Here is a 230686-nt window from a genome sequence, read left to right as displayed (position 1 = left end):
AGTTGAAGGCGGCCATCGTGGCGGCCGCGCCCGAACCGGCATGCGCGGGCGGCGGTGCGGCTTCGGCGAAGTAGGCGGGATTGGGCGCGCCGTCGCGTTCAGCGCCGGTCGTAGGGGCCGCCGCCCGGCGGGTGGTAGGTCGGTGGCGCGGTGGGCCAGGGCCGCGCGGCGGCCTGTTGACGGGCCACGAGTTCGCGGGCTCGGCGGCGGCGCATGGTGACGACGGCGGCGCCGGCGCCGAGGACGACGACGGCCGCGGTGCCGATGAGGATCGGGGCGAGAAGGCTGTCGCCGTCGTCGGACTTGCCGGCGACTGCCGCCGGGGGCGCGGTACTTGCGGCTGGCGCAGTTGCCGCGGGTGGGCCGCTCGACGCGCCGGTGGCTGGCGGCGCACTCGGCTTGTCCCCACGCACGCCGACAAGCGGATTCACATCGGCCGGCCCAGGCGTGTCGGTGGCGGCAAGTGCCTTACGGGGACTCACGGCCCCGTAGCCAAAGGTGTCGGAAGGAACAGGCTCGGTAGGCCGATTGGCAGTATCGATCAGCCGCCGAATAACCTGATTCGCAGTCCAATCCGGATGCACCGACCACACAAGTGCAGCAACGCCGGAAGTGAGGGCTGCAGCGTCACTGGAGCCAACGCTGAGGCAATAGCGTGTCTCGGACGAACAAGCACCGGGAATCTCTTCGCCTGGTGCTGCGAGTGAAATCCATGACCCACGCACGCTATTGCTTGCCGGTTTGCCTTCTCGATTTACTGCGCTAACGGCGAGAACACCCGGATAGGAGGCCGGATAAACAGGCTTATTATCATTCTCTTTGGGAGTATTTCCCCCGGCTGCGATTACCAGCTTTCCTTTACTGAGCGCATATGCGACAGCTTCACGTGCGGCGGGAATATCTTGTGCTGAGCTGACTGAGAGGTTGATGATCCGTGCCGACGAATCGGCTGCGAGCTTGATGCCGTGCGATAGCGAAGTCGGATCATTTCCCCCGAAAATCCCGACAGTCGTCTGGAAGGGTAGGATTTGCGAGGCTGGTGCTACACCATAAATACCCTCACCATTGCCAGCACGTCCGCTGCCCGCGATCAAGCTCGCCATACCCGTGCCGTGACCCTCCCGATCCCCAGGCGTGTTGAGACTGGGCAGGACTTGGCCGGCCAGGTCAGGGTGAGTGGTGTCCACGCCGGAATCGACCACGGCGACGATACTCCCGGCTCCTCGTGTGATATTCCAAACCTCGTCAATCTTCCAGCCGTCCAGATACCACTGTTGTGAGCGGATGGATGCGGCGTGGGCCGATGTCCAACAATCTGAGCCGACCAGGAGTACCAGCAGCGCTGTGAGCAGAACGAATACGCGCTGGGCTCGGTCGAGGCGTCCGCTCATGCGGCTGTAATGTCCTTCCCAGGGCGGGTTAAGGGCGCCGATTAGTCGATGACTGGTGGGACGACCCCGGGTTGGCGAGGACCATCCCACGGATTGTCGTCCTCCTCCTCGGCGCGCGGCCTGCGCCGTCGCACCTGTTCGGATCGGGCGCCTCCTGTGAATGGCGTTCGTTGGCCGGGCTGTCCAGCGGAACGTTGAGGGATTGCAGTACCGGGAATGGGTGACTCGCCCTCCGCTGCCAGAGCTTGCAGTCTTGGCGAGTTGCGGTTTGAGGTGCTTCCCGAAGCGTTGCCAATCGAACCGCCGCGTGAGTTGGCCAGTCTGCGACTGCCTCCCCCGCCTCGTTCCCGGGAAGGTAGTGCGGCCGCTCCGGCGGCCCCAGGAATTCCCGGCGTGCGTCCGGTGGAACCGGTGCCGGAGGTCGTTCCTGGAGTCGCCGAAGAGATGCCTGACCCTCCCGGACTCGAGCTGAACGAACCACGGCTGCCCGGCCCGCTAGGTCCGCGTGGTGTGGATCCGGGAATAGCACCGCTACCGGGGATTCCGGTCGGTGAGCCTCCGGTTCGCGGAACTGTGCCTCCGGAACTCCCGCTACGTGGAACGTTGCCGGGGGTTGCATTCGAGCCTTCGCTGCTGCGCCCGACGGTTCCAGGAAATCCATTGATTCGCCCGCCGCCGCCCCCGGCGGGATTTGCGGGACTTCCGTCGGGAAACAGCGCAGCGCTCGTCGGTACGTTGCCGTTGGAAGTCGACCCGCCGCTGGAGACTGGTGAGATCCATGTGGAGTTCGTCGGATCTGATGCAGTCAAGGGACCACCGGCTTGCAGACTCGTTGACTGTGGAACGTACGGCGCGATCCCACCTTGAGTGCCGGTCGGATCTACTATCCCAGGCACGGATCCGAACGGGGCCGAGTAGATTCCGGGCCTCGAACCGCCGGAACCTGTCGGAGCTTGCTTGCGTCCTCCAGTCCCCCCGGCACCCGGAACGTTGACGGAGGGACCTGCGCTGGATGTTCGGCTGCCACCGGGGCCGCTGATGGCTGATGTCTGCTCGTAGGACGGATCAAAGTTGGCCGGCGGCGGGGGAAATTCCGGTGCTGGCAGCGCCTTCAAGTCTGCTGCTGCCACTCGGTATGTCGAGGCCAGGGTGCGCATTTGGGTTACTGCTTCGCGGTGGGCTGCGTCTACCTGGGCCTTGGCTTCCTCGTGGGCCTTGATGGGGTCGACGCCGCCGGCGGGTGGGTTTGTGGCGGCTGAGACGATCGCTACCGGGCCCTGGTTGGCTGTGGCCAGGACTGTCGGGGGCACCCGCGGCATGCGCATCTTGGCTACGAAGATTTGCTGGCCCACGTGGTTGACGTGGGTGCCGGCTGCCGAGACGTAGTCGCCGAGGCCGGCTGCGGCGGCTGTGACGCCGCCGGCCCATGTGCGGAAGCTTTCCGCCGCCGGGCCTTCCCAGGCGCCGCTGAGGGCCTGGATGCACTTGGTGAGGCCGTCGGTGGCGGTTTGGATGCGCTGTGCGGTTCCGTGCAGCTTGTCGGCGTAGATGCCCAGTGCCGAGGGGTTCGCCCCCGCGATCATCGCCTGCAGTTGTTCGAGCGTGTATCCCTCGAAGTCGGTTCCGCCGCCGCCCGGTCCCCCGGTCGGCGCGCCGTCCGCGTGCACCATCAGATTCCCCCCACGACGCCGGATTCTTGTAGTCGTGTCATTCCAGGCCCACCCTGCCGCCCGACTTGGTCGTCGATCCCGTCGTCACCGGCGTCTGTCCACCCTGGCCGATCCGCGCCATGATCTCGTTCAACGCGCGGCGCGTGTCGTCGTCCACGTCGGCCGTGTTCGCGCCGGTCACCTTGATCGACAACTTCATCGCCGTGATCTGGTCGTGCAGCGTGGCGATCAGTGCGCGCAATCGGGTGGCGGTCTCCTGGATCACTCCGCCGATCATCGGGGCCTCCGCGAAGGACACGCCCAAGTCGGTTGCGCCGATCCCGTGTTCGGCCGGGTTCGCCCCCGGATCCTCGCCGACCAGATCGGCGAGCACTCCCTCCAACGCCCCCTGAAACTTCTCCAGCATCTCCAGGCTGATCTGAAAACCGGATCCCGCCATAGCCAACGTTTCCCCCGGGCTTGGTGACCTTCGGCCGCGACCCTCCCCGGCGGACGTCGGACACGCCTGCGCGTCGCGGCGCTGACCATTGATCCACGAATGGTGAGCGGATCGCAAGAGGAGGCTGACGTTCCGTTATAACTATTCGGATGGCGGGTTCGGCATGCCGTCGCAAAACGGGGCCCGACCGCACGGCGGTCGGGCCCCGTTCGCGGCGAATGCCGGCGAAATGCCGTCAGTTGTCCGGCAGCCAGGCCGTCTGGATCAGCTGCACGCCTCGCCGCCGGGTGATCAACTGGCCACGCCCCGGCGGGAGTTGGGTCGGCTTGACGTTGGCCATCAGGGCGCCCTCGTCCCGGTTGCCGGACAGGATCAGACCGGACGTGCCCAGGTCGAGGAGCTTTTGCAGCACGGGCTCGTACAGCGCTCGGCCCGCACCGCCGCTGCTGCGGGCGATGATCAGGTGCAGGCCGACGTCGCGGGCCAGCGGCAGGAACTCGGCGATGCTGCCCACCGGGTTGCCGCTGGAGGAGGCCACCAGGTCGTAGTCGTCGATCAGCAGGAACAGTTCCGGGCCGCTCCACCAGCTTCGGTTGCGCAGCTGTTCCTGGGTCACCTCCGGCCCCGGGAGCCGCCGTTCGATGCCGCCGCGGATCTCGGCCATGAACGAGGTCAGCGCCGGCGCCGCCGCCGCGTACTCCAGCAGGTGCGATTCCGGGACCACGTCCAGGAGCGTGCGCCGGTAGTCGGACACGATGATCCGCGCCTCGGCCGGGGTGTACCGCTCGGCGATGCCCCGGGAGAGCAGCCGCAGGAAGTTGGTCTTGCCGGACTCGCTCTCGCCGAACAGCACGAAGTTCGTGTCGACGTTGAAGTCCAGGTACACCGGGCTGAGCGTCTGCTCGTCCACACCGATCGGGATCCCCCGGCCGGACACCTGCGCCGGCGTCGGCAGTTGCTCGTACGGCAGCAACATCGGCAACACCCGCACCGGCGGCGCGGGCGGCCCCGCCCACGCCGCCTTGACCGCGCCGACCATCGCCGCCATGCCCTCGCCCAGGTCCTCCGCCGTCGACGAGCCGTCGATCCGGGGCAGCGCGGCCAGGAAGTGCAGCTTGTCCGGGGACAGACCGCGACCGGGCGCACCGGAGGGCACGTTCGCCGCGAGCCGCCGGTCGACCTCGGACTCCATCGTCTCGCCGAGCCGCAGTTCGAGCCGGGTCTGGATCTGGTCCTTGAGCGCGGGCCGGATCTCCGGATGCCGGGACGCGGAGAGCACCACGTGCACCCCGAAGCCCAGACCGCGCGTGGCGATGTCGGTGACCTCGGCCTCCAGCGCGTCGAAGTCGTTGCGCAGGGTCAACCAGCCGTCGACGAACAGGAAGACGTCGCCCCACGCCTCGTCCGGCAGCGTGCCCGCGGCGCGGCGTCGGCGGAAGGTGTCGATCGAGTCGATGTTGTTGACCCGGAACATCTCCTCGCGCCGGTCCAGGATGCCCTTGACCTCGCTGACGATCCGGCGCACCCGCTCGGCGTCGAGCCGCCCCGCCACCCCGCCCACGTGCGGCAGATCGCTCAGCGCGACCATCCCGCCGCCGCCGAAGTCCAGGACGTAGAACTGCACTTCGGCCGGCGTGTGGGTGAGCGCGAACGAGGTGATCATGGTGCGCATCAGCGTGCTCTTGCCGCTGCGCGGGCCGCCCACCACGAGCGCGTGGCCGGCCGCGCCGGACAGGTCCGCGTACATCACGTCGCGGCGCTGCTCGAACGGCTTGTCCACCAGGCCCAGCGGCACCACGAGGCGGCCGTTCGCCCCCCATTCGGGCGAGCTCAACCCGCGCTCCGCGGTGACCCGCAGCGGCGGCAACATCCGGTCCACCGAGTTCGACTCGGCCAGCGGCGGCAGCCACACCTGGTGTGCCGGCGGGCCCTGGTTGACCATCCGCCGCACGATCACGTCAAGCACGGTGTCCGCGAGCGCGCTGTCGACGTCCGGCTCGGGTTCGGGCTCCGGCGGCAGGTCCGGCTGCCGGTTCCACGTGTTCGCGGCCGTCCACCGGCTGTCGAACAGCACCGGCATCGGCGAGCCCGTGCGGTTGCGCCGGACCCGGTCCGAGGCACGGTAGGTACCGGACACGTACGCGGCCTTGAACTGCACCATCGACTCGGTGTCGAACTTGAGGTAACCCGCGCCGGGCACCGACGGCAGGTGGTACGCGTCGGGCACGCCGATCGCCGCGCGCGACTCGGCGGCGGAGAAGGTGCGCAACCCGATCCGGTAGGACAGATAGGTGTCCAGCCCGCGCAGTCGGCCCTCCTCCAGCCGCTGCGACGCGAGCAGCAGGTGTACGCCCAGCGATCGGCCGATGCGGCCGATCTGGATGAACATGTCGATGAAGTCCGGCTTGGCGGTCAGCAGTTCGCTGAACTCGTCGATGATGATCACCAGCGAGGGCAGCGGCTCCAGGGCCGCGCCGGCCACCCGGGCCCGCTCGTAGTCGTGCATGTTGGCGTAGTTGCCCGCCGAACGCAGCAACTCCTGGCGCCGGTTCAGCTCACCGGTGATCGAGTCGCGCATGCGGTCGACCAGGGTCAGGTCGTCGGAGAGGTTGGTGATCACCGCCGCCACGTGCGGCATGTCCGACATCCCGGAGAAGGTCGCGCCCCCCTTGAAGTCGGCGAGCACGAAGTTGAGGATCTCCGAGCTGTGCGTGGTCGCCAGTCCGAGTACGAGGGTGCGCAGCAGCTCGGACTTGCCGGAACCGGTCGCGCCGACGCACAGGCCGTGCGGACCCATGCCCTCCATCGCCGCTTCCTTGATGTCCAGCATGATCGGCTCGCCGTTCTGGCCGATCCCGATGGGCACCCGCAGCCGGTCGTTCGGCGGCCTGGGCCGCCAGGTCTGCGACACGTCCACCTGGGCCGCGTCGCCGATGCCCATCAGGTCGGTGAAGTCCAGGTTGGCCAGCAGCGGTTCGTCGTCGTCGTTCGCCGACAGCCGCAGCGGCGCGAGCTTGCGGGCCAGCGCCTCCGCGTCGCCCGCCGACAGGAAGTCCGGCACCCCCTCGTACGCGCCCGCCGTCGACTCCAGCGTCAGCCGGTCCTCGTCGGCGATGATCGCCAGCCCGCCGCGCAACTCGTCCAGCGGCCCGGGGACCACCTCGACGATGGTCACGCCCTGCAGCCCGTCCGCGCCCGCCAGCAGCGAGTTGGCCGGCACCCCGCCGCCGTCGAGCACCACCACCAGATGCGGCTGGTCCAGCACCGGCTGCGCGCCGGCCGCGAACCGCGAACGCCCGGCCAACTCCTCGGCCAGCCACTCCTCGATCTCGCCGAGGTCGCCGGCGATCATCCGCACCGAGCCCGCGCCGTCCGACTGGGACGGGTGCTGCACGTGCGGCAGCCACTTGAGCCAGTCCCAGCGCGGCAGCGAATTCGTGTCGCACGCGACCACGATGCGCACGTCGTCGGGGGAGTGCAGCACCGCGAGTTGGCCCAGCATCGACCGGGTCAGCCCGTACACCCGCTCCGGCTCGCCCGAGACGGTCAGGTGATAGAAGGAGCGCAGCGAGACCGCCATCGGCAGATCGTCCAGAGTCGCCTGGGTGCGCAGGAACCGCCGCATGGCGTCCGCGCACAGCGGCTCCAACTCCTCCAGCGGCGCGGTGTCCGGCGCCACCAGCGGGGTGGACAACTGCTGTTGACCCACCCCGACCCGGACCTGCCCGAAGTCGGGGTCACCGGCCCGCCGTTCCCAGATCCGCCGCTCGCCCGCGGCCACCGACCACAACTGGCCCGGATCCGGATGCGTCCACAACTGCGCGTCGCGCTGCTTGCGGGCGGTCCGTCGGACCTCCTTGCGCTGCTGGGCGAGGTACTTGAGGTAGTCGCGCCGGGAGTCGAGCATCTGCACCCGGTTGCCGCCGCGCGACTTGAGGATGTTGGCGACCACCATGACCAGCGACGAGATCATCATCATGCCGCCCATGACCATCATCATCTTGGGCGCGCCCGGCATGAAGAAGAAGCCCGCCGACCCGAGCATGCCCATCATCGGGAGCACGCTCATGATCCAGTTCTGATCGGTCGGGCGCTCCAACTCGGGCGGCGATTGGAGCCGGATCTCCTCCGTGGGGACAGGAGAGGGCAGCACCCTGGGCGGGCGCTTGACGATGACCACGGTCAAGGTGAATCAGCCTCATCCGTCGCGAGGATCCCGGACACGGATCGAACCCGCCGCAAAGCACGGAAAAGGAGCAGGTGATGTGAGTCAACCCACCCCGTCAGGGTCGTCTCCATGACACACGGTGGACCAATGGTCCGTTCGTGTGTGCGCCGCATACTACTGGCCGGTCTTTCCGACGCCACCGTCGCGTGAAGCGGCGACGTATAGAGTCGTCGTCCCGCGCTTTCGGGCTTGCGGGACACGGGGCGGCTACAAGCAGGGGGATCTGCACAGGTGAACTCCACGACCACGACGGTCACCACCGGGTTCGCCCGGATCACCGTCATCGCACCGGACTGTCGCGTCGACCTCGCGCTGCCGGAGGAGGTCCCGCTCGCGGAGCTGTACCCGGAAATCCTGCGGCTGTCGGGGCAGACCCAGCGCAACGGCGCGGTGACCGGCTTCCAGCTCACCAGGCTCGACGGCGAGGCGCTGGACAGCGGGCTCACGCTGGCCGCGCAACACGTGCGCGACGGCGAATTGCTGCGCTTCACGGCTCTCGCGGACGCGCCACCCCCGCCGGTGTACGACGACGTCGCCGACTCGGTGGCCACCTCCGTCGCGGGCGAGAACCGGCTGTGGACACCGGAGATGTTGCGGATCGCCGGCCTGTCCGGCGCGGCCGTCTTCTTCACCCTCGGCGCCGTCGTGCTCTGGCGCATGACCCCCCTGCCGCACGGCCTGCCCGCCATCGTCGGCGGCTCGCTGGCCCTGGTGCTGACCGTGGTCGCGGGCGTGCGCGCCCGGGTGTACGGGGACCACTCCGGCGGCGCCGTGCTCGGCCTCGGCGCCCTGCCGAACGCGTTCCTGGCGGGCCTGGGCCTGATCGAGCCGCCCGTCCGCGAGGGCCCGGGCCGGGTCCAGTTCCTGGTCGCCTGCGTCGCCGTGCTCGTCGTCTCCACCCTGATCGCCGCCCTGCTGCCCGCCCGCGGCGCCGTCTACATCGCGGGCGCCGGCGCCGGCGCCCTGGGCACGCTCGCCACCTTCGGCCTGATCACCGTCGACGGCGCCCCCCGCGAGGCCGCCGCGGTCACCGGCACTGTCGCCCTCGCCATGATCGCCTTCCTGCCCTCCTGGGCGGCCCGCCTCGCCCGGCTGCCGATCGGCTTCCTGCCCTCCGACGCGCCGACCTCCCGGCAGAGCGACACCCTCGACCACGCCGACGTCGCCGCCCGCGCCCGCCGCGGCCACGAGGTGCTCAGCGGCCTGGCCGGCGCCTGCGCCGCCGCGCTCGTCGCCTCCTGCGTCGTGCTCGGCAGCGTCGACACCCCGTGGGCCCGGGCGCTGACCGCCGTACTCGCCCTGGTCACCCTGTGCCGGGCGCGCCTGTTCCGGCACACCACCCAGGTCACCGTCCTGTACACGGCCGGCCTGCTCGGCCTGGCGATGCTGTTCGTCGGCCTGGCCCTGGACACCGGCATGGCGGACAAGGAGCGCCAGGGCTGGATCTTCGCGCTGGTGTGCGTGGTCGGCGCGCTGCTCGCGATCGTGGCGACCACCGTGCCGTCGCGCGGCCTGTCCCCCTTCTGGGGGCGGCTGATGGACGTGCTCGAAGGCATGCTGATGGTGTCGGTCGTACCGTTGTGCCTGGCGGTGCTGGATCTGTACGACAAGCTGCGGAACATCACGGCCTGATGCGCTCCTGCTAGGGTTGTCCGTATCCCGGAGCCGCGTGCCCGGGATGCGTGCTGCCCACGGGTCGCGCGCCCGCACCATGTGAGCCCAGTCGCCGCCGTGAGTAAGACCGGTGGCGCTCACCACCTTGCAGAGGGAGAACACGTGTCGCTCGACACCGCAACGAAGAAGCAGATCATGGCCGACTACGCCACCAAGGAAGGCGACACCGGCTCCCCCGAGGTGCAGGTCGCGATCCTGAGCTACCGGATCAACGAGCTCACCGCGCACCTCAAGGAGCACAAGCACGACCACCACAGCCGCCGGGGCCTGCTGCTCCTGGTCGGCCAGCGTCGTCGCCTGCTCGGCTACCTGGCCAAGAAGGACATCGAGCGCTACCGCACGCTGACCGACCGCCTGAGCATCCGCCGCAGCGGCGTCGGCATCCGCTAGCAACACACGACGGGGGAGCGGCTTGCACAAGCCGCTCCTTCGCCGTATCCGGACGCGGTCTTTGTAGGCTGTGTTCCGCACGCGGGCATCCGCGGTGAGATAGAACAAGACAATCGACGTCGGTCGTGCCTCGCGCACGCCCGGCGACGAGGACGAACGACAGACACTGGGAGCGCCGCGTCGCGACCAAGGCGCCGACCTCCAGCGCCGGTCCTCGGTAGTGGCCCCCGGGTAACGCACCCGGGTGCTTCGATCGAAGACCGGCACGGTCGGCCCTCAGGCGTCATGCGCCGCGGACCTCCCTCGAAACGAACGAGGAGGGCACCCGTGGAGGGTCCCGACATCAGCTTCGCCGAAGCAGTCATCGAGAACGGCACCTTCGGCAACCGCACCATCCGCTTCGAGACCGGCCGGCTCGCCAAGCAGGCCGCCGGCTCCGCCGTGGTCTACCTGGACGACGACACCATGGTGCTCTCGGCCACCACCGCCTCGAAGCGCCCCAAGGACCAGCTCGACTTCTTCCCCCTGACGGTGGACGTCGAGGAGCGCATGTACGCCGCGGGCAAGATCCCCGGCTCCTTCTTCCGCCGCGAGGGCCGCCCGTCCGAGGACGCCGTGCTCACCTGTCGGCTGATCGACCGTCCGCTGCGCCCGTCCTTCAAGAAGGGCCTGCGCAACGAGATCCAGATCGTCGAGACGATCATGGCGCTCAACCCGGACCACCTGTACGACGTGGTCGCGATCAACGCGGCCTCGATGTCCACCCAGCTCGCGGGCCTGCCGTTCTCCGGCCCGATCGGCGGCGTCCGGGTGGCACTGATCGACGGCACCTGGGTCGGCTTCCCGACGCACACCGAGCTCGAGCGCGCCGTGTTCGACATGGTCGTCGCGGGCCGCGTGCTCGACGACGGCGACGTGGCGATCATGATGGTCGAGGCCGAGGCCACGACCGGCACGATCGAGCTGGTCAAGGGCGGCGCCGAGGCGCCGACCGAGGAGGTCGTCGCCGACGGCCTCGAGGCCGCCAAGAAGTTCATCAAGGCGCTGTGCGCCGCGCAGGTCGAGGTGGCCGACAAGGCCGCCAAGGAGACCGGCGAGTTCCCGGTCTACCTGGACTACCAGGACGACGTCTTCGAGGCGCTGGCCGCCGCGGTGACCGACGAGCTGTCGGCCGCGCTGACCATCGCCGGCAAGCAGGCCCGCGAGAGCGAGCTCGACCGGGTCAAGGACCTCGCCGCGGAGAAGCTGCTCCCGGCGTTCGAGGGTCGCGAGAAGGAGATCGGCGGCGCGTTCCGCGCGCTGACCAAGAAGCTCGTCCGCCAGCGCGTGCTGCGCGACAAGGTGCGCATCGACGGTCGCGGGCTGACCGACATCCGCACCCTGTCGGCCGAGGTCGAGGTCATCCCGCGCGTGCACGGCTCGGCCCTGTTCGAGCGCGGCGAGACCCAGATCCTGGGCATCACCACGCTGAACATGCTGCGCATGGAGCAGATGCTCGACACGCTCTCGCCCGAGACGCGCAAGCGCTACATGCACAACTACAACTTCCCGCCGTACTCGGTCGGCGAGACCGGCCGCGTGGGCTCGCCCAAGCGCCGCGAGATCGGCCACGGCGCGCTCGCCGAGCGCGCCCTGCTGCCGGTGCTGCCCGCGCGCGAGGACTTCCCGTACGCGATCCGCCAGGTGTCCGAGGCGCTCGGCTCCAACGGCTCGACCTCGATGGGCTCGGTCTGCGCGTCCACGATGTCGCTGCTCAACGCCGGTGTGCCGCTCCGGGCGCCGGTCGCGGGCATCGCGATGGGCCTGATCTCGGACGAGGTCGACGGCAAGACCGAGTACGTGTGCCTGACCGACATCCTCGGTGCCGAGGACGCGTACGGCGACATGGACTTCAAGGTCGCCGGCACCAAGGAGTTCGTCACCGCGCTCCAGCTCGACACCAAGCTCGACGGCATCCCCGCGTCGGTGCTGGCCGCGGCGCTCAAGCAGGCCAAGGACGCCCGTCTGCACATCCTCGACGTGATGATGGAGGCCATCGACACTCCGGACGAGATGTCGAAGTTCGCGCCGCGCATCATCACCGTCAAGATCCCGGTGGACAAGATCGGCGAGGTCATCGGCCCGAAGGGCAAGATGATCAACCAGATCCAGGACGACACCGGTGCCGAGATCACCATCGAGGACGATGGCACGATCTACATCGGTGCCTCGGACGGCACCTCGGCCGAGGCCGCGCGGGCGACGATCAACGCGATCGCCAACCCGACGATGCCCGAGGTCGGGGAGCGTTACCTGGGTACGGTTGTCAAGACCACCACGTTCGGCGCGTTCGTGTCGCTCATGCCCGGCAAGGACGGCCTGCTGCACATCTCGCAGCTGCGCAAGATCGCCGGTGGCAAGCGCGTCGAGAACGTCGACGACGTGATCAAGGTCGGCGACAAGGTGCAGGTCGAGATCGCCGAGATCGACCAGCGCGGCAAGCTGTCGCTCGTCCCGGTCATCGAGGGCGAAGGCGACGCCGCCGAGGACACCGAGGACGCTGCCGCCAAGTGACGTCCTCCTCGTCGAAGAACCAGGCCGCCGCGTCCGCGCAGCGGCCTGGTTCCACGAAGACCCTGCTGCGTGACGCGGACGGTGTGGGTGCCGTCCGCCGCACGGTCCTGCCCGGCGGCCTGCGGGTGATCACCGAGAACATGCCGTCCGTGCGCTCCGCGACCTTCGGCATCTGGGTCGGGGTGGGCTCGCGCGACGAGACCCCCGCCCTGGCCGGCACCTCGCACTACCTCGAACACCTGCTGTTCAAGGGCACCGCGAAGCGCGACGCGCTGGAGATCTCCGCGGAACTGGACGCCGTCGGTGGTGAGATGAACGCGTTCACCACCAAGGAGTACACGTGCTACTACGCACGCGTGCTCGACACCGACCTCCCGCTCGCCATCGACGTGATCTGCGACATGGTGACCGGCTCGCTGATCGACTCCGAGGACGTGGACGCCGAACGCGGCGTGATCCTCGAGGAGATCGCGATGAACGAGGACGAGCCCGGCGACCTGGTGCACGAACTCTTCTACGACGCGATGCTCGGCGACGCCCCGCTCGGGCGGCCCGTGCTGGGTACCGTCGAGTCGATCAACGCGCTCACCCGGACCCAGATCAACGGTTACTACAGGCGCCGGTACAAGGCGCCGAACATGGTGGTGACCGCGGCCGGCAACGTCGACCACGCCAAGGTGGTCCGGCTGGTCAAGAAGGCGTTCGCGCAGGTCAAGGTGGACGAGGACGCGGTCGCCGCGGCGCCGCGCGTCGGCGGTCGCGGGACGCGCTCGGCCGGCAGCGTCCGGGTGCTCAACCGGCCGACCGAGCAGGCCCATCTGGTTCTGGGGATGCCCGGCCTGGCCCGCGACGACGACCGGCGGTTCGCGCTCAGCGTGCTCAACACCGCGCTCGGCGGCGGGATGAGCTCGCGTCTGTTCCAGGAGATCCGGGAAAAGCGCGGGCTGGCCTACTCGGTCTACTCGTTCCACTCCGGCTACGCCGACCTGGGCGTGTTCGGCATCTATGCCGGCTGCCAGCCCAAGAAGGCCCGCCGGGTGATCGAGATCTGCCGGACCGAGCTGGAGCGGGTGGTGCGCGACGGGCTGCCCCGGGACGAGATCGATCGGGCGATCGGCCAACTGCGCGGTTCGACCGTGCTCGGCCTGGAGGACACCGGGTCGCGGATGAGTCGGATCGGCAAGAGCGAACTCGTCTACGGCGAGCACCTGTCCGTCGACGAGGTGCTGGCCCGGATCGCCGCGGTGACCGCCGACGAGATCCACGACGTGGCGAAGGTCCTGTTCGCCGCGCGGCCGACGCTGGCCGTGGTCGGACCGTTCGCCGACGACGCGGACTTCGTCGCCGCGTCGGCCTGAACGACGGCGAAACCGTGCCGGCCGGGTCGCGAGCGGGTCGGCGGGCACGGAAGTTGGTGCGCTGCGATCGGCCGCGGTGCCGATCGGGGCGAAGAACTGTGCTGACGGGAGAGTGCGCGACATCATGACTGCGATCCGGGTGGGTGTGATCGGTGCGGCCGGCCGCATGGGCACCGAGGTGTGCCGTGCCGTCGAGGCGGCGGACGACCTCGAACTGGTGGCGCGCGTCGACGAGGGCGACGACCTCGCCGACCTCGCGAAGGCGGGTGCGCAGGTCGCCGTGGACTTCACTCATCCGGGTGTGGTCATGGGCAACCTGGAGTACTGCGCGGGCGCCGGGATCCACGCCGTCGTCGGCACCAGCGGCTTCACCCCCGACCGCTTGGCGCAGTTGCGCGAGTGGCTGGCGAAGAGCCCGGAAACCGGCGTTTTGATCGCGCCGAACTTCGGCATCGGCGCGGTGCTGATGATGCGGTTCGCGGCCCAGGCGGCGCGCTTCTACGAGTCGGTCGAGATCGTCGAACTGCACCACCCGAACAAGGTCGACGCGCCCAGCGGCACCGCCCGCCGGACCGCCGAGCTGATCGCCGAGGCACGGGAGGGCGCCGGCCTCGGGGAGATGCCCGACGCGACGGTGGACGACCCGGACGGCGCGCGCGGCGGCAAGGTCGACGGCGTGCCGGTGCACGCGGTCCGGCTGCGCGGCCTGGTCGCCCACCAGGAGGTGCTGCTCGGCGACGACGGCGAGATGTTGACCATCCGGCACGACTCGTTCCAGCGCACGTCCTTCATGCCGGGTGTGCTGCTCGGGGTGCGTCGTGTGGTCTCCACGCCCGGCCTGACCGTGGGCCTGGAACACTTCCTCGATCTGGGCTGAGCATCGTGAGGCAACGTGTCACCGCGCTCGTGCTGATCGCGGTTCTGGTCTTCTACGTGTTCCTCGTCGGCAGTCGCGGCATGATCGCGATTCGCGACGGGCGGCCGGTCACCGTCGTGCTCGGGCTGGCGATCCTGCTCGTGCCGGTGGTGGGCGCCTGGTACATCTGGCGCGAGGTGCGCTTCGGCTTCGCGATGCAGCGGCTGGCCCGCGAATTGGCGGCCGAGGGCGGGCTGCCGGCCGACGAGTTGGCCCGCACTCCCGGGGGGCGGGTCGATCGGGACAGCGCCGACGAGGTGTTCGAGCGGCGCAAGGCCGAGGTGGAGGCCGCGCCCGACGACTGGCGGGGCTGGTATCGGCTGGCCGTGGCCTACGGCGACGCGCGCGACAACGCGCGCGGGCGCCGGGCGATGCTGACCGCGATCCGCCTGCACGCGGGCCGGGCGCCGGCCACGCCCTAGGGTCTGGCGCCGGCCGGGCGGTCGAGTGTCGCGGGGCCGGCCGGGTGGGGCGTGGCCGGCTGCGCGGCGGTCGGGTCCAGGGCGGTGAGCAGCCGGGGCGATACGGGCGCGGCCAGGATGCCCGCCACCGCGTCCACCAGGTCCTCCACGAACGCCGTGGGCGGCAACACGTCGTGCGCCTGCCCCTCGTGGACGCGCTGCTCGCGATCGGCCGTCGCGTGTACGGCCAGGCTGCCGCCCAGGCGCAGCCGGTTGCGCCGCACCGCGCTCGGCAGGTGGCCCAGGGCCAGGTCGATCAGGTGGGCGAACTCCGGCGAGCTGCCCTCCAGGCCCATCGCCGGCAGCGCGTAGGCGGAGGCGCCCGGGTGCTGGTGCACCCGGGCCAGAAAGCGCAGGTAGAAGCTGCCCCCGACGTCGATCTGCTCGGCCAGCGGGCGCACCATGGCCTCGGCCAGGGCCCGGGGGTCCCGGTCGAGGCCGGCCCGGACCAGTGCGCGGACCAGGTCCTCGCGGCGCCCGTTGACCGCCGCGAGCCGGAAGCCGAAGATCGCCCGGATCAATTCCTCTTTGCTGCCGAAGTGGTACTGCGCGGCGGAATTGTTGCGCTGACTCGCCGCGACACTGATCCGGCGCAGCGAGACCGCGTCGATTCCGTGTACGGCGAACAGCCGCTCGGCGGTGAGCAGAAGGCGCTCGCGGGTCGGAGTTCGGCTCACGGCGCCCACGTTAAGTCGGCTGACTTACCCACTTCAATGGCACGTCGGTGTGGTCTTCACCGTGTTCGTCGGCTGTTTCGCCCGTCGATTTCCCGCTCGCGTCACGGGGATTGCCGTCGGGCGGAAACGGATCGACCCCGGAGTGGGCGCCGAACGTGGTCGGATTCGGCTCAGGGCATCGGGGAGACCGTCGTGTGCAGTCGCACCTGGCGGATCACCGCGCCGCCGGGTTCGTCCACCCACAGTTCGCGGGTGGCGCCGTCCGCGGCCCAGCCCGCGCCGGTCAGGAAGTCGTACAGCGGCTTGTCGTTCTCCAGGACCCAGGTCACCAGCGTGTCCACGCCGTCGGACACCGCGTCCGCGACGACCGCGGTGAGCAGCCGGGAGGCGTGCCCCTCGCGCTGTCGGGCCGGGTCGATCACCAGGATCGCCAACTCGCCCGCCCGGTCCGGGTCGAGGTCCTCGTCCGAGCCGGGGACGAGGGCCGCGAAGCCGGCCGCGGTGGAGCCCGCGCAGGCCACGAGCACGCGGTGGCGCGGTGAGGGCGGCGCGACCGCGGCGTCCTCCCATTCGGCGGCCAACGCCTCGGGTGTGGCCGCCGCCAGGGCCGCGGCGGGCAGCACCCCGGTGTAGGCGTCGTGCCAGGCCCGGGCGTGCGCGGCGCCCAGGGCGGGGCCGTCTCCGGCGTGGGCCGGCCGTACGTAGCAATCGCTCATGTGGTGCCCCCATCGTCGAGTTCGGCGCCGATTCTCGCGCGCCCGACGGTTTCCTGTCCGTTGCTCGCCGAACGCACACACCCGTGGGCGACACGCGCCGCCGGCGTTCCCGCCCCTGCGCGTAGCGTGCGACGCTGTCGGCCAAGGATTGGTGGGCGCGGCAGCGGAGGATGGTCATGGGGGTCCGGGTCCGACGAATCGCCCCGGTGTGCGCGGTGGTCGCGGTGCTCGCGACCGGCTGCATGGTGGGTCCGACGATCGACGACGAGAAACCGAAGCCGGCCGCGGCCGGCCCCACCGGCAACCCGCCGGACCTGCCCGACAAGAATCCGACCGACGGCTCGACCCCGGCCGCACCGCCGCCTTCGGGCGCGCCGCCGGCGTCCGACCGGACCGGACAGAAGAAGCAGACGCACACCTACTCGAACGGGCTGACCGTCACAGCCCTGGCGCCGGCGGTGACCCGAACGGCGGCCGTGCCCGGCGAGCGGCGCGAGACGGTCGACGTGGCGATCCCGATCCGCTACGGCAACCGCACCGGATCGAGCCTGGTCGCCGAACTGTTCCAGGTGACCCTGTACGCGGGGCCGGACGCGTTGCCGTGCGCCCTCGCCAAGGTCGGCCCGGCCCGCAGCGGCCCGGGTGAGGCCGCGGTGAACGCCGACACGGTGATCACCTACAACTTCGCGGTGCCGAGGGACCTGGTCGGGAAGCTGGAGGTTCAGGTGCAGCCGTACATGGGCCGACTGGACCGGGTGACCTTCACGACATCCGCGGCGCTGCCGGCGGGTGCGCCGACCCGGCCCGCCGAGGGGCCGTCGACCCAGCCGAGCACGGTGGTGGTGCCGCGCTCCACGCCGACGGGCGCGGGGACGAGCGCGGCTCCGAGCGGTGGTTAGGCTTATCCGCCGCCGCACCCCCCTTTATCGACGCACGGCCGCGTGCGTTTGCCCGACGAGGAGCCACCCCGCGTGACCGAAACACCCCAGGAGAAGCCGGCCGACGTGCGATTCCGGGACGACGTGACCGTCGAACTGATCAAGCACAGCGCCTCGGACCAGGACGTGCTGTGGGCGGCCCGGGTCTCCACGGCGGGGGAGAAGTCCCTCGACGAGTTGGACAAGGACGCCTCGCGGTCCAGGGGATTGATCAACTACCTGATGCGCGACAAGCACGGCAGCCCCTTCGAGCACAACTCGATGACCTTCTTCGTCGGCGCCCCGATCTTCGTCTTCCGCGAATTCCACCGCCACCGCGTCGGATGGTGCCTCGCCGGTGACACGCAGATCACGCTGGAGAGCGAGGGAGGGCACCTGCGGCGCCGTTCGATCGCGGATCTCTACCGACTGTGGCATCACGGCGTCGAGGACACGCATGCGGTCGACAGGGGAGGGGTCACCCTGCACAAGGGGACGGGGAAATGGCGCGCCCAGGTCAGGCATGAGGGGCGGTACCACTTTCTCGGTTCGTATGAGGATCGGCAGCCGGCTGAAAGCGCCGTGGCCACATTCCGCGCGGAGCACCCCAACCGTCGCCGGCGGGTTCTGCAATCGGTGCGTCGCAACCACGTGCGCTGCTATGACGAACGCACGCTGGTCGCCGAGCGGGCGCAGATCCTGGACGTCATGCAGTCGGGGGTCAAGCAACTGCTGAAGATCACGACCGCCGACGGCCGTTCGCTGCGCTGTTCCGGGGATCATGCGATCTTCACGCCCGACGGGTGGGTCAAGGCCCGGGAATTGGCCGTCGGAGACGAGGTGATGGTTTCCGCAACGATGGTTCGGCCGTCGGAGGCCCTGGTACCACCGAGTCTGCGTCGCGGTATCGGGGTCTGGACGTCGATGCAGCGACAGCGGGCGATCAGGGACATCGACGTTTGTTACCTGTGTTCGAAAACGTATCCTCGCGAGGAACTGACGCTCGATCATGTGGTCCCGGTCGCGGCGGACCTGCTCAAGGCGCTCGACCCGCGCAACCTGTCGCCGGCTTGTGTGGACTGTCACCGTCGCAAGAGCGCCGACGAGCAGGCGTTGGCCCGTCGGGGCGGCAAGATGGCGGTGGCCAAGCCGGAACGGATCGTCGCCGTCGAGCCGGATGGTGAGGAGATGACCTACGACCTTTCGGTCGAGGGTCCCTGGCACAACTTCCTGGCCGACGGAATCGTGGTGCACAACTCGTACAACGAGGAAAGCGGGCGTTATCGGGAGTTGTCGCCGGTGTTCTATGTGCCTGCGGCGGAGCGGCGGCTGGTGCAGCGGGGCAAGCCGGGGGCGTATGAGTTCGTCGACGGCACCGCCGAGCAGCACGCGGTGGTCGACGAGGCGACGCGGGCGGGCTACGAGGCGGCGTACGCGGCCTACCGGCGCATGCTGGAGGCGGGTGTCGCGCGGGAGGTGGCGCGGACCACGTTGCCGGTCGGGCTGTACTCGTCGATGTACGCGACCTGCAACGCGCGCTCCCTGATGCACTTCCTGGGGCTGCGCACCAAGCACGACGACGCGACCTTCCCGTCGTTCCCGCAGCGCGAGATCGAGATGGTCGCGGAGCGGATGGAGGCGGCGTGGGCGGAGTTGATGCCGCTGACGTACGCGGCGTTCAACGCCAACGGCCGGGTCGCGCCGTAGGCGCGAGCACGGAGTCGGGGCCGGCTGAGCCGTCCGAGTGGTCAAATCGGCACATAGGGTGACATCGGAAATTTTTCGCCAGAATCCCTAAGGTTTCGCCCGTCGTGGCCGATACTGAAAGAGATCAGGCGCTGCTCGAACCCCCGAGCGGGCAGCGCCTGGTCCCTTGTTTCGTGCGGCCCGGTCCCCGGTTTCGTCCGGGTGTCGTTCGGGTCGTCGGGGTGGGCTCGCGGGCGGTGGAGGTCTCGGTGGAGGTCTCATAGGGCGGGTGCTACCCGCAGGTCAGGTGCGGGCCCGGTACGGTTTGGGCCATGGCTCCGACGTCTACCCCCCAGACCCCCTTCGGCCGGGTCCTCACCGCGATGGTGACCCCCTTCACGGCCGACGGTGCGCTCGACCTCCCCGGCGCCCAGCGCCTGGCCGCCCACCTTGTCGACGCCGGCAACGACGGACTCGTCGTCAACGGCACCACCGGCGAGTCGCCGACCACGAGCGACGCGGAGAAAGAGCAGTTGGTCCGGGCGGTTCTGGAGGCCGTGGGCGATCGTGCGTTCGTGGTCGCCGGCGTGGGTACCAACGACACTCGGCACTCGGTCGAGCTGGCCCGGCAGGCGGAGGCCGCCGGTGCGCACGGTCTGCTCGTGGTCACCCCGTACTACAGCAAGCCTCCGCAGGAGGGCCTGTACCGGCACTTCACCACGGTCGCCGACGCGACCGGGCTGCCGGTGATGCTGTACGACATCCCCGGTCGCAGCGCCGTGCCGGTCGAGACCGAGACCCTGGTTCGGCTCGCGGAACACCCCCGGATCGTGGCGAACAAGGACGCCAAGGGCGACCTCGCCTCGGCGAGTTGGGTGCTGGCCCGCACCGACATGGTGTACTACAGCGGTGAGGACATGCTGAACCTGCCGCTCCTGTCCATCGGCGCGGTCGGTGTGGTGAGCGTGGTCGGACACCTCGTTCCGGCGGAGCTTCGCGCGATGATCGACGCCTTCACGGCCGGCGACGTCGCCAAGGCGCGCGAGATCCACCAGCGTCTTCTTCCGGTGTACACCGGCATTTTTCGTACCCAGGGCGTGATCCTCACCAAGGCCGCACTGGGATTGCAGGGCCTGCCCGCCGGGCCGCTGCGGCTGCCGCTGATCGAGGCCGACGAGGCACAGATCGCGCAGCTGAGGCAGGATCTTTCGGCGGGTGGGGTAGAGCTGTAAACAGGAATATCTGTAAGTAGTGCCCCGGGCGGGTACCACACCCGCTCGGGCCGAACACGAGCTTTTGCGCGTTCCCGTCCGGCCGAGTTTCGATCGGCCGGACGGCGGCACGTGGCGAGGAGAGAACTTGAGCCATCCCCACCCCGAATTCGGCCCGCCGCCGGTGCTGCCGAAGGGCGGCCTTCGGGTCACCCCGCTGGGCGGCCTCGGCGAGATCGGCCGAAACATGACCGTCTTCGAGTTCGACGGCCGGCTGCTGATCGTCGACTGCGGGGTGCTGTTCCCCGAGGAGGAGCAGCCCGGAGTCGACCTCATCCTGCCGGACTTCAGCTCGATCCGGGATCGCCTCGACGACATCGAGGCGGTCATCCTGACCCACGGGCACGAGGACCACATCGGCGCGGTCCCGTACCTGCTGCGGGAGAAGGCCGACATCCCGCTGATCGGGTCGAAGCTGACCCTCGCGTTCATCGAGGCGAAGCTCACCGAGCACCGCATCCGGCCGTACACCCTCGAGGTCAAGGAAGGCGACATCGAGCGGCTGGGGCCGTTCGAGTGCGAGTTCATCTCGGTGAACCACTCGATCCCGGACGCGCTCGCGCTGGCGATCCGTACCGAGGCCGGCACCGTCGTGCACACCGGCGACTTCAAGATGGACCAGTTGCCGCTGGACAACCGGCTCACCGACCTGCCGGCGTTCGCCCGGCTGGGCACCGAGGGCATCGATCTGCTGCTCGTGGACTCCACGAACGCCGAGGTCCCGGGCTTCATCCCGGCCGAGCGGGACATCGCGGGCGTGCTGGACCGGGTCTTCGCCGACGCCGACCAGCGCATCATCGTGGCCAGCTTCGCGAGCCACGTGCACCGCATCCAGCAGGTGCTCGACACCGCGTACGCCTACGAGCGCAAGGTCGCCTTCGTCGGCCGCTCGATGGTGCGCAACATGAAGATCGCCGGGGAACTCGGCTATCTGAAGATCCCCGCCGGTCTGGTCGTGGACGTCAAGACGCTCGACGACCTGCCGCCGGACGAGGTGGTCCTCGTCTGTACCGGCTCGCAGGGCGAGCCGATGGCGGCGCTGTCGCGGATGGCCAACCGTTCGCACCAGCAGATCCGGATCGTCGAGGGCGACACCGTGGTGCTCGCGTCCTCGCTGATCCCGGGCAACGAGACCTCGGTCTACCGGGTGATCAACGGGCTGACCCGGTGGGGCGCCAAGGTCGTGCACAAGGGCAACGCCAAGGTGCACGTCTCCGGCCACGCCTCGGCCGGTGAACTGCTGTACTTCTTCAACCTCACGCGCCCGCGCAACCTGATGCCCGTGCACGGCGAATGGCGCCATCTGCGCGCCGCCGCCGATCTGGGCGTCAAGACCGGGGTGCGCAAGGACCGGGTGGTCCTCGCCGAGGACGGGCTGACCGTCGACCTGGTCGACGGTGTCGCCAAGATCACCGGGAAGGTGCAGGCCGGATACGTCTACGTGGACGGTTTGTCCGTGGGCGACGTGACCGAGTCCTCGCTCAAGGACCGTCGGATCCTGGGCGAGGAGGGCTTCGTGTCCGTGTTCCTCGCCGTGGACTCCAGCTCGGGCAAGGTGGTCGGCGGGCCGACCATCACGGCGCGGGGATCGGGTATCGACGACGCCCGGTTCGACGCGGTGATCCCGAAGATCGAGGAGATGCTGCAGAAGGCGGCCGCCGACGGGGTGGCGGAGTCGTATCAGTTGCAGCAGCAGGTGCGGCGGATCGTGGGCAAGTGGGTGTCGGACACCTATCGGCGTCGGCCGATGATTCTGCCGGTTGTGGTGGAGGTCTGAGACCTCGTCGATCGTTGTGCGCGGGGCCCGCTACGAAATCTTCGTAGCGGGCCCCGTGTGGTTTGGGGGCGGGTTGGGGGTGGGGGTGGGGGTGGGCGTGATTCGGGGAGTCGGCGGTTGTGGTCGGGGGCGGTGGCGGGTTGTCGACCGGATGTGCGAGGCGGTGGGTGTGGGGTGGCTGCGTTTGGCGGGTCATGGCGGGCCTTGTCGGGCATGTTGTGTGGCGCGGGGGAGGGCGATGGTGGCGTAAAGCGGGGGTGCCATGGGGGGTTTGTGGCCTTTTTGTGGTGTGAAGGTCGGGTTCTCGTACTTATGGGTGGCTCGGCTGCCGGCTCCTAACGTCGGTCGTGTTCGGAGGGCAGCCGCTCTCCGGGCGCTGGACAGGTCGACACGGTCGACAGGATCGGCAGTCAGGAGCACACATGTATGCGGTACAGCGGAACCGGCGTTGCGGCGGCCCACGACGGGGCACTCCGCCGCCCGCGCCGTCGGGCGCGCCGATCCCGGTGCCCGGGCGGCGGCCGGCCGCAGGGTTCGGGCGATCGCGGCGTGGGCGGGTCGCGGCGCTCGCGCTGAGTTCGTGTGCGGCGCTGGGTCTGGGCGCGGGGATGACGGGCCCCGTCTCGCCGGCGGCGGCCGCCCCGCGCTGCGACCACGTGGCGAAGGACAACCGGCCGGAGCTGCGTGAGGGGGATCGGGACGACGCGGTCGCCCAGGTGCAGTGCCTGATCGATACGAGGTCCGGAGCCCCCGGCGAGTTGCCGGAGACCGGGGTGTTCGACGCGGCCACCGCGGACGGGGTCCGGTGGGTGCAGAAGTGCAACGGCCTCGATCCGTCGGGGGTCACGAACGAGGCCACCTGGAAGGTGCTCTATCGCGCGAAGAAGGGATGCGGGCGGCAGGCGGAGCACACCGGCACCGAGTAGCGGGTGCGGGCCGGGCGGGAGGCGGAAGGGGCGTCGGCGGGTCGGCCGGGGTCGGGTCGTGGGGGCGGCCGGGCCGAAGTCGTACACAGGCCGGGTGTGATGGTCACACCCATCCCGGGGGCTGTGGACGACGGACGGCGCGCGTGGAGGGGGCGCGCGCACACTGGCCCGCATGACGCCGACCGATCTTTCCGCACTGCTGTCCCGGCCCTTCACCCTCGCCGTCGCCGCCCGCCACGGGGTCGGCCGGTCGGTCGTCCGACGCCTGGTGCGCGACGGCGACGTGCGTCGGGTCATACACGGGGTCTACGTCGGCGCGCACGTCGACGACACGCCGGAGGTGCGGGCCCGGGCCGCGGTCATGGTTCTGCCCCGCGGGGCCGTGGTCTGTGGGCGCACCGCGGCGAGGTTGCACGGCGTGCGGGTTCCGGCGGGGCCCCGGACGCAGGCGCGGCACGCGGCACCGATCGAAGTGGTCGTGCCGGTGGGGGCGGCTCTGCCCCGCCGGCACGGCTGCCGGGCGCGGATCATGGCGCTCGGGCCGGGGGAGACGGTGTGGCGGGCCGGGATTCCGGTCACCTCGCCCGCCCGGACTGCGGCAGACCTGGTCCGGACCTCGGATCGGGAGACCGGCGTGGTGGTGCTCGACGGGTTCCTGCGGGCCGGGCTGATCGCGCCCGACACGTTGGCGGCACTGGTCGAGCGCTACGCCGGACATCCGGGGCGCCATCGGCTCGCCGAGGTGGTGCGGCTGGCCGACGGGCGCAGCGCGGGCGAGGACGAGACCCGGCTGCGGCTGGCACTGCTCGACGCCGGGGTGCCGGCGGCCGAGGTCGGCTGGGAGATCCGGTCGGCGTTCGGTCGGGTCCTGAAGCGCTTCGCGCTGGCCTGGCCGGGGGTGCGGGTCGGGGTGGAGTTGACCGACGACCGGCAATGGGTCAGGGCGCGGCCTCGGAGCATCGCCGGGCAGAGCTGGCTCGTACTGCACTGCCCGACGCTCCAGGCGCGCGAGCGGCCGGCGGCCACGGTCGCCCGGATCGGATCGGAGCTGCGGCTGCGGGAGCGGCGAAATCGCGGCGACATCGCCGCGTAGGCGCCGGCATGCTACGGCGATGAACGTGGACGAGGCAGGGCCGGTGGTCACCGATCGGCTGGAGTTGATTCCGGTCGAGGTCGGTCACGCCGAGGAGATGGCGCGGGTGCTGGGTGACCCGGCACTGCACACCTTCATCGGTGGTGAGCCGGAGGGCGTGGACGCGCTGCGGGCGCGCTACACGCGCTGGGCGAAGGGGTCGCCGGAACCCGGCGTGGTCTGGTTGAACCGGGTGATCCGGCTGCGGTCGCGGGGGTGTCTGGTGGGCACGGTCCAGGCCACGGTGGGGCCCGGTCCGGTCGCCGAGGTGGCCTGGGTGGTCGGAACCCCCTGGCAGGGCCGGGGCATCGCCAAGGAGGCGGCGGTCGCGTGGGTGGCCTGGCTCCGAGCCGGAGGCATCGAGGAAATCCGCGCCCACATCCACCCGGCCAACACGGCCTCCGCCGCAGTAGCCGAAGCGGCGACCCTGACCCCCACCGAAACCTGGCAGCAAGGCGAACAACGCTGGTCCACGACCCGCACGACGCCGACCCCCGAGTGAACCCGACCACCCCACCCGGATCCGCGACTCGCCCTGCTGCGCTCTTTGCCGGCGCGGGTGGGTCCGGTCGGGGATCGGCCCGGTGATGTGTGGGTGTGGGGTGGGGTCAGGCGTCGCCGGAGACTCTCAGGACCAGGATGGCCATGTCGTCTCGGGCCTGTTCTTCGGCGAATTGTTCGACCGCGCGGTGGATTCGGGCCGCTACCGCGCCGGCGGTCAGGCCCGTGCAACCGGACAGGACCTCGGCCAGGCCGTCGTCGCCGAGCATGCGGGTGCCCTCGCGGCGTTCGGTGACGCCGTCGGTGACGCAGACCAGGACGTCGCCCGGGTCCAGGTCCACCGTCTCCAGGACCAGGTCGACCTCGTCCAGGACGCCGAGCAGCGGTTGCGGGGTGGCCACCGCGTCGACCGTGCCGTCGGGGCGCAGGCGCAGCGGGAGCGGGTGGCCCGCGGAGACCAGGCTCAGGCGTACGCCGCCGCCGTCGCGGTGGGTCATGTGCCCGTGTAGGAGGGTCAGGAACCGGCTGCGCGGGCCCTCCTCCAGGATCGCCGTGTTCAGCCGTTGCAGGACGGCGGGCACCGACATGCCCTCTCGGGTGAGCAACCGCAGCGCCGTGCGGGCCAGTCCGGTGACCGCGGCGGCCTCCGGGCCGGTGCCGCACACGTCGCCGATGGCGAAGCCCCACTTGTCCTCGCCGATGGTGAACAGGTCGTAGAAGTCGCCGCCGACCTCGTTGCCCTCGCCGGAGGCCTGGTAGACGACCTCGACGTCCACTCCCGGCACCTTGGGCAGCTCCGGCGGCAGCAGGCTGCGCTGGAGGGCCTGGCTGGTCGCGTTGCGCTCGGAGTACAGCCGGGCGTTGTCCATCGCGAGCGCGGCGCGGCGGGACAGGTCCTCGGCCAGCTCCAGGGTGTCCCGACGGAACCGGTCGCCGGCCAGGATGCCGAAGGTCAGCATGCCGATGCCGCGCCCCCGGGCGACCAGCGGCAGCGTGACCGCCTCGCCGGTGACCAGGTCGGTGTGCTCGCGGACCATCTCCGGGTCCAGGGACCGCAGGCCCAGCCAGCGCCGGGCGCCGGGCGTGGGCTGTGCGCGCGGCGCCTCGGCGCGGTCCAGCAGTGCGCGCAGGTCGTCGATCCGCATCTCGTCGGCGTGCCACACCACGCTCAGCACCGGCGCGTGCGACTCGCCGGTGTGTACCGCACACCACGTGCCCAGTCGCGGCACCACGATCTGGGCGATCATGGCCAGCGTCATCTCCGGGTCGAGGGTGCCGGCCAGCAGATCGGACGCCTCGGCGAGGAAGGACAGCGAGCCGCGCCGGACCCGCTCCAACTCGGACAGGCGCGCGCTTTCCACGGTCAGCGAGACCCGGTCGGCGGCGCGCTGGAGCCGGGCCGCGTCGTCGTTGTCGAAGCGGGCCGCGGACTCCGAGGCGACGCCGAGCGTGCCGGTGAGCCGGCCCTCGACCTTGAGCGGCACGGTCACCGCCGAGCGCATCCGGGTCTCCTGGAGGATCGGCACCGCGTCGGGCCCGGCCTCCAGGTCCTCGTGCACGGCGGGCATCCGGGCCGAGCCGTAACGGCCCACCGAGGTCTCCACCGGCACCCGCGACAGCCGATGCACCGCGCCCGCCAGACCGGTGGTCGCGCGCACCTCCATCTCGCTCTCGTCGTCGGTGGCCAGCAGCACGAACGCGGCGTCGGCGTCGAGCAGGTCGCGGGCACGTTCGACCGCGCGCTGGAGCAGGTCCTCCAGGCCCAGTCGGTTCAGCCCGTCGATCCCGTCCCATTCGCTGTCCGCCGGGATCGCCGCCCCGGTGCGACCGCGCGAGGCGTCCCGGTTCTCCAGCAGCGCGCGGGCCTGTGCGGGCACCAGGAGCGCGACCAGCGCGGGGTCGCCGTCGGCGTCGCGCAGCCGCACGTGCGAGGCGAAGACGCGCGTGGCCACCCCGTCGGCGGCGCGCACGTCGTACCCGCCCTGCCAACGGGACAGCTCCAGCATCTCGTCCAGGGTCAACTCGGTGCCCGGCGTCTGCGGCCAGGCGACCAGGTCGCCCAGCGCCATGCCGATCGCCTCGGTCTCACTCAGACCGAACAACCGGGCGGCCTCGGGGCTCCAATGGGTCACCTTGCGCGAGGCGTCGGCGTGCACCACCGCCACGCGGACCGGCACCGCCGCGTCGGGCAGCGCGTTGGCGGGTAGCAGCGGCCCGGCCGAACTGGTCGCCGAGACCGGATCGGGCAGTTCGAGCCGGAACCACACCCGTTTGACGTTCTTGGCGTATTCGACCCCCCACGCCGAGGCCAGCGACGCAGACAGGAACAGCCCGCGGCCGCTCTCGTCGCCGTCGTCGAAGCCGGTCGCCGGCTCCGGCAGCTCGCGGCTGGGGTAGTGGTCGGTGACCTCGATCTGGACGCCGCCGTCGTAGCGCACGCACGAGACCTCGGCCGAGGTGCCCGCGTGCACGATCGCGTTGGTGACCAACTCGCTGGTCAGCAATACGGCGTCGTCCACCACGTCGCCGGCGTCCCAGTCGGTGAGCGTTTTGCGGACGAACGAGCGTGCGGCCGCCACGGACCTGCCCTCGGGTGCGAAGGCAGCGCTCATCCGGGCAGTGATGAGCATGCTCGTTCCCTGATCCATACACTCCCGCATCTGCGACGAACGGCGGCTGCGGTGACGAATCCGGCTCCACAGTCCGGCAGATTCGCACCCTATCGGTTTCGGACGATCGGGCGGACCCCTTCCAAACAGTGACGCATCGATCACGATTCCGACAGATGTCCGGTCCGAGCGTGCCTTTCGGGCCCGCACTTTGCGGATGACAAGCACCATCCTCCCGGACCGCCTCTGCTCTCAACCCTGTGAGTGAAAGACTGTGGATGGCAAGCGGCCGGAGGCACGGACGGTCGCGGCGAATCGGGTCCGGCGGAGGAAATGCGAGATGGCGAAGGCTTCCCCAGCGCAGGCGCGGACTGCGGCCGTCCGGCAGGGCCGGCACGACGAGCAGGATCTGCGGCGTCTGCTGGCCGCCCTGACCGGGGTCCGTGACGGCAACTTCCGCAAACGCCTGACGGTCTCCGGCGACGGGATCATGTCCGAGATCGCCGTCGTGTTCAACGACATGGTCGAGCGCAATCAGCACCTGTCCGGCGAGTTGGCCCGGGTGCGCCGGGTGGTCGGTCGGGAGGGCAAGCTGACCGAGCGGCTGGACCCGGGCCCGGGCGAGGGCGCCTGGGCGACGAGCATCGACGCGGCCAACGCGCTCGTCGAGGACCTGGTGCGCCCCACCGTCGAGGTCGGCCGGGTACTGGCCGCCGTCGCCGAGGGCGATCTGTCCCAGCGCATGGACCTGCGGATCGCCGAACAGCCGCTGCGTGGCGAGTTCCTGCGGATGGGCCGCACCGCCAACGGACTGGTGGACCAGCTCAGCGCGTTCGCCGACGAGGTCACCCGGGTGGCCCGCGAGGTCGGTACCGAGGGCAAGCTCGGTGGGCAGGCCCGGGTGCGCGGCGTCTCCGGCAGCTGGAAGGACCTCACCGACTCGGTCAACACGATGGCCAGCCGGTTGACCCTCCAGGTGCGCGACATCGCCCTGGTGACCACCGCCGTGGCCAAGGGGGACCTGTCCCGCACGGTCACCGTCGAGGTGGCCGGCGAGATGCTGGAGCTGAAGGAGACCGTCAACACGATGGTCGACCAGCTCTCCGGCTTCGCCCAGGAGGTGACCCGGGTGGCCCGCGAGGTGGGCACCGAGGGCCGACTGGGCGGCCAGGCCCGGGTCGAGGGCGTCTCGGGGACCTGGAAGGACCTCACCGACTCGGTCAACATCATGGCGGGCAACCTGACCGCCCAGGTCCGCGACATCGCCCAGGTGACCAAGGCGGTCGCGTACGGCGACCTGTCGCAGACCATCACCGTGTCCGCGCGCGGCGAGATGGCCCAGCTCGCCGAGACGATCAACGCGATGACCGGCACGCTGCGCACGTTCGCCTCCGAGGTGACCCGCGTGGCGCGCGAGGTCGGCTTCGAGGGCCGGCTCGGCGGCCAGGCCCAGGTCCCCGGCGGCGCGGGCATCTGGAAGGACCTGACCGACTCGGTCAACACCGCCTTCTTCAACCTCACCGCGCAGGTCCGCGACATCGCCGGGGTGACCACGGCGGTCGCCCAGGGCGACCTGTCGCAGAAGATCACCGTGGACGTCTCCGGCGAGATGCTGGAGCTCAAGAACACCGTCAACACCATGGTCGGCCAGCTGTCGGCCTTCGCCTCCGAGGTCACCCGAGTCGCCCGCGAGGTGGGCAGCGAGGGCATCCTGGGCGGCCAGGCGCAGGTCTCCGGCGTGGCGGGTACGTGGAAGGACCTGACCGACTCGGTCAACGTGATGGCCGGCAACCTGACCGGCCAGGTCCGCAACATCGCCCAGGTCTCCACGGCGGTGGCCCGGGGCGACCTGTCGCAGAAGATCACGGTCGACGTCTCCGGCGAGATGCTGGAGCTCAAGAACACCGTGAACACCATGGTGGACCAGCTGTCCGCGTTCGCCTCCGAGGTCACCCGGGTCGCCCGCGAGGTCGGCGGCGAGGGCCGGCTCGGCGGCCAGGCCCGGGTGGTACCGGGCGTCGCGGGCGTGTGGCTCGACCTCACCGACTCGGTGAACTTCATGGCGGGCAACCTCACCGCCCAGGTCCGCAACATCGCCGAGGTGACCACGGCGGTCGCGCGCGGCGACCTGTCCAAGAAGATCGACGTGGACGCCCGCGGCGAGATCCTGGAGGTCAAGAACACCGTCAACACGATGGTCGACCAGCTCTCCGCGTTCGCCGACGAGGTCACCCGCGTCGCCCGCGAGGTGGGCACCGAGGGCCGACTGGGCGGCCAGGCCCAGGTGCTCGGGGTGGCCGGGGTGTGGCGCGACCTGACCTACTCGGTCAACTCGATGGCCGGAAACCTCACCGAACAGGTGCGCAGCCTGGGCCAGGTGACCACCGCCGTGGCCCGCGGCGACCTGTCGCAGAAGATCACGGTGGACGCCCGAGGTGAGATCCTCGAACTCAAGAACACCGTGAACACCATGGTCGACCAGCTCTCCGGCTTCGCCGACGAGGTGACCCGGGTGGCCCGCGAGGTGGGCACCGAGGGCCGCCTCGGCGGGCAGGCCGACGTCAAGGGCGTCTCCGGCACCTGGAAGGACCTCACCGAGTCGGTCAACGTGATGGCCGGCAACCTGACCGGCCAGGTGCGCAGCATCGCCGACGTGACCACGGCGGTGGCCACGGGCGATCTGTCCAAGAAGATCACCGTCGACGCCCGGGGCGAGATCCTGGAGCTGAAGGAGACCGTCAACACGATGGTCGACCAGCTCTCCGCGTTCGCCGACGAGGTGACCCGGGTGGCCCGCGAGGTGGGCACCGAGGGCCGGCTCGGCGGGCAGGCGCGGGTGCGCGGGGTCTCCGGCATCTGGAAGGACCTGACCGACAACGTCAACGTCATGGCCAACAACCTGACGTCCCAGGTCCGCAACATCGCCCAGGTGGCCACCGCCGTCGCCGACGGCGACCTGTCCCAGAAGAGCACCGTCGAGGCCAAGGGCGAGATGGCGGGCCTGGCGGGCACGATCAACACGATGGTCGACACCCTGCGCGCGTTCGCCGACGAGGTCACCCGCGTGGCCCGCGAGGTGGGCACGGAGGGCATTCTGGGCGGCCAGGCGCACGTGCCCGGTGTCTCGGGCACCTGGAAGGACCTGACCGACAACGTCAACTCGATGGCGGACAACCTCACCGGGCAGGTCCGCAACATCGCCAAGGTGACCACCGCGATCGCCGGCGGCGACCTGTCGCAGAAGATCGACGTGGACGCGCGCGGCGAGATGCTGGAGCTCAAGACCACCATCAACACCATGGTCGACCAGCTCTCGGCGTTCGCCGGCGAGGTCACGCGCGTGGCGCGCGAGGTGGGCACCGAGGGCATGCTGGGCGGCCAGGCCGAGGTCGAGGGCGTCTCCGGTACCTGGAAGCAACTCACCGAGAACGTCAACGAGTTGGCCGGCAACCTGACCCGCCAGGTGCGGGCCATCGCCGAGGTCGCCACCGCCGTGACCCGGGGCGACCTGTCGTTGCAGATCGCGGTGGACGCGTCCGGAGAGCTCGACGAGCTCAAGGACAACATCAACCAGATGATCTACAACCTGCGCGAGACCACCCGGGCCAACCGGGAGCAGGACTGGCTCAAGACCAACCTGGCCCGGATCTCCGGTCTCATGCAGGGCCGCCGCGACCTGATGGCGGTCGCCGCGCTGATCATGAGCGAGCTGACCCCGGTCGTGGACGCCCAGCACGGCGCCTTCTTCCTGGCCGAGTTGACCCAGGAGGACGTGGTCGAGCTGCGGCTGATCGCCTCCTACGGCTACCAGGACGGCGGCGGCGTGCCCACCCGCTTCCGGCTCGGCCAGTCGCTGGTCGGCCAGGCCGCGCTGGAGAAGCGCTCGATCCTGATCCTGGACGCGCCGCCCGGCTACATCAAGATCGCCTCCGGCCTGGGCGAGGCCGCCCCGGCGAACGTGATCGTGCTGCCGGTGCTGTTCGAGGACCAGTTGCTCGGCGTGCTCGAACTCGCCTCGTTCCGCCCGTTCACCAAGGTGCACCGCAACTTCCTGGAGCAGCTGAACGAGCAGATCGGGGTCACGGTCAACACGATCATGGCCAACTCGCGCACCGAGATGCTGCTCGCCGAGTCGCAGCGGCTGACCGAGGAACTCCAGGAACGGTCCGAGGAGTTGCAGCGCCAGCAGGGCGAGCTGCGGCACTCCAACGCCGAGTTGGAGGACAAGGCGGCGCTGCTCGCCCGGCAGAACCGGGACATCGAGATCAAGAACCGGGAGATCGAACAGGCCCGGCAGGCGCTGGAGGAGCGGGCCGAGCAGCTCGCGCTGTCCTCCAAGTACAAGTCCGAGTTCCTGGCCAACATGTCGCACGAGCTGCGCACCCCGCTGAACAGCCTGCTGATCCTGGCCAAGCTGCTCGCCGACAACGTCGAGGGCAACCTGACCCGCAAGCAGGTCGAGTTCGCCGAGACCATCCACGGCGCCGGGTCCGACCTGCTCCAACTGATCAACGACATCCTCGACCTGTCCAAGGTGCAGGCCGGGAAGATGGACGTGCGTCCCGCGCGGATCGCGCTGGCCCAGCTGATGGACTACGTCGAGGCGACCATCCGCCCGCTGACCTCGGAGAAGAACCTCGAGTTCACGGTGCACGTCTCGCCCGCGGTGCCCGGGATCCTGTTCACCGACGAGCAGCGGCTGCAACAGGTGTTGCGCAACCTGCTCTCGAACGCGGTCAAGTTCACCGACTCCGGCTCGGTCGAGGTGTTGATCACGCTCACCGACGACATCCCGCTGACCAACACCGAGTTGGACAACGCGGAGCACGCGGTGGCCTTCTCGGTGATCGACACCGGCATCGGCATCGCGGTGGACAAGCTCAAGGTGATCTTCGAGGCGTTCCAGCAGGCCGACGGCACCACCAGCCGCCGCTACGGCGGCACGGGCCTGGGCCTGTCGATCAGCCGGGAGATCGCCTGGCTGCTCGGCGGCGAGATCCACGCGGAGAGCATGCCGGGACGCGGCAGCACGTTCACCCTCTACCTCCCGCTGGACAGCGTTTTGGTCCCGGGCGACGAGATCGGCCACGACCGCGACACCGAATTGCCGCCGACCCCGTACCGGGCGGCGCTGCCCGCCGCCGCGCCGTCCACCCCGCTGCTCAGCGACGCCCCGGAATTGCCCGGGGAGGGGGAGGACGAGCCCGAGGACGCGGGGGAGGTGGCGCCGCGCCGGGTCCTGGTGGTGGAGACGCCGCAGTCCGACGGCGCGCCGTTGAGCACCGCGCTGGCCGGGCTCGACGGGCAGATCGACCTGAGCACCGCCGCCGACGAGGGCGAGGCGGTGCGCCTGCTCGCCGAGGCACCGCCCGCGTGCCTGGTGGTGGACCTGCGGCTGCCCGACGAGGGCGCGTGGCAGGTGCTCGACGCGGTCGCCTCGCGGAACGAATTGCAGAGCCTGCCCGTCGTGGTGCACGTTCCGGCCCGCCCGACCCGCTCCGAGTCGGGCCGGCTGCGCGGCTACCGGCGCCGGATCGTGCTGCTCCAGCGGGTCTCCACCCCCGACGCGCTGGCCCGAGCGGTGCTGGGCGCCACCGGGCCGGTGCGGGCCGATCACACCGGCCCCGCCAAGCCGGTGGTCGAGCCGTTCGAGGGCACCTTCGACGGCGAGCGGGTGCTGATCGTCGACGACGATGTGCGCAACGTGTTCGCGCTGACCAGCGTGCTGGAGCAGTACGGACTCAGCGTGCTGTACGCGGAGAACGGCCGTGAGGGCATCGAAGTGCTCCAGGGACACGACGACATCGCGATCGTGCTGATGGACGTGATGATGCCGGAGATGGACGGATACGCCACCACGTCGGCGATTCGCCGGATGCCGCAGTACGCGGGGCTGCCGATCATCGCGTTGACCGCCAAGGCGATGAAGGGGGATCAGGAGAAGAGCATCGACTCCGGGGCCTCCGACTACGTGGCCAAACCGGTCGACACGCGGCACTTGTTGGGACTCATCCGCACTTGGCTCGACCACTAGTTCGCTTCTCGGGTGGCAAGCACCACATGATGGAACCCGTATGGTCGGACCGGCGTTGAAGAGGTGGAGGGGTCGATGCGGTGTTGTCGCAACCGTAGGTCGGGCTGTGGTGACACCATGCGGTCGTCTGTTCCGGAATACCTGCCGAGCCGATCGCCTGGCCACTACCATGACCGGGACGAGCACCACCCGGAACGTGTGCTCGACCGGCGTGGAGTGCGTCGGGGCGATCTCGGCCGACGGTGTGCCGGACCGAACCGTGTCGATCGAGGCCGTGTCATTCTGGGCAGCGTCAGCAGTGCCGGCAGTGTCAACCAGGCAAACCGAAAACATGCACAAGGACGAGTGGAGCCGACCGATACGCGGGGTCACCCACCGTGTCGGATCGAAGAGGGTGGGCCATGACGGAGAAGGCCAAGATCCTCCTGGTCGATGACCGTCAGGAGAATCTGCTCGCCCTGGAGGCGATCCTGTCCGCGCTGGACCAGACCCTGGTTCGGGCGCATTCGGGCGAGGAAGCCCTCAAGGCGCTGCTCACGGACGAGTTCGCGGTGATTCTGCTCGACGTCCAGATGCCCGGAATGGACGGGTTCGAGACGGCTGCGCACATCAAGCGGCGGGAGAAGACCCGCGATATCCCGATCATCTTCCTGACCGCGATCAACCACGGTCCGCACCACACCTTCCGCGGTTACGCGGCCGGCGCGGTCGACTACATCTCCAAGCCCTTCGACCCGTGGGTGCTGCGCGCCAAGGTCTCGGTCTTCGTGGACCTGTACAAGAAGAACTGCCAGTTGCGCGAGCAGGCCACGCTGCTGCGCGGGCGCCTGGAGGGGCCCGCCGGCGGCGACCGGGCCGGGGCGGACGTGATCGCGGAGTTGTCCACGCGGCTGGCCGCGGTCGAGGAGCAGGCCGACGGCATGGCCAAGCAGGTCGAGTCGACCGACGATCCGATCCTGGCCGCCTCCGCGGTGCAACTGCGCCGCCGGGTGGCCCGGATGCGCGCCGCGCTCGACGCCCTCGCGCCGGCCACGGCCGGCCACGGCGGACCCCCGCTGGTCCCGGCCCCGGACAAGGGCGAGGCGGCCGGCTGACCCCGGAGCGCCCGCGCGGACCGGACCGTCGACGACGGCCCGGTCCGACACGGCGCGCGCTCCGGGCCGGGACGCATGAGGTGGAGAGGGTCCACCGGTAACCTCGGGACATGGCCACACGTGCGTCCGGCGGCGGAGCGCAACCGCGCACGGCCGCGAAGAAGAAGGCTCCCGCCAGGAAGGCGGCCCCGCCCCCGCCTCCCCCGCCGAAACTGCTCGGTGGGGTGCCCGCGTTGCTCGGGAAGGCGCTCAAGGGGCTGTGGCTGGGGCTGGCGCACGCGTTCGGTTCACTCGCGCGGGGCATCGGCTCCGGCGCGCGCGGACTCGACCCCGCGCATCGTCGGGACGGGCTCGGGCTCGCCCTGCTCGGCCTGGCGATAGTGATCGCCGCGGGCGCGTGGGGCACCATCGACGGCGCGGTCGGCGAGGGGGTCAACGCGGTCGTCGCGGGCCTGGTCGGCCGGCTGGACGTGCTGGTGCCGTTCCTGGTCGGCGCGTTGGGCGTGCGGGTGATGCGCCATCCCGACCAGAAGGACGCCACCGGGCGGATCGTGATCGGCTGCACGGCGCTGGTGTGCGCGGTGCTCGGGCTGATCCACGTCGGGTGCGGGACGCCGCAGCCCGGTGACGGCGCGGCGGCGATGCGCGACGCGGGCGGCCTGGTCGGCTGGGCGTTCGCGACCCCGCCGGTGCACCTGGTCACCCGGTGGGTCGCGGTGCCGCTGCTGGTGCTGCTGATCGTGTTCGGGCTGCTCGTGGTCACCGCGACGCCGATCAACGCGGTGCCGGAACGCCTCGGGGTCTTCCTCGGCTTCATCGAGGGGCCCGAGCCGGAGCCGTACGACGAGGACGACGACCGCCCGAGCGGGTTCGCCGGCTTCGACGAGGACGACGAGCCCGCGCCGGCGCCGGTGCGCAAACCCCGACCGCGCCGCCGCCCGAGCCCGGCGGCCAAAACCGGCCATCCGGACGCGGTCGACGTGGCCGCGGCCGCCGCCGCGGCGCTGGACGCGGGCGACGCCGGCCTGATCGTCCCGCCCGCCCGCTCGCGCAAGGCCGCCGCCCGGGTGGTGACCGATCTGCGGGCCCGCGCCGCCGACGCCCCGGCGCACACCCCCGCGCCGCCGCGCAGCGAGCAGCTCAGGCTCTCCGGCGACATCACCTACCACCTGCCCGGCCCCGCGCTGCTGCGCAAGGGCCCGCCCGCCAAGGCGCGCAGCAAGGCCAACGACGACGTGGTCGCGGCGCTGTCCAAGGTGTTCGAGCAGTTCAACGTCGACGCGCAGGTCACCGGCTTCTCCCGGGGCCCGACGGTGACCCGCTACGTGATCGAGCTGGGCCCGGCGGTGAAGGTGGAGCGGATCACCGCGCTGGCCAAGAACATCGCCTACGCCGTGGCCAGCCCGGACGTACGGATCATCAGCCCGATCCCCGGCAAGTCCGCGGTGGGCATCGAGATCCCCAACACCGACCGCGAGATGGTCAGCCTCGGCGACATTTTGGCCTCCGACACCGCCGCCGGCGACGCGCACCCGATGATCGCCGCGCTGGGCAAGGACGTCGAGGGCAACGACGTGGTGGCCAACCTGGCCAAGATGCCGCACCTGCTTGTGGCGGGCGCCACCGGCGCGGGCAAGTCGAGCTGCATCAACGGCCTGATCACCTCGATCATGATGCGCGCCACGCCGGAGGAGGTGCGGATGGTGCTGGTCGACCCCAAACGGGTCGAACTCACCACCTACGAGGGCATTCCCCACCTGATCACACCGATCATCACCAACCCGAAGAAGGCCGCCGAGGCGTTGCAGTGGGTCGTGCGCGAGATGGACATGCGCTACGACGACCTGGCCAACTTCGGCTTCCGGCACGTCGACGACTTCAACGTGGCGGTGCGCGCCGGCAAGCTGAAGGTGCCGCCGGGCAGCGAGCGCGACATCCAGCCCTACCCGTACCTGCTGGTGATCGTCGACGAGTTGGCCGACCTGATGATGGTCGCGCCGCGCGACGTCGAGGACTCGATCGTGCGGATCACCCAGCTCGCCCGCGCCGCGGGCATCCACCTCGTGCTGGCCACCCAGCGCCCCAGCGTGGACGTGGTCACCGGTCTGATCAAGGCCAACGTGCCCTCGCGGCTCGCGTTCGCCACCTCCTCGCTGGCGGACAGCCGGGTCATCCTGGACCAGCCCGGCGCGGAGAAGCTGATCGGCAAGGGCGACGCGCTGTTCCTGCCGATGGGCGCCAGCAAGCCGATCCGGATGCAGGGCGCCTACGTCACCGAGGAGGAGATCGAGGCGATCGCCCGGCACTGCAAGGAGCAGTTGCAGCCGGAGTACCGCGACGAGGTCACCGCGGGACCGGATCGCAAGAAGCAGGTGGACGAGGACGTCGGCGACGACCTCGACCTGCTCTGCCAGGCCGTCGAACTGGTGGTGTCCACCCAGTTCGGCTCGACCTCGATGCTCCAGCGCAAGCTGCGCGTCGGCTTCGCCAAGGCGGGCAGGCTGATGGACCTGATGGAGAGCCGGGACATCGTCGGACCGAGCGAGGGCTCCAAGGCGCGCGAAGTGTTGATCAAACCGGATGAAATCGAGCAGGTTATGGCCACGTTGCGCGGAGAATGATCGGACTTAAGTGATGATTGGTGTCAGTCGTGATGAATGACACATAAGGGGCTAACAGTGTCGATCGGTCAAAGCCTCGCCGAGGCGCGCGTACGGGCCGGTCTCACCGTGGATCGGCTCAGTGAGGTCACCCGGATCCGACAGGTCATCATCGAAGGCATCGAACACGACGACTTCGAGCCGTGCGGGGGCGACTTCTACGCCCGCGGCCACATTCGCACCCTGGCGCGCGCCACGGGCCTGGAGCCCGCGCCGTTGATCGCCGAGTACGACCACACCGTCGGCGGCACGAGCACCCCACGACCCACCGAGATCTTCGACTCGCCGCGCAAGTCGATCGAATACCGCCGCCCCAACTGGACCCTGGCCATGGGCGTCGCCGTGGTCATCGTGCTGATCTTCGCCTTCGTACAACTCGCCGGCGGCCGGGCCGACGACGACGAGAAGGAGACCGCGTCCCGGGTCGCCCCGACCACCGCCGCCCCCGCGGCACCGGCCCCGCCGCCCCCGCCGCCGTCCTCGGTCGCGCCGGTGAGCAAGGCGCCGGAGTTCCCGCCCGGCGTCGTGGTCACCATCACCGCCGTCGACGGGCGCAGCTGGGTCCGCGCGTTCGACTCCAGGGACAAGCAGATCCTGGAGACGATCCTGGACAAGGGCGAGGCCAAGACCTTCGAGGACCCCACGCAGCTGCAGGTCCAGGTCGGCAATTCGGGCGCCGCGCGACTGAACGTCAACGGCCGGGACCTGGGCCCGGCGGGTGAGGACGGCGAGGTGGTCAAACGCACGTTCGTACCCGGCGACCCCGTCCCGCAGATGCGGACGAGCGCGTCGGCGAGCCCGTCGCCCCGGTGACCGGGCATCGTGACCTCCCCGGAACCATCCGACGCTTCCCTGCGTCCGGTCCACGTCCGCGTCTGACGTAGGCTTTCCGGCATGTCCGCCCGCGATACCACCCGCCCCGCCGCCCCGGCCGAGAGCCCCGCCGCCCTGCGCACCGTCGCCCTGGTCACCCTCGGCTGCGCCCGCAACGAGGTGGACTCCGAGGAACTCGCCGGCCGGCTCGAGGCCGACGGGTGGGCCCTCGTCGAGGACGCCGCGGACGCCTCCGTCGTCATGGTCAACACCTGCGGCTTCGTCGAGTCCGCCAAGAAGGACTCGATCGACACCGTCCTGGAGGCCGCCGATCTCAAGGGCGACGGCCGTACACAGGCCGTGGTGGCGGTCGGCTGCCTGGCCGAGCGCTACGGCGACCAGCTCGCGGGCGCGCTGCCCGAGGCCGACGCCGTGCTCGGCTTCGACGACTACGGCGACATCTCCGGCCGGCTGCGCTCGATCCTGGCCGGCGAGAGCCACATCCCGCACGCGCCCCGCGACCGCCGCGCACTGCTGCCGATCACCCCCGTCGAGCGCCAGGCCGCCGACGTCGCGGTGCCCGGCCACGGCATCCCCGAGGACCTGCCCGAGGGCGTCGCGCCCGCATCCGGGCCGCGCGCCCTGCGCCGCAGGCTCGGCTCGGGGCCGGTGGCCTCGCTCAAGCTCGCCTCCGGCTGCGACCGCCGCTGCTCGTTCTGCGCCATCCCCTCCTTCCGCGGCTCGTTCCTGTCCCGCCGCCCCTCCGACGTGCTCGCCGAGGCCCGCTGGCTGGCCGAGCAGGGCGTCCGCGAGATCGTCCTGGTCAGCGAGAACTCCACGTCCTACGGCAAGGACCTGGGCGACCTGCGCCTGCTGGAGACGCTGCTGCCGGAACTGGTCGCCGTCGAGGGCATCGAGCGGGTGCGGGTCAACTACCTCCAGCCCGCCGAGATGCGCCCGACGCTGATCGACGTGATCACCGGCACGCCCGGCGTCGCGCCCTACTTCGACCTGTCCTTCCAGCACGCCTCGGAGCCGGTGCTGCGCCGGATGCGCCGATTCGGCTCGGTCGAGGCGTTCGTCACCCTCATGGAGCAGATCCGGGCCAAGGCCCCCGAGGCCGGCGCCCGATCGAACTTCATCGTCGGCTTCCCCGGCGAGACCGAGCAGGACGTGGACGACCTGGAGCGGTTCCTGATCGCCGCCCGGCTCGACGCGATCGGCGTGTTCGGCTACTCCGACGAGGACGGCACCGAGGCGGCGAACTATCCCGACAAGCTCGACGCCGACGTGATCGAGGCCCGCGTGCAGCGGATCTCCCGGCTCGCCGAGGAACTGGTCGCACAACGCGCCGAGGACCGGATCGGCACCGAGATCGTCGTGCTGATCGAGGAACTCGGCGAGGACGGCAGCGCCGAGGGCCACGCGGCCCACCAGGCCCCCGAGACCGACGGCTCGACCACGGTGGTCGGCGAGGGCCTGCGCGTGGGCGACTTCGTCCGGGTCCGGGTCACCGACAGCGAGGGCGCCGACCTGTACGGCGAGGCGATCGATGTGATCGTGCGCGGGGGCGATCGGTGACGGCCGAACCGGCACCGCCGCGCCGGCGCCCGGCCGAGGCCGTTCGGGCCGCCGCCGCCAACCACCCGCCGAAGCCCGACCGCCTCGGCGACCCCACCACCTCCGTCAGCGCCTGGAACGCCGCCAACGCGCTCACGCTGATGCGGGTGGCCCTGGTGCCGGTCTTCGTCACCCTGCTGCTCCAGGACGGCGGCCACGACCCCGCCTGGCGCGCCTGGGCCTGGGCCGCGTTCACCGTGGCCAGCATCAGCGACCTGTTCGACGGCAAGCTCGCCCGGATGCACAACCTGGTCACCGACTTCGGCAAACTCGTCGACCCGATCGCCGACAAGGCGCTGATGGGCGCCGCGCTGATCAGCCTGTCCGCGCTCGGCGACCTGCCCTGGTGGGTCACCCTGGTGGTGCTCGCCCGGGAGATCGGCATCACCCTGCTGCGCTTTTGGGTGATCCGCCACGGCGTGATCCCGGCCAGCCGGGGCGGCAAGGCCAAGACCATGCTCCAGGGCAGCGCGATCGGGATGTACACACTGGTCATGACCGGCCCGCTGGCCAGCACCCGGGCCTGGATCATGGCGGCCGCGGTGATCGTTACCGTGGTGACGGGCCTGGACTACATCGTCAAGGCCGTACGACTGCGACGCGGCACCCCGGTGCCCGCCGGACAGGGCTGACCGTCGGGACGAATCCCGACCACGGGGGAAGCGGGGAAGCGGAACCATGCGCGAATTGAAGATCGAACTCGTCGCGGTGGGGGACGAGTTGCTGGTCGGCGACGTGGAGAACACGAACGCCGGCACGCTCGGCCGCCGACTCACCGCCGCCGGTCTGCGGGTGAGCGGGGTGTCCACGGTCGGCGACGGCCTCGACGCGATGATCGACGTCCTCACCCAGGCCGTCCGGCGCGCCGACGCGGTGATCGTCTCCGGCGGCCTCGGCCCCACCTCCGACGACCGCACCCGCGAGGCGATCGCCGCCGTCGCCGGTGTGCCGTTGCGCCGCGACCCGGCGATCGAGGACTGGCTGCGTCGGCGCTACCGAGGCCTGAACCGCACCCTCACCGCGCTCGGCCTCCAGCAGGCCGACGTCCCCGAGGGCGGGCGCAGCCTGCCCAACGCGAACGGCAGCGCGCCCGGCATCGCGGTGGTGATCGGCGACGTGGCGGTCTACGCGATCCCCGGCCCGCCGCACGAGATGATCGCGATGACCGAGGAGCAGGTCCTGCCCGACCTGCTGCGCCGCGCGGGCGAGCCGCCGACCCGCGCGCAGCGCCAACTGCTCACCGCCTCGATCGGCGAGGGGGTGATCGCCGCGATGCTCGAACCGCTGGAGAAGGAACTCGCCCGGGACGGCGCGGTCGAGGTCGCCTACCTGGCCACCGCCGGACAGACCCGGGTCAAGCTCACCTCCGCCACCCCCGGCGGCGCCGCCGAGGTGGACGCCGCCGCCGCGCGAGCGCGCGAACTGCTCGGTGGGTGTGTCTACGGCGAGGCCGGCGACACCCTCGCCGGCGTGGTGCTCGACCTGCTGCGCGGGCGCGACGCCACCGTCGCGGTGGCCGAATCGCTCACCGGTGGCCTGATCGCCGCCGAGTTGACCTCGGTGCCCGGCGCGTCCGCGAGCGTGCGCGGCTCGGTCACCGCGTACGCCACCGACCTCAAGGGCTCGGTGCTCGGCGTGGACGCCGATCTGCTCGCCGCGGAGGGCGCGGTTCACCCGGATGTGGCCGCGCGCATGGCCGAGGGTGTGCGCGACGTCATGTCGGGTACGTACGGGGTGGCCACGACGGGGGTCGCCGGTCCGGACCCCCAGGACGGAAAGCCCGTGGGCACCGTATACATCGCGGTGGCCGGCCCCGAGGGAACAATCGTGCTCTCCCTGCTGTTCTCGGGCAGTCGGGGCAGGATCCGCGAGATGACCACGGTCCGTGCACTCGACCTGCTCCGGTGTGTGGTGGCCGGCCTGCCGACCGAGCAGGACCCGGCGTGTACGGGGTGACCGGGCGTGCCGATCGGCCGACGAGACCATGGCGTCCGGGCGTCCGGGGGAGACACGAAAGGCCGGCCGAGGACGTGCAGCGAATCGAGGTGGGAGTGAACCGGAACGCCTATGGACCCTGGGGACCCCCGCCGTCAAGGTTCCACGCCCTGAGTGAACAGGACGGCAAGGCGGGCACACCCGCACGGTCGGGCAGGTACGGTGGGGCTGTGACCCCCCGAGCCGCCCTAGGAGGGAGCGACCGATGATCCTGCTCCGTCGCCTGCTGGGTGACGTGCTGCGGCGCCAGCGCCAGCGTCAGGGTCGCACCCTGCGCGAGGTTTCGTCCTCAGCCCGGGTATCCCTTGGCTACCTGTCCGAGGTCGAGCGCGGCCAGAAGGAAGCCTCGTCCGAACTGCTCGCCGCGATCTGCGACGCGCTGGACGTGCGCATGTCCGTGCTCATGCGGGAGGTCAGCGACGAGCTGGCCCTCGCCGAGCTGGCCTCGGACGAGGCGATGCGCCCGGTCCTGGAGCCGGTGGGTGCCGGCTTCACGCCGAACGAGCGCGCCACCGAGCGTCAGAACAACGACCGGACGTCGGGCGCCGCCCCGATCGCCGGCGACAACGCGGTGAGCGTGGTGGTGGCGGCCTGAGCCGCGGCCGCGCGCCGGGCACCCGCCGGGTGTCGCGCACCGGACACCGGGCCCGATCGACCCGAACACGACACCGAGGCCCCGTCCCCGAAACCGGGAGACGGGGCCTCGGCATGGGCGGGACCGATTGCGGGCGGCCTACCAGGGCATCGCGACGCCGCCGTTGGGGCGCAGGATCTGGCCGGTGACGAACTTGGCGGCGTCCGAGGCGAGGTAGGCCACCGCGTAGGAGATGTCGGTGGGCTCGCCGACGGTGCGCAGCGGGGCCATCCGGGCCATCGGCGCGGCGACGGCGGCCTTGCGTTCCTCGTCCTCGTTGCCGTCCGCGTCGGTCCAGTGCCGGCCCGTCATCCCGGTGACGATCCAGCCCGGCGCGACCGCGTTGACCCGCACGCCGCTCGGGCCGACCTCGGTGGCCAGCGTCTTGGTCAACTGCACCACCGCGGCCTTGGCCGCGCCGTAGCACAGCAGCCCGGACGTGGCGGTGTCCACCGCGCCGGAGGCCATGTTGACGATGCTGCCGAAGCCCTGCTCCGACATCACCCGCGCGGCGGCGCGGCAGCCGAAGAAGACGCCCTTGAAGTTGATCGCCAGGACCCGGTCGAGGTCGGCCTCCTCGGTCTCGATCACCGTGCTCAGGTGCATCACCCCGGCGATGTTGGCGAGTACGTCGAGCCGGCCGTGCGCGGCGACAGTGTCGTCGATCAGCGCGTCCACCTGTGCGGCCCGCGAGGTGTCCACGACGGCGGCGGTCGCGGCGCCGCCGGCGGCCACGATCGCCTCGGCGGTCTGCTGCGCCCCGGCCTCGTGGATGTCCGCGCAGACCACGGTCGCGCCCAGTTCGGCCAGCACCTCGGCGCTGGAGCGGCCGATGCCCGACGCCGCGCCGGTGACGACGGCGACCCGGCCGGTCAGATCGAGGGCTTCACGGAACACGGGTGACCTCCCGGCACTGGTCGAGTATGGCGCGCCGACCGTACGAGCCATCTGACGAACAGTCAATAAAGGTGTGGGCCGGGGAGATCGGCGTCACCGCAGGCCCTCCTGGCGGCGGCACCAGCGGTGCGTCTCGCCGCCGGCGGGGAACACGCCGGCCGCCGCGAGGGCGTCGCAGGGGTCGGCGGGCATATGCGCCGGCCGTCCGGTCCGGCCGTCGCCGGTGTGCGCCGACCGGGGCGGGTGGGCCGGGCCGGTCTGCGCCCGGGGGCGCGGGCGGGCGGCCGGCGGTGCGGCGTCCTCGGTGGGATCGCCCGCCGGCGGCGTCGGGTGTTCGGTCGGGGGCGGCTCGGCCGAGCCGCCCGCCAGGGCGGTGATCGCCGGCGCGGGCTCGCCGGCGATCGGGTCGATGGGGGAGGGGCCGGTCGGCCCGTGCGGCGCGGCGGCCGCGGGCGGGGTCTGCGGGCGCGGTACGGGGGTCGGCGCGGACACCGAGGTGCAGCCGGCCGAAACCAGGAACAGCACGGGCAGCACCAGGACGGGCAGGATCCGGGGAGGGGTCATGCCCGGTACGACGAACCACCCGGACGTCGGTCACCGTGTGTACCTCCATCGGGTGACGGCTGGCAGCGTGGACACCAGAAGGTCACCCTCGGCGGATCGCCCAGATCGGCCCGCCGGATTCCGCTGCCGCAGCGCGCGCACGGGCGACCGGCGCGCCCGTAGACCCAGTGGCGCCGGCCCGGCCGGGTATCGCCGGTGGTGATGTGCCCGACCCGGTCCCGATTGGCCGCGAGCAGGCGTTGGGCCAGTACCGCCCAGGCGAGCGGGTCACCCGCCTCGGCGACCGGGGTCCACGGTGCGACGCCGCGCAGGAAGCACAACTCGACGCGGTACACGTTGCCGATCCCGGCCAGATTGCGCTGATCGAGCAGCGCCTCGCCGATCGGCCGGCGCGGGCGGGTGGCCAGCCGCCGGGCCGCCTCGGGCGCGTCCCAGTCCGGGCCGAGCAGGTCAGGGCCCAGATGCCCGACCACGGTCGACTCGTCGGCGCCGCGCAGCAGCTCCACCACCGGCATCCGCATCCCGACCACGGTGTGCGCGGTATTGGCCAGCACCAGTCGGATCGCGTGCCAGGGGCGGGGCAGCGGGTGCGCGCCGGTGTCCTGGATGTGCCAGGTGCCGTCCATGCGCAGGTGGGTGTGCAGCGTGACGCCGCCCTCGATGCGGGTCAGCAGGTGTTTGCCGCGCGGGACCACTTCGAGCACCGAGCGGCCGGTCAGATCCACCGTCGCCGCTGCGGGCACGCGGAAGTCGGTCACGGTCAGCTCGCGGTCCACGAGCGCCGCGCGCAGTCGCCGCGCCGCCTGGTACACGGTGTCGCCTTCGGGCATACCGCCATTGTCCCGGCCGCGCCGCCGGTCGTGCGCCCCGGCCCGGGGCCGGCCCCCGAGTCCCCCCGGACCCGTCGGTGCGGCCGCCCCCGGGGGTCGGTGACGCCACGGGACACGCGCTGCCGCGCGCTGCTTCGCGCTGCACGGACCGACGTCGCGAACGCGCGGCCAGGAACACGTCCGCGACGCCGGATCCGAGTGCACCCGACCGTGACGCGTGCAGGGTCGCCACGGGCGGGATGGTGCCGGCCGGTCCACCGGGATCGCTCCCGGGTCGCCGTCCGTGACCACGATCCTGCGGGACGTACATGACCGGGGTGTTTCGCGGACCGGGCGCTCGTGTAACGAAACGATGTCACCCTCGGAGGCGGAGTCCCTTCGGGGTGGCATGGAACCCGGCCGCCTCCAGCGCCTTGCCCAGCGAGGAGGTCAGCACCTCGGCGCCGTCGGCCTTCTCCACGGTCAGCTTGCCCAGCGCGCCCGCGCGCACCGCGTCGGCCAGCGCCTCGGCCGCCGGACCCACCCGATCCGGGTCGTCGGTCCACGACAGCAGGGTGCGACCGCCGCGTTCGACGTACAGGATCGGCTCGCCGTCGAGCAGGATCACCAGCGCGCCGGCCTTGCGCCCGGGCCGGTGGCCGCCGCCGGCCTCGCCCGGTCGGTCCGGCCAGGGCAGCGCGGCGCCGTACGGGTTGGCCGGGTCGGCGGCGGCCAGCACCACCGCGTCGGGCCGCTCGTGCGGCTCGCGGCGCTCGCTCGCGTTGTGCACCGCGCGCAGCCGGTCCACCGCGCCGTCGGCGGCGAACTGGGCCGCGCCCAGGCCCTCCACGAAGTAGCCGCGGCGGACCCGGCCGCCCTCCTCGAACACGCTCAGCACCTTGTACGCCGCCGCGAAACCGCCGGGGCTGCCCTCGGCGACCACCGCGCCGCGGGTGACCACGCCGTGCCGGTCGAGCAGCGTCTCGGCCAGCGCGTGGGCGCGCCGGGTCGGGTCCGGCTCGGGTACGGGGGCCAGCGACCAGCGCCCGGCCACGGTCGGCGGCCCGGTGCGCGCGCTCGCCACAGGGCGGCCCCGGCTCAGGCCCGCGTACCGCCCGCGCGGGGTCGCCCGCCGGGCCCGGTGCGCGGTCGAGCCGGAGGTGCGCCCCGACCCGAGCAGCGCCCGCAGCGGGGTGAGCGTGTCCCCGGTGACCCGCCCGGCCCACACCAGGTCCCACAGCGCCTCGGCGATCGCCGCCTCCGACGCCGGCGTCTCCGGGACCAGCCGCTCCGTCAACTGCCGGAAGAACAGCGCGTACCCGCCGTCGAGCGCGGTCAGGATCGCCCGGTGCAGATCGCCCGTGTCCAGCGGCACCGGGGGTGGCAGCAGGTAGGGCGCCGCGTCGGCGAGGTAGAGCGAGAGCCACCCGTCCTTGCCGGGCAGCGCGCCGTGCCCGGCCCACATCACCTCGCCCGCCGCGCACAACTCGTCCAGCATCGCGGGCGTGTAGCCGACCACGCGCGAGGGCAGCACCAGCTTCTCCAGCGCGGACGCGGGCACGCTCGCGCCCTGCAACTGCTCGATCACCCGGACCAGTCCGTCCAGGCCGCGCACCCCGCTCGCCCCCACACCCTGCCACGCGGTGAGGAAGCGGGCGAGGGCGACCGGCGGCACCGGTTCCACCTCGTGCCGCAGTGCGGCCAGCGAACGACGGCGGAGCATCCGCAACACCTCGGCGCCGCACCACTCCAGGCCGGACCCGCCCGGGCGGAACTCGCCGGAGACCACCTGCCCGTTCGCGGCCAGCCGCTCCAGCGTGCCGGTGGTCACCGCCACGCCCAGACCGAACCGGGCCGCGGCCTCGCCCGCGCGAAACGGCCCGTGTGTCCGCGCGTGCCGGGCCAGCAGGTCGCCCAGCGGGTCCTTGACCGGCTCGGTGAACGCCTCGGGGACCCCGACCGGCAGCGGCGTGCCCAGCGCGTCGCGCAACCGGCCGGCGTCCTCGATGCCGGCCCAGCGCTCCTCGCCCGCGATCCGCACCCGGATCACCCGGCGGGCCCGCTCCAGACCGGTCAGCCACTCCTGCTCGAAGCCCGGCTCGGCGCGCGCCGCCACCTCGGCGGTGGTCAGCGGCCCGAGCAACCGCAGCAGATCCGCCGCCCCCTCCGCGTCCCGCACCCGGCGATCCTCGGCCAGCCGCTGCAACTCGCTCTCGGTGCGCGCCAACACCTCCGGGTCCAGCAACTCGCGCAGCTCGGCCTGCCCCAGCAACTCGGCAAGGAGTCGCGAGTCCAGCGCCAGCGCCGCCGCCCGCCGCTCGGCCAGCGGCGAGTCGCCCTCGTACATGAACTGCGCGACGTAGCCGAACAGCAGCGAGCGGGCGAACGGCGACGGCTCGGTCGTGGTCACCTCGACGATGCGCACCGCGCGCGTGGCGATGTCGCGCATCAGCCCGGTCAGGCCCGGTACGTCGAACACGTCCTGCAGGCACTCGCGCATCGTCTCCAGGACGATCGGGAACGAGCCGTATTCGCTCGCCACCGCGAGCAGTTGGGCCGAACGCTGGCGCTGCTGCCACAGCGGGGTGCGCCGACCCGGCATCCGGCGCGGCAGCAGCAGTGCCCGGGCCGCGCACTCGCGAAAGCGCGACGCGAACAGCGCCGAGCCGCCCACCTCGGCGGTCACCAGCGGCTCGACCTCGGCCTCCTCGAACACCGCGAAGTCCGGCGGCAGCGCACCGGCCGCGAGATCCTCGGGGGCGTCGCCGAACGGGTCGCCGGTGTCGGGCAGCCGCAGCACGATCCCGTCGTCGCCGTGCATCGTCTGTACGTCCAGGCCGGTGCGCTCGCGCAGCCGCGCCGCGATGGCCAGCGCCCACGGCGCGTGCACCTGCGCGCCGAACGGCGAGTGCACCACCACCCGCCAGTCGCCCAACTCGTCGCGGAAACGCTCGACCACGATGGTCCGGTCGTCGGGGACGTGGCCGCACGCCTCGCGCTGCTCGCCCAGGTAGCCGAGGAGGTTGTCCACCGCCCACGGGTCCAGGCCCGCGGCGGCCACCCGCTCACGCGCCCGATCCGCCGGCAGCGCGCCCACCTCGCGGACGAACGCGCCCAGCGCGCGGCCCAGTTCCACCGGCCGGCCGAGCGCGTCGCCGTGCCAGAACGGCAGCTTGCCGGGCACCCCGGGGGCGGGCGAGACCAGCACCTTGTCGTGGGTGATGTCCTCGATCCGCCAGGAGGAGGTGCCGAGCGTGAACACGTCGCCCACGCGCGACTCGTAGACCATCTCCTCGTCCAACTCGCCCACGCGCGACTTCGCCTCGCCCGCGACCAGGAACACCCCGAACAGGCCGCGGTCGGGGATGGTGCCGCCGGAGGTGACCGCGAGCCGCTGCGCGCCCGGACGGGGGGACAACACGCCGGCCACCCGGTCCCACACGATGCGCGGGCGCAACTCGGCGAACGCGTCGGAGGGGTAGCGGCCCGCGAGCATGTCCAGGGTCGCCTCGAAGGCCGACGCGGGCAGCGCGGTGAACGGCGCCGCCCGCCGGATCAGCGCGAGCAGCGCGTCCACGTCGCGGTCCTCGACCGAGACCATCGAGACGATCTGCTGGGCGAGCACGTCCAGCGGATTGCGCGGCCCGCGCACCGACTCGATCGCCCCCTCGCGCATCCGCTCGGTGACCACCGCGGTCTGTACCAGGTCGCCGCGGAACTTCGGGAAGACCACACCCCGGGAGACCGCGCCCACCTGGTGCCCGGCCCGGCCAACCCGCTGCAGGCCGGAGGCCACCGAGGGCGGCGACTCGACCTGGACGACCAGGTCCACCGCGCCCATGTCGATGCCCAGCTCCAGGCTGGAGGTGGCCACCACCGCGGGCAGCCGGCCCGCCTTCAGGTCCTCCTCCACCTGGGCCCGCTGCTCCTTGGACACCGAGCCGTGGTGGGCCCGCGCGAGCAGCGGCGGCGCCCCCTTGCTGCTGCCGGCCTGGGCCATCAGCTCGGCGGGCGAGGCGTCCTGCGGCAACTCCTCGCCGGTCGCCCGCTCGTAGGCGATCTCGTTCAGCCGGCCGCACAGCCGCTCGGCCAGGCGGCGCGAGTTGGCGAACACGATGGTCGAGCGGTGCGCCTGGATCAGGTCGACGATGCGCTCCTCGACGTGCGGCCACACCGAGGTCTTGCGCTCGTTGCCGGCCTCGTCGAAGTCGCCGGTGCCGCCGCCCAGCTCGCCCATGTCCTCGACCGGGACCACCACGGACAGCTCGAACGTCTTGGCCGACGGCGGCTGGACCACGTGCACCTCGCCCGTGGCGCGCATCCACCGGGCCACCTCGTCGACCGGGCGCACGGTCGCCGACAGGCCGATCCGGCGGGCGGGCCGCTCCAGGAGTTCGTCCAGCCGCTCCAGGCTCAGCGCCAGGTGCGCGCCGCGCTTGGTGCCGGCGACCGCGTGCACCTCGTCCACGATCACCGTGTCCACCCCGCGCAGCGCCTCGCGGGCCTGCGAGGTCAGCAGCAGGAACAGCGACTCGGGCGTGGTGATCAGGATGTCCGGCGGCCTGGTCGCGAACCGGCGCCGATCGGCCGCGGGGGTGTCGCCGGAGCGCACCCCCACGGTCACCTCGGGCTCGGGCAGGCCCAGCCGCACCGACGCCTGCCGGATGCCGGTGAGCGGGCTGCGCAGGTTGCGCTCGACGTCGACCGCGAGCGCCTTGAGCGGCGAGATGTACAACACCCGGCAGCGTCGCCGGGGATCCTCCGGCACCGGCTCGGCGGCGAGCCGGTCGAGCGCGGACAGGAAGGCGGCGAGCGTCTTGCCGGAACCGGTCGGGGCGACGACCAGCGCGTCCTTGCCCTCGGCGATCGCCCGCCAGGCACCCTCCTGGGCCCGGGTCGGCGCGTGGAAGGCGCCGGTGAACCACGCCCGGGTGGCGGGGGAGAAGCCGGCCAGGACGGAAGCGGAATCGTCGTGTGGCATAACTCCCCATGGTGCCCGGTGGCTCCGACATTCGCGTCGGCCGACAGGCGGGCGGCGGTGTGGGCGGCGGGCCGGGCGGCCCGCACCGGGATACTGGTCGTATGGGACTCACCGACTTCTGGCGACGCATGCGCGCGCACTTCGGCGACTCGTACTTCGAGTCCTTCGCCCGCGACCACGTGATGTCCGAACTGGGCGGGCGTACCGTGCACGAGGCGCTGGCCGCGGGCATCGACGCCAAGGACGTCTGGCGGGGCGTGTGCGTGTCGATGGACCTGCCGACCGCCAAACGCGCCTGAGCCCGGCGTCCGGACCGGGACCCGGCGGGGTCCCGCCGGTCCGTGCGGGCGAATCTGCACAAAGCGACCCAACGTGACGCTCTAGTCTCTTTCTGTCATACGACGCATGGCACCGCACATGCCGCGCGACCGGACAGGGAGCCCACGTGACCACACCCGACAGCCGGACCACCCGGGTCGCGGCGCGCGACCACATGCCGTCCTGGTTGCCGCGGGCGGTGTTCCTGGTCCTCGTGATGATCGCCGGCTTCCGGCTGCTCGGCTGGACCCTGAGTCAGTTGCGCACGCTGCTGACCGACCTGCTGGTGGCCTTCTTCCTCGCGCTCGCGTTCGAGCCCGCCGTGGACCGGCTCGCCCGCCGCGGAATGCGGCGCGGCGTGGCCACGGGGATCGCGTTCGTGACGGTCTTCCTGGCCTGCGCGGGATTTCTGGCGGTGGTCGGCTCGCTCCTGGTGGACCAGGTGGTCGCCTTCGCGAACCACCTGCCGCGCTACCTGCAGGACCTGGTCGCGTGGGCGAACCGCACCTTCGGCACCGATCTGACCGTGGAGAAGATCCAGGGGAAGATCTTCAAGGACACCGGCACCGTGCAGGGCTACGCCGAGGAGGTGGCGAACCACGCGCTCGGCTGGTCCGCCCGGATCGTCGGCGCGCTGTTCCAGCTCTTCACCATCGCGCTGTTCACCTTCTACTTCACCGCCGAGGGCCCGCGGATGCGACGCGCGGTGTGCTCGCTGCTGCCGCCCGGCCGTCAGGCCGAGGTGTTGCGCGGGTGGGAGATCGCGATCGACAAGACCGGCGGATACCTCTACTCGCGCGCCGCGCTCGCGCTGATCTCGGCGTTCGCGCACTACGTCGCGTTCCTGGTCCTCGACCTGCCGTACGCGATCCCGCTGGCGTTGTGGGTCGGGCTGATCTCGCAGTTCGTGCCGACCGTGGGCACCTACATCGCGATCGTGCTGCCCGCGCTGATCGCGCTGACGGTGAGTCCGGTGGCCGCCGTGTGGGTGGTGCTGTTCGCGACCGCCTACCAGCAGTTCGAGAACTACCTGCTGCTCCCGAGGATCACGGCGCGCACGGTGGAGATCCACCCGGCGGTGGCGTTCGGCTCGGTGATCGCGGGCGCCGCGCTGCTCGGCGCGGTGGGCGCGCTGATCGCGATCCCGGTGACGGCCACCGCGCAGGCGTTCGTCGGGAGCTACCTGCACCGCTACGAGGTGCCCGAACATCACCTGACGCCCGACGAGACCCGGCCGCCGAGGCGGCCGGGTCGGCTGAGCCGGCTGTGGAGGCGGAGCGGGGACTCGGCGGGGGACGCGGACGCTCAGGACCAGAAGCGGAACAGCCGGTAGCCGTCGCCGGCCAGGTACGGCGACACGTCCAGCGCGTCGGTGATGTGGTCGACCACGTCGTAGAAGTAGTGGTTGACCGACGGCGACCACAGCAGCGCGAACAGGAACAGGATCGCGTAGGGCGCGTACGGCGCGATGGCCCGGCGGAACTCGAACGGCAACCACGGCTCCAGCACGCCGTATCCGTCCAGACCCGGCACCGGCAGCAGGTTCAGCACCGCCGCGATCACCTGGAGCTGGATCAGGAACGAGAACGCGGCCACGAAGGTCGCGCTCGCCCCGTCCACCACGCCGGACGACAGCAGCAGCGCGAGTACGCCGGCCAGCACGGCGTTGGTCAGCGGTCCGACCGCCGACACCAGACTGTTGCGGGCCCGGCCGCGGATCGCGCCGCGGTCCAGATAGACCGCGCCGCCGCTGAGCGGGATCCCGCCGAGCAGCACGAAGACGGTCGGCAGGATGAAGGACAGCAGCGGGTCGCTGTACTTGAGCGGGTCCAGGGTCAGATAGCCCTTGCCCACCACGCTGTGGTCGCCCGAGCGCAGCGCGGCGAAGGCGTGCGCGAACTCGTGCAGGCACAACGAGACCAGCCAACCCGACATGACCAGCAGGAACACGCTGGTGCGGGTGGCGGGCTCGGAGGTGCCGTCGTCGTGCCACGCGTACCAGCCCGAGGCGACGCAGACCGCGACGATGGCGAGGAAGACCGGGCTCGGCCGCACATGGCGCAGCGAGCCGGCCGCGGGACGGCCGTAATCTCCGTAGGGGTGCGTCACGAACTGCTCCAGACAGGCGGAAGGGCCGTACGACCGGGAGTTCGCATCGTACGGCCCTGCCGGGACACTCAGTGGAACGCGTGTTCCGGTGCCGGGTAGGCACCCCCGACCACGTCGCCCGCGAACGCCTTGGCGGCGTCGCCGAGCGCGCTGCGCAGGTCGACGTACTGCTTGACGAACTTGGGGGTGTGGCCGGTGGTCATGCCGGCCATGTCGGTCCACACCAGTACCTGTGCGTCGGTGCCCGCGCCCGCGCCGATGCCGACGGTGGGGATGTCGAGGAGGTCGGTGACCCGGGCGGCCAACTCCTCCGGCACACACTCCAGGACCACCGCGAACGCGCCCGCGGCCTGCATCGCCTTGGCGTCGGCGATCAACTGCTCGGCGCTCTCCGCGTCCCGCCCCTGTACCCGGTAGCCGCCGAAGGCGTGCACCGACTGCGGGGTGAGCCCGAGGTGGGCCATCACCGGGACACCCGCGGCGACCAGGGCCTCGACCTGGGGCACCGAGCGCCGCCCGCCCTCCAGCTTGACCGCGCCGGCGCCGGCCTCCTTGAGGAAGCGCACGCCGTTGCGCAGCGCCTGCTCGGGGGATTCCTGGTACGAGCCGAACGGCAGGTCGGCCACGATCAGCGCGCGCTTGGTGCCGCGCACGACCGAGCCGGTGAGCATCACGAGCTGGTCCATCGTGACCGGCACGGTGTTCTCGTAGCCGAGGTGGTTGTTGCCGGCCGAGTCGCCGACCAGAAGTACGGGGATGCCCGCGTCGTCGAAGACCGAGGCGACCATCGCGTCGTACGCGGTGAGCATCGGCCACCGCTCGCCGGCCCGCTTGGCCCGGGCCAGGTCGCGCACGGTGACCCGGCGCCCGGTTCCGTCGCCGCCGTACAGGGTCAGTCCCGGACCCTCGGCCGAAGCGGATATCGGCTGCGCGGACTTGTTGCTGGACATGGTGTTCTCCCGACTCGAGGCGCTCGGACGGCGTCCCCGGACAAGGCCATGGTGACATGCCTCCGAACAGCACAACAGAGGCGTCGGGCGGGGGTTTCCGGGTGGCCGGAGGCGGGTCGGGAGCCGGTCGGAGGGCGGTCGTGGGCCGGTCGCGGACCGACGCTGGACCGATGGCGGGCCGCGACGTTTGCCGAGGCTTTGCAATACGAGACCGTCTCGTTTCGTAAAGGCTCGCTAGCCTGAAGGGGAATCGAGCAGTGTCCACGTGTCGTACGAATCGAGCCTCACCCGTGACCGCAGCGAACGTTCCCCCGATACGCACCGTCGACGAGCACATACACCGCCGGCGCTGGGCCATCCTCGGCGTCCTGGTGATCAGCCTGCTGGTCGTCGTCCTCGACAACTCCATCCTCAACGTCGCGATCAAGACCATCGCCGACCCGGACAAGGGTCTGGGTGCCACCCAGAGCGAACTCCAGTGGGCGATCAACTCCTACACGCTGGTCTTCGCCGGCCTGCTGTTCACCGCCGGCATCCTGGGCGACCGCTTCGGTCGCAAACGCACGCTGTTGTTCGGCATGGTGATCTTCGGTCTCGCCTCGCTGCTGTCCGCCTACTCGCAGAGCCCGGGGCAACTGATCGCGGCGCGCGCGGTGATGGGATTCGGCGGCGCGTTCGTGATGCCGGCCACGCTCTCCATCATCAGCAACGTCTTCGAGCCGCAGGAGCGGCCCAAGGCGATCGGCATCTGGTCCGGCGCGGTGGGTCTCGCGATCGCGATCGGCCCGATCACCGGCGGCGCGCTGCTGGACCACTTCTGGTGGGGCTCGGTGTTCCTGATCAACGTCCCGATCGTGATCGTCGGCATCGTCGCGATGCTGGTGCTCGTGCCGGACTCGCGTGATCCCCGCCCGGGCCGGCTCGACCCGATCGGGGTGGTGCTGTCCATCGCGGGCCTGGTCTCGCTGGTCTACGGCATCATCCGCGGCGGCGACGCGGGCTGGGGCAGCATCGAGGTGATCGGCACGATCGTGCTCGGCCTGGCCGTACTCGCCTTCTTCGTCTGGTTCGAAAAGCGCAGCGACCACCCCGCGCTCGACGTGAGGTTCTTCCGCGACCCGGCGTTCTCCGCCGCGGCCGCCGCGATCGGCCTGATCTTCTTCGCGCTCCTGGGCGTGACTTTCTTCATGGCCTTCTACCTGCAGAGCGTGCGCGGCTACACCCCGCTGGAGACCGGTCTGCTGCTGCTCCCGCTGGCGGTCGCGCAACTGTTGTTCTCGGCGCGCAGCTCGGTGATGGTCAAGCGGTTCGGGGTGCGCGCGGTGACCACCGGCGGCATGCTGCTGGTCGGCCTGAGCTTCCTGTCCTTCCTCTGGATGGACCGCACCTCACCGATCTGGATCCTGTGCGTGGTCTTCTTCTTCCAGGGCGCGGGCATGGCGCACGTGATGCCGCCGGCCACCAACTCGATCATGTCCTCGCTGCCGCGCGAGAAGGCCGGCGCCGGATCCGCGGTCAGCAACACCGTGCGCCAGGTGGGCGGCGCCCTCGGCGTGGCGATCCTGGGTTCGGTGTTGTCCTCGGTCTACCGGGACCGGATCTCCGGCGACCTCGACAAGCTGCCGCCGAACGTGCCGCGCGGCCCGGCCGGCGACTCGGTCGAGGCCACCCTCGCGGTCGCCGGCAGGCTCGGCGACCGGGGCGCGGCGCTGGTCGACCCGGCCAAGGACGGCTTCATCGACGCGATGCACGCGGCCTCGATCGGCTCGGCGGTGGTCGGCCTGATCGGCGCGGTCGTGGTGTTCCTGTGGATGCCGCGCCGCGATGCCGGGCAGACTGCCCCGGGAGCGGGCCGACCCGGGGAGCCCGTCGAGGAACAGCGCTCCGCGAAGGTCTGACATGCAGCCTGCGACATCCCGATCAGCGGTCGAGCCGACGCCGGCCGACGCCACCGTGCACACCGACCCCGCCGTCGAGATCGACGTCGAAGACCCCGGCGCGGCGGACAAGCCGCGCCGGGGCCGGCCCCGCAGCGAGGAGGCCGAACGGGCGATCCTGCACGCGACGTTGCGACTGCTCGCCGAGCACCAAAGCATCACCGGCCTGTCCGTCGAGGCGGTGGCCCAGGAGGCGGGGGTGGGCAAGGCCACCATCTACCGCCGCTGGCCCGGCAAGGAGGCGCTGATCATCGCGGCGATCGAGGCCGCCGAGGTGACCCCGACCGTGCTCGCGGGCCGCTCGTTGCGGGAGGACCTGGTCAGCGTGTTGGAGAACATGCGCAGGCAGGCCATCGACAAGCGCGGCGACGGCCTGATGGGGGTGGTCGCGGGCGAGATCCGCAACCATCCGGAGCTGCATCGGCGCTACCACGAGGTGGTGGTGGAAAAGCGCCGGGCGATCCTGCGGGATCTGCTCCAGCGCGGGATGGACTCCGGTGAGCTGCGTGCCGACCTTCCGATGGAAGTCCTGATGGACCTCGTCACGGGCCCCATACTGGTACGCAAGCTCGTACGGGAGAACGCGAGTCTGGATCCGGAGCTGCCGGGCCAACTCGCGGACGCGCTGCTCGGCGGAATCCGCGCTCGCTCCTGAGCCCAAAGGGAACCTATCGGCCGCTTCCCGGCGTCCGTTTCGACGTAGGCGACGTTTTGTTCGTACGTTGACGCGAACAGTCGGGACCCGTACCCCGGGACATCAGGAGGCAGCATGACGTGGCCCACCACGACCGACACCGGAGCCGAGCCGCAGCCGGCCGGCGACGGCGGTCCGCGGCGCGGGTCACGTTGGTCGTGGGAATCGATCCGGGACGGCGCGGTCCGCGTCTGGCGCACCCCGCCGTGGCGGCGCGGCCGGGTGATCGCGGTGTTCGCGGTGCTGGCCTCACTGCCGATGGCCTTCCACCGACTCGTGCCCAACACCCCGGGCAACTGGGGCAGCTTCATCGAGACCTTCCTGCCCTGGGCGGGTCTGGTCGTCCCGGTGTTGCTGGTCTGCGCGGCGATCCGCCGCTCGTGGACCGCGGTCGCCGCGACGATGTTGCCGGTCCTGGTCTGGGTGACCATGTTCGGCGGCTTCTTCCTGCCCGGCCGCGGCGGCGGCCCGCACGACCTGCGGGTGGTCAGCCACAACGTCAACGCCGACAACCCCGACCCGGCCGGTACCGCCCGCTCGCTGCTCGGCTCGGGCGCCGACGTGATCGCGCTCGAGGAACTGCCCGAGGGCGCGTGGAAGCAGTACAACGCCGTGCTCAAGGACCGCTACCCGAACGTGCAGCACGAGGGCACGGTGGCGGTGTGGACCACGGCCCGCTTCTTGATGAGCAAGGCCGAGGCGATCGACGTCGGGATGGGCTTCACCCGGGCACTGCGCACCGTGATCACCACGCCCAAGGGCGACGTGCCCTTCTACGTCGCACACCTGGCGTCGGTGCGTTTCGGCCCGAGCGGCTTCACCGTCGGCGACCGCAACCGCACGATCGACCGGCTCGCCTCGTCGCTCGCGGTCGAGACCGCGCCGCACGTGATCCTGGTCGGCGACCTCAACGGCACCACCGACGACCGCGCGCTGCGCCCGGTCACCCGCTACCTGCGCGACGCCCAGGACACGGCGGGCACGGGCATGGGCTTCACCTGGCCCGAGTCGTTCCCGATGGCCGCGATCGACCACATCATGTACCGGGGCATGGCCGCGGCCGACGCCAAGGTCCTCGGCAGCACCCCGAGCGACCACAAGCCGGTCCAGGCTGACCTGCGCCTGAAGTGAGGCACCGCGTCGTCGAGACGGAGCCGCAGGCGAAGGGCCGACCGTACCCATCGGTGTCGGGCAACGTCGCTCGGCTGTGAGGCGGCCCCGGGAACGCGTTTCCCGGGACCACCCTGCGGTGGCGAGGGTTTTCGGGCGGTGGCGGTGGTGGGTTGCGGTGGGGCGCTGACAGACTCGGGTGATGAGGATCGGGGAGCTTACCCGCGACGCCGTCTTGCTGGCCCTTGCGGAGTGCGATCGGCTCGGGAACGACGACTTCCTCGCGAGCTACGGCTTCAGGCCGGCTCGGAAGTACGTCCTGGTTCACGGCGGCAGGGACTACGACTCCAAGGCCGTCGCGGGTGTGGCCCATCGCTACTGCCAGGGGCGGGCGTTGCGGGCGGATGAGTTCAGCGGGGGCAGGTCCGCCGCCGCCGGGTGGCTGCGCAGGCTCGGGTTCGACGTACGCACGCGGGAGTCCGGACCCGCATGGGTCTGGGACGAGTTGGTGCTGGCCTGCGCGCTGCCGGCGGGCGATGGGTGGGTGGACATCGACCCGGGTGACGAGCGGGTGGTCGAGCTCTCCCGACTGTTGCAGAAGCTGCCCTTCCATCCCGAAGCGACGCGGGGAGCCGGCTTCCGCGATCCCGAGGCCGTGGCCGGCAAGATCAGGGACCTCCGTACCCGCCGGGCGCGGGGCATCGGCAAGCCGACCCGCGGCAGGAGCGGCCGGGCGGACGTCGAGGTCCTGCACGCGTTCCTCGCCTCGCCGAGCACCATGGCCGAGGCCGCGCGGCGCATCGGGTCCGGGCTGCGCTCCGGCGAGTTGCTCCGGCTTCCCGAGACGCCGCTCGAAGAACTCGAGGAGTACAGCGCTCCGGAGGGGCGCCTCCTCGCCCGGCGGCACCTCTACCGGGAACGCGACCGCGGCCTGCGGGAACGCAAGATCGCCGAGGTCCTGCGCGAACGGGGCCACCTGGGTTGCACCGTGTGCGACTTCGACTTCGAAGCGAAGTACGGTGCGCACGGGGCCGGCTACATCGAGTGCCATCACGTGGTGCCGCTGCATGTGGCCGGGGAGGGCGAGACCAGGCTCTCCGATCTTGTGCTCGTCTGTGCCAACTGCCACCGCATGGTGCACCGCGGTGAACCGTGGCTGACGATCGATCAGCTCCGGGCGTCGCTCGCGAAGTAGCGGCCTCCCGAGTTCCTGGGCACCCCGGCTCCCTGGCTCCCGGTCTCCATCGCCCCCTCCGCGCCGGGCTTTGATGTGCCCTCCGGGGCATCACCCCGGCGCGGGTGATTTGGCATGTCATGAGGCTTTTCGCTTGCCGATCACATACCCCCCTCAGGTATTTTTCGCGCAGCTCTGGATTTCACATACCCCCCTCGGGTATGTTCCTGGTCGCCGGATACCCCCCGGTCGTATCTATGGAGTGATCGCGATGTCCGAACCACAAGCCAATCCGCGTCGCTGGACGGCGCTTGCGCTCATTGCGCTTGCCCAGTTCATGGTCATCATGGACACGTCGATCATCGGCGTGGCCCTGCCCGAGATGCGTACCGATCTCGGGTTCTCGCAGGAGGACCTGTCCTGGGTCTTCAACGCCTACGTGGTCGCGTTCGGCGGGCTGCTCTTGCTCGGTGGGCGGCTGTCCGACCTGTTTGGCGCCAAGCGGGTGTTCTCGCTCGGCTGGGCGATCCTGGGTGTCGGGTCGCTGGCCGCCGGGCTCGCCGGCGAGGTGTGGGTCGAGCTCGCCGGGCGGGCCGTCCAGGGTGTCGGTGCCGCGCTCATCGCGCCCTCGGCGCTGACCCTGCTGATGATGCTCTTCGGCGGCAATCCCAAGGAGCTGACCAAGGCGTTCGCGCTGTACGGCGCCGCCGCGCCCGCCGGTGGCACCGCCGGTGTCTTCCTGGGCGGCCTGATCACCGAATACGCCAGCTGGCCGTGGGTCTTCTACATCAACATCCCCGTCGCCGCGCTCGCCCTGGTCGCCACCCCGTCGCTGATGCCGGACGCCCCCGCCCGGCGCGGTTCGATCGACGTGCTGGGCGCCATCCTCGCCACCGCCGGACTCGGCGTCGCCGTCTACGCCGTCGTGCGTGCCCCCGAGACCGGATGGGGCTCCGCCGAGACACTGGTGGTCCTCGCCGCCGGCATCGGCCTGATCGCCCTGTTCCTGCTGCTCCAGGCGAAGAAGGCCGAGCCGCTGATGCCGCTGCGCATCCTGCGTACGCCCAACCTCGCCGGGGCCAACCTGGCCCAGCTGCTGATGGCCGCGGCCTGGATCCCGATGTGGTTCTTCCTCAACCTCTACCTCCAGCAGGTGCTCGGCCTGGGCGCCTTCGCCTCCGGCTCGGCCCTGCTGCCGATGACCGTGGCCATCATGCTCATGATGATCGTGCTCGCACCGCGCCTGATCGCCCGCTTCGGTCCCAACCCGCTGGTGGTCACCGGACTGATCGCGCTCGCCGGCGGCATGTTGTGGCTGTCGTTCGTCCGCTCCGACGGCAACTACTGGGTCGACGTGCTGCCCGCCTCCCTGCTCGCCGCCGCCGGCATGGCGCTCGCCTTCATCCCGTCCCTGGGCACCGCGATCTCCAGCGCCCGTCCCGAGGAGGGCGGCCTCGCCTCCGGCATCGTCAACACCAGCTACCAGATCGGATCGGCCCTCGGCCTGGCCGCGATGACCGCCGTCGCCGCCGCGCACGGCGCCCAGGAGGTCGGCAACCCCGGCGCGCTCACCGACGGCTTCTCCGCCGCGTTCCTCGGCGCCTCCGCCATCGCCGCCGCCGGCGCGGTGATCGCCGCGATCACCCTGCGCAAGCCCGCCGGCGCCGCCGACCCGACCTCCGCCGACCCCGCCTCCGAGTCCGTCCCGACCCCCTGATCACACACCGGCCCACGGGCCCCAGCCGATGTCACGGACCCCGTCCGACACTCCGAAGGCCGCCCTCCATCCCCACGGAGGGCGGCCTTCGCGCACCCTCGCGACGTGCGTTTCCTCCGTCCGAGGAAGGAGAAGACCGCCCCCGGATGGCCCCACGGGGTGATCGGCTCGGGGGCGGGCTCTGGCAGACTTGAGTCATGGGGGGCAATCCGAGCCGAGAGACCATGCCGCCGTCGGGGCGACGGCTGACCGACGAAGCCGGACGGAAAACCATGCAGCCGATCCCCACGATGACCCGATTGCGGGTATATCTGCACACGCCGCGTCGTCCGCGGTTCGTGGTCGAACTCGCGTTGGTGGCACTGAGCTACTGGGTGTACTCACTGATCCGCAACGCGGTGCCCGAGCGTGAACACCTCGCGGTGGACCGCGCCTGGCGACTCCTCGATGTCGAGAAGACACTGCACATCGACATCGAACACAGCGTGAACCACGCCGTCAACGGCATCACGTGGTTGATCGTGCCAATGAACTACTACTACGCCACGCTGCACTTCGTGGTCACCATCGGTGTCCTGGTGTGGCTGTTCCACAAACATCCCGGCCGCTACCGGGCCGTGCGCACGGTGTTGTTCCTGACCACCGGACTGGCCCTGTTCGGCTACTTCTTCTACGCCCTCGCGCCGCCGCGACTGCTGCCCGGCGCGGACTACATCGACACCGTCCTGGTCCACCACACGTGGGGATCGATGGCGTCCGGCGACATGAAGAACGTCTCCAACCAGTACGCGGCGATGCCGTCGATGCACATCGGCTGGTCGACCTGGTGCGCGCTCGCGATCGTGATGTTCGCCCGGCCGCTGTGGGCCAAGGTGCTGGGCGTCCTGTACCCGATCGCCACCCTGTTCGTGATCGTGGCGACCGGCAACCACTTCGTGCTCGACGCGGTCGGCGGCTGGATCACCCTGGCCGCGGCCTTCGGCGTCCAGTGCCTGGTCAACGGACGCTCCGCGTACCGCTTCCCGCAGTATCCGCCGGACGACCCGCGGGCCGCGCCGCCACCGTCGCCGGACAAGAAAGCCGACGACGGGCACGACGACCACACACCCGACGCCCCTCGCGCGAAGCCTCAGCGCGAGCCCGTCGAAGTCTCGTCCTCTCCGTAGAAGACCCGCTCCACCACGGCCCGCGCCAGCCTGGTCACCCGCCGATACTCCTCCAGCAGGCTGCCGGTCTCGTCCGACGCGTGCCCGAGCAGCCGGGCCACCCCACCCAACTCGCGCACGTCGGACGGGAAGCTGTCGGAGGACCGGCCGCGTACGATCATCACCGCATTGCGCACCCGGGTGGCCTCGACCCACGCGTCGTCCAGGACCCGGGCGTCGTGCGCGTCGAGCAGCCCCGCGTCCCGGGCTGCCGCCAACCCCTGTCGGGTGCCGGTCACCCGCAGCGTGGGCACCTCGTGCGCGTGCCGCAGCTGGAGCAGTTGCACCACCCACTCCACGTCGGCCAGACCGCCCCGGCCGAGCTTGGTGTGCATGGTCGGGTCGGCCCCGCGCGGCAGTCGCTCGGCCTCGATCCGGGCCTTCATCCGGCGGATCTCGCGGACCTGGCCGTCGTCGATGCCTCGGCACGGGTAGCGCACCGGCTCGACCAGCGCCAGGAACCGCCGGCCCAGGTCGGCGTCGCCCGAGGTGACGTCGGCACGTAGCAGGGCCTGGCTCTCCCACAGCTTGGACCAGCGCTCGTAGTAGGCCCGGTACGACGCGAGCGTGCGCACCAGCGGCCCCTGCCGGCCCTCGGGGCGCAGGTCGGCGTCGATCAGCAGCGGCGGGTCGGTGGACGGGATCTGCAGCAGCCGGCGCACCTCGTTGCACACCCGCTGTGCGGCCTTGGCGGCCGGCTCCTCCGGCGCGCCCTCGATCGGCTCGTACACGAACATCACGTCGGCGTCGCTGCCGTATCCCTGCTCGTAGCCGCCGAACCGGCCCATCGCGATGATCGCGATCCGGGCCGGGATCGGCCCGTGCTCACGCTCGAACCCGTCGACGGCGGCCCGCAGCGCGCCGGTCAGCGTCGCGGCGTTGACGTCGGTCAGCGCCCGGCCGATGGCGTCCACGTCCAGCCGGCCCAGCACGTCGGCGGCGACGATCCGAAACAGCTCCCGTCGGCGCACGCTGCGCGCCGCCTGTACCGCGCTCTCCGGCCCCGGCGCCCGCCCGACCGCGGCCAGGACCTCGGTCTCCAGCGCCGCCCGCGAACGCGGCCGCAACCCGTCCCCGTCGCCGAGTATCGCCACCGCCTCGGGCGCGCGCAGCAGCAGATCCGGCGCGAGCCGCCCCGAGGCCAGCACCCGCGCCATGTTCTCCGCCGCCGCCCCGGAGGCACCCGCCCCCGAGTCGCGCAGCAGCCGCAGATACCAGTGCGTGTTGCCGAGCGCGTCGGAGACCTGCCGGAACGCGAGCAGACCGGCGTCGGGATCGGCCGAGTCGGCGAACCAGCTCAGCATCACCGGCAACAGCGTGCGCTGGATCGAGGCCCGCCTGCTGACCCCGGAGGCCAGCGCCTCCAGGTGACGCATCGCAGCGGCCGGGTCGGCATAGCCCAGCGCCTCGAACCGGGCCCGCGCGGCCTCGGCGGTGAGCCGCTGTTCGCCCGGCTTGAGCCGGGCGACCGCGTCCAGGAGCGGCCGGTAGAACAGCTTCTCGTGCAGCCGGCGCACCTCCAGCGTCTGCTGCTTCCAGGCCTTCTCCAGCTCGCCCACCGGGTCGGAGCGCATGCCCATCGAGCGGGCGATCCGGCGCAGTTCGCCCGCGTCGGTGGGCAGCAGGTGGGTGCGGCGCAGCCGGAAGAGTTGGATGCGGTGTTCGAGGGTGCGCAGGAAGCGGTACGCGGCGTCCAGCCCGGCGGCGTCGTCACGACCCACGTAGCCGGCGGCGGACAGCGCGGCGAGCGCCTCCAGGGTGGAGCCGTGGCGCAGCGTCGGATCGGACTTGCCGTGCACCAACTGGAGCAGCTGTACGGCGAATTCGATGTCGCGCAGCCCGCCCGGCCCGAGCTTGACCTCGCGGGCCACCTCACGCGCCGGGATGCTGTCCACCACCCGACGGCGCATCGCCTGCACGTCGGCGACGAAGTTCTCCCGGCCGGCCGCGGTCCACACCATGGGCGAGACGCTGTCCATGTACTTGCGGCCCAGGGCCGGGTCGCCGGCCACCGGGCGGGCCTTGAGCAGGGCCTGGAACTCCCAGGTCTTGGCCCAGCGTTCGTAGTAGGCGAGGTGGCTGGCCAGGGTCCGGGTGAGCGGGCCGTTGCGGCCCTCGGGGCGCAGGTTGGCGTCGACCTCCCAGATCGAACCCTCGACGGTGGTCGCCGAGCAGGCCCGCATCAGGGCGCCGGCGAGCCGGTTGGCGGCGGCGACCGCAATGCCCTCCGACACGCCGGGCGGGGCCTCGGCGACGAAGACCACGTCCACGTCGCTGATGTAGTTGAGTTCGCGTCCGCCGCACTTGCCCATGCCGATCACCGCCAGCCGGCACTGTTCGGCCTCGACCGGATGCTCGCGGCGGACCAGGTCGAGCGCCGCGTCCAGGGTGGCGCCGGCCAGGTCGGCGAGTTCGGCGGCCACGGTCGGCTCGTCGGCGAAGCCGCACACGTCGCGCGCGGCGATGGAGAGCAGGCAGCGCCGGTAGCCGATGCGCAGCGCGTCGAGCGCCGGGTCGCCGCGCAGGCCGGTGAGCGCGCCGGTGAGTTCGGTGTGGAAGTAGGCCGGGGTGGGCCGGGCGTCCCGGACGTCGTAGGTGACCAGGGAGCGCCAGTCGTCGGGGTGCCGGGCGAGGTGGTCGCCGAGCGCGGCGCTGACCCCGAGGACGCCCAGTATCCGGTCCCGGAAGGGCTTCGCGGACGCGAGCGTGGACAGCAGGACCGAGCCGTCGGCGGCGGCCTCGGTGAGTCGGACCAGGCCGAGCAGCGCGAGGTCGGGGTCGGCGGTGGCGGCCAGCGCGTCCAGGAAGAGCGGATCGTCGCCCGCGCCGAGCAGGGCCGGATCGCGCAGGTTGCGCGCGGCGCTCGCGATGTCGGTGAAGCCCAGTCGCACCAGACGCCCGTCGGTGGCCGCCGGTTCGCGAGGCTGATCCACAGAGGTCACCGACCGAGCGTATCCGGTCAAACGACTGATCGATCAAGCACGGAACTGGGAATGTGGACGCGCCGCACCGGGGGTTCGCCGAGCCCCCCGACCGCGGCGAACACATGTGCGGCGCGCCCTCGTCCGGTGGTGAACAGCGATTCCACTCTGCGAGCCGTCCGTCCCACGGCCCGAAGAGGCCTCCGTAGCGACGAGCCGCCATACGCCACCGTACGGGACGTCACCCTACGTTAGCGTAGGTGCCATGCGCAACGGTGTTCCCTCGGAGAGGGTTCAATCAGACGACGAACCGGAACGGTCCGCTCGCCCCGGCCGCCGCACCCTCAGCCGAGAGGACTGGGCTCGAGCGGCCCTGGAGGCGATGCGGGAAGGCGGCCTGGGCGCGGTCGCGGTGGAACCCCTCGCGGAACGCCTCGGCACCACCAAGGGCAGTTTCTACTGGCATTTCAAGGATCGCGACTCGCTCATCCAGGCCGCCCTGGAGCGCTGGGTGGCCGAGTCCGAGGAACTGATGGCCGCGGCCGAACGGATCGAGGATCCGGTCGAGCGTGGGCGCCGACTCACCGAGTACGCGTTCACCGCGCCCAGCGGCGCGGACATCACCACCACACTGCTGATCCACGCCCAGCACCCGGTGGTCGGCCCGATCCTGGAGCAGGTCACCCGCCGGCGGCTGGAGTTCGGCGCCCGGCTGACCGAGGAGCTGGGCCTGCCCGCCGACGCCGCCTACCGGCATGCGCTGACCGCGCTGACGATGACCGTCGGCATCGCGCTGATCCGCCGGGGCGCGCCGCAGCTGCTGCCGCAGGGCGAGGAGAAGGACGCGTACATCCGCTACATCCTGGAGCTGCTCGGCCCGCCGATGTCCTGAGCGCGGACGTCTCGGGCAGGTCCCGGGCGCGGACGGACGTCCCGAGCCCCCGGAGCCCGTACGTCCGACCGCCTCTCGCCGCCCGACGACCGACGGCCCGATCCCCCGGCGGGGTCGGGCCGTTCGACGTGGTGGCGCCCCGGACTCGGGACAGTGCCGGACCGGCAGCGGTGCCGGCCGCGAAACGGACCCGCCGCCGTGCCGGCGCCCGCCTCAGAGCACCGGCAGGTAGCGCTTCAGCTCGAAGGGAGTCACCTGCTGGCGGTACTCCTCCCACTCGTGCCGCTTGTTGCGCAGGAAGAACTCGAAGACGTGCTCGCCCAGGATCTCCGGCAGCAGCTCGCTGCGCTCCATCAGCGCGATCGCCTCGGCCAGGTTCTGCGGCAGCGGCGCGATGCCGAGCGCGCGCCGCTCGGCGTCGGTCAGCGCCCACACGTCGTCCTCGGCGCCCGGGGGCAGCTCGTAGCCCTCCTCGACACCCTTGAGCCCGGCGCCGAGCAGCACGGCGTACGCCAGGTAGGGGTTGCACGCCGAGTCGATCTGGCGCACCTCGATCCGGGTGGACTGCCCCTTGGTGGGCTTGTACATCGGCACCCGCACCAGGGCCGAGCGGTTGTTGTGGCCCCAGCAGATGTACGACGGCGCCTCGCCGCCCATGCCCGCGGTGCGCGCCGACGCGCCCCACAGCCGCTTGTACGAGTTGACCCACTGGTTCGTGATCGCGGCCATCTCGCCCGCGTGCCGCAGCAGCCCCGCGATGAACGAGCGCCCGACCTTGGAGAGTTGGTACTCGGCGCCGGCCTCGTAGAACGCGTTGCGGTCGCCCTCGAACAGGGACAGGTGGGTGTGCATCCCCGAGCCCGGGTGCTCGGAGAACGGCTTGGGCATGAAGGACGCGTGCACGCCCTGCTCCAGCGCGACCTCCTTGACCACCAGGCGGAAGGTCATGATGTTGTCCGCCGTGCTCAGCGCGTCGGCGTAGCGCAGGTCGATCTCCTGCTGGCCCGGCGCGCCCTCGTGGTGGCTGAACTCGACCGAGATGCCCATGTTCTCGAGCATGGTGATCGCCTGGCGGCGGAAGTCCTGGCCGACCGGCTGCGGGGTGTGGTCGAAGTAGCCGCTGTGGTCGATCGGCGTCGGCGGGGTCCCGTCGACCGGCTTCTCCTTCAACAGGAAGAACTCGATCTCGGGGTGCGTGTAGAAGGTGAAACCCTTCTCCGAGGCCCGCTCCAGGGTGCGCTTGAGCACGTAGCGCGGGTCGGCGAAGGACGGCGAGCCGTCGGGCATCAGGATGTCGCAGAACATGCGAGCGGTACCGGGGGCCTCGGCCCGCCACGGCAGTATCTGGAACGTGGCCGGGTCCGGCTTGGCGAGCATGTCCGACTCGTGCACGCGTGCGAAGCCCTCGATCGCCGAGCCGTCGAAGCCGATGCCCTCGGCGAACGCCTGCTCGAGTTCGGCCGGAGCCACCGCGACGGATTTCAGGAAGCCGAGCACGTCGGTGAACCAGAGCCGCACGAACCGGATGTCGCGCTCCTCGAGGGTGCGGAGCACGAACTCCTGCTGCTTATCCATAATTCCCTATCCTTGCAGGTCGGACGGCCTGTGAGCGATCGGCAGGGGCACCGCGGGCACCCGAGTATCCCGCTGCGGGGTTTCGAGCACATTACGTGCCCTTTGCGTTGCGTCCTCGGCCGCGTACGGCTACCGCCGTGCGTCGCCACGCCCCGTGCTCCGGTACCCCGAAACCGCTCGGGGACGACCTGCGGGGCGGCTGTTTCGTGCGGCATCACACCCGCCGGGAAATTCCGTCGGGCGAGTCGTCGGGGCCCGGTGGTGAACCGTGCCAAGGGTATCCTCCGGGCGGTTCGACGCCGAGCCCCGGGCCTGCCCGGGCGAACGCCTTTCGCCCGCTGTTGGCCTGCGGTTTTCCGCCCGGCCGAGGGGCCGCCATCGCACGCCGCGCCCGGTCCGCACGAACGGGCCGCGGGCGGGTCGCGAGCGGGCCACGGGTGGTCTGCGCCGGCCTTCGTCGACTATTCGTCACTTTGACGTCAAGGGTCGGGTACATTGGAATGCGTGACCCGGATTCGCATCGCCCTCAGCCAGATCGACCCCACGGTCGGCGACCTCGACGGCAACGCCGAACTGGTGGTCGGCCGCACCCGGCGGGCCGCCGAGCGCGGCGCGACACTCGTGGCCTTCCCGGAGATGGCCCTGACCGGCTACCCCGTCGAGGACCTGGCACTGCGCTCGTCCTTCGTCGAGGCGTCCCGACTGGCCATGGAGGACCTCGCCGGCCGGCTCGCCGCCGAGGGGCTGGGCGAGATCGCGGTGGTCGTCGGCTATCTGGACCGGTGCGAGGAGTCCGCGCCGCGCCTGGGCCGCCCGGCCGGCGCCCCGCAGAACGCGGTCGCGGTGCTGCACCGGGGCCGGATCGCGGCCCGCTCGGCCAAGCACCACCTGCCCAACTACGGCGTGTTCGACGAATACCGCTACTTCGTGCCCGGCGACCGGCTCCTAGTCGCCCGGATCGGCGGGGTGGACATCGCGATCGCGGTCTGCGAGGACCTGTGGCAGGAGGGCGGCCCGGTGGCCGCCGCGCGCGCCGCCCGGGTCGGACTGCTGCTGTCGATCAACGCGTCGCCGTACGAGGTGAGCAAGGACGATTCGCGGCTCGACCTGGTCCGCCGCCGGGCCCGCGAGGCCGACTGCACGCTCGCCTACGTCAACGCCTTCGGCGGACAGGACGAGCTGGTCTTCGACGGCGACTCGCTGATCGTGGACGCCGAGGGCCGGCTGCTCTCGCGCGCCGCACAGTTCCACGAGGAACTGCTCGTGGCCGACCTGGACCTGCCGCAGCGCACCGTCGACGCCCGACTCGCCCGTACGGACGACACGGTGGCCGACGACCTGACCATCCGGCACGTGGTGCTGACCGAGGAGTCCGCGTCGCCGCCCGCGCCCGCGGCCGAGCACACCATCGCGCCGGTCCTGTCCGACGACGCGGAGATCTACCGGGCGCTGGTCACCGGTCTGCGTGACTACGTGGCCAAGAACGGCTTCAAGTCGGTCCTGCTCGGCCTGTCCGGCGGGATCGACTCGGCTCTGGTCGCGGCGATCGCGGCCGACGCGGTGGGCGGCGGCAACGTGTACGGCGTCTCGATGCCCAGCAGCTACTCCTCCGAGCACTCCAGGGACGACGCGGCCGACACCGCCGAGCGCATCGGGCTCAACTACCGGCAGGTGCCGATCGCGCCGATGGTGGACGCATACCTGGCCGCGCTCGGGCTGACCGGCCTGGCCGAGGAGAACCTTCAGGCACGGGTGCGCGGCACCACCCTGATGGGCCTGTCCAACCAGGAGGGCCACTTGGTCCTGGCCACCGGCAACAAGAGCGAGCTGGCCTGCGGCTACTCCACCCTGTACGGCGACGCGGTGGGCGGTTTCGCGCCGATCAAGGACGTGCCCAAGACCGCCGTGTGGCGGCTGGCCCGCTGGCGCAACGCCGAGGCCGAGCGGCGCGGCGAGGTCGCGCCGATCCCGGTCAACTCGATCACCAAGCCGCCCAGCGCCGAACTGCGGCCGGGCCAGGTCGACACCGACTCGCTGCCGCCCTACGAACTGCTCGACGACATCCTGGACGACTACGTCGAACGGGACATGGGCCGCGACGCGATCGTGGCCGCGGGCTTCGAACCGGCGCTGGTGGACCGCATCCTGGCCCTCGTCGACACCGCCGAGTACAAGCGGCGCCAATACCCCCCGGGCACCAAGATCTCCCTCAAGGCCTTCGGCCGCGACCGCCGCCTACCCATCACCAGCCGCTGGCGCGAAAGCGGCTGACCGGAAGCCGCCATGCGCTGTCGGACAATCACTCTCCAGGAGAGGTTTTCGGCCCGTCGGTCCGTAGGCAGACTGCGACGAGGTTCTCGTTATTTTTGCGATGAGCAATTCCCCGATCGGGGTGACTTGGCCGCCTTCAATGACGGGCGTGTGCAGTGGGATCGCGTCGGAGGTCGACGTCGTTGGTGTTCATGCAAGATTCTCTCGTCGCGGATGCATTCTTCAGCCGCAAACTTATTACTTGGCTCGCAGGGCGAGGGCGGGGATCTGGGCGATCTTTTCCGGTGTGAGGTGATCCCAGAGGATGCCTGACGGGCGATGCTTTTCGGTCGTCCTGATAACTTCATCTGACGTGATGATCATGTCCACGGTGACGTCGTGCTCGGCGGACGGGATTGGTTCGTCGACCACCTGGAGTGCGTGGACCGTGGTGACGATGAGGGTGTCGGGGCTGATGAGGCCGGCCTCGGTGAGGAGGGCGAACTCGATGTCGGAGTATCCGGCGCCCTTGCCGATGCGGACGCCGGCGCGGTTCACCGCGACGCTGCCGAGGACGACGATGTCGATGGGTTGGAGGGCTTCGACATCGGCGGTCGGGGCGATGGTTGCCGCGATGTGACTGGTTGCCGCCTGCTCGGGTGGGGCAGTGAGTGTTGCGGGGTCGAGGACGTAGAACGGCTTCGGCGTGGCGAGTTTCGGGACCGCCATGTACACGATCTTGCCCTCGGCCAAGGCTTGCACACGGACGGGTAGCTGAGCCTTGTCCGGCACGGATTTGATGACGCCGGCCGTCTTCCATCGGGCGAGTGCGGCGAGGCGTTCGGCGGCCTGCTTCTTGCCGTGGAAGTCCGGGATTCGGCCGTGGCTGGTCGCGTCGTGGACGGCGCCCGCGGCGTCGAGTGCGTCCCATACGCGTTCGCGGACACGTTGTTTGGCCTGGTCGTGCTCGGTGGGCACCGCACGCTCCTCGGTGTTCAGGTGGTGGTCATCAGGGTGAAGAGGCGGTCTTGCACGTCTTGTACGTCGACTCTGCGATGCCAGGGGCGTAGTTCGCGGCCGGCGGCGAAGATGACGTTCATGCCCCCGCCTCCTCGGGTTTGTTCCAGCTCGTCGATGGCCTGGCCGAGTACGGATACGGCGTTGTCGAGTTCGCCTTGCCTGATGAGGGCGAGTGTCAGGTTTCCGAGGACGATGGTGCGTGACTTCCGTCTGGCGGGCAATTGCTCGGCAGTCGACTGCAGTTGCTGCTGGGCGCGCTGGTTCTGTCCGAGGTTCAGGTAGCACGATCCGGCCAGGCGTCCGAACTGGGTGGGGGAGACGAGGTCGGCGGCGGCGTCGATGGCGGTGACCCGGTCGAGGTGGCGTTCGGCTTGGGCGAGGGCTCGTTCGCAATCGCTGACGTGCCCGAGCATCGCGTGCGCTTCTCCGACGTGGAGGAGGGCGACGGCCAGCAGCGCGGGGCTGGTGGTCTTGGCGGCCTCGGCTGCCCGCAGCGAGTAGTCGAGGCCCTGTTGTGGTTGGCAGGTGCCGTAGAGCGCGAGGTATCCGGTGCGTAGGAGAGCGCGGCCTTCCAGCGTGCGGTCGTGCAGGTGGCGGGCGAGATCGATGCCCTGTGCGTAGTAGATGTGGGCTGTGGTGTGGTCAGAGCGTTGCGAGGCGTCCCAGACGAGTTGGCCCATCAGGGTCGCGGCCTCGGCTTGCAGGCTGCGGAGTTCGCGTTGGGTGCGCCCGGCGCGGGCCTGGTTGGCGGCCATGGTTACGCGAGTCAGGAGCCGGCCCGCGTCGGCGAGTAGTCCGGCGGAAGGCGAGTTGTCGTAGCCCTCGGCGACATCCAAGAGGTCCGCGCGCAACGCGGCGCCGATGGCCGGGGCACCGTGGCCCAGGCTTCCGATCACCGGCGACCGATTGCAATCGCCGACATCGCGCAGCAGCGTGTCGAGCTCCTCCTGGGATAGACCCAATGCAGTCGCAAGGCTCGGACGCATCCACGGCTGGGGACCTTTCCCGTTCTCCCAGCGGGCGATAGTGGTGCGGTCGACGCCGAGCCGCTCGGCGAGTGATTCCTGGGTGAATCCCCGAGACTCGCGGCGTTGTACGAGTCGATGGCGTTTGAACGTCATGGCGTGGCCTCCCGATTGCCATGGTCCGCCGATTCCCCAGGTCATCACCCACAGTGCCGCATGGATGCAGCATGTGTGCGGCTTTGGCGCCCTGTTCCCCAACCGCGCGACGCGATTCGGTGGGTCCACGCCAACGGACCGGGACGTGAAGTCCCGCTCACCGCGACGCCTCGGGGGCGGCGGCAGCCCGCCCTCGCAACCGAAAAGGAGGAATGCCATGTCAGAGATCGTGCCCATCACGGCCAAGGCGGAGGACGGACTGCTGGTCGCCCGTCGCCGTATCGTGGCCGCCCGCTCGCGCGTCGAGCAGCCGTCCGACGGCGGCTCGACCGGCGTCAGCGACACGAACGACTGACGGCCGACATGACGACCGCCGACACCTCGGTGGTCGCGCGCCTGGGCGGGGAGACCTTCCTCGCCCGGGTGTTCGGCCGAGAGTTCCGTATCGCACGCGGGGACGCCGCCACCGTCGCCGGCCTGCTGGGCTGGGAGGACGTGAACGCCATCCTGGCCCGGCACCGCCTCGAACCGCCGCGCCTTCGCCTGTGCTCGGGCGGCGAGATGCTGCCGCAGCACCTGTATACGCGGCCGGTGACCACCCGCCGCAACACCGTGTGGAACCGTATCCAACCGGCGGCCCTGCACGAGCGGTTGGCCGCCGGCGCCACGCTCGTCCTGGACGCCGCCGACGAATTCCACGCCCGCATCGGCGACCTCGCCGCGCAGCTGGAACGCGACTTTCGCACCGCAGTGCAGGCCAACCTGTACGCGTCGTGGACCGCGAACGAAGGCTTCGGCACCCACTGGGACGACCACGACGTCGTTGTCGTTCAAGTCGACGGCACCAAGCGGTGGCGCCTGTACGGTCCCACCCGCGTTGCGCCGATGCACCGCGACGTCGAGGCGCCCGAAGCGCCGCCCGACGAACCGATCGCGGACCTCGTACTCACCCAGGGCGACACGCTGTACGTGCCGCGCGGCTGGTGGCACGCCGTCGCCGCCGCGAACGGCGGGCGGTCCCTGCACCTGACCTTCGGCCTGCAAAGCACGACCGGCGCCGACCTGATCGGCTGGCTCGCCGACACCCTGCGCACCCATCAGGCGGTGCGCGCCGACGTGCCGCGGCTCGGAACGGCACAACAGAAGCGGGACTTCGCCGAGACCCTGCTCAAGCTCGTCACGGCCGAGCTCGAAGCCGAGGGCGTGGTCGATCGATACACCGGGTTCCGGGACGCGACCGAGCAGCCTCGGCAGGCCCCTTCGCTGCCCTATGTCGACGGCGTGCCCGCGTCGCCCGGGCTGCCGGTGAAACTGCTCGTCTCACGGGCATCGGTGACCCGTGACCCCGACAGCCGGGTCGTACTCACGGCAGGAGGCGAGGAGTGGATCTTCGCCCCGCAGGTGCATGCGATGCTCACCCTTCTTCTGGACTGTCGTTCCCACCGGCTCGGCGAGCTTGCCCAGGCGTCGGGGGTGCGAGTCGAACAGGCTGCCGCCGTGGTCACCGAGCTGGTGTCCGGCCAGGTCGCGCACGTCGGGACGGTGACCACGTGACAGCCACGCTCGCATTGGGCACCTATCGCTGCCCCGACGTGGCACTCGCGGCGACGGTCGCGGTGGCCGCAGGCGTCGAGTGGATCGACACCGCGCCGAACTACCGCGCCGGGACGGCCGAGCGCGCTCTGGCACCGATCCTCGCGGCATACCCCCGAATCCGGGTATCCACGAAGGTCGGCTTCATGACCCGGAAGATCGCCGCCGACGCACTCACCGCAGGGGTACTCCACCCACGCGAAGCGGATATCCGGCACAGCCTGGCGCCCGAGTTCGTACGTTGGCAGATCCACCGCAGCCGCTCCGACCTCGGGCGACGACCCGACATCGTCTTCCTGCACAACCCCGAACACGCCACCGAGGGCAGCCGAGAGGCCCGAGCCGCACGACTGCTGTCGGCGATCGAAGCCCTCGAAGAAGCGGCTGCCGAGGGCACGATCGGCGGCTACGGCATCGCGACCTGGACCGGCTTCTCCACCGGCTGGTTCGACGTCGGGACACTGCTGTCCATGGCGCGGACCGTCGCCGGTGAGGGGCACCACCTGCGGGCGGTGCAACTCCCCGTTTCCCTGGTCCACCTGGAACCAGTCGTCGCCGCAATGGCGGGCGGCGGCGTGCTTCGAGATGCCCTCACCGCAGGCGTCGAGGTCTTCGCGTCGGCTCCACTGCACGGGGGCGAGCTGCCCGCGATGCTCACCCCCGAGGCCGTCGAACTCGTCGGCGCCGGACTGACGGCCGCACAGGCCGCCCTGATCGTGGCGGCCTCCGCACCGGGAGTGTGTCGTGTCCTGCTCTCCACCAGCGACCGGCAACACTGGAGCGACGCCATGAGAGCCTATGCGCGTCCGCCGCTCGACCCGAGCCGACTCCGAAGGATCAGCGATGTTTTCGCCGCCTGACGACCCGCGTGAAGTCGCCTTGATGCGCGATGCCTACCGGCGTTCCGCAACCGCTCTCACGGTCCTTCCCGACGACGGCACCGAAGTGTGGGGATGGCGCGGCAGGACCCTGAGCGGGCCCGTCACCGGTCACGGCCTCGGGTGGCTGCGACTCGTCCGCGCACCTGCCGACAAGGCCGGCGGCCGGTTGTGGCTCGGGCCGGAGGACGCCGAGAAGGCCGTCCCGGACTCCGTACCGAGGCCCCGGTTGCTCGGCGTCGAAGACTGGGCCGACGGCGACCACGCCTTCCGAGCCGAACTCCACGACCGCATCACGGCCCGCCCGATCACCACCGCCGGCCCGGTACTCCGCGAGGACCCCGGACTCGACGACACGTGGTGGCACGACCTGCGTCGGGCACTCGACGACATCGCCCCCGTGACCACCGACCGCGTTGCCTTGCGCCAGGCGTACGTCGACCGCGCCATGCCCGAATACCTCGGACGCCCGATCGACACGACCGTGCCCACCTGGACCACCGCCCACGGCGACCTGCACTGGGCCAACCTGACCGCACCCCGGCTCGCCATCCTCGACTGGGAAGGCTGGGGCACCGCCCCGGCAGGCTACGACGCCGCGATGCTCCACACCTACAGCCTCCTCGTCCCGGACGTCGCAGCCCGAATCCGAAACGAACTCGCGCACGTCCTGAACACCCCCGCAGGCCGATTCTCCGAACTCGCCGTCATCACCCAACTCCTCCAGACCACCACCCGCGGCGACAACCTCGACCTGGAACAACCCCTGCGCGCCCGAGCAAGCCAAATTCTCGCTTTCTGACCTTGACGACCGCGTTCCGGTGCGAGAGTCGACGGAATGGCTACCAGGCGTTCATCGCCGGATTCGAGGTGCACCGGTGATCGACCGATCGGTTGAACGGGCGGACGCCAGGGTCTTCCACACGATCACGAAGAAGGCCGTCGACCGCGCTCTGAGGCAGCGGTCGACGGCCTTGTCCTTCGGGGGAGTGCCCTCGTTGTGCCCTCTCGGGCCGCTTAAGGGGTGAACCCGCAGGTCAGCAGTACTTCGGCTTAGATGTCGAAGTAGAGCTCGAACTCGTGGGGGTGGGGGCGCAGGCGGACCGGGTCGATTTCCTTGGTGCGCTTGTATTCGATCCAGGTGTCGATCAGGTCCTGGGTGAAGACGCCGCCTTCGAGGAGGTACTCGTGGTCGGCTTCCAGGGCGTCGAGGACCTCGGCGAGGGTGCCGGGGACCTGGGGGACGGCCTGGTGCTCGTCGGGGGCCAGTTCGTACAGGTCCTTGTCGACCGGCTCCAGCGGCTCGATCTTGTTCTTGACGCCGTCGAGGCCGGCCATCAGCTGGGCGGCGAAGGCCAGGTACGGGTTGGCCGACGGGTCCGGGACGCGGAACTCGACGCGCTTGGCCTTCGGGTTGCTGCCCGTGATCGGGATGCGGATGCAGGCCGAGCGGTTGCGCTGCGAGTAGACCAGGTTGACCGGCGCCTCGAAGCCCGGGACCAGGCGGTGGTACGAGTTCACCGTCGGGTTGGTGAAGGCCAGCAGCGACGGGGCGTGCTTGAGCAGGCCGCCGATGAAGTAGCGGGCGGTGTCCGACAGCCCCGCGTAGCCCTGCTCGTCGTAGAACAGCGGCGAGCCGTCGGCCCACAGCGACATGTGGCAGTGCATGCCCGAGCCGTTGTCGCCGAAGATCGGCTTCGGCATGAAGGTCGCGGTCTTGCCGTTGCGCCACGCGACGTTCTTGACGATGTACTTGAACAGCATCAGGTCGTCGGCCGCCGCGAGCAGCGTGTTGAACTTGTAGTTGATCTCGGCCTGGCCGGCGGTGCCCACCTCGTGGTGCTGGCGCTCGATCTCCAGACCCGCCGCCTCCAGCTCCAGGGAGATCTCCGCGCGCAGGTCGGCGAAGTGGTCGACCGGCGGGGTCGGGAAGTAGCCGCCCTTGTAGCGGACCTTGTAGCCGCGGTTGTTCTCCTCCGCACCGGTGTTCCAGGCGCCCGCCTCGGAGTCGATGTGGTAGAACGACTCGTTCGCGCCGGTCGCGAAGCGCACGCTGTCGAACACGTAGAACTCGGCCTCGGGGCCGAAGTACGCCGTGTCGGCGATGCCGGTGCCGGCGAGGTAGCGCTCGGCCTTCTTCGCGACGTTGCGCGGGTCGCGGCTGTACTCCTCATCCGTCAGCGGGTCGTGGATGAAGAAGTTGATGTTGAGCGTCTTGTCCTTGCGGAACGGGTCGAGCCGCGCCGTGGACAGGTCCGGGCGAAGCGCCATGTCCGACTCGTGGATCGCCTGGAAGCCGCGGATCGAGGATCCGTCGAAGGCCAGCGTCTCACTCGGGTCGAACGTCCTCGCCGGAACCGTGAAGTGCTGCATCACGCCAGGCAGGTCGCAAAAACGAACGTCGACGAACTTGACGTCGTTGTCGGCGATGTATCGCGACACCTCTTCGGCGTTGTTGAACATCAATCCTCCTCGACCCGGCGCCAGGCGCGGGTAGTTGCGTTCGCGGGGAGCGGCCTCCTCCCCGGTGGCCACTAGGCCTTGAAGGTAGGCGCGAGCGGTTTCCCGTCGGTGTCCCTCGTGTTTCCGGGATGTTACGCACCCACCCGTACGGTCTAGCCGGTTTGCCTGGATGCGTGCCCGTGATCGGCCGCCCGTACGCCCACCCCCGGGGCGGGTGAATCGGCCCGGCTCGTCTACTTTGGAGGGGTGGACGAGAACACGAGCGCAGCGCGGACCCAGGCATCCGGGGCGGCGGACGACGAATTCGCCTACCGCGGCAAGCGTCTCGGGCTGCCCGAGGACGGACCCAATTCACTGGCGCCGACCGGGCGCCGGCTCCTCGCCCTGGTCATCGACTGGGGCATCTGCTACGTCATCGCGCTGTCCTTCCTGGGCGGCGGCAAGCTCAACGCGGTCGGCACCAGCTGGGGCACGCTCGGCGTGTTCGCCGTGGAGAACCTGCTCCTGGTGAGCACGCTCGGCTGGACCCTGGGCAAGCGGATCATGGGCATCCGGGTGGTCTCGGTCACCCGCGGCTCGCTGCTGCCGCTCGCGGTCGTGGTGCGGACGTTCCTGTTGTGCCTGGTGATTCCGCCGGCCATCTACGACCGGGACGGGCGGGGCTTCCACGACAAGGCGGTCGGCACGGCGGTGGTCCGGGCTTAGGCCCTCCTGCGACATCCGTGCTCCGAAACGGAAGAGACAGAAGAAACAGTAGAGACAGAAGAAACAGAAGAGAGCGGCGGCGATCCGGGTTCGGATCGCCGCCGCTCTCGCGTCGAACGGGGGACGGGGACGGGCGCGGGTGTCGCGCGGGTGCGTGGCGCCGCGGTGGGTCAGCCGCGCGGGCCGCGCGGCATGCGCGCGCCCTTCGGCATCGGGCCCTTGGGCACCGGCATGTTCTTCATCAGGTCGCCGACCGCCCGCAGCCGGTCGTTGACCTGCGCGACCTCGGGCTTGGCCATGGTCGGGGTCAGCTTCATGATGTGCCGCTGGAGCTTGAGCAGCGGGACCTGACCCTCGTCGTTGCCGACGATGATCGTGTGCACCGTGGTGTTCGCCGCCAGTCGGGACATGCGCTTCTTCTCATCGGCCAACAGTCGCGTCACGCGACCCGTCTGACCCTCGCCCACCAGGATGATGCCGGGGCGACCCACGGCGCGGTGTACGACATCCTGGTTGCGGGTGATGGCCACGGTGGGGGTCACGACCCAGCCACGCTTGAGTGACTGCATGACCGCCAACGCGGCGCCGGGCTGGCCCTCCATCTGGCCGAGCACCGACTTCTCGGCCCTGCGTCCGAAGATGAAGGCCGCCGCGAGCAGACCCACGAGGGCACCGAAGATGCCCAGGTAGATCGGATGTCCCCACCAGAAGCCGATGGCCAGGAGTACTGCGAATACCCCCAGGCCCCAGGCCGCCACAATCAAGCCGACCCACGGATCGGCCTTCTTCGTCTGCTGGTAGGCGAGCCGGATCTGCTTCAGCCGGCCGCTCTTCTCGGATGGTTCCTTGCTCGCCATGTGAAAAGGATACTGGCGTGCCGTCCACCGGGGACAATGCCTGGCGCCGGCTTGTCGCGACCTTCCCGCCGAAGGCGCGGCGATCCGGCCGTCCGGCGGAAATCCATCCCCCGAGGACGGCCGAATCGCGGGCCGACCGGCCCCGCGCGACCTAGCGCGAGCCGGCGCCCGGTGCGGGCTTGACCGGGGCCAGCCGGGCCAGGATGTCGGAGGCCTCGGCGCGGGCCCGGGCGCGGCTGCGGTCGGCGCACACGGCCGCCCACGCGTTGCGGCGGGCGGTGCGCTGACCACCCTCGAACATCAGGACGGTCTCGACGGCCCGGAAGACCCGGCCGACGGTGGCCCGGCGTGCGGCGAGGCCGCGATCGAACGCGCCGCGCAGCACCGAGGCGTTGTCCTGCTGCGTATCTGGCATGAGGTCGTCCCCCTAGCTGTGCTCGATGCGAGCTTCGGCCGCACCACGGCCGACTCTCGCGACACTGTGTTGCCCGATGATGGCGCCCGGGTCACACCGAGGTGAAACTCTGCACACCTTCGGCCGACGCGGCGCGCGTGTCGCGCACCTCCAGGGCTTGGCGGTACAGCCGACCCGCGCGGTACGACGAGCGGACCAGGGGTCCGGAGAGCACGCCCGCGAAGCCGATCTCCTCGGCCTCCTCGTTCAGCTCGACGAACTCCTCCGGCTTCACCCAGCGCTCGACGGGGTGGTGCCGCACGCTCGGCCGCAGGTATTGCGTGATGGTCAGCAGTTCGCAGCCGGCGTCGTGCAGGTCCTGCATCGCCTGGCTGATCTCGGCGCGCTCCTCGCCCATGCCCAGGATCAGGTTGGACTTGGTGACCAGACCCGCCGCCCGGGCCTGGGTGATCACGTCGAGCGAGCGCTCGTAGCGGAAGCCCGGCCGGATGCGCTTGAAGATGCGCGGCACGGTCTCGATGTTGTGCGCCAGCACCTCGGGGCGCGAGGAGAACACCTCGGCCAACTGGTCCGGCTGCGCGGTGAAGTCGGGGATCAGCAGCTCGACGCCGGTGCCCGGGTTCAGCTCCTTGATCTGCCGGACGGTCTCCGCGTACAACCACGCGCCGCCGTCGGGCAGGTCGTCGCGGGCCACGCCCGTGACCGTGGCGTACTTCAGACCCATCGCCTGGACCGACTCGGCGACCCGACGCGGCTCGTCGCGGTCCAACTCGGCGGGCTTGCCGGTGTCGATCTGGCAGAAGTCGCAGCGCCGGGTGCACTGGTCGCCGCCGATCAGGAAGGTCGCCTCGCGGTCTTCCCAGCACTCGTAGATGTTGGGACAGCCCGCTTCCTCGCACACCGTGTGCAGCCCCTCGCGCTTCACGAGTTGCTTGAGCTCGGTGTATTCGGGGCCCATCTTCGCCCGGGTCTTGATCCACGAAGGCTTGCGCTCGATGGGAGTCTCGGCGTTGCGGACTTCCAGGCGAAGCAGCTTGCGGCCGTCGGGTGCGACAGCGGACACGCGCGACTCCCTCTTCTCGGGTCGGCCTGCGGGCGGGACAGACCGCAGTGGGCCCGACAGGATGGGACGGGCCCGTGGTGGGGCGGTACGTCCAGAGTACGCCGAGCGAATCGGGGCTCCGGACGCCCCGTCAAGTGGCAACCGGGACGAACCCGGGTGGATTCCCCGGCGGTCGGGTCCGGGACGAGGCGTGCGTCACGCGGTGCGGGTCGTGCGGCTCGCGTTACGCGGCGCCCGCTACGCGGCTCGCGTCACGCCGGGATCCGGGCGAAGACATCGGCCAGGTGTCGCTCGGCCAGCGGCAGGATCTCGGCGACGGTGACCTCGCGGCCGAGTTCGCGGCTGAGCGAGGTGACCCCGGCGTCCTTGATGCCGCACGGCACGATGCGGTCGTAGTAGGTCATGTCGGCGTCGCAGTTGATCGCGAAGCCGTGCATGGTGACCTTGCGCGAGACCCGGACGCCGATCGCCGCGAGCTTGCGGTCGTCGCCGCGCTGCCCCGCGTTGGAGGGCGCGTACTCCGGACCGGCCAGGCGCGGGTCGAACTCCGGGTGCAGGCGCGGGTCGGGCGCGGCCGTGAGCCGGCTGTCCAAGCGCAGGTCGAGGCCGCCGGTCGGGGCGGCCCGCTGCGGCACCGCGTCGCCCAGGACCCACACGCCGCTGCGTCCCTCGATCCGGGTGGTCTCCAGACCCAGGTCGGCGCAGACCCGGATCAGCGCCTCCTCCATCCGACGCACGTGCGCGACCACGTCGACCGGCTCGGGCAGGCGCACGATCGGGTAGCCGACGAGCTGGCCGGGACCGTGCCAGGTGATCTTGCCGCCGCGGTCGACGTCGACCACGGGTGTGCCGTCCATCGGGCGCTCGGAGGGGTCGGTACGGCGGCCGGCGGTGTAGACCGCGGGATGTTCCAGGAGCAGACAGGTGTCGCCGATCTCGCCGCTCACCACCTGCTCGTGCACGCGGCGCTGTTCCTCCCAGGCAGCCTCGTACGGAACGGCGTCGGCGCCGAGGCCCAGGTGCACGAATCGCAAGAAGCTGGTCACGCCCACCAGCGTACGACGGGGTCGAACGTCACCCGCGACCGGCGTCGAGGCCGCGGACTCGACAGGTCACGCCGGTGAAGGTGCAGCCGATCGCCTCGACCCGGCCGTACAGGCCGAACTCGATCACCACGCTCGCCCCGGGCGCCAGCGGTCCCCGGCCGCGGGCGGTCGCGACGCCGCGATCGGTGCTGGTGCGCATGTCCTCGCCGTAGAGCATGGTGAAGCCGCTCTGCCGGCCCGACGTGGTGAGCGTGAGGTCCCAGGCGGGCAGCGGGCGCGGGGTGCGGTTGGTGATCACCACGGTGCCGTCGGCCCCCCAGCCGGAGTCGGTCACGGTGGCGTCGACGGAGATGTCCGCGGGACCGGTGGTGGCGGGCGGCGGCGGGACGGGCGGGGCCGGCGGCGCGCTGGAGCGGGTCGCGGTCGCGCTCGCCCCGGGGTTGGCGCTCGCCGAGGCGGACGGGGAGCGGGTCGCCGACCGTGTCGCGCTCGCGGTCGTCGGCGGACCCGTGGCGGTGGCCGTACCCGCGCCCGGGCTCGCGGCAGCGGTGCCGGGCAGCGGGAACGCGGGCGCCGGCAGCGGCAGGTTCCGGTCGAGCGAGACCGGGGTGTCGCCCCGATCCGAGTCGCCGAGGCCGCCGAACAGGAAGACCCCGCTGGTGAGCAGCAGGCAGACGATCGCGACCGCGGCGAGGGGGATCACGATCCCGCGGGCGGTGTCGTCCGATTGCCGGGTCACGCGTGCGTTTCCTTCGCCTGGTCGCGGGCGGCTCGCGATTCCCGGACACTCCGGCCGATGTGGCCCGACGCCCCCGAGGCGCGTCCGCGCGGACGTCGGCCGCACGGAAGTCGATCACCCCAACGGGTGAACTGCCTCGCGCATGTTCCACCACCGCTACGCGCATCGCAAGCGGCGGCAGGCTGGTGACAGCGCGGTGGATCCGTGTCGCCGATTCGGCAGGTTTTGCCGAACTTGGCCGAACCGGGGCTTCCTGGGGGCGAATTCGCCCCATCCCGGCGGGTCCTTCGGGCGTAACTCGAAAGGGTCATTGTTACGAGCGTTCGGGTTGTAGCTCTCCAGAAATCGCTAGATTCTCGCGCGATCACCCACCCACACCCGAACCACCGCACCAGCGGGAGGCGTTCATCTCCATGGCAGCCAGGGTCGAGCGGCGCCCCAATCACCGGCTGGCGGCGCTTGTCGAGGAAGCCGGCTTCTCGCATGCCGGTCTGGCCCGACGCGTTGACCAACTCGGTGCGGAACAGGGCATCGATCTCCGGTACGACAAGACCTCAGTGGCACGCTGGTTGCGGGGCCAACATCCGCGCGGGATCGTGCCGATACTGCTCGCGGAGGTCTTCACCCAACGACTCGGCCGCAAACTCAGCGCCGAGGATCTGGGCATGGCCGGATGCCGGCCGGACTACGCCGGGCTGGAGTACGCGTCCGGTCCGCCCGAGGCGGTCGAGATCGTCACCGGCATGTGGCAGGCCGACTCGGCGCAGCGATCCGCCCTGGTGGAGGCCGCGTTCACGCCCGGGGCGCTGGTGGTGCCCAGCCGGGACTGGCTGATCGGCGCCGGCGACGAGCGGCCGGCGCGGCAGGACGGCGACCGCGTGGGCCTCGGCGACGTGGCCGCGGTACGGGCGGTCGGCGAGGCGTTCCGGCGGTTGGACAACTCGTTCGGCGGGGGGCACGGCCGGCAGGCGCTGGTGCGCTACCTCGACACCGAGGTGACCGCGATACTGCGCGGGACCTACGACTCGCGCACCGGCAGCGCGCTGTTCGGTGCGGCGGCCACGCTCACCCGCCTGGTCGGCTGGATGGCGTACGACGTGGGCGTGCACGGGATGGCGCAGCGCTATTTCGTCCAGGCGCTGCGGCTGGCCCAGGCGTCGGGGGATCGGGCGCTCGGCGGGTTCGTGTTGTCCACGATGAGCCGGCAGGCGGTATACCTCGGGCACGGGCGCGAGGCGGTACAGCTGGCGCGGGTCGCCCAGCAGGGCGCGTCGGCGGTGGCCACGCCCCGGGTGCGCGCGCTCTTCCACGCGGTCGAGGCGCGCGGACACGGCCTGCTCGGCGACGCGCGGGCGTGCGGGGCGGCGTTGTTGCGGGCCGAGCAGGCGTTGGAGTGCGTCGCGTCCGGGGACGACGAGCCGGAGTGGGTCGCGTTCATGAACGAGGCCCAGTTGGCCGACGATCACGCGCACTGCTACCGGGACTTGGAGGACTACGACAAGGCGCGCGAATACGCCGAGCGCTCGCTGCGGCTGCGCGGGAGCGAGTACGCGCGCAGCCGGTTGTTCTGCCAGACGATCCTGGCCACCGCGTTGCTGGAGTTGGGCGAGGTGGAGCAGGCATGCCGGGTGGAGGCGGAGGCGACCGAACAGGCGGAGGGGCTGCGGTCGTCGCGGGCGGTGGACTATGTACGCGAGTTCACCCATCGGTTGGCGCCGTATCGGGACGTGCCGGCGGTGCGCGAATTCGAGGCGCGGTCGGGCTGCTTCGTCCGCACGGCCTGAGCGGCGCGCGGCGGGTCAGGCCGCGAGGGCGCCCAGGTCGGCGAGGGCGGAGCGGGCCGCTCTGCGACCGGAGGCCAGGGCGCCCTGGATGGAGCTGGAGTCGCGATGGTCGCCACAGACGTACAGGCCGCCGATCAGCCGGACCGGTCGGCGGAAGTTGTGACCGGGCTCGACCACCGGGACGGCCTGCGGGATGTGACAGGTGGTCAGATGTGCCCACGTGATGGTGGGCGTGTCGTGGACGACCGCGAGCCGTTCGCGGACCCGTAGTTCGAGCTTGGCCGGCTCCGAGCCGTCGTGCCCGAGCACGGTGGTGGCGATCAGCGCCCGGCGGTCCGGCGCGTAGGTGGGGGCGACCTGGCTGACCACCGTCGTGTGCGTGAACGGGCTGCGGGCGTCGGCCTCCACGAGCAGCGACGCGTCGGCCCGGGGCGCGCCGCGGGCCACGTGGTACAGCGTGGTCACCGGGTGGAAGGCGGGCATCCGCAGGCCCGGCAGCAGCGCCACCGCCGTACTCGGATCGGTGGCCACGATCACCGCGCGCGCCCGGATCTCGCCCGCCACGTCGGTCAGCACACGATCGGCCGAGACGGACGACACGCGCACGCCGTAGCGCACCACGCCCGCCGGCAGGGTCGCCGCGAGCTGGGTCGGCACCGCCGCCATGCCCCGGGCGGGCAGCGCCACCCGGCCGCGCAGGAAGGACCGGAGCAGCAACTCGGCGAACCGGCTGGACGAGCGCAACGCGGGATCGTGCAACAGCGCGGCCAGCAGCGGGCGCAGGGTCCGCCGGGTCAGCTCGGGCGGCAGCGCGCGCAACACCGGCGCATCGGCGGCGGCCGTCTCGGCGGCGCCGAACACCCGCGCCACCGGGGCGGACGCGGTCCGGGCGAGCAGGGCGGCCAGCCGCGCCCGGTCGGTGCCGCTGCCGTTGCGCAACCCGCCGATCGCGTCCCGGACCCGGCGCACGTCGCCGATCCGCTGCGTGCGGCCGTCCTCGTACAGCAGCACACCGGGCTGGAACGCGCGCAACCCCAGTGCGGCGACGTCGAGTTGCCGGCGCACCTGGGGCCAGGAGGTGGTCAGCGACTGAAAGCCGCGGTCGACCCGGAAGCCGTCCACGAGATCCGTCCGCACCCGCCCCCCGGGTCGATCGCCCGCTTCCAGCACGGTGACCGGCACCCCGGCCGCGGCCACGGTCCGTGCCGCGCTCAAGCCGGCCAACCCGGCCCCCACCACGATCACCTCGGTACGGCGCACGTCGACCACGATCGTCCTCCCGTCCCCCAGCCCACGACCACCCACGCCGCGGTGTCGGTTTCATCGCCTAGGTCATGCCTCGAAAGCCCGGTCGGTTTCACCGCCTACAGGTCATACCCCTCGAAAGCCCGGTCGGTTTCACGCCTACAGGTCATACCCCTCGAAAGCCCGGTCGGTTTCACGCCTACAAGTCATACCCACCAAAAGCCCGAAGGAGCGCACTGACCAACACCGGTTGTCCGACGGGCAACAGCAGGGCGTCCACTTGTCGACGAGCGTGCCGGACGTGACGTCGGGGCTCAGGCGTCGAGGGCGGCGGCGATCGCGGTGTCGATGGTGGGGTGTTCGAAGGTGAAGTCGGAGTCCAGGAGGGCCTTGGGCACCATGCGTTGGCCGGTGAGGATTTCCTTGGCGAAGTCGCCGAGGACGATGCGCAGGGCGAATGGGGGGACCGCGAGGAAGGTGGGGCGGTGCAGGGCCCGGCCCATGGCCTTGGTGGCCTCGGCGTTGGTGACCGGGTTCGGGGTGGTCAGGTTGACCGGGCCGGACAGGGTCGGGTGGTCCAGGACGTGGCGGATCGCGGCCACCTCGTCGGTCAGCGAGATGAAGCTCCAGTACTGCCGGCCCGAGCCGAGTCGGCCGCCGAGGCCGGCCCGGAACAGCGGGAACATCCGGCCCCACGCGCCGCCGGAGCGGGAGACCACCAGGCCGGTGCGCAGGTGGGCGACCCGGATGCCGGCCTCGACGGCGGGCGCGGTGGCCGCCTCCCACTCCGTGCACAGGTCGGCCAGGAAGCCGGCCCCGGGCGGGGAGGACTCGTCCACCTCGCGCTCGCCCGTGTCGCCGTAGTAGCCCATCGCGGAGCCGGACAGCAGTACCCGCGGCGCCGGTCGCAGGGCCGCCAGCGCGCGGGAGACGGCCGCGGTGCCCAGGACCCGGCTGTCCCGGAGTTCGCGCCTGTACGCGGCCGTCCAGCGCCGATCCCCGATGCCCGCGCCGGCCAGATGCACGGCCGCGTCCACCGGGCCGAGCGCGGCGGTGTCCACCGTGCCGCCGTGCGGGTCCCAGCGCACCTCGTCGGGCCCGCGGGGGGCCCGGCGGACCAGCCGGACCACCTCGTGGCCGTCGGCGGCGAGCGAGCGGACGAGAGCGGAACCCACGAGGCCGGACGAGCCGGTGACGGCGATACGCATGGGAGCATCCTCGCCCACCCGGTGCCGAACATGCCGAAGGCGGCCCGGACCGGGGTCCGAACCGCCTTCGGGTCGTGCGTGTCGCCGGCTGCCTACAGGCCGAGGTCGCCCTCGAAGGCGCCTTCCTCGAGACGGGTCTTCACCGTCTGCAGGAAGCGGGCCGCGTCCGCGCCGTCCACCAGGCGGTGGTCGTAGGACAGGGCCAGGTACACCATCGAGCGAACCGCGATGACCTCGCCGAGCGTCGGGTCGTTGACCACGACCGGGCGCTTGACGACCGCGCCCGTGCCGAGCATCGCGACCTGCGGCTGCGGGAAGATCGGCGTGTCGAACAGCGCGCCGCGCGAACCGGTGTTGGTCAGCGTGAACGTGCCGCCGGCCAGCTCGTCGGGGCTGACCTTGTTGGTGCGGGTGCGCTCCGCCAGGTCCGAGATCTTCCGGGACAGGCCCGCGATGTTCAGGTCGCCCGCGTTGTGGATGACCGGGACCATCAGACCGCGGTCGGTGTCCACCGCGATCACCAGGTGCTCGGCGTCGTGGTAGGTGACCGTGCCCGCGTCCAGGTCCATCGAGGCGTTCAGGACCGGGTGGACCTTGAGCGCCTCGACCGCCGCCTTGGCGAAGAACGGCATGAACGACAGCTTGACGCCCTCGCGGGCCACGAAGTCGTTCTTGGCCCGGTCGCGCAGGCGGGCGATGTTGGTGACGTCCACCTCGACGACGGTGGTCAGCTGGGCCGAGGTCTGCAGCGACTCGACCATGCGCTTGGCGATCACCGTGCGCATCCGCGACAACTTCTCGGTCCGACCGCGCAGCGGCGACGGCTCGATCGGCGCCGCGGCCTTGGCGGCCGGAGCGGCGGCGGGGGCCGCGGCCGGAGCCGAGGCAGCCGCGGCGGCCTGGGCCGCCTGCTGCTTGCGGGCCGTCTCCAGGACGTCCTGCTTGCGGATGCGGCCACCGATGCCGGTGCCCTCGATCGCGCCCAGGTCCACGTTGTGCTCGGCGGCGAGCTTGCGCACCAGCGGGGTGACGTACGCGCCGTCGGCCTCGGCCGGCGGGGCGAGCTGCGCCGCCGGGGCGGCGGCCTGCGGGGCGGGAGCCGGCGCGGGCGTCGGAGCCGGCTTCGGCGCGGGCGCCTGGGCCGGAGCTGCGGCCGGAGCCGGAGCGGGCGCCGCGGCCTGAGCCGGCGCGGTGGCCGGAGCAGCCGCAGGAGCCGGAGCAGCCGCCGGAGCCGCAGCCGCCGGAGCGGGCGCCGCGGCCGGAGTCGCACCGGGCGCGCCGATGACGGCCAGCTCCGCGCCGACCTCCACCGTCTCGTCCTCGGCGACCTTGATCTTCAGCAGCACGCCGCCGACCGGCGACGGGATCTCGGTGTCGACCTTGTCCGTCGAGACCTCGAGCAGCGGCTCGTCGGCCTCGACCGTGTCACCCTCCTGCTTCAGCCAGCGGGTGATGGTGCCCTCCTGCACGCTCTCGCCGAGCGCGGGCAGCAGCACCGGGGTGCCCTGCGCGTCGCCGGCGGGCGCGGCCGGAGCCTGGGCGGGCTCCTGCGCGACCGGAGCCGCCGGAGCGGCGGGTGCGGCGGGTGCCTCGGCGGCCGGAGCAGCCTGCGCGGGCGGGGCCTGAGCCGGAGCCTCGGCCTCCTGCGGAGCCGGCGCGGCGGCCGGAGCCTCGGCCCCCGAGCCGTCGTCGATCACGGCCAGCTCGGCGCCGACGTCGACCGTGTCGTCTTCCTGGGCCTTGATCGACACCAGGATGCCCGCGGCGGGGGAGGGGATCTCGGTGTCGACCTTGTCGGTCGAGACCTCGAGCAGGGGCTCGTCCAGCTCGACGCGCTCACCCTCCTGCTTCAGCCAGCGGGTGATGGTGCCCTCCTGCACGCTTTCGCCGAGCGCGGGCAGTGTTACGGAGACCGGCATGGGTCAATGACTCCTTCTCAACGCTTCAAGGCGTGGGTCTTGGATGACGGGGCGCGATAGGGGGCGCGTCGTCAGTCGTGGACGTGCAGGGGCTTGCCCGCCAACGCGAGGTGGGCCTCGCCAAGCGCCTCGGACTGCGTCGGGTGCGGGTGGATGAGCTGGGCGACCTCGGCCGGCAGGGCCTCCCAGTTGTAGATCAGCTGGGCCTCCGAGGTCAGCTCGCCCATCCGGGCGCCGACCATGTGGATGCCGACGACCGGGCCGTCCTTGACCGAGACGACCTTGACCTGGCCGGTCGTCTTGAGGATCTGGCTCTTGCCGTTGCCGCCGAGGCTGTAGCTGATCGACGCGAGCTTGTCCGAACCGTAACGCTCGACCGCCTGCGCCTCGGTGAGGCCGACCGAGGCCACCTCCGGGTCGCAGTAGGTCACGCGCGGCACGCCCGCGTAGTCGATCGGCACCGGGTTCAACCCGGCGATCCGCTCGGCGACCAAAATGCCCTCGCCGAAACCGACGTGGGCGAGCTGAAGGGTGGGGATGAGGTCGCCCACGGCCGAGATCGTCGGCACGTTGGTGGCGCAGTACTCGTCGACCAGGACGTAGCCGCGGTCCATCGCGACGCCGACCTCCTCGTAGCCCAGGCCCGCCGAGACGGGGCCGCGGCCGACGGCGACGAGCAGCAGCTCGGCCTCGATCTGCTTGCCGTTCTCCAGCGAGACCCGGACGCCCGCGTCGGTGTACTCGACACCGGAGAAACGCGCGCCGAGTTCGAACTTGATGCCGCGACGACGGAAGGCGCGCTCCAGCAGCTTGCTGCTCGCCTCGTCCTCCAGGGCGACCAGGTGCGGCAGCGCCTCGACGATGGTCACGTCCACACCGAAGGACTTCCAGGCGCTGGCGAACTCGACGCCGATCACGCCGCCGCCCAGCACCACCGCGGACTGCGGGACCCGGTCCAGCACGAGCGCGTGGTCGCTGTTGATCACGCGGTTGCCGTCGACCTCCAGGCCCGGCAGCGACTTCGGCACCGAGCCGGTCGCCAGTACCACGTGTCGACCCTCGTAGCGCTGCCCGTTCACCTCGACCGCGGTCGGCGACACAAGCTTCCCGGCGCCTTCGACGACGGTGATCTTGCGGCTCGCGATCAGCCCGGTCAGGCCCTTGAACAGGCGCGAAACGACGCCGTCCTTGTACGCGTGCACCGCGGCGATGTCGATGCCGTCGAAAGTCGACTTGACGCCGAACTGCTCGCTCTCGCGCGTCTGGTCCGCGACCTCGCCGGCGTGCAGCAGCGCCTTGGTCGGGATGCAGCCGTTGTGCAGACACGTGCCGCCGAGCTTGCCCTTTTCGACGAGGACGACGCGCATACCGAGTTCGGCCGCGCGCAGGGCGCACGCGTAGCCGCCACTCCCGCCGCCGAGAATGACTACATCGAAAACGGCTCCGGCGTCGTTCGCCACGTCACGTCCTCCTGTGATTGCGATGCCGACCCGCGCGGTACGCGGCGGGCGGCACCCCCTTCTTGTGGAAGGTCTCAAGTGCCGGTACAACATCCTCCCACTTGTCGGAGGCGACCGAGCACTCCGCCCCGGTGTTGCCTGTCCCACAGGGGCCGCACCGAAATGGCGGGTCGGGGGCACAACGTGCCCTCGCGACTCGTTGTTCCGGCACGATCCCGGCGTCCGCGCAGGACGGACGCGGGCGAACGCGCGTACGACAGGAAGGAATCCCCGTGGGGCTGTTCCGACGCAAACGCGGTACCGGCACGGACGCGCCCGATCGTAAGCAGGCCGCCGCGACGGCCGACCACCTGAGCGAATTCGCGCGCAGCCGCAAGGGTGTCGAGGCGTACATCGAACCGGTGACCACGCTGAGCGGCACGACGGTGGTGTTCATCGCCGACACGGGGGAGTGGACCCGGCGCCGGGTCGCCGACCCCGCGGCGGCGCGCTCCCTCGCGCGCAAGCTGGGCATCCCGGTGTACGAGGCGGCCCTGGTGGGCTACCCCAAGCGCATGCGCGAGTGGACCCGACGGCAGTCCGGCGGCGGCTCCTGACCCGACCGCCGCCGCGCCGCGCGCGGGTGAGGCGCACCCCGGTGCGGTACGGCCGGTCCGGCCGGGGCGCCTGCGTGCCCCGCCCGGACCGGACCGCCGTCCCGCGTCCGGATCAGATCCGGTTGTCCGCGACGTCCTGCGCGACCTGGAGCAGCGAACGCACCGCGACGCCCGTGCCGCCCTTGGCCCGGTAGCCGCCGGCCTCGCCCTCGTGGAACGCCGGGCCCGCGATGTCCAGGTGCGCCCAGTGCACACCCTCGGCGACGAACTCCTGGAGGAAGATGCCGGCGATCAGGCCGCCACCCATCCGCGAGTTGCCCATGTTCTTCAGGTCCGCGATCGGCGAGTCCATCTGCTTGCGCATGTCGGCCGGCAGCGGCATCGGCCAGGCCTGCTCGCCCGCCCGCGTCGCCGCGTCGTACACCGCGTCGCGGAAGGTGTCGTCGTTGGCCATGATCCCGTACATGTCGTTGCCCAAGGCGACCATCATCGCGCCGGTCAGCGTGGCCACGTCGATCAGCATCTGCGGCGACTCCTCGCACGCGCGCGTGATCGCGTCGGCGAGCACCAAGCGGCCCTCGGCGTCGGTGTTCAGCACCTCGACGGTGCGACCGCCGTACATCCGCAGCACGTCGCCGGGGCGGATCGCGGTGCCGGAGGGCATGTTCTCCGCCAGCGCCAGCCAGCCGGTCACGTTGACCTCGAGGCCGAGCCGGGCCACCGCGGTGACCGCGCCCAGGACGGCCGCCGCGCCGCCCATGTCCATCTTCATCGTCTCGTTGGACCCGGCCGGCTTGAGCGAGATGCCGCCCGAGTCGTAGGTGATGCCCTTGCCGACAAGCGCGATGGTGCGCTTGGCCTTGGGGTGCGTGTAGCCCAGGCGGACCAGGCGCGGCTTGTTGGCCGAACCCTGGCCGACGCCGAGGATGCCGCCGAAGCCGCCCTTGGCGAGCGCCTTGTCGTCCAGCACCTCGACCTTGAAGCCGGCGTTCTTGCCGGTGTCCACCGCGATCGCGGCGAAGTCCTTCGGGTTCAGGTCGTTCGGCGGGGTGTTGACCAGGTCGCGCGCGTGGTTCACGCTCTCCGCGGTGATCGCGGCGCGCTCCGTGGCGGCCTTGACCGCCTTGTTGGCCTTCAGGCCGAGCAGCACGACGTCCTTGACCGCGTCCTTGCGGCCCTCGCGCGACTTCTCCCGGTAGGTCTCGAAGGAGTACGCGCCGAGCAGCACGCCCTCCCCGAACGCACCCACCGCCTCCGCACCGGCCAACGGCAGTGCCACACCGGCCTTCTTGACGCCCGCGAGCGCCCGCGCCACGGTGCCGCCCACGCGACGCAACGTCTCGTGCGCGAAGCCGTCGGCGGGCTGCTCGCCCAGGCCGACGACCAGCACGAGCGGGGCCTTGGCCGCGCCGAACGTCGGCACCCGGTGTAGTTCGCCCTCGGCCCCGGTGGCGTCGACGGCGGACAGGGTGGCGGTGAGCCGGCCGTCGAGCGCCGCGTCGACGCTCTCGGCGCCCTCGGCCAGGACGGCGCCGTCCTTGCCCTTGACGGCGCCGATCACGAGGACGTCGGCGCGCAGGGAAAGGGCCGCGGTGGAGCCGATACTCAGTGTGGTCACGAGTGTCCTGTCTCTCATCTCTCGGAGGTGCTGAGTGCCCGCACGATCGGTGGGGCACCGACGCGGCGATCCTTGCTGGGGATGCCGCGTCGAGCGGTGACGAGCCGTATGGAAGATACGTTCGCCCTCAGCATTTCACGCCTTCCCGGCAAACGTCTCAGCCAGTGGACAGGACCACCAGCGCGACGCAGCCGGCGGTCTCCACGACGGCGCCCAGCACATCGCCGGTGATGCCGCCGAATCGGCGTGTGGTGTGCCGCAACAGCAGGGCGGCGGCGGCGAGTCCGGCGATCGCCGCGCCCAGCGCGCGCAGCGCCTCGGCCGGGTCCTGGACGAGGCCGTACAGGCCGGCGCCGGCGACCAGGACGAGCGACCAGGCGAGCAGCACGCCGCGCCCGACGGTGCCGGCGACCATCGCCCCGAGTCCGTCGGGACGCGCGGACGGTACGCCCGGGCCGCACGCGATCGACAGCGCGACCCGGCCCGTGACCACCGCGAACACCAGGGCGGCGGCGGCCGATCCGCCGCCGTGCTGCCCGAGCCGACTCAGCGCGCCGATCTCGATCAGGACCAGGAAGAGCAGGGAAAGCACGCCGAACGGGCCGATGTCGGACGCCTTCATGACGCGCAGCGCGTCCGGGGCGGGCTTGGCCGAGCCCAGGCCGTCGGCGGTGTCGGCCAGGCCGTCCAGGTGCAGCCCTCGGGTGAGCAGGGCCAGCGCGGCGACGGCGAGCGCGGCGGCGGTGAACGCGCCGGTGCCGGCCCATTCGGCGAGGGCGAGGACGCCCGCGGCTAGGCCGCCCAGGACCAGGCCGACCAGCGGTGCGCAGGCCATCGCGCGGCCGGCCACCGGGCGGTCCACGCGCTCCACCTCGACCGGGATCACCGACAGGATGCCGAACGCCAGGCGCAGCCCGGCCGAGGTGGTACCGGCGCTCACGGGGTGGGCTGTACCCGGGCCACCAGATCGACCGCCGCGCGCAGCACCGGGAGCGCGAGCAGCGCGCCGACGCCCTCGCCGCCGCGGACCCGGTAGTCCAGGACCGGTTCGAGGGCGAGCCGGTCCAGCGCCTTGACGTGGCCGGGCTCGGGGGTGACGTGGCCGGCCAGCCACCAGTCGGGCGCGCGGTAGGAGATCCGCTGGGCGACCAGGGCCGCCGCGGCGGTGGAGACGTCGTCGAGCAGCACCGGCGTGCGGCGGACCGAGCACTGGAGCAGGAATCCGGTCATCGCGGCGAAGTCGGCCCCGCCGCTGACGCCGAGCAGCCGCATCGGGTCGCCGAGCACGGGCCGGGCCCGGCGCAGCGCGTCGCGGATGGTGGCGCACTTGCGGATCCAGGTCGCGTCGTCGATGCCGGAGCCGCGGCCTATCACCGCCGCCGCGTCCATGCCGGTGAGCGCGCCGATCAGGACGGCCGCCGGGGTGGTGGCCGCCGCGCCCAGGGAGCCCAGGAGCAGTACGTCGGCGCCGGAGTCGATCTCGGCGTCGGCGATCTCGGTCCCGACCCGGAACGCCGCCTCGGCCTCGCCGGGAGCGAGCGCGTCCGCGCTGTCCAGCGCGCCCGAGCCGCGTCGGATCCGGTGGCGCGCGATCGGCTCGGGGAAGGCGTCGGGCTCGGCGTCGACGGCGATGTCGACGATCCGGATCGGCGTGTCGAGCGCGGCGGCGAACGTGGCTGCGGGGGTGGTGCCGGCGAGGGTGGCCCGTACCTCGCGCGCGGTCCAGCCGGGCGGGCGGACCGACACTCCGTGCGTGGCCACTCCGTGGTCGGCGGCGAACAGCACGACTCGGGGGGCGCCGATGGGCGCGGTGGTCTTGCCGCCCCGGATCGAGGCGTACCGGATCGCGAGCTCTTCGAGTCGGCCGTACGCGCTGGGGGCGCCCGCGAGGTCGGCCAGGTGTGTGCGGACGCGTGCGCGGGCGTCGTCGTCTGGGCGCTCCACCTGTGCGGCCAGGGAGTCGAGGTCGATTGTCACCTGGTCAGGGTAGTTGTCGTCGGCGCGGCGGTCGCGCCTCGGTGGGCTCGGGTTGGTTCACCCGCCCGCTCCACCCGTTGCGTCGCGCCCGAAGCCTGCGGTCATACGGCGCAGGGGCCCACCGATCCCGCCCCGCAGGCCCGCTCGGGGCCGTTGCGAGGGTTGCGGAGCGCCGGCCGCGGTTGCCGCCCGCTTGCCCGCCTGCCCGCCTGCCCGCTCGCCTGCCTGCTGCCCGCTCGCTTGCCTGCCTGCGTGCTCGCCCGCCTGCGCGCCTGCCGGTCTGCTCGCCCGCTTGCTCGTCCGCCTGCCCGCCTGCTCGCCCGCCCGCTTCGCGGGCCTTCGGGGTTGGGGTCAGGGGGCGGCGGGTCTGGGTTGGGTTGGGAGGGGGCGCAATGTGAGGACCTGGCCTGCGACCACCAGCAGGACCTCGTCGGATTCGGCTGCGATCGTCGCGTTGAGGCGGCCCAGTTCGTCGCGGAAGCGGCGGCCGGCGGGGGTTGCCGGGACCACGCCGCTGCCCACCTCGTTGCTCACCCCGACCACGGGGACGCGGCACGCCCGCCACGCCGCGGCCAGCGCCGCGACGTCGGCCCGCACCGCCTCGCGCGCGCCGCCGTCCGCCCACGCGTCGTCGTCCCACGCGCCGTGCGCGTCCATCACCGCGGTCAGCCACAACGACAGGCAGTCCACCAGGAGCGGCCGACGCGCCTTCGCGAGCAGCCCCGTCAGCTCCACCGTCTCGGCGGTGCCCCAGGTGTCCGGTCGGCGATCACGATGCAGCGCGACCCGCTCGGCCCACTCCGGATCGCCCTCCCGGGTGCCGCCGGTCGCCACATAGAGCACGTCCGGACAGGCCGCGAGGCGCCGTTCGGCCTCCGCCGACTTGCCCGAGCGGGCCCCGCCCAGGACGAGGGTGCGATGCGGACGCGGCGTCGGCGAGGGGTCGGCGCCGACCCGCACCACACCGCCGTCCGGCACCGCGCGAGCGCCCCACGCGGCCAACCGGCGGTGCAACTCCTCGCCCGGCGGCGACTCGTGCGACAGGTGGATCGCCAGCACGTCGGTGTCCTCGGTGACCGCGCCGTCGCGCCGCAGCGTGGCCAGCCGCTCCGGCCACGACACCACGTCGAGCAACACCACGTCGTAGTGCCCGCCCTCGCGCGTCCAGGCCCGGCCGGCCTCGGCCTCCGGCGGCAGCGTCGAGGGCGGCACGTACAGCAGCCGCGTGCCGTCGGCGCCGATCACCTCGTAGGCGACCCGCCCGGGAGTCCCGCCGGGCAACACCCGTATTCGCCGACCGTCCACCTCGAACGTGTCACCCGCCGCGACCCGTCGCCACCTCGGCCCGCCCGCCGAGGGCGCAGGCAACCAGGCCGGCGGCGCGGACGGCGCGGCCACCTCGTCGAGCCCCGCCGCGGGCAGCCAGGCCAACGGCGTGGCCTCGGCCGGACCGCTCAGCAACAACCGTCGCACCCCGGTCAGCGGGTACCCGGCCCGCGCCGCGGCGTGCGCGGGCTCCGGACCGCAATCGAGCAGCAGCGTGCCGTCGAGCAGCACACACGCGGGTCCGCGCACCGCCGGCCCGGTGCACCCCAGACACGAGGCACAGGTGCAGAACGGCTGGGGCCAGCCCTTGGGACCGGCCGTGCCGAGCAGCGTCAGCTCCATGGGTGTCGTCGAGCTCCTGGCTATGAGGTGGGTGGGCTTGATCTACTGTGCAGGTCTTTTGACGGTCCGAGATCCGAGATGAGGAGCCCGACATGTCGTGGGTGTGGCGGTATGAGGACGCGGACGGTGCCCCCGTCGAGGGCCCGGAGGCCGAGGACTTCACCAACCAGTCGGACGCCGAGAGCTGGCTCGGCGAGACCTGGAAGGATCTGCTCGCGGCGGGCATCGAGCAGGTGAGCCTGCTGGAGGACGACGCCGTCGTCTACGAACACATGAGTCTGCGCGCCGCCGAGGGCTGACCCGGCACGGCGGACCGCGCCGATCGCACACGCCGGAGGGCGCGGCCCGGGCCGCGCCCTCCGGCGGTTCGGCTACGGACGCGTGCTCGGGCTCAGGGTGAGCGCCGGGTCGCGGTTGACCACCGGGTCCAGGATCACGTCGATCTTGGTCAGCAGGCTCTCGTCCAGCCGGACACCCGCCGCCTTGACGTTCTCCCGCACCTGCTCCGGGCGGGACGCGCCGATGATCGCGGCCGACACGTTCGGGTTCTGCAGGACCCACGCGACGGCGAGCTGGGCGAGCGAGAGACCGACCTCGTCGGCGAGCGGGCGCAGCTGCTGCACCCGGGTGAGCACATCGTCGGTGAGCATCCGCGAGACGAAGTCCTGGCCGCCTTTGTCGTCGGTGGCGCGCGACCCGGCCGGCGGCGGCTGCCCCGGCAGGTACTTGCCGGTGAGCACGCCCTGCGCGATCGGCGACCAGACGATCTGGCCGAGCCCCAGCTCCTCCGAGGCTGGCACCACCTCGGCCTCGATCACCCGCCACAACATCGAGTATTGCGGCTGGTTCGACACCAGCGGCACCCGCAACTCGCGGGCGAGTTCGGCGGCGGCGCGGATCTGCTCGGCGTTCCACTCGGAGACCCCGATGTACAGCGCCTTGCCGGCGCGGACCACGTCGGCGAAGGCCAGCATGGTCTCTTCCAGCGGCGTCGCGTAGTCGAAGCGGTGGGCCTGGTACAGGTCCACGTAGTCGGTGCCCAGGCGCGACAACGACCCGTCGATCGCCTCGAGGATGTGCTTGCGCGACAGACCCCGGTCGTTGCGACCGGGACCGGTGGGCCAGTAGACCTTGGTGAAGATCTCCAGGCCCTCGCGGCGCTCGCCCTTCAGCGCCCGGCCGAGCACCGATTCCGCGCGCGTCTCCGCGTACACGTCGGCGGTGTCGAAGGTGGTGATGCCACAGTCGAGCGCGGCCCGCACACACGCGAGTGCCGCGTCCTCTTCCACCTGGGAGCCGTGGGTGAGCCAGTTGCCGTAGGCGATCTCACTGATGACGAGACCACTGCGGCCGAGGTGTCGGAAGTCCATGCGAACACCCTATGTCGGACACCCGCGCGACGATCTTCCGCATCACCGGACACACCCGTCCCCATGACGGGACGGGCCCTCCGACGCGTCCCGCCCCCCGATGCCCGGGCGCGTCCTAGCGCACGGTCTTCTCGGCGACCAGGTGCAGGACCGGCGCGATCAGGCGGTACGGGTCGCGGCGCGACGCGTCCTCCTCGCAGGCGAGCAGGTTCGTCCACGCCTTCTGGCCGCGCGGCGGCTCGGCGTCGTCGGGCTGGAGGCCGCTGAAGACGCCGACGCCGTACCAGTCCAGGACCGGCGCGCCCAGGTCCGCGAGCACTGTGCACAGCCCGTCGACGGTGTCCGCGCGCAGCGTGCCGCCGGCCGGGTTGGGGTACGTGGTCGCGGACAGGCCCTTGAGCGTCGCGGTCCACTGGGCCGCGGCACCGGCGCGCATCGCCAGCGAGCCGGCGTTGCGCGAGGTGACCGAGATCAGCCCGCCCTGCGTCATCATCCGGGCCAGCGCGGCGAGCATGCCGTCGGGCTCGGGCTGGGCCTCCAGCACGTCGTGGCAGATGGCCAGGTCGAAGCTGCCCGGCGGGAAGTGCCGGCCGGCCTCGGCGCCGTCGCCCTCGACCAGCCGCATCCGCCCCTGCACGTCGGCCGACTCCCGGGCCAGGTCGTCGTGCAGCGCGGTGAGCACGTCGGTGTCGGTGTTCACCGAGGTGACGATGTGTCCCGCACGGGCGAGCAGGATGCCGGGCGAGGCCGGCCCGCAGCCGACGTCGAGCACCCGCAGCGGACCGCGGTCGCGCAGGCTCGTCATGTGCTCGGCCAGTTGGCGGGCCACCAACTCGCGGCGGACCTGCGTGTGCAGGTCGCCGCTCAACCCGGTGATCGTCGTCATGCGACCTTCTCGCCTCGTTTGACCTGCGGTTTGGGCAACCGCAGCCGACGGAGCTGGAGACAGCGCATCAGCGCGTACGGGGTGACGCCCTTGAGGTTCTCCTTCGGGAACTTCGCCCGCAACGCCTTCTTCAGGCCCATGTTGACCCGGACCGAGTCGAGGATGATCAGCAGGATCACCGCGATCCACAGGAAGAGCGAGAAGTTCTTGATCGCGAGGCTGGGCAGGATGCTCAGGATCAGGATGATCACGGCCGAGGGCAGGAAGAACTCGCCGACCGTGTAGCGCGCGTCGACGTAGTCGCGGGCGAACCGGCGCAGCGGCCCCCGGTCGCGGGCCGGCAGCGCCCGCTCGTCGCCGGTGAGCAGCGCCTGGCGCTGCGTCTCGCGCTCCTCGCGCATCCGCAGCCGGGCCTGCCTGCGCGCAGCCTTGGGGTCCTTGGGGACGGACACCTTGGTCTTGCGGTTGGCCTGCGCCTCGGAGCGCTTGGGCGTGGGGCGGCCCTTCGGGGCCTGGGGGTCCCGGACGGCCGACTCGCCCTGGAGACGCTCCAGGGACTGCTCGGCGGTCTCGGGCTCTGCGTGGGAACGTCGTCGGAACACGGTCAAAGCCTACGTGTTCGAGGGGCGGGAGATTTCAACGCTCCCCGAATCGGGCACGAGGACGATCCGGAACTCTCGCGGGCGGGAACACGTCAAGTGAGGCAAAGCCCTGCTGCCACAAGGTCGCTTGGGCATTTAGGCTTCAGGGAGCAGCACGGGTTGCCTACGAAGGGGGCACGCGAGGCCCATGAGCGGTGTAATGAAGCGAATGGCGATGATCTTCCGCGCGAAGGCCAACAAGGCCCTCGACAAGGCCGAGGATCCACGCGAGATGCTCGATTACTCGTACCAGAAGCAGCTCGAACTGCTGCAGAAGGTGCGTAGGGGTGTGGCCGATGTGGCGACCTCCCGCAAGCGGCTCGAATTGCAGATGACCGGTCTGCAGCAGCAGTCGGGCAAGCTCGAGGACCAGGGCCGCAAGGCACTGGCGCTCGGTCGCGAGGATCTGGCCCGCGAGGCGCTGATGCGCCGCTCGGGTGTGCAGCAGCAGATCTCGGACCTCGGTACCCAACACCAGAACCTCCAGGCGGAGGAGGAGAAGCTCGTCCTTGCCTCGCAGCGACTGCAGGCCAAGGTCGACGCCTTCCGCACCCGCAAGGAGACGATCAAGGCGACGTACACGGCCGCCGAGGCCCAGGCGCGGATCGGTGGCGCGGTCGCCGGCATCTCCGAGGAGATGGGCGACGTCGGGCTCGCGATCCAGCGGGCCGAGGACAAGACCGCGCAGATGCAGGCCCGTGCGGGCGCGATCGACGAGCTGCTCGCCTCGGGCGCGCTCGACGACCCGACCGGGATGGCGAAGGACGACATCACCGCCGAGCTGGAGCGTTTGTCCAGCACGTCGGATGTGGAACTGGAGCTGGAGCGGATGAAGGCCGAGTTGTCCGGAGGCACCCCGCCGCCGGCGATCGGCCCGGGTCAGCCCCGGCCGCGGTTCGACAAGCAGGGAGAAGGCACATGATCGTGCGGATCGTGGGTGAGGGCCAGCTCGACGTCGCGGAGGAGCATCTCGATGCGCTCAACCGGCTCGACGACGAGCTTCAGGCCGCGCTCGAGGGTGGCGACGCCGCCGCCTTCCGCGCGGGGCTGACGGCGCTTTTGTCCAGGGTCCGCGAACTCGGCGCCCCGGTGCCGGACGACGAGATCGTGCCCTCCGACCTGCTGCTGCCGGCGGAGGACGCGCATGTGGACGAGGTCAGGAAGATGTTGAGTGCGGACGGCCTGATCCCGGGCTGACCGAACCATCGCTCTTCCGTGCTGCGTGTGGGCGGTGTGCCCCGGGGCTTCCGGGACACACCGCTCGCTCACGTGACTGCGCCTACGGCAGCGCCAGCATGCGGTCCAGCGCGACCTTGGCGAACTTCTCGGTCTCCGCGTCCACCCGGATGCGGTTGACCACGGTGCCCTCGACCAGCGACTCCAGGGCCCAGACCAGGTGCGGCAGGTCGATTCGGTTCATCGTCGAGCAGAAGCACACCGTCTTGTCGAGGAAGACGACCTGCTTGTCCGGATGCGCCGCGGCGACTCGGCGGACCAGGTTCAGCTCGGTGCCGATCGCCCACGCGGACCCCGGCTCGGCGGCGTCCAGCGTGTTGATGATGTATTCGGTCGAGCCCACGTAATCGGCGGCGGTGACCACCTCGTGCCGGCACTCCGGGTGGACCAGCACGTTGACCCCGGGGATGCGCTCGCGCACCTCCTCGACGGAGCTCACGTCGAACCGGCCGTGCACCGAGCAGTGCCCGCGCCACAGGATCATCTTCGCCGCCCGCAGCTGCTCGACGGTGAGGCCGCCGTTCGGCTTGTGCGGGTTGTACAGTACGCAGTCGTCCAGGCTCAGCCCCAGCTCCAGCACGGCGGTGTTGCGGCCGAGGTGCTGGTCGGGCAGGAACAGCACCTTCTCGCCCTGCTCGAAAGCCCAGTCCAGGGCCCTCTTGGCGTTGGAGGACGTGCATATCGTGCCGCCGTTGCGGCCGGTGAACGCCTTGATGTCGGCCGAGGAGTTCATGTACGAGACCGGCACGGTCACGTCCGCGATGCCCGCCTCGGCGAGCACGTCCCAGCACTCCTCGACCTGCTCCGAGGTGGCCATGTCGGCCATCGAGCAGCCCGCGGCCAGGTCCGGCAGGATCACCTGCTGCTCGTCGGAGGTGAGGATGTCCGCGCTCTCGGCCATGAAGTGCACACCGCAGAAGACGATGTACGGCGCGTCGGGCCGGGCCGCCGCCTCGCGCGCGAGCTTGAACGAGTCGCCGGTCACGTCGGCGAACTCGATCACCTCGTCGCGCTGGTAGTGGTGACCCAGGATGAAGACCTTGTCGCCGAGCTTCTCCTTGGCCGCGCGCGCCCGCGCCACCAGGTTCGGGTCGGAGGGCGAGGGAAGGTCGCCGGGACACTCGACGCCGCGTTCGCTGCGCGCGTCGGCGGCGCGCCCGAGCATCAGCAAGGCGAGCGGCGTCGGCCGCACCCCCGGCGGCAGGTCCAGATCGTGTGTCGCGGTCACTGCGCGCACCTCTTTTCGTCTACTTGACATTAATCATCCTATCCTGTTCATGTCAGGTTGACGAGAGTGGGGGTGTGCGACCATGAGTAAAACGCGAGGGCCCGAAGCATGATGTGGGAATAGGGCCGAGCCACCATCGGTTGCCGACGGTGGAAGTGGCGTACGAATGTCGAACCACCACGTGGGAGCTTGCAGATGACTGTCCAGGACGAGACCACCAAGACCGGTGGCATCCTCCTCAGCGATGAGGCGGCGGCCAAGGTCAAGACTCTGCTGGAGCAAGAGGGTCGCGACGATCTCGCGCTGCGCGTGGCCGTCCAGCCCGGCGGTTGTTCCGGCATGCGGTACCAGCTGTTCTTCGACGAGCGCTCGCTCGACGGCGATGTCGTGGCCGACTTCAACGGTGTTTCCGTGGTCACGGACCGGATGAGCTCGCCCTACCTGAGCGGCGCCACCATCGACTTCGTCGACACCATCGAGAAGCAGGGCTTCACGATCGACAACCCGAACGCGGCCGGCTCGTGCGCGTGCGGCGACTCGTTCCACTGATCCTGTCGGGACTCGTCCCGAACCACGACGCCGCGTCGGCCCGCAGGGGCCGGCGCGGCGTCGTCGTGTGTGGGTCCGGGGGCGGGTGCGGTCAGCCGGCGGTGAAGGGGTTGCCGCCGGGGGTAACGGTCGCGCCGGTGTCGGCGTCGACGAGCCGGCGGGCGCCCAGCGGTGTGGGAAGCATCACGTCGGCTTTGTTCTCGACGGCCATGTCGGTGCATACGTCGCCGGTCCGGGTGACCTCCACCCGCACGGCCACCGCGTCGGCCGTATCGCTCGCGACCACCAGGCGGTCGCTCTCGCACTGGCCGCCCCACAACCACGCGGTCAGGGCGCGGCCGTCGGGGGCCACCGTGTAGCGGCTGAAGCGGGTGTTCGGCTGCGCCGGGTGATAGGTGTGCGGAGCGGCCCCGGGCAGCACGGGGGAGGACGTCGAGGTGTCGGGGCCCGCGCCGTTGCCGGTGGCGGGCGCGCCGGGTCGGGCCCGGGCGGCGTCGCTCGGGGCGGCGGGCGGGGCGCCGCTCGCCGCGCCGCCGGGGGCGGCCGGTTCGATCTGCGCCGGTGCGCTCGGGTCGGCGGCGCTCGAACGGGGTGACCCCTCGTCGCCGTCGCCCTGCAGCGCCCAGGCACCGCCGCCGATGCCGAGCACCCCGACGATCGCCAGGACGGTGATCAACGGGCGCCGGCGCGCGGTGGGTTCGGGTCGGATGCGGTCATCGGGCTCGCCGTGGATACGCATGGCCCTTGGACGCGCCCGCCGCCGGGGCGGTTCCCGCGGCGGGGCGGGCCGGGACGGTCAGTCGCCGTACTCGGACATGCCCGCCACGAGGGTCGCGCCGTGCGCGGGCACGTCGGTGGCGGGGGCGTGCGAGCCGGCGGGTGCCGCCTTGGCCGGCGTGCGCTCCGGGCCGGGCGTGGTCCACGACGCATCGATGTGACGGCAGTCGCCGCGCAGGTCGTCGAGCGTCTCGGGCTCGGCCTGGGACGGCATCGCGGGCATCACGGGCATCGGGGACATTCCCTGACTCCTCGACTTGACTGATCACCGGGGGATTTCCAGCCTAGTTCGCACGGAGCGTGACGGCACGGTGTACCGATGGGTAGTTTGCGAGGGTCGCCGGAGCGAGGTGGGTTAATGTGTGCGGGTTTCCCCACCCCCTTCCTCGTTCGCACCGTTGCTCGCCGTACTCCACAGGAGAGACGTGCCATGCGTATTGCCGTGACCGGATCGATCGCCACCGATCACCTGATGACGTTCCCGGGTCGCTTCGCCGACCAGCTCGTCTCGGACAAGTTGCACGTGGTCTCGCTTTCCTTCCTCGTCGACAGGCTGGACATCCGACGCGGCGGAGTGGCGCCGAACATCTGCTTCGGCATGGGCTGCCTGGGGTTGTCGCCGATCCTGGTCGGCGCCGCCGGCGCGGACTTCGTCGACTACCGTTCGTGGTTGGACCGACACCAGGTGGACACCGAGTCGGTGCACATCTCGCAGACCCACCACACCGCGCGGTTCGTGTGCACCACCGACGAGGAGCACAACCAGATCGCCTCCTTCTATACGGGGGCGATGAGCGAGGCGCGGGAGATCGAACTGCGGCCGGTGGCCGACCGGGTCGGCGGCCTGGACCTGGTCGTGATCGGCGCCAACGACCCCGAGGCGATGTTGCGCCACAGCGACGAGTGCCGCGAGCGCGGCTACCCGTTCGCGGCCGACCCCTCGCAGCAGTTGGCGCGGATGGACGGGGAGGACATCCGCCGGCTCATCGAGGGCGCGGCGTACCTGCTCACCAACGAGTACGAGAGCGCGCTGATCGTGCAGAAGACGGGATGGTCCGAGGCGGACATCCTGAAGAAGGTCGGCGTACGGGTGACCACCCTCGGCCCCGGCGGCGCCCGGGTGGAGCAGGCCGACGCGGACCCGATCGTGGTGACCTGCCCGGCCGAGGAGGCCAAGGTCGACCCGACGGGCGTCGGCGACGCGTTCCGCGCCGGCTTTCTGTCCGCCATCTCGTGGGGCCTGTCCCTGGAGCGCGCGGCGCAGGTCGGCAACATGCTGGCCACCCTGGTCATCGAGACGGTGGGCACCCAGGAATACTCGCTGCGCCGCGCGCCCTTCCTGAGCCGGCTCGCCGGGGCGTACGGCGACGCGGCCGCGGCCGAGGTCGCGGAGCACCTGCCGCTCTGACGCGAGGACGCCCCTCGGGCGCCGGCCGGGCCGCATCGGCCCGACCGGCGCCACACGCCATGTCGTCGCGGCGCGGATCAGGAACGGCGCCGGACCACGTACGCGCTGCCGCGCTCGCGGGGTTCGGCGCGGACGAACTCGTGGCCGGTCATCTCGCACCAGGCCGGGATGTCCAGCGCCGACGCCTCGTCGTCGGAGAGCACGGTGACCGCCGCGCCCTCCTCGACGTCGAGGATGCGCTTGGCCAGTTCGATCACCGGGATCGGACAGCGCCGGCCCAGCGCGTCGACCACCACGCCCTCCTCGGCGGCGACCGAGGCCGGCGCCGCCGGCGGCTGCGCGACCACCGTGCGCAGCCGGGCCACCAGGCCCGGGAGCAGCGCCAGGAAACGGTCCACCTCGGCCTCGGCCGTGCCGCGCGGCAGCGAGACGCGGATGTTGCCCTGGGACAACACGCCCATCGCCTCCAGGACATGACTGGGCGTCAGCGTCGAGGACGTGCACGAGGACCCGGAGGACACCGCGAACCCCGCCCGGTCCAACTCGGCCAGCAGCGCCTCGCCGTCGACGTACAGGCAGGAGAACGTGACGATGTGCGGGAGCCGCTCGATGGGGTCGCCGACCACCTCGACGTCGGGCACCGTCTCGCGGACCCGGGCCCGGATCCGGTCGATCAGCCCGGACAGGCGCGCGTCCTCCTCGGCCGACTCGGTGCTCGCCGCGCCCAGCGCGACCGCGGCCGCCACGATCGCCGGCACGTTCTCGAAGCCGGGCACGCGCCGCGCCTCGCGCTCGTCGTAGGGCAGCGCCGACACGTAGCGGGTGCCCTTGCGCACCACGAGCAGGCCGACCCCGGCCGGGCCGCCCCACTTGTGCGCGCTCGCGGTCAACACCGACCACCCGTCCGGGACCGGCATTCGGCCCACCGACTGCGCGGCGTCCACGAGCAGCGGCACGCCCGCCGCCCGACACGCCGTCACCACCTCGGCGATCGGCTGTACCGTGCCCACCTCGTGGTTGGCGCTCTGCACACACGCGAGCGCGGTGTCCGAACGCAGCGCCGACGCGAACGCCGACACGTCGAGGCGGCCCGTACGGTCCACCCCCGTCCGGGTGATTTCCGCGCTCGTTCCGCGCTGCTCCGAACGGGCCGCGTGAGCGTCCGCGGTGTGCAGTACGGAGGAGTGTTCGACCGCGCCGAGCACCAGATGGGCACCCACCCGGCGCCGTCCGGCGAGCACGCCGAGCATGCCCAACTGGACCGCCTGTGTCCCGGATGTGGTGAATGACACTTCATCAGGTCGGGTGCCGAGCACGGACGCCACGGTCTCCCGCGCGGCGTCGAGCAGCATCCGCGCCCGTCGGCCGTCGTGATAACCGCGCGCGGGATCGCCCCAGCCCTCGTCGAGCGTGCTCAGGAACGCCGCTTTCGCGGCCGGGTGCAGTGGTTCGGTGGAGGCCGCGTCGAAATACGCCATGGGTCGGACCGTAGCCAATAAGCGAATCCCGGACGCGTTCGGGCCGTTCGCCCGAACGGACGCACCGTCACATCAACCCGGCCCGCCACACCAGACCTCCGCGCGCGACCCGAATAGGGCTGGAGTAGGGTTTGGCCCGCAGAAACATCCATACCTGTCCGCGCAACGGGTCGTCAGGGAAGAAAAGTTCCCCACCCCGACTCGCGCGCGGGCGAGACATTCGGGAAGGCGCTACGTGAGTCCCTACGGCTCCGACCGCTCGCCGCGGCGCTGGATGCGGCGCAGGGTGCCGCAGCTGCTGGCTCTGGGCCTCGTCACCGCGACCGCCACCGGCTGCTCCGTCGATTCCAAGGACCTGCCGAGACTCGGCCTGCCCAACCCTGTCACCGAGCAGGGTCCGCGAGTCCTGTCGCTCTGGCAGGGCGCCTGGATTGCAGCGCTGATCGTCGGGGCCGTGGTGTGGGGGCTCATCCTGTGGAGCGTCGCGTTCCACCGCCGGTCGCGCACCAAGATCGAGATCCCGCCGCAGACGCGATACAACCTCCCCATCGAGGTTTTGTACACGGTCATCCCCGGCATCATGATCGCGGTCTTCTTCTACTTCACCGCGCGTGACGAGACCAAGCTCGAAGAGCTCTCCAAGAACCCCGACAACGTGATCAACGTGGTCGGCGTGCAGTGGAGCTGGTCCTTCAACTACAAGGGCGACCCCGCCGACGGCACGGTCGACGTCTACGAGCAGGGCACGCCCGGCAAGCGGCCGACGCTCTACCTGCCCGTCAAGGAGTCGATCCGGTTCGACCTCACGTCGCCGGACGTCATCCACTCGTTCTGGGTCCCGAACTTCCTGTACAAGAAGGACATCATCCCGGGGCGTACGAACAAGTTCGAGGTCGTTCCGACCAAGAAGGGCACCTACGGCGGCAAGTGCGCCGAACTGTGCGGTGTGGACCACTCGCGCATGCTCTTCGACGTGAAGATCGTGGACAAGGCCGACTACGTCCAGCACCTCAAGGAGCTGGCCGCGAAGGGCCAGACCGGCGAGCTGCGCAGCAAGATCAACGAGCCGGCCCCCGTTGACGCGCACGGGAAGAAGTGACGAGTGACAATCCTCAGTGAGCCACAGACCGTGGCCCCGGACGGGCCGCCCCCGATCCGCCGGAAGCAGCCCGGGAACATCGTCGTCAAGTGGATGACGACCACTGACCACAAGACGATCGGGTCGATGTACCTGATCACCTCCTTCGTCTTCTTCTGCATCGGTGGTGTGCTCGCGCTGCTCATGCGCGCGGAGCTGGCTCGCCCCGGCACGCAGTTCATCTCGAACGAGCAGTTCAACCAGTCGTTCACGATGCACGGCACGATCATGCTGCTGATGTTCGCGACGCCGCTGTTCGCCGGCTTCACGAACTGGATCATGCCGCTGCAGATCGGCGCCCCCGACGTGGCGTTCCCGCGCCTGAACATGTTCGCCTACTGGCTGTACCTGTTCGGCTCGATCATCGCGGTGGCCGGCTTCATCACCCCGCAGGGTGCCGCCGACTTCGGGTGGTTCGCGTACGCGCCGCTGTCCGACGCGGTGCGTTCGCCGGGCATCGGCGGCGACATGTGGATCATGGGTCTGGCGATGTCGGGCTTCGGCACCATCCTCGGTGCCGTCAACTTCATCACCACGATCATCTGCATGCGCGCGCCCGGTCTGACGATGTTCCGCATGTCGATCTTCTGCTGGAACGTCCTGCTGACCTCGGTGCTGGTCCTGATGGCGTTCCCGGTACTCGCCGCCGCGCTGTTCGCGCTGGAGGCGGACCGCAAGTTCGGCACACACGTCTTCGATCCGGCCAACGGCGGACCGATCTTGTGGCAGCACCTCTTCTGGTTCTTCGGCCATCCCGAGGTGTACATCATCGCGCTGCCGTTCTTCGGCATCGTCTCGGAGATCATCCCGGTCTTCGCGCGCAAGCCGATGTTCGGTTACAAGAGCCTGATCGCCGCGACCATCTCGATCGCGGGCCTGTCGGTCACTGTGTGGGCGCACCACATGTTCCCGACCGGCGCGGTCATGCTGCCGTTCTTCTCCTTCATGACGTTCCTCATCGCCGTACCTACCGGCGTGAAGTTCTTCAACTGGATCGGCACCATGTGGCGCGGCTCGTTGTCCTTCGAGACACCGATGTTGTGGACCGTCGGCTTCCTGGTCACCTTCGCCTTCGGTGGCCTCACCGGCGTCATCCTCGCCTCGCCGCCGCTGGACTTCCACGTCTCCGACACCTACTTCGTGGTGGCGCACTTCCACTACGTGGTGTTCGGCACCGTGGTGTTCGCGATGTTCGCGGGCTTCCACTTCTGGTGGCCCAAGTTCACCGGCAAGATGCTCGACGAGCGGCTGGGCAAGATCACCTTCTGGACGCTGTTCATCGGCTTCCACACCACGTTCCTGGTGCAGCACTGGCTGGGTGCCGAGGGCATGGCCCGCCGGTACGCGGACTACCTGGACTCGGAGGGCTTCACCACGCTGAACACGATCTCGACCCTGGGCTCGTTCCTGCTGGGTCTGTCGATCCTGCCGTTCTTCTACAACATCTGGAAGACGCACAAGTACGGCAAGAAGATCACCGTGGACGACCCGTGGGGCTACGGCCGTTCGCTGGAGTGGGCGACCTCCTGCCCGCCGCCGCGGCACAACTTCACGAGCATTCCGCGGATCCGTTCCGAGGCGCCCGCGTTCGACCTCCACCACCCGGAGATCGCCGCGCTGGAGTACCTCACCGACGAGCGTTCCGAGGCATCGCCCGAGCTGGCGAAGGGAGCCGAGAAGTGAAGTTCAACGGTGTCCTGTTCGCCGTCCTGGCCGTGTTCCTGCTGCCCGTGACGATCGTCTACTGGGTGCTCTCCGAGGACCCGACCGGTACCACCGCGTTGTCGCTGACCTTCGGTCTCGCGCTGATGATCGGGTTCTACCTGATCTTCACCGCGCGGCGGATGGACCTGCTCGCGCAGGACAACGAAGAGGGCGAGATCGCCGACGACGCCGGCGAGTTGGGCTTCTTCGCCCCGCACAGCTGGCAGCCGCTGATGCTCGCGCTCGGCTCGGCGCTGCTGTTCCTGGGCGTCATCTTCGGTTGGTGGCTGGCGATGTTCGCCGCACCGATCGTCGCGATCGGCGTCTTCGGCTGGGTCTTCGAGTTCTACCGGGGCGCCGACCAGCGCTACTAGGACCGCCGCCGCGGGCCACCGGTTCGCAACCAACGCAATACGGTTTCGCCACAAGGCCGATCATCCGAAAGGGTGGTCGGCCTTGTGTGATATCTACAAGGGACTCCGACACCCTCGAATGTCACCGATGTGTGACTGTTCGCCGGTTGAAGCAACCTGGACGGGGGGTCGATGCGTCAAATGGGCGCAAGGGAGTACCAGGACGAGGGAGGGACACGCGTGCCCCGGATACACGGAGCATCGCGCACGGGGGCAGCGGGCGGCGGCATACGCCTCTTCGCGGGACTCATGGTGGCGCCGCTCATATTCATCGCAGGCTGCTCGTCCGACGGCGGCAAGACCGAACCCGGCGGTTCCGGAGGTACTTCCGGCGGCACGGGGGGCGGTACGAACAAGAAGGTCGCGGCCGGTCCGGCGACCATCGCGATCACTCCCGCCGACGGCACCAAGAGCGTGGAGACCGACGGCGTCCTCAAGGTCGACGCGACCGGGGGCAAGCTCACGTCGGTGGTGGTGACCGACGCCAAGGGCAAGACCGTGGACGGGCAGATCAGCCCCGACGGCATCGGCTGGAAGCCGACCGCGCCGCTGGCCAACGGCGGGGCCTACACGGTGGCCGCCAAGGCCGCCAACGCGGACGGCGCCGAGGTCACCGCGCAGAGCAAGTTCAACACCAAGTCCGCCGACGACACCTTCGTGGCCGACTTCAACGTCGACTCCGACAGCACCTGGGGCGTCGGCGCCATCATCTCGCTGAAGTTCAACGCGCCGATCAAGGACAAGGCCGCGATCGAGCGCAACCTCAAGGTGGTCAGCGAGCCCGCGGTGCAGGGCTCGTGGTCCTGGCTCAAGGACCTCGACGGCAACGACCGGATCGACTACCGCCCGGAGAAGTACTGGGCGAGCGGTACGAAGGTCAACCTCAAGGCCAACCTGACCGGTGCCAAGGCGGCGCCGGGCGTCTACGGCAAGCAGACCAAGGACATCAAGTTCACCATCGGCCGCTCGCTGGTGGCGACCGCGGACCTGAAGTCCAAGCACATGTCGGTGAAGAAGGACGGCGCCGAGGTGGAGGACCTGCCGATCTCGGCCGGCGGGCCCAACTACCCGACCTGGGGCGGCACGATGGTCGTGCTCGACAAGGTCGACGGCATCACGATGGACTCCGAGACGGTCGGTCTCGGCGACGCCTACAACATGAAGAACGTGCGGCACGCGGTGCACCTGACCGCGTCCGGGACGTACGCGCACGGCGCGCCGTGGAACGACGGCAAGTTCGGGCGCCAGAACGACAGCCACGGCTGCATCGGGCTCAGCGCCTCGAACGCGAAGACCTTCTTCGACCTGGTCGACCAGGGTGACCCGGTGGAGGTCGTGAACAGCACCGACAAGACCGTCAAGGCCGGCAACGGGCTCGGCGGCTGGAACGTGGACTGGGCGACCTGGGTCAAGGGCAGCGCGCTCGGCGGCGCCGGTTCGACGGGGGCTCCCGCCGCCCCGGCCGCGTAGGGCGCGGGATCCGAGGAAGAAGAGAACAGCGAACCGGGCCCGTGATCGGGCCCGACACGGTAGGGCGAACCGCCCGATCGCGCGATCCGACCGGTGGTCGGAATCAGGCGATCGGGCGGTTTGTCCGATTATCCGAATGAATTGGGACCATCCCGGCCACTCTCGATGCGGCAACCGCGCGTGCTCCGCGCTCGCCCCGCACGGCTGGAGGTCTTGCATGATGCGGAATGGAGCTGTTCGCCCCCGGTGGCTCTGCGCGGCCCTCGTGTCGGCGCTTCCCCTGGTGTTCGTCGCCGGCTGCGGGACCTGGGACAAGCAGCGCGACACCGACAAGCCCCGCCCCGACGCGGGCGTCGCCCAGGTGGCGGTGGACGTGCGGCCGGATCGACCCGCGCAGCCGGGCCGGCCGATCGTGGTCAGCGTGCGCGACGGCCGGCTGTACGCGGTGAACCTGGTCGGCCCCGACGGCAAGGTGGTGCCCGGGGGCAACGCGCCCGGCGACGCGACCTGGTCCAACTCCGAGCCGCTGGGCTACGCCACCAGATACACGCTCACCGCGTCCGCGGTGGATGCCTTCGGGCACACCGCGACGCGTACCCAGGACTTCACCACCATCGCCCGGGACGCCGAGTTGACGGTGGACACGGTGGCGCCGGACGCCGATTCGACGGTGGGCGTGGGCATGCCGATCACCGTCACCTTCCACGGGCCGGTCACCGATCCCGCGCAGCGCGCCGAGGTGGAGCGGCACCTGGAGGTGTCCACCTCCGCGCCGGTCGAGGGCGCCTGGGGCTGGGTGGACGACAAGACGGTGCGCTATCGGCCCAGGGCGTACTGGCCGGTCGGTACGAAGGTGGCGGTGCTCACCAGCCTGCTCGGCGTCGACTTCGGGCACGGCGTGTACGGCGGTCCCGGCGGACGGGTCGGCTTCGACGTCGGCGACTCGGTGATCGCCACGGTGGACTCCGGGGCGCACACGATGACGGTCAGGCGCAACGGCACCGACCTCAAGACCGTCCCGGTGACCACCGGCAAGCCCGGCTTCACCACCCGCTCCGGTACCAAGGTCGTGCTCGGCAAGGCGCCGCACGTGCTGATGGACGGCACTACGGTCGGCATCTCGGCGGACAGCAGCGACGGCTACCGGCTCGATGTGGAATGGGCCACCCGGGTGACCTGGAGCGGCGAGTTCGTGCACGCCGCGCCGTGGTCGGTGGGCTCGCAGGGCAGCGACAACGTGAGCCACGGGTGTGTCGGGATGAGCACCGACAACGCCAAGTGGTTCTACGACCAGGTCAAGATCGGCGACGTGGTCACCGTGGTGAACACGGGCGATCCCAAGGCGATGGAGCCGATCGGCAACGGCTACGGCGAGTGGAACCTGGACTGGCCGGACTGGCTGGCCAGGAGCGTCGCGGGAGCGGGGACGACCCGGCCGCTGTGAGGCCGATGTCGGCGCCTTCGCCGCCGCCGTGACCTTCGGGGGCCGCGTCGGCCCGCGAGGCGGCCGGGAAGGGCCCTGTACGGCCGGATGCGGGGCGAACGACGAAGGGCCCCACCGGATATCCCCGGTGGGGCCCTTCGTCGTTCCTGCGCGTCCTACGGGTCGTGCCGATGTGGCGTCAGCAGCCCGGCCCCGGTCGCGTCAGTGGTGACCGTGTCCGCTGGTCAGCTCCTTGTACTCCTCCGCCGTCGGCTTCTCGATCGGCTCGGCGAAGTACCAGTGCGACATCCGCGACCGCAGCTTGTCCGAACGCTTGACCTTGCGGGCCACGCCGTTCTCGTCCTCGGCCGGTTCCAACGCGTACGGCTTCGGCTGCTCGTGCGCGGTCAGGGTGTGCCGCGTCGCCGGGTCCAGCGGTTCGTGGATCTCGATGAACTCGCCGTGCGGGAGCTTCTTGATCACACCGGTCTCGCGACCGTGCAGGACCTTGTCCCGGTCCCGGCGCTGCAGACCCTTGCAGATCCGCACCGTGGCCAGGTAGGCGAGCACCGGGGCGACGAAGAAGGCGACCCGGCCGATCCAGGTGATCGAGTTGATCGACATGTGGAAGTGCGTCGCGATGATGTCGTTGCCACCGCAGACCCACAACACGCCGTAGCAGGTGATCCAGGCGACACCCAGACCGGTGCGCACCGGCATGTTGCGCGGGCGGTCCAGGAGGTGGTGCTCACGCTTGTCGCCGGTGATCCAGCCTTCGATCCACGGGTACATCGCCATGAACGTGAACAACACACCGGGCAGGATCAGGGACGGGATCAGCACGTTGAAGCTGAACGTGTGGCCCCAGACGTTCCACTCCCAGTTCGGCATCAGGCGCAGGGATCCCTCGAGGAATCCGATGTACCAGTCGGGCTGGGAGCCCGCCGTGATCTGTCCCGGGTTGTATGGACCGTAGGACCAGATCGGGTTGATCTGCACCAGGCCGCCGAGCGCGGCGGTGATGCCGAACACGATGAAGAAGAAGCCACCGGCCTTGGCCGCGTAGACCGGCAGCAGCGGCAGGCCCACGACGTTCTTCTCGGTCTTGCCCGGGCCGGGGAACTGGGTGTGCTTCTGGTAGAAGACCAGGATCAGGTGGACGGTCACCAGACCGACCATGATCGCCGGGATCAGCAGCACATGGATCGTGAACAGGCGCGGGACGATGTCCTCGCCCGGGAACTCCCCGCCGAACAGGAAGAACTGCACGTAGGTGCCGACCAGCGGGATCGCCAGGACGACGCCCTCGGCGATGCGCAGACCGGTACCGGAGAGCAGGTCGTCGGGCAGCGAGTAGCCGGTGAAGCCGTTGACCATGGCCAGCACGAGCAGCAGGAAGCCGAACAGCCAGTTTATTTCGCGCGGCTTGCGGAACGCCCCGGTGAAGAAGATCCGGAACATGTGCACGAACAGCGACGACACGAAGATCAGCGCCGCCCAGTGGTGGATCTGACGCATCGCCAGACCACCGCGGATGTCGAAGCTGATGTCCAGCGTCGAGGCGTACGCCTGCGACATGTGGATGCCCTGCAGCGGCACGTAGGAGCCGTCGTAGACGACCTCCTGCATGCTCGGCTTGAAGAACAGCGTGAGGAACACGCCGGTCAGCAGCAGCACGATGAAGCTGTACAGCGCCACTTCACCGAGCATGAAGGACCAGTGGTCCGGAAAGACCTTGCGCAGGTTCTTCTTGGCCGCGCCGTAGATGCCCAGCCGGCTGTCCAGCGCGTCGGCCGCGCGAACGGCCGCGTTGTCCGGGATCGGGGTGCTCTTGTTGGCCCCGCCCTTGGGTTGTTCGCTCGACATCAGCCACGCTCCCAGAAGCTCGCGCCGACCGGTTCGGCGAAGTCCTGCGACGCGGCGAGGTTACCCGCCTCGTTCACATGGATCTTCAACTGCGGCAGCGAGCGAGCGGCCGGGCCGAACACGACCTTGCCGTCGTCCGCCAGGTCGAAGGTGGACTGGTGGCACGGGCACAGCAGGTGGTGCGTCTGCTGCTCGTACAGGCCGATCGGGCAACCCACGTGGGTGCAGATCTTCGAGTACGCCACGATGCCCTCGTGGCCCCAGGCCAGTTCCTTCTTGGACTTGATGTCCTTCGGCTCCAACCGGACCAGCAGGACCGCGGACATGCCCGCCTTCTCCAGCCAGCCGTGCGAGAGCTCCTCCTTCTGACCGGCCGGGCCGTACTTCTCGACCAGACCCTCGGGAAGCGCCATGGTGAGCGAGCCCTTGACGATGTCGTCCGGCTTGATCGGCAGGCCGGTCGCCTCGTTGATCAGCTCCTTGCCCGGCTTCCACTCGGTGTGCCGGAGCTTGGTGCCCGGCAGCGGGCCGAGGTCGCGCAGCAGCACCACGCCGGACAGCGGCACCAGGGCCATCGCGCCGATCATCGTGCGCCGGATCAGCGGCCGACGGCCGATCACCGAGTCGGAGGCACCCTGGGTGAACTCGCGGATCGCGTACTCGCGCGTCTCCGGGTCCGAGGTGAACTCGTGGCGCTCCTGGACGATCTCCTCGTCCGTCATCAGCGTGCGCGCCCAGTGGATCGCGCCGGCGCCGATGCAGAACAGCGCGATGCCGAGGGTGCCGCCGAGGGCGGCGTTCTGGGCGCCGATCTTCCCGAAGAAGAAGATGTCGATGATGCGGTCTTTGTCGATGCCGACGTACGACCAGATGAAGCCGATCGTGGCCAGCATCGAGATCACGAAGAGGAACGCGACCTGACGCTCGGCGCGATTGGCCGCCTTCTCGTCGATGTCGGTACGGCGCGGCTCGTGGGCCGGCAGGCCGGGGTCGGCGAACGGGTCGCTTTCCGCCGGAACATGTGCCGAGGCGGGAACCTCGGGCAGGTGCTCTTCGGGCACTTCGGATTTGTCCTGGCTACTCATTTGGTCCTGGCCTTGGGGGTCCGGGCGGCAATCCAGATCGCACAGCCGATCAGCAGGCCGAGCGCGATGATCCAGCCGAAGAGGCCCTCGGAGACCGGGCCGAGGCGGCCGAGACCGAGACCGCCGGGGTTCGGCTCCTTGTGCGTCGTCTCACGCACGTAGGTGACGATGTCCTTCTTCTGCTGCTCGGGCATCGTGCTGTCCGGGAACGAAGGCATGTTCTGCGGGCCGGTGAGCATGGCCTCGTAGATGTGCTTCGGGTCCACGTTCTTCAGCGGCGGTGCGAACTTGCCCTGGGTCAGGGCGCCGCCCTCGCCGGAGAAGTTGTGGCACTGCGAGCAGTTCGTGCGGAACAGCTCGGCGCCGTTGACGATGTTGCCGTCGGGCGCGTACATGTTCGCCGTCGGGATCTTGGGCCCGACGCCGAGGGAGGCCACGTACGCGGAGAGCTGTTCGATCTGCGCCGGGGTGTAGACCTCGGGCTTGCGCGGTGCCTGGGCACCGGGCTGCTGGAGGGGCATCCGGCCGGTCGACACCTGGAAGTCGACGGCGGCCGCGCCGACGCCGACCAGAGGGGGACCGTCCGAGGAGCCCTGGGCGTCGAGCCCGTGGCAGGTCGAACATCCGCTCAGGTAGAGCTTCTTGCCCGCTTCGACCGCGATGGAGGCAGAGTCGTCGGCCTCCGCCTTCTTGGCGGGCGCGAACGCGGCGTACAGCCCCCCCGTGGCCGCGAGCGCAAAAATGAGTACGACGATCGCCGCCAAGGGGTGGCGTCGCCGCGCGGAGAGCTTTTTCACGGATAACCCCGGTCCAATGTCGTCTGCGTAGTGAGTGTCGGGACGTCTACCTGATGACGTAGATCGTGAAGAACAGACCGATCCAGACCACGTCGACGAAGTGCCAGTAGTACGAGACGACGATTGCGGCCGTGGCCTGCTCGTGCGTGAACCGTCGGGCCGCGTAGGTGCGTCCGAGGACCAACAGGAAGGCGATCAGACCGCCCGTCACGTGCATGCCGTGGAAGCCGGTGGTCAGGTAGAAGACCGAACCGTAAGCCGACGACGAAAGAGTCGTGCCCTCCTTGACCAGCTCCGTGTACTCCATCACCTGACCGCCGACGAAGACGGCGCCCATGATGAAGGTGATGATGAACCACATGCGGAGCTTCTTGACGTCACCGCGTTCGGCCGCGAAGACGCCGAGCTGACAGGTGAGCGAGGACAACACGAGGATCGTCGTGTTGCCCGTCGAGAACGGGATGTTCAGCTCACTGGCATGCTCGCGCCAGGCGTCCGAGCCGGTGACCGACCGGATCGTGAAATACATCGCGAACAAGGCCGCGAAGAACATCAGCTCCGACGCCAACCAGACGATCGTGCCGATGCTGACCAAGTTGGGACGGTTGAGTGTCCCGTGTGTCCCGTGTGAGGGGGGCCCGGTTTCTAGTGAAGTTGCTGTCGCCACGGCGGCCATTATTGCGGTCGCCGGATCTGCCCACACTTCGGGGGGTAACCCTCGTTGAACGTGTCGGGGTTAGGCTCTGGTTCCGTGAGTGGCTCTGCAGGCGATGCCGGGATGTTCCTGGCACACGCGACCCCCGGGAACGTCCCGCCCGAACTGACCCCCATTCGGCTCCTGACCGGGTGGGTGTTCGAGCCGATCCCGATCCTGGTCGCGATGTTGTTCGGCGGGCTCTATCTGTACGGGGTGCACAAGCTCAGGGCCCGTGGGGACGCGTGGTCGCGGTGGCGCACCTTCTCGTTCCTGGGGTTGGGCCTCGGCACGTTCCTGATCGCGACCGAGTCGGCGCTGGCTGCCTACGACACCGTGTTGTTGAGCGTGCACATGGTGCAGCACATGGTGCTGGCGATGATCACGCCGATCTTCCTGGCGCTGGGCGCGCCGATCACCCTCGCGCTGCGCACCCTGCCGACCAAGTGGCGTAATCGGCTCAATGCCCTCCTGCACAGCAGATTCTCGAAGGTGGTCACCTTCCCGGCCTTCGCCGGCTTCGTCTTCGTGCTCAATCCGTTCGCGCTGTACTTCACGCCCTGGTACGAGCTGACGCTGCGGAACACCTTCATGCACGACATGAATCACGTGCACTTCGTGATCATCGGCTGCATGTGGTTTTGGCCACTGCTCGGGCTCGACCCGATGCCGCGCGCGAGCCATCCGATGCGGTTGCTCGCGGTCTTCGCGACGCTGCCGTTCCACGCCTGGTTGGGCATCGCGATCATGAGCTCGTCCACCGTGCTGGCCGGTGACTGGTACAACGACCTCGGTCGCGACTGGGGCGCGAGTCCGCTGTCCGACCAGGGCACCGCCGGCGGGATCCTGTGGGGCAGCGGCGACATCATCGGACTGCTCGTCTTCCTCGTGTTGTTCGTGCAGTGGGCCAAGGCGTCCGAGCGCGAGGCGGTGCGCGAGGACCGGCGGCTCGATCGACTCGAACTGATCGAGGCCGGGCGCAAGGCTCGCGAGGAGCGGTTGGCGCGCGAGGCGGCGGCGGGCGGCGACGGCGCCGGGAGCGCCGAGGGCGTCGGGGCCGTCGGGGGCGCCGGAAAATCCGTCGCGAAGAGCACTCTTGCGGGTGACTCTGCCCGAACGGAGGACGGCGATTCGGCCGTCCGGGTGGCCCCCGGGGCCGAGCCGAGGTCGGCGGGCGCGGCCGAGTAGCGTCGCGGCATGATCCTCGAACGGTTCCTCCGCCGGCGGCGTGCCGAGCCGGCGCCCGCGCTCGTCGACGACGGCACGCTGGTCGTGGTCGGCTCCTGCTTCGATCCGGCGCGTGCCGACTCGGCGGTGGTCGCGGAGATGCGGGCGGCCGGAGTGGCGGTGGAGACCGGTCCGTTCGTGATGCGGCACCTGGTGACCCTGCCGGACCACGACGCGGTCGCGGAGGCGACCCGGATCCTGGCGGCGGACGGGTGGGCGGTCACGGTCGTGGCGGCCGACGAGCGGCCGCTGCGGGTGCGGATCGCGCGGCAGCAGGTGCTCACCGGCCTCGAACCGGCCCGCGAGCGCACCCGGATGGCGGGGCTGGCGCAGCGGTTGGGCGGGGACGCCGAGGGCTACGAGGTGCTGGCGCGCGGGTGAGTCGGGCGGACCCGGGTGGTCGGACCGGGATCGGGGCGTGACGAGCCCCACATTTGGGCGGGGAAAAGCGCTAACATCCGGGGCGGATCCAAGTTGTCGTCCCGTACCCGGACCCAGGCAGGTGGACATGACGCGCGGCGAGACCATGACCGTCCTTGTGTACAGCGACGACCGCAACACCCGTCGGAAGGTCACCCTCGCGCTCGGGCGCAGGCCCGCCGTCGACGTGCCGTTCGTCGAATACCTGGAGTGCGCCACCGAGCCCGCCGTGATCGAGGCGATGGACAAGGGCGGCGTGGACCTCGTGATCCTGGACGGGGAGACCGCCCCCGCCGGCGGCATGGGTGTGTGCCGGCAGCTCAAGGACGAGATCTACAACTGCCCGCCCGTCCTCACCCTGGTCGGTCGCCCGCAGGACGCGTGGCTGGCCACCTGGTGCCGGGCCGACGCGGTGGTCGCGCATCCGCTGGACCCGCGCACGCTCGCCTCGGCGGCGGCCGACCTGATCCGCGGGCGCATCGCGGGACGTCAGCCGGCCTGACCGCATCGCGGATAACCGTCGGGTGTCGGTGGCCCCGGTCGGTACGCTGGCGCCGACTCATCCGATGACACTGCGGGAGCGGACCATGGGCGCCTCGGCCTCTACGTACCAGAGCGGCGGCAACCCGGCGGCCCGTTCCTGGCGCGACATCCTGGCCTCGCTCATGCGGGGTGACGACCTGCCGGCGGATGCCACGGCGTGGGCGATGGACCACATCATGACCGGCGAGGCCACGCCGGTGCAGGTGGCCGGGTTCGTGATCGCGCTGCGGGCCAAGGGCGAGACCGTGGACGAGGTCTCGGGTCTGGTGCGGGCGATGTACGAGCACGCTTCGACCATCGAGGTGCCCGGCCGCACGGTGGACATCGTCGGCACGGGCGGCGACCTCGCCCGCACGGTGAACATCTCGACCATGTCCGCGATCGTGGTCGCGGGCGCGGGGGAGACCGTGGTCAAGCACGGCAACCGGGCGGCGTCGTCCGCCAGCGGCGCGGCCGACGTGCTCGAAGCGCTCGGCGTGGTGTTGGATCTGACGCCGGAGCAGGTGGCCCGGACGGCCGGGGAGGCGGGCATCACCCTGTGCTTCGCGCAACGTTTCCACCCGTCGCTGCGGCACGCCGCGCAGGCGCGGCGCGAGCTGGGGGTGCCGACCACGTTCAACTTCCTGGGCCCGCTGACCAATCCGGCGCGGGTCCGGCACCACGCGATCGGGGTCGCGGATCTGCGGATGGCGCCGATCGTGGCCGGTGTGCTGGCCGATCGTGGGGCCACCGCGCTGGTCTTCCGCGGTGACGACGGGTTGGACGAGTTGACCGTGACCACCACGTCCCAGGTGTGGATCGTGCGGGACGGCGACGTGCGCGAGGACCGGGTGGATCCGCGTGACCTGGGCATCGCGTTGAACGGGATCGAGACGCTGCGCGGCGGCGACGCGATGTTCAACGCGGGGGTGGCCCGGAAGCTGCTCGCGGGGGAGAAGGGCGCGGTGCGCGACGCGGTGTTGTTGAACTCGGCGGCGGCGCTGGCCGCGCTCGGTCCGGGAGACGGATCATTGACGCAGCAGTTGGCGGCCGGGATCGAGCGGGCGGCGGAGGCGATCGACTCGGGGGCGGCGCAGGCGGCGCTCGATCGATGGGTGGGCGTGACGCGGTCGTTCGCGCGGGGGTAGTCGAAGGCGGATGTGTACGCCGGGTGGGCCGAGGGCGGCCTGCCCGGCGTCGTCGCGTTCGGGCTCCGTCGGGGCGTGGGGGCGGCGTCCAGTATGTGGAACCGGTGGGGTGGTCGTTGCGCGCGGCGATTCCTGCGGTAATAATTCTGCGCAGGTCACGAGTGACAGTGGAAAGCCCCGGCTTGCTGTCCGGCAACCCTCGCTCCGCGGTGGGGTGCCCCGGGTGATGACACGGTCGGGCGTCGTCAGGCGTCCCGGCAAGCGCGGACCCCTGGTGTGGTGGCAGGCAATTGCCCCATGCGAACCGGGTCCTGTACCTGGGGAGCATGTGATGGCGTGAAATCTCTTTCTCGAAACGGGCTGATCGGCCCATTCCGTACGCGCTGAGTCCTCGCGCGTCGCTTTTCCGAGACCACATTTCATCCGGGGATCACTCTGCGCTGTTCTGATGTCGACTTCTCGACATTGTGTGGGGTTGGTTGCCGTCTGCCGAGGAGATTTGCCATGACCGCCGGTACCGCTTCCGTTGCCTTTGACTCCGACGTCGCCATTGCCGCCCCGTTGCCCGTGGTCGGGCGGGATGTGCTCGTTCCGCTGGTCACCGGGGGTGAGGTGGAGTACGCGGCGCTCGACTACGGGGCCAGCGCGCCGTGTCTGCAGCGGGTGTGGGACGACGTGGCCGGCTATCTGCCGTACTACGGCAGCGTGCATCGCGGCGCCGGCTACCTGTCGCAGTTGTCCACCGATCTGTACGAGCAGAGCCGGGCCACGGTCGCGGAGTTCCTCGGGCTGCGGGACGACGACACGCTGCTGTTCACCCGGGGCACCACCGACTCGCTGAACCTGCTCGCCTCGGTACTGCCGCGTGGCACCCGGGTGTTCGTGTTCGAGACCGAGCACCACGCGGCGCTGCTGCCGTGGCGTCGGCATGCCGGGGTGACCCAGTTGGCGGCGCCGTCCTCGCCGGCGCAGGCGGTCGCGGCGCTGGAGGCCGCGCTCGAAGGCTCCGGCGACGGGCCTCGGTTGGTGTGCGTGACCGGTGCGTCGAACGTGACCGGCGAGCTGTTCCCGGTGGCGGAACTGGCCGAGGTGGCGCACCGGTTCGGGGCGCGGATCGTGCTGGACGCGGCGCAACTGGCGCCGCACCACCCGGTGTCGGTCGCGGACCTGGACGTGGACTGGGTCGCGCTCTCGGCGCACAAGCTGTACGCGCCGTTCGGCTCGGGGGTGTTGGCGGGGCGTGGGGACTGGCTGGACGCGGCGGAGCCGTACCTGGCGGGTGGCGGGGCGAGCAAGGCGGTCTCGCGCGACCACGTCGAGTGGCAGAGCGGCGCGGCCCGGCACGAGGCGGGGTCGCCTAACGTGATCGGCGCCTACGCGTTGGCTTCCGCGTGCCGGGCGATCACCGAGGCGGGGCCGGCGGCGTTGGTCGCGCGCGAGGAGGCGTTGTTGGCGCGGTTGCGGGCGCGGTTGGCGGAGATTCCCCAGGTGCGGACGCTGGAGCTGTTCGGGCCCGAGTCGGCGCGGGTGGGCGTGCTCTCGTTCGTGGTCGAGGGGTGGAACAGCTCGCGGTTCGCGGCGGTGTTGTCGGCGGAGTACGGGATCGGGGTGCGGGACGGGCTGTTCTGCGCGCACCCGCTGGTGCGGCACCTGTTGGGCGGGCGGGCCGATCAGCCGACGGAGTGTGGGTCGCCGGACGCGCCGGAGGGGCAGCAGAACCTCAACGCGATCCGGGTCAGCTTCGGTGTGGGGACGCCCGTCGAGCACCTGGACCGCTTTGCGGCGGCGGTTCGGGAAGTGGTGGAGCGGGGGGCGCGGTGGAGCTACACGGTGGATGGGGGCCGGTGCGTTCCTGAGGCGGATCCGCGCGTGTTGCCTGCGGCGTGACGGGGGGTGGGCCGGCCGGGTCGCGTGCCTGGGCCTTGGACGGGGCGGGTCGTCCTCAAGCGCCGGACGGGCTGATTGGTGCCGGGTCGCGTCCTGGGCCGGCCTCCGGCCCGGTTGTCCTCAAACGCCGGACGGGCTGATTGGTGCCGGGTCGCGTGCCTGGGCCTTGGACGGGGCGGGTCGTCCTCAAACGCCGGACGGGCTGATTGGTGCCGGGTCGCGTCCTGGGCCGGCCTCCGGCCCGGTTGTCCTCAGAAGGGGCCGGTCGCCTCCGGAGTCGGGTTGCGGTTGGGGTGTTCTCGCGTGTCGGGCGCGCTTTGGTTATTCGAGGCCGATGGCGAAGGCTGCTTCGAGGTCGTGTTGGGAGTAGGTGCGGAAGGCGATGTGGGTGGTCGTGGCCTCTACTCCCGGGACCTTGTTGAGGCGGCCGGGGATGACGTCGGCCAGGTCGTCGTGGGCGCGGACGCGCACCATGGCGATCAGGTCGAATTCACCGGTCACCGAGTAGACCTCGCTCACGCCCTCGATCGCGGCGATCGCCTCCGCGATTTCCGGGGTCTGGTCCACACGCGTCTTGACCTGCACGATCGCGGTGATCACGGGGTAGTCCTCCGGCTGTCGACGACAAGGTGCCCGAGCTTAGTCGGCGCGCCCGTCGGTGCGGGGGCGCCGGCGCAACCATGTGTACTCGAATCCGGGTCACGGGTCACCCGATCGGAGTGGTTTGGCGCTCGCGGACGCCCGGTGCCGGGGGGCGGCCCAGGGCCAGGAGGTCGGCCAGTTCGTGGCGCCCGCTCGCGTGCATCCGGTCGATGAACGCGCGTAGCACGTGTGCCGTCGCGCGTGCGTCGGCCAACGCTCGGTGGGTCGGGTCGGTGGGCGCCTCGAAGTAGCGCGCGAGGGTGCCCAATCGCAGGTTCGGCAGTGTCCCGGCGGGCAGCAGCGCGCGGGCCAGGGCAAGGGTGTCCACGACCCGGAAGTCGGGCCAGGCGTGGTCGCACGCGATGCTCGCGGTACGCAGAAAGCCCACGTCGAAGGGGGCGTTGTGGGCGACCAGGATGGCGTCCTCGGCGAAGTGGGTGAACGCCGGCAGCACCAGCCGCAGCGGGGGCGCGTCGGCCACCAGGTCGTCGGATATCCCGGTCAGGTCGGTGATGAACTCCGGGATCGGCATCCCGGGCGCGACCAGGGTCGCGAACTCGCCCAGGCGGTCCGCCCCGCGCACCCGGACGGCGGCGATCTCGGTGATTCGGGCCTCCTGCGGATCCAGGCCCGTGGTCTCCAGATCGACGACCGTGAACACCTGTCGCTCCACCTCGTCACGAATCGCTCGGGATCCGGGCATGGTTCGCAACTCGTGGCCCGGGGCGATACTGTCCGGCGGGCGGGAACGCCGCGGCGGGTCGGCCGCCGGCAAGCCCTGACCCGCCGAACCTCGTGACCGGCAATCCCGGTGCGCGGTGCTGCTCATGTACCGGACGGTACGTTTCCGGCCCGACACGGCCGCGCCCAGGTACCTCTCGCAGCCCGGCATCATGGGGTGTACGCGGCCGACGGTGAACGGGTAAGGCTTCGCGGACCGAACCAGGAAAGGAACACGCATGTCGATCCAGGCCCCCACCGAGGACACCCGGTGGCGTTGCACGCTGTGCGGCAACCTGACCCGGTTCGACGTGACGCGGACCACCAAGGCCGTGGAGTTCACCCACCTCGACCTGGCGGGCGCCCCCCGGGTCGAGGAGCGCGAGATCGTCTCGGACGAGATCGAGTCGGTGCGCTGCCGCTGGTGCAACGCGACCGATTCGGTCGAACTGGTGGCGCGCCCCGACGCGACCTGATCGCCGCGACCGTCCGGGGACAATGGGACTGTGCATCGTTTCGGCATCGGGGCGGCCCGGCGCGACCGTCGACGGTGCGGAACACGCCATGATCAAGGCGTCGGCGTCCCGGTAACGGTGACGCGGGGAGGGGCCTCGAGGGAACGGGAAGGACCGGAGGAGCAGTGAGCGGACCGGATACCCGCGCGGACGAGGTCACGCCTGCGCACGCCGCCGACGCCGCCGAGGCGGTGCCGGCCGCCGAGCCCGACCTCGACGCGCAGTCCGGGACCGCGGCGGCGACGGATGCCGCGACCGATGCGGAGCCCGTCGAACCGGGGCGGCAGGCCGGGGCCAATGGGCTCGTCGACTCCGCGGCGGGGTCGCTTCGGTCCGCGGGGTCCGAGGAGTCCGATGGGGCCGTGCATCACGCCGTCGCCTCGGATGCGCACGGGGCCGCCGAGCCGCCGGCCGGTACGCATCCCGCCGCCGACGTGCCCGCCGGGGCCGTCGAGACGGCCGCGAGCGTCGAGGCGGAGCGGGCCCTGTCCGAGGCGCCGGTCGTCGAGCCCGAGGTGTTGACCGGGCCGTTGCCGGAGGCGGTTCGGGTCCGGGTGATCTCGGTGGCCGCCGACGCGCTCGGCACGATGACCGCCGACGAGGTCCCGGGGCCGCTGCGCCGGTTCGCCCGGTTCACCCACCAGCGCCGGGCCAAGTTCGCCGCGACGCCGCTGGCCGCCGCGCTGGAGAACGATCCGGTGTTCCGCCAGCGCATAGCGGAGCGCTTCCGCAAGGGCCTGCCGGAGATCTCCGAGGCGCTCGAAGCGGGCAAGGTGCCCGCCGCGGCCGACCCGCTCGACGTGGCCGCGGCCGCCTACCTGTTGCGCCCGCGCGGCTGGGTCCGGCTGATCGAGACCGCCGGCGACGCGGCCAAGGAGGCCGCCGCCGACCGCGCCGAGGCCGAGGCCGCCGAGACGTTGTCCCGCCTGGAGCACGAGGTCGGCGTACTGCGCGCGGCCTCGAAGACCGAGCACGAACGGCTGCGCGCCGAACTGGAGACGGCCCGCAAGGAGGCCGACCACCTGCGCCGCCAGGTGCGCGGCCTCCAGGGCAGCGCCAAGCACGAGGAGAAGGAGGCCCGCCGGGCCCGCTCCGAGCTGGACGCGGTGCGGGTCGAGGCGCAGGCCGCGATCGCCGCCGCGGAGAAGGAGGCGCGCCGGCTGCGCGGCCGGGTCGCCGAGGTCGAATCGGCCCTGGAGGCCAGCCGCCGGGCGGCCCGCGAGGGACGCAGCATGGAGGACACCCGGGTCCGGCTGCTCCTGGACACCGTCCTGGAGGCGGCCCAGGGCCTGCGTCGCGAGCTGGCGCTGCCCCCCGTCGGGATCAGGCCGGCCGACATGGTGGACGCGGTGGTGCCGGGCGCGTCCGGGATAAAGGACATCGCGCAGCGCGCGCTGGAGGGCGACGACCCGGCCCTGCTCGACCAGCTGCTCGCGCTGCCCCAGGCACACCTGGTGATCGACGGCTACAACGTGACCAAGACCGGCTATCCCACGCTCGCGCTGAACAAGCAGCGCGACCGGCTGGTCGGCGGACTGACCGGGCTCGCCGCGCAGACCGGTTGCGAGGTGACCTGCGTGTTCGACGGCGCGCAGCTGGACGCGCCGGTGCTGCTCGCCCCCGCGCGCGGGGTGCGGGTGATGTTCAGCAAGCCGGGCGAGACGGCCGACGAGCTGATCCGCCGGCTGGTCCGGGCCGAGCCGCCGGGCCGGCCGGTCGTGGTGGTCTCCACGGACCGCGAGGTGGCCGAGGGCGTGCGCAAGGCGGGTGCCCGCCCGGTGCCCTCGACGATGTTGCTGCGCAGGCTCACCCGCGGCTGACCGCACCGCGTGTCGGTCGCGCTCCCTACCGTTGACGAGGAAGGTCGACGAGGGGGAGGAGTCACATGCGCATCGCCTGTCGTACACACCGCGGCCGAGGGCGCGCCGGCGCCGCCGGCTGCGCGATCCCGGCTTCGATCGGGCCGGCCCTGATCGGCGCCCGCATCATCGGCATCGACATATCGCCCGAATTATCGAATACCGCTTCTTTCGGTGACTTCGGCGACCTCGGCGATCCCGCCGACCCCGGGTCGCCCCCCGAGCCCGCCGGCCGGCCCGACTACATCGAGTTGGACGAGGAGACGCTGACCGCGCTGCGCCTGTTCGCGGCGGAGGGGATGTTCGCGGCGCCGAGCGGATCGGCGCGGGACGGCGGCGAGCCGCCGGGCGTTCGGCGCCCTGCCGACCGCCGGGGCTGAACCGGGCGGCGGGGCCGCTCCGGGGCGGGTCGGCGACACCCTTTCGCCGCAGCCCCGGTCCCCGTTCCGGGCCGGGAGCGCACGGGCCCACGTTACGATCGACCGGTGGATGACCCGAATCGGGCCGCGCGCCGGATCCGCAGCCTGCTGCCCGTCCTGGTCGTGGTGTGCGCGCTCGCCCAACTCGGGGCCGTCCTCGGGGTGACCCGATTCGTCGCCGACACGGTGACCCGCACTCCTCCCGGCGTCCACGCCGGCCGCTCCGCCGGCCCCGGGGCGAGCGGCGACGGCGAGCAGCACGCGAACGCCCGCCGGATAGCGATCGGCGCCCTCCTGGAACGGCGCGCGAACGCGTTCCTCACCCGGGACCGCGAGGCGCTCTCGTCCACCCTCGACCCGCAGAACCCGACGTTTCGGCAGAACCAGATGGGCGTCTTCGACAACATCGCCGAGGTGCCGTTCGCCGCGTGGGAGTACGAGATCGTCACGCCCGACGCGTTCGACCTCTCCGCCGCGCGCAGGAGCGCGCTCGGCGGCCCCGTGTTCACCGCCCAGGTGGACCTGCTCTACCGGCTCACCGGACACGACGTGGCGCCGGTGCGGGTGCCGCAGTTCCTGACCTTCGTACTGCGGGGCGGCACCTGGTACCTCGCCGCCGACGGCGACGGCGCCGCGACCGGGATGCGCACCCCCGCCCAGGTGTGGGACCTGGGCCCGGTCACCGTGGTCCAGGGCACGCACAGCATCGTGCTCGGCATCGGCACCCGCGCCGCGCTGCACGAGTTCGCCGACACCACCGACAAGGCCGTGCCGCAGGTGAGCGCGGTGTGGGGCGAGTCCTGGCCGGGGCGGGCGGTGGTGGTGGTGCCCGGTACCCAGGCGGAGATGGCCCGGCTGCTCGGCGCCGAACCGAGCAAGTACGCCAAGATCGCCGCGGTCACCACCGGCGAGCGCGGCGCGGCGGCCGACGCGGCCGCCGCCGACCGGGTCATCGTCAACCCGGACGCGTTTCGCGAGCTGGGCGACCTGGAGCGCCGGGTGGTGATGACGCACGAGATCACCCACGTGGCGAGCCGCGCGTTCACCCGGTCGTGGACGCCGACCTGGCTGTCCGAGGGGTTCGCGGACTACGTCGGCTACCTGGAGTCGGCGCAGACGATGCGCACCGCCGCGCCCGAACTGCGCCGCGACGTCAAGGCGGGCAAGGTGCCCGTACAGCTGCCCGCCGACACGACCTTCGAGACCACGCAGGAGGACCTGCCCCAGGCGTACGAGATGGGGTGGCTGGCCTGCAAACTGATCGCGGAGCGGTGGGGCCGGCCCAAGCTGGTCGAGCTGTACCGTACGGTCGGCGCCGAACGGCCGCCCGGGGTCGGCGCGCCCGATGCGGCGTCGGCCCTGTCGTCGGCGATGGTGTCCGTCCTGGGCACCGGCCCCGACGCGTTCACCAAGACCTGGCTCGACTACCTGCGGACGCAGGCCGAATGACGGGGGCACGGCGGGCATGTCGGTCCAGAGGTTGTTGCTGATCTGCCTGATCTGCACGGGTGTGGTGCTGCTCGTGGCGGTCGCGGTGACCACGCCGTGGCGCCCGCTGCCGGAGCCGCCGGGCGGGTTCACCCACCCGGACGCGGCCCGGGACTTCACCGCCGCCGAGATCGCTCGCGGACAGGCGCTGGCCCGGGCCGCGCGCCCGCCCGCCTACCTGTCCATGGCGCTGTCCCTGGTGGTGTCCCTCGTGCTCGGGCTCACCCCGGCGGGGGCGCGGATCATCGAGGCGGTCGCCCGGCCCCTGGGGGGTGGCTGGGCCTGGCGGATCCTGCTCGGCGGGCTGGTGCTCGCGCTGATCGGCCGGCTGGCCACGCTGCCGTTCGCGGCTCGCCTGGAGGTGGTCCGGCGGCGCTACGGGCTGTCGGTGCAGAGCTGGGGAAGTTGGTGGGCCGATCTGGGCAAGGGCTTCGCGATGTCCACCGGGCTGCTGCTCGTGGTGGCGCTCGCGCTGTACGCGCTGATCCGGGCGCTGCCCCGGGGCGGCTGGCTGATCGCGGCCGGCGGTGGCGCGCTGCTCGTGGTGGCGATCTCGTTCCTGTACCCGCTGCTGGTCGAACCGGCCTTCAACAAGTTCCACTCGATGCCCGACGGGCCGCTGCGCACCTCGCTTTTGCAACTGGCCGAGCGGGACGGGGTGCCGGTACGGGATGTGCTGGTCGCGGACGCGTCGCGGCGGACCACCGCGCTCAACGCGTACGTGTCCGGGTTCGGCTCGACCCGGCGGATCGTGGTGTACGACACCACCGTGCGCGACGCGGATCCGCGCGAGGTGGAGCTGATCGCGGCACACGAACTGGGCCACGCCAAGCGCAACGACGTGCTGCACGGCACGCTGATCGGCGCCGCCGCGATGGCCGCCGGCGTCTGCGGGCTCGGCCTGCTGATGTCCTGGTCGCCGCTGCTGCGTCGGGCCGGCGCGGACGCCGCGGGCGACCCGCGCTCGCTCGCCCTGCTGCTCGCGGCGGTCGCGGTGATCGGGACGCTGGCCGGCCCCGGCGAGATGCTGATCAGCCGGCGGCTGGAGGCCCGGGCGGACGTGCACGCCCTCGACCTGACCCGCGACCCGGAGGCGTTCATCCGCATGCAGCACAACCTGGCCGTGACCAACCGCTCCAACGTCACCCCGAACCCGATCCTGCAATTCCTCTTCGCCTCCCACCCGTCCGCCCCCGAACGCATCGCCTCGGCAAGAGACTGGGAACGCCTGCACGGCAAGGGGTAGCGGCGTGGCCGCTCAGGGACCGGGCTGTATGCGCACGACGGTCACGAGCAACTGTCCCGCCGATACCTGGTAGACGACGAAGACGCCGCGGCCGAGCGTCGCCTCGCACCGGTCCCTGGAGACCCGCTTCGAAGGGGCGTGGTGTGCCTACACGGTGGACTTCGCCACGGGGCGGTGCGGGTCCGTCGGGGGCGGGGGTTGCTTCGTCGGTGTTGTCGGGGTGCTGTCGTCGACGGCGCGGCTCGCCTGCCACAGGCGCCGGGCCGACATCGCCGTCGCCGTCACCAGCAGGGTGTTGCGGGCGGTCAGGGCCAGGACCGCGGCCGGTTCGCTGCGGAGGAGTTCGCCGAACCAGATCGGGAATTCCAGGGTGGTCAGCGGCATCGCGCACAGCAGCAGTACGGCCGGCGGGCGCTGGGTGGTGTCGGGCCGCAGCAGGCACACCGCCGCCAGGCCGATCAGCCACACCAGATACTGCGGGCTGATCACCCGGCTCGTGGTCACGAAGATCAACGTCGCGCACAGCGCCGCGTCGGGCGCCGTGGTCGCGGTGAACCGGCGGGCCCGCACCCGCCACAGCAGCAGCCAGCCGAAGCCCGACACGCTGGTGAGCAGGCTGAGTCGGCCCACCGCGGTGATGTACGGGCCGTGGAATTCGAGCGATCCGTAGCTCTCCCGGACCTGCCCGCTCCACCCGCACCAGGAGGCGAGGTGGAACGGCACGGCGAACACCGACTCCACCTCGATGCCGCGTTCGCGCTGGTAGCCCAGGAACGCGAAGGCTCCCGGGAGCGCGGCGGCGAAGCCGAGCACCACCACGGCGGCGCCGAGCAGGGTCCACGCGTACACCCGGGCCGGCCCGCGTCGCCCGCCCAGCCCCACGAAGATCAGCGCCGGCCACAGCTTTATCGCCGTCGCGAAGCCCGCCAGCAGCCCCGCGAGCCGGTGTCGGTCGGCGCGCCGGCCCGTGATCAGGACCAGCGCCGCCACCGTCGGCGCGGTCACCGCGAGGTCGTACCTGGCCAGGACCATCGGCCCGAGCAGCGGCACCGCCACCACCCACAACGCCGCGCCGTACGGCGGGACCCCGCGCGGGATGCCCCGGGCCAGCAGCCACACCACCGCCGCGTCGGCGACGAGCATCAGCAGGTACACCGACGTCGCGTAGTCGAACGGCAGCAGCCCGGGCAGCAGCAACACCCCGGCCGCGCCCGGCGGGTACTGCCAGCGCACGTCGTCCACCGGAAAGGTCCCCGAGCGCAACACGTGGAACCACTCGCGGTAGATCGCCCGCGCGTCACCGGTGACGAACGGCCAGGGATTGGGCACCACTTCCATCGCCGTCAGCAGCAACACCGCCCGGGTCGCCGCCCAGACGAGCACGACGGCCCAGAGCGCGCCCGACGGTGTCCGGAACGGATTCCGCGCACGGTGCCACGAGGGAAGGCTCACCGACGGATCGTACAGAGCGCGTCCGCCTCGACCGGATCCTTCCGCCGGCCGGCGCGTCGGGTCTGGGATCCTCGTGCGTGATGAAGACCTTGATCGTCACCAACGACTTCCCGCCCCGGCCCGGCGGCATCCAGTCCTTCGTGCACTCCATGGCGCTGCGGCTGCCCGCGGACGGCGTCGTGGTCTACACGTCCTCGTGGCGGGACCGGGCCGAGACGGCCGCGTTCGACGCGGCGCAGCCCTTCCCGGTGGTGCGTGATCGTACGTCGATGCTGGTGCCCACGCCGGGCGCGGTACGCCGGGCCCGGGAGATCGCCCGGGCCGAGGGCTGCGACACCGTCTGGTTCGGCGCGGCGGCGCCGCTGGGCCTGATGGCGCCGAGCCTGCGCGCGGTCGGCGTGGAGCGCCTTGTGGCCACCACGCACGGGCACGAGGCCGGCTGGGCCGTACTGCCCGGCGCCAGGCAGCTGTTGCGGCGGATCGGCGAGGGGGTGGACACGGTCACCTACCTGGGCGAGTACACGCGGGGCAAGATCGCACCGGCGCTCACCCCGGCCGCCGCCGCGCGCATGGTGCAACTGCCGCCCGGCGTGGACGAGACCGTGTTCCGCCCGGACGTCGGCGGCGCCGAGGTGCGCGCCCGACACGGCCTGAGCGATCGGCCGGTCGTGGTCTGCGTGTCGCGGCTCGTGCCGCGCAAGGGCCAGGACGTACTCGTGCACGCGCTGCCGAGGATTCGCCGTCGGGTGCCGGACGCGGCGCTGCTGATCGTCGGCGCCGGGCCGTACCGGGACCGCCTGGAGACGATGGTCGACCAGGTCGGCGTGCGCGACTCGGTGGTGTTCACCGGCGCGGTGCCGTGGGCCGAGTTGCCCGCGCACCACGAGGCGGGCGACGTGTTCGCGATGCCGTGCCGCACCCGGCGTCGCGGCCTGGACGTGGAGGGCCTGGGGATCGTCTACCTGGAGGCGTCGGCGGTGGGCCGGCCGGTGGTGGCGGGCGATTCGGGCGGCGCGCCCGACGCGGTGCTCGAGGGCGAGACGGGCCACGTGGTCGACGGCCGCTCGCCGGCCGCCGTCGCCGACCGGGTGGCGGGCCTGCTGGCCGACCCGGAGCGGGCCGCCCGGATGGGCGCGGCGGGTCGCCGCTGGGTGGAGCGGGCCTGGCGGTGGGACCTGCTCTCGGAACGGCTCCGGGGCCTGCTCGACCCGAAGGCGGGCTGAGCGCGGACGCGCCGAGGGCGGCCGGCCCCGGAATCCCGGAGCCGCCCGCCCTCATGCACTCGTCGCGCCCGCCCGCGTGTGCTCAGCCCTCGTAGATCTTCTCGATGTCCTGCTCGAAGTCCTTGAGGACCAGGTTGCGCTTGAGCTTGAGGGACGGCGTCACATGGCCGCTCTCCTCAGTGAAGTTGGTGGTCAGCACGCGGAACTTGCGCACCCCCTCGGCGCGCGAGACGGCCTTGTTGCCCTCGTCGACCGCGTCCTGGACGGCGGCCAGCAGGTCCGGGTCGTCGGCGAGATCGGCGACCGTCGCGTCGGCGGGCTTGCCGTTCTGCTCCTTCCAGGTCGGGAAGGCCTCCGGGTCGATGGTGATCAGCGCGCCGACGAACGGGCGGCGGTCGCCGACCACCATGCACTCGCTGATCAGCGGGTGGGCCCGGATCCGGTCCTCGATCAGGGCCGGTGCGATGTTCTTGCCGCCGGCGGTGACCAGGATCTCCTTCTTGCGCCCGGTCACGGTCAGGAAGCCCTCGTCGTCCAGGACGCCGATGTCGCCGGTGCGGAACCAGCCGTCGTCCTCGAACGCCTCGGCGGTGGCCGCGTCGTTCTTCCAGTAGCCGGTGAACACGTTCGGACCCTTGGCCAGGATCTCGCCGTCCTCGGCGATCCGCACGGCCGAGCCCGGCACCGGCCGACCGACCGTGCCGATCCGGATGCCCTCGGCGGGGTTGACCGTGTGCGCGGCGCACGTCTCGGTCAGGCCGTAGCCCTCCAGGACGGTGAAGCCGATGCCGCGGAAGAAGTGGCCGAGCCGGGTGCCCAGCGGCGCGCCGCCGGAGATGGCGTGTGTGGCCTGGCCGCCGAGCGCCGCGCGCAGCTTGCCGTAGACCAGCTTGTCGAACACCTTGTGCTTGATCCGCAGGCCCAGGCTGATGCTCGCGCTGTCCATGCCCTCGCTGTACGCGATCGCCGTCTCGGCGGCCATCTCGAAGATCTTGCCCTTGCCGTCGGCCTGCGCCTTGGCCGAGGCCGCGTTGTAGACCTTCTCGAACACGCGCGGCACGGCGAGCACGAAGGTCGGCTGGAAGGTCTGGAGTTCGCCGGTGAGCTGCTTGACGTCCGGACAGTGCCCGATCCGGACCCGGGCCATGATGCAGCCGATCTCCAGGATCCGGCCCAGCACGTGGGCGAGCGGCAGGAACAGCAGACAGCTCGACTTCTCCGGGACGAACAGCCGGTTCAGCAGCGCGACCACGTTGCCCAGCTCGGCCTGGAAGTTGCCGTGCGTCAGGACGCAGCCCTTGGGCCGCCCGGTGGTGCCCGAGGTGTAGATGACGGTGGCGACCGAGTCGGCGCGCAGGCCCGCACAGCGCTCGTCGACCACCGCGTCGGCCACCTCGCGCCCGGCGGCGGTGAGCGCGGGCACCGCCGCCTCGCCGTCGCCCTCGTCGATCCGCCACACGTGGGCCAGCTCCGGCAGCCGCTCGCGCGCCCGCTCGACCGCGCCCTGGTGCGCCGCGTTCTCCACGACCACCGCTCGCGCCCCCGAGTCGGACAGGATCCACTCGATCTGCTCGGCCGAGGAGGTCTCGTACACCGGTACCGAGATCGCGCCGGCGCACCAGATGGCGAAGTCGAGCAGCGTCCACTCGTAGCGGGTGCGCGACATCAGGCCGATCCGGTCGCCGGGCTCGATGCCCGCCGCGATCAGGCCCTTGGCCACCTCGTACACCTCGGCCAGGAACCGGGTCGAGGTCACGTCCGTCCAGCGTCCGCCCACCTTGCGGGCCAGCGCCGGGGCATCCGGTGCCTCTGCGGCGTTGCGCTTGATGAGGTCGGTCAGGTTGCCCTCGGCGGGAACCTCGGCCAGGGCCGGGACGCTGCACTCGCGCACTGATGCTCCTCGTTGCGGTCTCGGCGCCGGAGGTCGGCGCTGCCGGTGCCGGTGTCGGTGTTGCCGGCCCGTCTCGGTGGCTGTCCATCTTGCCGACTCGTTGACGGGGGCAGACGTTACTGGCAAGTAGGTCTGGGGGACAGGGGTCGTGAGGATCCTGTGCCCGGTCTCACGCTACGGACAAGCCCACATCCGTATCGACTCGGAATTCGTGGCGGGGTCGGCGAGCATCCGTCCCGATTCGACCGGGCATGTCGAGAGTATCGATTCGGCGTGCGGGGCGGGTGTGACGGAGGCAACCCCCCGGTGTCGTCGGTTTCGGTTCGGCGCCGTCAGTACAGTGACCGACATGCGGGTCCACGTGGTGAGCGATGTCCACGGTGCCGCCGAGGCGCTCGCCCGCGCGGGCGACGGCGCCGACGCCCTGGTGTGCCTGGGCGATCTGGTGCTCTTCCTCGACTACCACGACCTGGACCGCGGCATCTTCACCGACCTGTTCGGCGTGGAGAACACCCGCGAACTGCTCGCGCTGCGCAACGCCCGCCGCTTCGCCGAGGCGCGGGCCTTCTCCGGCTCGTTGTGGGCGGGTGTGCCCGGCGGCGCCCGACAGGCGATCGAGGCGGCGGTGCGCCGCCAGTACGCCGCGCTGTTCGCGGCCTTCCCCACCCCCACCTACGTCACCTACGGCAACGTCGACGTGCCCGAGTTGTGGCCCGACTACGCGCGTGAGGGGGTGACCGTGCTCGACGGCCAGGTGGTGGAGATCGGCGGTCGCACCTTCGGCTTCGTCGGCGGCGGGCTGCGTACCCCGATGCACACGCCGTACGAGATCTCCGACGAGGAGTACGCGGCCAAGGTCGCCGCGGTCGGTCGCGTCGACGTGTTGTGCTGCCACATCCCGCCCGCCGTGCCGGACCTGACCTACGACGTGGTCGCCCGGCGGTTCGAGCGCGGCAGCGAGGCGGTGTTGCGGGCGATCCACGAGACCGGACCCGACCTGGTGCTGTTCGGACACGTACATCAGCCGCTGCGCGCGCGGATGCGGATCGGGCGCACCGAATGTGTCAACGTGGGGCATTTCCAGGCCACCGGGAAACCGTACGTCCTCACCTGGTGAGCCGGTGCCGCGTCCCCGCAGGTCGGGCACGATAACCTTCGAGCGGATCGGCCGTACTCGACCATCTTGAGGTGTTGTCGAGACGGCCAACAACGGCTACGCGAGCTTCCGGAGGACTCCTCACGATGGCTGAACGGACCAGCTCGACCATCACGATCGACGCCACGCCGGCCGAGGTCATGGCCGTCATCGCGGGGTTCGAGGGCTATCCCGAGTGGACCGGCGAGGTCAAGGAGACCGAGGTCCTGGAGATCGACGAGTCGACCGGGCGCGCGGTGCGGGTGCGGTTCAAGCTCGACGCGGGCGTGATCAGCGACGAGCACGTGCTCGGCTACACCTGGGAGGACGACCGCGAGGTGCGGTGGACCCTGGTGACCAGCCAGATGCTCAAGGCGCTCGACGGTCGCTACGCGCTGAGCCCGATCGCCGGCGGCACCGAGGTCACCTACGAACTCACCGTCGACGTCAAGATCCCGATGCTGGGCATGCTCAAGCGCAAGGCGGAGAAGGTCATCATCGATCGGGCCCTGACCGGGCTCAAGAAGCGCGTCGAGAGCTGACCCGGCGGTGACGCGGGTCCTGCTTGTCACCGGTCTCCCGGGCGCCGGGCGCACGACCGTCGCGGCGGCGACCGCGGTGGCCGCGGCGCGGGCCGGGCGGCGCACGCTGCTCCTCGCCGCCGACGGCACGCGCGACGTGGACACGGTGCTCGACGTGCCGGTCGGCGCCGACCCCTTCGACGTGCTGCCCGGGCTGACCGTGCAGCGGGTCGCGGTCCGGGCCGAGTTCGAGCGCGAGTTCCTGCTGGTGCAGGGACAGTTGGGCGCCGCTCTCGGGGTGGTCGGGGTGGAGCCGCTGGACCCCGAGGAGATCACCGTGCCGCCGGGCGCGGGGGACGTGCTGGCGCTGCGGGTGCTGGCACGGGCGGTGGACTCGCGGCGCTACGAGTTGATCGTGGTCGACCTGCCCGCCGCCGAGCGGGCGGTGCCGGCGCTCGCGGTGCCGGAGGGGCTGGCCCGCTACGTGGACCGGCTGCTGCCGGTGGAGCGGCAGGCGGCGCGCGCGTTGCGGCCGGTGCTCGCGGCGGTCGCCGGGGTGCCGATGCCCGACGACTGGGTGTACGACACGGCCCGGCGGGTGGCCGCCGAGCTGGAGGTGCTGCGCGCGCTGGTGGCGGCGCCGACCACGACCGTGCGGCTGGTGGTGCGACCCGGGACGGTCGCGCTGGCCGCGGCGCGGCGGGCCGCCTCGGCGCTGGCGCTGTACGGGCACCGCATCGAGGACGTGATCGTCAACGGGGTCGGCGCGGCCGACTCGCCCGATCCGGCGGTGCGGGCGCGGGCCGAGGTGGCGCGCGAGACCGTGGACGCGCTGTGCGCGCTGTTCCCGCGCGTGCCGTTGGCGCAGATCCCCGTGCTGCCCGCCGAGCCGCTGGGCGCGGGCGAACTCGCCGACGTGGCGGCGTACTTCGGCCCGGTGGGCCCGGGCGGCGCGGCCGAGGACGACGGGCACACGATCGAACGCGACGGCGAGCGGCTGTTGTTGCTGCTGTCGCTGCCGGGCACGGATCGCGACGACCTGGACCTGCTGCGCCGCGGCGACGAACTGGTGATCACGATCGGCCCGCACCGCCGGCTGATCCGGCTGCCCTCGGCGCTGCGCCGCTGCATCATCGAGGGCGCGGGCCTACGCGACGGCGTCCTCCGCGTCCGCTTCGTCCCGGACCCGGCCGTGTGGATGCGCTCGACGCTGTAGCGCCGGCGGCTCGCCGGCCGCCGAGATCCTCGTCGATCCCGACTTCGATGGGTGCGTACGCCATGCCCCTCGTCCTCGTGGGGAAGTCGTGGCGGGGCGGGGGGTTCGCGTCGGGCGGTGGGAGCGCGGAGAATGCGTCGGATGGATCCTGATGAGCGGGTGACGGGCAAGGACGCGGCGGATGCGTGGGCGGGCAGCACGGACGAGGTGCCGCCGGCCGCGGACGCGAAGGCCGAGGGGGACGGTGCGCGGGAGCGGGTCGATCCCTGGGCGCGGCTCGGGGAGGAGGCTCGGCGGCTCGGGGAGTCGTTGACCGGGGCCGGCAAGGGGGATCAGGCGCCGGCCGCGCGGTTGGCGGAGGAGGCGCGGCGGCTGGCCGAGACGCTGGTGGAGCAGGCCGGGGCGGCGCGCGAGCAGATGGCGCGCAGGCACCCCGAGGTGGCCGCGCACCTGGCCGCCGCCGGGACCGAGCTGGCGTCCGCGTACCGGGCCTTCGTCGGCGACCGCGAGCGCAGGTGGGCCGCGAAGCCGGCCGAGAGCGAGCGGATCCGGCTCGACGACGACGAGTAACCGGGCGCACCGCCGGGCGACCCCGCCGCCCGCAGCGCGCGTCATGGGCGGTCGGGTGGTGTCCGGCGGGCGTACGCGTGGGGTGGGGGCGGGGAAGGGACCAGTACGATCCGTTGCGGGCAATGCACGCGAACGAGCTTGGGACGACATGGGACTCACGATCGGTGTCGACATCGGTGGCACCAAAATCCTCGCGGGTGTGGTCGACGCCGACGGGGTGATCCTCGATCGGCTCAAGGTCGCCACCCCCAAGGACGCCGATGGCACCGCGCAGGTGATCGCCGAGGCGGTCAACACCCTGCGACGCAACCACGTCGTGGAGGCGGTCGGGCTCGGCGCGGCCGGATTCATCGGCGCGGACCGTTCGACCGTGCTGTTCTCGGCCAACGTCGGCGCCTGGGTCGGCGAGCCGCTCCGCGATCGTATGGAGGCGCTGATCGGCCTCCCGGTCGTGGTCGAGAACGACGCCAACGCCGCGGCCTGGGGCGAGGTGCGCTTCGGCGCGGCCGCCGGGCACACCAACGTGATGTGCGTGACCGTCGGCACCGGCATCGGCGGCGCGATCGTGTTCGGCGGCGAGCTGTACCGGGGCGGCGGCGGGATAGCGGGTGAGCCCGGCCACATGCGGGTGGTCCCCGACGGCCTCGCCTGCCCGTGCGGCAACTACGGCTGCTGGGAGCGGTACGCCAGCGGCAGCGCGCTGACCCGCTACGCCCGCGACCGGGCGGCCGGCCTGCCCGAGGCGGCGGAGAAGCTGCTCGCCCTCGGCGACGGCACCCCCGCGGGCATCCAGGGCCCGCACGTCACCCAGGCCGCGCTGCTCGGCGACCCCGTTTCGCTGGCCGCCTTCCGCGAACTGGGCACCTGGCTCGGCCAGGGCCTGGCCGACCTGTCCGCCGTGCTCGACCCCGCCGCGTTCGTCATCGGCGGCGGCGTCTCGGACGCGGGCGATCTCCTGCTCGTCCCCGCCCTGGAGACCTACCGCAGCGTGCTGCGCCGCGGCCACCGCCTCGGCGCCGAGGTCGTGGTCGCCACCCTGGGCAGCGACGCGGGACTGGTCGGCGCGGCGGACCTGGCCCGCCACTGACGACACCGCCGCCACACGCGCGGAACACACCGCCTCCCGGGGACCGGGCGGGCGTACACAGCTGGTCGATCGTGGTTCGGGCCGGGAGCCTCGAACCGGGCAAGGGGGCATCAGTGGCCGTCGGCAACGGAGAGATCCGGGTCATGTCGTACAACGTGCGTTCGCTGCGCGACGATCGGGACGCCCTGGTGCGGATCGTCCGGCACGCCGCGCCCGACCTGCTCTGCATCCAGGAGGGCCCCCGCTTCGTGCGCCGTCGGCAGGCGGTGGCCCGCCTCGCGCGCGACTGCGGCCTCGTGGTGATCGCCGGCGGCGGCACCGCGTCGGGGCTGCTCGTGCTCGGCGGGCTGCGGGTGAGCGTGCGACGGGCGTACGACGAGCTGCCGCCGGCCGCGACCGGACGGCGTGCGCTCGGGCCGGCCGGCGCGGTGGTGGCGGTCGACGGCGCCGAATTCGCGGTGGCCAGCGCCCAGTTCGGACCGGCCGCCGCCGAACGACCGGCGCAGGCCGACGAGTTGTTGCGCCGGCTGGCCGGGCTCGACACCGAACACCGGGTGTTGGCCGGGGACTTCAACGAGTCGGCGGGCCGTCCCGGCTGGGACCGCCTGGCCGAGGAACTCCGCGACGGATACCAGGCGGCGCCCAGCGGCTCGGAGTTCACCGCGCCGCGCCGCGACCCCGGCCGCCGCCTGGACGGCGTGTTCGTGTCCGAGCACGTCGAGGTGCTCGGCTGCGGCGTCCCCGACGACGTCACCGACGCCGACTACGCCGCCGCCTCCGACCACCGCCCGGTGCTGGCCACGCTGCGGATACCCGTCGGCTGACCCGGATCGACCCGAATTCGTCCCGGACCGAACGGGACCACCGGGCTCAGGGCTGGAAGCTCGCCATGAAGCCGGCCAGCAACTCCTGGGTGGCCGGATCGTTCCAGACCGCGTCCGGGGTGTCCATGTAGAGCGAGTAGCCGCGCCCGGACGGCACCGTGAAGCCGAGGTTGAGCACGTGGTGCCGGGTGCCGCTGCCGTAGGTGAAGTGCCAGGCCGCGGCGGGGTAATTCCGGTAGTCGGCCTTCTCGATGCTCACCTTCTGATAGTTGGTGAAGCGACGGCGCACGTCGGGCTCGGCCTGCTTCCAGTCCTCGACCGGGTCGGTCGGTGAACTGGCGACGGTGTCCACGTTGAGCTTGAGGGTGCCCTCGGCGTTGGCGAAGAACTCCTGGCTGTCCTCGGTCTTGACCTTCCGCCACCCGGGCGGCAGGCCGATCCGGTAGCGGGTGGTGGTGCCCGTGTACGACGTCCAGCCCGCCGGCAGGCCGTCGGTGCCGGTCGGCGGCTGCGGCGAACCCTGGGTCGGGGGCGTGGTCTGCGCGGGCGGCGGCGCCGAATCGCTCGGCGGGGGCGCGGTGTTCGGCGGCCCGGTGAGCTGTCCGCCGACCGGGGCGGTCTCGGCGGCCGGCCCGGGGCTCGACGGTGGCGTCGAACCCGACTGCGGCGAAGGCGAGTCGGAGCCGGCGGCGCCCTTCGCCCGATCGTTCTTGTCGTCGCCGGGGGCGATCAGGAACAGGATCAGCCCGACCACGACGCCGAAGACCACCAGGGCGGCGATCGCGGCCGGCAGCGGCAGCCACGGGAAGGCCCGGGCGGGGCGATCCTCCCGAGCCGGCTTCGGGGGCTTCGCGGGTGGGGCGACGAGCGGGGACACGATCTCCGCCTCGCCCTCGGATATCGCGTCGGGCTCGGGCTCGACGGTCCGCGGCGCGGGTACGGCCGCGGGTATCGGCTCCGCCACGGGCAGCAGCGCGGGCGGCAACGCCCGGGTGGCCGCCTTCTCCTCCCGGATCTCGCGCAGCGCGTCGCGCAGCATCGCCTCGGTCTCGGCCGCGTCCGGCCGCCGGGCCGGATCGCGCGCCAACAGCGCCTGCAACACCGGGTCGAGCGGGCCCGCGTGCTTGGCCGGCACCGGTTCCTCGCTGACGATCGCGGTCAACGTGGCGAGCGGCGTGGAGCGTTCGAAGGGGGCCTTGCCCTCGACGGCCGCGTACAGCGTCGCGCCGAGCGACCACAGGTCGGAGGCCGCGGTGGGGCTCAGGCCCCGAGCGCGCTCCGGCGGGATGTACGCGGGGGCGCCCAGCACCACGCCCGACTGGGTCACCGACGAGTCGCCCTCGACCACCGCGATGCCGAAGTCGCTGAGCACGGCCCGGCCGTCGGGGGTGATCAGCACATTGCCGGGTTTGACGTCACGGTGCAGGATCCCGGCCGCGTGCGCCGTGCGCAGCGCGTCGATCATGGCCAGGCCGATCTCGGCCACCGCCTCGGCGGCCATCGGCCCATCGCCCCGGATCACCTCGGCGAGCGAGCGCGAGGGCACCAACTCCATGACGATCCACGGCCGATCGTCCTCCTCGACCACGTCGTAGACGCGCACCACCGAGGGATGACTCAGCCGCGCGGCGGCGCGCGCCTCACGGGCGGCGCGCTCGCGCAGCCGGGCCCGTTCGGTGTCGTCGGCGCCCGGTTGCGGCAACATCTCCTTCACCGCGACCTCGCGTCCCAGGACTTGGTCCCGAGCCCGCCAGACCGCACCCATGCCCCCGCGCCCCAGTCGCTCGGCGAGCAGATAGCGCCCGCCGACCAGGCGTCCCTCGTTGTCCGCGTCCACGCAAGGAAGGTACCCGGCCGGGGACTTCCGATGTGGCATGACGCCCCGTCAGAACCGGTCGGGATCAAGCCGAATCACGCCGAAACGGGTCATCCGACGTCGTCCGACGCGGCGGGCCGGTCGCCGACTCGGACCACCGTGCCGTCTCCGGCTCGGACCGCCGCGCCCGTCGCCGGGTCGGACCACAGCGCTCGCGGCGGCTCAGACCACCGCGCCGTCGTCGGGGTCGTCCTCGTCCCGATCCCGCCGCATCCGCGCCACCAGCGCGACGAAACCGCCGGTGAACGCGGCGAACGCGGCGAACGAGGTCCACGGTCCGACCGCGCGGCCGAGCAGCACCGACACGAGGAGGTAGAGCGGCCCGCCGACCAGCGCGATCCAGGCGATCTTGGTGGCCGCGTCGGTCTTGGGCAGCGGAGGCGGCGGAGGCGGCACGAAGTGCTCGTCGGGGTCCTCGTCCAACTCGTTGATCACCGGCGGCCCCGGCGGCGCGAGCGAGTAGTCGCGCGGCCCCGCCGCGGTGGGCAGGCCGACCTTGAACGAGCCGTCGGCCGGCCCGTCCGCTCCCGGTCGCTCGCCGCCCAGGTCCTCGGCCACCGGCCAGCGCGGTACCGGGTCGGCGACCTCGTTGTCGAAGGACGCGACGATCTGCGCCCACACCTCGTCGTCGCCCGGCCGCTCGGCGGGCGCCTCGGCATCGTTGTTCGCCGGTTCGGCCGGCTGCGCCAGGGGCGGCTCCACCGACGGGATGTCGGCGGGTCCGGCCGTCGGCTCCTTGGCCCGCGCGCGCGGCGAGGACGGCTCGGTCAACGAACGCAGGATGGCCCGCGCCCGCGACGTCGCCGCCGCGTCCACCCACAGGCGCTCGATCTGCTCGGGCTCCTCGTCCGGATCCCGGGGCTCCAGCGTCGAGACGTACGCCGCCACCCCCGCGTCCCGCAGGGCGACCAGCATCACGTCCGCCGCCTCGGGATCGAGGTCGGTCAGGGGCTTGAAGGACTCCGCGTCGAGTCCGTTGCCACGTCCGCGCACCGTTCGTTCAGTCCCTCTCGGCCGTCTCCGGGGTCCGCGCGTCCGGCGCGAGCCGGCGTACGAACTCCAGGCTGGATGCGAAGATCCGTTCCGCGTCGTGGTCGAGCGTCGCCACGTGATAGCTGTCGTTGAGCAGGACGTCGGTGACGTCCGTGGAGGAGATCCTGGCCAACACCGTCTCGGAGTTGGCCGGCGAGACCACGTGATCGTGCGGGCTGTGCAGGAGCAGCACCGGCTGGGTCACCTGCGGCAGGTCGGCGCCGACCACCCGCCAGAACCGGGACAGCGAGTAGGCGGCCTTCACCGGCGTACGCGCGTAGGCGAGCTCGACCGAGCCCTCCTTGCGGATGTCGGAGGCGATGCCGGCCACCGACGGTATGACGTGCCGCAACACCGGCAGCAGGCGCACCTTCGGATCGTCGGCCTGTACGGACGGGTTCACCAGGACCAGCCCCGCCACCTTGTCGCCGTGCTGCTCGGCGAGCCGCAGGGCCAGTCCGCCGCCCATCGACAGGCCCATCACGAACACCGTGTCGCAGCGCTCGCGCAGCCGGTCGAACGCGCGGTCCACGGCCGCGTACCAGTCGTGCCACGTGGTCAGGTTCATGTCCTGCCACCGGGTGCCGTGACCGGGCAGCAGCGGCAGCGACACGGTCAGTCCCGCCTCGGCGAGGTGTCGGGCCCACGGCCGCAACGACTGCGGCGTGCCGGTGAACCCGTGGCACAGCAGGACGCCCACCGGACCGCCGTCGTGGTGGTCGGGCTCGGCACCGGGCAGGATCGACACCAACGGGCTCCTTCGGGCGACGGGCTGGGCGGGGCGAGCCGACCGGATGGGCGCCACGTGGGGTGGCGACCGCCGGCCGACGGCGGTACAGGTTCCATAACGGGGTCGGGAGGCGAGTGGTTCCGCCCCTCACCCCCAACACCTGGGCGCTCTCGAATCGTCCCACGGGCGTGCGCGATGCGTACAGCGGCGTGACGCCGGGCCCCGACGGCTTGCCGGCCCCGAGCCCGGGCGCCGGCGACAACTCCCGTACCCCGGTCCCGGCCGGGAGCGATGCTCTAGGGTTCGTCCTGTTCCCAGGAGGAGGTCAGGGTTGTTCTACCGGCTGATGAAAATGATCGTCGGCCCCGTATTGAGGCTCTTCTTCCGCCCCTGGGTGGAGGGTCAGGAGCACATCCCGGACCGGGGCCCGGCCATTTTGGCGAGCAACCACCTCTCGTTCTCGGACTCGTTCTTCCTGCCCGTGGTCGTCCCGCGCCGGATCACCTTCCTGGCCAAGTCGGACTACTTCACCGGCCGGGGGGTCAAGGGCCGGCTCACCGCCGCGTTCTTCAAGGGCGTGGGCCAGCTGCCCGTGGACCGCAGCGGCGGCCGGGCGAGCGAGGCCGCGCTGAACGCCGGGCTCAAGGTGCTGCGCGAGGACCACCTGTTCGGCATCTACCCCGAGGGCACCCGCTCGCCGGACGGCCGGCTGTACCGGGGCAAGACCGGGATCGCCCGGCTGGCGCTGGAGTCGGGCGCGCCGGTGATCCCGGTCGCGATGATCGACACCGAGAAGATCCAGCCGCCCGGCAAGATCGTGCCGAAGATCATGCGGGTGGGCATCCGGATCGGCGAGCCGCTGGACTTCTCCCGCTACGAGGGCATGGAGGACGACCGCTTCATCCTGCGCGCGATCACCGACGAGATCATCTACGCGCTGATGGAGTTGTCCGGCCAGGAGTACGTGGACATGTACGCGGCCGACGCCAAGAAGCGCATCGACGAGGCGCGCAAGCAGGCGGCGGCGGCCAAGGCGGCCGAGAAGGACGCCGAGAAGGCCGCGGAACAGGACGCCGAGCAGGACGCCGAGCAGGCTTCGGGGCAGGACACCGGGAAGGGCACGGACCGGGCCGCCGACCCCGGCGCCGCGTCCGGGGCGAACGACGACACGGGCGGCTCCGGCCGACCCGCCGGCTGACCGGGTCCGCCCGGCACCTCTGGGGGGTTCGGATGGGGGTCGAACAGTCGCTGTGGCGGGCGCTGACGGTCTATCGCACGCTCGCCCTCGTCTACGCGATCGCGCGCTACGCCCAGGTCGCGGACGAGTACGAACACCCGGTCGGCGGGTGGGCCGTCATGGCGCTGCTCGTGGTGTGGACGGCGGTGACCGCGTACGGCTTCCGCGACCCCAGGTTCCGTGAGCCGCCCTGGTTGATCGTCGACCTCTGCGTCGCGGCCGGATGCCTGCTCTCCACCCGCTGGCTGGACGATCCCGAGCGGGTCGCCCAGGGCACGATGACGCTGCCCACGGTGTGGGCCTCGGCGCCGGTGCTGGCGTGCGCGATCAAGGGCGGCTGGAAGACGGGCTCGGTGGCGGCGCTGACGATAGGCGCCGCCGACACCCTCGAACGCGGCGCGCTCACCGCCGACAACCAGCACAACATCGTGCTGTTGCTGCTCGCGGGCGGCGCGGTCGGCTACGTCGTGGAGATCGCCCGGGTGAGCGAGAAGGCGCTGACCCGCGCGCTGCAACTGGAGGCCGCCACCCGCGAACGCGAACGATTGGCGCGGGACATCCACGACAGCGTGCTCCAGGTGCTCGCCCTGGTACAGCGCCGGGGCGCCGAACTCGGCGGCGAGGCGGCGGGACTCGGCCGGTTGGCCGGCGAGCAGGAGGTGGCGCTGCGGCAGTTGATCTCGGCGACGCCCGCCCGGGTCGAATCGGCCGACCTGCCCGGCTCCGGCGCGGACGGCGACCCGGCCCGGCAGGACCTGCGGGTGCTGCTCGGCGGCTTCGCCGGGGCGCGGGTGACCGTGTCCTCGCCCGGCACGCCCGTGCTGCTGCCGACGCCCGCGGCGCGCGAGGTGGCCGCGGCGGTCTCCGCGGCCCTGGACAACGTGCGCAGGCACGCGGGCGAGCGGGCGCAGGCGTGGATCCTGCTGGAGGACGAGCCGGACGAGATCGTGGTCAGCGTCCGGGACGACGGTCCGGGCATCGAACCGGGACGACTCGAGGCGGCCCGGGCCCAGGGGCGGTTGGGCGTGGCCCAGTCGATCGAGGGCCGGGTGCGCGATCTCGGCGGCACCGTGGTGTGGTCGTCGGTGACGGGAGAAGGCACCGAACTGGAGTTCCGGGTGCCGAGGCAGGGGAGCGGATGAACGACACGAACACGGACACGCCGACCGACGAGACACCGGCCGCCGCGCTGCGCGTGCTGGTCGTGGACGACCACCCGATGTGGCGCGAGGCGGTGGCGCGCGACCTCGCGGCGGCGGGTTACGACGTGGTCGCCACCGCCGGGGACGGCCCCGAGGCGGTCCGCCGGGCCCGGGCCACCTCGCCGAACGTGGTGATTCTGGACCTGAACCTGCCCAAGCTGCCGGGGGTCGAGGTGGCCCGCGAACTGGTCCGCCACGACCGGGCGGTGCGCATCCTGGTGTTGTCCGCCAGCGGTGAGCAGGAGGACGTCCTGGAGGCGGTCAAGGCCGGCGCGACCGGATACCTGGTCAAGTCCGCGAGCCGCGAGGAGCTGGTCGACGCGGTGCGCCGGACCGCCGTCGGGGACCCGGTGTTCACCCCCGGGCTGGCCGGCCTGGTGCTCGGCGAGTTCCGCCGGATGGCCACCGATCCGCCGCGCCGGGACGCGGCGGGCGGCCCGACCGCGCCGCGGCTGACCGACCGGGAGACCGAGGTGTTGCGCATGGTCGCCAAGGGGCTGTCGTACAAGCAGATCGCGGAGCGCCTGTTCCTGTCCCACCGCACGGTGCAGAACCACGTCCAGAACACCTTGAACAAGCTGCAACTGCACAACCGGGTCGAACTGGTCCGCTACGCCATCGAGAAGGGCCTGGACGACTAGGGCGGCGTGTCACGCCCCAGGGGCCGTCCGGGGCGCGATCAAGCCGACTCGATCAAGTCGGGTACCTCGAACGGGTGGTGGGAAGAGTCGAGGTGGCTTCTCGCAGCGGTAGCGTGGGCCGCGAATCGTGCCGGACGGAAGAAATCGGAGATTTCGATGCGTGTCGGAGTACTGACCGGCGGCGGCGACTGCCCGGGTCTCAACGCGGTGATCCGGGCGGTCGTCCGCAAGGGCGTCCAGGACTACGGGTACGAATTCATCGGCTTTCGGGACGGCTGGCGCGGTCCGCTCGAAGGCGACACGATGCCGCTCGACATCAAGGCGGTACGTGGGATCCTGCCGCGTGGCGGAACCATCCTCGGCTCGTCCCGGACCAACCCGATCAAGGTCGATCGCGGCATCGAGCGGATCCGGGAGAACCTGGGCAAGTTCGAGGTGGACGCGCTCGTGGCGATCGGCGGCGAGGACACCCTCGGCGTGGCGACCCGGCTGCACGAGCACGACGTCAAGGTCGTCGGTGTGCCCAAGACCATCGACAACGACCTGAACGCGACCGACTACACATTCGGCTTCGACACCGCGGTCAACATCGCCACCGAGGCGATCGACCGCCTGCACACCACCGCCGAATCGCACCGCCGGGTGCTGATCGTCGAGGTGATGGGCCGGCACGCGGGCTGGATCGCGATCCACTCCGGCATGGCCGGCGGCGCCAACGTGATCCTGATCCCCGAGCAGAACTTCGACGTCGAGGAGGTCTGCGCCTGGGTGGACAGCCGGTTCCGCACCAACTACGCGCCGATCATCGTGGTCGCCGAGGGTGCCATCCCGCTGGCCGGTCAGATGGTGACCAAGGACCAGACGCTGGACGCGTTCGGCCACGTCAAGCTGTCCGGGATCGGCGACTGGCTGGCCTCGGAGATCGAGAAGCGCACCGGACACGAGGCGCGCACCACCGTGCTGGGCCACGTGCAACGCGGCGGCACGCCCACCGCGTTCGACCGCTGGCTGGCCACCCGGTTCGGGTTCCACGCGATCGACGCGGTCAACGCGGGCGAATGGGGTCGGATGGTCGCGCTGCGCGGGACCGACGTGGTCACCGTGCCGCTGGAGGCGGCCACGCGCGAGCTGAAGACCGTGCCGCCGGCGCTGTACGAAGAGGCGAAGGTGCTGTTCGGCTGAGGCGGTGCCGGCGCGCCGGAGTCGGGCGTCAGGCGTCGGGCCCGAGCGGGGTCCCGGCGCCCTGCCGGCGGTTCTTGCGGGCGAAGTACACGATGGTGACACCGAGGGCCGCGAGGGTGATCCAGATCGCGACGGTGGCGAACGTGAACGTGTCGTCGTGGTCCTCCCGGCGCTGCCCGGCGGCCGAGTCCGGGGCGGTCGGCGGCAGTTCGGGCCGCAGCGTGGGCGCGCGCGTCGGCCCGCCGGGGCTGGGCACGTGGAGCACCTGGTAGTCGCTGCGCGAGGAGAGGTCGGGGCCCACCCCGTTCGGGGCCGCGCCGCCGGCCAGTACGGCGAGGTCGCCGCCCGCCACCGGCGAGCCGGCCGGGATCGACACGCGGAGCGAGATGGTCGCGAACTCGCCGGGCGGCAGTTGCCGTTGACCGTCCCACGGCTTGGGCGTCAGCGCACCGGCGAGGTGCGCGTCGCGGCCGTTGGCGGGGTCGGTGAGCACCTGGAGCGACACCGGGCTCCAGCCCCGGTCGTAGGAGTCGTACACCTCGACCACCAACTGCCGCGGGGTGATCGGGGACTGGCCGGTGGTGAACACCACTTCCGGCCGCACGCCGGGGATGATCCGGCCGGTGTCGTTGGTGAAGGTGACCTTGAACTCGGCCGCGCCGCCGCCGGCCTGGAGCCGACCGGGCACACCGACGAGGTTGAACGTCGGCCCGTCCCCGCGCCGCGCCGTGGGGAACGTCTTCGCGACACCGCCGGACCGATCCGGGCCCGCGTTCGGCACGGACGGCGAGCGGGTCTCGTCCGGGGACGGTGGGCGCGTGGGCGCGCTGCCGTCCGGCCCGAGCAGCGCGGCGTCGACGGCGAAGCCTCGGGTGAAGCGCGGCTCGTCGCCGGCGCTCGGGGAGTGGCTTCGTCCGCCCATGGAGACCTGGACGAACTGCGTCGGAACGTTCGCCGCGATCGTGAACCGCATATGGAACTCGACGCTCGCGCCGGGTGCGAGCCGACCCGAGGTCTCGGTGCTCGCGCCCGCGCCGGGGAACGGCAGCGACGCCGAGCCGAGCGTGCCCAGGGGTCTGAGCACCCAGGTGCCGCGGACCGGGTCGAGGACCTCCAGGCGCACCTGCTCCGGGGCGATCCCCCGATCCCCGCCGATCGACACCTCGGGCTCCAGGAGCAGCGGGGTCGGACCGGCATTGCGCATCGTCGCGGTGATCTCGACGGGAACGGCCGGCCGGATCCGGTCCGGCACCCCGGTCAGCTCGACCTGCCCGTCGGCCGCCGGCACCTCCGCCGCCGGAGCGGTGGGGACCGGCGCGGCGCCGGCCGGCGGCGACCCGAGCAGCACGAGGAACGCCGTCGAGGCGAGACAGCGACGCAGACGCATGCGGGGTACCCGTCGTAGGAAGGAGCCTGTTCGACCGAATGTACGAACGGCCGGAGCCTACCGGGCGGTAGACCGTCGGCCCCAGGGGCTATTCGGGCGGCCTCGCCGGCGGGGGTCAGTCCAGTGTCGAGCGGCGGCGCGAACCGACGGGGCGGGCGAGGCAGGCGCGGCGGTGGGTCCGGGCGGCGCGGGCCTCGGCCAGAGCGGTCAGACGGGCGTTCCAGGGGGCGGCGTCGGCGGCGCCGATACCGCGCGAGCACTGGTTGGTGGCGGCGAACACGAAGGTCTCCATCGCCTCCCGCGAGACGGTGCGCCAGCACGCGAAGCGGTCCGCCCAGGAGGCCGCCTGTTCGGCGGTGTGGCCCTCGTCCATCAGCCGGCCGGCGACCATGGTGACCTCGATCCAGGCCGGGCCGCGGGCCGGTTGGGCCCAGTCGACCAGGTACGCGCGCGGCCCCCGGTCGCCGATCAGCACGTTGTGCGGATGCAGATCGGTGTGCAACAGGCTTTCCCCTCGCAGCAGTTCGAGTTGACGGTGGGTCAACAGCGAACGCCAGCGCTCCTCGATCCGCGGCAGCGGCAGGTCCCGTACGGCGACCCGGCCGAGTCGGCGCAGCGCGTCGGCGACCAGCGGCAGATCGGCGGTGCCCGGCGCGAAGTCGGCGTGCCGGCCGGTGATGTGGTCGAAGCCGAGCAACACCCAGTCGTCCAGCCGCACCTCCCAGCGCAGCCGGGGCGCGACGGTGTGCACATGCGGCGCGACCCGGACCTCGATCCCCTGCTGCGGGGCGGCCGGATGATCGCGCGGAACACCCTTGACGAAGAAGCGTGATCGTTCGGTGGTCACCGTGGCGGCGAACTCGCAGTTGAATCCGGCCCACACCGTGGCGACCCCCAGCACGCGCCCCGCACACCGTTCGACCGCGGCGCGCGCGTCGGTGGGCAGTGCGTCCCACGGAGTGCGCGGCGCCGTATGGAAGTTCGGCGGCGGGGGCGGCGAATCAGCCATCTGCGTCCGGTGGCGAGGGGGGCAGCGGGCGCGGTCCGCCGAAGGTGACTCCACACTTGCGACAGCGCTTGCGACCGCTCCAGTCGACGGGGTCGTGCGGCGGACAATCGGAGCCCACGGGAACCCCCTCCACTGGGATCGGTCAACGAACGGGGTCGAGCATCCTCCGTCGTACCGCGGCGAGCAACGCGATTATGTTCGCACGCCGGTGCGACACCGGAGGCACACCCGCCGGATCCGCGCCCCCGTGAGCGACCCGGCGCCCGACCGCGCGCCGCCCGGCGCGGACCGGGTGCCCACCCGGCCCGCGCCCGCCGCCGGCGCCCACCCGCGGTGCCCCCCGCGGCGCTCACAATCCGGCGAGCAGCTCCCGCATGATGGCCAGGCCGTTGTGGGTGAGTACCGACTCGGGGTGGAACTGCACACCCGCCAGCCGCATCCGGCTCGACCGCAGCGCGTGCACCCGGCCGCTGAACGGGTCCGCGGCGAACTCCACGTTGGGTACCCCGGCGGTCGGCCGCAGCGCGGTGAACGCGTTGTAGAAGCCGACCCGTTCCGGCCGGCCGAACAGGTCGATGGTCTCCTGCTTGCCCTGGTACGGCCGCTGTTCGCGGATCAGCTCCAGGCCCAGCTCATGGGCGAGCAACTGGTGTCCCAGGCAGACCGCGAGCAGCGGGGCGCTCGCGTCGAGCCGGGTCCGCAACAGTGCGCCCATCAGCCGGATCTTGCGGTGCGCGGTGTCCCGGGGATCACCCGGCCCGGGGCCGAGCACGACCAGGTCGGCGGTGCGCACCCGCCGCGAGGTGACGTCGTCGTGCGACCTGACCTCGACCCGCAGGCCCAGCGTGCGCAACACGTGCGCGAGCATCGCGGTGAAGGTGTCCTCGCCGTCCACCACCAGGACGTGCCGCCCCGCCAGCTCCGGCGCGCGCAGCGCGTGCCCGTCCCTCGGCCGCAACCAGAACGGGGCGAGCGCGGCATTACGCTCCGCCAGTACCGCGTGCACCTCGGGATCGGCCGCGAGCGCCGTGTTCCCGGCGACCCCGGCTGCCGGCACCACGCCGAGCGCGGCCAGCACCCCGGCCGCCTTCGCGTGCGTCTCGGCCACCTCGTTCTCGGGCGTGGAGTGCCGAACCAGGGTCGCGCCCGCGGGCACCCGCAGGCCGCCGTCGGGGGTGATGTACGCGGTCCGGATCAGGATCGGCGCGTCCAGGGTGCGTCGCCCCTCCCCGTCGCGCCCGATCAGCGCGAGTACGCCCGAGTAGTAGCCGCGCCCGGTCGGCTCGTGCCGACGGATCACCCGGCACGCGTTCTCCAGCGGGCTGCCGGTCACCGTCGGCGCGAACATGGTGCCGCGCAGCACGGTGCCCACGTCATGCGAGGTCACCCCGCGCAGCAGGTATTCGGTGTGCGTGAGGTGGCCCATCGGCTTGAGGAAGGGGCCCTCCACCGCGCCGCCGAGGTCGCACACCTCGCTCATCATCTTCAGTTCCTCGTCGACGACCATGAACAGCTCGTCGATCTCCTTCGGATCGCGCAGAAAGGCCAGCAGCCCCTCGCGCGAGGGCCCCTCGGCGGGATGCCGATACGTTCCGCTGATCGGATTCATCACCACCTCGCCGCCGATCGAGCTGACGTGCCGTTCGGGGCTGGCGCCGACCAGGGTCAGCTCGCCGGTGTGGATCAGGTAGGTCCAGTACGCGCCGCTCTCCCGGGTCAGCAGCCGGTGCAGCAGGGTGCCCGCGGAGGCCGGCGTGTAGTCCTCGATGTGGTCGCGGTAGTCGCGGCGGATGACGAAGTTGGCGCCCTCGCCCCGGCCGATCTCCTCCTCGATCACCCGCTTGACGATCACGGCGTAGCTCTCGTCGTCCACGTCGAAACCGCCGCCGCGCAGCGCGACCGGCACCCGCGGCAGCGCGGCCAGCACCTCGGCCAGGGGCAGCTCGTGCTGCTCGGTGACCCGCAGGCAGCGCAGCGGCGTGCCGTCCTCGCGGTACTCGAACCCGCGCTCGCGGATCTGTCCATACGGCACCAGGGCGAGCAGTTCGTGCCCGGGCCCGTCGCCGGCGGCCGGCAGCGGCAGCGCGTCGAGGCCGGGTGCGTCGACGATCTCGCCGGTCAGGAGTTCGACCACGGACGAGTTCTCGCGCCGGATCAGCGCGAACGGCGGCGGGGCGGCGGAGAACAGCGGGGACAGGGCGTCGGCGGTGCGCATGGGTGCTCCTCGGTCGAGAGAGACGCCCTCCCGACCGGGCGATCCGCCGGTTGTCCGTCCGGTCCGGGCGGGTGCGCCGCCGGGTCCGGGACAAACAAAGGGCCGCCCTGCCGGGCGGCCGTCGGATCGTGGGGTGATCGCGAAGTCAGTGGGCCGCCGCAGGGACGGGCCACCAGGAGTGCCGATGGAAGCTGATCGCGATCACGCCCGAATCCTAGTGCCTCGACCGCGCGGGGTCACCGCTTTCCGGCGGGGTTCGCCGCTTCCCGGGGATTCGCGCCGCGCGCGCCGGGCGCCGGGCGCACCGGGGGCCGATGTTCCGCGTCTCGCTCTCCGGGCGCCGGCCTCAATCGGGTTGCCACTCCGCTTAGTCTTGAGCGGTGACCCTGAACGACATCGAATCCTGGCGAACCCTCCCGGCGGCGCAACAGCCCGAGTGGCCGGACAACGAGGCCCTGGGCTCCGCCCTCGCGGACCTCCGTTCCTATCCGCCGCTCGTCTTCGCCGGCGAGTGCGACCAGCTTCGTGGTCGGCTCGCGTCGGTGGCCAAGGGCGAAGCGTTCCTGCTCCAGGGCGGCGACTGCGCCGAGACCTTCGCCGGCAACACCGCCGACGCGATCAAGAACAAGCTCAAGACGCTGCTGCAGATGGCCGTCGTGCTGACCTACGCGGCCTCGGTGCCGGTGGTCAAGGTCGGCCGGATGGCCGGGCAGTACTCCAAGCCGCGCTCCAGCGGCACCGAGACCCGCGACGGGGTGACCCTGCCGTCCTACCGGGGCGACGCGGTCAACGAGCTGGCCTTCACCGAGGCCGCCCGCATGCCGGATCCCGAGCGGCTCAAGCGCATGTACCACTCGTCCTCGGCCACGCTGAACCTGGTGCGCGCGTTCACCACGGGCGGCTACGCCGACCTGCGCCAGGTGCACGCCTGGAACCAGGACTTCGTCGCGCTCTCGCCCTCCGGCGAGCGCTACGAGCGGCTCGCGGCCGAGATCGACGGCGCGATGCGCTTCATGCACGCGTGCGGGACCGACCCCGAGGAATTCCGCACCGTGGAGTTCTACGCCAGCCACGAGGCGCTGATCCTGGACTACGAGGACGCGCTCACCCGGGTCGACTCGCGCACCGGCGACCTGTACGACGTGTCCGGCCACATGGTGTGGATCGGCGAGCGCACCCGGCAGCTCGACGGCGCGCACATCGAGTTCGCCTCCCGGATCCGCAACCCGATCGGCGTCAAGCTCGGCCCGACCACCTCTCCCGAGGACGCGCTCGCGCTGATCGACAAGCTCGACCCGAACCGCGACCCGGGCCGGCTGACCTTCATCGTCCGCATGGGCGCGGGCAAGGTCCGGGACAACCTCCCGGCCCTGGTGGAGAAGGTGGCCGCGGCCGGCGCGCAGCCGGTGTGGGTGTCCGACCCGATGCACGGCAACACGTTCGAGGCGTCCAGCGGGCACAAGACCCGTCGCTTCGACGACGTCCTCGACGAGGTCAAGGGCTTCTTCGAGGTGCACCGCGCGCTCGGCACGCACCCGGGCGGCATCCACGTCGAGCTGACCGGCGACGACGTCACGGAGTGCGTGGGCGGCGGCGACGAGATCTTCGTCGACGACCTGCACCAGCGCTACGAGACGGCGTGCGACCCGCGGCTGAACCGCAGCCAGTCGCTCGACCTGGCCTTCCTGGTCGCGGAGATGTACCGCAAGAGCTGATCCGGCCCGACCCGCACGCCCCGAGGGCGGACCCTCCGACCGGAGGATCCGCCCTCGACGGCGTCTGTAATGCTGCCGCCATGACCTTCACCGACCTGCGCAGCGATACCGTCACCAAGCCCGGCCCCGCGATGCGCGCGGCGATGGCCGCCGCCGAGGTGGGCGACGACGTCTACGCCGAGGACCCGACCGTCCGGGCCTTGGAGGAGTACGTCGCCGACCTGTTCGGGCAGCCGTTCGCGCTGTTCACGCCGACCGGCGTGATGGCCAACCAGCTGGCCGTACGGCTGGCCGTCCCGGCGGGCGGCGAGCTGGTCCTGGACGCCGACGCGCACATCGTCGCGCACGAGGACGGCGCGGCGTCGGCGCAGGGCGGCGTCCAGACCCGGACCACGCTCAGCCCGCGCGGCCTGCTCGACCCGGCCGACCTGGCCCGGTTGATCCGGGTCGGCAACCCGTACACGGTCGGCACCGACCTGGTCGCGGTCGAGCAGACGCACAACCGGGGCGGCGGCTCGGTGTACCCGCTGGAGCAGCTGACCGCGATCCGCGAGCTGGTGAGCGGATACGGCCTGCCGCTGCACTGCGACGGCGCGCGGATCTGGAACGCGCACGTGGCCACCGGCACCCCGCTGCGCGGTTATGGGGCGCTGTTCGACTCGCTCAGCGTGTGTCTGTCCAAGGGGCTCGGCGCGCCGGCCGGGTCGGTGCTGATGCTGCCCGCGGAGTACGAGGCCGAGGCGCGGCGGATGCGGCACCGGATGGGCGGCGGCATGCGCCAGGCGGGCATTCTCGCGGCGGGCGGACGGTATGCCGTGGAGCACCACGTCGAGCGGCTGGCCGAGGACCACGAGCACGCGCGGGAGCTGGCCGTGCTGCTGCGCGACGCGGGCTTCGCGGTGGCCGACCCGGAGACCAACATCGTGCTGGTCGAGCTGGGGGAGCGGCAGCCGGACGCGGCCACGATCGCCGAGCGCTGCCGGGCGGCGGGGGTGCTGGTGTCGGCGTTCGGGCCGAGGCTGGTGCGCCTGGTCACCCACATGGACGTGGACGCCGCCGGTTGTGCGCGCGCCGCGACGGCGATCGTGCAGGCGGCGAAGGGCTGATCAGGCGGCGGAGTGCCGGCGCAGCGGGACCACGTTGTCGGGCAGGGTCGCGGCAGAGGCGGCGACGACGGTCGGCATCGGCAGCGCGACGGGCTCGACGGTCGGGGTGGTGCTCTCGCACGCGGTCGCGCAGGTGTCCGCCTCGCCGCACAGCTCGCGCCGCCGGCGTCGGGACTCGTCGCGGGGCAACATCGCGGTGATGCTCTTGACGCACCGGCCGCAGTCGGTGCCCGCGCCGCCGCAGGACTGGGCGATTTCGCGCATGGTGCGGGCGCCGTCGGCTATCCGGTCGTTGACCTGACGGTCGGTGACACCGAAGCACATGCAGACGTACACGGAGATTTCCCCCCAGCGGCGAGGTTACTTAGGTAAGGGTAACCTCAGGGTTCGCCGGGGGGAATACCGGGTGATCGGTGACACAAGCCCCGATCACCCGTGCGCTTGCGGCCGGGGCCCGGTCGGCTCGCGCTCGGCGCTCGGCCGGCTCCCGGTCAGCTCTCGTTCGGCTGCTTGAGCAGGCCCGCGATGTAGAGCTGCTCGCCCACCTCGGAGAGCAGGCCGAGCTGCGTCTCCAGGTAGTCGACGTGCTCTTCCTCGTCGGCCAGGATCTCCTCGAAGATGTTGGCCGACGTCACGTCGCCCTTCTCGCGCATCAGCGGGATCCCGCGCCGCAGCCGCTCCACGGCCTCCATCTCCACCGCCAGGTCGGCGCGGAACATCTCCTCCAGGTTCTGGCCGATCCGCAGCGCGTTCAGGCGCTGGTAGTTCGGCAGGCCCTCCAGCATCAGGATGCGGTCGGTGAGCCGTTCGGCGTGCTTCATCTCGTCGATCGACTCGTGGCGGGTCCAGGCCGCGAGCTTGATGTAGCCCCGGTGCTCCTGCATCTTCGCGTGCAGGAAGTACTGGTTGATCGCGGTGAGTTCCGCCGTGAGCTGTTCGTTCAGGAGCTCGATGATCTGCGGGTCACTGTGCATCGCGACGCACCTTCCGGTGTGGGACGGGCTGTGAACATGGGAGACGTGGGGGAACCCCGGGCACACGTGGGGCAGGAGTTCCTCCGAATCCTGTCACTTTTGGTAGCACTTCCGCCACGAAGGGCAGCCTTGCCTTCCAATGTCGAACATGTCCCGCCGCGCGCCGCCTGCCCGCCCGTCCCGGGCGGCGCCGGAAAACGGGTCGGTCCGCGGCTTCGGCGCCGGCAGGGGCGGTCGAGAGTCGGTCGGGGCGTCTGGGACCATGTGAGGTATGGGGCATACGGAAGCGGCACAAGGTGGGACCGAGGCTCCGGATCGCGATCCGCGACTTCCGCCGGGCCAACGGATCCAGCGCGGCTGGCCCGTTCTGCACTACGGACCCGTCCCGCGGTTCAAGCCCGAGATCTGGGACTTCCGCGTCTTCGGCGCGACCGCCTCGGGGGAGAAGCACTGCTGGAACCACGACGAGTTCTCGGCGCTGCCGCACGAGACCGTGGTCGCCGACTTCCACTGTGTGACCAAGTTCAGCATGCTGGGCAACGAGTGGACCGGGCTGACCATAGCCAAGCTGATGGAGATCGCCCCGCCCGCGCCGGAGGTCACCCACGCGATGGTGTGGGCGGAGTACGGCTTCAGCTCGAACCTGCGCATGTTCGACTTCGCGAGCGACCAGACGATCCTGGCCACCCACCACAACGGCGAGCCGCTGACCGCCGAGCACGGCTTCCCGGTCCGGCTGATCGTGCCGCACCTGTACGCCTGGAAGGGCCCCAAGTGGGTGCGCGGGATCGAATACATGGTCGCCGACAAGCGCGGCTTCTGGGAGGAGCGGGGCTACCACAACATCGGTGACCCGTGGCAGGAGCAGCGCTACTCCTACCAGGAGGAGACCGGCCAGGGCCCCGCGCTGACCTGAGCCGCGCCCGCCCGGACCCCGAGCACGCCCGAAGGCCCCGCCCGACGCGAGTCGGAGCGGGGCCTTCGTCCTTCGTACGGGTCGCCCCGCCGGACAGGACCTAGAAGTTCGAGATGAAGACCTCGCTGTTGCGCTTGACCATCGAGCCGGCCGCCGGATCCTGCTTGCCCACGTTGGCGGGGATCAGCGGGATCATCCGGTTGTTGACCCGCAACCCCGCGGCCTGGAGCGCGCGGCCCGCGTCGTCCGGGTTCATCCCCGTCACCGGCGGCACCTGGACCAGGTCCGGACCCTTGGACAGCACCACCACGATCTTCGTGCCGTACTGCACGTTGGTGTTGACGCCCGGCACGAACGACATGATCCGACCCTGCGGCACGGTGTCCGAGAACTGCGGAGTCGGGTCCGCCTCGACGGTGACCCCGGTCGTGGGCTGGAACCGGGCCTTGGCCTCGTCCAGGCTCAGTCCGGTCAGGTCCGGCACCACGGTGTCCGGGCCCCGGCTGACCGTCAGGGCGACCACGCTGTCCCGCTGCAACTGCTCGCCGGCCGCCGGCGTGCTGCCCACCACCGTGCCCGGCGGCTTGGGGCTGGCCACCTTGGTCTCGGTGCCCGGCTTGAGCGCGGCGTCGGCGAGTGCCTTCTTCGCGTCCTCCAGCTTGAGGTTCGCCAGCGCCGGCACCAGGTGCCGCTCCGGGCCCTTGGACAGCTTGACCTTGACGGTCGATCCGCTCGTCACGTTCTTGCCGGGGGCCGGGTCGGTGGAGATCACCGAGCCCTTGGCGACGATCTCGTTGAACTCGCCGTCGCCGACGTACTGCACCTTGAGGCCGGCGTTCTTGATGCGCTTCTCCGCGTCGGCCTGGGTCATGTTCAACACCCCGGGCACATCCGCGTAGCGGCCCGAGCCGTACCACCACGCGCCGCCGCCGATCGCGGCCGCCACGAGCAGCACGACCGCCAGCACGAGCATGCCCCGCGACGGCCCGCGCCGGCGCCGTCGGCCGGGCAGCGCCGGCTGGTGGGGGTACCCGCCGCCGGTGGCCTGGGCCGGCACGCCCGGGGCGGCGGCCGGCGCGTAGACCTGGTGCTCCTCGGAGTAGGGCTCCTCGTAGCCCCCGCCGTAGCGCGCCTGCTCGTCGTCCATCGAGTCGACGCTCAATCCGAGCGGCGCCAGATGCGGCGGCAGCATCACCTCGCCCGCCCGGAACACGCTGGTGGCGTTGTCGTTGATCGGCTCGGGCGGCGGCGGCAGGCGCAGCGCCGCGCCGAAGTCCAACTCCGCGTCGGGCATCGCGTGCCGGGTCCGGCGGACCAGACCGAGCAGCTCCTCCGCGTCGCCGGGCCGCTGCTCCGGGTCGCGCACGGTGGCCGTGCGCACCAGCGTGTCCAGCGTGGTGGACAGGCCCGGCACCGCGTGCGAGGGCGGCGGCACGTCGGCGTGCACGTGCTTGTAGATGACCTCGACCGCGGTCGCGCCGTGGTGCGGCTGACGGCCGGTCAGCATCTCGTAGAGCACCACGCCCGCCGCGTACACGTCGGAGCGCGGAGTGGACTCGCCGCGCTCGACCTGCTCGGGCGCGAGGTAGGCGACCGTGCCGACCAGGACCTTGCCGGTCGCCGCGGTCGCGGTCGTGGTGGTCGCGCGGGCCAGCCCGAAGTCGCCGAGCTTGATCCCGCCGTCGTCGGAGATCAGTACGTTCTCCGGCTTGACGTCGCGGTGCACGAAGCCCGCCCGGTGTGCGGCGGAGAGCGCGGCGAGCATCGGCTCCAGCACCCCGAACGCCTCGCGCGGGGTCATGTTGCCCAGGTCCTGCAGCAGTTCGCGCAGCGTGCGGCCCTCGACGTATTCCATCGCGAGGTAGGCGACGGTGCCGTCGGTGCCCTGGTCGAAGACGTTGACCACGTTGGGATGCGACAGCCGGGCGGCGGCCTTCGCCTCCAGGATGAAGCGGCGGGTGGACTCGGGGTCCTGGGCGAGCCCGGCGTGCATCACCTTGAGGGCGACGACGCGATCGAGTCGAGTGTCGAGCGCCCGGTACACCGTGGCCATGCCACCTGCGGCAACTCGGGCATCGACCCGGTATCGACCGTCGAGCAGCCGCCCGACGAGCGGATCATTCAAGGTCGTGTCCATGTTCAGGAGTGTAGGGTCCACTGCCTCGTGGACGCCGACGGTCTTCCCCATGGTTCCCCCGTCGCCGGGCCGACGCGGCGCACGGGCCGGTACGGCTCAGAAGGCGGGATGTTCGGGGCTTGCGTCCAGCATGCCGGCCATGGGTGACGACGCGTGCGCGTGGTGCCGCATCGGGATGCGCCCGGCGCGGTACGCGAGTCGGCCCGCCTCCACCGCGTGCCGCATCGCCTCGGCCATCAGCAGCGGCGACTGCGCCCGGGTGACCGCGGTCGCCAGCATCACCGCGTCGCAGCCCAGCTCCATCGCGAGCGCCGCGTCGGACGCGGTGCCCAGACCCGCGTCGAGCACCACCGGGACGCCGGCCTGCTCGGTGATCAGCCGGATGTTGTGCGGATTGCGGATGCCCAGACCCGAGCCGATCGGCGACCCCAGCGGCATCACCGCCACACAGCCCACCTGTTCGAGCCGGCGTGCGAGCACCGGGTCGTCGTTGGTGTACGCGAGCACCCGGAAGCCGTCGTCGACGAGCCGCTCGGCGGCGTCCACCAGTTCGACCCCGTCCGGCAACAACGTGCGCTCGTCGGCCACGACTTCGAGCTTGACCCAGTCGGTCTCCAGCGCCTCCCGGGCCAGCCGCGCGGTGAGCACCGCCTCGCCCGAGGTGAAGCACCCGGCGGTGTTCGGCAACACCCGGATGCCAAGGCGGCGCAGCACGTCGAGCACCGAGCCCGCGGTCCCCGGGTCCACCCGGCGCATCGCCACCGTGGTGATCTCGGTGCCGGACGCGATCAGCGCCTGCTCCAGCACCTCCAGGCTCGGCGCACCACCCGTTCCGGTGATCAACCGCGACGTGAAGGACTCCCCGCCGATTACCAGCTTGTCGTCGGCCATCGTGGTCACCCTCCCTGCACTGCGGTCAGCACCTCGACGCGGCTGCCCGCGTCGAGCACGGTCTCGGCCCACGCGCCGCGCGGCACCACGGCCTCGTCGACCGCGACCGCCACACCCTTGGCGGCGGTGGTCAGCGTGGCCACCAGGTCGGCCACGGTGGTGCCGGTCGCCACATCGCGCCGGTCGCCGTTGACGGAGACCTCGATGCTCCCGATGTCGTCGATGTCGGTCATGCCATCACCTTCCGGGCGGCGCTCGTCGTGAAACGGTCGGGCCCGAAGGGCGCGATGAGGTCGGGGGTGGTGCCGTGCGCGAGCACGTCGGCCACGGTGTCGGCGGTGATCGGGGTGAGCAGGATGCCGTGCCGGTAGTGGCCGGTGGCCACCACCAGACCGGCCAGCGCGGAGCGACCCAGGATCGGCGCGTTGTCCGGGCTGCCCGGACGCAGTCCCGCGAGCGTCTCGACCAGCGGCAACTCGGTCACGCCGGGGACGAGTTCGTGCGCGTCGCGGAGCAGTTCGTAGACCCCGCCCGCGGTGACCTCGGTGTCGAATCCGAGGTCGTGCTCGGTGGCGCCGATCACCAGTTCGCCGTCCACGCGCGGGACCAGGTACATGCTGCCGCCCTTGACCACGCCCCGGATGTTGCGGGACAGCAGCGGGCGCAGTGCCGGCGGCACGGCCAGTCGCAGGATCTCGCCCTTGACCGGACGCACCGGGGGCACCACCTCGGGCGGCAGGCCCGGGATCCGCGCCGAGCGGCACCCGGCGGCGAGCAGCACCTGATCGGCGGTCAGTGCCCGCCCGTCGCGCAGCCGCACACCGTACGCGCGCTCGTTCGCGACCAGCACCCGTTCGACGCCCTCGCGCACGATCGTCACGCCCGCCCGCGCGCAGGCCGCGAGCAGCGCCGCGACCAGGGCGCGGTTGTCGATCTGGTGGTCGTCCTCGACGTACAGGCCGCCGGTGATCGCCGGGGACAACATGGGTTCGAGGCGGCGGCACTCGCGGCTGGTCAGCCGGTCCGAGCGCAGGCCGAGGCGTTCCTGGTAGGCGTGCAGGTCCTTGAGTACCGCCCGGTCGTCCGCGTCCAGCGCGACCGCGATCGTGCCGCACGCGCGGTACCCCGAGGGCAGCCCCGCGGCGTCGGCCAGCTCGGCGGCGAACTCCGGGTAGCGCCGGGCGGATTCGATGCTCAGCCGAAGCAGGCTCTCCTCGCCGTACTGGAGTTCGGAGACGGGTGTGAGCATGCCCGCCGCGGCGTGCGAGGCGCCGGTGCCGGGGGCGGGGTCGACCACGGTGACCGCGAGGCCGTGCCGGGTGCGGGTGCGCCAGGCGATCGACAGTCCGACGACGCCCGCGCCGACGACCACGACGTCGACGCCCGGGGGGCCGGCCGTGCCGGTGTTGGACATGATGAGCAGAACTCCCTTCGCCGGTATGACCCGGATCAGGTTCGGACGGTCGGGGGCTCGCAGCCCCCCTCTCAGCCCGGTCTCACCGGGCTCCCGTGACCTCTCCACACTACGACACGTCCCGGACGCCATCCGGGGCGCCCGAGTGGCACCCGCCGATCTCCTTGACTGAGTCAAGACCCTGCTCGTCGGCGACCCGGGCGCGCGTCATAGGCTGCCCCGCATGGACAACGTGCTCGTCGTGGGTGCCGGCATGGCCGGCCTGCAAACCGTGGTGGCGCTGCGGGAACAGGGGTACGCCGGGCGCGTCACCCTGCTCGGCGCCGAGGCGCACGCGCCGTACGACCGCCCGCCGCTGTCGAAGGAGGTCCTGGCCGGCAAGACCGACGACACCTCCTTCGAGGCGGACTGGGCCGCGCTCGACACCGAGGTGCTGTTCGGCCGCACCGCCACGGGGCTGCGCGAGGGTGTGGTGGACACCGACGCGGGACCGATCGCCTACGACCGCCTGGTGATCGCCACCGGATCGCGCGTGCTGCACCTGCCCGGCGCCGCCGAGGTGCCCGGCGTGCATGTGCTGCGCACCATCGACGACGCCCGCGCGCTGCGCACCGCGCTCGTGCCCGGCGCGCACGTGGTGATCGTCGGCGCGGGCTGGATCGGCGCCGAGGTGGCCACCGCCGCGGCCGCCGCCGGCTGCCCGACCACCGTGGTCGAGGCGCTGCACGCCCCGCTGGCCGGGCCCTTCCCCGACGCGATCGGCGAGCGCTTCGTGCCCTGGTACGCCGAGGCCGGCGTGGAACTGCTGCTCGGCGCGCGGGTGGATCGCCTGGAGCCGGGCGCGGTACACCTGACCGACGGCCGCCGGCTGCGCGCCGACGCGATCGTGGTCGGCATCGGCGTGCGCCCGGCCACCGACTGGCTGGCGGGGTCCGCGGTCGCCCGCAACGCGCAGGGCTTCGTCGAGGTGGACCAGTACCTGGCCACCTCGATGCCCGGGGTCCACGCCGTCGGCGACTGCGTCGAGTTCCCGTCCGCCCGTTACGGCACCCGGATGCACGTCGAGCACTGGGACAACGCGCTCCAGGCACCGCGCGTGCTCGTGGCCAACCTGCTCGGCGGCGAGCAGGCCTACGACCCGGTCCCGTACTTCTGGTCCGACCAGTTCGGCCGCATGGTGCAGTACGTCGGCCGGCACGGCGAAGGCGACGAACTGGTGTTCCGCGACGCCGGCGAGGACGGCAAGTGGTCCGCGGGCTGGTTCGCCGGCGACCGGCTCGTGGCGCTGCTCGCGGTGGCCCGTCCGCGCGACCTCGCCCAGGGCCGCAAGCTCGTGCAGCTGGCCACCCCGGTGGACCGGGAACGCTTCGCCGACCCGGAGAACCCGCTCAAGTCGACGGCCCGGTGACCGGCGCCGGCAAGCGGGACCGGCCGCGGAACCTAGACTTGGCCGGATGAGCGAGATCGACCCGAAAATCGAAGCCCTCGTCCCCGCCTGGGTGACCCTCCCCGAGATCGCCGAGATCCTCGGTGTGGACATCCTCAAGGTCCGGCAGCAGCTCAAGGAGCGCAAGTTCCTCGCGGTGCGCCGCGGCGAGCACCGGGCGCTGCAGGTGCCCGCCGACTTCTTCCAGGACGGCAACATCGTCAAGGGCCTCGTCGGCACGCTGACCCTGCTCGCCGACTCGAACTTCTCCGACGAGGAGGCGCTCGAGTGGCTGTTCACCGCCGACGACACGCTGCCGGGCACGCCGGTACAGGCGCTGCAGGAGAACCGGATGACCGAGGTGCGGCGACGCGCCCAGGCGCTGGCGATCTGAGGCCGGGCCGATGACGAGCCGTCAGGAACGGTTGGCCGACGCACGCCTGTACCTGTGCACCGACGCGCGGGAGCGGCAGGGCGACCTGCCCGCGTTCCTGGACGCGGTGCTCGGCGCGGGCGTGGACATCGTGCAGTTGCGGCAGAAGGGCCTGGAGGCCCGACCGGAGCTGGAATACCTGGAGGTGTTCCGGGACGCCTGCCGCCGACACGGGAAGCTGCTCGCGGTCAACGACCGGGCCGACGTCGCGCACACGATCGGCCCCGACGTGCTGCACCTGGGACAGGACGACCTGCCGGTCCCCGCGGCCCGGGCGATCATCGGCGGCGACGTGCTGATCGGGCGCTCCACGCACGCCGAGGCCGAGGTGGACGCGGCGCTCGTGGAGCCGGGGGTGGACTACTTCTGCACCGGACCGGTGTGGCCGACCCCGACCAAGCCCGGCCGACCCGCGCCGGGCCTGGACCTGGTGCGGTACACCGCCGCGCTGCGCCCGACCCGGCCGTGGTTCGCGATCGGCGGCATCGACCTGACCAACCTCGACCGGGTGCTGGCCGCCGGGGCGACCCGGGTCGTGGTGGTCCGGGCGATCACCGAGGCCGCGGACCCGGCCGAGGCGACGGCCCGGTTCGTCGAACGGCTGACCTCGGGCTGACCCCGGACCGACCCCGGACCGACCGACCGCGCCCGAGCGGCGGTGTACGCGGTTCGGGTGTCGTTCGGCGCGTACGTCCGCGGGCTCGGCTCGGTGCGGCGGGTGGGCCGGCACGATGCGGGACATGTCCGGTGCCCAGCGGCGCAATCTGATCGTCGTCACGGTGCTCGCGCTCGTCGCGGCACTCGCGTTGGTCTTCGCGCTCACACGCGGCGACGGCGACGGGTCGCGTCCCGGCGCCGGGGCGACCCGGACGCCGGCGGCGTCCACCGCGGCCGGCACGTCCGTCGGCACCGCGTCGGTGTCGCGCCGCGGCGACACCGCGTCCGCGCGCCCCACCTGGGTGCCCGCCCGGATGCGTACCGTCGCCGCCGGCGACCTGCCCGCCGAGGCCCGCGAGACGCTGGCCCTGATCGCGGCCGGCGGCCCGTTCCCGTACCCCCGCGACGGCATCGTCTTCGGCAACCGGGAGAAGCTGCTCCCCGGCAGACCCGACGGCTACTACCGCGAGTACACGGTCCGCACCCCCGGGTCCGCCGATCGCGGCGCACGGCGGATCGTCACCGGAAAGAACACCGAGCGCTTCTACAGCGACGACCACTACGCGAGCTTCGCGGCCGTCCTGCCCTGACCCGCGACGCGGTGTGCGCCGATCGGGTGGTTGGGCTCGCGGATGGCGCATTCCGGCCGAGTCGGATCGATCCGGCGGCCAGACTGCCGAGATGGACACACCCGACGTCTCCTTCCGTCCGGGGTCCGCAGAGGATGCCCGCGCCCACGACTTGCCGCACCCCGCGACGACGCCCGGCCTGACCCGGATCCCGAGCCCTCGGCTCGCGGTCGGCGCCCCCGGGACGCCGGCGCCGCGCCCGAGCGCGACACCGGACAACGGGGGCGCGCTGCTGTTCCCGCTGCTCGTCCTCGTCGCCGTGATCGGCGGGATCTACCTGGTCGGCCGCAATCCGCCGCAGGCGCTGTCCGAGGACGGGGACGAGCACGCCACACACCCGCACAGGGGACGGATCGCCGAGCCCGAACACCACCGACCCGCGGCCCTCGGCACACCGTTCGCGCTCGCTCCGGACACCCCGGCCCGCCCGCTCCTAGACGCTGCGCACCGTGGCGGCGTCGACCAGCTCGCGCAGCACTTCGCGCGCGTCCTCGGCGATCGGCGCGGCGGCCAGGGCGGTCAGGGCCCGCGCGGTCAGGTCGGTGATCATCGTCTCGACGTCGGCGAGCGCGCCGGTGTCCTCGATCACCGCGCGCAGTTCCTTGACCCCGGTGTCGCTCAGCGCCGGATCGCCGACCAGCGCGGTGAGCACCTCGCTCTGGGCGGTGTCGGCCCGCTCGCCGGCCAGCGCGAGCAGCACGGTCCGCTTGCCCTCGCGCAGGTCGTCCCCGGCGGGCTTGCCGGTCCGCTCGGGGTCGCCGAAGACGCCGAGCACGTCGTCGCGCAGCTGGAAGGCCTCGCCGAGGGGCAGCCCGTAGGCGGAGTAGGCGGCGAGGGCGGCCGGGTCGGCGCCGGCCAGGGCGGCCCCCACGTGCAGGGGGCGCTCGATCGTGTACTTGGCGGACTTGAACCGCATCACCCGTCGTGATCGCTCGACCGAGCCGCCGCCCATCGCCTGCTCCAGCACGTCGAGATACTGGCCCGCCATCACCTCGGTGCGCATCACGTCGAACAGCGGCTTGGCCGCGCGCAGCGCCCGGTCGTCCACCCCGCTGGCACCGAACATCTCGTCGCACCAGGACAGGCACAGGTCGCCGAGCAGGATCGCCGCCGCCGAGCCGAACGACTCGCCCGAGCCCGTCCAGCCGCTCTCCCCGTGCAGCCCCTCGAACCGGCGGTGCACGGCCGGCTTGCCGCGCCGGGTGTCGCTGCTGTCCATCAGGTCGTCGTGGATCAGCGCGCTGGCCTGGAGCAGCTCCAGCGCGGTGGCCGCCCGCACGATGGCCTCGTCCGCCTGTCCCGGACCGGCGATCCCGCGCCACCCCCAGTAGCAAAAGCCCGGGCGCAGCCGCTTGCCGCCGTCGAGCACGAAGTCGTTCAGCGCCGCGGTGACCGGGACCATGCCCTCGCCCACGTCGGCGAGCACCCGCGCCTGTCGGTCCATGAACTCGCCCAGCGCGGCATTGATCCGCTGCCGGAGGCCGCCCCGGTCCAGGGGGTGTACGGGGAAGGATTCGGCAGCCATGGAGTCTTCCGTCGAAGGCGGGGAAACGAACAGGAAATACGGGGCAGCCTAACTTGCGCCGGGTGCGAGTCCCCTGGTCACCCGCCGCCGAGCCCGGCGCGCCCGGTCGTCTCGCGGAGTGGAAGGTCTACCTCGCTTCGCGGAACGCCCGATAACCTGCCTGCATGTCTCTCGGTGCGGCAGCCACCCGAATCAGTCGAACTCCGGCCATTCGCGATCTCCTCGCGGACGGCACCCGGTCCTTCTCCTTCGAGTTCATGCCCCCACGCACGGAGGCGGGCACCCGCACCCTGTGGGAGGCCATCCGCCGCGTTGAGGCACTGGCGCCGACCTTCGTCTCGGTCACCTACGGCGCGGGCGGCTCCAGCCGGGGCCTGACCGTCGACACGACCGAGCGGATCGCCACCGAGACCACGCTCACCCCCGTGGGGCACCTCACCGCGGTCGGCCACTCGCGCGCCGAGCTGCGCAACATCATCGGGCAGTACGCCAACGCGGGCGTGCGCAACGTGCTCGCGCTGCGCGGCGACCCGCCGGGCGACCCGAAGGGCGAGTGGATCGCCCACCCCGACGGCTTCACCTACGCCGTCGAGCTGGTGGAGCTGCTGCGCGCGTCCGGCGACTTCTGCGTGGGCATCGCCGCGTTCCCGGAGATGCACCCGCGTTCGAACAACTGGGACGAGGACATCCGGCACTTCGTGGCCAAGTGCCGTGCGGGCGCCGACTACGCGATCACCCAGATGTTCTTCGACGTCGAGGACTACCTGCGCCTGCGCGACCGGGTCGCGGCGGCCGGGTGCGACATCCCGATCATCCCCGAGGTGATGCCGGTGACCAGCCCGACCACGCTGGTGCGGGCCGGCGAGCTGAGCGGCTGCTCGGTGCCGGCCGACCTGTCGGCGGCGGTCGAGGCGGCGGGCGACGACCGGGCGGCGGTGCGCACGATCGGGGTGGAATACGCCACCCGGATGTCCGAGCGGCTGCTCGCCGAGGGCGCGCCGGGCCTGCACTTCATCACCTTGAACCGGTCGACCGCGACCACCGAGATCTACCAGAACCTCGGGCTGGACAGGGAAGCCGGCGCGGCGCGGGGCGCCGGCTCGACCGAAGTCGGCTGACACGCTTTCGTCCCGACGGCTGGTTCACCCTCTAGGGTGAGGCCACGAACCGGTAACGGAGGGATCGACCGTGCAGTTCGGCCTGGTGGTGCTCTACATCCTGTTCGTGCCGATCGGACTGTGGCTGCTGACCGAGGTGTTGTGGCAACACGGCGCCCCGTTCCGCTACCGCGTGCTGGCCTTCGTCGGCTTCGTCGGCGTGGCCGCCGGTGTCGGCATCAAGAACCCGGTGGTGGTCGGCATCGGCGCGTTCTGCTTCGCGGTCGGTCAGTTCCTGACCACGCGCTACGTGCGCAAGGCGTACCACCACGGCTGGACGGTCAGCGGTCGCCGCCCGAAGGGCCGCCGGGCCAAGGCCCGCTGAACCCGGCCGCATACCGCGAGCCGCGCCCTACGCGCGCCCGATCAGCTCCGCCACCAGCGCCGCCGACATGCCGACCCGGGGCAGCCCGCCGCCCGGATGGGCACTCGCGCCGACCGAGAACAGACCCGGTACGGCCGACCGGTTCGGCACCCGGCGCGGCGCGCTGCGCGGCCCGTCGGCGCCCGCGCCCGGCACCGCGCCGCCCGGGGCACCGGTGGCCGCCGCCACGTCGGCCGGGGTGCGCAACTCCGACCACAGGACCCGGTCGCGCACGTCGAGGCCGCGCCGGGCCATCAGGTCGAGCAGGGTCGTGGGGTAGGCGTCCCGGACGGCGGCCAAGGCCCAGTCCACGATGCCGTGCGGCGGCACGCGCAGCTGTACCGTCCACGCGCTGTGCCCCTCGGGGGCCAGCGTCGGGTCGTCGGGGGCGAGCACGCACACCGTCGGATCGTTCGGCGGCGCGGGGCGTCGGGCGAACAGCGCGTCCGGCTCCCGGCCCGGATCGTCCGCGAACAGATAGGTGCGGTGCGGCGTCCCGGGGGTGTGCCCGCGCAGCGCGAGATGCAGTTCGAGCGTCGCGGAAGCGGCCGGCACCCGCCGCGCCCCGGCGGCCCCCGGGCCGGACAACAGCCCGGCCGCGTGCGGGTCGGTGGGCAGGTCGGTGATCACGATGTCGGCGGCCAGGCGCCCGCCGTCGGACAGGCGCACCCCGCCGACCCGGTCACCCTCGCGCTCGATCGCGACGACCTCGGTGTCGGTGCGCACCTTCACCTTCCGCTGCAGGCAGCGCGCGTGCAGTGCCTCGGTCATCCGGTGCAGGCCGCCGCGCACCCACCACACCCCGAAGGTCTCCTCCAGGTAGGGCAGCGTGGCCAGCGTCGCGGGCGCCTTGCCCGGATGGCAGCCCGCCTCGGCGGCGAAGCGCTCCAGGTGGGCGCGCAGCCGAGGATCGCTCAGCGTGGCCCGGCCGAGCGAGCGCAACGAGCGCCACGGGGCGGTGACGCGCAGGTCGGCCCGCCCGCTCCCGGCACTGCGCAGCCGCTCGGCCCGCCGGGCCGGGTCGGCCAGCAGCGGCGCCTCGATGAAGCTCTTCCGGGTGACCCCCCACATCTCGCCGGCCCGGTGCAGCAGCCGCTGCCAGTCGTCGCCCGCGCCCGCCCCGAAGCCCGTCTCGAACGCGTCGTGGGTCCCGGACCGGGAGGCGTTGGGGAGGTCGACGACGGTACGCGCCCCGGTCGCGGCGGCGAACGACTCGCGGGTGGGAGAGGCGAGCGGGACCAGGTCCACCACGTCCTCGATCGCCGCGCCGGTCTTGAGGAACAGGTCGCGGTAGACGGCCGGCAGCGTGAGCAGCCCGGGGCCGGTGGTGAAGGTGAAGCCGTCGCGGACAATCGACCCGGAGGCGCCGCCGGTCGAGGACGATCGTTCGCAGATCGTCACCTCGTGCCGAAGCGTGGCCAGCCGAGCGGCCACCGCCAATCCACCGATACCTGCGCCGACGATCACAATGCGAGCCACGTCGGTAGAGCGTATATGCGGAAGCGGGGGACCAGGCCCGCCCCCCGGGCCTGGTCCCCCGCTCCGTCCCGCGACCGCTCCCCACGGTCTACGGGCCCACCCCCCAGCGGGTCACGATTGGTAAGACTCGCGACCCCCGTCCAGGGTTGTACGCGCGGGGAAGATTTCTTTCCCCGGATCCGCGGTGCCCCGAAAACGATGATCGACGGGGGATATGGGCGCCGGTACTCGGTGTGTTTCTGAGTATCCGTACGGATGCCGCGCCTCCGTGCCGACCGCCAGAGTTGTCGGCACGGGGAAAGCCCAGGGGGAACCTCGGGGAGTGCCGTTCGAGGGGGACGGCGGAGGCGAGCGACGACATCGGGACCGGCGACACGGGGCGACGGAACGGATGGACGGGGACGACGGCCGCGGGGGGCGGCGGGTCGTTCGGAGCGGTGGTCCGGTCGTGGGGACGGCGGACCACCGCTTTTCGCGGTGCGCGGCCCGGCTCGCCCGTGCCGGCCGGCCCCGGTTCGAGCGCGTCGGGCGGCCGGGTCAGCCGGTGACCACCGCGACCAGGCGGGTGCCCGGGGCGAACACGCCGCGCTCGGCGAGGGCGAACAGCCCGAACAACATCTTGCCGACGTAGACCGGCTCGGGCGCGAAGCCGTGTCGGGCCGCGAAGTCGGCGAGGAAGGTGTCCAGTTCCGGGCCGCGCCGGGCGTAGCCGCCGTGGTGGAAGTCGTTCTCCACGTGCCAGTTGTCGGTCGGCGCGCCGTAGGTGCGGCGCTGGAGGTCGGCCACCTCGTCGGCGAGGAAGCCGCCCCTGAGCGCCGCGAAGCCGATCGCGCGCCGCCCGGCGGGCAGCCCCGCCGCGATCCCGGCCAGTGTGCCGCCGGTGCCCACCGCGACGCAGACCGTGTCGACGTCGTCGCCGAGTTCGGCGGGCAACTCCGCGCATCCGCGCACGGCGGCCTCGTTGCTGCCGCCTTCGGGCAGTACGTACGCGGGCCCGTGTGCGGCGAGCAGTCGCTCCAGCACCGGTGGCGTGTGCTTGGCCCGGTAGGTGGCGCGGTCCACGAACACCAGCCGCATGCCGCGTTCGGCCGCGAAGGCGAGCGACGGGTTGAGCGGGCGGTCGGCGAGCTCCTCGCCGCGCACCACGCCGACGGTGGCCAGGCCGAGCGCGCGGCCGGCGGCGGCGGTGGCCCGGAGGTGGTTCGAGTAGGCGCCGCCGAAGGTCAGCAGGGTGTGCTCGCCCCGCTCGCGGGCCGCCGCCAGGTTGTACTTCAGCTTGCGCCACTTGTTGCCCGGCACCTCGGGATGGATCAGGTCGTCCCGTTTGAGGCACAGGCGCAGGCCGAGGGTGGTCAGCCGGGGATCGGACAGCTCGCACAGCGGCGAGGGCAGACGTGGTCGCACCCGGGCAGGGTCGCACGTCGGCCGGCTCGGCGGCGGAATCGATGGCGGCGTCGGTGGTCGGAGTCGTTGGTGGGTCGGCTGTCGGAGTGGCCTGTCACGGTGGACGAGACGGGGGTTGTTCGACGCGAACGTGCTCGAACATCGATCGAACACGCCGGTTCGCCCGGTACTGCGGCAATGACGTTGACGTGGGTGGGGGAGCGAGCTTTACTGGCAAACGGGATCGAACTTTTGTTCGAGAGAAAAGTTCGACTCGAACGGCACGGGGCAAACGGATGGGCAGCCGGGGTCGCGGTGCGTGGGGAAGCGCATCGCGGCCCGGGCCTCGGCAGAGGAGGAGCCGTATGACGCGTCTGCACACCGATCCGGTGGAGGTGCTGCGCAGTGGTGGGGACCCCGCGCGGTTCCTGTGGCACGACCGGCTCTACGTGGTCCGGGAAGTGCTCGGCCACTGGGTCGAGACCGGCGAGTGGTGGCAGCACGCGCGTTCGCGGGCCGCCGTCGTGACGACGGGGGAGCGCGAGGTGTGGCGGGTGGAGGCCGGAGCCGGTCGCAGCGCGCCACTGGGTGTCTACGACCTCAGCCTGGACGCCGGCGCCGGGACCTGGACGCTGGCTCGGACCGCCGATTGAGGAGGTGACTCCGTGAGCGCAAGCGCGAGCGCGAGTGTGCGCACGAGTGTGAACCAGTCCGCCCACATACCCGAGCCGCCGCCGATCCGACGGGCGCCGGTGCGCTGGTCGTCCGCCCCGCGCGGTGCGCTCGACCTGCTGGCCCAGGCCCGGCGCGGGCTCACGGAGGCCGCCGTCAACCCCGACGCGGCGGAGCGCTACGCCACCGCCCACCTGGCCGCGCTGCGGGTGGCCGCGGCCGTGCTCGCCGCCCGGGCGCAGGCCGACGAGCAGCGTCCGGGCCGGCGTCGGCGGGCCCCGCGCAGCGCATGGGAGCTGCTGCCGAAGGTGGCGCCCGAGCTGGTCGAGTGGGCCGTCTTCTTCGCGTCCGGCGCCCGCAAGCGCGCCGCCGCCGAGGCGGGCCTGCCCGGCGCGGTCACCGGCCGCGAGGCCGACGACCTGATCCGCGACGTCGAGACCTTCTTCCGCCTGGTGGTGCGCCTGCTCGCACTGCCCCCGATCCCGGCCCCACCGCCCGTCGACTGAACGCCGTTCCTCGAACGCCCCGCCACCGAACCCCCACCCAAGAACCGGCACCACCCATGAACCGACCGAATCGATCGAACCGCCCCTTCGCCCACCTGCACGTCGCGTCGGGGCATTCGATGCGCTACGGCGTCTCGCACCCGAGCACCCTGATCGAGCGCGCGGTCGAACACGGCCTGGACACCCTCGCGCTGACCGACCGGGACGGGGTGTACGGCGCGGTCGCCTTCGCGCGCGGCTGCCTCGCGGCGGGCATCCGGCCGATTCTGGGCGCCGAGCTGGCAGTGCTGCCCGCCGAGCCGGATCCCGTCGCGCCGGGCCGGATCCGGCGCACCCCCGCGCGCGGCGGCGCGTTCACCGACCCCGGGCATCCCCGGGTCACCGTGCTCGCCCGGGGCAGGGCGGGCTGGGCCGCGCTGTGCCGGCTGATCAGCGACGCGCACCGGCGCGACCGGGCCAACCCGGTGACCACCTGGGAGGCGCTGGCCGCGACCGACGGCGCTGTGGTCGTACTGGCCGGACCCGACTCCGAGGTCGGCCGGGCGCTCGCCGCCGACCGGCCCGCGCTCGCCGAACGACTGCTCGCCCGGGCCCGCGCCGGCATGCCCGACGACGCCCTGTACCTCGAACTGGTATGCCACCTCGCGCCGCCGGGCCGCGCCGGATCCGCCGTCCACGCGGCCCGGATGCTCACCCTCGCCGACACCCACCGCGTGCCCGCCGTGCTCACCAACGCGGTGCGCTACGCCGACCGCGAGGACGCCGTGGTCGCCGACGTGCTCGACTCGGCCCGCCGCCTGGTCCCGCTCGGCCCGCACCACCTGGCCCGCACCGGCTCCGAGGCATACCTCAAGCCCACCCTCGACATGGTCGCCGTCGCCGCCGAGATCACCTGCCTGGCCGGCCGGGGCACCGCCGCCGCGCTGCTCGGCGCCGGCCGCGCGCTGGCCGACGAACTGGTCCTGGACCCGGCCCGGGACCTGGGCCTGGGCAGCGTGTTCTACCCCGAGCCGGAGGTGCTGGGCGTGCCCGCGAGCCGGGCCGGCGCCGAACTGCGCGCGCGGTGCGAGGCGGGCCTGGGGCTGCGCGGCATCGCCCCCACCACCGAGGCGCTGGGTCGCCTCGACGACGAGCTGGCGCTGATCGGCCGACTCGGCCTGCCGTCCTACTTCCTGACCGTGGCCGGCGTGGTCGACCTGATCCGGGACATGGGCGTGCGCTGCGCGGCCCGCGGCTCCGGCGCGGGCAGCCTGGTCAACCACCTGCTCGGCATCTCCGGCGTCGACCCGCTCCGATACGGCCTGCTGATGGAGCGTTTCGTCTCGGACCGGCGCACCGCGCTGCCCGACATCGACGTCGACGTGGAATCCGCCCGCCGTACCGACGTCTACCGGCGGATCATGGAGGTCTTCGGCCCGGAGCGCTGCGCCTGCGTGTCGATGGCCGAGACCTACCGCGCCCGGCACGCCATCCGCGACGTCGGCGCGGCGCTGGGCCTGGCCGCCGGCGAGATCGACGAACTGGCCAAGGCGTTCCCGCACATCCGCGCCCGCGACCTCGGCCCGGCCCTGCGCGACCTGCCCGAACTGCGCAACCACCGACTCGCCCGGGACGGCGGCTTCGACGGCCTGTTCGCGCTCGCCGCCCGGCTCGACGGCCTGCCCCGACACCTCGCCCTGCACCCGTGCGGCGTACTGCTGTCCAACCCCACCCTCCTCGACCGCACCCCCGTGGAGACCTCCGCGCAGGGCTTCCCGATGAGCCAGTTCGACAAGGAGGACGTCGAACACCTGGGACTGCTCAAGCTCGACGTGCTCGGGGTGCGGATGCAGTCCGCGATGGCGCACGCGGTGGCCGAGATCGAACGGGTCGACGGCGCCGCCCCCGACCTGGACACGATCGCGCACGACGACCGGGCCACGTTCGACCTGATCCGCTCCACGCGCACCCTCGGCTGCTTCCAGATCGAATCGCCCGGACAGCGCGAGCTGATCGGCAAGTTCGCTCCGGAGACGTTCGAGGACATCATCGTGGACATCTCGCTGTTCCGGCCCGGCCCGGTCAAGAGCGACATGGTCACCCCCTTCCTGGCCGCCCGCCAGGGTTGGACCGAGCCCTACTACATCCACGAGGACTTCCGCGAGGCGCTGGCGGAGACCTGCGGCGTGGTGGTCTTCCACGAACAGGTGATCCGGATCATCCACATCGCCACCGGGTGCGACCTCGCCCGCGCCGACGTGGCCCGCCGCGCGCTGGGCAGCCACGAGCGAAAACCCGCCGTCCGGGACTGGTTGTACGAACTCGCCGCGCACCGCGGCTACAGCCGGCCGGTGATCGACAAGATCTGGGACGTCCTGGAGGCATTCGCCTCGTTCGGCTTCTGCAAGGCGCACGCCGCCGCCTTCGCGCTGCCCACCTACCAGTCCGCCTGGCTCAAGACGCACCACACCGCCGCGTTTCTGGCCGGCGTGCTCACCCACGACCCCGGGATGTACCCCAAACGGCTGATCCTGGACGACGCGCGCCAGTTCGGCGTGCCGATCCTGGGCGTCGACGTCAACCGCTCCGACGACGTCTACCGGGTCGAACCCCTCCCCGAGGGGCCGCCCGGCATCCGGATCCCGCTGGCCGAGATCAAGGGCATCGGCGCCGACGAGGTCGCCCACGTGCTGGCACACCGCCCGTACACCTCCCTCGTCGACTTCCGGGCCCGCAGCGGCGCGTCCCGCCCGACCACCGAACGGCTGATCACCATCGGCGCGTTCGACGCCGTGCACCCGGCCCCGACCACCCGCCGCGACCTGCTCCTGCAACTCGCCGACCTGAACCGCCTCGGCCGGGCCGGCCGGGCCCGGGGCGGCCGACACCAGGAGGGCGCCGAACTCGACCTGGGCCTGGCCCCCGACATCCCGCCGGCCACCGGCCTGCCCGAGTTCACCGACGTGGAACGGGTGCGGGCCGAACTCGACGTGCTCGGCCTGGACGCCGGCCGCCACGTGCTCGACTTCCACGCGCCGTTCCTGGCCGACCTGGGCATCACCCGCGCCCGCGACCTGCTGAACCGGCGCAACCGCGCCGAACTGCTGGTCGCCGGGGTCAAGGTGGCCACCCAGACGCCGCCGATCCGCTCCGGCCGCCGGGTGATCTTCCTGACCCTGGACGATGCCACCGGACCGGTCGACACCACCTTCTTCGAGGACGCCCAGGACCCGTACGCGGCCACGCTGTTCCACTCCTGGCTGCTGGTGGTGCGCGGGGTGCTGCGCCGCACCGGACCGCGCGGCGTGTCGCTGCGGGCCACCGGCTGCTGGGAGTTGGGCGCGCTGCACGACGCCTGGAGCATCGGCGGCGTCCCGGCGGTGCACGAGCTGATGGCCCAGGCGCGACCGGCGCCCGCCGCGCCCGCCGAGCGCCGGGTCCTGGTGCACGCCAGCGGCTTCAAGGTCTCCCCGTACGCAGACCTGCGTCCCGCCGGCACCGCCGCCAAGCAGGCCCCGCGCAAGCTGTGGCACGCCAGCCCCGGGAGCGCGGGATGACCTCCGTACACGCTCTAAGGTGGAACCCGACCGGTTCCGGAGGAGGGTGTTCGTGTCCGACCAGACGCGCAGGCGCAGCTCGATGCGCACCGCCGTCGTGTGGCAGGTGCTGCGCGAGGCGTTGGACCGACGGGCCGAGGCGGCCGGGCGGGACGTCCTCGACGTGCTCGACACCGGCGGCGGCACCGGCAACCTCGCGGTGCCCATCGCCCGACTCGGACACCGGGTCACCGTCGTCGACCCCAGCCCCGACGCGCTCGCCGCGCTGGAGCGCCGGGCCGCCGAGGCCGGGGTCACCGACCTGGTCCGCGCCCTCCAGGGCGACACCCACGACCTGTTCGACGTGGTCGAGCCGGACGCCGCCGACGTGGTGTTGTGCCACGGCGTCCTCGAGGTGGTGGACGACCCCGCGGCCGACCTCGGCCGGATCGTCCGCGCGCTGCGCGCCGGCGGCACGCTCAGCCTGCTCGCGGCCAACCGCACCGGCGCGGTCCTGGCCCGCGCCCTCGCCGGGCACTTCGACCAGGCCCGCGACCTGCTCGCCGACCCCGAGGGCCGCTACGGCCCGGCCGACCCGATGCCGCGCCGGTTCACCGTCGCCGACCTCACCGCGCTGGTCGCCAAGGCCGGCCTGGAGGCGGGCCCGGTGCACGCGATCCGGGTCTTCGCCGACCTGGTCCCGGGCGTCCTGGTCGACGACCCGGGCTCGTTCGACGCCCTCCTCGACCTCGAACGCGCCGCGGCCGAACAGCCCGAGTACCGCGCCCTGGCCACCCAACTGCACCTGCTCGCGGGCAAGCCGGCGAACTAGGCCCGCTTCCCGCCCGGGGCCCGCTTTCCGCCCCGGCCGCGACGCCCGGACGGGCGGTGCCGGATGAGCACCGCCCGATCCGCGCCGCCGCAGGCGATCATGCACGTCGACATGGACGCCTTCTACGCGTCCGTCGAGATCCGCCGCGACCCGACACTGCGCGACACCCCCCTGGTGGTGGCCGGCCAGGGCCCGCGCGGGGTGGTGCTCTCCGCCACCTACGACGTGCGCGCGCTGGGCGTACACGCCGGCCAGGCCACCTCCCGGGCCCGCCGGCTCGCCCCGCACGCGCTCTTCCTCTCCCCGGAGTACGACGACTACGCCCGCGTCTCCGGCGGCGTCATGGAGGTGCTGCGCTCGATCACCCCGCGCGTGGAGCCACTGTCCCTGGACGAGGCGTTCCTCGACCTCGCGGGCGTCACCCGCCGCCTGGGCCCGCCGGAGATCGTGGGCGAGTCGATCCGCGCCCGGATCTTCGACGAGCAGGGCATCACCTGCTCGGTCGGCATCGCGGACACCAAGTTCACCGCCAAGCTGGCCGGCGCGCTGGCCAAACCCGACGGGCTCAGCGTGATCCGCCCCGAGGAGGTGGTGGACTTCCTGCACCCGCTCCCGGTGGACCGCCTGTGGGGCGTCGGCGAGCGCACCGGCGCGTTGTTGACCGATCTGGGCCTGACCACCATCGGTGATGTCGCCCACACTTCGGTCGAGACGCTGAGCCGCGCGCTCGGCGCCGCCGCGGGCCGCGGGCTGTACGAACTCGCCTGGGGACGGGACCGCCGGCCGGTGATCCCCTGGGAACCCGAACGCAGTATCGGCGCCGAGGAGACTTTCCCCACCGACGTGGACGACCCGGTGGCGATCCGCCGCACCCTGCTCGCCCTCGCGCACCGCACCGCGACCCGGCTGCGCCGGGCGAAGACGGCCGGGCGGACCGTCACGATCAAGATCCGGTTCGCCGACTTCAGCACCATCACCCGCAGCCGGACCCTGCGCGAGGCCACCGACGTGGGCCACGAGATCTACCACGTGGCCTGCCTGCTGCACGGCGCGCTGGGCCTGGAACGGGCCCGGCTGCGCCTGGTCGGGATCCGGGTGGAGGGCCTGGTCGGCGGCGGCTCTCCGCGCCAACTGGTGCTCGGCGAACGGGATCCGGGCCGGCGCGAGGTGGAGCGCGCGGCCGACGCGGTGCGCGGCCGATTCGGCGACTCGGCGCTCACCGCCGCCACCCTGCTCGGTCGCGGGCCCCGGACACGGGGTCCGCGAGGGCGCTGAACCGCCGCCCGCCGCCGACCCCGGGCACCCCGGCGAGCCGCCCACCCGGACCCACCCGGCCCCATCCCTCAGCGCGAACCCGCCCGGGCCGCATATCATCGAAGCCCTGACCGGGGGACATGAGCGTGCGTCGGGCAGGGCACAAGTGTGGGAAGGGGCGGGAATCGATGTGGTGAACCCTCACGCGGTGTCGGGCGTCGAGCCCGTGCCGAGGGTGGCTTTCACGACAGCGATTACCTGCCTATCCTGAAAGGGCCGCAAGGTCGCGTCGCGGCCGACGAAGGAGGACGCCGTGCCGCTCTCAGAGCACGAGCAGCGCATGCTTGAGCAGATGGAGCGAGCGCTCTACGCCGAAGATCCCAAATTCGCGACAGCGCTCGAAGCAGCCGGCATGCGCCGGCATACCCGGCGACGCACCGTTCAGGCGATCCTCGGATTCCTGCTCGGCATCGTCCTGTTGATGACCGGCATGATGGTCCAACAGATCTGGGTCAGTGTCATCGGCTTTCTGGCGATGCTCGGTGGGGCGCTCCTCGCGGTCACCGGTTGGCGTCGGGGACCGGCGACGGCCGACGCGGGCGAAGGCGGCGGCGCGGGCCGCGGCCGTGCACCGCGGCGGCGCAACAAGGCCAAGGTGATGAACCGCATCGAGGACCGCTGGCGTCGTCGACGCGAGGAGAACGGCTGACGTTCGGCGCATACCGCACCGCGTCGACGACGCGACCGGGGAGACCCGGTCGCCACGGGTGGAGTCCCGGGCGCGACGTCGAGACGGGGCGGCATACGAAACGACAACGCCGGTGGCGGTGACCTCCGAGGGAATCGGAGGTCACCGCCACCGGCGTTTTGTCGTCGTGCCCCGGTGCCCCGGGTGGCCGGGCGGCCCCCGGTCGGGCGGGCGGCCGGGGCCGCCCGCCGCTCAGCCGAGGTCGGCCGGCTTCGGCGTGCCGCCCGGGCCCCCGCCCCGGCGGCGCCGCGGCAGGCGGGGCCGGAACCGCTCGGCGAGCGTGTACCGACGCTCGGCCCGGCTCGGCCCGCCCCGGCGGCGCAACGACGGCGGGAGCAGGCTCGCCCGCAACCGGCGACCGCGTCCGGCCTGGGCCAGCAGGCCCCGGCGGACCGCCCGCACGTCCTCGCCGAGGCCCGGCTCGCGGACCGGCGGGGTGGCCGCGTACAACAGCCGTTCGGTGGCGAGCGCGATTCGCGGCAGCGCCTCGCGGGCGGCGAGCAGGGCCGATCCCGCCGCGAGCCGCCCGGTGTCGTCGGCGTCCCCGGCATCCTCGCCGGCGGCGGCGTCGACCGCCAGCACGGCGAGCAGCCGTTCGGCGGCCTGGCGCGGGGTCTCCGCATCCGGTGCCGGGTGGCCCAGGTCGCGGGCGGTGTCCAGCACCTCGGCCCACCCGCCGAGCACCGGCCCGGCGCGGTCGTCGGCATCGACGTCGGCCGCCACGTCCCGGGTGAGCGCCGCGAACCGGCGTCGACGTACCCGGGTGCGGACCAGCATCGGCGCCACCACGAGCAGCACCACCAGCAGCACGGCGCCGCCGATCAGCAACACCCGGCCGGACAACCGCGGCCCGTCCGAGGAGGCGCCGACGGCGGCCGGCGCGCTGGTCGTGGCGGTCGACGGCCCGGCGCTCGGCACCGTCTGCGGCTGCTTGGTGGGCAGGTCGCCCGCACTGCCCGGGGTGGCCGACGGCGCGACCGGTGCCACGTCCTGCTGGGCGTAGGACGGCGAGTTGCCCCGGGAGGGGGTCGGCTCGAACCGGATCCAGCCCGCGCCGGAGAAGTACAGCTCCGGCCACGCGTGCGCGTCGTGGCTGCTCACCTTGTAGCTCATGTCGGCCTGCTGCGTGCCGGGAATGAAGCCGACCGCGATCCGCGCCGGGATGCCCAGGGTGCGAGCCATCACCGCCATCGCGGAGGAGAACTGTTCGCAGTAACCGACCTTCTGCTCCAGGAAGTTCTCCAGCGCCGAGGCGCCGTTGCCCGGCGGGACCTTGGTGTCGTAGCGGAACTGGTTGGAGCGGGCGAACCACTCCTCCAGGTTGCGGGCCCGGTCGTAGGAGGTGCCGTTGCCGCCGATCCGCTGCGCCTGCTGACGGATCCGGTTCACCATGTCGGGCGGCAGGTTCAGCGCCACGTAGGGCGCGAGCGCGGGCGGCGGCGGGCCGGCGGCCTTGAGCTGCGCGGGGGTCGGTTCGACGTCGAGGCTGGTCACCGTCCAGCCGAGGCCGCGCAGGCCCTGCTTGTTGTCGGCCAGCAGCAGGCGACCCTCGGGCTCGTAGCGCCAACTGCCCTTCACCTGGACCTGCGTCGCCGGGTAGGGCATCGGCAGCGAACCCTGGTCGTAGTCCCGGTCGGACTCGACCCGGGTGACCACCTCGGCGGTGCGCACCCCCTGGTCCAGGCCCGGCGGCTTGGGGAAGTCCTTCGGCACGTCGGTCAGTTGCCGCTCCGACGGCTGCCAGGAGCGGCCGTCGAACCGGTCGAGGGAGGAGATCCGCAGATAGATCGAGCCGGGCGAGGCGGCGTTGGTGCGGTAGCGCATCAACTCCCGGTTCTCCGCCCGGTTCAACTCGTCGGAGAGCTTGACCACGGGGTTGATCGTGGTCAGCCGATGCGACTGCGGCCCGTTGTCGTTCTTGTCCAGGAGCCGGTTGGCGCTCAGCGGGATCAGCGCGGGCACCGCCACGGCCACCGCGAGCGCGGCCACGCCGATCCGGCCGCCGCCGCGGGCGGGCGGGCGGTACTGGCGCATCGGCGGATAGCCGGGCGGTATCGGCGGAGCCAGCGGTCTGCCCCAGCGCAGCAGCCGTTCGCGGCCCTCCGCGAGCAGCAGCAGGACGTAGGCCAGCGCCGCGATCAGGAAGACCGCCCAGCCGAGGCCGGACTTGGACAGCGCGGCGGGCACGCTGTAGAGCGCGAGCAGCGGCAGGCCCGCCGGGGCGGCCTGCGCGTAGGTCACCGCGATCATGTCCACGATCACGGCCACGCCGCCCATCACCGTGAGCAGGATCGCGACGATCCCGGGCGTGGCGGGCGCGGGCGTGCTGAACTCGCGGATGTCCTGTCCGCCGGTGCGCATCAACTCCACGAACGCGTCGACGCTGCTCGGGGTCGGGATCGGGCCGCTGGCGTCGGGGACGCAGACCAGGAGCAGATAGGGCACCAGGGCGGCGACCTGGGTCAATCCCACGATCGGACGCGGCACCCGGATCCGCCGGGCCCCCTCGCCGACCAGGGCGACCAGCAGGATCGCGCCCAGTCCCTGGGCGATCCAACGGCCCGCGTCGACCAGCGGGAGCAGTGCGGACGAGGTCAGTGCGGTCGCGAGGGCCGCGACCAGGGCCAGACGCAGTCGGCCGGTCATGGCCGTTCCCCTCCGTCGACGGTGGAGCCCCCGATCGTGGGCGCCGCGCGGGGGCGCGGCGGCGGGCCCGAGGCGGCGGGCGTGGATACCGGCGCGGGAGCCGCGGGGGCGGCGGCGCGCGCGGTGCCGGCGTAGGACATCGAGCCGGCGGCGGCCGGGTCGCCCACCCGGCCGGCCGAGCGCCACAGTTCGGACAGCCGGGAACCGGCCCGGGCCGAGAGCACCCGCCAGCCGGCCTGGCGGAGCAGGCCCACCGCGCTGTCGTGCGGCAGCGCGCCGGGCACCCGGCCCCACGTGCTCACGTCCAACACGATCGCGACCCCGCGCCCGGAGCGGTGTCGGGCCCGGCCGAGCCGCTTGACGTCGTCCTCGGTCAGCGCGCCGAGCACGGCGACGGTCAGCCCGCCGCCCGCCGGGTCGCGCAGCGCGGGCTCGGCCTGGTCCAGGGCGTTCACCGGCACCGTCTCCACCACCGCGAGCGCGTCGAGCAGGAAACCCTCCAGGTCGCCGGGCGCGGCCCGGATGCCCTCCAGGTCCCCGGCGAGCGCGTCGCCCTCGGCGTCGAGCAGGCGGGTGGTGTAGCCGCGCCGGCACAGGTGTACGCCCACCGACGCGGCGGCCGAGACCACCCATTCGAAGGACGAGGCCGGTCCGTCGCCGACGTGCGCGCCGGCGCGGGTGTCGATCAGTACGGTGGCCCGGTTCTGCCAGGCCTGTTCCTCGCGGCGCACCATCAGTTCGCCGCGGCGGGCGGTGGAGCGCCAGTGCACCCGGCGCACGTCGTCGCCGTGCCGGTACTCGCGCGGGACCACGTCCTCCTCGCCGGACGCGGACACGTTGCGGGCGTGGCTGTCGCCGTAGCCGGTCCACTCGCCGCCCAGGTCCACCGCGGGCAGCGGCTGCACGGCGGGGGTGACCACGAGGGTGTCCCGGGCGGCGAAGGAACGGGTCAGCTCGCACATCCCGAACGGGTCGGCCATCCGCAACCGCAGCGGTCCCACCGGGAAACGCCCGCGCAGATCCGAGCGCACCCGGTAGGACACGTGCCGGTTGCCGTGCGGCTCGATGCGGTCCAGCACGAAGCGGGGCCGCGAGCCGAGTACGTAGGGCACGTGGTCCTCGAGCATCAGCAGACCGGTGGGGATGCGCGAGACGTTGTCCACGCGCAGCCGCACCTGGGACTCGTGGCCGGCCGCCACCCGGGGCGGCTCCAGCCCCCGGGCGCTGGTGACCAGGTGCCGGGTGCGGGCGACGATCAGGACCGCCACCAGCGGCAGCGCGGTGAGCAGGAAGCCGACCCGCAGCAGGTCGCGTTGGCCCAGGACCACCGCGCAGATGCTCGCGGCGATCCCCGCCGCGAGGAAGGAGCGCCCCCGGGTGGTCAGGCCCGACAGTGCGGTACGCACGTCAGCGCGCCGCCCCGGAGCCCGTGCCGCCGAGGCGGCCGTCGGACGGCACCGGCGCGTAGCCCTCGTGCGCGGTCGGCGCCTGCGTCGGGTACGGCCGGCCGCCGTTGTGGTGCGGGACGCCGCCCGGGTAGGGCTGGTGGGCGGGCGGCACCGGCGGGGCGGGCACGATCTGCGGCGCGCCGGCCGCCCGGCCCTGGACCGGTTGCGGGGCCTGGCCGGTGGGGGCGCCGGGGACCGGGACCTGGCGCACGATGTCGGCGACGATCTGCTCCGGGGTGCGCCGGGCCATCTGCGCGTCGGCGGTGGGCAGCAGGCGGTGGGCCAGCACCGAGACGGCCAGGGTCTGCAGGTCGTCCGGCAGGACGTAGTCGCGGTTGTCCAGCGCGGCCGCCGCCCGGGACGCGCGGACCAGGTGCAGGGTGGCGCGCGGCGAGGCGCCCAGGCGCAGTTCGGGCGAGCGGCGGGTGGCGTTGACCAGGTCGACCGCGTAGCGCGCGACGGCCGGGGACACGTGCACCCGGCGGACCGCGTCGGCGAGGCGGACCAGGTCGCGCGCGTCGGCGACCGGGGTCAGGTCGGTCAGCGGGGAGCCGGCGCTGTGGCCGCCGATCATCCGCAACTCGGCGTCGATCGCCGGGTATCCCATCGAGACGCGGGCCATGAACCGGTCCCGCTGCGCCTCGGGCAGAGGATACGTTCCCTCCATCTCCACCGGGTTCTGCGTCGCGATCACCATGAACGGCGCGCTCAACTCGTAGGTGGTGCCGTCGACGGTGACCTGGCGCTCGGCCATGCACTCCAGGAGCGCGGACTGGGTCTTCGGCGAGGCCCGGTTGATCTCGTCGCCGACCACGATGTTGGCGAAGATGGCGCCCGGCTTGAACTCGAACTCGCGCTTCTCCTGGTCGAAGACGCTGACGCCGGTGATGTCCGACGGCAGCAGGTCCGGGGTGAACTGGACCCGGCGCATGTCGCAATCGACGGATCGCGCGAGGGCCTTCGCCAGCATCGTCTTGCCGACTCCCGGAACGTCCTCGACGAGCAGGTGGCCCTCGGCCAGCAGCACCGTCAAGGCGAGGCGGACGACCTCGGGCTTGCCCTCGATCACGGTCTCCATGGCCCCGCGGATCCGATCGGTGGTGACCGTCAGATCCCCCAGACCGGCCTGATCGTTGAACGTCGACACCCGTGCCCCTCCCTGGAACCGCGTTGTGCACGCCCTGGGTCAGGGCCACAGGCCGATTCTCCCGGTAGCGTGCGCTGCCGTCACCCCGTTGGACGGCCCGGACAACGCGCATTGCGACTCCGGACGGTAGCCGACGCGGCGTGGAGGGCGATCCGGTCGGCACAAAAGGGCTTCGGCCGAGACGGGTCGATCCCCTCGATGGTGCCGCGCCGATCCGGTATTCGGGTCGGCGGGAGAGGCGACGGAGCCTATGACTGCGCGGAGGCGTCTTCCGGTTGCACGTCGGAGAGCGGGAAAACCTCGCGCAACAGGCCGGTGGTGACGTCGTAGACGAAACCGCGCACGGTCTCCCGGTGCAGGAGGAACGGGGAGTGGAGCACCCGGTTCATCGACTGGCGCACGTCGCCGTCGAGATCGACGAACGCCTCGACCGCCCACTGCGGGCGCAGGCCCGTGTCGGCCTCCAGTTCGCGGCGGAAGTCCTCGGTGACGGTGAGCATGCCGCACTGGGTGTGGTGGATCAGTACCACCTGCGTGGTGCCCAGGTGCCGCTGACTGATCGTCAGCGAACGCACCACGTCGTCGGTGACCACGCCGCCCGCGTTGCGGATCACGTGCGTGTCGCCCAGTTGCAGACCGAGCATCGCGTGCACGTCCAGGCGGGCGTCCATGCAGGTGACGACCGCCGTGTGGCGGACCGGCATGGCGGACATACCGGGGTCCCGGTACTGCTCCGCGTAGAGGCGGTTGGCTGCGACAAGACGATCGACCATGGTCAGGACGTTAGCGATTGCGGGCCCGATCCGCTTTGTGGGGGGAGTCACACCGTCCACATGCAGATGGATCGCCGCATTTTTGCGTTATGAGTGCTAATCCCCGAATGGGAGATTCATACCGGGAGCCCAGGGGTGAAAAGGCCGAAACCCGCGCCCGATGCGGGGGAGTGGCGTGCGGGGGGCGCGCAATCGGGTGGTTCTTCCGGGTCACCGCTTCTGACCTGGGCTTTTGTCATCAGTGGGAACAGAGTGACGCGCCCGAAAAGGGTTGACCGTGGGGTTTGGTGGAGTAGAGTGGCGGGAAATGGAGCCCACAAGCTCCTGACGGCGGCCGGAGGTGCTCGGTGTTTCTGGGCACATACGAGCCCCGGTTGGACGACAAGGGCCGGCTGATCCTGCCGGCGCGGTTCCGGGACGAACTGGCGGAGGGCCTTGTGATCACAAAGGGGCAGGAACGCTGCCTCTATGTGTGGCCCATCGCGGAGTTCACCCGGATCGCCGAGCAATTGGGCCGAGCCCCGGTGACCTCGAAGGCGGCGCGCGACTACATGCGCGTGCTCTACGCCGGGGCCTCCGACGCGGTGCCGGACAAGCAGGGGCGGGTGCTGGTGCCGCAACCCCTGCGCGACTACGCGGGCCTGGACCGGGACAGTCGGGACTGCGTCGTCATCGGGACCAACACCCGGGTCGAGCTGTGGGCGGCCCAGACCTGGCACGACTACCTCGCGGAGCAGGAGCGGTCCTTCGCCGTGTTGTCCGAGGAGGTGCTGCCCGGCCTGATCTGAGCCGATCCGAGCGCGGCGACGCCCGTCGCCTCCTCTTGGCTCCCCGAGTCGCATCCTCACGAACGTGGTCTCGCCCGGCGCACCTGCGGCGAGGTCTCCACCCGCTCCGAGCTTTCTGGCACTCCTTCCCCGGTGCCAGAGGTCACTTCCCCAGACGAGCGGGCGGGGACCTGGCGGCACGGTTCACGGCATGCGAGAAGGGTTGCACGGGCAGGGCCTAGACTGCGGGTTTCCGCACGACGAAGGGCCCGGAGTGAACGCGACGATGGTGGAGGGGCCGTGACGGCACCCGCCCACATTCCGGTCCTGTTGGAGCGGTGTGTCGACCTGTTGGCCCCCGCGTTGCGCGCACCCGGAGCGATCGTGGTGGACGCGACGCTGGGCATGGGCGGACACAGCGAGGCCCTGCTCACCGCCTTCCCCGAGGTGCGGCTGATCGGCCTCGACCGTGACCCCGAGGCGCTGGAGCGCTCCGGGGCCCGGCTCGCGGGGTTCGGCGAGCGGGCGACGCTGGTGCACGCGGTGTACGACGAACTGCCCGAGGTGCTGGAGCGGCTCGGGATCGAGCGGATCAACGGCATCCTGTTCGACCTCGGCGTGTCCTCGCTGCAACTGGACCGGGCCGATCGCGGCTTCGCCTACGCGCAGGACGCGCCGCTCGACATGCGGATGGACCCGACCGTGGGCATCACCGCGGCCGACATCCTGAACGGCTACACCGCAGCGGAGTTGGCCCGGATCCTGCGCGACTTCGGCGAGGAGCGGTTCGCCCGCAGGGTGGCCGACGCGATCGTGCGCGAGCGGGAGAAGGAGCCGTTCACCACGAGCGCGCGGCTGGTCGACGTGGTGCGCACCGCGATCCCGGCCGCGACGCGGCGTACCGGCGGCAATCCCGCCAAGCGCACCTTCCAGGCCCTGCGGATCGAGGTCAACGGGGAACTCGCGGTGCTGGAGCGGGCGTTGCCCGCCGCCGTGCGGGCGCTCGCGCTGCACGGGCGGATCGTGGTGATGTCCTACCACTCGCTGGAGGACAGGATGACCAAGCGGGTGTTCGCGGCGGGCGCGGAGAGCAAGGCGCCGCCGGATCTGCCGGTGGTGCCGGAGGAGTTGCAGCCGCGGTTCAAGCTGCTCACGCGCGGTTCGGAGAAGGCGAGCGAGCGGGAGAACGAGGAGAACCCGCGCGCGGCATCGGTGCGGTTGCGGGCCGCGGAACGGGTGCGGGAAGACCGGTGAATCGAGGCGGCGGACGGGGGAGCCGATGAGCGGCGCGGCGAAGACGATGACCCGGATCCGCCTGGCCGCGCGCCGGGCGAAGGGGACCACGCGCACGCCGTTCGTGGTGCTCGTGGTCGCGCTGCTCGGCGGCGGCCTGTTGTCCCTGTTGCTGCTGAACACCGCGCTCAATCAGGGCTCGTTCGAGGTGGGCCGGTTGCAAAAGCGCCAGGATCAGCTCACCGACGACCGCGAGGCGTTGCAGCGCGAGCTGGATGCCAGGGCCGCGCCCGGCGAACTCGCCCGGCGGGCCCAGGAGCTGGGGCTGGTTCCGGGCGGCAGTCCGGTCTTCATCGACCCCGCGACCGGGCGGGTGCTCGGGGTGCCCAAGCCCGCCACGTCCAAGCCGCCGTTGGTTCCGGAGGCCCCGGCGACGCCGGCCGGTGCCACGGCTGCCCCGCCCGCCGGTGGGGGGCCGGGCGCGCCGGTGGCGGCCCAGGCCGGGGCCGACCCGGCCGGGGCTCCGGCGTCGGCGACTCCGGCAGCGCCTGCGGCGCCCGCCGCCGAGACGCCGGCGACCTCCGCCGCGCCTGTCGCCGAGACTCCGGCGGCCCCGGCGACTCCCGCCGCGCCGGAAGCGGCCCGTTGACGCGAGGCTCCGCCGGTCGTGTCGCCCGCCCGGGTGCGCGGTCCACGGGCGGGCCGGGGCCTTGGGGTGCCGTGCGCCGTGAGAGGGCGGCGCGGTTCGACGTGTCGGGTCGGGGCAACGGGCGGGTCGATGTGGTCGGGTGGGGGCGGGTGGGGTTTCGCCCGGCGCCGCGCGTGCGTCCGCTCGTTGTACGAATGTGCCGCCGGGTGCGGTGCGCTGTCGCGTTCGACCCGCTGTCGCGTTCGACTTGTTGTCACATTCGGCTTGCTGCCGCATTCGGCTTGAAGGGACCCCGCGTTGACCGACGGACGCCGTGACCCCCGTGATCCGCGTGATCCCGACGAGCCGCGTTCCGCCGGAAGGGGCCGTCGTGACGCCGGCGCCGACCCGGCCGGGTCCTCGGCGCGCCGACCCCGGCCGGCGGCCGACCGCACGGGTGCGCCGGACGCGCGCCGGCCGCGCCCGCGCGGTCAGGGCGACCCGGCCGCGGCGCGTGGTGCGGGTGCGCGCGACGGGGAACGGGCGGAACCCGGCGGCCGGGCCGGGCGACCGCGCCGACCGGGCGACGAGACCGATCCGCCCGCGCGGCGCACCGGGCGACCGGCGAGCCCCGACGCGCCCCGCTCGGGCCGTTCGCGCGCCGGTGACGGCGGCTCCGGCGCGGGCGCGGGCCGTTCTCGGACCGAGGATGCCGCCGCCCGGGACGGTTTCGGCCGTTCGCGGGCGCCCGGCGTGTCCCCCCGGGACGGCTCGGGTCGGTCGCGGGCGGACGGCGGGTCCTCCGGGGCCGGTTCGGGGCGTTCGCGGGGCGATGGCGCACCCCGGGCGGGGTCCGGGCGGGTGCGGGACGCGGACGGGGCCGCGCGTCGAGGGGCGGAGCGTGCTCGGGCCGAGGACGGCGCTTCCCGGCGCGATTCGGGTCGGTCGCGGGGCGATGGCGTGTCCTCCCGGGCGGAGTCCGGGCGTTCGCGGCGCGAGGACGGGGCCGCGCGTCGGGGTTCGGGGCGCGGCGAGAACGCGGTCCCACGGGCCGAGGGTGCCTCGTCGGGCCGGCCGCGCGTGGACGGTGCGTCCTCCCGGGCCCGGTCCGGGGAGGATCGTGGGCGGCTTCGGGCGTCGCGGGCGCGGGAGCGTGGTGGAGCGGAGAGCGGGCCCCGGCCCGTGCGGCGGGCCGGGGATGCCGCCGCCACGCGGGACGAGCGTTCGGCCGCCCGACGACCCCGGCCGGTGGACGGCTCGGGGGAGCGATCGCGGCCGCCTCGCGCGGCCTCCGGTGACGGTGCCGGGCGGCGGGTTCGCGAGGCTGCCCGGGCCGAGCGGGCCGGGGCTTGGGGGCGGGCGCGGCCGAGTGCCGCCCGGCCCGCCCGTCCGCGCGCCCCGCGCCGGCCCGTACGCCCCGCCCGGATGGGCGACCCGCGCAAGCGGCTGCGGATCGGGCTGATCGCGCTCGGCGTGGTGCTGACCCTGTTCGCCGGCCGGCTGCTCCAACTCCAGGCCCTGGACGCGCCCGCGTACGCCGCGCAGGCCGCCGCCAAGCGCACCCAGACCGTCACCGTGCCCGCCGAGCGCGGCTCGCTCACCGACGCCTCCGGGGTGAGCCTGGCCAAGTCGGTGGACGCCTACGACGTCACCGCCGACCCCACCCAGGTTCAGAAGTACGACCCGCACGCAACCGCCCTGGCGCTGGCCCCGCTCGTGGCCGGCGACCCGGTGGCCATCGAGGCCAAACTGCGCACCCCCAAGTCCCGCTACGTCGTGCTCGCCCCGCAGGTGGACCCCGCCGTGTGGAACACCATCCGCCAGGCGCAGAAGGACCTCGGCAGGATGCGCCGCGACGACCTGGTCGGCATCTACTCGACCAAGCACAGCAAGCGGATCTACCCGGCCGGCCCCGTCGGCGCGAACCTGGTCGGCTTCGTCAACGCCACCGGCCACGGCGGCGGCGGCCTGGAGATGACCCTCGACGGCCGACTCGCGGGCAAGGACGGCCGCACCACGCAGGAGATGGTCTACGGCCGCCGAGTGCCCACCTCCGACCTCACCGGCACCCGGGCCGTGGCCGGCTCCGACGTGCAGCTGACCGTCTCGCGCGACCTCCAGTGGTACGCCGAGCAGCTGATCGGCGCGAAGGTCGCCGAGACCAAGTCGGAGTCCGGCACCGTGGTGGTCCAGGACGTGCGCAGCGGCCAGATCCTGGCAATGGCCACCGCACCCGGCTACGACCCCAACCACATCGGCCCGAACGACGTGCACAACCTGGGCAACCGGGCGGTGGAGGAGGCGTACGAGCCGGGCAGCACCGGCAAGGTGATGACCATGGCCGCGGTGATCCAGGAGGGCCGGGCCACCCCGGGCACCCACGTGACCGTGCCCAACCGGCTCGCCCGCGCCGACCAACTGTTCAAGGACGAGCACGACCACCCGACCCAGCAGCTCACCCTGGCCGGCGTCCTGGCCAAGTCCAGCAACATCGGCACCATCCTGGCCTCCGAACAGCTGGGGCCGGGTCGCGCCGAGGCCAACGCCAAGCTGCACGAGTACCTGACCCGGTTCGGCGTCGGGCAACCGTCGGGGCTGAAGTTCCCGGGCGAGACGCCGGGCATCCTGGCCCCGCCGCAGAAGTGGAGCGGGTCACAGCAGTACACGATCCCGTTCGGCCAAGGCCTGTCGGTCAACTCGGTCCAGGCCACCTCGGTGTTCCAGACCATCGCGAACGGCGGCGTGCGGATCGAGCCGAGCCTGGTCAAGGGCAGCACCGACGCGGACGGGAAGTTCAAGCCCGCCGCCGCGCCCAAGTCCACCGTCGTGGTCAGCCCGGAGACCGCCCGCCAGGTGAGCGACATGCTGGAGACCGTGGTCGCCGACGACGGCGGCACCGGCAAGAACGGTCGCATCCCCGGCTATCGCGTCGCGGGCAAGACCGGCACCGCCAACCGGTTCGACCCCAAGACCGGCCACTACAACGGCTACACCACGTCCTTCATCGGCTTCGCCCCGGCGGACAACCCGCAGGTCGTGGTGTCGGTGACGCTCCAGGCGCCGGGCATCGACGGCGGTGGCGGCAGCCTGTGCGCGCCGGTGTTCCAGCAGGTGATGACGTTCGCCCTGCAGAGCCGTCGGATCGCCCCGAGCGGCACCGCGCCGCTCGATCTCCCGATCGAGTGGTGATCGGTGCCGGCACCAGGCGAGGGGCCAAAGCGCGGTAGCCTGCCCGCCGTGCCCAACCGTGATCTGCGCCGCCCTGCCGAGGTGCGCCCTCAACCGCTGACCGGCCTGGCCGGGTTTCTCGCCGTCCCGCTCACCGGGGGCCCGAGTGATCCGGAGGCGACGCTGACCGGCGTCACCCACGACTCGCGGGCCGTGCGCCCGGGCGATCTGTACGCGGGGTTGCAGGGCGAGCACGTACACGGCGCCGCGTTCGCCGCACAGGCCGCGAAGGCGGGCGCGGCGGCGCTGCTCACCGACCCGGCCGGCGCGGCCCTGGCGGCCGACAGCGGCCTGCCCACCCTCGTGGTGGCCGATCCGCGCGGCCGACTGGGTGAGATCGCGGCTTGGGTGTACGGGCGGCCCGCCGAGCACCTGACCATGTACGGCGTCACCGGCACCAACGGCAAGACCACCACCGCCTACCTGCTCGACGGCGGGCTGCGCGCGGGCGGCGGCGTCACCGGGATGATCGGCACCGTCGAGACCCGGATCGGCGAGGAGGTGGTCCCCAGCGTGCGCACCACGCCGGAGGCCACCGACGTGCAGGCGCTGCTCGCGTCGATGCTGGAGAGCGGTGTCACCGACGCGGTGATGGAGGTCTCCAGCCACGCGCTCGCGCTCGGCCGGGTCGACGGCACCGTCTACGACGTGGCGCTGTTCACCAACCTGTCCCAGGACCACCTGGACTTCCATCCGTCGATGGAGGACTACTTCCTGACCAAGGCCGACCTGTTCACGCCGCGCCGCTCGCGACTGGGCGTGATCGATGTGGACGACGCGTACGGCCGCCGGCTCGCGAAGCTGGCGAGCGTGCCGGTGCTGACCGTGTCCGCGACGGGCGACCCGGATGCCGACTGGCGGGCCGAGAACGTCGAACTCGGCCCCGAGGGCAGCCGCTTCACCGTGGTCGGGCCCGACGGACACAAGGCCGAGGCGCGGGTGTGCCTGGCCGGCCCGTTCAACGTGTCCAACGCGCTGCTCGCGATCGTCGCGCTGACCGCCGGCGGCGTCTCGCTCGACGACGCCGTCGAGGGCGTGGGCCGCACGCCGGGCGTGCCCGGGCGGATGGAGCGGGTCGACGTCGGCCAACCGTTCGAGGCCGTGGTCGACTTCGCGCACACCCCGGACGCGGTCGAGACGCTGCTGCGCGCGCTGCGCCCGGTGACCTCCGGCACGCTGACCATCGTGCTCGGCGCGGGCGGGGACCGGGACCGGGCCAAGCGCCCGCTGATGGCCGCGGCCGCCGCCCGGTTCGCCGACGCGGTCGTGCTCACCAGCGACAACCCGCGCTCGGAGGACCCGAACACGATCCTGGCCGAGATGCTCGCCGGGATCGGCGCGGCCGACGCCTCGCCGGGCGCCGTGCTGGTCGAGCCGGATCGGGTCGCGGCGATCGCGCTCGCGGTGGACCGGGCCGCGCCGGGCGACACCGTGGTGATCGCGGGCAAGGGACACGAGCAGGGCCAGGAGTTCGCGAACGGGATCAAACACCCCTTCGACGACCGCGTCGAGCTGCGCGCGGCGTTGGCCAGAACCATGCACGCCGGCCCCGCGTCCCCCAAGCAGTCCACCGATGCGAGGATCGTGGCTCCCGCACCATCAACGCACACCCCGACGTCCGAGACCCCGAACCCAGGCGTCCCGGCGACCGGCACCTCGCGTGCCGAGGAGACGAACCAGTGATTTCCACCACTCTTGCCGAGATCGCCACCGCTCTCGGAGGGCGGCCGGCGGGCGGCGCGGATCCGCACGCGCACATCACCGCAGGGATGGTCGTGGACTCCCGCAAGGCCGGCCCCGGCACGCTGTTCGTGGCCGTACGCGGCGAGCACGTGGACGGGCACGACTACGCGCGCGCCGCGATCGAGGCCGGCGCGGTCGCGGTCCTCGCCGACCGCGAGACCGGCACCCCGGCGATCCTCGTCGACGACGTGGTCCGCGCGCTCGGCCGACTCTCCCGGACGATCCTCGACCGGCGTCCCGAGACCGCGGTGATCGCGCTGACCGGCTCCTCCGGCAAGACGAGCACCAAGGACCTGCTCGGCCAGGTGCTCGCCCGCCGGGGCCCGACGATCGCCCCGAGCGGCAACTTCAACACCGACATCGGCCTGCCGATGACCGTCCTGGGGGTGACCGAGGAAACCCGCTACCTGGTCGCCGAGATGGGCGCGCGCCACGTCGGCGACATCGCCTACCTGTGCACCATCGCCCCGCCCCGGATCGGCCTGGTGCTCAACGTCGGCTCCGCGCACATGGGCGAGTTCGGCGGGCGCGAGGGCATCGCCAAGGCGAAGGGCGAACTGGTCGAGGCGCTGCCCGCCGACGGCGTGGCCGTGCTCAACCGGGACGACCCGTACGTGCGCGCGATGGCCGCGCGCACCAAGGCCCGAGTGGTCACCTTCGGCGAGAGCGCCGAGGCGGACGTACGGGCCGAGAACGTGACACTCGACGAACAGGGACGGGCCTCGTTCACGCTGCGCGTGCCGGAGGGCAGTGCGCCGGTGATCTTGCGCCTGTACGGTGAGCACCACGTGGCGAACGCACTCGCGTGTGCCGCCGTGGCACGCGAAGTGGGCATGACCGTCGAGGACATCGCGGCCGCCCTCGGCGCGGCAGGTACGATCTCCCGCTGGCGGATGGAAGTCACCCGCAGGGACGACGGGGTGACCGTCGTGAACGACGCGTACAACGCCAACCCCGAGTCGATGCGGGCCGCACTCAAGGCCCTGGTCGCGATGGCGGGCGGCAATCGTACGTTCGCCGTGCTGGGCGCCATGCGGGAGTTGGGCGAGGAGTCGCTGACCGAGCACGACGCGATCGGGCGACTCGCGGTACGCCTGAACATCCACCGACTGGTGGCCGTGGGCGGCAGGGAGGCCGCCTGGATCGACATGGGCGCGAAGAACGAGGGTTCGTGGGGTGAGGAGTCGGTGCTGGTGCCCGACGTAGAGGCGGCCGTCGAACTACTCCGGGGCGAACTGGCCCCGGGCGACGTCGTACTGGTGAAGGCGTCCCGAGGGGTCGCCCTGGAACGGCTCGCGGACGCGCTGTTGGCGGACGCCGCCGGGGACGACGTGAGCAACGCGGAGGTGCACGGGTGAGGGCCATCCTCATCGCCGGCGGCATCGCCCTGGTGTTGTCGCTGATCGGTACGCCGCTCGCGATCCGGATCCTGGTCAAGCGCGGCTACGGCCAGCTGATCCGGGACGACGGTCCGGCCGGACACCACAGCAAGCGCGGTACGCCCACCATGGGCGGCGCGGTGATCATCCTGGCCGCGCTCATCGGCTACGGCGCCGCCAAGGCGATCACCCTGGAGACGCCGAGCGCGTCCGCGCTGTTGGTGCTGTACCTGATGGCGGGCCTGGGCCTGGTCGGCTTCGTCGACGACTTCATCAAGATCGTCAAGCAGCGCAGCCTGGGTCTGCGGGCCAAGGCCAAACTGGCCGGACAGTCGTTCGTGGGCATCTCGTTCGCGCTGCTCGCGATCCAGTTCAAGGACGCGCGCGGGTTCACCCCCGCGTCCACACACCTGTCCTTCGTGCAGGACACCGCGCTCGACCTGACGCCGGTGTTCTTCGTGATCTGGGCCTACATCCTGATCGCCGGCCACTCCAACGGCGTGAACCTCACCGACGGTCTGGACGGTCTGGCGACCGGCGCCTCGGTGATCGTCTTCGGCGCGTACACCTTCATCGGGGTCTGGCAGTACGGCCAGTCGTGCCTGAACGCGCCCGGCGTGGGCTGCTACGACGTGCGCGATCCGCTCGACCTGGCGATCGTGTCCGCGGCGATGATGGGCTCGTGTTTCGGCTTCCTGTGGTGGAACACCTCGCCGGCCAAGATCTTCATGGGCGACACCGGTTCGCTCGCCCTGGGCGGCGCGCTCGCCGGGCTGGCCATCCTGACCCGCACCGAGTTGTTGTCCGCGCTCATCGGCGGCCTGTTCCTGATCATCTCGCTGTCGGTGATCATCCAGGTGGGCTACTTCAAGATGACCGGCAAACGGGTGTTCAAAATGGCGCCGCTCCAGCACCATTTCGAACTCAAGGGGTGGACCGAAGTACTCATCGTGGTTCGGTTCTGGATCATCGCCGGCCTGTGCGCCATTCTCGGGATCGGCATCTTCTACGCGGGCTGGGTTACGGGAACGTAAGAGACGTGAGTACGAAAGACCTGAGCACCTTCACCCATCACGGTGCGCCGTGGGCCGAGCTGTCGTTCTGCGTCGCGGGCACCGGGGTCACCGGCGCGTCCGCGGCGCGGGCGCTGCACGGCCTCGGCGCCCGGGTCGTGGCGATCGACGGCAGCGCCGACGACAACGCGCGGCGCCGCGCCGAGGAGTTGGGCGCGCTCGGCGTCGACGTGCGGCTGGGCGACGACGAGACGCTGCCCGAGAACACCGACGTGCTGATCACCTCGCCCGGACTGCCGCCCACCAAGCCGCTGTTCGCCGCCGCGCGTGCGGCCGGCGTACCGGTGTGGGGCGACGTGGAGTTGGCGTGGCGGTTGCGGCCGCGCGTGGACCCCGCGCCGTGGCTGGCGATCACCGGCACCAACGGCAAGACCACGACCGTGCGGATGCTCGCCTCGATCCTGGAGGCGTCCGGCAAGCGGGTCGCCGCCGCGGGCAACGTCGGCACGCCCGTGGTGGACGCGGTGCTCGCCCGCGACGCGGACGGCGAACCGGCGTACGACGTGCTCGCCCTCGAACTGTCCAGCTTCCAGCTGCACTGGCTGCCGACCTGGGAGGAAAGTCCCAAGGACGACGCGGGCGCGCCGCGGATGCTGGCCGCCGCGGTGCTCAACATCGCGCCGGACCACCTGGACTGGCACGGCTCGCCGGAGGCGTACGCGGCGGACAAGGGCCGGATCTACGGCGGGTGCCAGATCGCCTGCGTGTACAACCTGGCCGACCCGCAGACCGAACAGCTCGTGCACGAGGCCGAGGTCGAGGAGGGCTGCCGCGCGGTGGGCTTCGGGCTCGGGCCGCCGGGGCTGTCGAACTTCGGGGTGGTCGACGACCTGCTGGCCGATCGCGCGTTCGTGGCCGACCGGCACAGCACCGCGGCGGAGCTGGCCACCGTGGGCGACGTGAACCCGCCCGCGCCGCACAACGTGGCCAACGCGCTGGCCGCCGCCGCACTGGCGCGCGCCTACGGCGTGCCGCCCGTGGCGGTGCGCGACGGGCTGCGCGCGTTCCGGCCCGACGCGCACCGCATCGCGCATGTGGCCACCGTGGCCGGCGTCGACTACGTGGACGACTCCAAGGCCACCAACGGACACGCCGCGGCGGCATCGCTGGCCGCCTACCGGGACATCGTGTGGATCGCCGGCGGCCTGGCCAAGGGCGCGTCCTTCGACGACCTGGTCTCCGGCGCGAAGAGCCGGCTGCGCGCGGTGGTGCTGATGGGCGCCGACCGCGCGGTGATCCGGGACGCGCTCGCGCGACACGCCCCCGATGTCCCCGTGGTGGAGGTGGCCGCGACCGACACTGGGGCCATGGAACTGGTCGTGGGCGAGGCGGCGGCGCTGGCGCGTCCGGGGGACACCGTGCTGCTCGCGCCCGCGTGCGCCTCGATGGACATGTACGCAAACTACGGCAAGCGCGGCGACGCGTTCGCCGACGCGGTCCGCGGGCTCGGGCCGGCGGCGGGCTGACCGGGCGCGATGGCCGCCGGTCCGCAGACCCGCGAGGCACACCCCGCGCCCGCCGACGAGCGGCGGCCGCGGGGCGACTCGCGGCTGCCCGCGCCGCGTCCGGCCGCCGGGGCGCGCCGGATCGGACCGGTGCGGCGGGAGTTGCGCCGGGCCATGGACAGCCCGCTGACCGCCTACTACCTGCTGCTCGGCTCCGGCCTGCTGCTCACCGTGCTCGGCCTGGTGATGGTGCTGTCCGCGTCGCAGATCACCTCGCGCACGATCTACGGCTCCTTCGACGAGATCTTCACCAAGCAGTTGATCGCGGTCGCGATGGGCTTCCCGCTGATGTGGATCGCGTCACGTCTGCCGCTGCGCTGGTACCGCCGGTTGGCCTATCCGTTCCTGCTCGGCTGCGTGGGCGCGCTGTGTCTGGTCCTGGTGCCCGGTCTGGGCATCGAGGTCAACGGCAACCGCAACTGGATCGGCTTCGGCTCGTTCCAGATCCAGCCCTCGGAGTTCGCCAAGCTGGGCCTGGTGTTGTGGGGGGCCGACGTACTCACCCGCAAGCGCCGGTTGCTGGGCCAGTGGCGGCACATGTTCGTCCCGCTGCTGCCCGGCGCGCTGATCATCCTGTTCCTGGTGCTGCTCGGCGGCGACATGGGCACCGCGATGATCATCACCGTGCTGGTCCTGGCGCTGCTGTGGATCGCGGGTGCCCCGGGCCGGTTGTTCGCCATGGCGATCGCCGTGGTGAGCGTGCTGACCACCGTGCTGATCGTGCTCAAGCCGCACCGGGCCGCCCGGTTCGCGGGATTCCTCGACCCGTTCTCCGACCCCGACGGCAGCACGTTGCAGGCCGCCCAGGGCATCTATTCGCTGGCCACCGGCGGTTGGTTCGGCAGTGGAATCGGGACCAGCTATGGCAAATGGGGCACTTTGCCCGAGGCGCACACAGACTTCATCTTCGCCGTCATCGGCGAGGAATTGGGTCTCGTGGGGACGCTGTCCGTACTCACCCTCTTCGCGGCCCTAGGCTATGCAGGTATCCGCGTCGCGAGTCGGACGAAAGACCAGTTCGTACGGCTCGCCGCGGGTGGCGCGACCGCGTGGATCATGGCCCAGGTCATGATCAACGTCGGGGCGGTGCTCGGCCTGCTGCCGATCGCCGGAGTGCCGTTGCCATTGGTGTCCTACGGAGGTTCCGCCCTGCTTCCGACCATGTTCGCCGTGGGCATGCTGTTGTCCTTCGCCCGAGGTGAACCAAAGGCCGAGGCGGCGCTCGCCGCACGCGGGCCCGGGGCGGTTCGTCGAGCGTTCGCGCGGATCCTGCCGCGCAGGGATGGGTGAATCAGGTGCATGTCGTCCTTGCCGGCGGAGGAACCGCCGGGCACATCGAGCCCGCTCTGGCCTTGGCGGACGCGCTGCGCCGCCAGAACCCGAACGTGGGTATCACGGCGCTCGGCACGGCCAAGGGCCTGGAGACCAAGCTCGTTCCCGCTCGCGGCTACGAACTGGCGTTGATCCCGGCCGTGCCGTTGCCGCGCAAGCCCACGCCCGAGCTGATGACCGTGCCCGGCCGGCTGCGCGGCACGATCCGCGAGGCCGCGGCCGTGCTGGAGCGCACCCAGGCGTCCTGCCTGGTCGGCTTCGGCGGCTACGTCGCGCTGCCGGGCTACCTGGCGGCCAAACGCCAGGGTGTGCCGACCGTGGTGCACGAGGCCAACGCCCGTCCGGGCCTGGCCAACAAGATCGGTGCCCGCTACACCCGATTCGTCGCGGTGAGCACGCCGGACAGCAAGCTGCGCGGGGCCCGCTACATCGGCATCCCGCTGCGGCGCGCGATCGCCACCCTGGACCGCAACGCGCTGCGCGACGAGGCCAGGGCGACGTTCGGCCTGGACCCGATGCGGCCCACGCTGCTCGTGTTCGGCGGCTCGCAGGGCGCCCGGCGGCTGAACGAGACGCTGGCCGCGACCGCCCGGCAACTGCTCGCCGAGGGGGTCCAGGTGCTGCACGCGGCCGGCCCCAACAACGAGCTGAAGATCGACTCGCCGCCCGGTGGACCGGCCTACGTCGTGGTGCCCTACCTCGACCGGATGGACCTGGCCTACGCGGCGGCCGACATGGTGCTGTGCCGGGCCGGCGCGATGACCTGCGCCGAGCTGGCCGCGGTCGGGCTGCCCGCGGCCTACGTACCGCTGCCCATCGGCAACGGCGAGCAGCGGCTGAACGCCCAGCCGGTGGTCAAGGCGGGCGGCGGTCTGCTGGTGGACGACGCCGACCTGACCCCCGACTGGATCCGCTCCTCGGTGCTGCCGGTGCTCACCGACGCGCGTCGCCTGCACGACATGGGCAAGGCCGCGGCCGAGTTCGGTCGGCGCGACGCCGACGAGGAACTGGTCCGGATGGTCCACGAGGCGATCGCCGCCGCGCGGTTGCCCCAGTAGCCGCCGGCCCGAGGAGCGTCCTTGCCCGACACGAAGGAGCGCGCGCCGGCGCGCCCGGCCAGGCCCGGCCGTCCAGCGCCGCGGCGGCGCTGGACCAATCTGCGCCCGCTCCTCGTCCTGGTGGTGCTCGTGGTGCTCGCGGGTGCCGGGTGGGGGATCGTCTACCACTCGCCGCTGTTGGACGCCCGGACGGTGTCTGTCGGCGGGCCGGTCGTGCTGCCCAGGGACCAGGTCGCCAAGGTCGCCGCGGTGCCGGTCGGCGAGCCGCTGGCCGGGATCGACCTCGACGCGATCCGGGCCCGGGTGGCCGCGATCCCGCGCGTGGCCTCGGTCCACGTGGAACGCGACTGGCCGCACACGGTGCGGATCACGGTCCGCGAACGCACCACCGCCCTGGTGGTGCCGGACGCGGACCGCTACGCGGAGATCGACAAGGACGGCGTACGGTTCGGTACGGTGGACGCCGCGCCCGCCGGGGTGCCGATCGTCAAGGTCGACGCCAACACGGTGAGTCGGGAAACGCTACGGGGGGTGGTCCAGGTGGTTTCGGCGCTGCCGCCGCCGATCGCCCAGCGGGTACGGGACATCACCGCCCGGACGCGCGACGACATCGTGCTGGTGCTGGACAAGGGCGAGACCGTGTCGTGGGGCGGGCCGGAGGCGTCGGATCGCAAGGCGCTCGTGCTCGCGGTGCTGTTGACACGGCCGGCGAAGTTCTACGACGTCAGCGCGCCCGACGCGCCGGTGACCCGAACCCAACCGTTTCCCTCGCTCGCGCCGCCGGCGCCCGCGCAGTCGTTGGCTCCGGGGGCGTCCGGCGCGGCGGTTTCGACCCCGAGCACGCCGTGACCGGGGACGGAAGCACTCGGCCACTGCGATAAAACAATAGGGACAGGTTCGGCGTGTTCGTTGAACCGCGTCCGATGGGGACCTAGTGTCGGCCTAGCCCCAGGTTGACAAAGCAGTTATCCGCACTGTTCGGATCGGCGGCGTTCGATGCGAACGGGGCTGACTCTATACCTGAGGGTGAGGGTTTTGGTGGCTCGCGGAAATCGCGTCCCGACCTCCCCAAGTCGGCAAATGTCGGCATGCCGGAACCACGGCACGCCGACCGGAACTCGAGGCGAGAGGCCTTCGACGTGGCAGCACCCCAGAACTACCTCGCAGTCATCAAGGTGGTCGGTATCGGCGGTGGCGGGGTCAACGCCATCAACCGGATGATCGAGGTCGGTCTCAAGGGCGTCGAGTTCATCGCGATCAACACCGACGCCCAAGCCCTCCTCATGAGCGATGCCGACGTCAAGCTCGACGTCGGCCGCGAACTCACCCGCGGCCTGGGGGCCGGGGCGAATCCCGATGTCGGGCGCAAGGCCGCCGAGGACCACCGCGAGGAGATCGAGGAGGTCCTCAAGGGGGCCGACATGGTCTTCGTCACGGCGGGCGAGGGCGGCGGCACCGGCACCGGCGGCGCCCCCGTGGTGGCCAACATCGCCCGCTCGCTCGGCGCGCTCACCATCGGCGTGGTCACGCGCCCGTTCACCTTCGAGGGACGGCGCCGCGCGAACCAGGCCGAGGACGGCATCGCGCAGCTGCGCGACGAGGTCGACACGCTGATCGTGATCCCCAACGACCGACTGCTGTCCATCTCCGACCGGCAGGTCAGCGTCCTGGACGCGTTCCGCTCGGCCGACCAGGTGCTGCTGTCCGGTGTCCAGGGCATCACCGACCTGATCACCACGCCCGGCCTGATCAACCTCGACTTCGCCGACGTCAAGTCGGTGATGTCGGAGGCGGGTTCGGCGCTGATGGGCATCGGCTCGGCGCGCGGCGACGATCGCGCGGTGGCGGCGGCCGAGATGGCCATCTCCAGCCCGCTCCTGGAGGCGTCGATCGACGGCGCCCGGGGCGTGCTGCTGTCCATCTCCGGCGGCTCCGACCTCGGTCTGTTCGAGATCAACGAGGCCGCGCAGCTGGTCAGCGAGGCCGCGCACCCCGAGGCCAACATCATCTTCGGCGCGGTGATCGACGACGCGCTCGGCGACGAGGTCCGGGTCACCGTGATCGCGGCCGGCTTCGACGGCGGACAACCGCCGTCCAAGAGCGAGTTGGGCAAGCCGGCGGTGGCGCCTCCGCCGCCCACCCGCCCCGAGCCGACCGGTCGCCAGGGCGGCTCGGGCATCGGGCAGGGTGTGCTCAACGACCCGCCGCAGACGACCTACCAGACCCCGACCACGCCGGGCCCGCGCACCCCGCTGGTGCCGGAACCGATCAAAGACGATCTGGATCTCGACATCCCGCCGTTCATGAAGTAGAAGAAAAACATCGCCGGCAGTCGGCGACGCAAGAGTTCGAAACAATTCGACACGACCACGAGGTGGCCCGAACGTGTTCACGCGAAGGGCCGCTTCCGGCGGCGCCCGTTTCGCCTTCACCGATCGGTGGGGCGGCACGGGCGCCGCGCCGTATGACGAGTTGAACCTCGGCGACCACGTGGGCGACGACCCGGAGGTGGTGTCCGCCAACCGGGCGCGCACCGCCGAGGCGTTGGGCCTGTCGGCCGATCGGGTGGTGTGGATGAACCAGGTGCACGGCGACACGGTGGCCGTGCTGACCGGTCCGAGCGCCGAGCCGGTGCCCGGCACCGACGCCGTGGTCACCGCGACCCGCGGCCTCGCGCTGGCGGTGCTGGTCGCCGACTGCACCCCGGTACTGCTCGCCGATCCGCACGCCGGCGTGATCGGCGCCGCGCACGCGGGCCGCCCGGGGCTGGCCGCCGGCGTGGTGCCCGCCACGATCGAGGCGATGCGCGGCCTCGGCGCCGACCCGGAGCGGATCGAGGCGTGGACCGGACCGGCCGTCTGCGGCGCCTGCTACGAGGTTCCCGAGGCGATGTGCGACGAAGTGTCCGCACTCGTCCCCGCGGCCCGCGCACGCACCCGCCAGGGCACGTCCGGGCTCGATATACCGGCCGGAGTGTGGGCGCAACTCGCCGCGCAGGGGGTCGTGTCGGGTGAGAAATCGCACATCTGCACGCGCGAGTCGGCCGACCATTTCTCCTATCGGCGCGATCGCGCCACGGGTCGGATCGCCGGCTACGTGTGGCTCGCCGAGGACTGACCCCGCTCGGGCGCGGCGGGCCGGCGTCGGCGACGATGGGCCCATGGACACGCCCGATTCAGCGACCGCCACGACCGCCCGCCGGCGGGCCGAGCTAGCCGCCAACCTGGCCGACGTCCGGGCCCGGATCGCCGCCGCGTGCACCGCGGCCGGCCGCTCGCCCGAGGACGTCACCCTCGTCGTGGTGACCAAGACCCACCCCGCGAGCGACGTGCGCCTGCTCGCCGAACTCGGCGTCCGCGACGTCGGCGAGAACCGCGACCAGGAGGCCGCGCCGAAGGCGGCGGCCACGAAGGACCTCGACCTCCGTTGGCACTATGTCGGCCAGTTGCAGACCAACAAGGCCAAATCGGTGGCCGGTTACGCCGATGTGGTGCACTCGCTCGACCGGATTCGACTCGCCCACGCGCTGTCCGCGGCGGCCGAGCGGCAACAACGTTCGATCACCGCGCTGTTGCAGGTCAGCCTGGACGAAGACCCCGCCCGCGGTGGGGTGTCCGCGACCGACCTGGCCGAACTCGCCGACGCCGTGGCCGAGGCACCGCGGCTGACCCTCGGCGGAGTGATGGCGGTGGCCCCGCTCGGCGTCGAACCCGCCCGCGCGTTCGCCCGGTTGCGAGAAATCGCAACCCGCCTACGCGAAGCCCATCCGGCTGCGAACATGGTTTCCGCGGGGATGAGCAACGACCTCGAAGCGGCCATCGAGGCCGGGGCGACACATGTACGCATCGGTACTGCGGTGCTCGGAGTCCGGCCCTCCCTCCGGTAGCGTCGCCGTGAAGTGGATCGCACGACCCACGGTGACCTCAGCCGATCCACCGTGAGACCGGAGGAAGCGGAACATGGCCGGCGCAATGCGCAAGATGGCGGTCTACCTCGGCCTCGTGGAGGACGATGTCTACGAGTATGACGATTACGATGAGGACGACATCGGCCAGGACGGCCGCGACCGGGTCGAGCGCACCGATCGTCGCGAGGAGCGACGGGACGAGCGTCGTGAGGAGCCACGTGAAGTACGCGAACCGCGTGGGGAATCGCGGGAACGTCGCGACGATCCCGTTCGTGGAGCTACTGCCCTCCGCGAAGCGGGGGCCCTTCGCGACGAAGGCCGCCTCGAAGAACACCGCGCAACAGTGTCCGCCATGCCCGAACGCCGTCCCGAGAGCAGCACACCGGTGACCGTACACAAAGTCGTCAGCGAACGTGAGCCCTACCGCATCACGACGCTGCACCCGCGTACCTACAACGAAGCCCGCACGATCGGCGAGCACTTTCGCGAGAGCACGCCCGTGATCATGAACCTGACCGAAATGGAGGACACCGACGCCAAGCGCCTGGTGGACTTCGCCGCGGGGCTCGTGTTCGGCCTGCACGGCAGCATCGAACGGGTCACCCAAAAAGTCTTCCTCCTATCGCCTGCTAACGTCGATGTGACAGCCGAGGACAAGGCCCGCATCGCCGAGGGCGGGTTCTTCAATCAGAGCTGAGGTGTGCGAAAACTGAGGCTAGGTGCGGTCCTGACCAGAGGGACGGCACACGAGGGGGCAGGTAAATGAGCATCGCGCTGGAGATCATCCGCATCGTGCTCTACTGCTTTTTGATCGTGTTGTTCTTCCGCTTGGTGATGGACTACGTGTTCCAGTTCGCGCGGTCGTACGAGCCGCGCGGGGCCATGGTGGTACTGCTGGAGGCGACGTACTCCATCACCGATCCACCGTTGAAGTTGCTGCGCAGGTTCATTCCTCCGCTGCGCCTCGGGGGTGTAGCACTCGACCTGTCCTTCTTCGTACTGATGATCATCGTCTACATCCTGATCTCCGTCGTGGGCAGGCTGTAAGCGGTACCGTCTGTCCGATGCCGACGATCACGCTGAGGTGAAGAGATGCCGTTGACCCCCGAAGACGTGCGTAACAAGCAGTTCACGACCGTCCGTCTCCGCGAGGGCTATGACGAGGACGAGGTCGATGCGTTCCTCGATGAGGTCGAGGGCGAACTGACCCGACTTCTCCGGGAAAACGAGGATCTGCGAGCGAAACTCGCGGCGGCGACCAGGGCCGCCGCGCAGAGTCAGCAGCAGGCCCAGCAGCGCAAGGAGCGCGAACGCCCCGACGCACCCGTCCCGGCAGCCATATCCGGGCCGACCCCGGTTCCCCCGCCGCCCCAGATGGGTGGCCCGCAGGGAATGCAGGGCGGCCAGCACCCGATGCAGGGCGGCCCGCAGCAGCTCGGTCCCGGTGGACCGCAGCAGCACCCGATGGGGGGACCGCAGCAGCTCGGTCCCGGCATGAGCGGTCAGCACCAGCTCCAGGGTCCGCCGCAGCACCAGCTGCAGGGCGGCCCCGGCATGCAGAGCGGCCAGCACCAGCTGCCCGGTCAGCAGCAGCACCAACTGCAGCCCGGTCAGCACCAATTGCAGGGCGGCCCCGGCATGGGCGGTCCCGGCATGAGCGGCCAGCACCAGCTCCAGGGTCCGCCGCAGCACCAGCAGCAGTTGCAGCAGCACCAGCTGCAGGGCGGCCCGCCGCAGCTCGGTCCGGGTGGACCGCAGCAGCAGATGGGCAACCCCGGTGGCGACAGCGCCGCCCGAGTGCTCGCGCTGGCGCAGCAGACGGCCGACCAGGCGATCGCCGAGGCCCGCTCCGAGGCGAACAAGATAGTGGGCGAGGCGCGCACCCGGGCCGAGGGCATGGAGCGCGACGCGCGGTCCAAGGCCGACGCCCTGGAGCGTGACGCACAGGAGAAGCACCGCGTCGCGATGGGTTCGCTGGAGAGCGCCCGCGCCACGCTCGAGCGCAAGGTCGACGACCTGCGCGCGTTCGAGCGCGAGTACCGCACGCGGCTGAAGTCGTACCTGGAGAGCCAGCTTCGTCAGCTGGAGTCGCAGGCCGACGACTCGCTCGCGCCGCCGCGGACCCCGGCCACGGCCTCGCTGCCGCCGGCCATGTCGTCCGCGCCGGTACCGATGTCGCAGTCGATGGCTCCGTCCATGGGCCAGTCGATGTCCCAGCCGTCGTCGATGTCGCCGGCCATGACGCCGTCGATCGGGCAGCAGATGAGCCCGGCGATGACGCAGCAGATGTCGCCGGTGCGTCCGCAGGCTCCGCAGCCTCAGCAGATGCAGCAGCCGTCGCCGATGCGCGGGTTCCTGATCGACGAGGACCCCGACAACTGACCGGCCACTGAGCGTCGGTCGGTCATCCGAGAAGCGCCCGCCCCCTCCGGGGGGACGGGCGCTTCTCGGGTTCCCGGTCCGGGTACGGCCCGGGCGGGGCGACCCGAGTCACCCCGCCCGGCCGGTCAGACCTTGCGCAGCCAGAACCGCAGACCGAGCGCGGGGTCGCCGTGCTCGAACAACTCCTCGTCTTCCGGGGAGCCCTGGGTGAACTGCGTCGCCAGCACCTCCTCGGCGACCTGGCCGCCGTGCGCGAGCAGCGCCGACGTGGTCTCCTCCGACTCGTCCGCGGCCCACCACACCAGGATCCGGTCGGACACCTCCAGGCCGCTGTTCTTGCGCGCCTCCTGGATCAGCCGGACCACGTCCCGGGCCAGACCCGCGAGCCGCAGCTCGGGGGTGATGGTCAGGTCGAGCGCCACGGTCGCGCCGTCCTGGCCGGCCACCGTCCAGCCCTCGCGCGGGGTTTCGGTGACGATGACCTCCTCGGCCACCACCTCCACCGGCTCGCCCTCGACCTCGACCACCGCGGTGCCCGAGGCGCGCAGCGCCGCCGCCAGGGCCGCGGCGTCGGCCGCCGCGATCGCGCCCGCCACCACCGGGGTGCGCTTGGCGAACCGCTTGCCCAGGGCCCGGAAGTTGCCCTTCGCGCTGTACTCGACCAGGTCGCCACCCGCCTCGGACAGCGCCGCCACCGAGACCACGTTCAGCTCCTCGGCGATCTGCGCGCGCAGTTCGTCAGACAACTCGTCCCAGCCGCTCGCGCCGATCAGCGCCCGGCCCAGCGGCTGCCGGGTCTTGACGCCGGAGTCCGCCCGGGTGGCCCGGCCCAACTCGACCAGGCGCCGCACCAGCGCCATCTGCCGCCCCAGTTCGGGCTGTACGAGGGCCGCGTCCGTGCTCGGCCAGGTCGCCATGTGCACCGACTCGGGGGCGTCGGCGGTGACCGGGCGCACCAGGTCCTGCCAGACCCGCTCGGTGATGAACGGCACCAGCGGCGCCATCAGCTTCGTCACCGTGACCAACGCCTCGTGCAGCGTGGCCAGCGCGGCCGGGTCCGCGTTCCAGAACCGCCGCCGGGACCGGCGCACGTACCAGTTCGACAGGTCGTCCACGAACGCGGTGAGCGCCTTGCCCGCGCGCTGCGTGTCGTACGCCTCCAGGGCCGCGTCCACGTCGCCCACGAGGGTGTTCAGCTCGGACAGCAGCCACCGGTCGAGCAGCGGGCGGTCGGCCGGGGCCGGGTCGCTCGCGCTCGGCGTCCAGCCGCCGGTGCGCGCGTACAGGGCCTGGAAGCTGACCGTGTTCCAGTAGGTCAGCAGCGTCTTGCGGACCACCTCCTGGATGGTGCCGTGCCCGACCCGGCGGGCCGACCACGGCGAGCCGCCCGCGGCCATGAACCAGCGCACCGCGTCGGCGCCGTGCCGGTCCATCAGCGGGATCGGCTCCAGGATGTTGCCCAGGTGCTTGGACATCTTGCGGCCGTCCTCGGCCAGGATGTGCCCCAGGCAGACCACGTTCTCGTAGGACGACCTGTCGAACACCAGCGTGCCGACCGCCATCAGCGTGTAGAACCAGCCGCGGGTCTGGTCGATCGCCTCGGAGATGAACTGCGCCGGGTAGGACTGCTCGAACAACTCGCGGTTGCGGTACGGGTAGCCGAACTGGGCGAACGGCATCGACCCCGAGTCGTACCAGGCGTCGATCACCTCGGGTACCCGGGTCGCCTGCTCGCCGCACGCGGTGCCGTCGGCGGCCTTGGCCGGGCAGCCGAAGACGACCTCGTCGATGTACGGCCGGTGCGGGTCCAGGCCCGACAGGTCGCGCCCGGTCAGCTCGGAGAGTTCGGCCAGCGAGCCGGCGCAGGTCAGGTGACCCTCCTCGCACCGCCAGATGGGCAGCGGGGTGCCCCAGAAGCGGTTGCGCGAGAGCGCCCAGTCGATGTTGTTGTTCAACCAGTCGCCGTAGCGGCCCCACTTGACCGTGTCCGGGTGCCAGTTGGTCCGCTCGTTCTCGCGAAGCAGCGCGTCCTTGACCGCGGTGGTGCGCACGTACCAGGACGGCTGCGCGTAGTAGAGCAGCGCGGTGTGGCAGCGCCAGCAGTGCGGGTAGCTGTGCTCGTACTCCAGGTGCCGGAACAGCAGCCCGCGGGCCCGCAGATCGGCCACCAGGGCCTCGTCGGCCTTCTTGAAGAACTGTCCGCCGACCAGCGGCAGCTCGGCCTCGAAGGTGCCGTCGGGGCGCACCGGGTTGACCACCGGCAGGCCGTACGCGCGGCAGGTCTCCAGGTCGTCCGCGCCGAACGCGGGCGCCTGGTGCACGACGCCGGAGCCGTCCTCGGTGGTGACGTACTCCGCGAGCACCACGAAGTTCGCGTCCTCCAGCGGCAGCAGGTCGAACGGGCGCCGGTAGGCCCACCGTTCCATCTCCCGGCCGGTGAAGCGCTCACCGGTGGCCGCCCAGCCCTCGCCGAGCGCCTTCGCCAGGAGCGGCTCGGCGACCACGAGGCGTTCCTCGCCGTCGGTGGCCACCACGTAGGTCACGTCGGGATGCACCGCGGCGGCGGTGTTGGACACCAGCGTCCACGGCGTGGTCGTCCACACGAGCAGCGCCGCCTGCCCGGCCAGCGGCCCGGAGGTGAGCGGGAAGCGCACGTAGACCGAGGGGTCGACGACCGTCTCGTAGCCCTGCGCCAGTTCGTGGTCGGACAGCCCGGTGCCGCAGCGCGGACACCACGGCGCGACCCGGTAGTCCTGGGTCAGCAGGCCCTTGTCGAAGATCTGCTTGAGCGACCACCAGACCGACTCGACGTACTCCGGGTCCATCGTCCGGTATGCCTTGGACATGTCGACCCAGTAGCCCATCCGGGTGGTCAGTTCCTCGAACGCGCCCACGTGCGTCATCACCGACTCGCGGCACTTCGCGTTGAACTCGGCGATCCCGTAGCGCTCGATGTCCGGCTTGCCGGAGAAGCCCAACTGCTTCTCCACGGCCAGCTCGACGGGCAGGCCGTGGCAGTCCCACCCGGCCTTGCGCGGCACGTTGTAGCCGCGCATCGTGCGGTAGCGCGGGAACACGTCCTTGAACACGCGCGCCTCGATGTGGTGCGCCCCCGGCATGCCGTTGGCCGTCGGCGGGCCCTCGTAGAAGACCCAGCGGGGGCCGTCGGCGTTCTGCGCGAGGGAGCGCTCGAAGATGTCGTTGTCCCGCCAGAACGCGAGGACCTCGTGCTCCATGGCGGGCAGGTCGACCTGCGCCGGTACCGGGCGGTACATGTGGCTTCCTTCCGCGGGCTGTGATGCGTGCCTACCGAAGGGACGAGACGGCCGTCGGCCGATCCCGCGGTACCACCCTTCTTGGCCGCGCGCCGCCCGATCCGCCTACCGTGCCCGGGCGGGCACAACCCTCTCGTCTGCGCGAGGGTCGGTTCTACGGGTCGCTCCGCATCCGGACCGACCTTTCCTCCGACAGCTCCGGGGTGATCTTCACCTCGCGCACACCCCCGGGCTCACACCGTCCCCGGGTCGCTGGCGGCTGCGTGCGACGCTACTCGTCCCCATCGACACCGTCTCGCTCTGCGGATTGTACGACCCGCGCGGGCCCTCGCGCCTCCGAGTTCACCCGCCCCCAGGTGCATAACGATCCGCTCGGGAACCGGTAACGAACGGGACACGTAGAAGAGGGATAAGCGTGGTTGCGTCTGGGCACAACCGATTTACGTCGCCGCCCCGGCGCACTCTGTGACGGGACGGCGCGTCCGGTTGTCCGGGGCGACCCATCCCTAAGTGAAACAAGGGGGCCGTGAACATGACGGATACAGAGAAGGCGAGTGGCGGGCGGACGCGTCGTGCGACCACGACGGCCGCGCCGCGAGCCTCGGTACGGGGAGGAACGGGACGCACCGTGAAGGCACCTGCACACGTGACCACCTCGACCGCGACGCTCCCGACACCGCCGAGCGGGTTCCATGAGCCGACGATGTACATCGTCCGGCCGGGGGAGGACCCCTGGGACGACGCGGAGCTGCGCGAGGTGCGGGAGGGGCTGATCGAGACCGCGCACGAGCTGCGCGCCGAGATCGCCGTGTCGGAGAACGGCATCGCCGATCTGCTGCGCGACTCGGGGGAGGGTGCGGGCGACGATCAGGCGGACACCGGGACCAAGAACTTCGAGCGCGAGCACGAGATGTCCCTGACCAACAACGCGCGTGGCATGCTGCTCCAGTCGGAGAAGGCGCTGCGGCGCCTCGCCGACGGGACATACGGGGCCTGCGAGTCGTGTGGTTCGGCCATCGGCAAGGCGCGCCTGCAGGCGTTCCCGCGTGCGACCCTGTGTGTGACCTGCAAGCAGCGCGAAGAGCGCCGGTAGCCGCCGCGGCCGCCGGCGGCGCGTCCGAGGACTGGAGCACGCCATCGGCACCGGAGCGGAACGACGGGAAGACGCGGAGTCGCAGGCCCCCGCGGGGGAGCCGGACACCGGGGCGACCGGGGGCGGGGCGGACGGCGACGAGCCGACCGCGCCCGCCGGTTCGCGTACCCGTCGCTACATCCTGGTCCTGCTCGGGGTCGCGGCCGTCGCCTACGCCCTGGACCTGATCAGCAAGCTGATCGTGGTGAAGAAGCTCGAATACCACGCCCCGATCGACATCCTCGGCGACTGGCTCCAGTTCCGGGCCACCCGCAACGCGGGCGCGGCGTTCGGCATGGGCCAGGGGCTGACCATCGTGCTCACGGTGATCGCCAGCGCGGTGATCGTGGTGATCCTGCGGCTGGCCCGCAAGCTGAACAGCCTGCCCTGGGCGATCGCTCTGGGCCTGCTGCTCGGCGGTGCGCTCGGCAACCTCACCGACCGGATCTTCCGCTCGCCCAGCGTGTTCGAGGGCCACGTGGTGGACTTCATCGCGCCCAAGCACTTCGCGATCTTCAACCTGGCGGATTCGGCGATCGTGGTGGGTGGCTGCCTGATCGTGCTGCTGTCGTTCCTGGGTCTGCAGCCGGACGGTACGCGGGAGGGTGACGACGAGGGCGCGGACGGGGGCGCGGACGAGGCGACGCCAGGGGACGGGGACGAGCGCGCGGACGCGGAGGCCGGGAACGGGGTCGTCGATCCGCCTGCCGGGGCCACTCGGGCGCCCGCGAAGGCGTCCTCCGGGACCGCCGAGCGGGCCGCCGGGGACCGGGACGGCGACCACGCCGTCGAGTCCGGTCCGGATGCCGGGCATACTCGTATCTCGTGACTGTCAATCCCGGCTCCCCCGAAATCCGCACGCTTCCCGTTCCCGACGGCCTCGAAGGCGAGCGGGTCGATGCCGCGCTCTCGCGGATGTTCGGCTTCTCGCGCACCAAGGCGGCCGAGCTGGCCGCCGCCGGGAAGGTGCAGCTCGACGGCCGGGCGGCGGGCAAGTCCGACCGGGTGGTCGGCGGAGCCTGGATCGAGGTCGAGATGCCGGGCGCGCCCCGGCCGGTGCAGCTCGTCGCCGAACCCGTGCCCGGCATGCGGATCGTGCACGACGACGACCACATCGTGGTGATCGACAAGCCGATCGGCGTCGCCGCGCACCCCAGCCCCGGCTGGACCGGCACCACCGTGGTCGGCGGCCTCGCGGCGGCCGGCTACCGGATCTCCACCTCCGGCGCGGCCGAGCGCCAGGGCGTGGTGCACCGCCTGGACGTGGGCACCTCGGGGCTGATGGTGGTGGCCAAGTCGGAGCGCGCCTACACGCTGCTCAAGCAGCAGTTCCGCGACCGCACGGTGGACAAGCGCTACCACGCGCTGGTCCAGGGCCACCCGGACCCGCACACCGGCACCGTCGACGCGCCGATCGACCGGCACCCCACGCACGACTACAAGTGGGCCGTGGTGATGGGCGGCAAGCCCAGCGTCACGCACTACGACACGATCGAGGCGTTCCGCGCCGCGAGTCTGCTGTCGATCAAGCTGGAGACCGGGCGCACCCACCAGATCCGGGTGCACATGGCGGCGCTGCGGCACCCGTGCGTGGGCGACCTGACCTACGGCGCCGACCCGACGCTGTCCAAGCGGCTGGGCCTGGAGCGGCAGTGGCTGCACGCGGTGAGCCTGGCCTTCGAGCACCCCGGCGACGGCACGTGGGTGCAGTACGAGAGCGGCTACCCGGCCGACCTGACCGCGACCCTGGAGCGGGTCACCGACAGGTGAGGCAATTGCCCGCCGGTCGGTGATTCGGCGGAGATTCGGGGAAGCCTCCAAGATCGAATCGCGCTCGATCGGTCTGGGGGTGGAGTGGGTCAGCTCACGCTGCTGTTCCTGTTGATGTTCGGCACGGTCGTGGTGGTGCCGCTCGCGGGCCGATTGCGGCTGCCGTTTCCGGTGTTGCTGACGCTGTACGGGGTGCTGCTCGGGTGGCTGCCGTTCGTGCCCAACCTGCGGATCGACCCCGACCTGCTGCTGCCGCTGCTGTTGCCGCCGCTGTTGTACGCAGCGGCGCAGCGGTCGAGTTGGCGCGAGTTCGCGGCGAACGCCCGGCCGATCACGCTGCTCGCGGTCGCACTCGTCCTGGTGACCACGGCGGCGGTGGCGGCCGTGGCGGACGCGATGATCCCCGGGCTGCCGCTCGCGGGCGCGGTCGCGCTGGGTGCGCTGGTGGCGCCGCCGGATCCGGTGGCGGCGACGGCGGTGGCCGGGAGTCTGCGGCTGCCGCGGCGGCTGGTGGCGATCCTGGAGGGCGAGGGGCTGTTCAACGACGTCACCTCGCTCGTGCTCTACCAGGTCGCGGTCGCGGCGGTGGTCGGCGGGACGTTCTCGCCGGTCGAGGCGGCGGGCATGTTTGCGTTGTCCGCGGTGGTCGGCGTCGGGATCGGCTTCGCGGTCGGGCTGGCCGGGCGATTGTTGCTGGGCCGGTTGGACGAGCCCACGTTGCAGACGCTGCTCACGCTGCTGGTGCCGTTCCTGGCCTACGTGGTCGCCGACGAACTGCAGGGCTCCGGCGTGCTCGCGGTGTTGACCACCGCGTTCTACCTGGGCTCGGTCGCCGAGGACGCGGACAACGTGGTCGGCCGGCTCACCGGGCGCTCGTTCTGGGAGGTCGTCGACCTGGTCGTGACCGGTGTCGCGTTCGGGGTGATCGGCCTGGAGATGTGGGAGATCTTCCACGATCTGCGGGGCGATCGGGGCCGGCTGTTCCTGGAGGCCGGCGCGGTGGTGTTGACCCTGATCGTGGTGCGGGGCCTGTGGTTGTTCCCGGTCGCGGCGCTGGCCCGGCGGCTGCACGCGCGGCTGCCGACCACCGGCGAGACCCAGACCCCGGATCCGCGCGAGACGGTGGTGGTGTGGTGGGCCGGGATGCGCGGCGTGGTGACGATCGCGCTTGCGCTGGCGCTGCCGCTGAGCACCGACGCGGGCGGGGCCTTCCCCGAGCGGCAACGGCTGATCGCGATCGCGTTCTGCGTGATCGTGGTGACGCTGCTGCTCCAGGGGGTCAGCCTGCCGTGGCTGGTGCGCCGGCTCGGGGTCTCGGAGACGGACGACGCGGAGAGCGACGAGGAGCGCCGGATCGCGGCGGCGGCGACGAAGGCCGCGCTGCATCGGCTGCGCGAACTGGACGAGCAGCGCGACCTCCCGGACGAGATGGTGCGGCGGCTGCGGGCCCGGCAGAAGGCGCTGCTGGCCGAGCTGAAGCCGGAGGGCATGGGCGAGGAACTGGCCGACTCGGTGGTCGAGCGCTCACGGCGGATCAAGCTCCTGCACGAGATCGAGGCCGAAATGACGGCGGCGGCACGACGCGAGGTGATCGCGGCCCGGGGACGCCGAGGCGTCGACCCGGCGGCGGCCGACCGCGTCCTGCGGCGATTGGACCTACGCAGCGTGCGGTGAGGCGGGGCCGCCTCGGAGCGGTCTCATCGCCGAGCTTGGCCGGTTTTGAACCGGGCCGTCCTCAAACGCCGGACGGGCTGGGTTTTCGGTTGCGTTCGGCGACGGGGGCTGCGGTCCGCAGGCGCCTGGGGCGAGTTGTCCTCAAACGCCGGACGGGCTGGGTTTTCGGTTGCGTTCGGCGACGGGCGCTGCGGTCCGCAGGCGCCTGGGGCGAGTTGTCCTCAAACGCCGGACGGGCTGGGTTTTCGGTTGCGTTCGGCGACCGGTGCTGCGGTTCGGGCGCCTGGGGCGAGTTGTCCTCAAACGCCGGACGGGCTGGGGCGGCTGGGCCCGGGAGGTAGATGCCGCCGCTCGGGGCTGCTGTGCTTCGGTTGGGTGCGGGCTGCGCCTTGCTTGCGGGCGGTCGGTGCGGGGCCGGCCGGAGCCGGCAGCGGCCCACCACCGGCTCGGACCAGCCCGCACCAGCCACCCGCAACCACAAGCGCAACCTCCGCCGGAAGCACCCAACCCAATCGAGAACGCACGCCCGGCGAACCCAACCCGAGCGCCCACCCCGCCCGCCGCTGTAGGCCGCTTTTTCGCCGACCAACACGCCCGCCTCGTCGGGAGCCCCAAGTTTCGGAGCCCCGCACGCCGGGGGCGGCCCATCGCCGACTCGGACAGGTTCCGGACCGGCCCTCCGCAGCCGAAGCGCGACTCTCGCCGACAGCACTCGGCCCACTCGGGGGCTCCTCGGCGGACTCGACTCGGCTCGACCATCCTCCGGCCCCGCGCGTCGGCGACCAGTCGTGCCTGTCGGGGTATGCCGTGCGGCCCGGTACCGTTGGGGGTTTGTTGTGTGGGGATTGGTCTTCGGAAGGAAATGTTCTCGTGGCCCGCATCGTGTTGTTTCACTCGGCCTATGGGCTGCGGCCCGCTGTTCAGGATGCGGCCGGGTGGTTGCGGGGGCTTGGGCACGAGGTGGTTGTGCCTGATCTGTATGACGGGCGTTGCACCGAGTCGATCGAGGAAGGCATGGAGATCAAGGATGAGATCGGTGCGGACGAGTTGATCCGCCGGGCCGTGAAGGTGGCGGCCGGGCTGGGGGAGGGGCTTGTGTATGCGGGGTTTTCGCTGGGGGCCTCGATTGCGCAGAATGCCGTGTTCGCCGATCGCACCGCGGCCGGGCTTTTGATGTTCCACGGCACCTCCGACCTGCGTGAGGATGCCGTGACGGAGGTGCCGGTGCAGTTGCACGTGGCCGAGCCCGATCCGTTCGAGACCGAGGATTGGCTGGGGACCTGGTACCTGGGCATGCGCCGCGCCGGGGCCGATGTGGAGATCCACCGCTACCGGGGCGCCGGTCACCTGTTCACCGATCCCGGGCTGGCGGACTACGACCGCGAGGCCGCCGCGCGGGCCTGGGCGATCGCCTCGGACTTCCTCAACGAGATCGACTCGGCCGCGGCGGCCGCGGCGGCCAGCGACTGAGGCTTCTTGGCCAGGCTCACGTACTTGCGCGGGCCGGTCTGCGCGGGCACCTGCGGGGTCGGGCGCGCCTTCGCGAAGCGCCCGTTGCCGCTGTACGGGCCCACCGCCTCGTTGCCCAGCGGCGCGGGCGCGGTGGCGATGCGGGGCAGTGCGTACGGGTGTTCGCGGCGCAGGTAGTCGAGCAGCTTCTCGCGGACCTCGCAGCGCAGCGTCCACAGGTCGTCGGAGTCGCGGGCGGTGACCACCGCGCGGATCAGGATCGTGGTCGGCGTGGTGTCGGTGACGTACAGGCTCCAGCCCTGGCCGTCCCACAGGCCGGTGTCCTTGAGGATCCGGTGCAGTTCCTCGCGCAGTTCGCTCACCGGCGCCGAGTGGTCCAGGTGCAGGAACACCGTCCCGGTCATCCGGGTGTCGGTGCGCGACCAGTTCTCGAACGGCCGCGAGGTGAAGTAGGACACCGGCATCACGATCCGGCGCTGGTCCCACGTGTTGACCACCAGGTAGGTCAGGGTGATCTCCTCGATCGTGCCCATCTCCTCGTTGACCACCACCGAGTCGCCGATCCGGACCATGTCGCTGAACGCGATCTGCAACCCGGCGAACAGGTTGGCCAGCGCGCTCTGCGCGGCCAGACCGGCCACCACGCCGAGCAGGCCGGCGGAGGCGAGCAGACTGGTTCCGATCGTCTTCATGCCCGGGAAGGTCATGATCATCGCGGCGAAGGTGATGATCCCGACGATCGCCACCGCGGTGCGTCGGATCAGCGCGATCTGGGTCTGAATCCGGCGTACCCGGCCGGTGTCCGTCGCGTTCGCCGCGTAGCGCTCGAACGAGGTGTTCACCAGCAGGGTGACCGCGTGCACGATCAGCCACGAGCAGGCCGCGATCACCGAGAGCACCAGGATGTGCCGGAGCATCCCCCGGCTGCGCTCGGGCAGCGCGGCGGCGGGCTCGGCGAGCAACAACATCGAGGTGCCGAGGGTCGCCACGATCGAGGCGCGGCCGCGCCGCGCCATCGACCACAGTGGTCCGGTCAGTGGTTTGCGGGTCTGTACTTCGCGGGCCAGGCGAGCCATTCCCCAGGTCACCAGGCCCGTGAAGGCGATCACCGAGACGAGCACGATCAGCGGGCGAAGTATGTGCCACACGTCCACGTCGAAGGCCTCCCAGGGGCTTGTGGTCAAACCCGTACGGTACCCGAGCCCGCCGAGGTCACCCATCGCGTCGCGGGGCGCGCGGGAAGCGCCCCGGGGGTTCGCGGGGGCGGTAACGTGCGAGTTCGGGTGGTGTACGGCACGGAGGACGCGCGATGTCCAAATGGACCAGGATCGGTAGGGCCGGCCTCGGCGCGGTGCGGCGCGGACAGCGGTTCCGCAACGCCTCCCGGGCCGCGGAGCAGCGCTCCGCGAAGGCCGGCGCGACCGCCTTCGACCCGGACGTGGACACCCGGCTCACCGCGCGCCAGACCGCCCTGCTGATCCGCTACCTGGTGGGCAAGGTGGTGCTGGGCCGGCTGGAATTCGTCTTTCTGGTCAAGTATCTGCTGGTGGTCATCGGCCTTCCGGCGCTGTTCTTGTTTCCGCCCCTGGGGATCGTGCTGCTGGTGCTGTTCGGCCTCGCCGCGCTGGTCCAGTGGGTGATCTCGCGGGCGGTCGGGCGGCTCGCCGCCTTTCACCGACTGAACGCCGCCGAGGGGGAGTTGACCGACGCGGCAACCGTGTGGTGGCCCAACCTCAAGCGCGAGACCGCCCGGGTGGGCCTGCCGAGCCGGCCGCTCCCGCTGCTGCGCCTGGCCGCCGCGCGGGCGACCCGACGGTTGGACCCCGAGCGCGAGGCGGCGTTCGCGGCGATCGACTGGCGGGCGGTGCTGCCGCGCGACCAGTGGCGGCGGGCCCGGGTGCTGCTCGCCGAGGAGGCGGGCGGCGGACCGGCCGGGCGGACCGCGTAGAGTCGTCTGGTCGTGTGTCACCCCGCGCGCGCACCTGACGCGCGTCGCGGGCCGCACGCCGTCACCACCACCTTCAGGACGACGCGCGGGGTCGGATGTACAAGCTGCCCGGAACGGACGAGCGGAGCGTGACCATTCCCGGCGAGCGCGCGAACGCCGACCCGTGCTTCACGGTGCGCGGCCTGACCCGGACCTATCGCACCGGGCGCCGGCGCGATCGGCACGTGGTCACCGCCAACGACACGATCGACCTGGACGTGCGCCGGGGCGAGATCTTCGGCCTGCTCGGGCCCAACGGCGCGGGCAAGTCCACCCTGGTCCGCCAGCTCACCGGCCTGCTCCGGCCCGACTCCGGCAGCATCGACCTGCTCGGCCACGACCTGGTGCGCCGCCCCGACGTGGCCGCCCGACTCGTCGCCTACCTCGGCCAGGAGTCCGGCGCGCTGGACGAGTTGACCGTCGCCCTCGCGATCGAGACCACCGCCCGGCTGCGCGCGCTCGACGCCCACCGGGCCCGGGCCGAGCGCGACGCGGTGCTCGACGAACTCGAACTCGGCCCGATCGCGGACCGCCCGCTGAAGAAGCTCTCCGGCGGCCAGCGCCGACTGGCCTGCGTGGCCACCGCGCTGGTGGGCGATCGGCCCGTGCTGGTCCTGGACGAGCCGACCACCGGCATGGACCCGGTCGCGCGCCGCGCGGTGTGGGCCGCGGTGGATCGCCGCCGGGCCGACAGCGGCGCCACCGTGCTCCTGGTCACCCACAACGTGATCGAGGCGGAGACCGTGCTCGACCGGGTCGCGGTGCTCGACGAGGGCCGGGTGATCGCGTGCGACACCCCCGGGGGCCTGAAGGCCATGGTCGGCGACGAGGTCCGGCTCGACCTGGTCTGGCGGGCCGATCCGCCGATGGACGACCCGGCAGTCGGTATGCTCGCGCGCAGCGCTGTGCGCACCGGCCGACGCTGGAGCACCCGGATGGAACCGGGAATGGCCCGCGAACTGCTCGCCGGCGTCACCTCCGGGCCCGCGTTCGAGGCGCTCGACGACTTCACGCTGTCCACGCCGAGCCTGGAGGACGTCTACCTCGCGCTCGGCGGCCGCCACCAGGGACTGGTCAAGGGATGAGGGTGTCGACCCCAGTGAGTGCAGCGAGCATCGAGACCGCGCCGCCGCGCCCGGTCGAACCGGTCGCCCCGGCGGCGGGCACGCCGCTCGGCGCCGGGCTGCTGACCGTCTACCGCGCGCAGTTGTCCAGGGTGCGGGTCTCCCGGGTGCCGCTGCTGTTCGTCGCGGTGTTCCAGTCGGTGGGCATCATGATCCTGATGCGCGGCGTGGTGGACACCGGCAGCGACAGCGCCCGCGAGGCGGTGGTGGCCGGGTCCGGTGTGCTCGTGGTCGCCTTCGTCGCGCTCAACCTGCTCGCCCAGCACTTCGGCAACCTGCGCGCGGCCAACGCGCTCGACTACTACCTGACGCTGCCGGTGCGCCCGGCCGCCGTGGTGCTCGGCATCGCCGCCGCGTACGCGTCCTTCACGCTGCCCGGCACGGTGGCCACCGCGGTGATCGGCGCGGTGATGTTCCAGCTGCCGCTGGCCAACCTGTGGGTGCTGCTGCTGGTCGTACCGCTGTCCGGCGCGGCCCTGGCGGGCATCGGCGCGGTCTTCGGGCTGCTCGCCCCGCGCCCGGAACTGGCCACGCTCCTCGGCCAATTGGGCATGTCGGCGGCGCTGCTGCTGGGCGTGCTGCCGGAGGACCGGATGCCCGAGGTGATCGTGCTCGCCCGGGATGTGCTGCCGTCCTCCTACGGGGTGGACGCCTTCATCGCCAGCTACGGCGACCCGGACTGGGCGGCGGTGGCCGGCAACCTGGCGGTCTGCGCGGGGGTCGGCGTGGTGATGCTCTCGCTGGCCACCTGGGCCTTCCGGCGCAGTACCCGGGCGTAGCCGACGCCCCTTCGACCACCGGACACATCGCCGCGCGGGGCCGACCCGCGGGCTCGAGCCGTACATGGGACGCTGACCAGATGACGTCTGCCGGGGATATCGACCCCTACCCGTCGCCCGAGGGCGCGCACGTGGGCTTCGCGCCCGGGTACGACGCGCCCCCCTCGCTGTGGCGGCGCTACCGCACCGACGTGCTCGCGTTCGCCGCGGTGGTCGCGACCTGCCTGGTGGTGGGCGCGATCGTGGGCGTGGTCTGGGAGCAGATCACCCCCCGGGTGCCGCTGATGGCCACCAAGGAGGGCGTCTTCCAGGTCTCGCCCGAGACCGAGACCTCGATCGCCCTGGACGGCTGGTTCGCGGTGTGCGGCGTGGTGGCCGGCATCGTGCTCGCGCCGCTCGCGTTCTGGCGCTTTCGCCGACAGGGCGTGGCGACCGCGCTCGCGCTGACCGTCGGCGGGATCGCCGGCGCGTATCTGGCCTTCAAGGTCGGCGTGGCGCTCGGTCCGGACGGGATCGCCGACGAGGTGCGTCGGGTCGGCCTGGGCAAACGCTTCGACCAAGAGCTGGACCTGAAGGCCAAGGGCGTGTTGCTGCTGTGGCCGATCGCGTCGATGGTGATCTTCCTCGGCCTGTCCGCCGGCTTCGCCCCTGCCGAGCGCCGCGAGACGTTCCAGGGACCGTGGCCGTGGGCGCCCCAGGGGCCGGGACGAGACCACGCGTCCGGCCCGTTCCCGAGTTCGACCGTGTCCGCCCCCGTCGACCTCACCAAGCACGGGTCCGACGAGGGCTGACTCTGTGGGGCGGTACACGGGGCCGACTCGTGCGGGGCAGCGCACGCGGCCGACCCCTGCGGGGCAAAGACCCTAGACCCGCCCCACCGGAGCCGTCACCGCGCCCGTGAGCCGGATCAGGTCGGCCGGGGTCAGCTCGATCTCCAGGCCCCGGCGGCCGGCCGACACGTACACCGTCTCCAGCGCGAGCACCGAGACGTCCACCACGGTGGGGTGCCGGCGCTTTTGGCCGAGCGGGCTGATCCCGCCGAGCACGTAGCCCGTGGCCCGCTCGGCCGCCGCCGGGTCGGCCATCGCCGCGCGTTTGCCGCCGACCGCGGCGGCCAGCGCCTTGAGGTCGAGCCTGCCCGCCACCGGGACCACCGCGACGGTGAGCGCGCCGTCCACGTCGGCGAGCAGCGTCTTGAACACCCGCTCGGCCGGCACGCCGAGCACCGTCGCGGCCTCCTCGCCGTACGAGGCCGCGTCCGGGTCATGGGTGTACGCGTGCGTCGTGAACGCCACGCCCTCGCGGGTCAGCGCCACCGTCGCCGGGGTGCCCTGTCCACCCTTGGTCCTGCCCTTCGCCATGCCGGCGCGCCCTTCGGTCGGGTCGGTCGGGCCCGAGGCGATCGGGCCCGCCTCGGCCGGTCCGCGTCAGTTGGGTTCGATGTTCTGCCGCAACAACTCGATCGCCGGCAACGACGGCAGGTGGTCGAGCAGCGCCGCCTCGCGGCGCAGTAGTTCCACCTCGGCGGTCAGCCGGGCGGTCGCGTCCTCCGCCTCCAGGAGCCGCTGCTTGTCGTGCGGGTCGAGCACCACCGCGGCGGCCACCAGGTAGGACAACACGACCGGGTCGTCGGGCAGCTCCGGCAGGCTCATCGGGGTGCGCTGCTGGGCGGTGAGCAGCCGGCGCTGATACTCGGCGAAGGCCCGGGTCGCGGCCAGCCCGAGAACGTCGGCCCGCTCGCCGGGCGGATCGGCCAGATATTCGACCTCGGCGTACAGATACGGCCCCGAGTCGTCCACCGAGACCAGTTCGAACCGGGTCGCACCCGTGGCCACCAGGTCGTAGCGGCCGTCCTCGTGCGACTTGATCGTGGCGATCTCCGCCGTACAGCCCACCGGGTGCAGCACCGCGAGCGGATCGCCCTGGATGTCGCCGACCTCGCGTCCGGTGCGCAGCGCCACCACGCCGAAGCGCTGCTCCGCCTGGGGCAGCGCCTCCAGATCCCGGACCAGCGCGCGGTATCGCTCCTCGAAGATGTGCAGGGGCAGCACCAGACCCGGATAGAGCACCGAGTTGAGCGGGAAGAGCGGAAGCCGGTCGGTCACGGTGACCAAGAGTAGGCCCTGACCGCCGGAGCGCGTCGATCATTGATCTCACCCACGGTTGAGCACCCGCGTCGCGCCCGCCGCCGCGGCCCCGGCGAGGATCCAACCGAGCAGGATCAGCGAGTCGGCGAGCCACCGGCCGAGCCGCCCGGTCGGCTTCCACGCGCCTTCCTGACCGAGCGTCACCACCGGCGGGAGCAGGTCGAGGGTGTACCGGAACGGGTTCCGGTGCGGCGCCTCGTCCGCCTTCGGCGGGGCCGGCGGATCGGCCGCGAACACCGCCGTCCCGGTCCGGGCCCCACGTCGCGCCCGTGCGGGGATCGTCGTCCGCCGGCACGCCCGTGCCCGGATCCAGCCGCTCGCCGCGCCGACACGCCTCCCACAGGCGGATCCCGGTCGCGCTCGGATGCCCCGGCGGTGTGCTCGTCCGTGGTCCCCCGACACGGGAAGGCCGCTGCGTCCCGCCCATGATCGCGCGTCTCACTGTCCGACACACGAGGACGTATGGTTCGGCGCCGTCTCTACACTGGGGCAGGTGATCTCCCGTATCGACCTGCGCGGTCCCGCCTCGCGGGCTGTCCTGGACAGCCCCGCCGCACTGCGCGACGTGTTGCCCCGAGCCGAACTCGACGTCGAGGCGGCCCTGGAGAAGGTCCGCCCCCTCTGTGAGGACGTCAGGCATCGCGGCGTCGAGGCGCTGATCGAGATCACCGAGCGCTTCGACGGTGTGCGACTGACCGACATCCGGGTGCCCGCCGAGGCGATCGCCGCGGCCCTGGACACGCTCGCGCCCAAGGTGCGCGCGGCCCTGGAGGAGTCGATCCGCCGGGCCCGCGCGGTGCACCGCGAGCAGCGCCGGCAGGACGTCACCGTGCAGGTCGTGCCCGGCGGCACGGTCACCGAGCGGTGGGTGCCGGTCGAGCGGGTCGGGCTGTACGTACCGGGCGGCAACGCCGTCTACCCGTCGTCCGTGGTGATGAACGTGGTCCCCGCGCAGGAGGCCGGCGTCGCCTCGATGGCGGTCGCCTCGCCGCCGCAGGCCGGGTTCGGCGGGCTGCCGCACCCGACCATCCTGGCCGCGTGCGCGCTGCTCGGCGTGGACGAGGTCTACGCCGTGGGTGGGGCCCAGGCGATCGCGATGTTCGCGTACGGCGCGGGCTCGTGCGCGCCGGTGCACCTGGTCACCGGTCCCGGCAACATCTGGGTCGCCGCCGCCAAGCGGCTGCTCAAGGGCCGGATCGGGATCGACGCCGAGGCCGGGCCGACCGAGATCGCGGTGCTCGCCGACGACACCGCCGACGCCGGGCACGTCGCGGCCGACCTGATCAGCCAGGCCGAGCACGACACGCTGGCCGCGTCGATCCTGGTCACCGACTCCGAGGCGCTGGCCGACGCGGTCGTGGAGGAGCTGAAGGTGCGGGTGGACGCCACCCGGCACCGCGAGCGGGTCACCGAGGCGCTGGCCGGCCGGCAGTCCGGGATCGTGCTGGTGGACTCGGTCGACGACGGCCTCGCCGTGGTGGACGCCTACGCCGCCGAGCACCTGGAGATCCAGACCGCCGACGCGGGCGCGGTCGCCGCCCGGGTGCGCAACGCCGGCGCGATCTTCGTCGGCGCGTTCGCCCCCGTCTCGCTCGGCGACTACTGCGCCGGGTCCAACCACGTGCTGCCCACCGGCGGCTGCGCCTGCCACTCCTCGGGCCTGTCCGTGCAGTCCTTCCTGCGCGGGATCCACGTCGTGGACTACTCGCGCGCGGCGCTCGCCGACGTCGCCGAGCACGTCAGCGTGCTGGCCGACGCGGAGGACCTGCCCGCGCACGGCGCGGCCGTGCGGGCCCGCTTCGCGACCGGCGAGCTGTCCGGCCTCGCGGCGTGGGAGGAGGGCGCGTGAGCGACCTGGACCGGCTGCCGATCCGCGCCGAGCTGCGCGGGCAATCGCCGTACGGCGCCCCGCAGTTGGATGTCCCGGTGCGGCTCAACACGAACGAGAACCCGTACCCGCTGCCGGCCGCGCTGGTGGCCCGGATCGCCGAGCGGGTCGCCGCCGCGGCCCGCGACCTGAACCGCTATCCGGACCGGGACGCGGTCGAACTGCGCACCGCGCTGGCCGACTACCTGTCCCGGACCGGCGCCTACCCGCTGGGCCCGGAGCGGGTGTGGGCGGCCAACGGCTCCAACGAGGTGCTGCAACAACTGCTCCAGGCGTTCGGCGGCCCCGGGCGCACGGCGCTGGGCTTCGACCCGTCCTACTCGATGCACGCGCTGATCGCGCGCGGCACCGGCACCGGGTGGATCTCCGGCGCGCGCGGCGCCGACTACACGATCGACCTCGACGAGGCGCTGGCGCAGATCGCCGAACACCGCCCGAACGTGGTGTTCCTGTGCTCGCCGAACAACCCCACCGGCACCGCGCTCGCCGGCGAGGTGGTCGAGCGGGTGTACGACGCCGCGCAGGCCGCCCGGCCGTCGCTGGTGATCGTCGACGAGGCGTACGTCGAGTTCGCGCACACCGCGTCGCTGCTGCCGCTGCTTGAGGGCCGGCCGCACCTGGTGGTGAGCCGGACCATGTCCAAGGCGTTCGGCGCGGCGGGCCTGCGGCTCGGCTATCTCGCGGCGGACGCCGCGGTGGTGGACGCGGTGCAACTGGTCCGCCTGCCGTACCACCTCTCCGCGGTCAACCAGGCCACCGCGCTGGCCTGCCTGGAGTTCGAGGACACCCTGCTGGGCTATGTGCGCGAACTCAAGGAACAGCGCGACCGGCTGGTCGAGGAACTGCGCGCGCTCGGGTGCGAGGTGACCGACTCCGACGCCAACTTCGTGCAGTTCGGCCGGTTCGAGGACCCGCACACGATCTGGGCGCGGATCCTCGAACACGGGGTGCTGGTCCGCGACAACGGGGTCCCGGGCATGCTGCGGGTGACCGCCGGCACGGACGCCGAGAACACGGCCTTCCTGGACGCGATGCGGCACGTTCTCAAAAGCGCGCGTCCGAAGGACTGAGAGAAAGTCGAAACCACCGTCATGGCAAGAACCGGTCGCGTCGAACGCGCCACGAAGGAAACCTCCGTCGAGGTCGAGATCGACCTGGACGGCTCGGGGAAGGTCGACGTCGCCACCGGCGTCGGCTTCTTCGACCACATGCTCGACCAGCTCGGCAAGCACGGCCTGTTCGACCTGACCGTCAAGACCCGGGGCGACCTGCACATCGACGCGCACCACACGATCGAGGACACCGCCCTCGCGCTCGGCGCCGCGTTCCGCCAAGCCCTCGGCGACAAGAAGGGCATCCGCCGCTTCGCGGACGCCTCCGTGCCGCTGGACGAGGCGCTGGCCCAGGTCACCGTGGACCTGTCCGGCCGGCCGTACCTGGTGCACTCCGAGCCGGAGCACATGGCGCCGATGATCGGCCCCGACTACGACACCACGCTGACCCGGCACATCCTGGAGTCGTTCGTCGCCCAGGCGCAGATCTGCCTGCACGTACACGTGCCGTACGGGCGCAACGCGCACCACATCGTCGAGGCGCAGTTCAAGGCGCTCGCCCGGGCGCTGTCCGACGCGTGCGTGCTCGACCCGCGCCGGGCCGGCGTGATCCCCTCGACGAAGGGCGCGCTGTGAGCACCGGCGCGATGGTCCTGATCGTGTTCGGGCTCTTCCTGGTCGGCGGGTGCATCTCGTTCGTCAAGCAGGGCCTGCCCAAGAGTGTGATCGCCCTGCTCGCCATCGGCGCGTTCTTCTCGATCGCGGCCGGCGTCCTGAAGATCGGATAGGCGCGTGCCCAAGAAGGTCATCGTCCTCGACTACGGATTCGGGAACGTGCGTTCGGCCGAACGGGCGCTCGCGCACGCCGGCGCCGACGTCGAGATCAGCGCGGACCAGCACGCCGCGCTGAACGCCGACGGGCTGCTCGTGCCCGGCGTCGGCGCGTTCGCGGCGTGCATGGAGGGCCTGCGCGCGGTCCGCGGCGACACCATCGTGGACAAGCGCCTCGCCGGCGGCCGGCCGGTGCTCGGCATCTGCGTCGGCATGCAGATCCTGTTCACGCGCGGCGTCGAGCACGGGGTGGCCACCGAGGGTTGTGCCCAGTGGCCGGGCACGGTCGAGCGACTGGCCGCTCCCGTGGTGCCGCACATGGGCTGGAACACTGTCGAGCCGCCCGCGGACAGCGTGCTCTTCCGCGACGCCACGCCCGACACGCGCTACTACTTCGTGCACTCCTACGCGGTGCGCACATGGGAGATGCCGGTGGTCCAGGACGGCCCGCACATCCCGCCCGGCGTCACGTGGAGCACGCACGGCACGCCGTTCGTGGCCGCCGTGGAGAACGGCGCGCTCAGCGCCACCCAGTTCCACCCGGAGAAGTCCGGCGAGGCCGGCGCGCAACTGCTGCGCAACTGGCTCGAGACGCTGTAGCCCGCGCGGCGCGCGGGCCGCGCCGTACCGCGATCGCCGCGATCGCCGCGACCGCATCCCGTCCGAACTTCCGATCGAACTGCTGAGGATCCCAAGCGTCATGACCGAGACCCACCGCCTCGAACTGCTGCCCGCCGTCGACGTCGCCGACGGCCAGGCCGTCCGCCTGGTCAAGGGCGAGGCCGGGTCGGAGACCTCCTACGGCGACCCGCTGGCCGCCGCCCTGGCCTGGCAGAGCGCCGGTGCCGAGTGGATCCACCTGGTCGACCTGGACGCCGCGTTCGGCAAGGGCAGCAACCGCGAACTGCTCGCCGAGGTGGTCGGCAAGCTCGACGTCAAGGTCGAGTTGTCCGGCGGCATCCGCGACGACGCCTCCTTGGAGGCCGCGCTCGGCACCGGCTGCCGCCGGGTGAACCTGGGCACCGCCGCGCTGGAGACGCCGGACTGGGTGCGCTCCGCGATCGCCCGGCACGGCGACCGGATCGCGGTGGGCCTGGACGTGCGCGGGACCACGCTGGCCGGGCGCGGCTGGACCCGCGAGGGGGGCGAGCTGTTCGAGACGCTGGCCCGGTTGGACGCCGACGGCTGCGCCCGCTACGTGGTCACCGACGTGAACAAGGACGGCACCCTCGCGGGCCCGAACCTGCAGCTGCTGCGCGACGTCTGCGCGGCCACCGACCGCCCGGTGGTGGCCTCGGGCGGGGTGTCCTCGCTGGCGGATCTGCGCGCCATCGCCGAACTGGTGCCGCTGGGTGTGGAAGGCTCGATCGTCGGCAAGGCGCTGTACGCCCAGGCGTTCACCCTCGAAGAGGCGTTGGAGGCGGTGTCCCGGTGACGGGAAGCGACAATTCGGCCGGATCCGGTGGTTCGGCCGGCATCGAGCGGTACTCGTCCGGCGGCCCGTGGGAGGACATGTTCGGCTACTCGCGCGCGGTCGCCGTCGGCGACTACGTGCACGTGTCGGGCTGTACCGCGATCGTCGAGGGCAATCTGGCCCACGAGGGCGACCCGCACCACCAGACGCTCGCCGCATTCCGGATCGCGCTGGACGCGCTCGCGCACTTCGGGCTCGACGCGGCGGACGTGGTGCGCACCCGGATGTACATCACCCACTCGCGCGACTCGGACGATGTCGGGCGCGCGCACGGCGAACTGTTCGGCGAGGTGCGACCGGCCGCCACGATGGTCGTGGTGGCCGGGCTGATCGACTCGCGGATGCTCGTCGAGGTCGAGGTGGACGCGTACCGGGGGAGGGCGTCGTGACGTTGGCCGTACGGGTGATCCCGTGTCTGGACGTGGACGCCGGCCGGGTGGTCAAGGGCGTCAACTTCGAGAACCTGCGGGACGCGGGCGATCCGGTCGAGATGGCCCGGGTGTACGACGCCGAGGGCGCGGACGAGTTGGTCTTCCTCGACATCACCGCCTCCTCGGGCAATCGTGAGACGACGTACGACGTGGTCCGGCGCACCGCCGAGCAGGTGTTCATCCCGCTCACCGTCGGCGGCGGGGTGCGCGCGGTCGAGGACGTGGACCGGCTGCTGCGGGCCGGTGCGGACAAGGTGGGCGTGAACACCGCGGCGATCGCACGGCCGGAGTTGATCGCCGAGATCGCCGACCGCTTCGGCTCCCAGGTGCTGGTGCTCTCGGTGGACGCGCGGCGGCGCCGCGACGGCGCGCCGGGCTTCGAGGTGACCACGCACGGCGGACGCACCGGCACCGGCATCGACGCGGTCGCCTGGGCGGCACGGGCGGCCGAGCTGGGCGCGGGCGAGATCCTGCTCAACTCGATGGACGCCGACGGCACCAAGGACGGCTACGACCTGGAGTTGATCCGCCTGGTCCGGGCCGAGGTGAGCATCCCGGTGATCGCCTCCGGTGGCGCGGGCGCCCTGGGGGACTTCGTCCCGGCCGTGGAGGCGGGCGCCGACGCGGTGCTCGCGGCCAGTGTGTTCCACTTCGGCATGTTGCGGATTCCGCAGGTCAAGGACGTATTGCGGGCGGCGGGGCAGCCGGTGCGCTGAGCCGCGAACCGGGCGAGGGAGCCGACCGCGGGTGCGGTCGGCTTTTTCGTGGCGGGATGTGCAACCTTTATTGCGAAAGATATATTGCGAAAGAACTCCTTCATATCTACCGTGGGGTCATGAGCGAGCAGCCCCCACTCCGGCGGATGATCAAGGACGTACAGACCCTCAAGGTGTTCACCCATCCGCTGCGGATCTCGCTGCTGCGGATGTTGCACGCCGGCGGCCCGGCCACCGCGTCGATGCTGGCCAAGCGGGTCGACGCGACCCCGGCCCTGGTCAGCTACCACGTGCGCACGCTGGCCGCGCACGGCTTCGTGGTCGAGGACCCCGAGCACGCCGAGGACGGGCGCGAGCGCTGGTGGAAGGTGGTCGAGGACCTGACCTTCTCGCTCGGCGACTTCGCCGAGGACCGGGTCGGCCGGGACCTGTCCACCGGCATCGTGCGGGTGCTCGGCTCGCAGTCCGAGGACCGCTACCGCCGATTCCTGGACGAGGTCGAGTCGTGGGGCCCGGAATGGGCCGGCGCCGCCTTCAGCGGTGCGCCGACGCTCCGGCTGACCGCCGACGAGCTGCGCGAACTCGGCGAGGAGCTACAGGAGTTGGTGGCCCGATACCGGGACCGGCAGACCCCGGGCGCGGAGCATGTCGAGGTCTACCTCCGAGGTTTCCCGTACCGCATGTGAGCGCCGGGCGCCGCGCCCGCGCGCCCGCCGCCCGAGCCGCCCGACGCCCCATCGAGAACCGGAACGGTGAGCATCATGGCCGTACGCGACACCACGACCGGCATCGCGACCACGACGCCTCGGCCCGCGCACCGCGACCCGCGTGTGCTGGCCTGGCTCGGCGCCTTCACCGCGTCGCTGATCGGCGACCAGATCTGGTTCCTGGCGCTGTCCTGGACGGCGGTACGCGGCGGCGACGGCACGCAGACCGGCCTGGTGCTGGCCGCCGGATCGCTGCCCCGGGCACTGCTGATGCTGCCCGGCGGGGCGATCGCCGACCGATACGGGCCGCGCCGCGTGCTGATCGGCAGCGACCTGGTGCGCTGCCTGGTGATGGTGATCGCGGCGTTCGCGGTGGCGGCGAGCAGTCCGGCGATCTGGCTGCTGATCACGATCGCGCTGGTGTTCGGCGCGGTGGACGCGCTGTTCATGCCCGCCGTCGGGGCGCTGCCGGTGCGGCTGACCGACCGCTCGCAACTGGTCCGGGTTCAGGGCATGCGCTCGTTGTCGCAGCGGGTGGCCACCGTGGTGTCCGCGCCGATCGGCGGCGCGGTGCTCGCCTGGGGCGACGCCGAACTCGCCTTCACGCTCAACGCGGCCCTGTTCGGACTCTCCCTCGCGCTGCTGTGGCGGCTGCGCCCGGGGCCCGCGCCCGAGCCGGAACCGGGCATCGAGGAGCCGGAATTGGGCCTGCGGGCCGGGCTGCGCCACGTGTTCGGGCACGAGTTCCTGCGCCCGCTCCTGATCACGGTCGCGCTGATGGAGCTGGGCTTCACCATCCCGATGAACGTCGGCATCGTGCTGCTCGCCGACGACGCGGGCTGGGGGCCTGGCGGGATGGGCGCGGTGCTGGGCGGGTGGGGGATCGGTGCGGCGATCGGCGCGTTGGGGCTGACCGTTGCCGGGCGGGTGCCGCGGCCGGTGTTCGTGCTGCCGGTGGGGATGCTGGTGATGGCCGGCGGTCTGGTCGGCCTCGGTTACGCGCCCGGGGTGGGCGTCGCGGTGGCCTGCGCGGCGGTCCTGGGCGTGGGCACCGGCGTGGTGGGCGGGGCCGGGAGCGCGCTGGTGCAGACCACGTGTGCGCCGAGTGCGCTGGGTCGGGTGACCGCGTTGCAGATGATGTTCGCGGTCGGCTTGATCCCGCTGCTGTACCCCGTCGGCGGCCTGATCGCCACGGAGTTCGGGCCCTCGGCCGTGTTCGCCGGCGGCGGTGCGGCGATGCTCGCGGGCATCGTGGTGGCACTGGGCAGCGGACCCTTTCGGCGCCGGACCTGACTTCGGGTCACGGAAGGATTCCGGTCGCACAACGATCATCTGACTCGAAGTCAAGTAGTTGGGCCCGGCCGAGCGCGAGGTTCACCCGATCGGGCAGGCTAGGCACATGACGATGCCGCCATCACCCGGACAGGGTGGCTACCCCGGATACGGGCAGCAGCCAGGCCAGGGTTATCCGAGCAACCAGCCGTACCCCGGGCAGCAGTACCCCCAGGGCGGACAGCAGTACCCGCCGCGGCAGAACCCGTACGGCGGTGGCGGACCGCAGTATCCCGGCAACTACGGCGGTGGCGGGGGCTATGGCGGCGGCATGCCGCCGGGCCCCAACCAGGGCGGCTCCGGCAAGGGCCCGCTGATCGCCGTGGTGATCGCCGCGATCGTCGTGGTCGGCGGGATCATCGCCACCCTCGTGGTGGTCCTGGGCGGGGACGACAAGAAGAAGTCGGCGTCGCCCACGCCCGCTCCGACCACCTCGGCCGTGTCCTCGCCGAGCGCCACGCAGAGCGCGCCGCCCACGACCCGCCCGACCACCACCCGCCCGACCGCGCCGCGCACCACCTCGTCCGGCGGCACGGACCCGACCATGCCCTCCGAGGTCCAGTACGTCGACCTGTCCAAGGGCGACTGCGTGACCCTGGACACCACCTCGGGCACGATCGACAAGAAGACGTGCACCAGCACGCACAACGGCGAGGTCATCATGACCTACGAACTGACTGGCAGCACCTATCCGGGCGAGTCGGCGATCACCGACCAGACCGAGACCAAGTGCACCCCGGCGCTGACCGCGGCGGTGAACGGGCGCTCCGACGCCTCGCAGTTCACCTTCACCTACACCTTCCCGAAGCAGCCGGGCTGGGACATCGGTCGGCGCAAGGTGACCTGCATCGCGAAGTACAAGTCGGGGCAGACACTCACCAAGCCCCTGCGCTGACCGAGCGCTCGGCCCTTGGGGGAGGGATCGACGTGATGAGCAGTCCCGGCGGATACCCCGGCGGTGACCGGGGCGGTGGCAACCCGCACGCCGGGGGCTACGGCAACTACGGTGGGGGAGGCTACGGCGGCGCCGGCGGTGGTTATCCGGGCGGCCCGGCGGGGCCCCCGCCCGCGAACCCGCCTCCGTCCCCGCCCTATGACGGCCCGACGATCGGCGGCCCGCCCTATCGCGCGGGCCCGCCCTACGGAGGCGGCGGCCCGCCGTACGGCGGAGGTCCGCCCTACGGCCCGCCCACCGGGCCGCCCGTGGGACCGCCCGGCGGCGGACGCAGCGGTCGGGTGGTGGCGATCGTGGTGGTCGTCGCGTTGGTGATCGCCGGCGGCGTGATCGCCCTGGTGGTGAGCCTGGGTGATGACGGCAAGAGCGACAAGGCGGGCCCGACGCCGAGCGCGACCCGGCCCACGAGCGAGCGGCCGAGCGAGAGCGCGTCGCCCACGGACTCGCCCGAGCCGCCGACGAGCGAGCCGCCCACGAGCGGGCCGGGCACGGAAGCCCCCTCCTCGCCGCCGGCGACCAACCCCAACGGCAGTGTCGCGGTCCGCAAGGTCCCGCTCAGTCCGGGCGACTGCATTTCGTTCGCGGCCGGGAGCACCGACGTGAACAAGGTCGGGTGCACCACGCCGCACGACGGGCAGCACATCGAGAACGTCGCGCTGCCGGACGGCGCGTGGCCCGGCGACGGGGCGATGGACACCAAGGCGTCGGAGGTGTGCAAGCCGATCACCGAACCGGTGATCAACCGTCAGCCCGACGCCGCGCAGTTGACCTGGCTCTACATCTATCCGAAGGAATCGGGCTGGGCCTCCGGCGATCGTGAGGTCCAGTGCCTGGTGTCCTACTCGGACGAGACCAAGAAGCTGACGGCGCCCCTGCAATAGCCTTTCGGCCGTGCACGATGCCGGCCGCGCACGATGCCGGCCGCGATGCGCGGTGGCCGGCCTCCGGCCCGGTTGGCCTCAAGCGCCGGCCGGGCTGTTTGGCCTCAAATGCCGGCCGGGCTGTGTGGCCGCAAGCGCCGGCCGGGCTGCTTGGCCTCGAGCGCCGGCCGGGCTGAAGGTGGGCTCGTGCGGGCTTGAGGATGGTGGGGTCGGGGGTGGGGTGTGGGGTCAGTTTGGGGTTGGGGTGGGTTTTTGTTGGGCCGTCCATGAGGCGTGTAGGCGGGTGTAGATTCCTCCGGCGGTGACCAGGCGGGTGTGGGGGCCGCGTTCGATCAGCTTTCCGGCGTCGAAGACCAGGATCTCGTCGGCCGATTCGGCCGTGGACATCCGGTGTGCGATGAAGACCGCGGTGCGGCCCCGGGTCAGGCCGTCCAGGGCTCGGTTGATCCGGACCTCGGTGGCCGGGTCGACCGCCGATGTCGCCTCGTCCAGGACCAGCAGGTCCGGGTCGGCGATGTAGGCCCGGACCAGCGCGACCAACTGCCGCTCGCCCGCCGACAACGACTCGCCGCGCTGGCCCACCCGGGTGTCCAGGCCGGCGGCCAACCCCGCGAGCCAGTCGGCCAGCCCCAGGTCGGCGAACGCGGTGACGATCGCCGCGTCGTCCGCGTCCGGCCGGCCGTACCGCACGTTCTCCCGCAGTGTGGCGTCGAACAGGAAGCCCTCCTGCGGCACCATCACCACCCGCGCCCGCAGCGACGAGAAGCGCACCCGGGGCAGGTCGACGCCGTCGAGCAACACCCGGCCCTCGTCCGGGTCGACCAGGCGCGTGAGCAGCTTGGCGAACGTGGTCTTGCCCGAGCCGGTCTCGCCGACCACCGCCACCCGGGTCCGGGGCGCGAGCGTGACGTCCACGTCGTGCAGGATCCGCGGGCCACCGGGATAGCCGTACGAGACGTGGTCGAACCGCACCTCGACCGGGCCGCGGGCCAACTCCTCGCCCGCCTCGCCCGGATCGGCGATGTCCGGCTCCGCGTCCAACACCTCCAGCACCCGACGCCAGCCCGCGAGCGCGTTCTGCGCCTCGTTCAGGATCTCCACGCCCATCTGCACCGGGCCCACGAACAACGTGACCAGGAACAGGAACGCGACCAACTCGCCCACGCTGAGCTGCCCGTCGATGCCCAGCCACACCCCGACGACCACCACCAGGCCGTTGGCCAGTCCGACCACGAACTCGCCCATCGGGAAGGTCAACGCGACGAACAACTGGGCCCGGGTCTGCGCGTCGCGGTGCGCGTCGACCGACTCGTCGATCCGGCGCGCGGTGCGCTCCTCGATGCCGTGCGCGCGCACGATCGCGGCGCCCACGACCGGCTCCGAGATGGCGCCGAGCATCCGGCCCATGGCGACGCGCACGTGCGAGTACGCGGCGGCGATGCGCTTCTGCACCGCGCGCATGAAGAAGTACAGCGGCGCGAAGCACACCCACACCAGCAGGGTCAACTGCCAGGAGTAGACGAACATCAGCACCGTCACCAGCGCGATCTGCCCGACGCTGACGATCAGCAACAGGCCGCCGAACTGGATGAATCGGCTGATCGTGTCCACGTCGCCGGTCACCCGCGAGACCAGCGAGCCGCGCTTCTCCGACTGCTGGTGCAGCGTGGACAGGTCGTGGATGTGCCGGAAGGCGGCCACCCGCATCGTGGACAGGCCGCGTTCGCTGGTGCGGTACAGCCGCACGTTCATCGCGTACGCCGACACCGCGGTGACCACCACCGCGAGCGCGGCGAGCGCGGCCATCGTGCGTACCACGGTCAGGTCGGGACCGGCGTCGGCGCGCAGGCCCCGGTCGATGGTCTGCTGCACGGCCAGCGGCACCACGATCCGCCCGGCCGTGCCGATCACGGCCAGCAGCAGGGTGACGATCAGGCCCTCGGTGAATTCCGGGGTCATGCGCAGGCCGCGGCGCAGCACGCTCAGGCCGGACTCGGTCGGTCGGTCGGCGTCGGGGCCTATTCGGGAGCCCGACCCGGTCTTCGGTTCGGGTTCGGGTGCGGCCGGCTTGGGCACGGCGGTGGCGATACTCATGAAGCCGTGGCCTCCTCGGCCTCGTCGACGTCGATGTCGGTGTCGAGTTCCTGCTCCGCGTCCTCGCGCGCGGCGCGTTCGTACGCGTTGACCAGGCGGCGGTAGCCCACCGAGCGCTCCAGGAGCGTGTGGTGCGGGCCGCGGTCGAGCACCCGGCCCCCCTCGATGTAGACCACCTCGTCGGCGAGCGCGATGGTGGCCTTGCGGTAGGCGACCACGACCACGGTGGCCGGTCCCGCGTCGCGCAGCCCGTGCAGGATGGCCGCCTCCACACGCGGGTCCACCGCCGAGGTGGCGTCGTCCAGGACGAGCAGGCGCGGCCGGCGCACCAGGGCCCGGGCCAGCGCGATCCGCTGGCGCTGACCGCCGGAGAGGGTGGTGCCGCGCTCGCCGACCTGGGTGTCCAGGCCGTCGGGCAGCGCGGCGACGAAGTCGGCCTGGGCGATCCGCAGCGCCTCGTGCACCGCGGCGTCGTCCAGGTCCAGGCCCAGGGTGATGTTGTCGCGGACGCTGTCGTCGAACAGGAACGCCTGCTGCGGGACCAGCGCGGCGGTGGCCGCGACCCCGCCCCGCCGGTAGTCGCGCAGGTCGGTGCCGTCGAGCAGGATCCCGCCGTCCACCGGATCGACCAGTCGGACCAGGAGCGAGACCAGGGTGGACTTGCCGGATCCGGTCGGGCCGACGACGGCGATGGTGCGCCCGGGGTCGACATCGAAGGCCACGTCGTGCAGCACGTCGGTGTCGTCGGTGTAGCCGAAGCGCACCGCGCGCGCCTCCAGGCGGGCCGGACCGGCCGCCGCGTCGCCACCCTCGATCTCGCCGTAGGTGTGCTCGCCCTCGGCGTCCAGCACGCCGCGGACCCGGTCGTAGCCGACCACCGAGCGCGGCATGTCGCCGAGCAGCCAGCCGATCGCCCGGACGGGGAAGGCCAACAGGGTGAACAGGTAGGCGACCTGCACCAGGTCGCCCGGAGCCAGATCGCCGTGCGAGACCCGGACCGTGCCGACCACCAGGACCAGCAGCACGCCGAAGCCGGGCAGCGCCTCCAGGATCGGGTCGAACAGCGCCCGGACCCGGCCCACCGCGATGTTCGCGTCGGCCAACTCCCGCGACGCGGCCGCGAACCGGGCGGTCTCCTCGCTCTCCCGGCCCAGCGTCTTGACCACCAGCGCGCCGTCGAAGCTCTCGTGCGCGATCTCCGCGACGTCGGCGCGCAACTCCTGCGCGCGCATCGCCAACGGCCCCTGCCTGCGCTGGTACACGATGTTGAGCGCGGCGATCGCCGGGAAGATCACGAAGCCGACCAGGGCCAGCGCCCAGTCGGTGATCACCATCGAGATCGCCGCGACGAACAACATCACCACCACGCCGGTGGCCATCGGCAGCGGCGCCACCGGGTTCCACGCCGCCTCGACGTCGGCGTTCGCGTTGGACAGCAGCGTGCCCGTCGGGTGGCGGTGGTGCCAGGCGAGCGGCAGCCGCAGGTATTGCCGGGTGACCCGGCGACGGAAGGTGGCCTGGAGGCGGTACTGCATCATGCCCGCCCACAACCGCCGACCGATCACGCCGAAGGCCTTGAGCAGCGCGACGCCGAACACCGCCGCGAACGCGCCGATCAGCGCGCCCGCCGTGGTGTGCCCGTCGCGGAAGGCCGGGATGATCACGTCGTCGGTGACGCGTCCGAGCACAAGCGCCGAGCCCACCGTCATCACGCCGTACACCGCGCTCGCGCCCACCGCGGCGGCGAAGATCCGAGGCTCCTCGCGGATCGCGACGCCGAGTACGCGCAGTCCTTGTCGCAGAACGACCTTGTCCGCCACGGGGCTCACTTTCACGCGGATTCCCCCGGATTCACCGGAATCCGGGGGAACGCAGCCGCCGCGAACGGGGCTGTCGACGATGTTTGTCCGATGAACGTACAAGGCGCCGCCGACCGCCCCGATTCCCCGTCCGCCCCGCCGACTCCATCCGGATCACCGGCCTCCGGGCGGATTGGAGCAGACCATTCCCGCATGTCACCCTGTTTCGGGCGCTCCCCGAGAACGGGCTCGCGACGCCCCGGTTGCCCGCAACCAAACCCCGGGTCGGGCTCGTCTCCACGGTCGTGCCCTGACCATGATCGATAGACCGAGGACGCCGCTGTGGGCCTCACCAGCCTCAAACTGATAATCCTGCTGTGCCTCGTCACCGTCGCGGCGGCGTCGGCGGCCGTGTACTTCTGGCCCAAGCTGTCCCGCCAGCACGTGGTGCCCATCCTCGGCCGGGTCGGCATCCTGCTGAGCACGCAGGTCCTGCTCCTGGCCACGGTCGCGGTGATCGGCAACCGATATTTCGTCTTCTATACGACCTGGGACGACCTGTTCGGGCGCACCGGCAAACCGGTCCTGAACTTCGGCGAGGCCGGCCCCGGCGACATGCCCAAACTGGTCAAGGAGAAGGGCACCGAGACGATAGACGTCCCGCAGGGGAGCAACCCCCAGGTCGCGGGCCAGATCATGCAGGTCGACCTGGTCGGACGACGCAGCGGGATGGGCACACCCGCGCTCGTCTACCTGCCGCCGCAATACTTCCAGGCCCAGTACAAGGACCGGCGCTTCCCCGTCGTGGTCACGCTCACCGGCTACCCCGGCAACGAGCGCAACCTGGTCACCCGGCTGGAGCTGCCCAAGATCGCCGCCA

General features: G+C 71.8%; 194 protein-coding genes, 2 pseudogenes and 2 riboswitches (2 of these 198 only partly in view). Of the genes and pseudogenes, 125 read left to right on the top strand and 71 right to left on the bottom strand.

Going from position 1 to position 230686, the window contains the following annotated elements; all coding sequences use genetic code 11:
- Nucleotides 1–74 carry the end of a hypothetical protein gene (locus ACMXN5_RS09540; RefSeq protein ID WP_439674864.1) on the top strand. It extends 979 nt beyond the left edge of the window, so the window shows 74 of its 1053 coding nt (coding positions 980–1053); the start codon falls outside the window, past its left edge; it ends in the stop codon at nt 72–74.
- Nucleotides 75–98: 24 nt separating this feature from the next.
- Here ACMXN5_RS09540 and ACMXN5_RS09535 read toward each other — a convergent pair whose 3' ends face one another.
- From ACMXN5_RS09535 to eccCa, 3 genes are all read right to left on the bottom strand, one after another.
- On the bottom strand, nt 99–1391 hold the full coding sequence (locus ACMXN5_RS09535) for a S8 family serine peptidase (protein WP_439674863.1): 1293 nt from the start codon (nt 1389–1391) through the stop codon (nt 99–101).
- Nucleotides 1392–3098: 1707 nt separating this feature from the next.
- Nucleotides 3099–3500, bottom strand: a complete 402-nt coding sequence (locus ACMXN5_RS09530) for a hypothetical protein (protein WP_439674862.1) — start codon at nt 3498–3500, stop codon at nt 3099–3101.
- Between the two features lie 235 nt (nt 3501–3735).
- Entirely contained in the window at nt 3736–7686 is a 3951-nt protein-coding gene (gene eccCa, locus ACMXN5_RS09525; RefSeq protein ID WP_439674861.1) for a type VII secretion protein EccCa, read from the bottom strand.
- A gap of 273 nt (nt 7687–7959) precedes the next feature.
- Here eccCa and eccD point away from each other — a divergent pair, with 273 nt between their 5' ends.
- The 6 genes from eccD to ACMXN5_RS09495 all read left to right on the top strand — a co-directional run bounded on the left by eccD (nt 7960) and on the right by ACMXN5_RS09495 (nt 15041).
- Nucleotides 7960–9360 (top strand): type VII secretion integral membrane protein EccD, encoded by a 1401-nt coding sequence (eccD, locus tag ACMXN5_RS09520; protein WP_439674860.1) that lies wholly within the window; start codon nt 7960–7962, stop codon nt 9358–9360.
- 144 nt (nt 9361–9504) lie between these two features.
- Nucleotides 9505–9792 carry a 30S ribosomal protein S15 gene (gene rpsO / locus ACMXN5_RS09515; RefSeq protein ID WP_020553079.1) on the top strand — a complete coding sequence of 96 codons (288 nt, stop codon included), beginning with the start codon at nt 9505–9507 and terminating at the stop codon, nt 9790–9792.
- Nucleotides 9793–10119: 327 nt separating this feature from the next.
- Nucleotides 10120–12345 carry a polyribonucleotide nucleotidyltransferase gene (locus ACMXN5_RS09510; RefSeq protein WP_380003103.1) on the top strand — a complete coding sequence of 742 codons (2226 nt, stop codon included), beginning with the start codon at nt 10120–10122 and terminating at the stop codon, nt 12343–12345.
- Entirely contained in the window at nt 12342–13703 is a 1362-nt protein-coding gene (locus ACMXN5_RS09505; protein ID WP_439674859.1) for a M16 family metallopeptidase, read from the top strand. The genes ACMXN5_RS09510 and ACMXN5_RS09505 overlap by 4 nt, the downstream gene beginning before the upstream one ends.
- 124 nt (nt 13704–13827) lie before the next feature.
- Nucleotides 13828–14580: a 4-hydroxy-tetrahydrodipicolinate reductase gene (dapB, locus tag ACMXN5_RS09500; protein WP_380003105.1), complete on the top strand. Its 753-nt coding sequence runs from the start codon at nt 13828–13830 to the stop codon at nt 14578–14580.
- 5 nt (nt 14581–14585) lie between these two features.
- Nucleotides 14586–15041 (top strand): hypothetical protein, encoded by a 456-nt coding sequence (locus ACMXN5_RS09495; RefSeq protein WP_439674858.1) that lies wholly within the window; start codon nt 14586–14588, stop codon nt 15039–15041.
- Here the strand turns inward: ACMXN5_RS09495 and ACMXN5_RS09490 are convergent.
- Both ACMXN5_RS09490 and ACMXN5_RS09485 read right to left on the bottom strand, forming a co-directional pair.
- On the bottom strand, nt 15038–15757 hold the full coding sequence (locus ACMXN5_RS09490) for a TetR/AcrR family transcriptional regulator (protein WP_439674857.1): 720 nt from the start codon (nt 15755–15757) through the stop codon (nt 15038–15040). The genes ACMXN5_RS09495 and ACMXN5_RS09490 overlap by 4 nt on opposite strands.
- A 170-nt stretch (nt 15758–15927) precedes the next feature.
- Nucleotides 15928–16473 (bottom strand): GNAT family N-acetyltransferase, encoded by a 546-nt coding sequence (locus ACMXN5_RS09485; protein WP_439674856.1) that lies wholly within the window; start codon nt 16471–16473, stop codon nt 15928–15930.
- 176 nt (nt 16474–16649) lie between these two features.
- Between ACMXN5_RS09485 and ACMXN5_RS09480 the strand changes: the two genes are divergently transcribed.
- The 8 genes and pseudogenes from ACMXN5_RS09480 (at nt 16650) to ACMXN5_RS09445 (ending at nt 24684) form a co-directional block, all read left to right on the top strand.
- Nucleotides 16650–17372 (top strand): hypothetical protein, encoded by a 723-nt coding sequence (locus ACMXN5_RS09480; RefSeq protein WP_439674855.1) that lies wholly within the window; start codon nt 16650–16652, stop codon nt 17370–17372.
- Nucleotides 17373–17444: 72 nt separating this feature from the next.
- Nucleotides 17445–17738: pseudogene (locus ACMXN5_RS09475) on the top strand (FAD-dependent thymidylate synthase); the annotation flags it as partial.
- A gap of 234 nt (nt 17739–17972) precedes the next feature.
- Entirely contained in the window at nt 17973–19097 is a 1125-nt protein-coding gene (gene thyX / locus ACMXN5_RS09470) for an FAD-dependent thymidylate synthase (RefSeq protein ID WP_439677977.1), read from the top strand.
- 311 nt (nt 19098–19408) lie between these two features.
- Nucleotides 19409–20308, top strand: a complete 900-nt coding sequence (gene dapA / locus ACMXN5_RS09465; protein ID WP_439674854.1) for a 4-hydroxy-tetrahydrodipicolinate synthase — start codon at nt 19409–19411, stop codon at nt 20306–20308.
- Nucleotides 20309–20435: 127 nt separating this feature from the next.
- Nucleotides 20436–22124, top strand: coding sequence for a ribonuclease J (locus tag ACMXN5_RS09460; RefSeq protein WP_439674853.1), 1689 nt, complete (start codon nt 20436–20438; stop codon nt 22122–22124).
- A gap of 422 nt (nt 22125–22546) precedes the next feature.
- Nucleotides 22547–23050, top strand: coding sequence for a peptidoglycan-binding domain-containing protein (locus ACMXN5_RS09455; protein ID WP_439674852.1), 504 nt, complete (start codon nt 22547–22549; stop codon nt 23048–23050).
- A 172-nt stretch (nt 23051–23222) separates the two neighbouring features.
- Nucleotides 23223–24143 carry a type IV toxin-antitoxin system AbiEi family antitoxin domain-containing protein gene (locus ACMXN5_RS09450; protein ID WP_439674851.1) on the top strand — a complete coding sequence of 307 codons (921 nt, stop codon included), beginning with the start codon at nt 23223–23225 and terminating at the stop codon, nt 24141–24143.
- Nucleotides 24144–24162: 19 nt separating this feature from the next.
- The gene (locus ACMXN5_RS09445) at nt 24163–24684 is read left to right on the top strand and encodes a GNAT family N-acetyltransferase (RefSeq protein WP_439674850.1); all 522 of its coding nucleotides are present in this window, start codon (nt 24163–24165) and stop codon (nt 24682–24684) included.
- A gap of 106 nt (nt 24685–24790) precedes the next feature.
- Here ACMXN5_RS09445 and ACMXN5_RS09440 read toward each other — a convergent pair whose 3' ends face one another.
- On the bottom strand, nt 24791–27313 hold the full coding sequence (locus ACMXN5_RS09440; RefSeq protein WP_439674849.1) for a SpoIIE family protein phosphatase: 2523 nt from the start codon (nt 27311–27313) through the stop codon (nt 24791–24793).
- A gap of 319 nt (nt 27314–27632) precedes the next feature.
- Between ACMXN5_RS09440 and ACMXN5_RS09435 the strand changes: the two genes are divergently transcribed.
- From ACMXN5_RS09435 to ACMXN5_RS09400, 8 genes are all read left to right on the top strand, one after another.
- Nucleotides 27633–33326 carry a HAMP domain-containing protein gene (locus tag ACMXN5_RS09435; protein ID WP_439674848.1) on the top strand — a complete coding sequence of 1898 codons (5694 nt, stop codon included), beginning with the start codon at nt 27633–27635 and terminating at the stop codon, nt 33324–33326.
- A gap of 401 nt (nt 33327–33727) precedes the next feature.
- Nucleotides 33728–34420 carry a response regulator gene (locus tag ACMXN5_RS09430; protein ID WP_380003118.1) on the top strand — a complete coding sequence of 231 codons (693 nt, stop codon included), beginning with the start codon at nt 33728–33730 and terminating at the stop codon, nt 34418–34420.
- Between the two features lie 110 nt (nt 34421–34530).
- Complete coding sequence (locus ACMXN5_RS09425; RefSeq protein WP_439674847.1) at nt 34531–37041, top strand: DNA translocase FtsK; 2511 nt, start codon at nt 34531–34533, stop codon at nt 37039–37041.
- A gap of 57 nt (nt 37042–37098) precedes the next feature.
- Nucleotides 37099–37893, top strand: coding sequence for a helix-turn-helix domain-containing protein (locus ACMXN5_RS09420; protein ID WP_439674846.1), 795 nt, complete (start codon nt 37099–37101; stop codon nt 37891–37893).
- Nucleotides 37894–37974: 81 nt separating this feature from the next.
- The gene (gene rimO / locus ACMXN5_RS09415; protein WP_380003122.1) at nt 37975–39474 is read left to right on the top strand and encodes a 30S ribosomal protein S12 methylthiotransferase RimO; all 1500 of its coding nucleotides are present in this window, start codon (nt 37975–37977) and stop codon (nt 39472–39474) included.
- The gene (gene pgsA, locus ACMXN5_RS09410; RefSeq protein WP_126638402.1) at nt 39471–40145 is read left to right on the top strand and encodes a CDP-diacylglycerol--glycerol-3-phosphate 3-phosphatidyltransferase; all 675 of its coding nucleotides are present in this window, start codon (nt 39471–39473) and stop codon (nt 40143–40145) included. The genes rimO and pgsA overlap by 4 nt, the downstream gene beginning before the upstream one ends.
- A 46-nt stretch (nt 40146–40191) precedes the next feature.
- Nucleotides 40192–41469 carry a CinA family nicotinamide mononucleotide deamidase-related protein gene (locus tag ACMXN5_RS09405; protein WP_439674845.1) on the top strand — a complete coding sequence of 426 codons (1278 nt, stop codon included), beginning with the start codon at nt 40192–40194 and terminating at the stop codon, nt 41467–41469.
- 244 nt (nt 41470–41713) lie between these two features.
- Complete coding sequence (locus ACMXN5_RS09400) at nt 41714–42103, top strand: helix-turn-helix domain-containing protein (RefSeq protein WP_439674844.1); 390 nt, start codon at nt 41714–41716, stop codon at nt 42101–42103.
- A 138-nt stretch (nt 42104–42241) separates the two neighbouring features.
- Here ACMXN5_RS09400 and ACMXN5_RS09395 read toward each other — a convergent pair whose 3' ends face one another.
- The 4 genes from ACMXN5_RS09395 to ACMXN5_RS09380 form a co-directional block, all read right to left on the bottom strand.
- Nucleotides 42242–43039 carry an SDR family NAD(P)-dependent oxidoreductase gene (locus tag ACMXN5_RS09395; protein WP_439674843.1) on the bottom strand — a complete coding sequence of 266 codons (798 nt, stop codon included), beginning with the start codon at nt 43037–43039 and terminating at the stop codon, nt 42242–42244.
- Between the two features lie 93 nt (nt 43040–43132).
- The gene (locus ACMXN5_RS09390; RefSeq protein ID WP_439674842.1) at nt 43133–43603 is read right to left on the bottom strand and encodes a hypothetical protein; all 471 of its coding nucleotides are present in this window, start codon (nt 43601–43603) and stop codon (nt 43133–43135) included.
- Nucleotides 43600–44433 (bottom strand): DNA-formamidopyrimidine glycosylase family protein, encoded by an 834-nt coding sequence (locus ACMXN5_RS09385; RefSeq protein ID WP_439674841.1) that lies wholly within the window; start codon nt 44431–44433, stop codon nt 43600–43602. The genes ACMXN5_RS09390 and ACMXN5_RS09385 overlap by 4 nt, the downstream gene beginning before the upstream one ends.
- Before the next feature lie 355 nt (nt 44434–44788).
- Complete coding sequence (locus tag ACMXN5_RS09380) at nt 44789–49393, bottom strand: ATP-dependent helicase (RefSeq protein WP_439674840.1); 4605 nt, start codon at nt 49391–49393, stop codon at nt 44789–44791.
- A gap of 101 nt (nt 49394–49494) precedes the next feature.
- On the opposite strand from ACMXN5_RS09380, the gene ACMXN5_RS09375 reads away from it, so the two are divergent.
- Both ACMXN5_RS09375 and ACMXN5_RS09370 read left to right on the top strand, forming a co-directional pair.
- Entirely contained in the window at nt 49495–49692 is a 198-nt protein-coding gene (locus tag ACMXN5_RS09375) for a DUF3046 domain-containing protein (RefSeq protein ID WP_439674839.1), read from the top strand.
- 146 nt (nt 49693–49838) lie between these two features.
- A complete protein-coding gene (locus ACMXN5_RS09370) occupies nt 49839–51044 on the top strand; it encodes an AI-2E family transporter (RefSeq protein WP_439674838.1) in 1206 nt (401 codons plus the stop codon).
- Here the strand turns inward: ACMXN5_RS09370 and ACMXN5_RS09365 are convergent.
- A complete protein-coding gene (locus ACMXN5_RS09365) occupies nt 51017–51820 on the bottom strand; it encodes a site-2 protease family protein (protein WP_395789206.1) in 804 nt (267 codons plus the stop codon). The two genes, ACMXN5_RS09370 and ACMXN5_RS09365, sit on opposite strands and share 28 nt — an antisense overlap.
- A 68-nt stretch (nt 51821–51888) precedes the next feature.
- Entirely contained in the window at nt 51889–52770 is an 882-nt protein-coding gene (gene panB, locus ACMXN5_RS09360) for a 3-methyl-2-oxobutanoate hydroxymethyltransferase (RefSeq protein ID WP_380003132.1), read from the bottom strand.
- Between the two features lie 290 nt (nt 52771–53060).
- On the opposite strand from panB, the gene ACMXN5_RS09355 reads away from it, so the two are divergent.
- From ACMXN5_RS09355 to ACMXN5_RS09330, 6 genes are all read left to right on the top strand, one after another.
- Nucleotides 53061–54668 (top strand): MFS transporter, encoded by a 1608-nt coding sequence (locus ACMXN5_RS09355; RefSeq protein WP_395789202.1) that lies wholly within the window; start codon nt 53061–53063, stop codon nt 54666–54668.
- A 1-nt stretch (nt 54669) separates the two neighbouring features.
- Complete coding sequence (locus tag ACMXN5_RS09350) at nt 54670–55362, top strand: TetR/AcrR family transcriptional regulator (RefSeq protein WP_395789200.1); 693 nt, start codon at nt 54670–54672, stop codon at nt 55360–55362.
- A gap of 114 nt (nt 55363–55476) precedes the next feature.
- Nucleotides 55477–56532 (top strand): endonuclease/exonuclease/phosphatase family protein, encoded by a 1056-nt coding sequence (locus ACMXN5_RS09345; RefSeq protein ID WP_439674837.1) that lies wholly within the window; start codon nt 55477–55479, stop codon nt 56530–56532.
- Between the two features lie 181 nt (nt 56533–56713).
- Nucleotides 56714–57706 carry an HNH endonuclease gene (locus ACMXN5_RS09340; protein ID WP_439674836.1) on the top strand — a complete coding sequence of 331 codons (993 nt, stop codon included), beginning with the start codon at nt 56714–56716 and terminating at the stop codon, nt 57704–57706.
- Nucleotides 57707–57956: 250 nt separating this feature from the next.
- Nucleotides 57957–59402: an MFS transporter gene (locus ACMXN5_RS09335; RefSeq protein WP_439674835.1), complete on the top strand. Its 1446-nt coding sequence runs from the start codon at nt 57957–57959 to the stop codon at nt 59400–59402.
- A gap of 197 nt (nt 59403–59599) precedes the next feature.
- Nucleotides 59600–60568, top strand: a complete 969-nt coding sequence (locus ACMXN5_RS09330) for a phosphatase PAP2 family protein (protein WP_439674834.1) — start codon at nt 59600–59602, stop codon at nt 60566–60568.
- Here the strand turns inward: ACMXN5_RS09330 and ACMXN5_RS09325 are convergent.
- Complete coding sequence (locus ACMXN5_RS09325; RefSeq protein WP_439677976.1) at nt 60532–63540, bottom strand: bifunctional [glutamine synthetase] adenylyltransferase/[glutamine synthetase]-adenylyl-L-tyrosine phosphorylase; 3009 nt, start codon at nt 63538–63540, stop codon at nt 60532–60534. The genes ACMXN5_RS09330 and ACMXN5_RS09325 overlap by 37 nt on opposite strands.
- A gap of 253 nt (nt 63541–63793) precedes the next feature.
- On the opposite strand from ACMXN5_RS09325, the gene ACMXN5_RS09320 reads away from it, so the two are divergent.
- On the top strand, nt 63794–64420 hold the full coding sequence (locus ACMXN5_RS09320) for a TetR/AcrR family transcriptional regulator (RefSeq protein ID WP_439674833.1): 627 nt from the start codon (nt 63794–63796) through the stop codon (nt 64418–64420).
- Nucleotides 64421–64633: 213 nt separating this feature from the next.
- On the opposite strand, the gene ACMXN5_RS09315 is transcribed toward ACMXN5_RS09320, so the two are convergent.
- A complete protein-coding gene (locus ACMXN5_RS09315) occupies nt 64634–65995 on the bottom strand; it encodes a glutamine synthetase family protein (protein WP_078977486.1) in 1362 nt (453 codons plus the stop codon).
- Nucleotides 65996–66499: 504 nt separating this feature from the next.
- Here ACMXN5_RS09315 and ACMXN5_RS09310 point away from each other — a divergent pair.
- Nucleotides 66500–68266 carry an NAD+ synthase gene (locus ACMXN5_RS09310; protein WP_439674832.1) on the top strand — a complete coding sequence of 589 codons (1767 nt, stop codon included), beginning with the start codon at nt 66500–66502 and terminating at the stop codon, nt 68264–68266.
- A gap of 237 nt (nt 68267–68503) precedes the next feature.
- On the opposite strand, the gene ACMXN5_RS09305 is transcribed toward ACMXN5_RS09310, so the two are convergent.
- Both ACMXN5_RS09305 and ACMXN5_RS09300 read right to left on the bottom strand, forming a co-directional pair.
- A complete protein-coding gene (locus ACMXN5_RS09305) occupies nt 68504–69223 on the bottom strand; it encodes a 5-formyltetrahydrofolate cyclo-ligase (RefSeq protein WP_439674831.1) in 720 nt (239 codons plus the stop codon).
- A 17-nt stretch (nt 69224–69240) separates the two neighbouring features.
- Entirely contained in the window at nt 69241–70386 is a 1146-nt protein-coding gene (locus tag ACMXN5_RS09300) for a helix-turn-helix transcriptional regulator (RefSeq protein WP_439674830.1), read from the bottom strand.
- Between the two features lie 217 nt (nt 70387–70603).
- Here ACMXN5_RS09300 and ACMXN5_RS09295 point away from each other — a divergent pair, with 217 nt between their 5' ends.
- From ACMXN5_RS09295 to ACMXN5_RS09280, 4 genes are read left to right on the top strand one after another with little or no spacing between them, the layout of a single operon-like run.
- Nucleotides 70604–70741: a hypothetical protein gene (locus tag ACMXN5_RS09295; RefSeq protein WP_439674829.1), complete on the top strand. Its 138-nt coding sequence runs from the start codon at nt 70604–70606 to the stop codon at nt 70739–70741.
- A gap of 8 nt (nt 70742–70749) precedes the next feature.
- Nucleotides 70750–71940 carry a JmjC domain-containing protein gene (locus tag ACMXN5_RS09290; RefSeq protein ID WP_439674828.1) on the top strand — a complete coding sequence of 397 codons (1191 nt, stop codon included), beginning with the start codon at nt 70750–70752 and terminating at the stop codon, nt 71938–71940.
- Nucleotides 71937–72839 carry an aldo/keto reductase gene (locus ACMXN5_RS09285; RefSeq protein ID WP_439674827.1) on the top strand — a complete coding sequence of 301 codons (903 nt, stop codon included), beginning with the start codon at nt 71937–71939 and terminating at the stop codon, nt 72837–72839. The genes ACMXN5_RS09290 and ACMXN5_RS09285 overlap by 4 nt, the downstream gene beginning before the upstream one ends.
- A complete protein-coding gene (locus tag ACMXN5_RS09280) occupies nt 72823–73659 on the top strand; it encodes a hypothetical protein (protein ID WP_439674826.1) in 837 nt (278 codons plus the stop codon). Before ACMXN5_RS09285 ends, ACMXN5_RS09280 begins: the two co-directional genes overlap by 17 nt.
- A 251-nt stretch (nt 73660–73910) precedes the next feature.
- On the opposite strand, the gene glnA is transcribed toward ACMXN5_RS09280, so the two are convergent.
- Nucleotides 73911–75320 carry a type I glutamate--ammonia ligase gene (gene glnA, locus ACMXN5_RS09275; protein ID WP_439674825.1) on the bottom strand — a complete coding sequence of 470 codons (1410 nt, stop codon included), beginning with the start codon at nt 75318–75320 and terminating at the stop codon, nt 73911–73913.
- A 246-nt stretch (nt 75321–75566) separates the two neighbouring features.
- Here glnA and ACMXN5_RS09270 point away from each other — a divergent pair, with 246 nt between their 5' ends.
- Nucleotides 75567–76025: an RDD family protein gene (locus tag ACMXN5_RS09270; protein WP_126638383.1), complete on the top strand. Its 459-nt coding sequence runs from the start codon at nt 75567–75569 to the stop codon at nt 76023–76025.
- Between the two features lie 170 nt (nt 76026–76195).
- Here the strand turns inward: ACMXN5_RS09270 and ACMXN5_RS09265 are convergent, their stop codons facing one another.
- The 5 genes from ACMXN5_RS09265 to ACMXN5_RS09245 form a co-directional block, all read right to left on the bottom strand.
- A complete protein-coding gene (locus ACMXN5_RS09265) occupies nt 76196–76882 on the bottom strand; it encodes a DUF4191 domain-containing protein (protein ID WP_078977506.1) in 687 nt (228 codons plus the stop codon).
- Nucleotides 76883–77033: 151 nt separating this feature from the next.
- Complete coding sequence (locus ACMXN5_RS09260) at nt 77034–77297, bottom strand: hypothetical protein (protein WP_380032757.1); 264 nt, start codon at nt 77295–77297, stop codon at nt 77034–77036.
- Nucleotides 77298–77388: 91 nt separating this feature from the next.
- Nucleotides 77389–78360 carry a lipoyl synthase gene (lipA, locus tag ACMXN5_RS09255; protein WP_395789167.1) on the bottom strand — a complete coding sequence of 324 codons (972 nt, stop codon included), beginning with the start codon at nt 78358–78360 and terminating at the stop codon, nt 77389–77391.
- Nucleotides 78361–78611: 251 nt separating this feature from the next.
- Nucleotides 78612–79406: a lipoyl(octanoyl) transferase LipB gene (lipB, locus tag ACMXN5_RS09250; protein WP_395789165.1), complete on the bottom strand. Its 795-nt coding sequence runs from the start codon at nt 79404–79406 to the stop codon at nt 78612–78614.
- 28 nt (nt 79407–79434) lie between these two features.
- The gene (locus tag ACMXN5_RS09245) at nt 79435–80145 is read right to left on the bottom strand and encodes a hypothetical protein (RefSeq protein ID WP_439674823.1); all 711 of its coding nucleotides are present in this window, start codon (nt 80143–80145) and stop codon (nt 79435–79437) included.
- Nucleotides 80146–80558: 413 nt separating this feature from the next.
- Here ACMXN5_RS09245 and ACMXN5_RS09240 point away from each other — a divergent pair, with 413 nt between their 5' ends.
- Nucleotides 80559–81929, top strand: a complete 1371-nt coding sequence (locus ACMXN5_RS09240) for a regulator (protein ID WP_395789161.1) — start codon at nt 80559–80561, stop codon at nt 81927–81929.
- A gap of 15 nt (nt 81930–81944) precedes the next feature.
- Here ACMXN5_RS09240 and ACMXN5_RS09235 read toward each other — a convergent pair whose 3' ends face one another.
- From ACMXN5_RS09235 to lpdA, 4 genes are all read right to left on the bottom strand, one after another.
- Complete coding sequence (locus tag ACMXN5_RS09235) at nt 81945–83198, bottom strand: NAD(P)/FAD-dependent oxidoreductase (protein WP_439674821.1); 1254 nt, start codon at nt 83196–83198, stop codon at nt 81945–81947.
- A gap of 290 nt (nt 83199–83488) precedes the next feature.
- Entirely contained in the window at nt 83489–84382 is an 894-nt protein-coding gene (locus tag ACMXN5_RS09230; RefSeq protein WP_439674820.1) for a TIGR01777 family oxidoreductase, read from the bottom strand.
- Between the two features lie 92 nt (nt 84383–84474).
- Complete coding sequence (gene sucB, locus ACMXN5_RS09225; RefSeq protein ID WP_439674819.1) at nt 84475–86301, bottom strand: 2-oxoglutarate dehydrogenase, E2 component, dihydrolipoamide succinyltransferase; 1827 nt, start codon at nt 86299–86301, stop codon at nt 84475–84477.
- Nucleotides 86302–86372: 71 nt separating this feature from the next.
- Nucleotides 86373–87761 carry a dihydrolipoyl dehydrogenase gene (lpdA, locus tag ACMXN5_RS09220; RefSeq protein ID WP_439674818.1) on the bottom strand — a complete coding sequence of 463 codons (1389 nt, stop codon included), beginning with the start codon at nt 87759–87761 and terminating at the stop codon, nt 86373–86375.
- 272 nt (nt 87762–88033) lie between these two features.
- On the opposite strand from lpdA, the gene ACMXN5_RS09215 reads away from it, so the two are divergent.
- Nucleotides 88034–88357, top strand: a complete 324-nt coding sequence (locus ACMXN5_RS09215; protein ID WP_380012508.1) for a hypothetical protein — start codon at nt 88034–88036, stop codon at nt 88355–88357.
- A 112-nt stretch (nt 88358–88469) separates the two neighbouring features.
- Here ACMXN5_RS09215 and ACMXN5_RS09210 read toward each other — a convergent pair whose 3' ends face one another.
- The 4 genes from ACMXN5_RS09210 to ACMXN5_RS09195 all read right to left on the bottom strand — a co-directional run bounded on the left by ACMXN5_RS09210 (nt 88470) and on the right by ACMXN5_RS09195 (nt 93620).
- Complete coding sequence (locus ACMXN5_RS09210) at nt 88470–89975, bottom strand: leucyl aminopeptidase (protein ID WP_439674817.1); 1506 nt, start codon at nt 89973–89975, stop codon at nt 88470–88472.
- 157 nt (nt 89976–90132) lie between these two features.
- Entirely contained in the window at nt 90133–90915 is a 783-nt protein-coding gene (locus tag ACMXN5_RS09205; protein ID WP_439674816.1) for an adenosylcobinamide-GDP ribazoletransferase, read from the bottom strand.
- Nucleotides 90912–91952, bottom strand: coding sequence for a nicotinate-nucleotide--dimethylbenzimidazole phosphoribosyltransferase (locus ACMXN5_RS09200; protein ID WP_395789147.1), 1041 nt, complete (start codon nt 91950–91952; stop codon nt 90912–90914). The genes ACMXN5_RS09205 and ACMXN5_RS09200 overlap by 4 nt, the downstream gene beginning before the upstream one ends.
- Before the next feature lie 351 nt (nt 91953–92303).
- Nucleotides 92304–93620 (bottom strand): bifunctional adenosylcobinamide kinase/adenosylcobinamide-phosphate guanylyltransferase, encoded by a 1317-nt coding sequence (locus ACMXN5_RS09195; protein WP_439674814.1) that lies wholly within the window; start codon nt 93618–93620, stop codon nt 92304–92306.
- 92 nt (nt 93621–93712) lie between these two features.
- On the opposite strand from ACMXN5_RS09195, the gene ACMXN5_RS09190 reads away from it, so the two are divergent.
- On the top strand, nt 93713–93919 hold the full coding sequence (locus ACMXN5_RS09190) for a hypothetical protein (RefSeq protein ID WP_078977518.1): 207 nt from the start codon (nt 93713–93715) through the stop codon (nt 93917–93919).
- A 72-nt stretch (nt 93920–93991) separates the two neighbouring features.
- Here ACMXN5_RS09190 and ACMXN5_RS09185 read toward each other — a convergent pair whose 3' ends face one another.
- The 3 genes from ACMXN5_RS09185 to ACMXN5_RS09175 form a co-directional block, all read right to left on the bottom strand.
- A complete protein-coding gene (locus ACMXN5_RS09185) occupies nt 93992–94990 on the bottom strand; it encodes an aldo/keto reductase family protein (RefSeq protein WP_380032729.1) in 999 nt (332 codons plus the stop codon).
- Between the two features lie 115 nt (nt 94991–95105).
- A complete protein-coding gene (locus ACMXN5_RS09180; protein WP_439674813.1) occupies nt 95106–95876 on the bottom strand; it encodes a class I SAM-dependent methyltransferase in 771 nt (256 codons plus the stop codon).
- The gene (locus tag ACMXN5_RS09175; protein WP_380032725.1) at nt 95873–96478 is read right to left on the bottom strand and encodes a DUF3043 domain-containing protein; all 606 of its coding nucleotides are present in this window, start codon (nt 96476–96478) and stop codon (nt 95873–95875) included. The genes ACMXN5_RS09180 and ACMXN5_RS09175 overlap by 4 nt, the downstream gene beginning before the upstream one ends.
- A gap of 187 nt (nt 96479–96665) precedes the next feature.
- On the opposite strand from ACMXN5_RS09175, the gene ACMXN5_RS09170 reads away from it, so the two are divergent.
- Nucleotides 96666–97439 (top strand): PspA/IM30 family protein, encoded by a 774-nt coding sequence (locus ACMXN5_RS09170; protein WP_078977522.1) that lies wholly within the window; start codon nt 96666–96668, stop codon nt 97437–97439.
- Nucleotides 97436–97714 (top strand): PspA-associated protein PspAA, encoded by a 279-nt coding sequence (pspAA, locus tag ACMXN5_RS09165; protein ID WP_439674812.1) that lies wholly within the window; start codon nt 97436–97438, stop codon nt 97712–97714. The genes ACMXN5_RS09170 and pspAA overlap by 4 nt, the downstream gene beginning before the upstream one ends.
- Before the next feature lie 82 nt (nt 97715–97796).
- Here pspAA and nadA read toward each other — a convergent pair whose 3' ends face one another.
- Nucleotides 97797–99011, bottom strand: coding sequence for a quinolinate synthase NadA (nadA, locus tag ACMXN5_RS09160; RefSeq protein WP_395789137.1), 1215 nt, complete (start codon nt 99009–99011; stop codon nt 97797–97799).
- Between the two features lie 165 nt (nt 99012–99176).
- On the opposite strand from nadA, the gene ACMXN5_RS09155 reads away from it, so the two are divergent.
- Entirely contained in the window at nt 99177–99530 is a 354-nt protein-coding gene (locus ACMXN5_RS09155; protein WP_020553010.1) for a HesB/IscA family protein, read from the top strand.
- 91 nt (nt 99531–99621) lie between these two features.
- Here ACMXN5_RS09155 and ACMXN5_RS09150 read toward each other — a convergent pair whose 3' ends face one another.
- Nucleotides 99622–100269, bottom strand: coding sequence for a hypothetical protein (locus ACMXN5_RS09150; protein WP_439674810.1), 648 nt, complete (start codon nt 100267–100269; stop codon nt 99622–99624).
- Nucleotides 100270–100326: 57 nt separating this feature from the next.
- On the bottom strand, nt 100327–100548 hold the full coding sequence (locus ACMXN5_RS09145) for a hypothetical protein (protein WP_078977526.1): 222 nt from the start codon (nt 100546–100548) through the stop codon (nt 100327–100329).
- Between the two features lie 189 nt (nt 100549–100737).
- On the opposite strand from ACMXN5_RS09145, the gene ACMXN5_RS09140 reads away from it, so the two are divergent.
- Nucleotides 100738–101715 carry a carbohydrate kinase family protein gene (locus tag ACMXN5_RS09140; protein WP_395789133.1) on the top strand — a complete coding sequence of 326 codons (978 nt, stop codon included), beginning with the start codon at nt 100738–100740 and terminating at the stop codon, nt 101713–101715.
- 77 nt (nt 101716–101792) lie between these two features.
- On the opposite strand, the gene ACMXN5_RS09135 is transcribed toward ACMXN5_RS09140, so the two are convergent.
- The gene (locus ACMXN5_RS09135) at nt 101793–103193 is read right to left on the bottom strand and encodes a cysteine desulfurase/sulfurtransferase TusA family protein (protein ID WP_439674809.1); all 1401 of its coding nucleotides are present in this window, start codon (nt 103191–103193) and stop codon (nt 101793–101795) included.
- Nucleotides 103194–103428: 235 nt separating this feature from the next.
- On the opposite strand from ACMXN5_RS09135, the gene ctaC reads away from it, so the two are divergent.
- The 5 genes from ctaC to ACMXN5_RS09110 all read left to right on the top strand — a co-directional run bounded on the left by ctaC (nt 103429) and on the right by ACMXN5_RS09110 (nt 109362).
- Nucleotides 103429–104292 carry an aa3-type cytochrome oxidase subunit II gene (ctaC, locus tag ACMXN5_RS09130; protein ID WP_395789129.1) on the top strand — a complete coding sequence of 288 codons (864 nt, stop codon included), beginning with the start codon at nt 103429–103431 and terminating at the stop codon, nt 104290–104292.
- A gap of 3 nt (nt 104293–104295) precedes the next feature.
- On the top strand, nt 104296–106014 hold the full coding sequence (gene ctaD, locus ACMXN5_RS09125) for an aa3-type cytochrome oxidase subunit I (RefSeq protein ID WP_395789127.1): 1719 nt from the start codon (nt 104296–104298) through the stop codon (nt 106012–106014).
- Nucleotides 106011–106409: a cytochrome c oxidase subunit 4 gene (locus ACMXN5_RS09120; protein ID WP_078977531.1), complete on the top strand. Its 399-nt coding sequence runs from the start codon at nt 106011–106013 to the stop codon at nt 106407–106409. Before ctaD ends, ACMXN5_RS09120 begins: the two co-directional genes overlap by 4 nt.
- A 219-nt stretch (nt 106410–106628) precedes the next feature.
- A complete protein-coding gene (locus tag ACMXN5_RS09115) occupies nt 106629–107918 on the top strand; it encodes an Ig-like domain-containing protein (protein WP_439674807.1) in 1290 nt (429 codons plus the stop codon).
- 265 nt (nt 107919–108183) lie between these two features.
- Nucleotides 108184–109362 (top strand): Ig-like domain-containing protein, encoded by a 1179-nt coding sequence (locus ACMXN5_RS09110; protein WP_439674806.1) that lies wholly within the window; start codon nt 108184–108186, stop codon nt 109360–109362.
- A gap of 201 nt (nt 109363–109563) precedes the next feature.
- Here ACMXN5_RS09110 and qcrB read toward each other — a convergent pair whose 3' ends face one another.
- Genes qcrB through ctaE form a run of 4 tightly spaced genes read right to left on the bottom strand, consistent with a single transcriptional unit; the run spans nt 109564 to nt 113765 of the window.
- The gene (gene qcrB, locus ACMXN5_RS09105; protein WP_439674804.1) at nt 109564–111207 is read right to left on the bottom strand and encodes a cytochrome bc1 complex cytochrome b subunit; all 1644 of its coding nucleotides are present in this window, start codon (nt 111205–111207) and stop codon (nt 109564–109566) included.
- The gene (gene qcrA, locus ACMXN5_RS09100; protein ID WP_395789119.1) at nt 111207–112292 is read right to left on the bottom strand and encodes a cytochrome bc1 complex Rieske iron-sulfur subunit; all 1086 of its coding nucleotides are present in this window, start codon (nt 112290–112292) and stop codon (nt 111207–111209) included. The genes qcrB and qcrA overlap by 1 nt, the downstream gene beginning before the upstream one ends.
- On the bottom strand, nt 112289–113089 hold the full coding sequence (qcrC, locus tag ACMXN5_RS09095) for a cytochrome bc1 complex diheme cytochrome c subunit (protein ID WP_439674803.1): 801 nt from the start codon (nt 113087–113089) through the stop codon (nt 112289–112291). The genes qcrA and qcrC overlap by 4 nt, the downstream gene beginning before the upstream one ends.
- 46 nt (nt 113090–113135) lie before the next feature.
- Nucleotides 113136–113765, bottom strand: coding sequence for an aa3-type cytochrome oxidase subunit III (ctaE, locus tag ACMXN5_RS09090; RefSeq protein WP_126638353.1), 630 nt, complete (start codon nt 113763–113765; stop codon nt 113136–113138).
- A gap of 75 nt (nt 113766–113840) precedes the next feature.
- On the opposite strand from ctaE, the gene ACMXN5_RS09085 reads away from it, so the two are divergent.
- From ACMXN5_RS09085 to ACMXN5_RS09065, 5 genes are all read left to right on the top strand, one after another.
- Nucleotides 113841–114971, top strand: a complete 1131-nt coding sequence (locus ACMXN5_RS09085; protein ID WP_439674801.1) for a cytochrome c oxidase assembly protein — start codon at nt 113841–113843, stop codon at nt 114969–114971.
- Nucleotides 114972–114980: 9 nt separating this feature from the next.
- Entirely contained in the window at nt 114981–115391 is a 411-nt protein-coding gene (locus tag ACMXN5_RS09080; protein ID WP_439674800.1) for a hypothetical protein, read from the top strand.
- Nucleotides 115392–115518: 127 nt separating this feature from the next.
- Nucleotides 115519–115932: a response regulator transcription factor gene (locus ACMXN5_RS09075; protein ID WP_078977539.1), complete on the top strand. Its 414-nt coding sequence runs from the start codon at nt 115519–115521 to the stop codon at nt 115930–115932.
- Nucleotides 115933–116017: 85 nt separating this feature from the next.
- Nucleotides 116018–117100: an anthranilate phosphoribosyltransferase gene (gene trpD, locus ACMXN5_RS09070; protein WP_380032854.1), complete on the top strand. Its 1083-nt coding sequence runs from the start codon at nt 116018–116020 to the stop codon at nt 117098–117100.
- Between the two features lie 153 nt (nt 117101–117253).
- Nucleotides 117254–117370, top strand: a riboswitch (SAM riboswitch).
- 234 nt (nt 117371–117604) lie between these two features.
- Entirely contained in the window at nt 117605–118987 is a 1383-nt protein-coding gene (locus ACMXN5_RS09065; protein ID WP_439674799.1) for an aminotransferase class V-fold PLP-dependent enzyme, read from the top strand.
- A gap of 321 nt (nt 118988–119308) precedes the next feature.
- On the opposite strand, the gene ACMXN5_RS09060 is transcribed toward ACMXN5_RS09065, so the two are convergent.
- Nucleotides 119309–119587, bottom strand: coding sequence for an Lrp/AsnC ligand binding domain-containing protein (locus ACMXN5_RS09060; RefSeq protein ID WP_078977541.1), 279 nt, complete (start codon nt 119585–119587; stop codon nt 119309–119311).
- A gap of 106 nt (nt 119588–119693) precedes the next feature.
- Nucleotides 119694–120332: an exonuclease domain-containing protein gene (locus tag ACMXN5_RS09055; RefSeq protein ID WP_439674798.1), complete on the bottom strand. Its 639-nt coding sequence runs from the start codon at nt 120330–120332 to the stop codon at nt 119694–119696.
- Between the two features lie 256 nt (nt 120333–120588).
- Here ACMXN5_RS09055 and ACMXN5_RS09050 point away from each other — a divergent pair, with 256 nt between their 5' ends.
- The 5 genes from ACMXN5_RS09050 to ACMXN5_RS09030 all read left to right on the top strand — a co-directional run bounded on the left by ACMXN5_RS09050 (nt 120589) and on the right by ACMXN5_RS09030 (nt 125876).
- The gene (locus tag ACMXN5_RS09050) at nt 120589–120825 is read left to right on the top strand and encodes a hypothetical protein (RefSeq protein ID WP_126638347.1); all 237 of its coding nucleotides are present in this window, start codon (nt 120589–120591) and stop codon (nt 120823–120825) included.
- 524 nt (nt 120826–121349) lie between these two features.
- Nucleotides 121350–122684, top strand: coding sequence for an NYN domain-containing protein (locus tag ACMXN5_RS09045; protein ID WP_395789972.1), 1335 nt, complete (start codon nt 121350–121352; stop codon nt 122682–122684).
- A gap of 65 nt (nt 122685–122749) precedes the next feature.
- The gene (locus tag ACMXN5_RS09040; RefSeq protein WP_439674797.1) at nt 122750–123103 is read left to right on the top strand and encodes a hypothetical protein; all 354 of its coding nucleotides are present in this window, start codon (nt 122750–122752) and stop codon (nt 123101–123103) included.
- Nucleotides 123104–123208: 105 nt separating this feature from the next.
- Nucleotides 123209–124591, top strand: a complete 1383-nt coding sequence (locus ACMXN5_RS09035; RefSeq protein ID WP_439674796.1) for a hypothetical protein — start codon at nt 123209–123211, stop codon at nt 124589–124591.
- Between the two features lie 16 nt (nt 124592–124607).
- Nucleotides 124608–125876 (top strand): M48 family metallopeptidase, encoded by a 1269-nt coding sequence (locus tag ACMXN5_RS09030; protein ID WP_439674795.1) that lies wholly within the window; start codon nt 124608–124610, stop codon nt 125874–125876.
- Nucleotides 125877–126023: 147 nt separating this feature from the next.
- Here the strand turns inward: ACMXN5_RS09030 and ACMXN5_RS09025 are convergent, their stop codons facing one another.
- Nucleotides 126024–127328: a glycosyltransferase 87 family protein gene (locus ACMXN5_RS09025; protein ID WP_439674794.1), complete on the bottom strand. Its 1305-nt coding sequence runs from the start codon at nt 127326–127328 to the stop codon at nt 126024–126026.
- 77 nt (nt 127329–127405) lie between these two features.
- Here ACMXN5_RS09025 and ACMXN5_RS09020 point away from each other — a divergent pair, with 77 nt between their 5' ends.
- A complete protein-coding gene (locus ACMXN5_RS09020) occupies nt 127406–128551 on the top strand; it encodes a glycosyltransferase family 4 protein (protein WP_395789098.1) in 1146 nt (381 codons plus the stop codon).
- An 82-nt stretch (nt 128552–128633) separates the two neighbouring features.
- Here the strand turns inward: ACMXN5_RS09020 and ACMXN5_RS09015 are convergent, their stop codons facing one another.
- Complete coding sequence (locus tag ACMXN5_RS09015; RefSeq protein ID WP_439674793.1) at nt 128634–130442, bottom strand: AMP-dependent synthetase/ligase; 1809 nt, start codon at nt 130440–130442, stop codon at nt 128634–128636.
- 349 nt (nt 130443–130791) lie between these two features.
- Here ACMXN5_RS09015 and ACMXN5_RS09010 point away from each other — a divergent pair, with 349 nt between their 5' ends.
- From ACMXN5_RS09010 to ACMXN5_RS08985, 6 genes are all read left to right on the top strand, one after another.
- Complete coding sequence (locus tag ACMXN5_RS09010; RefSeq protein WP_380012603.1) at nt 130792–131559, top strand: metallophosphoesterase family protein; 768 nt, start codon at nt 130792–130794, stop codon at nt 131557–131559.
- Nucleotides 131560–131684: 125 nt separating this feature from the next.
- Nucleotides 131685–132119 (top strand): SRPBCC family protein, encoded by a 435-nt coding sequence (locus tag ACMXN5_RS09005; RefSeq protein WP_395789094.1) that lies wholly within the window; start codon nt 131685–131687, stop codon nt 132117–132119.
- Nucleotides 132120–132126: 7 nt separating this feature from the next.
- Complete coding sequence (locus ACMXN5_RS09000; RefSeq protein ID WP_439674792.1) at nt 132127–133314, top strand: ArsA family ATPase; 1188 nt, start codon at nt 132127–132129, stop codon at nt 133312–133314.
- A 141-nt stretch (nt 133315–133455) separates the two neighbouring features.
- Nucleotides 133456–133884, top strand: a complete 429-nt coding sequence (locus tag ACMXN5_RS08995; protein ID WP_439674791.1) for a DUF5304 family protein — start codon at nt 133456–133458, stop codon at nt 133882–133884.
- Between the two features lie 148 nt (nt 133885–134032).
- Nucleotides 134033–134971, top strand: coding sequence for an ROK family glucokinase (locus tag ACMXN5_RS08990; RefSeq protein ID WP_078977551.1), 939 nt, complete (start codon nt 134033–134035; stop codon nt 134969–134971).
- A 113-nt stretch (nt 134972–135084) separates the two neighbouring features.
- Complete coding sequence (locus ACMXN5_RS08985; protein WP_439674790.1) at nt 135085–135795, top strand: endonuclease/exonuclease/phosphatase family protein; 711 nt, start codon at nt 135085–135087, stop codon at nt 135793–135795.
- A gap of 46 nt (nt 135796–135841) precedes the next feature.
- Here the strand turns inward: ACMXN5_RS08985 and ACMXN5_RS08980 are convergent, their stop codons facing one another.
- The 3 genes from ACMXN5_RS08980 to ACMXN5_RS08970 form a co-directional block, all read right to left on the bottom strand.
- Complete coding sequence (locus ACMXN5_RS08980; RefSeq protein WP_439674789.1) at nt 135842–137632, bottom strand: protein kinase domain-containing protein; 1791 nt, start codon at nt 137630–137632, stop codon at nt 135842–135844.
- Between the two features lie 201 nt (nt 137633–137833).
- Nucleotides 137834–138664: a hypothetical protein gene (locus tag ACMXN5_RS08975; protein WP_439674788.1), complete on the bottom strand. Its 831-nt coding sequence runs from the start codon at nt 138662–138664 to the stop codon at nt 137834–137836.
- Between the two features lie 7 nt (nt 138665–138671).
- Nucleotides 138672–139451 (bottom strand): alpha/beta hydrolase, encoded by a 780-nt coding sequence (locus ACMXN5_RS08970; protein ID WP_395789082.1) that lies wholly within the window; start codon nt 139449–139451, stop codon nt 138672–138674.
- 313 nt (nt 139452–139764) lie between these two features.
- On the opposite strand from ACMXN5_RS08970, the gene ACMXN5_RS08965 reads away from it, so the two are divergent.
- From ACMXN5_RS08965 to ACMXN5_RS08950, 4 genes are all read left to right on the top strand, one after another.
- Entirely contained in the window at nt 139765–140631 is an 867-nt protein-coding gene (locus ACMXN5_RS08965) for a lysophospholipid acyltransferase family protein (RefSeq protein WP_439674787.1), read from the top strand.
- Between the two features lie 32 nt (nt 140632–140663).
- Nucleotides 140664–141812: a MacS family sensor histidine kinase gene (gene macS, locus ACMXN5_RS08960; protein ID WP_439674786.1), complete on the top strand. Its 1149-nt coding sequence runs from the start codon at nt 140664–140666 to the stop codon at nt 141810–141812.
- The gene (locus tag ACMXN5_RS08955) at nt 141809–142513 is read left to right on the top strand and encodes a response regulator (RefSeq protein WP_395789076.1); all 705 of its coding nucleotides are present in this window, start codon (nt 141809–141811) and stop codon (nt 142511–142513) included. Before macS ends, ACMXN5_RS08955 begins: the two co-directional genes overlap by 4 nt.
- A gap of 156 nt (nt 142514–142669) precedes the next feature.
- Nucleotides 142670–143695 carry a 6-phosphofructokinase gene (locus ACMXN5_RS08950; RefSeq protein WP_078977559.1) on the top strand — a complete coding sequence of 342 codons (1026 nt, stop codon included), beginning with the start codon at nt 142670–142672 and terminating at the stop codon, nt 143693–143695.
- A gap of 28 nt (nt 143696–143723) precedes the next feature.
- Here the strand turns inward: ACMXN5_RS08950 and ACMXN5_RS08945 are convergent, their stop codons facing one another.
- The 3 genes from ACMXN5_RS08945 to ACMXN5_RS08935 all read right to left on the bottom strand — a co-directional run bounded on the left by ACMXN5_RS08945 (nt 143724) and on the right by ACMXN5_RS08935 (nt 148306).
- Entirely contained in the window at nt 143724–145082 is a 1359-nt protein-coding gene (locus ACMXN5_RS08945; RefSeq protein ID WP_439674785.1) for a hypothetical protein, read from the bottom strand.
- A 115-nt stretch (nt 145083–145197) separates the two neighbouring features.
- Entirely contained in the window at nt 145198–146091 is an 894-nt protein-coding gene (locus ACMXN5_RS08940; RefSeq protein WP_439674784.1) for a phosphotransferase family protein, read from the bottom strand.
- A gap of 349 nt (nt 146092–146440) precedes the next feature.
- Nucleotides 146441–148306 carry an anthranilate synthase family protein gene (locus ACMXN5_RS08935; RefSeq protein ID WP_439674783.1) on the bottom strand — a complete coding sequence of 622 codons (1866 nt, stop codon included), beginning with the start codon at nt 148304–148306 and terminating at the stop codon, nt 146441–146443.
- Nucleotides 148307–148686: 380 nt separating this feature from the next.
- On the opposite strand from ACMXN5_RS08935, the gene ACMXN5_RS08930 reads away from it, so the two are divergent.
- Nucleotides 148687–150021, top strand: a complete 1335-nt coding sequence (locus tag ACMXN5_RS08930) for a class II 3-deoxy-7-phosphoheptulonate synthase (RefSeq protein ID WP_380043008.1) — start codon at nt 148687–148689, stop codon at nt 150019–150021.
- A gap of 80 nt (nt 150022–150101) precedes the next feature.
- Nucleotides 150102–151127: a threonine aldolase family protein gene (locus tag ACMXN5_RS08925; RefSeq protein ID WP_439674782.1), complete on the top strand. Its 1026-nt coding sequence runs from the start codon at nt 150102–150104 to the stop codon at nt 151125–151127.
- Here the strand turns inward: ACMXN5_RS08925 and ACMXN5_RS08920 are convergent, their stop codons facing one another.
- Together ACMXN5_RS08920 and bfr are read right to left on the bottom strand one after the other, a co-directional pair.
- Complete coding sequence (locus ACMXN5_RS08920) at nt 151128–151463, bottom strand: (2Fe-2S)-binding protein (protein ID WP_439674781.1); 336 nt, start codon at nt 151461–151463, stop codon at nt 151128–151130.
- Between the two features lie 155 nt (nt 151464–151618).
- Nucleotides 151619–152101 carry a bacterioferritin gene (bfr, locus tag ACMXN5_RS08915; RefSeq protein ID WP_126638323.1) on the bottom strand — a complete coding sequence of 161 codons (483 nt, stop codon included), beginning with the start codon at nt 152099–152101 and terminating at the stop codon, nt 151619–151621.
- 271 nt (nt 152102–152372) lie between these two features.
- On the opposite strand from bfr, the gene ACMXN5_RS08910 reads away from it, so the two are divergent.
- Complete coding sequence (locus ACMXN5_RS08910) at nt 152373–153017, top strand: sulfite oxidase-like oxidoreductase (protein ID WP_380012653.1); 645 nt, start codon at nt 152373–152375, stop codon at nt 153015–153017.
- A gap of 100 nt (nt 153018–153117) precedes the next feature.
- Here ACMXN5_RS08910 and pknB read toward each other — a convergent pair whose 3' ends face one another.
- From pknB to thiO, 4 genes are all read right to left on the bottom strand, one after another.
- Nucleotides 153118–155154, bottom strand: coding sequence for a Stk1 family PASTA domain-containing Ser/Thr kinase (gene pknB, locus ACMXN5_RS08905; protein ID WP_439674780.1), 2037 nt, complete (start codon nt 155152–155154; stop codon nt 153118–153120).
- Nucleotides 155155–155250: 96 nt separating this feature from the next.
- On the bottom strand, nt 155251–156045 hold the full coding sequence (locus tag ACMXN5_RS08900; protein WP_395789062.1) for a thiazole synthase: 795 nt from the start codon (nt 156043–156045) through the stop codon (nt 155251–155253).
- Between the two features lie 5 nt (nt 156046–156050).
- Nucleotides 156051–156278 (bottom strand): sulfur carrier protein ThiS, encoded by a 228-nt coding sequence (gene thiS, locus ACMXN5_RS08895; protein ID WP_078977569.1) that lies wholly within the window; start codon nt 156276–156278, stop codon nt 156051–156053.
- Nucleotides 156275–157459 (bottom strand): glycine oxidase ThiO, encoded by a 1185-nt coding sequence (gene thiO, locus ACMXN5_RS08890; RefSeq protein ID WP_439674779.1) that lies wholly within the window; start codon nt 157457–157459, stop codon nt 156275–156277. The genes thiS and thiO overlap by 4 nt, the downstream gene beginning before the upstream one ends.
- Nucleotides 157455–157566, bottom strand: a riboswitch (TPP riboswitch). It overlaps the preceding gene by 5 nt.
- Before the next feature lie 116 nt (nt 157567–157682).
- On the opposite strand from thiO, the gene ACMXN5_RS08885 reads away from it, so the two are divergent.
- From ACMXN5_RS08885 to ACMXN5_RS08870, 4 genes are all read left to right on the top strand, one after another.
- Nucleotides 157683–158867 carry an NAD(P)/FAD-dependent oxidoreductase gene (locus ACMXN5_RS08885; protein WP_439674778.1) on the top strand — a complete coding sequence of 395 codons (1185 nt, stop codon included), beginning with the start codon at nt 157683–157685 and terminating at the stop codon, nt 158865–158867.
- 46 nt (nt 158868–158913) lie between these two features.
- Nucleotides 158914–159279: an Rv2175c family DNA-binding protein gene (locus ACMXN5_RS08880; RefSeq protein ID WP_380012671.1), complete on the top strand. Its 366-nt coding sequence runs from the start codon at nt 158914–158916 to the stop codon at nt 159277–159279.
- Between the two features lie 10 nt (nt 159280–159289).
- Nucleotides 159290–159934, top strand: coding sequence for a thiamine phosphate synthase (thiE, locus tag ACMXN5_RS08875; protein ID WP_380012674.1), 645 nt, complete (start codon nt 159290–159292; stop codon nt 159932–159934).
- A 115-nt stretch (nt 159935–160049) separates the two neighbouring features.
- Nucleotides 160050–160565, top strand: a complete 516-nt coding sequence (locus ACMXN5_RS08870; protein ID WP_439674777.1) for a ribonuclease domain-containing protein — start codon at nt 160050–160052, stop codon at nt 160563–160565.
- 472 nt (nt 160566–161037) lie between these two features.
- Here ACMXN5_RS08870 and ACMXN5_RS08865 read toward each other — a convergent pair whose 3' ends face one another.
- Complete coding sequence (locus tag ACMXN5_RS08865; protein ID WP_439674776.1) at nt 161038–162129, bottom strand: polyprenyl synthetase family protein; 1092 nt, start codon at nt 162127–162129, stop codon at nt 161038–161040.
- A 164-nt stretch (nt 162130–162293) separates the two neighbouring features.
- On the opposite strand from ACMXN5_RS08865, the gene metF reads away from it, so the two are divergent.
- Both metF and ACMXN5_RS08855 read left to right on the top strand, forming a co-directional pair.
- Nucleotides 162294–163247 (top strand): methylenetetrahydrofolate reductase [NAD(P)H], encoded by a 954-nt coding sequence (gene metF, locus ACMXN5_RS08860; RefSeq protein WP_395789048.1) that lies wholly within the window; start codon nt 162294–162296, stop codon nt 163245–163247.
- Between the two features lie 70 nt (nt 163248–163317).
- Nucleotides 163318–163611, top strand: a complete 294-nt coding sequence (locus ACMXN5_RS08855; RefSeq protein ID WP_126638312.1) for a hypothetical protein — start codon at nt 163318–163320, stop codon at nt 163609–163611.
- A gap of 27 nt (nt 163612–163638) precedes the next feature.
- On the opposite strand, the gene ACMXN5_RS08850 is transcribed toward ACMXN5_RS08855, so the two are convergent.
- Together ACMXN5_RS08850 and ACMXN5_RS08845 are read right to left on the bottom strand one after the other, a co-directional pair.
- Entirely contained in the window at nt 163639–165129 is a 1491-nt protein-coding gene (locus ACMXN5_RS08850) for a phytoene desaturase family protein (RefSeq protein ID WP_439674775.1), read from the bottom strand.
- Between the two features lie 537 nt (nt 165130–165666).
- A complete protein-coding gene (locus tag ACMXN5_RS08845) occupies nt 165667–166533 on the bottom strand; it encodes a 1-aminocyclopropane-1-carboxylate deaminase/D-cysteine desulfhydrase (protein WP_439674774.1) in 867 nt (288 codons plus the stop codon).
- Between the two features lie 344 nt (nt 166534–166877).
- Here ACMXN5_RS08845 and ACMXN5_RS08840 point away from each other — a divergent pair, with 344 nt between their 5' ends.
- The 6 genes from ACMXN5_RS08840 (at nt 166878) to ACMXN5_RS08815 (ending at nt 174000) form a co-directional block, all read left to right on the top strand.
- A complete protein-coding gene (locus tag ACMXN5_RS08840) occupies nt 166878–167165 on the top strand; it encodes a DUF6504 family protein (RefSeq protein WP_126638310.1) in 288 nt (95 codons plus the stop codon).
- A gap of 12 nt (nt 167166–167177) precedes the next feature.
- Complete coding sequence (locus tag ACMXN5_RS08835; RefSeq protein ID WP_439674773.1) at nt 167178–167690, top strand: SAV_6107 family HEPN domain-containing protein; 513 nt, start codon at nt 167178–167180, stop codon at nt 167688–167690.
- Nucleotides 167691–167746: 56 nt separating this feature from the next.
- Nucleotides 167747–171226 (top strand): DNA polymerase III subunit alpha, encoded by a 3480-nt coding sequence (locus tag ACMXN5_RS08830; RefSeq protein ID WP_439674772.1) that lies wholly within the window; start codon nt 167747–167749, stop codon nt 171224–171226.
- A 52-nt stretch (nt 171227–171278) separates the two neighbouring features.
- Nucleotides 171279–172037 (top strand): methyltransferase domain-containing protein, encoded by a 759-nt coding sequence (locus tag ACMXN5_RS08825; RefSeq protein ID WP_126638308.1) that lies wholly within the window; start codon nt 171279–171281, stop codon nt 172035–172037.
- A 63-nt stretch (nt 172038–172100) separates the two neighbouring features.
- Nucleotides 172101–173312 carry a DNA polymerase IV gene (dinB, locus tag ACMXN5_RS08820; protein WP_395789036.1) on the top strand — a complete coding sequence of 404 codons (1212 nt, stop codon included), beginning with the start codon at nt 172101–172103 and terminating at the stop codon, nt 173310–173312.
- Between the two features lie 292 nt (nt 173313–173604).
- On the top strand, nt 173605–174000 hold the full coding sequence (locus ACMXN5_RS08815; protein ID WP_380012707.1) for a DUF3040 domain-containing protein: 396 nt from the start codon (nt 173605–173607) through the stop codon (nt 173998–174000).
- A gap of 231 nt (nt 174001–174231) precedes the next feature.
- Here the strand turns inward: ACMXN5_RS08815 and ACMXN5_RS08810 are convergent, their stop codons facing one another.
- The 4 genes from ACMXN5_RS08810 to ACMXN5_RS08795 form a co-directional block, all read right to left on the bottom strand.
- Nucleotides 174232–176685 (bottom strand): transglutaminaseTgpA domain-containing protein, encoded by a 2454-nt coding sequence (locus ACMXN5_RS08810; protein WP_439674771.1) that lies wholly within the window; start codon nt 176683–176685, stop codon nt 174232–174234.
- Nucleotides 176682–178091: a DUF58 domain-containing protein gene (locus tag ACMXN5_RS08805; RefSeq protein ID WP_380012713.1), complete on the bottom strand. Its 1410-nt coding sequence runs from the start codon at nt 178089–178091 to the stop codon at nt 176682–176684. Before ACMXN5_RS08805 ends, ACMXN5_RS08810 begins: the two co-directional genes overlap by 4 nt.
- Before the next feature lies 1 nt (nt 178092).
- Nucleotides 178093–179280, bottom strand: coding sequence for an AAA family ATPase (locus tag ACMXN5_RS08800; RefSeq protein WP_439674770.1), 1188 nt, complete (start codon nt 179278–179280; stop codon nt 178093–178095).
- A 248-nt stretch (nt 179281–179528) separates the two neighbouring features.
- Nucleotides 179529–180053, bottom strand: coding sequence for a beta-class carbonic anhydrase (locus ACMXN5_RS08795; RefSeq protein ID WP_439674769.1), 525 nt, complete (start codon nt 180051–180053; stop codon nt 179529–179531).
- A gap of 347 nt (nt 180054–180400) precedes the next feature.
- Between ACMXN5_RS08795 and mraZ the strand changes: the two genes are divergently transcribed.
- The 17 genes from mraZ (at nt 180401) to ACMXN5_RS08710 (ending at nt 200288) form a co-directional block, all read left to right on the top strand.
- The gene (gene mraZ, locus ACMXN5_RS08790; protein ID WP_078977589.1) at nt 180401–180841 is read left to right on the top strand and encodes a division/cell wall cluster transcriptional repressor MraZ; all 441 of its coding nucleotides are present in this window, start codon (nt 180401–180403) and stop codon (nt 180839–180841) included.
- A 279-nt stretch (nt 180842–181120) separates the two neighbouring features.
- On the top strand, nt 181121–182074 hold the full coding sequence (gene rsmH, locus ACMXN5_RS08785) for a 16S rRNA (cytosine(1402)-N(4))-methyltransferase RsmH (protein ID WP_439674768.1): 954 nt from the start codon (nt 181121–181123) through the stop codon (nt 182072–182074).
- A 25-nt stretch (nt 182075–182099) separates the two neighbouring features.
- The gene (locus ACMXN5_RS08780; protein WP_439674767.1) at nt 182100–182702 is read left to right on the top strand and encodes a hypothetical protein; all 603 of its coding nucleotides are present in this window, start codon (nt 182100–182102) and stop codon (nt 182700–182702) included.
- Nucleotides 182703–184106: 1404 nt separating this feature from the next.
- Nucleotides 184107–185870: a peptidoglycan D,D-transpeptidase FtsI family protein gene (locus tag ACMXN5_RS08775; RefSeq protein ID WP_395789025.1), complete on the top strand. Its 1764-nt coding sequence runs from the start codon at nt 184107–184109 to the stop codon at nt 185868–185870.
- Between the two features lie 48 nt (nt 185871–185918).
- Nucleotides 185919–187592, top strand: coding sequence for a UDP-N-acetylmuramoyl-L-alanyl-D-glutamate--2,6-diaminopimelate ligase (locus tag ACMXN5_RS08770; protein ID WP_439674766.1), 1674 nt, complete (start codon nt 185919–185921; stop codon nt 187590–187592).
- Nucleotides 187589–189010 carry a UDP-N-acetylmuramoyl-tripeptide--D-alanyl-D-alanine ligase gene (locus ACMXN5_RS08765; protein WP_439674765.1) on the top strand — a complete coding sequence of 474 codons (1422 nt, stop codon included), beginning with the start codon at nt 187589–187591 and terminating at the stop codon, nt 189008–189010. Before ACMXN5_RS08770 ends, ACMXN5_RS08765 begins: the two co-directional genes overlap by 4 nt.
- On the top strand, nt 189007–190065 hold the full coding sequence (gene mraY, locus ACMXN5_RS08760; RefSeq protein ID WP_078977595.1) for a phospho-N-acetylmuramoyl-pentapeptide-transferase: 1059 nt from the start codon (nt 189007–189009) through the stop codon (nt 190063–190065). Before ACMXN5_RS08765 ends, mraY begins: the two co-directional genes overlap by 4 nt.
- A gap of 20 nt (nt 190066–190085) precedes the next feature.
- The gene (gene murD, locus ACMXN5_RS08755; protein ID WP_380012827.1) at nt 190086–191570 is read left to right on the top strand and encodes a UDP-N-acetylmuramoyl-L-alanine--D-glutamate ligase; all 1485 of its coding nucleotides are present in this window, start codon (nt 190086–190088) and stop codon (nt 191568–191570) included.
- 9 nt (nt 191571–191579) lie between these two features.
- On the top strand, nt 191580–192899 hold the full coding sequence (gene ftsW / locus ACMXN5_RS08750; protein WP_439674764.1) for a putative lipid II flippase FtsW: 1320 nt from the start codon (nt 191580–191582) through the stop codon (nt 192897–192899).
- Between the two features lie 5 nt (nt 192900–192904).
- On the top strand, nt 192905–193999 hold the full coding sequence (murG, locus tag ACMXN5_RS08745) for an undecaprenyldiphospho-muramoylpentapeptide beta-N-acetylglucosaminyltransferase (RefSeq protein ID WP_439677975.1): 1095 nt from the start codon (nt 192905–192907) through the stop codon (nt 193997–193999).
- Between the two features lie 21 nt (nt 194000–194020).
- The gene (locus ACMXN5_RS08740; protein WP_439674763.1) at nt 194021–194848 is read left to right on the top strand and encodes a cell division protein FtsQ/DivIB; all 828 of its coding nucleotides are present in this window, start codon (nt 194021–194023) and stop codon (nt 194846–194848) included.
- Nucleotides 194849–195138: 290 nt separating this feature from the next.
- On the top strand, nt 195139–196311 hold the full coding sequence (gene ftsZ / locus ACMXN5_RS08735) for a cell division protein FtsZ (protein ID WP_439674762.1): 1173 nt from the start codon (nt 195139–195141) through the stop codon (nt 196309–196311).
- 73 nt (nt 196312–196384) lie between these two features.
- Entirely contained in the window at nt 196385–197116 is a 732-nt protein-coding gene (pgeF, locus tag ACMXN5_RS08730) for a peptidoglycan editing factor PgeF (protein WP_439674761.1), read from the top strand.
- Nucleotides 197117–197159: 43 nt separating this feature from the next.
- Nucleotides 197160–197885, top strand: coding sequence for a YggS family pyridoxal phosphate-dependent enzyme (locus ACMXN5_RS08725; RefSeq protein ID WP_126638292.1), 726 nt, complete (start codon nt 197160–197162; stop codon nt 197883–197885).
- Between the two features lie 73 nt (nt 197886–197958).
- Nucleotides 197959–198603 carry a cell division protein SepF gene (locus ACMXN5_RS08720; RefSeq protein ID WP_078977600.1) on the top strand — a complete coding sequence of 215 codons (645 nt, stop codon included), beginning with the start codon at nt 197959–197961 and terminating at the stop codon, nt 198601–198603.
- Between the two features lie 65 nt (nt 198604–198668).
- On the top strand, nt 198669–198953 hold the full coding sequence (locus ACMXN5_RS08715) for a YggT family protein (RefSeq protein WP_020552920.1): 285 nt from the start codon (nt 198669–198671) through the stop codon (nt 198951–198953).
- 45 nt (nt 198954–198998) lie between these two features.
- The gene (locus ACMXN5_RS08710) at nt 198999–200288 is read left to right on the top strand and encodes a DivIVA domain-containing protein (RefSeq protein ID WP_439674760.1); all 1290 of its coding nucleotides are present in this window, start codon (nt 198999–199001) and stop codon (nt 200286–200288) included.
- Nucleotides 200289–200413: 125 nt separating this feature from the next.
- On the opposite strand, the gene ileS is transcribed toward ACMXN5_RS08710, so the two are convergent.
- Complete coding sequence (gene ileS / locus ACMXN5_RS08705) at nt 200414–203563, bottom strand: isoleucine--tRNA ligase (RefSeq protein ID WP_439674759.1); 3150 nt, start codon at nt 203561–203563, stop codon at nt 200414–200416.
- A gap of 628 nt (nt 203564–204191) precedes the next feature.
- Here ileS and ACMXN5_RS08700 point away from each other — a divergent pair.
- From ACMXN5_RS08700 to ACMXN5_RS08680, 5 genes and pseudogenes are all read left to right on the top strand, one after another.
- Nucleotides 204192–204656, top strand: a complete 465-nt coding sequence (locus ACMXN5_RS08700; RefSeq protein WP_246126764.1) for a TraR/DksA family transcriptional regulator — start codon at nt 204192–204194, stop codon at nt 204654–204656.
- A gap of 31 nt (nt 204657–204687) precedes the next feature.
- A pseudogene (lspA, locus tag ACMXN5_RS08695) lies at nt 204688–205305 on the top strand (signal peptidase II); the annotation flags it as partial.
- Nucleotides 205306–205520: 215 nt separating this feature from the next.
- Nucleotides 205521–206465, top strand: coding sequence for an RluA family pseudouridine synthase (locus ACMXN5_RS08690; protein ID WP_439674758.1), 945 nt, complete (start codon nt 205521–205523; stop codon nt 206463–206465).
- 84 nt (nt 206466–206549) lie between these two features.
- Nucleotides 206550–208139 (top strand): Na+/H+ antiporter, encoded by a 1590-nt coding sequence (locus ACMXN5_RS08685; RefSeq protein ID WP_439674757.1) that lies wholly within the window; start codon nt 206550–206552, stop codon nt 208137–208139.
- An 870-nt stretch (nt 208140–209009) separates the two neighbouring features.
- On the top strand, nt 209010–209609 hold the full coding sequence (locus ACMXN5_RS08680; RefSeq protein ID WP_439674756.1) for a dienelactone hydrolase family protein: 600 nt from the start codon (nt 209010–209012) through the stop codon (nt 209607–209609).
- Here ACMXN5_RS08680 and ACMXN5_RS08675 read toward each other — a convergent pair.
- Entirely contained in the window at nt 209513–210757 is a 1245-nt protein-coding gene (locus ACMXN5_RS08675; RefSeq protein WP_395789968.1) for a mechanosensitive ion channel family protein, read from the bottom strand. The genes ACMXN5_RS08680 and ACMXN5_RS08675 overlap by 97 nt on opposite strands.
- 161 nt (nt 210758–210918) lie before the next feature.
- On the opposite strand from ACMXN5_RS08675, the gene ACMXN5_RS08670 reads away from it, so the two are divergent.
- The 4 genes from ACMXN5_RS08670 (at nt 210919) to ACMXN5_RS08655 (ending at nt 214290) form a co-directional block, all read left to right on the top strand.
- Nucleotides 210919–211557, top strand: a complete 639-nt coding sequence (locus tag ACMXN5_RS08670; RefSeq protein WP_439674755.1) for a hypothetical protein — start codon at nt 210919–210921, stop codon at nt 211555–211557.
- A 173-nt stretch (nt 211558–211730) separates the two neighbouring features.
- Complete coding sequence (locus ACMXN5_RS08665; protein WP_380030777.1) at nt 211731–212681, top strand: ABC transporter ATP-binding protein; 951 nt, start codon at nt 211731–211733, stop codon at nt 212679–212681.
- Entirely contained in the window at nt 212678–213499 is an 822-nt protein-coding gene (locus ACMXN5_RS08660) for an ABC transporter permease (RefSeq protein WP_439674754.1), read from the top strand. Before ACMXN5_RS08665 ends, ACMXN5_RS08660 begins: the two co-directional genes overlap by 4 nt.
- Nucleotides 213500–213579: 80 nt before the next feature.
- The gene (locus tag ACMXN5_RS08655) at nt 213580–214290 is read left to right on the top strand and encodes a hypothetical protein (protein ID WP_439674753.1); all 711 of its coding nucleotides are present in this window, start codon (nt 213580–213582) and stop codon (nt 214288–214290) included.
- Between the two features lie 72 nt (nt 214291–214362).
- On the opposite strand, the gene ybaK is transcribed toward ACMXN5_RS08655, so the two are convergent.
- From ybaK to ACMXN5_RS08640, 3 genes are all read right to left on the bottom strand, one after another.
- A complete protein-coding gene (gene ybaK, locus ACMXN5_RS08650) occupies nt 214363–214860 on the bottom strand; it encodes a Cys-tRNA(Pro) deacylase (protein WP_439674752.1) in 498 nt (165 codons plus the stop codon).
- 66 nt (nt 214861–214926) lie between these two features.
- Nucleotides 214927–215613: an LON peptidase substrate-binding domain-containing protein gene (locus ACMXN5_RS08645; RefSeq protein ID WP_439674751.1), complete on the bottom strand. Its 687-nt coding sequence runs from the start codon at nt 215611–215613 to the stop codon at nt 214927–214929.
- A 39-nt stretch (nt 215614–215652) separates the two neighbouring features.
- On the bottom strand, nt 215653–215883 hold the full coding sequence (locus ACMXN5_RS08640) for a hypothetical protein (RefSeq protein ID WP_439674750.1): 231 nt from the start codon (nt 215881–215883) through the stop codon (nt 215653–215655).
- A 256-nt stretch (nt 215884–216139) separates the two neighbouring features.
- Here ACMXN5_RS08640 and hisD point away from each other — a divergent pair, with 256 nt between their 5' ends.
- The 12 genes from hisD (at nt 216140) to ACMXN5_RS08580 (ending at nt 225913) form a co-directional block, all read left to right on the top strand.
- Complete coding sequence (hisD, locus tag ACMXN5_RS08635; protein ID WP_126641245.1) at nt 216140–217495, top strand: histidinol dehydrogenase; 1356 nt, start codon at nt 216140–216142, stop codon at nt 217493–217495.
- Nucleotides 217492–218604: a histidinol-phosphate transaminase gene (locus ACMXN5_RS08630; RefSeq protein WP_439674749.1), complete on the top strand. Its 1113-nt coding sequence runs from the start codon at nt 217492–217494 to the stop codon at nt 218602–218604. The genes hisD and ACMXN5_RS08630 overlap by 4 nt, the downstream gene beginning before the upstream one ends.
- A 21-nt stretch (nt 218605–218625) precedes the next feature.
- Complete coding sequence (hisB, locus tag ACMXN5_RS08625) at nt 218626–219222, top strand: imidazoleglycerol-phosphate dehydratase HisB (protein ID WP_380012794.1); 597 nt, start codon at nt 218626–218628, stop codon at nt 219220–219222.
- Nucleotides 219219–219374: a hypothetical protein gene (locus ACMXN5_RS08620; protein WP_380012797.1), complete on the top strand. Its 156-nt coding sequence runs from the start codon at nt 219219–219221 to the stop codon at nt 219372–219374. Before hisB ends, ACMXN5_RS08620 begins: the two co-directional genes overlap by 4 nt.
- 4 nt (nt 219375–219378) lie before the next feature.
- Nucleotides 219379–220017: an imidazole glycerol phosphate synthase subunit HisH gene (gene hisH / locus ACMXN5_RS08615; RefSeq protein WP_439674748.1), complete on the top strand. Its 639-nt coding sequence runs from the start codon at nt 219379–219381 to the stop codon at nt 220015–220017.
- 100 nt (nt 220018–220117) lie between these two features.
- A complete protein-coding gene (gene priA, locus ACMXN5_RS08610; RefSeq protein WP_380030647.1) occupies nt 220118–220852 on the top strand; it encodes a bifunctional 1-(5-phosphoribosyl)-5-((5-phosphoribosylamino)methylideneamino)imidazole-4-carboxamide isomerase/phosphoribosylanthranilate isomerase PriA in 735 nt (244 codons plus the stop codon).
- Nucleotides 220849–221280 (top strand): RidA family protein, encoded by a 432-nt coding sequence (locus ACMXN5_RS08605; RefSeq protein WP_439674747.1) that lies wholly within the window; start codon nt 220849–220851, stop codon nt 221278–221280. The genes priA and ACMXN5_RS08605 overlap by 4 nt, the downstream gene beginning before the upstream one ends.
- Nucleotides 221277–222038 (top strand): imidazole glycerol phosphate synthase subunit HisF, encoded by a 762-nt coding sequence (gene hisF / locus ACMXN5_RS08600; protein ID WP_439674746.1) that lies wholly within the window; start codon nt 221277–221279, stop codon nt 222036–222038. The genes ACMXN5_RS08605 and hisF overlap by 4 nt, the downstream gene beginning before the upstream one ends.
- A 119-nt stretch (nt 222039–222157) precedes the next feature.
- On the top strand, nt 222158–222724 hold the full coding sequence (locus ACMXN5_RS08595; protein ID WP_439674745.1) for a helix-turn-helix domain-containing protein: 567 nt from the start codon (nt 222158–222160) through the stop codon (nt 222722–222724).
- A 75-nt stretch (nt 222725–222799) separates the two neighbouring features.
- Nucleotides 222800–224038 carry an MFS transporter gene (locus ACMXN5_RS08590; RefSeq protein WP_439674744.1) on the top strand — a complete coding sequence of 413 codons (1239 nt, stop codon included), beginning with the start codon at nt 222800–222802 and terminating at the stop codon, nt 224036–224038.
- Nucleotides 224039–224144: 106 nt separating this feature from the next.
- Nucleotides 224145–224972 carry a septum formation family protein gene (locus tag ACMXN5_RS08585; protein ID WP_439674743.1) on the top strand — a complete coding sequence of 276 codons (828 nt, stop codon included), beginning with the start codon at nt 224145–224147 and terminating at the stop codon, nt 224970–224972.
- A 35-nt stretch (nt 224973–225007) separates the two neighbouring features.
- On the top strand, nt 225008–225913 hold the full coding sequence (locus tag ACMXN5_RS08580; protein ID WP_439674742.1) for a septum formation family protein: 906 nt from the start codon (nt 225008–225010) through the stop codon (nt 225911–225913).
- A gap of 228 nt (nt 225914–226141) precedes the next feature.
- On the opposite strand, the gene ACMXN5_RS08575 is transcribed toward ACMXN5_RS08580, so the two are convergent.
- Together ACMXN5_RS08575 and ACMXN5_RS08570 are read right to left on the bottom strand one after the other, a co-directional pair.
- Nucleotides 226142–228007, bottom strand: coding sequence for an ABC transporter ATP-binding protein (locus tag ACMXN5_RS08575; RefSeq protein ID WP_439674741.1), 1866 nt, complete (start codon nt 228005–228007; stop codon nt 226142–226144).
- Entirely contained in the window at nt 228004–229827 is a 1824-nt protein-coding gene (locus ACMXN5_RS08570; RefSeq protein ID WP_439674740.1) for an ABC transporter ATP-binding protein, read from the bottom strand. Before ACMXN5_RS08570 ends, ACMXN5_RS08575 begins: the two co-directional genes overlap by 4 nt.
- Nucleotides 229828–230148: 321 nt before the next feature.
- On the opposite strand from ACMXN5_RS08570, the gene ACMXN5_RS08565 reads away from it, so the two are divergent.
- Nucleotides 230149–230686 carry the beginning of an alpha/beta hydrolase gene (locus tag ACMXN5_RS08565; RefSeq protein ID WP_395788967.1) on the top strand. Its footprint extends 620 nt past the window's final position, so the window shows 538 of its 1158 coding nt (coding positions 1–538); the start codon lies at nt 230149–230151; its stop codon lies off the right edge, out of view.

Source organism: Embleya australiensis (assembly GCF_051903075.1).
In the GTDB taxonomy this organism is placed as follows: Bacteria; Actinomycetota; Actinomycetes; order Streptomycetales; family Streptomycetaceae; genus Embleya.
Note: the sequence above shows the minus strand (reverse complement) of the source record. Positions and strands in the feature narration are given on the sequence as shown.

What these genes read in the sequence shown, in the direction of transcription:
- ACMXN5_RS09535 (WP_439674863.1), bottom strand. Translation starts at nt 1,391, where the DNA reads ATGAGCGGACGCCTCGACCGAGCCCAGCGCGTATTCGTTCTGCTCACA.
- ACMXN5_RS09530 (WP_439674862.1), bottom strand. Translation starts at nt 3,500, where the DNA reads ATGGCGGGATCCGGTTTTCAGATCAGCCTGGAGATGCTGGAGAAGTTT.
- dapB (WP_380003105.1), top strand. Translation starts at nt 13,828, where the DNA reads ATGACTGCGATCCGGGTGGGTGTGATCGGTGCGGCCGGCCGCATGGGC.
- ACMXN5_RS09485 (WP_439674856.1), bottom strand. Translation starts at nt 16,473, where the DNA reads ATGAGCGATTGCTACGTACGGCCGGCCCACGCCGGAGACGGCCCCGCC.
- ACMXN5_RS09480 (WP_439674855.1), top strand. Translation starts at nt 16,650, where the DNA reads ATGGGGGTCCGGGTCCGACGAATCGCCCCGGTGTGCGCGGTGGTCGCG.
- dapA (WP_439674854.1), top strand. Translation starts at nt 19,409, where the DNA reads ATGGCTCCGACGTCTACCCCCCAGACCCCCTTCGGCCGGGTCCTCACC.
- ACMXN5_RS09455 (WP_439674852.1), top strand. Translation starts at nt 22,547, where the DNA reads ATGTATGCGGTACAGCGGAACCGGCGTTGCGGCGGCCCACGACGGGGC.
- ACMXN5_RS09450 (WP_439674851.1), top strand. Translation starts at nt 23,223, where the DNA reads ATGACGCCGACCGATCTTTCCGCACTGCTGTCCCGGCCCTTCACCCTC.
- ACMXN5_RS09445 (WP_439674850.1), top strand. Translation starts at nt 24,163, where the DNA reads ATGAACGTGGACGAGGCAGGGCCGGTGGTCACCGATCGGCTGGAGTTG.
- ACMXN5_RS09440 (WP_439674849.1), bottom strand. Translation starts at nt 27,313, where the DNA reads ATGCTCATCACTGCCCGGATGAGCGCTGCCTTCGCACCCGAGGGCAGG.
- ACMXN5_RS09435 (WP_439674848.1), top strand. Translation starts at nt 27,633, where the DNA reads ATGGCGAAGGCTTCCCCAGCGCAGGCGCGGACTGCGGCCGTCCGGCAG.
- ACMXN5_RS09430 (WP_380003118.1), top strand. Translation starts at nt 33,728, where the DNA reads ATGACGGAGAAGGCCAAGATCCTCCTGGTCGATGACCGTCAGGAGAAT.
- ACMXN5_RS09425 (WP_439674847.1), top strand. Translation starts at nt 34,531, where the DNA reads ATGGCCACACGTGCGTCCGGCGGCGGAGCGCAACCGCGCACGGCCGCG.
- rimO (WP_380003122.1), top strand. Translation starts at nt 37,975, where the DNA reads ATGTCCGCCCGCGATACCACCCGCCCCGCCGCCCCGGCCGAGAGCCCC.
- ACMXN5_RS09405 (WP_439674845.1), top strand. Translation starts at nt 40,192, where the DNA reads ATGCGCGAATTGAAGATCGAACTCGTCGCGGTGGGGGACGAGTTGCTG.
- ACMXN5_RS09400 (WP_439674844.1), top strand. Translation starts at nt 41,714, where the DNA reads ATGATCCTGCTCCGTCGCCTGCTGGGTGACGTGCTGCGGCGCCAGCGC.
- ACMXN5_RS09390 (WP_439674842.1), bottom strand. Translation starts at nt 43,603, where the DNA reads ATGACCCCTCCCCGGATCCTGCCCGTCCTGGTGCTGCCCGTGCTGTTC.
- ACMXN5_RS09385 (WP_439674841.1), bottom strand. Translation starts at nt 44,433, where the DNA reads ATGCCCGAAGGCGACACCGTGTACCAGGCGGCGCGGCGACTGCGCGCG.
- ACMXN5_RS09380 (WP_439674840.1), bottom strand. Translation starts at nt 49,393, where the DNA reads ATGCCACACGACGATTCCGCTTCCGTCCTGGCCGGCTTCTCCCCCGCC.
- ACMXN5_RS09375 (WP_439674839.1), top strand. Translation starts at nt 49,495, where the DNA reads ATGGGACTCACCGACTTCTGGCGACGCATGCGCGCGCACTTCGGCGAC.
- panB (WP_380003132.1), bottom strand. Translation starts at nt 52,770, where the DNA reads ATGTCCAGCAACAAGTCCGCGCAGCCGATATCCGCTTCGGCCGAGGGT.
- ACMXN5_RS09350 (WP_395789200.1), top strand. Translation starts at nt 54,670, where the DNA reads ATGCAGCCTGCGACATCCCGATCAGCGGTCGAGCCGACGCCGGCCGAC.
- ACMXN5_RS09345 (WP_439674837.1), top strand. Translation starts at nt 55,477, where the DNA reads ATGACGTGGCCCACCACGACCGACACCGGAGCCGAGCCGCAGCCGGCC.
- ACMXN5_RS09340 (WP_439674836.1), top strand. Translation starts at nt 56,714, where the DNA reads ATGAGGATCGGGGAGCTTACCCGCGACGCCGTCTTGCTGGCCCTTGCG.
- ACMXN5_RS09335 (WP_439674835.1), top strand. Translation starts at nt 57,957, where the DNA reads ATGTCCGAACCACAAGCCAATCCGCGTCGCTGGACGGCGCTTGCGCTC.
- ACMXN5_RS09330 (WP_439674834.1), top strand. Translation starts at nt 59,600, where the DNA reads ATGGGGGGCAATCCGAGCCGAGAGACCATGCCGCCGTCGGGGCGACGG.
- ACMXN5_RS09320 (WP_439674833.1), top strand. Translation starts at nt 63,794, where the DNA reads ATGCGCAACGGTGTTCCCTCGGAGAGGGTTCAATCAGACGACGAACCG.
- ACMXN5_RS09315 (WP_078977486.1), bottom strand. Translation starts at nt 65,995, where the DNA reads ATGGATAAGCAGCAGGAGTTCGTGCTCCGCACCCTCGAGGAGCGCGAC.
- ACMXN5_RS09300 (WP_439674830.1), bottom strand. Translation starts at nt 70,386, where the DNA reads ATGACGTTCAAACGCCATCGACTCGTACAACGCCGCGAGTCTCGGGGA.
- ACMXN5_RS09295 (WP_439674829.1), top strand. Translation starts at nt 70,604, where the DNA reads ATGTCAGAGATCGTGCCCATCACGGCCAAGGCGGAGGACGGACTGCTG.
- ACMXN5_RS09290 (WP_439674828.1), top strand. Translation starts at nt 70,750, where the DNA reads ATGACGACCGCCGACACCTCGGTGGTCGCGCGCCTGGGCGGGGAGACC.
- ACMXN5_RS09280 (WP_439674826.1), top strand. Translation starts at nt 72,823, where the DNA reads ATGTTTTCGCCGCCTGACGACCCGCGTGAAGTCGCCTTGATGCGCGAT.
- glnA (WP_439674825.1), bottom strand. Translation starts at nt 75,320, where the DNA reads ATGTTCAACAACGCCGAAGAGGTGTCGCGATACATCGCCGACAACGAC.
- ACMXN5_RS09265 (WP_078977506.1), bottom strand. Translation starts at nt 76,882, where the DNA reads ATGGCGAGCAAGGAACCATCCGAGAAGAGCGGCCGGCTGAAGCAGATC.
- ACMXN5_RS09260 (WP_380032757.1), bottom strand. Translation starts at nt 77,297, where the DNA reads ATGCCAGATACGCAGCAGGACAACGCCTCGGTGCTGCGCGGCGCGTTC.
- ACMXN5_RS09240 (WP_395789161.1), top strand. Translation starts at nt 80,559, where the DNA reads ATGGCAGCCAGGGTCGAGCGGCGCCCCAATCACCGGCTGGCGGCGCTT.
- ACMXN5_RS09230 (WP_439674820.1), bottom strand. Translation starts at nt 84,382, where the DNA reads ATGCGTATCGCCGTCACCGGCTCGTCCGGCCTCGTGGGTTCCGCTCTC.
- sucB (WP_439674819.1), bottom strand. Translation starts at nt 86,301, where the DNA reads ATGCCGGTCTCCGTAACACTGCCCGCGCTCGGCGAAAGCGTGCAGGAG.
- ACMXN5_RS09195 (WP_439674814.1), bottom strand. Translation starts at nt 93,620, where the DNA reads ATGGAGCTGACGCTGCTCGGCACGGCCGGTCCCAAGGGCTGGCCCCAG.
- ACMXN5_RS09190 (WP_078977518.1), top strand. Translation starts at nt 93,713, where the DNA reads ATGTCGTGGGTGTGGCGGTATGAGGACGCGGACGGTGCCCCCGTCGAG.
- ACMXN5_RS09185 (WP_380032729.1), bottom strand. Translation starts at nt 94,990, where the DNA reads ATGGACTTCCGACACCTCGGCCGCAGTGGTCTCGTCATCAGTGAGATC.
- ACMXN5_RS09180 (WP_439674813.1), bottom strand. Translation starts at nt 95,876, where the DNA reads ATGACGACGATCACCGGGTTGAGCGGCGACCTGCACACGCAGGTCCGC.
- ACMXN5_RS09170 (WP_078977522.1), top strand. Translation starts at nt 96,666, where the DNA reads ATGAGCGGTGTAATGAAGCGAATGGCGATGATCTTCCGCGCGAAGGCC.
- pspAA (WP_439674812.1), top strand. Translation starts at nt 97,436, where the DNA reads ATGATCGTGCGGATCGTGGGTGAGGGCCAGCTCGACGTCGCGGAGGAG.
- nadA (WP_395789137.1), bottom strand. Translation starts at nt 99,011, where the DNA reads ATGTCAAGTAGACGAAAAGAGGTGCGCGCAGTGACCGCGACACACGAT.
- ACMXN5_RS09155 (WP_020553010.1), top strand. Translation starts at nt 99,177, where the DNA reads ATGACTGTCCAGGACGAGACCACCAAGACCGGTGGCATCCTCCTCAGC.
- ACMXN5_RS09150 (WP_439674810.1), bottom strand. Translation starts at nt 100,269, where the DNA reads ATGCGTATCCACGGCGAGCCCGATGACCGCATCCGACCCGAACCCACC.
- ACMXN5_RS09145 (WP_078977526.1), bottom strand. Translation starts at nt 100,548, where the DNA reads ATGTCCCCGATGCCCGTGATGCCCGCGATGCCGTCCCAGGCCGAGCCC.
- ACMXN5_RS09140 (WP_395789133.1), top strand. Translation starts at nt 100,738, where the DNA reads ATGCGTATTGCCGTGACCGGATCGATCGCCACCGATCACCTGATGACG.
- ACMXN5_RS09135 (WP_439674809.1), bottom strand. Translation starts at nt 103,193, where the DNA reads ATGGCGTATTTCGACGCGGCCTCCACCGAACCACTGCACCCGGCCGCG.
- qcrB (WP_439674804.1), bottom strand. Translation starts at nt 111,207, where the DNA reads ATGTCGAGCGAACAACCCAAGGGCGGGGCCAACAAGAGCACCCCGATC.
- qcrA (WP_395789119.1), bottom strand. Translation starts at nt 112,292, where the DNA reads ATGAGTAGCCAGGACAAATCCGAAGTGCCCGAAGAGCACCTGCCCGAG.
- ctaE (WP_126638353.1), bottom strand. Translation starts at nt 113,765, where the DNA reads ATGGCCGCCGTGGCGACAGCAACTTCACTAGAAACCGGGCCCCCCTCA.
- ACMXN5_RS09080 (WP_439674800.1), top strand. Translation starts at nt 114,981, where the DNA reads ATGATCCTCGAACGGTTCCTCCGCCGGCGGCGTGCCGAGCCGGCGCCC.
- ACMXN5_RS09075 (WP_078977539.1), top strand. Translation starts at nt 115,519, where the DNA reads ATGACGCGCGGCGAGACCATGACCGTCCTTGTGTACAGCGACGACCGC.
- trpD (WP_380032854.1), top strand. Translation starts at nt 116,018, where the DNA reads ATGGGCGCCTCGGCCTCTACGTACCAGAGCGGCGGCAACCCGGCGGCC.
- ACMXN5_RS09065 (WP_439674799.1), top strand. Translation starts at nt 117,605, where the DNA reads ATGACCGCCGGTACCGCTTCCGTTGCCTTTGACTCCGACGTCGCCATT.
- ACMXN5_RS09055 (WP_439674798.1), bottom strand. Translation starts at nt 120,332, where the DNA reads ATGCCCGGATCCCGAGCGATTCGTGACGAGGTGGAGCGACAGGTGTTC.
- ACMXN5_RS09050 (WP_126638347.1), top strand. Translation starts at nt 120,589, where the DNA reads ATGTCGATCCAGGCCCCCACCGAGGACACCCGGTGGCGTTGCACGCTG.
- ACMXN5_RS09040 (WP_439674797.1), top strand. Translation starts at nt 122,750, where the DNA reads ATGCGCATCGCCTGTCGTACACACCGCGGCCGAGGGCGCGCCGGCGCC.
- ACMXN5_RS09030 (WP_439674795.1), top strand. Translation starts at nt 124,608, where the DNA reads ATGTCGGTCCAGAGGTTGTTGCTGATCTGCCTGATCTGCACGGGTGTG.
- ACMXN5_RS09010 (WP_380012603.1), top strand. Translation starts at nt 130,792, where the DNA reads ATGCGGGTCCACGTGGTGAGCGATGTCCACGGTGCCGCCGAGGCGCTC.
- ACMXN5_RS09005 (WP_395789094.1), top strand. Translation starts at nt 131,685, where the DNA reads ATGGCTGAACGGACCAGCTCGACCATCACGATCGACGCCACGCCGGCC.
- ACMXN5_RS08995 (WP_439674791.1), top strand. Translation starts at nt 133,456, where the DNA reads ATGGATCCTGATGAGCGGGTGACGGGCAAGGACGCGGCGGATGCGTGG.
- ACMXN5_RS08990 (WP_078977551.1), top strand. Translation starts at nt 134,033, where the DNA reads ATGGGACTCACGATCGGTGTCGACATCGGTGGCACCAAAATCCTCGCG.
- macS (WP_439674786.1), top strand. Translation starts at nt 140,664, where the DNA reads ATGGGGGTCGAACAGTCGCTGTGGCGGGCGCTGACGGTCTATCGCACG.
- ACMXN5_RS08955 (WP_395789076.1), top strand. Translation starts at nt 141,809, where the DNA reads ATGAACGACACGAACACGGACACGCCGACCGACGAGACACCGGCCGCC.
- ACMXN5_RS08950 (WP_078977559.1), top strand. Translation starts at nt 142,670, where the DNA reads ATGCGTGTCGGAGTACTGACCGGCGGCGGCGACTGCCCGGGTCTCAAC.
- ACMXN5_RS08945 (WP_439674785.1), bottom strand. Translation starts at nt 145,082, where the DNA reads ATGCGTCTGCGTCGCTGTCTCGCCTCGACGGCGTTCCTCGTGCTGCTC.
- ACMXN5_RS08940 (WP_439674784.1), bottom strand. Translation starts at nt 146,091, where the DNA reads ATGGCTGATTCGCCGCCCCCGCCGCCGAACTTCCATACGGCGCCGCGC.
- ACMXN5_RS08935 (WP_439674783.1), bottom strand. Translation starts at nt 148,306, where the DNA reads ATGCGCACCGCCGACGCCCTGTCCCCGCTGTTCTCCGCCGCCCCGCCG.
- ACMXN5_RS08925 (WP_439674782.1), top strand. Translation starts at nt 150,102, where the DNA reads ATGACCTTCACCGACCTGCGCAGCGATACCGTCACCAAGCCCGGCCCC.
- bfr (WP_126638323.1), bottom strand. Translation starts at nt 152,101, where the DNA reads ATGCACAGTGACCCGCAGATCATCGAGCTCCTGAACGAACAGCTCACG.
- ACMXN5_RS08910 (WP_380012653.1), top strand. Translation starts at nt 152,373, where the DNA reads ATGGGGCATACGGAAGCGGCACAAGGTGGGACCGAGGCTCCGGATCGC.
- pknB (WP_439674780.1), bottom strand. Translation starts at nt 155,154, where the DNA reads ATGGACACGACCTTGAATGATCCGCTCGTCGGGCGGCTGCTCGACGGT.
- ACMXN5_RS08900 (WP_395789062.1), bottom strand. Translation starts at nt 156,045, where the DNA reads ATGGCCGACGACAAGCTGGTAATCGGCGGGGAGTCCTTCACGTCGCGG.
- thiS (WP_078977569.1), bottom strand. Translation starts at nt 156,278, where the DNA reads ATGACCGACATCGACGACATCGGGAGCATCGAGGTCTCCGTCAACGGC.
- thiO (WP_439674779.1), bottom strand. Translation starts at nt 157,459, where the DNA reads ATGTCCAACACCGGCACGGCCGGCCCCCCGGGCGTCGACGTCGTGGTC.
- ACMXN5_RS08885 (WP_439674778.1), top strand. Translation starts at nt 157,683, where the DNA reads ATGGACAACGTGCTCGTCGTGGGTGCCGGCATGGCCGGCCTGCAAACC.
- ACMXN5_RS08880 (WP_380012671.1), top strand. Translation starts at nt 158,914, where the DNA reads ATGAGCGAGATCGACCCGAAAATCGAAGCCCTCGTCCCCGCCTGGGTG.
- thiE (WP_380012674.1), top strand. Translation starts at nt 159,290, where the DNA reads ATGACGAGCCGTCAGGAACGGTTGGCCGACGCACGCCTGTACCTGTGC.
- ACMXN5_RS08870 (WP_439674777.1), top strand. Translation starts at nt 160,050, where the DNA reads ATGCGGGACATGTCCGGTGCCCAGCGGCGCAATCTGATCGTCGTCACG.
- ACMXN5_RS08865 (WP_439674776.1), bottom strand. Translation starts at nt 162,129, where the DNA reads ATGGCTGCCGAATCCTTCCCCGTACACCCCCTGGACCGGGGCGGCCTC.
- metF (WP_395789048.1), top strand. Translation starts at nt 162,294, where the DNA reads ATGTCTCTCGGTGCGGCAGCCACCCGAATCAGTCGAACTCCGGCCATT.
- ACMXN5_RS08840 (WP_126638310.1), top strand. Translation starts at nt 166,878, where the DNA reads ATGACGCGTCTGCACACCGATCCGGTGGAGGTGCTGCGCAGTGGTGGG.
- ACMXN5_RS08830 (WP_439674772.1), top strand. Translation starts at nt 167,747, where the DNA reads ATGAACCGACCGAATCGATCGAACCGCCCCTTCGCCCACCTGCACGTC.
- dinB (WP_395789036.1), top strand. Translation starts at nt 172,101, where the DNA reads ATGAGCACCGCCCGATCCGCGCCGCCGCAGGCGATCATGCACGTCGAC.
- ACMXN5_RS08810 (WP_439674771.1), bottom strand. Translation starts at nt 176,685, where the DNA reads ATGACCGGCCGACTGCGTCTGGCCCTGGTCGCGGCCCTCGCGACCGCA.
- ACMXN5_RS08795 (WP_439674769.1), bottom strand. Translation starts at nt 180,053, where the DNA reads ATGGTCGATCGTCTTGTCGCAGCCAACCGCCTCTACGCGGAGCAGTAC.
- ACMXN5_RS08780 (WP_439674767.1), top strand. Translation starts at nt 182,100, where the DNA reads ATGAGCGGCGCGGCGAAGACGATGACCCGGATCCGCCTGGCCGCGCGC.
- ACMXN5_RS08775 (WP_395789025.1), top strand. Translation starts at nt 184,107, where the DNA reads ATGGGCGACCCGCGCAAGCGGCTGCGGATCGGGCTGATCGCGCTCGGC.
- ftsW (WP_439674764.1), top strand. Translation starts at nt 191,580, where the DNA reads ATGGCCGCCGGTCCGCAGACCCGCGAGGCACACCCCGCGCCCGCCGAC.
- ACMXN5_RS08725 (WP_126638292.1), top strand. Translation starts at nt 197,160, where the DNA reads ATGGACACGCCCGATTCAGCGACCGCCACGACCGCCCGCCGGCGGGCC.
- ACMXN5_RS08720 (WP_078977600.1), top strand. Translation starts at nt 197,959, where the DNA reads ATGGCCGGCGCAATGCGCAAGATGGCGGTCTACCTCGGCCTCGTGGAG.
- ACMXN5_RS08715 (WP_020552920.1), top strand. Translation starts at nt 198,669, where the DNA reads ATGAGCATCGCGCTGGAGATCATCCGCATCGTGCTCTACTGCTTTTTG.
- ACMXN5_RS08710 (WP_439674760.1), top strand. Translation starts at nt 198,999, where the DNA reads ATGCCGTTGACCCCCGAAGACGTGCGTAACAAGCAGTTCACGACCGTC.
- ileS (WP_439674759.1), bottom strand. Translation starts at nt 203,563, where the DNA reads ATGTACCGCCCGGTACCGGCGCAGGTCGACCTGCCCGCCATGGAGCAC.
- ACMXN5_RS08670 (WP_439674755.1), top strand. Translation starts at nt 210,919, where the DNA reads ATGTCCAAATGGACCAGGATCGGTAGGGCCGGCCTCGGCGCGGTGCGG.
- ACMXN5_RS08660 (WP_439674754.1), top strand. Translation starts at nt 212,678, where the DNA reads ATGAGGGTGTCGACCCCAGTGAGTGCAGCGAGCATCGAGACCGCGCCG.
- ACMXN5_RS08655 (WP_439674753.1), top strand. Translation starts at nt 213,580, where the DNA reads ATGACGTCTGCCGGGGATATCGACCCCTACCCGTCGCCCGAGGGCGCG.
- ybaK (WP_439674752.1), bottom strand. Translation starts at nt 214,860, where the DNA reads ATGGCGAAGGGCAGGACCAAGGGTGGACAGGGCACCCCGGCGACGGTG.
- hisB (WP_380012794.1), top strand. Translation starts at nt 218,626, where the DNA reads ATGGCAAGAACCGGTCGCGTCGAACGCGCCACGAAGGAAACCTCCGTC.
- priA (WP_380030647.1), top strand. Translation starts at nt 220,118, where the DNA reads ATGACCGAGACCCACCGCCTCGAACTGCTGCCCGCCGTCGACGTCGCC.
- ACMXN5_RS08595 (WP_439674745.1), top strand. Translation starts at nt 222,158, where the DNA reads ATGAGCGAGCAGCCCCCACTCCGGCGGATGATCAAGGACGTACAGACC.
- ACMXN5_RS08590 (WP_439674744.1), top strand. Translation starts at nt 222,800, where the DNA reads ATGGCCGTACGCGACACCACGACCGGCATCGCGACCACGACGCCTCGG.
- ACMXN5_RS08585 (WP_439674743.1), top strand. Translation starts at nt 224,145, where the DNA reads ATGACGATGCCGCCATCACCCGGACAGGGTGGCTACCCCGGATACGGG.
- ACMXN5_RS08580 (WP_439674742.1), top strand. Translation starts at nt 225,008, where the DNA reads ATGAGCAGTCCCGGCGGATACCCCGGCGGTGACCGGGGCGGTGGCAAC.
- ACMXN5_RS08575 (WP_439674741.1), bottom strand. Translation starts at nt 228,007, where the DNA reads ATGAGTATCGCCACCGCCGTGCCCAAGCCGGCCGCACCCGAACCCGAA.